Here is a 230,686-nt window from a genome sequence, read left to right as displayed (position 1 = left end):
ACCAAAGTGTGGTGAAGCAACGCGCCAACAGCCCTTTGCTGAACAACCCCGAGGTGAAAGCACGCCTTGCAGCCCTGGCCCCCAAGGCCGACCAACGGCAAAGTGAATTCGCAGTGCGGCAAACCAAGCAACGGGAACGGTTTAACCTGCCCGCCTACCCCACCACCACCATTGGATCTTTTCCACAAACCAAAACCATTCGTAACCTGCGCGCACGTTTCAAGAAAAACGAAATGGATGAAAAAACCTACTGGCAACACATTAGCCAGGAAATTCGCCAGGCCATCGAGTTTCAGGAGCGGATTGGTTTGGATGTGTTGGTGCACGGCGAAGCCGAGCGCAACGACATGGTGGAATATTTTGGTGAACAGCTTGAAGGCTTTACTTTCTCGGCCAATGGCTGGGTGCAAAGCTACGGCTCGCGCTGCGTGAAGCCGCCCATTCTGTTTGGCGATGTGGCACGCCCCAAGGCCATGACTGTGGATGTGGCCCGCTTTGCCCAAAGCCTGAGCGAAAAACCCGTGAAAGGCATGCTGACAGGCCCGGTCACTATTTTGCAATGGAGCTTTGTTCGAAATGACCAAGCCCGTGCCACCACGGCACTGCAAATTGCCTTGGCCATTCGCGACGAAGTTGCCGACCTGGAACAGGCTGGCATTGGCATGATTCAAATCGACGAGCCCGCTTATCGCGAAGGCTTGCCTTTGCGCAAAGCGCGTTGGGATGATTATTTGAACTGGGCCAGCAAAGCGTTCCGCATTTCAGCAAGCCCGGTGAACGATGACACACAAATTCATACGCACATGTGCTATTCCGAATTCAACGACATCTTGCCTGCCATTGCCGCCATGGATGCCGATGTGATCACGATTGAAACCAGCCGTTCCGACATGGAATTGCTGCGTGGCTTTGGCGAATTTCATTACCCCAATGAAATTGGCCCCGGCGTTTACGACATTCATTCGCCCCGCGTACCGGGACAAGATGAAATCGTTCGCCTGATCCGCAAGGCAGCGCAGGTTATTCCACCTGAAAATCTGTGGGTCAACCCCGACTGTGGCCTGAAAACCCGTGGCTGGGAGGAAACTGAAGCGGCCTTGGCGGTGATGGTCAAGGCAACAGCCGTGTTGCGCGCAGAACGGCTGAACAGCAACAAGACTGAAAAAACTGCCGCATAATTGCTGCAAAGGGCTTGCCAAAGCCGTGGCTCACGGGAAAATAGGATCAATAAGATCTATTTTCCCGGAGACCCACCATGACCCACGACCCAATCGTGATCGTATCGGCTGCCCGCACCCCCATGGGCGGTTTTCAAGGCAGCATGTCCAGTTTTACCGCAAGCGAACTGGGCGCCCACGCCATTCAACACGCCGTGCTACGCGCAGGCCACCCCACCCTGTCCGAAAAAGTCGATGAAGTCATCATGGGTTGCGTGTTACCTGCAGGCCAAGGCCAGGCCCCTGCCCGTCAAGCTGCGTTAACCGCAGGCTTGCCGTTGAGCAGCGCCTGCACCACCATCAACAAAATGTGTGGTTCAGGCATGAAAGCAATCATGATGGCACACGACAGCCTGTTGGCTGGCAGTACCCAGGTTGCCGTGGCGGGCGGCATGGAAAGCATGAGCAATGCCCCCTACCTTCTACCCAAAGCCCGTGGCGGTATGCGCATGGGGCACGGGCAAGTGATGGATCACATGTTTCTCGATGGCCTTGAAGACGCCTACGAGAAAGGCCGTTTGATGGGCACCTTTGCCGAAGAATGTGCAGACCAATACAGCTTTACCCGACAAGCGCAGGACGAATTCGCCATTCGATCCTTGGCACGCGCCAAAGAAGCCACGGAAGACGGCAGCTTTCAATGGGAAATCGCCCCCATTGAAGTGGCCAGCCGCAAAGGCACTGAACTGGTCGGCACCGACGAACAACCCTTGAAAGCCGACCCAGCCAAAGTGCCCACCCTGAAACCCGCCTTTCGCCGCGACGGTGGCACGGTCACAGCCGCCAACAGCTCTTCCATTTCCGATGGAGCAGCCGCTGTAGTCATGATGAAACAAAGCCACGCAGAAAAACTGGGAATCAAGCCATTGGCGCGCATACTGGGGCACAGCACCCATGCGCAAAAACCAAGCTTGTTTACCACTGCGCCGGTTGGTGCGTTACAAAGGCTGTTCGAAAAAACCGGTTTGAGTTCGACACAGGTTGATTTATTCGAAATCAATGAAGCATTTGCCGTGGTGACCATGGCCGCCATGGTTGATTTGAACTTGCCCGCTGACAAAGTAAATATTCACGGTGGAGCCTGTGCGCTGGGTCATCCCATTGGCGCGAGCGGCGCCCGAATTGTTTGCACATTAATTGGTGCACTGAAAAAAACCAATGGAAAAATTGGTGTGGCCAGTTTGTGCATTGGTGGCGGTGAAGCCACAGCCCTGGCCATTGAACTGATCTAAATAAAACGAGAGATAAAATGGAAAGTGTTGTTTACTTTTTGCTGGCGGCAGCGCTGGCCGTGCCTCTGTTCAAGAAACTGGGCTTGGGTGCGATTCTTGGCTATCTCGCTGCCGGGGTGGTGATCGGTCCACAGGTATTGGGGCTGATCGACGACCCGGAAAAAGTACTGCACTTCTCGGAAATTGGCGTCATTTTACTGCTGTTCGTAATCGGCCTTGAACTGGAACCGGCCAAGCTGTGGGCCATGCGTGCCCAAGTGCTTTTGCTGGGTTCGGGTCAACTGTTTATCACGGCAGGCATCATTTACGGCGTGCTTGCCTTCATGTTCGAAATGAACAGCAACGCCGCCTTGGTGATCGCATTGGCCTTGGGCCTTTCGTCGACTGCATTTGCCATTCAGTTAATGGCCGACAAAGGCATCTTGGGCAATGAAGATGGTCGGCGCGGCTTTTCCATGCTGCTGTTTCAAGACCTGGCTGTAGTTCCCATTTTGTTCGCAGTACAAGCCTTGGCACCTGTTGAACCCGACACCGACCCCGGCCAGTGGTGGCTGGCACCCGCGGCCATTCTGGGCTTGATTGTATTTGCGCGTTACCTGATTAACCCCGCCTTGCAGTTCATGTCTCGCTATGGTGGCCGGGAAATCATGACTGTGGTGGCCCTGCTGATTGTGCTGGGTGCTGCAGTGGTGATGGAACATGCCAACCTGTCCATGGGCCTGGGTGCTTTCATGGCGGGCATGATGTTGGCGAACTCTTCGTTCCGTCATCAACTTGAGGCCGATGTGGAGCCATTCAAAGGGCTCAGCCTTGGCTTGTTTTTCATTTCGATCGGCATGACCCTGAATTTCGGCCTACTGGTTGAATCTCCACTTACAGTCATGTTGGGCACCTTGGGGCTGATGTCCTTGAAAGCCGTTGTCATCATCGGCCTGGTGATGCTTGCCGGCGTACCCTTCCCGCGCGGTCTCATGTTGGGTTTGATGCTTTGCCAAGGTGGTGAATTTGGCTTTGTGATCATGGCGCAGGCCATGGACCTGCGTCTGCTGGGCGAAGGTACGGCAGGCATGGTCAATTTGATGATCGGCATTTCAATGGCACTGACCGCACCTGCAGTGCTGTGGTTTGAGAAGTTCACAAACAAACAGATTGCCAAAGCGCCGCAAAATATTGAAAAATTCGACTCCAGTGAATCTGAAGCGCTGATTCTTGGATTCGGTCGTTTTGGTCAGGTCACCGGGCGAATACTGGCGGCCAACCAGATTCACTTCACCGCACTGGACAAAAATGCCGAACACATCGAGTTCGTGAAAAAATTCGGCAATCAGGTGTATTACGGCGATGCTTCCCGAGCCGAAGTTCTGGAAGCGGCGGGAATTGGAAAGGTTCGTACCGTGATTGTGGCAATCGATGACCCACAAATGTCGCAGGCCATCGTAGAGTTTATTGTTCACCACTACCCCAAGATCACCATCATTGCGCGCGCGCACAACCGGAACGATTACCTTGCATTAAAAGCTGCAGGTGCCCATTCCGTGGTTCGAGAACTTTTCGCGGGCGCTCTGGAGGCTGCCACCGAAGCGCTACATGCACTGGGCTACAGCGACGGCCAAGCCATGCAAAAGGCCGAAACCTTCAAGCAACACGATGAAAACCTGCTGAACAAGCAAGTCAAGGTGGTCGGTGATAACGAAAAAGTGATCGAAATAGGTCGACAGGGACGCGAGGAACTAGAGGCCATTTTCCAGCAAGACCAACGCGCAGCCAACCGGGGTTAAGATGGAAATCCTCCAATTTTTTAAAGACTTGGAACCCAGCGTTGAACAGGTTTTCACTTTTCTGGAAGGTCGGCTTGGCAAGCTGATTTTGTCAGTTGCACTCATCATGCTGGCCACCACCATCAATCGCTTGATGCACTGGCGGCTGTTGCGTGAAACCCATGCCTCGCCACCTCAAACCGGCAATGTTCGCGCCACGTGGGTTCGTCGCAAAAACATTGTCTGGGTAACTGCCTTGCTTCTGGTGTTGGCATTGTGGTCAGGACAAATTACGGGCTTTCTGATTTCACTCGCAGCCATTGGTGGTGCGCTGTTGATTGTCAGCAAAGAATTCATTTTGTGCCTGTGGGGCGCACTGATTATTTCGTTGAACAAAAGCCTGCGCATTGGCAGCACCATCGAAGTGGGGGAATTTACCGGGCAGTTGGTGAATACGGGTTTTGTAACTTTCGAGCTTGCCGAGATTGGCCCCTCAAAAAAACAAACTGGCCGCCTGCTGAGTTTGCCCAACAGCCTGGTGTTTACACAGGCCATGAAAAATCTGTCGGTGTATGGATCTTATGGCATTCACCTGATTGATTTCCATTTCGACAAGTCGGTAAAAATTCAGGCTGCTGAGCAATTGACACTCAAATTGGCCAATGAAGCTGGCAAACACTGGATTGAAGAAGCTGAACGGCATTTTTCGGCAGTTGAGCGCGATAATTTTGTCGATTTGCCCAAAGCACGGCCCGAGGTATTTTGGGCCAGTGTGGACGAAAAATGTTTACGCATGACCTTGCGGTTTGCCTGCCCGCTAAACAAGCGGGGGCAACTTGAAAAATCAATCGTGAAACGTTTTTGGGTTGAATACAGCGAATTGGGCAGCACTCAGCAAGAAACAGACTCCAAAGCATCCTGAATCATTCGTGCCCGGTCCTGATCGGGCATCAGTTCCAGCGTGCTGTTCAAATTCAAGAAACGCTCGCATTCAACGGCCGGCGACACAAGGTAGCCTTGCACATAATCGACGCCAAGTTCTTTGACCTCGCGAAGCGTGTGTAAGTCCTCTACCCACTCGGCCACACATTTACAACCCAAGTCGTGAGCCAATCCCACAATTGCAGTGACCACGGCATGGCTCTCTGTGCTGTGGCAAATGTTTTTCACAATGGACCCATCAATCTTGATCACATCGGCATGCAAGTCCATGGCATACCTGAAGTTGCTATATCCCGCACCAAAGTCGTCAAGCGCAATGCGCACACCCAAACTTCTTACCTGTTCAATGAAACTTTGCACTGCCTGCAAATTGATCACCGATCCCACTTCGGTAATTTCAAGACACAACTTTGACGCATGCTGCTTGTGCACCCGAATTAAAGCCAAAGTATCTTGAAGAAAAATTTCGTCGTTCAGCGATCCAGGTGACACATTGATACTCAATACACTGAGCCGGTCCAGTTGCCTGGCATGCTCCGCGAGAAAGTCGAGTGTGTGACTTAATACCCAATTGTCCAGAAATGCAGTGTGCCCGCCTCGTTCACACGCTTCTATCAAAAACCCGGCTGAATTCAGCTTACCGTTTTCCCCTTTGATTCTTAACAATGCCTCGGCATATAGCGGGCCATCATGTTGATTCAATGCCAGTATGGGCTGCCAAGCCAGAGTGAGCCCTGCCGGTAGTTTCTGGTCATCCAGTCGTCGTATCGTTCTGGATTGATCAAGCAAGCTGCGGGTTTGATTCTGTTCAAAAACCACCCGCTCAACCTGGCTGTTGCGTTTGGCCTTGGACTTGGATTCACGCATGGACATTTCAACGGCCTCCATGACATCGAGTACATTGTCGACCAGGCCCTGATAAACCAGCGTCGCCAGCACGGCGACTTGTATGCTTCGACCATCAAATTGAAAAGGCACGGATTCGAGTTTTTTCAAGAAGGCATTGAATGCCTCCTCGGCCTGAACAGAATCATTGTGATGAATCATCACCGCGAACTGGTCGATGTGCAGTCGAGCGATTTCACCGTGTGCATTCATGTGGCGATACAGTTCGGTGTGAAAGGCTTGTAACAACTGATCAGAAACTGCAAGGCCATACGCACTGATCAAACGTGAAAACTGCTGAATGTCAACGCAGAAGAAAGTGAAACTGGCAGCACGCTTGTTCAGTTTGTTGTGAATTACATTTTGCAATCCCCTTCTGTTCAGTGCGCCAGTTAACTCATCGTGCGTGGCCTGGTACTGCAGGGCCAACTCCCGGTCTTTTCTTGCCGTGAAGTCGGCAACAACGCCAACAAGCTCGCGATGATCGCGGCTCACCACCAGTTCATACCAACGTGTTTGCCCTTCCCCTAGGACCACAGGCAATTCGCGGCGCGATGACTTGCCCGGCGACTCAAGCAAATTAAACAAAGAGGCAAGGCGCGGCGGCTGAAGAAAATCCAGTGTTGGCTTGCCTTCACGATTCAGGAAAAGATCAGTGAACTGCTTGTTGAAGTTAAGCAGTTGACCATGACGCGTACAGGTGAACATGGCGGAGGGCGCGATATCAAATACATTCTCGAGACGTTCATGGGCCTGTTTGATTTCCTGGGCGGCCAATTGTTGTTGCCATTGTGCCTTGCGCAGAAACTCGGCCAAGGCAACAGCAGTCATGACGCTGGCCAATACGGTGACAGATGCACTATTGAAATACTGCAACAAAAACCGCTGGTCAAACCAGGCAGACAACACCTCGGCGACTGCGCCAGTGAGCGAAATCATCATGGCCGCCAGATAATAAATGGCAACCCTGTCTCGCTTTTCCAGAAAATTCTGGGTAACTACCCAAGCCACTGCCGACGCCGCCACAAGGCTCATTGGCCAAAACAGCTCAAGAAAAGTGCGGTAAGGTGAAAAAAGAGCAAGCAAGATCAACACAGCGCTGGCGAATTGCAGCGTTCTCAATACGCCCAGCCACGATTCGCGCCGAATATTCTCAAATAAATGCCAAACAATCAGTACTGTTGAGGTGAAATACATGGCCAAGGCCAGCATGCGAGCCCGCATCAGTGGTTCGGCGAGCAACTCAAATCCAAATATCGAATGGTCCCAGCCCTCAGACAAAGCCACCAATCGAAGACTTGCAAACAGCCAGAACCCGTAGCACACAAACAAGGTGCTTCGGGTCATGAATGCAGCCACAGCCACCATGCCAATCATGAGATAAAGAACGCCCTCGAGAAAACTTTGACGTCGCTCGGCAATCAAAATTGCCTTGTTGAAGTCTGCACGGCTCTGCAAACCAATTTCAAGACTGGCTGGCCCGACAAACTGGAATTGACAAAGTATTCCCTGTGGGTTCGCCGGTCCTGAAAAGCTCGCAGACAACACACGCCCTTGATTGGTTTCAAGCGGGATTTCCCGCAAGGATCCGTCGGAGTCACCAAGCCAGCAACTTGATTGAACCAGGTGTCTTGACCGGAAAACCATTTGTTCATATTGCAGCGGCATAGTCTGCGACAGATCGGTATAAATCCAATAGGGCGTTTCTTGCAAATGGGTACGCAGCACATTGCGCCGAGGCTCATTTTTAAGTTGCTCCACAACATTGAACAAGCTGCCCTGCACCTCGTTTTGATTAAGGCTTGCAAAACCCAGTGGCAACTCATGCGGTCTGTTTTGATCAAGTACCGACAAGTTGACAAAGGACACCAGCAAGAAAAAACCCAGCAAGACCAATGACAAAAAAGGAGTCCAAGGTGTTTTCTGAAATGAATCTGCGACTGCAGCGTGCATAAACATCATCCAATTGAACGCAGTTTGCTTTGCGTTTCCAGTTGCAAAGTACGCATCTGGATGTTTTGCAACAAATCAGGATGAGAACTTGAGAAATAAACGGAGTGCAGTGGGTTTGTACTCAGCAACCAACGGGCTTCAATTGTGAATACATCAAACCAGAGTATTCGATGAGGAATCATGCCGATGTGATTCATCTCGACAAACTCACCGGGCTGTAGAACATCCTCCAGTTCAAACCGGCGGTACTGCCGATCGACCGGAAAGCGCACGCACAGGAAACAGCGATCGACCGAGTTTGCACGGCTATACCAGTAAGCCGCTTTGATCAGCATCAGCCTTAACGCAAGCCCGTTGGAACGCGCCGGTATGGCCAGCCTGGATATTTCGGCGATTCGCCCGCTTTTCAAGGCTTTGGGCAATACAAAAGATTCTTCAAGACGAAGTTGTTGTTGCTTGGCAATTTGAACCCGGACAGTACCAATGCAACTGCCGTCGAGCTTTGAGAAAGCAAGCAAGACAGCCGAGTCAGGGTGGCGATCATCTGTATCAGGCAATGCCAGTTTTGCGCCCAACAAGGGAAGGTGTTTGCCGTAGGCCAGATGACGGGCTTTCGCAGCCAGTTCCAGTTCATGATCGGTTTGTGCAATCGCAATCCAGAAAGGCAACAATTGCGAGCTTGAATCTGAGAGAAAATTGACTGCTGAAAGACTGGGCATGGAGTTCTCCAAAGTATGGACTCACCTTAAATATTCCACATCCAATTTGCGTCCCCCCGATCGGGTTAAAGCTCCGGTCACTGCTTATCACCCTTAGGGCCTATAAATAATCAGTATTCGGAATATCAGTACAAGGTTTATTGAGTGTGAGAGAATCTCGCAAAACACAATAACTTCAGGAGATACAGTGCAATGAAAAACAAAGAATTCGATTTGATTGTCTTTGGAGCAACCAGCTTTGTGGGCCAGATTCTGGTGCAGTATTTGTGGAAGCGACATGGCTTGAACGGCGAAATCAAATGGGCCATTGCTGGTCGTGACTCCGATAAGCTGGCTGTGCTTAAAAATCGCTTGGGCGAACAGGCCCGTGAACTTCCTGTTGTGTTGGCCAACGCCAGCAAAGAAGATGACCTGCAAACCCTGTGTGCCAAAACCAAAGTGGTTGTTTCAACTGTTGGGCCTTACGCCCTTTATGGCTCAAGCCTGGTGAAAATTTGTGCCGAAACGGGAACCGATTATTGCGACCTGACCGGTGAGGTGCAATGGATCGCGCGAATGATCGAGGCCCATGAAGAAACAGCAAAAAAAAGCGGCGCACGCATTGTGCATTGCTGTGGATTCGATTCAATCCCCTCGGATCTTGGGGTGTTGTTTTTGCAGAAAGCAGCCAGCGTGCAATATGGCGAGCCTTGCCAACAAATCCGCATGCGGGTTAGAAAACTTAAAGGTGAGTTTTCGGGTGGCACCGTGGCCAGCATGATCAACGTGACCCGCGAAGTTGCAGCCGACCGCTCTCTCGCGAAAAAACTGGCCAATCCTTATTTGATCTCCCCTGCCCGCCTGGCTGCACGCCAACCCAATGTGAGCTTTGCAGAGTTTGACCCTGTTGCTAAAAGCTGGCTGGCTCCTTTTGTGATGGCGGGCATCAACACGCGCGTGGTCCATCGAAGCAATGCCCTGCAAAACTATGGGTATGGCAAAGAATTCAAATACGATGAAGCCATGATGACTGGCAACGGATTCAAAGGCCGACTAACGGCAATGGGGCTGGCCGGTGGTATGGCTGGCTTTTTGATCGGTGCTGCACTGCCACCAACACGCTGGGCGCTTGAAAAGTTTGTGGTACCCAAACCAGGCGAAGGGCCAAGCGAAAGTTCTCAGAAACGTGGCTCGTATGATCTTCGCTTTTACGGTACTGGCAGCAAAGGCAACAAGCTGACCGCAAAAGTGACCGGAGACATGGACCCTGGTTATGGTTCAACCGGGAAAATGCTGGGTGAGGCGGTGGTCTGCCTGGCTTTGGACATTCAGGAACAGCCAGGCGGATTCTGGACCCCCGCTTCGCTCATGGGCGAACAACTGATCGGCAGGTTGCAACAACACGCAGGCCTTACCTTTGAGTTGCTGCCAAACTGATCAGGCCACAAAGCGACTGCCGTTCAACGCGCTTCGAACCGGACCAGCAAACGTCCAAGCTGGTCGTACAACTCCATACGCTGGCCCAGAATGTTCCAGCTTTTAACCTGGGTCAGCGTCATGATTAATTCATCATCGACGTTGCCTGCTTGCAAACAAGCCATGCGGGTGGCGGCAATCATGTTGGTCTGAATCGAATTCCCTTCCACCGAATAAGTGCCCACAAGCTGGTTGCAGCCGCCCGAACCACTCAAACGGTTGTTCTCTGCATGAAACATCAAGCCCGGTGGACGCCCATTCTCGGGCAACACCACGAGCTTTCCGCTGAGTTGGACCAGTGTCCAGAATTGATCTTTCAAATTGGCTGAATACAAGCGTGGGGAACAATCTGCTTGTGCGATGGATTCAAAACGCAAGGGATGCACGCTGGGTACCAAGCGATTGCCTTCCATGGAAGGTGCGGGCTTGATGTGTGCATACAGTGTGGCCAAAAGCGCTTGAGCAGGTTGCTCGCGGCGCTGCAGATAAGCCTGCTCGAGCTTTATATTGTCGCCAGTGGGCACCACCGGAAAAGCCAGTCCACTTGCACATTCGGTAAACAGGGCTGCATCTGCCAGATATTGATAAAGTCCGTTAAGCGGAAACAGTTTCAAATCCAGAGAGTCAACAGATGCAGTGCGCATTAACTGGTAGTTGAGATCTGAAAAAATGGTTCGCGCTTCCAGGTCCAGCATTTCAATTGCCTCAGCGGATTTCACCCGAAAATATCGAATTTGTGAGTTTTGTCCCTGCATGACCAACACATTGCCATGATGCGACATCACCCAACGCCCCAAATCATTTGCTTGGTTGGGAGACGGTTGCCCCGTATAGATTTGGCGAGAGAAAAAGCTGCCATCGGCTTGCAAGGTAATATTTGTTTGAATGCCTTCACAGTTGGCACATGGCAAATTGCCTTTAAACGTGGCCGGCAACTGGGCAAGCGGCACAGGCACGGCTTCAGTGGCTTTCACCGCGCCAGACCAGAAAAACACCAACGCCAATAGCAATCCTGCATCGAGTTTTTTAAACATCACGCTTCTCCAGCCAAGTTGTCTTTTCTTCATTATTACATCCAAACTTTTGCCGACAAAGTACAAGTTTCATCTCATCTGGAGTTTCTTGTATGCGCATTCGCCCCTTGCTTGCCTGTCCGCTTTTCCTGTTGCTGCCTACGTTGGTTGCATGCACGGGTGAAGAGCCTGTGGCTGGGCCGACAACACGCACCACCGCATCGTCACTTGAACAGAACTCACCTTGCTTTAACAACGCGTGTGCAAGCCTGCAAGAATTACTGACCGTTCCCGATGCCGAGAACATGATTTTCTCAAATGATGGGCGACTGTTTGTATCCGGTGGGCAGTCCGTGATCGAGGTCGTAAAAACCAACAATGAATTTGTGGCCAAGACGGTATCGAACGGGACTTGCAATTTCACTGGCTTGGCAATTGCCAGAAACACCCTGTATGCCAACTGCGGTGACGGCACCCTGTGGGCCGGGGCGCTGAATCAATCACCGACGTTGATTGCACCTGTGTTCAATTACGACAGCATGGCTTTTGCCAACGGGCTTACCAGCAGCGGTGATGGCCAAACACTGTACGCAGTAGATGGTCCGATCGCCACTGGGGGATTACCATCACCAAAGATCGTGAAGCTTAAAATGGCCGCCAACAATCCGCTGAAAGTTGACAACCAAACCACCTGGCTAGACCTGGCTGGTCGTTTTCCAAATGGTATTCAACGCCGTGGCAACCTGCTTTACTTCACTGATTCTGAAATACCCAACTTGGGCCGTTTGAATGTGGTGCCAATTCAAAAAGACGGTTCGGCTGGTATGCCCTTGGTGTTGGCAACACTGGAAAGTTTGCCCGATGATTTCTCAATTCTTTCCGATGGCTTCGCGGTAAGTTACTTTTTCACCGGGCAGGTCATCAAACTTAACTTCCTGGGCGAGCAAGTGGATGGTTTTAATCCACTGACCTTCTCAACAGGTACGTCTCAAGTCATGCAGGGGCGACCGCCCCTGTTTTCAAACACCGATTTGTTGGTGACCGAGAAAGGGATTCTGGGTGAACAAAACAGTCCCGTCGGCAACAAATTGACAGTTGTTCGCAAGGTGAGCATCAACTAGACACCGTCTGCACTAAAAATCTCAAAAAACCACTTGTATTGATAATAGTTATCATTTACGATGAATTCTCATTTGAATAAAACGGGAGTTCTTCATGCAGCAGGAAAACTGTACCGCCCAACTTGGCCAGTGGTTGGCCGGTAGTGAAAATGGCTCAGTCTATTACTGTCAAGAAACAGAGGTGGTCTCACTGTGCCTTCACTACATGACCATGCGCTTTGAAGCCAAAGCCTTTCGGGATTTACTTGGCATGATGGGCTTTGCGCAAGCCGAAATTCAACGAATTAAAAAAGCTTTGGAGCACCCCACCCTGCAAAGCCACAACCGGCCTGTTGCGGGTGGCGCCCTGCACTGATTCAAAAAAGGAATCGCACCATGAAAGCCGCTGCCTGCATGAACAAATCGATGGATACTTTGTTAATTGAAAATGACGCCCTGTGCAGGCAGTTGGCCAAGCTGCAAGAGCGTGCCAGTGAGTTGATACAAAAACGATCTGCCGAGGTGGAACAACTTTCTACTGTGGTGGAATACCTGAGCGCTGAACTACACGACCGAGAGGCAATGATTCTGTTTTTGCGTACCAAACTTCAGGAGTTCAGGAAAATCGCTGAACTCCAGTGAGCTGGTTCAACTCAGTTTGTTTGAAGGTAACCAAAATCAAATTTGTGCGTGTCGTCATCAACACGCACAGTCACCGTAATGTCTTGCGCACTGCTGGCCGACAATTTTCTGGACACAATTATCTCGCCTTGTGTTTGTTCACCAGGGCGAACCACCCTGGGTTTCAAGCTGTACTTTTGAATCCGCTCAAAATCGGCAAACGCCTGCTGAACGTCTACACGGTCATTGAAGTCGGTGTGCAAAAACACACTGCCACCATGAAAACCACGATGAAATGGTGAGTGATAAAAAGGCGAATAAAAAATGGGGGCTCGCATGCCATAGAAGGACAAGCGATTCTGTACATCCTGGATTTGCGCCTCGTAACTGACCACAGCGGCTGGCTCACCGTTGAAGGTCACAGTGACGTTTTCAGTTGAAAACTCGACCGGAAATTTTCCGTTATTGACAAAAGTGACATTGAAGCGCGGATTGTCAAACTGCCGCATTGAGTTGTAAACGGAACCCACTTGCACCATGTGCTTTTTCTTTGAGCTTAGCGACTCGAAACCCTGATTTTGAACAGGTACCTGATTCTCGGCCACCACGGGTCGGACGCTGTACATGGACACGCACGCACTCAAAAGCAATGCAGACCCGACCACAACACTTGTTGACACGCTAAACATTCGCATTTGAATCACCTTTCACTGCTGACGTTGCTGCTGGTAAAACCCACTTTATTTTATCGATATTTCATAGACAACAACAGATCGCCTTGGTTCAGTGTTGCTGAGTTGGCACGTTTTCTGCATTGCAACATGTATACGGACAAAATGCATTCCAAAGGTGGAATTTGCACTGTTCGAGAGGATTGCCCGCACTTTTTAAGTGCGAAACAACAATTCAATGCAGCAAAAACGGGCAACGGCGCTCACCTATTGATTGGATCGACAGATTCGTATCAAGGGTGGGCGCTTTTTATTTTTAATTCAAAGTGAGCACGCGCCATGAACGATCACGCAAAACTCAATCTGTTTTCTTTTGCAGGAAAAATGAAAATTCTGCACATGAGCTGGATGGTATTTTTTATTACATTTTTCGTCTGGTTCAACCATGCCCCCATGCTCGGTGCCATTGCCGAGTCGCTGAGCCTGAGCAAGGAACAGGTTAAAACCCTGCTGATTCTGAACGTGGCACTGACCATTCCAGCCCGAATACTGATCGGCATGCTGACCGACAAATTTGGCCCCCGGATTGTGTATGCGGTCTTGCTGTTTGTGTCTGCATTTCCGTGCTTCATGTTTGCCTTTTCAACTGATTTTGCGCAAGCTGCCATTTCACGGTTTTTACTCGGTTTCATTGGTGCCGGGTTCGTGATCGGCATTCGCATGGTCAGTGAATGGTTTCCGGCCCACCAATTGGGCACGGCCGAGGGCATTTACGGTGGCTGGGGCAACTTTGGTTCCGCTGGCGCGGCCATGCTTTTGCCCACAATAGCCCTGATGTTTGGTGGCCCCGATGGCTGGCGCTATGCAATCGCAATCACAGGCGCACTGTGCCTGGCGTTTAGCGTGTTGTGGTACTTCAATGTATCCGATACCCCCAAGGGTTCCACTTACTTCAAGCCCAAAAAAAGCGGTGGCATGGAAGTGACCAGCGTGAGCGATTTCTATTTTATGCTGCTGATGAAATTACCCATGTACGGTGCGCTGGCTTTGCTCACATGGAAGCTGTCGCCCGAAGGCGTCAACATGCTCTCGGCTGCTGCTGCAACAGGTATCTATGGCGCGTTGATCCTGATTTTGGTGTACGACTGCTACAGCGCCTACAAGGTAAACAGCGACGTGTTCAAGGCACCTGTACCTGAACTGCACCGTTACAAATTCAAGCAAGTGGCCGTGTTGAATGTGCTTTACTTCGCAACATTCGGTTCGGAACTGGCTGTGGTCTCCATGTTGCCGTTGTTCTATCTGGAAACATTTTCGTTAAGCCCAGTGTATGCGGGCCTGGTGGCTTCCATGTATGCCTTCATGAACCTGATGTCACGCCCGGGTGGCGGCTGGATCAGTGACAAGTTTGGCCGCAAACGCACACTGCTTATTCTGACCGCCGGTTTGGCTGGTGGCTACGCCCTCATGGGCTTGACCAACGCCAGCTGGCCATTGTGGCTTGCGGTGATCACCACCATGGCCTGTTCCTTCTTTGTGCAGGCCGGTGAAGGTGCTGTATTTGCAGCAGTGCCTTTGATCAAGCGCCGCCTAACCGGTCAAATTGCCGGCATGACCGGTGCTTACGGCAATGTGGGTGCAGTGGTTTACCTCACTGTGCTGTCGTTTGTCAGTTACCAGGCCTTCTTTTTCGTGATTGCACTGACCGCTGTGCTTGGTTTCATTACACTGTTATTCATGGAAGAACCCCAAGGTCACATGGCCGAGGTGAAGGAAGACGGTACGGTTGAATTGATCAAGGTAGGTTAAAAAAGGTGAGCACCTCACTGCAGATTCGATTCGGTGGTTACTCCATTGCAGGCGCAAAGCCCGTGAATCAGGATGCGTTTGCAGCCTTGTGCGGGCATGCTGAATCGAATTTGCTGAAAGGTGCGGCAGCAGCCATTGCCGATGGGGTCAGCAGTTGTGCAGACTCCCATGTGGCCAGTCAAACTTCAGTGACCAGCTTCATCGATGATTACTTTTCAACGCCCTACACCTGGAGTGTTCACAAGTCGGCCCGGCAAATTATTTCCAGCCTGAACGCCTGGATATATCAACAAAACACCAACCGGGCCAGCCACAACGACAGCCTGTTGACCACCTTCAGTGCCGTGGTGTTGAAATCAAACACCCTGCATTGTTTTCACGTGGGCGATTCCCGTGTGTATCACGTGCGTGGGGATGCGATCGAACGGTTGACACAAGACCATGTGCGCACTGAACGCGGACAGGAATACCTGTCGCGCGCATTGGGTGCAGACCGGCACCTGGAGCTGGACTACAGCACCCATGATTTGCAGGTGGGTGACCTGGTGTTGCTGAGTACCGACGGTGTTCATGGTGTGCTTAAGCGCCCCGAACTACTGGCTTTGATTGCCCAGCACGGAACCACTGATCTGGAGTTGCTGGCCAAGCACATGGCGCAAGCTGCCTTAAAAGCGGGCAGCGATGACAACTTGACTGTGTTGTTAATGGCAGTCGATGCCCTGCCCCAGGAAACGTTGGACGAAGTGCACCGCAAGCTGACGCAATTGCCCATACCGCCTGTGCTGCAGGTGGGCAATAAAATTGATGGCTACGAGGTGCAGGAAATTATTTTCAGTGGCACACGCAGCCACATGTACCGCGTGCGCTGCACGGAAAGTGGCGAGCAATTCACCCTGAAAACTCCGTCGCTGAATTTCGCGGAAGACGCGATGTACCTCAACGGTTTTGTGCGCGAAGAATGGGTGGGGCAAAGTATCCAGCACGTGAATGTCATGCGAACCCACGTGCCCAAACGCCCCAAACAGTTTTTGTACTATTTGGGCGAATACATTGAGGGCATTAACCTGCGGGAATGGATGTACGACAACCCCAAGCCCGGCATGGACGCGGTGCGGCGGATCATAAAGCAGGTGGTGGCGGGGCTTCGTGCATTTCAGCGAGCCGACATGGTTCATCAGGACATCAAGCCTGAAAACATCATGATCAATTCCGAAGGTTGCGTGAAAATTCTGGATTTCGGTACCGTGCTGATTGCCGGTGCAGATGAGCTGATTTCACCGCTGGACAAATCAGTGCCGCAAGGCAGCGTGAATTATGTGGCTCCCGAATACCTGATGGGTGAAGTGGGCACATTCAAATCCGATTTGTTTTCACTGGCTGTGGTGGTGTATGAAATGCTGACAGGCGCCCTGCCCTTTGCAGAAAAAACCGTGAAACAGGTCACGCTAAAAAGCTACAGCGACATGCGCTACATTGCAGCCAACCACCCGCGCCGTGACTTGCCTTTGTGGGTTGAAGCCTGCTTGCGCAAAGCGCTGCAGCCCAACCCCCGCTACCGCTACGATGCGCTTAGCGAATTTTTGCAAGACCTGACTGTGCCCAACACCAAACTGGAAGCCAGCGTGGCCAGGCAACCACTGATTGAAAAAAACCCGGTGGTGCTGTGGCAAGTCATCGCGGTTGTTTTATTAATTATCAACCTGCTTCAGTTGCTGCTGCATTCAAGTTAACGCGCCAGCACTTGTGCGGGCATGGGCGCCAATGGCGCAGTGCGTGAACTGCTACTGGGCTGAACGGGCATGCCATGCAGGGTGACTGAATCGACCTGGTTTTTAAATCGGGGCGTTGGCAAGCGTGTGGGCTCATCGTTCGCAAAACTCACCATTTGCACACCCAATACATCGGGCGCGTTGTCTTGCAGCTTGTTTTGCCACCAGCATTCAAACACGGCTTTGTCTTGGTCCAGTTGCACAATGCCATAACCGTGTTCAACCCACTCCATGAATTGAACATGCTTGTTGCCCAGCATGGTGGCCGTTTCAATTGCACGGCTGGCTGCCACATGCACAGCAAACGGGCTGCCCTGCAATGCGTTGGCCACAAGTTCATCGGCACCGCCTCGCCCCATTGAAGAAGGCGCAAACTCAACAGCGGCTGAAGCTGCGCGTAAATTCACACCTGGCAAATTGGCGGTGGCTGCCCGCTGAAAACCTGCCGCAATATTTTCTGGCGATGTGCCCTGTCGCAAAGTGGGCGCTGGGGGTGCAACCTGGTATTCGTTCAACACGGCAGTCTGATCATCTTCCACCACATCGCTGATCCAGTTGCCATGCATGTCACCGGAAACGAACACCGTACCATTCACCGTGGGCACTTCTGCACCACCACGCAATTGCGAAATCAGCAAATTTCGCTCGACGTTGTAATCGTTCCAGCGAACAGGCAAAGGCATCACAGGCGACCCCACCACATTGGGCACCACCCACGGTGCAATCCAGGTTTGATTGTTCAACACTTTCCACAGCACACCATCGCTTTCATCTTTTCGCAATTGTGAAAGCAACCAGTCAAATTGGGGTTTGCCAAACAAGGTCGGCGTGCCTTCGGGCAGGTGTGAGGCATCTGCCTCCAGTCCATAGGCGGGTAAATAGCTTTGGGTATCCAAGGCGCGAATACTGGCCAGCGGGCCGTAGTTCAAACTTCGGTACACCAACAAAGGATCAACCGGCGATGGGTATTCTGTATCGGGGTAGAAAATAAATTCACCGCCGCCATCGGCCTTCACTGGTCGAGAAGGTGTCCATTCCCAAAAAGCGCGCGTGGTGTCTTGCAAAGTGCAAGTGGACTCGACACCTTCAGGCAAGGTGGTGGGCAATTCGTTGCCAAACCCCGGATCAATGTCGTGGTTGTCCCAGGTAATAAACCACGGGTGTTGCTGGTGCGCCGCCATCAAATTGGGGTCTGAACGAAACAGCGCATAACGTCGGCGGCATTCGTCAATATTCAACCAGTCGCGATAATCCACATAGGCTGTATCTTCAATGTTTCTGCGCGCCCGAACCTGTTCGTCTTCGTCCACAAAATCATAAATGTAATCGCCGCAGTGAATCACCAAATCCAGATCGTCGCGTTGCGCAATCGCCCCATAACCACTCCAGGTGCTTGACCAGTAACTGGAACACGACACCACGGCCAGTCGAATCGCCGACACCATGCTTGCGGGCGCAGTGCGCGTGCGGCCCACAATGCTGCTGTGAGGCCCGGTTACAAATTGATAGTAGTAAGTGGTGGCAGGCTGCAAACCCTGTGCATCCACTTTCAGGGTGTAATCATTTTCCGCCACCACGCGTTGCGTGCCGCGCCGCACAATATTGTTCATGTCGGGCGTGGTGCTGACCAACCAACGCACTTGCACACCCTGTGCCGGGTATTCCGGCAAGGTGATTCGGGTCCACAAAATAACCCGGTCAGCCAAGGGGTCTCCACTGGCCACACCGTGCGCAAAAGGCATGGCCAACACCATGGGAAAATCAAAACCTGCTGGTTCGAAACCTGGTTGCGGCAAAACCTGTTCAAATTCATTGCTGGCGATAGGCGAACCCGCGCCCGGCCCGGGTTCAGAGGGATCTGCTGGACCGGCGGGGCTGTTGGTGAGTAAATTGTCTCCGCCACACCCCACGAGGCCACTTGCTGCCATTGCTTTCAATACATCACGCCGCTTCATCCCGTCACCTTTCTCTGTTATTCAAACTTGTACTGGAAAAGCGCCAGAAAGGATTGAAAACAGAAAAGAGCAGCGTTTCTAGATGACTTGTCTTTCACAATGAAATATGTCAAATACGTGGCATTTCACACTGAGTGATTTACCCAAACCATGTGTTCTGTTGCGCAGTATAAAAATTTGCCACTCACAATACTTCGACAGGTTTCACCATGCATCAGCACATCATTCCCTCATTCAAACGCCGTGCCCTATTGCGGGCCATGTTTCTTGGTGTGGGTGTCACGGCTTTGCCGTTGCTTAACGCCTGCGGCTCTGATTCCAACGAGTCCACATCCACTGTCACCCCCACTGGCCCCAATGAGAATGTCAATCCGCCCGAGGTGAATCCTCCCAGTCTTGGGCCTTTGGCGATGGAGCTTCCTTTGCAAGCTGGGCCGCTGGCGGGCATTGGTGAACTTGTTGCCACAGGGGTGGACAATATTCTTGCTCCGGCTGGCTTCACTGTGCGCCCGGTGGCGCGTCATTTAAGCAACCCAGTGCTCGGCATCCCGGATTTGCTGGGCTTGACTGGCTACAACTGGCACATGTTCCCGGACGGTGGCGCTGTGTTCCAGACAGAAGATGGCGGCTGGGTGTATGTCTCCAACAGTGAAACCGAGGCTCCACAAGGTGGTGTGGGTGCACTAAGGTTCAATGCACAAGGTGACATTGAATCCTCGTACAGAATTCTCACCGGTACCGCACGCAACTGCGCCGGCGGTGCAACACCCTGGGGCACTTGGCTTAGCTGCGAAGAAACCCAAACCGGCGTGACCTGGGAATGTGACCCCCTGGGCAGCACAGCCACCGCACGTGCATTGCCTGCGCTGGGTGTGTTCAATCATGAAGCAGTGGCTGTAGACATGACCACCAAAACCTTGTTTTTGACTGAAGACGCTGGCGATGGCCGCCTGTACCGCTTTGTATCCGAGGGTGATTTGCGCCCCACAGTCAACGGACAAATGGGTTTGAACATGGAGCAAGGTAAGCTTCAAGTTCTGGAGATTGTCGGTTTCGAAGCTGGTGCATACCAAGAAGACATTGCCGTGGCCCAGCGTGTTCATCGTGTGAAGTGGGTGGATGTTCTTGAACCGGAAAACCCGCAAGCCCAAGTGCGCTCGCGAACCAGCACAGCTGGCCTGCCGGTGCCGGGCACCGTGTTCAGGGGTGGAGAAGGCATCTGGATTCAAGAATTCCCGCAGGGGAAAGCGCCTTCCGTGAGTGGTGTAGCCAAGCCCATGCGCGCTGTGGTGTTCTTCGCCTGCAAAGGCGACAACCGGGTGTATGCACTCGATATCGACAACGACTTGATTGAAGTGGTGTTTGACAACAGCCAATTGGACGACGGTGCCGGCTTTGACGACGTGGACAATTTAGTGATTAGCCCGGCCGGCGATGTGATCGTGGCAGAAGATGGCGATGCCATGCGCCTGATGGTGATGATTCCCAATCAGCCAGCGAAAATTTTGCTGCAAATTACGGGCGGTGGCAGTGAATTGGCAGGGCCTGCTTTTTCACCTGATGGTTCAAGGCTTTACTTCAGCAACCAGCGTGGCCCCAACCTGCCAGCACTGCCTGGTTTGCCCAACTTGCCCGGCACGGGCGCCACTTACGAGCTTTTGATCCCGGAGGAATTCCGTGCAGTAAATGGTTTGGCTATGTCGGCCACCTGACACACGCTGAAGAAGTACTCAAAAATATCGGGCTGGCTTGCAAGGACAGTGTAAGCCAAGCCCCGAATGATGAAGACAATAACAAATACACTGATTATTTCGAAGTATGCTTTGGTAAGCATGTATCAATACTAAAAATAGAAGGTTCAACTTGGCCAAACCTGTCCGCAAGTCCAAAGGCAAAGAATTAACACCCATTAGCGAAGGCGCAAAACTGGTTGATCAATACTTTGATCACGTCGGTGAAGCTTTTCTGCGCCACGCGCCGGAAATAGACCCTGAAAAGCTGAGGGACTGGCGGCCCAAACTGTTCAGCTTTACACGTTTAAACCCTTGGTATGGCGGTTTGGTGGGCGTGCACCGCAAACGAATTGGTGTGGGTAGAGACAAACTGGTTTGGCTGGAAATTGGCCAGGAAAGCAGCCCTGCCCTGTTGCTGATGCATGGCTTTGCTGCCGCAAAAGAACACTGGCTGCCATTGCTGCCATTTTTCGCGGGACAGTTTCGCATTTTGATACCAGACCTTCCAGGCTGGGGTGAAAGCGGTTTCAATCCCGACCGCAACTACGGCTTGGAAGACCAGACCGAACGCTTGCACGACTGGCTCACTGAAATTGGCGTAAACAAAGTGAACGTGGTGGGCAATTCAATGGGCGGCGCCTTGGCTGGCCTTCTGGCTGCCCGCTTTCCTGAAATGGTCACCAGCCTGGTGCTAATGGATGCCTTGGGCTTGCCGGGCACCGAGGAAACCGACTTCATCCGCGAAGTGTTGCGCGGCAAAAACCGGCTTGTACCGCGTGCGCCGATGGATGTCATGAAACTGACCGACCTGGTCTTTCACAACAGGGCACTGGCCGCATCGGCTGCCTTTTTTTCTGCCACTGAATTGATTCATCGAAGGGACGTCAACGGCTTTCTGTTTCAAGAAATGCTCAGCCGTCGCCCCGATTACACCAAGACCACATTTGAGGATATTTCAGCGCCGACCTTGGTCATGTGGGGCAAAGAGGACGATGTACTCCACATCAGCTGTGCCTACGAGTTTGAGCGCCTGATTAAACGCTCAGAAATGTGTTTGTTCGATGGCGTGGGTCACTTGCCCATGATTGAAACGCCCTACCCCTGTGCACAAGCCATCAAGGAATTTGTACTCAGGAACCTTTGATTGGATATTTCCCTGTGAATTGCCAATTTTGTAGCATTTTGCTACAATTAAAGCGTTCACAGGTATTGAATCAAGGAAGTACACCATGGCCAAAGCCTCTTCACCCATTCGAATTCAGTCTGATTTGATGAGCAACGCTGCCGTGCTGGGTAAACTACACCACCGCAGTGCAGCCGAGCAAATTGAATACTGGGCCAGCATTGGTCAAAAAGTTGAAAGCCTGCTCGACCCGGAAACCCTGTTGCAAATCAAGGCTGGCCTGTTGCGCGTTAAGCTGGAGCAGGTCAATGCGCCACCCGTAAGCGCAGACTGGGTGTTTGGCAATTTGGACATGAAACGCAGCACCGGTGAATTGAAAAGCGAGGTTAGCCAGCACAAGGTGCGCTACCAAGCCAGCACCACACACCCGGGCATGCTGGAACAAATTGATGTCAAGGGCAAAATCAGGCTGGGTCAGTTCGACAACGGCGTGTTCACACCACTCAAATTGGCATGAAACAACTGTGGCTGCTGGTGGGCGGCAATGGCGCAGGAAAAACCACTTTTTACCGAACCCAGCTTGAACCCCTGGGCATGCCATTCATTAATGCCGACAATATTGCGCGCGATGTCTTCTCGCAAGCACCTGAAGAACACAGCTACGAGGCGGCGAAAATCGCCGAGAACCTGAGAAACAGCTTGCTTGAACAAGGCAAAAACTTTTGCTTTGAAACGGTGTTCTCTCACCCCTCCAAAATTGATTTTGTAGCCAAGGCCAAAGCCTTGGGCTACCAGGTGGTGATGGTGTTTGTTCACCTTGAACAAAGCAATTTGAACAAGGCCCGAGTGCACCAACGCATTGAAACTGGCGGGCATGCAGTGCCGGAAGACAAAATTGAAGCACGAATTCCGAGAACCGTTGACAATGTGTTGAATGCCCTGCCGCTGTGCGACGATGTTTGGGTGCTCGACAACTCCAGTGCCCAGGAACCGTTCCGAAAAATACTGCGTATCCACGGTGGAGTACTGAATCAATTTGTGGATCCGTTGCCTGAATGGGCGCATCGTTTCAACGCACAGTGAACGAATGCTGGCTCACTGGGTCATAAACACACAGTTTTAACTTTTTGAGTGCCCAGAATTCGTGATGAAACCGGCAATTCGAACCCGAACATTTTTACTCATGGCCTGCCTGAGCTTGCTTGTAGCATGCAGTGCCATCAAACTGGGTTACAACAACTCGGCCACTTTTGCGCACACTTACCTGACCAACAAAGTCGATTTCGATTCTGAACAATCCGCTTTACTCAAAACAAGTCTGAACAACATTGTTGAATGGCACCGCAATGCCGAACTGCCGGTGTTGGCCAATGAATTGCAAACGGCTCGCCAGGCTTTGGCGGCACGCAATGGCGTGGTAACACCTGTCAATGCCGCACAAGTGCAGGCCTTAAACCAGGCAATCCGGGCCTCCCTGCGCCGCACTGCCAACGAGGCGGCCCCAGTCATTGCAAAAAACATGCTGGGCTTGTGGCCCAATCAAATTCGGGATATTCAGCAAGCGCTTAACAAATCCAATGTGGAATACCGCGAAGAACGTTTGATGCAAAACGCAGAAAAACGGGTCAACGAGTCCATTGAGCGCATGACTGAACGATTCGAGCGTTGGCTGGGCACATTAAACCCTGTGCAACTGAAACAGATTGAAGCCTGGGCACGAACTGAAACACGTTGGGCCGAATCGCGCTACGAAAACAGGTTGGAGCGACAGCAGCAATTCATGGATTTGGTGAACACAGCAGCGAACCGTCAAATTGACCAGGCCACCTTAAGCCGCGAGATTGCGCGATTGCTCAACGCTTGGCAAACCCCGTCCAGCCCAAGCGACAAACAGGAAAGTGAACAACGGCAAAAGACCACAATTGCGCTGATTGTGGATGTACTTAATTCGGCCACGCCCGAGCAACGCAATAACGCGGCCGACCGCGCAGCGGGCTGGGCAAAAGACTTCCAGATTCTGGCCAGCAGATCCTGAAAAAGCTGTTAACTTTCTTCGACGATCGGTCGGCTAAAAAACCATTGATCAGGCAAGAAGGTCTTGCACCTTCTTGCTGCTGTAAAAACGCAGCAAATTGCGACGCAGGAAACTTTCCGCAACCCCTTCCTTGATCATCAAGGCAGCCAGATCCGGAATGTAATTGTCCAGTTCGTCCGTGATCATTTCATGGGTGATCCCAATGTCGTCCAGCAAATCTTGTAACGACTGGTCGCCATACTTCTCAAAGAAAAAGTCGACGCCTAAATCAATGCACGACTTCAAGTACTCGGTGTTGCGGAATTCAAGCCAAAACTCATAGCCCAGCACCATGAACTCCTGGAAGTCTTGCTCGGTCAGATAATCGCGATACGCGGTCAACGGCCACTCGCGCACCACATCCCAAAAAGCCAAAGCGCTGTTCATGGCTGTTTCACGGTATTGCTCGTTGTCCAGGGTTTCATCCACCATTTCGAGCGAACCTTTGACGCCACTTTCCATCAGGTTGCGCACTCGGTCTTCAAGACCTTCTGACAAATCGGGCGCTTTGGAGCTGAGCCACTCCCGCACTTTGCGTGTGCTGCTGGCCACCGTCGAAAATTTCATCAGGTTGTTTTGCTCAAATACATAGCCTTTGAGCACGGTGAAAATGACGTCCGACAAAAAATGCCGAAATGGCGTGCTGTTTCTGATGTTGGTGACAGCATGATCAAGCACACCGTCTTGTTCAAATATTTTCTCGATGAATTCTGTCGCGATTGAGTCGGACACCACCTCGCCAATCTTTGTGGTCTGGCTGGCTGGGAATTCAAAAATGCGATTGGCAATTTCACCAAACAACTCGGGAATGGCACCACCAATTTCCATTTCCACGGCATAACGTTGCGCAGTGGCCTTGACCTTGTTTTCATCCACAGCATCGCGCAGGCGAATGTATTCAAACCTTCCCAGGATATGGGTCACTTCGTCGGCAAGCAAAGCCTGAAACTTTTTACCTTTCAGGTTCTGAAGCCAGAAAGCAACTTCGGCCTCAAGCAGTTGCGAAGCCAAATCTTTGGGTTCCGGGATTGAGGTTTTTGCCATTGTCATTCCGATGTGTAGTACTGTTAAATGATTCTAACCTGCGGCACCAAAGTTGTTATGTTGAAGAAATTAATTGCCTTGTTCTTTATTAGTACCACTGCTCCAGCCATGGCCCACTTAACCTGGATTGAGGCAGGCGAGCAAAGCCTTGGATTGTCTACCGGGCACAATTTTCCCGCAAAGGAAATCACGGTGAAAGGCGAATACGTTCAAACGATTCGTTGCACAACCATGGTGGGCGAATTGTTCGAGCTTGGGTTTGATGCGCAAAGTATTCGCTATGTTTACCCAAAAAAACCAGCCAATTGTGTTGCCCAACTTAAAACCACTTTGATCGAACTGACGCCAGCCCAAGGGGTTCAGCACTTTTCCGAAAACAAAGTGAGCAAAACACTGATCGATCAGGTACGCGCCAAGCAGAAGTTTGAGGAAGTGTATTTCAAACTGGCACAAATCAAGCCAGTACTGGTTGGCGATCCGCTGTACAACAAGGACATTGCACAGTTTGTGAGCAAGCCCGACGATCCAAAAACGATTTATGTGTACAAAAATGGTGAGCCTGTACCCAACCTGCCGGTGGGCCTTGAGTACCCGGAAACTCCGATTACCCTGTGGAGCAACACCGACGCTGAAGGCAAAGTCAAATTGATCTTGCAACCCAGATCAAAAGCGCTGTTAAGAACACTGATCACCGAACAAAACGGCACAGGCTACAAAAGCCAGTTTCTCTCTGTCATTCTGGAGCCCCAATAAGCACATTGCCAGGCAACTTTTCTAGAATTGCAAACTCGCCGTCAGGCGAATATGTCTTGGCAATGCGGGGTGGAATGTTTTTCCAAATGCTGCATTGCCAGCCAGAAAATATTCCTGAGCATACTGAATATCGCTGTTTTCCCGATCAAAAAGATTGAAGATTGAAAGGTTCAGGCTCAGGTCTTTGTTCAGCCTGAAGTTAGCGAACAGGTCTGAATTAATGACTGAGTCCGATTGAATGCTCCGGTCTTCAGTCAATGGGGCGCTGCCCACATACTTGAACTTGTAACCAAGCTTGAGATCGCCCCAGGTTTGACTCAATGACACCGCTGCGGACTCCTCAATTGCGTTCGGAATTCCGTTGTCGGCCACATTCACAAACCGTGCATCTACGAGCGTGACAAAACCATCTATTTCAAATCCCGTTTTGTTGAAGTAACTTGCAATCAACTCCAGTCCATTTCGTTTTGTTGCACCATTTGGCTCAGTGGTGCCGGCGTCGCCCACAAATACAAGTTCTGAATCACTTTCCAGTTGAAACAAAGTGGCTGATGCGCTCAGGTTTTTGCTGGCATTGGTGGATTTAATTCCCAACTCAGAGCCTTTGGTTTTTACCAGGTAATCAACCGGATTCGCTGTGAACAAGCCACGGGGATCATTGCTGTGAAAACCACGGCCTACCGCAAAAAACAACTCGGTGTTGTGCGCAAAGGGCTTCACGCTGGCTGTAAATTTCGGGCTGACCTGAGAATCACTGCGGGAACCTGAACGCTGTGTATTGGGCGTACCAGGGTCTTCATCGTCATCAAACTCACCATTCAAATCAACATCAAAGCTGTCGTATCGCAAGCCACCTGTCAATTTCAACCACTGTACAGGCTGCAATTGCTGAGAAACGAACAAGCCAAGATTTTGCTGCTCAAAGGTATCTTGGTTACGCGTGGCCAAACGTTCACGTGCAATGGATTCATATAGACCCGCCGGATTCACATCATCAACGCGATAATCAAGGCCCATTGCAAGCTGAGAACGCATGAACGTGAGGTTCTCGAAAATGGTGTGCGTTACGCCACCACCATAGGTGGTTCGACTATCGAATTGATTGAATTGATCTGACCTGACACCTGGCCGACCAAACACTGAGTTGTCGCGAAGGCCGTAAGTGAAGTCGCTAAACAGATCGAGCTTGTAATCCGCAAGGAATGCGCGAACTTGTGTGATCGACTGGTCCCAAACCGTGGTGAAGTTACCGGAAACCGCATGCCGTTGGGTAAATCCACCGGCTGTTGGATCCAGACTACCGAAGCGATTGACCAAGCCACGTTCCACTGCCTCGACCGGAATGTGATCGGTCGATGTCCATTGTGATTCGTATCCGGAGTATTGCACTTCAAATTTCTTGCTGGCGTCAATTTGATGACTCAACTTGAGCAGCATATTGTATTTGTACTGGTTTTCAGCCACTTCCCAGGGACCGTCATTTTCGGTCACTTCGAGGGCATACAGCAACTTGGTTTGTTCATCATTCCATGTTGTTGAATTGGCCAACAGTCCACGCCGATAGCCAAACTCACCGACTGACAACGAGGCCAATCCTTTTTTCAACTCGCTGACGTAATCGATATTCAATGAGCCCGCAGAACTGAAATCACCATCTTGCGCAAAGTAAGGCCCCTTGCGATATTCAATCCTGGACAGAAGTTCAGGAATGATCATATTGGAATCTGCATAACCTTGACCGTGTGCATGCCCAGGCAAGTTCAGTGGCGCACCAAGAAAATTAATGGACAAATCAGTGCCGTGATCAAGGCTGAATCCGCGAAGAAAATATTGGTTGGCCTTGCCCCCACCGGAATGTTGCGTGACATTCAATCCGGGCACCGCTTCAAGCACATCGGAAGACCTGGCAGGGTTTTGATTGGCCAAACGTTGCTGCCCCAAAATTCCCTGTGAGCTTGTGATGCCGCCCAAGGTATGAACAGCTTCGATATTTTCTGTCACCGAAATCTCATCAAGCTCCTGATTGTCAAAGTGAATGCCATGGCTCCACGCACTGCCAAAAATCAGCAAACAACAAACAGCAAGAACAGATTTGGTTTTCATTCGGATTTCCGTAACAGCATATTGAACGTTTAACTAAAAAAAATCCTGCAACCTTGTGAGTCACAGGATTTTCCATACAGTACATTAACTTTCGGTTAGTCAGGCAGATCAAACGGCTCGGCTGTCTCGGAAGTTGCCAGCATCAAATTGCTGACATCATCAGGTTCCCCGGTTTCAGTACTGCTACCGACCAGTGTGCCCGCTTCAGTGGAGCTGATACTACCGTCGCTACTGGCGCTGCCCAGGTTAAACGGTGAACCGTCTCCACCACCACATGCAGCAAGCGCAAGAATTAATGCTCCGCCAACACTAAGTCCAAGTTTGTTTTTCAGATTCATGATTCCTCCTTGGGCTCATACATTAGTTAACCGCGCCAGGAATTGGTGTATTCAAGTACGGAAATACATTGAGAAATGGCACTTGTGCTTGATCAACAGCATCATGCACCTGCAGCGAGGTATCACCCAAAGGCACACTATCTGGATTACAAGCTGAACTTAAGGTTGTTCCAGGCACCGTGTTTAGCCCAAGCCCGTTATTTGCACCATTGGCTACGCACAAACCGCCCATCACCGCAACCAGCGCCACATCAACCACATCGTCTTTCGGTCTGCGGCCATTTGGAAAGCCTGCCAAGTCACCGGCGAGTACACCGAGAGTCTGCTGTTCAGCAAATGGCTTGGGGGCAATCGTGGTGTTCAACCGCAACATTTCCGAAAGCGTCACATTTGCAGGCCGGTTCACACCTTGAATACCAGCAAGAAACACATTGAGCAGATCGGTACGAGGAAAGTTTATGGGGGCTGTGTTTTCAAGACCAGGCACAACCATGCTTATCAACTGAGGCAAGGTGGGGTTCGAAACATAGGTCAAGAATTGACCGTCGCCACTGGGCTTGGATGCATTGAACCGGTCTTTGTCTTTCAAACCGATTACCACCTCGTTGACCAAAGGCATGCCCAAGCGTGAAACCTGAACCCATGCGCCACCTACTTTTTCAGCTTTCTGGTGGCCTTGCCCTGGAACGCCGTCGCCAATTTGAACTTGACGCACGCTGGCTGTGGTCCAACCACCGATCACCTTCTCTGCACTTGGTGCCAAACAGTCTTTGTGGATTTCCAAAGCAATGCTGGTGACATTCTTGTCTTGAATTGAATTGGCTGCTGCTGCGTTTGCAAACATAGCCCTGTTGCCAATAACCTCTGCCGGCGCGTTTACAAGGTCGAAGATTGTGCCCAGATTAACCGCAAAACCTTCTTGGCGCTGACCTACAAACACACGTGCCTGATTAGTGCCGCTTGCACAACCCGGAATTGTTACTGTGTGAATGTGTTGATTTGCATAAGCAACATAATCAGGTATGGTCTTTTCACCAATATTATCCACTGGCTTTTCCAGTGTGGTGCTGCCTCCACTGGTTTTGGCAGCCAATGTACGGTTGCTGTTGCGGCGGCCGTCGCGGACCACGGTCATGGTATAGCTCTCGGTCAAATTCAGATTTGGATCTGACAAAGCAGACACCGTTCCGGCCTGAATCAATGGAATGCTGACCGATGGCGGATTGGTAGTACCAATTGGCAGCTGAATATCTCGCAGCGTATTCTTGAAATTAAACTGAAAAGTGATTTCTTCCTGCGCATCGCCATCGTTGTCGATGTGAATTTCATACAGGGCATTGGGATCCATCGAGAAGTAATTCGGACCGCCATAACCATCTTGCAACGGTTGATAATTCGCGATCACGGTAATGAAATCAGACCGGTTCGTCTCATAGCTTCGGAACATGTAAAAGTCAGTTCCATCTGCTTTCGGTGTGGTGGTAATTGAGGGCGCTTCGCGATGGCTAGAGGCAAATGCCGCCACGCTCAGGACTGCCAAAAGGCTACCTGTCAGAATTTTCTTAGTAAACTTATTGTTCTTGTTCGGGTTTGTCGCCTTCCTTAAACTGTTCATTTTCCCATCCTCACTGCAGTTGACACTAAAACATTAAACAAAAATTATTACTGTTTGAGTATAGGGCGCGATATTCATTACTACAATAAGCACAATGACTACGCGATACACTCAATAAACACATTAATTACACTAACCATTTGAGCCAGTTTTGGATGCGCCAATATAAATACTATGAGTTTGTTCTGGTCGCTTTTGTGGCCGTGCTGCTGTGCTCCAACCTGATTGGGCCTGCAAAAATTGCCGAATTGAACCTGCCCATGGTCGGCACGGTCACCTTTGCGGCAGGCGTGTTGTTCTTTCCCATTTCCTATATTTTTGGTGACATCCTGACCGAGGTGTATGGTTATGGCCGTGACCGCAGGGCTGTGTGGGCAGGATTCGGTGCGCTGGCCTTTGCCTCATTCATGGCGTTTACCGTAGTGAACTTGCCTGCTGCGCCCTTCTGGGTTGACAAACAAGCGGCCATTGAAAGCGTATTTGGCAACACATGGCGAATTGTTCTGGCCTCGCTGATTGCATTCTGGAGTGGCAGTTTTATCAACAGCTTTGTGCTGGCCAAGATGAAAATCTGGACCCACGGCAAATGGTTGTGGACACGAACCATTGGCTCCACTGTGGTGGGTGAATTCATTGATTCAAGCTTGTTCTACACCATCGCATTCTGGGGAATCATGACCACCGATCAAATTATCACGGTGGCATTAACCCAGTACGTGCTTAAAACCAGTTGGGAGATACTCGCTACGCCGCTGACGTATTGGATAGTCGCTCGCTTAAAACGAGCAGAAAATGAAGACTACTATGACAACAAAACCAACTTCACACCATTCAGTTTGAAGGTGTAAAACCGTTCAACCCAATACGGCGTGCGGTAATAAAATGACGCTGCCAATAGGGGCTGAGCAACTTGGCTATTTCAACACCCGCGCGTGTGGACACATGCATAAATTGGTTGTTGCCCATGTAAACGCCCACATGTCGGCGTGTGGGACCCGTGCGAAAAAACAGAAGGTCACCAGTGCGTAAATCAGCGATATCCACTCGCTCGCCCATGGTCATTTGCTCACGCGAGCTGCGCGGCAATTGAAGCTTAAATTTGTCCTCGAACAGTGCTTGAATAAAGCTGGAACAGTCGACACCATTTGTACCGGTACCGCCCAACTTGTGGCGAGTACCTGCCCAGCTTGAATAATGAGCCAATAGTGCATTTTGAATTTCAGTGCTGTATGACTGCTCGGGTACGGGCTGATTCAAAAGAACGTCCAGCGACGCTTCACTGGATGCAAAACCCGGCCAGAATGCAACGATCAACACCAGAAAACTGCTTTTCACATTGTTGAAACGTTTTACATCGGCCATGCGTATGTTCCTGAAGGCATATGGTGGGTAAGCGCATGCTTGCCCAAAGGGACCGTATCATAGCGGCAAAGCGCAGAACAATCGGTAAAACTTGGTAGAAAACTCGAAACAGGTTCAAGTGTGGACGGCAAACCGCAGAGATTGCGGTTTGCCGGTTTGATAAGGATTCAGAAATTATTTGTTGGCGAAATACTCGTTTGTGAGTTTCACAATGACAGGCGAAAGCAACAACAATGAAATCAGGTTGGGCAAGGCCATGAACGCATTCAGCGTGTCTGCCACCAGCCATACGAAGTCAAGTTGGGTAACAGCACCCACCATCACGAAACCTGTCCACAAAACGCGGTAAGGCATGGTAATTGCCGTTCCGGCGATGAACTCCCAGCACTTTTCACCAAAATACGACCAGCCAATAATGGTCGAGAAAGCGAAAAATGCGAGTGAAATCGCCAGTACATACTCACCAACACCGGGCAAGCCTGTGGCGTATGCGCTGGAGCTAAGCGCTGCACCATTCACACCACTGTTCCACACGCCGGTTACGATGATCACCAAACCAGTCATGGTGCAAACAATGATGGTGTCGATGAAGGTACCCATCATGCCAACCAGACCAGACTCAACCGGGTTTTTGCTCTTCCCCGCTGCCTGGGCAATACCTGCTGTACCCAAACCCGCTTCATTGGAAAAAATTCCACGTGCCACACCATAACGAATGGCCAGCATGATCGCAGCACCGGCAAAACCGCCTGTGGCTGCAACAGGATTAAATGCGCTTTCAATAATCAAGGCAAAAGCGGCGGGAATTTCCTGAATGTACATACCCAGAACAATCAGCGAGGTGATGATGTAAGCCACGCACATGAAAGGCACAATTTTTTGAGCCACTGCACCAATTCGCTTCACGCCACCAATCAACACAAAGCCCACCAACACGGTCATCACAATTCCGGAAATCCATTTGTCGATGCCAAAAGTGACATTGAGCACATCGGCCACGCTATTGGACTGCACCATATTGCCGATACCAAAACCAGCCAAGCCACCAAACAGCGCGAAGGCCATGCCGAGCCATTTCCAGTTCTTGCCCAAACCATTTTTAATGGCATACATGGGGCCGCCCACTTGATGTCCACGGGTGTCTGTTTCGCGATAATGCACCGCCAGCAGCACCTCTGCATATTTTGTTGCCATGCCCACCAGTGCGGTCATCCACATCCAGAACAAAGCCCCTGGGCCGCCCAGCGCAATGGCTGTGGCCACGCCAGCGATATTGCCCGTACCCACAGTTGCAGCCAATGCAGTCATTAGTGCAGCGTATGGTGTGATGTCGCCCTTGGCGTTTTCATCAGGCGTGCGGCTTTTCCAAACCCAACGAAAGCCCATGCCAATTTTAAATATAGGCATGAATTTCAAACGTAATTGCAAAAACAGACCAGTTCCCAAGATGGCGACAAGCATGGGAGGACCCCACACGATGCCGTTGATTGCATTAACAAATTGCGTGAGTGCTTCCATGCATTGTTCTCCTTGTTGTGAAAAGCGATGCGCCAATTTGGTGCTGCTGTGGCGAATTTTCAGTTTATTACGCAAGCAATATGCCCGCGACACTTTTATTAACAAATCAAACAAATTATTGGCGCAAAAAAAAACCCCGAACCAGGTCGGGGTTTTTCAGAAAAAGTATCGCAACTTACTGTTTCTTTTCGGGCTGCTTTTCGCCTGCCTTGGGTTGATCACCCAGGATCGACTTGGCAGGGCAAATTTTAAATGCAGGACATTTTTGACAACCAACAGCAATCGCAATCGGGCAAACAGTCATGGCGGTCCTCGTTTGTGGTTATGGGAAAGCTCCCACATTCAGTATTGCAGATTAGTGCAATGTTCCGCTAGGGGGTTTATTCAATTGATGGCTGACGAAGTTTTGCGCCGCCCCGCGCGCAAAATTCTCTTCCTCGGGAGAAACATCATCAAGCAACAATTGAAGCTGCTCCGGTATGTCGGTCTCGGGAAAAAGCACTTGGTAAATGTAAAGCCAGCTTAAGGCAACACCCCGATCCTTCGACACTTCAACGCCATCGAGATACAGCAAAGACAAACTCAGCATGGACAGGGGTGAACCGAGTTTGGCTGCTTCAGTGAAGTAAGCCATGGCCAAAGCTGCATTTTTTTCAAGCCCTTTGCCGTGAAGATAATACACACCCACGTTGTGCATGGCCTGCGACAAACCGCCCTGCGCTGCTTTGTCGAAATACTTGAAGGCTTGCGCAAAATCGGGCACTGGCGCACGTTCTAGCTCAAGTGCCAGGTGGTAAGCCGAATTCGGATCGCCCAAGTCGGCAGCCTGCCGGGTATATTGTGCGGTCAAGTCAGCGCTGGCATCCAGATGTCCTTCTACGCCGCCCTTGTATATTTGGGCCAAGGTAAGTACGGCCATCAACACCCCGGCCTGGGCGGCTTGTTCCAGCAAACTTACGCCACGCGGAACATCTTGCATGCCCAATTCACCAGACACCAGCAAACGCCCGAGAATAACCTTGGCATCCACTTCATTCGCTTCAACACCTTTTTCAAGCCACTGCAACGCCTGCTGGCAATCTTCCTCACTTCGGTTCTCTGCATACAGATAAGTGAACGCGATCAGGTTGTAGTGACCGTCCCATTGATGTTTCAGGGTGTCCAGCAAGCGCTGGCGTGCCTGTGGCAACTTCTTCGCAACAAAAAGGGATTTGATTTCGTCGGTGAATTCGACTGGGGGTTGGGATTGCATGGCGTGTTAAACGTAAACTGTTCGAATCGAGATCTTACTGAATAATCATGATCACACCCTATATTGCCGTTCAAATCAAAGAAGATGTTTACACCCAGATGAAGGCGCTGCATGTTCGCGCATCCAAACCCATCAGCGATGAAGACAAAGCCTTGGGGGCTGACCTGCTGGCACAAACCTATGTGCAACTGCTCGATACCTGCTTTACTCACTTGCTCGACGAGTTGAACAAAACCCAGCCCGACAAAATGCTGCAAGATGCATCAAAGGTGATTCACAAGGTGCAAAGCGAGGCACAGCACTACATCGGTTGGCTGATCAAATTCATCGCCAACAAACGCGTGCCGCCGGTGATACACCACTTTCACGACATGGTTCACCTGCTGAACCTGAACGGCAAAGAATCCCCTTACATCGTAATTCCGGTCACCACGACTTATGCCGAAAATGCCAGCGATGTCATGAATGCGCTGGCCATGAAAGACGATACGCGCATTCAAGAAGGTGTTGAGCTGTTGATTGAGGCGATTGAAACTGCGCTGGTGCCGCTGGTGTACACACCCAAAGACCTGATGGGTTTTAACTTTGTGATCAGCAAAACAATCAACGGTGTGATCAATGTGCTGCACACGCTGTTCAAACACACACTGCGCAAACTACCCCCACACATCCAGGTGGAAAGCTGCCCCAATATTGCAGCTCACTTTGAAAAGTTTCTGATCAGAAAGTAATCTTCAAGCCGCTTGAATGAAACGGTGCAGCAGCGGAAACACTTCCGTTTTCGCGGCTTCGCCACGAATCATTTGGCTGTGCGAAAAGTCTTTGCTGAACCCCTGCTTCACAGTGCATTCGTGCCAGGTTTTGGGGCCACCCAGTGCCTCGTAAATTCGCCGACAACCTTTGGTGGGTGCCACTTCGTCCCGACCTCCGGCAATCACCAGTGAAGGCACGTTAATTTGCTTGAGTGCCGCTAGGTAATCAAAGCCGTCAGTGCCTTTCCATCGCCCACTCAAATTCCACTTGCACCACTGCACCAGCAGCAATGTGGGCTCACCCTCGGGGCCGATGGGTACCAGCTTTCGGGGTGTACGGCCGAACAGGCGCGTTAAGGTACCCAGGGCAGCCACCCGCATTTTTTCTTTCAGGTTGGGTGCTGCGTCGGTGACTTGCGCACCAATCAGGCTCAGGGTTTTGATTTGTGCCAGGCGTTGTGGCTGGCGCGCCAGCAACATCAGCGCGAGCAAACCACCCCCACTGTGGGAAGTCCAATGCAGCTGTTCAAAGCCCGTGTACTGAACAATGAAATCAATGGCTGCGGGCAAATCATTCAAAGCGGGATATTCAAAGTTTTGTTTGCGGTGCGCTGGCTTTGCATGCCCGTGCCCGCCCCACTCCAGCAACCAGGTGTCGAAACCCTGCTCGGCCAGAAAACTTCCCAAATGTTCCACTGCCAACTGGTTGGACAACGTGCCATGCGCAACCACCACTGGCAAACCTACGGGCTTGGCAGGCTTGTACCTGTGCAAGGCCACGTGGCCACCACCCTGCATGGGGACCAGGTGAGTTTCCTGTGTCATCTGCAAACCCGCCATAGCTTTCAAGCCGCAGGTTTTGAGATGAACTTCACCACCTTGGTGGCCCAGCTGCGTGGCGTGAAGCGAATGCTTTGGGCCATGGTCCAGTTCAGGGCGCCGTGAATGTACACACGCTGGTTTCGCTTCATGGCAGCGTAGCCTTTCACAGCGACATCCTCGGAGCTTGGCATGCGTTTGCCTTGAACCAGGGCTGACTTCTGCATATTGGCTTCAGCCTGAAAACCCGATGCAGTTGGGCCGGGGCACAAGGTGCACACAGCCACACCGCTGTCTGCCAACTCTTCGGCCAGCGCCTCGCTAAAACTAAGCACATACGCCTTGGTAGCGTAATAAGCTGCCATGTAAGGGCCGGGCTGAAATGCTGCAGTTGAAGCCACGTTCAGAATTTTTCCGCGGGTGTTGAGTAAATCGGGCATGAAGCCACTGCACAACACAGTGAGTGCGTCCATGTTCAGGCGCAACATATTGGTGGTGTCTTCAACGGGCGTGTCTTTGAACAAACCATAGGTGCCCACGCCCGCATTGTTCACCAAGTAGTTCAGTTCAATGTTGTGTGCTTTCACCTTGGCAATCAATTCACTTGCCGCATTGGGTTTGGATAAATCGGAGGCAATCACGATTACATCGACTTTGTATTTGCCCATCCAGTCTGCAGCCAGTTCTGCAAGCTTGGCCTCATTGCGTGCACTGAGCACCAAGGAAATTCCGTCTTTTGCAAAACACTCGGCCAAATGCAAACCAATACCAGACGACGAACCTGTCACCAATGCCCACTGCTTCATTCATCTTCCCCTCTTCTCACAAAATCGGCGATCGCCCACAAGGCTTTATCGGCTTTTTCCACAAAGGCACTGAACATTTGAAAGTTGTGCCACATGCCTTCGTGCACAGTGCAGCTTACTTGTACGCCAGCGGCTTGGGCGCGCTGTTCGAGCAATAAGGCATCATCCAGCAAAATTTCGTCGCTACCCACTTGAATCAACATGGGCGGCAAATCATCAAGTTCAGCAAATACGGGTGACACACTTGGGTCAGCCGGCAGTATCTCGCCACAATACGCACTGACACCCCGCTGCAAGGGCACCACGCTTAACATGGGGTCGGCCTTGGCCCGGTTTTGAATGGAGTCTGAAGTCAATGTCATGTCAACAAACGGGGAAATCATCACCAGGCCAGCCGGCAGAGGAATGCCTTCGTTACGCGCATAAATGGCCATCGACAATATATGTGCCGCGCCTGCAGAATCGCCTATCAATGTCATGTTTTGCGGATTCACATCCAGATCCAGCAAAGCCTGATACGCAGCGATTCCATCTTCCAGTGCAGCTGGATATGGATTTTGGGGAGCAAGCCGGTAATCCAGTAAAAATACACGGGCATTGCACCGAACAGCAAGTTCACTGGCCAGGGGCAAATGCGTCTCAAGCGAGCCTGCGAAAAATGCCCCACCATGCATGTGCAACAACACTTGGTCGGTGTGCGCATTGGCAGGGCGAACCAGTGCGCACATGCAGGTACCCAGCTCCAGATACTCAACGCGAGCATCGGGCCGTACTTTGAATAGCGGTGCACCGGCATTCATGGTGGCAGCCAGCCAACTGAGTGGAATAGGAAGTTTACCGGGCGCTTTGAAGGTGCTGCGCAATGTTGCGCGAACAGCTTTCTCGGCCACAAACTGAATCGGGTTCATGAGTGCAGGGTCTCCGAATGTGACAACGCAATTCCATTTACGCTGTTTTTGTTATTTTCTTCAATATAGCGAATTTGCAGCAGGCGACAGCCCCAGCCAACCACCCCACCCTGCAACAAGTTAGACTATTACCTCCAATTTAATAAAAAATTCCGTGAAAACAAACGCTTCCCCAAAACAATTGATTCTTGGCTTGATGTTGGCTGGCAAGGGCCGTCAAGTGAAAGCAGCGCACATTGTGCTGGCTTGCAGCCTGTTCGGTGTTTCTGAGAACAGCGCGCGTGTGGCCATGGCTCGCCTGGTTGCCGAAGGCCAATTGAAATCTGCTGGCCGGGGTATTTACACCCTGGGCAAACAAGCCGCATTTACAGGGCAAGACATTCAAGGCTGGAGCAGCAGGCTAACCGCCACCTGCGCATGGCATGGCAATTTCTATGCAGTGTTTACAGCACACCTTGGCCGCAGCAATCGGAAACAATTGCAGATTCGAGAAAAAGCCCTGGCACTGCTTGGCTTTCGGGAATATGAACAAGGCTTGTTCTTGCGCCCTGCCAATTTAAACCTGGGCTTGGTGGGCGTTCAGGAAAAGCTGCTGGCGCAAGGCGTTGAAAAACAGGTTCTTGCTTTTGAACTAACTCCGGCCAACCCCACGCAACTCAAATCGATTCAAAAACTTTGGGATACCCGAAAACTTGAAAAACTGTATTTAAGCCACACCAGAAAACTGAATGACTGGATGCAGGGCTATTCACGCATGAAACTTGAAAAGGCTGCCCGAGACGCCTATCTGGTGGGCAGCCAGGCTATTTATGAGGTGCGCCGCGACCCCCTGCTTCCGGCTGAATGGGTGAACGCTGCTGCACGGCAACAATTCTTTGAAAGTGTGCTGCGCTTTGATGAAACCGGCACCCGGGTGTGGCGTGAGTTGCAACTGCGCATTTTGAAAGACGAAGAAGTGATCTAAAAAAACACTTCATTACACCGCTTTACTTTTAATTCCATATCTGTAATATTACATCCACAACTGTCAACGTCATTGATGGTAATGACGAACAAGACCCAGTGGAGGCTGTCATGCGTACACCTGTTTCTATTCACCAGAAAGGTTCGAGCTTTCCTGTTCGTCGAATGGATTTTGATTTCTCCAACATCAATCGGCATTTTGTGAACAACGACCCAGCCAGTAGCCACGTTTGGACCGCCTTTCAAGCTTATTTTCCTGAAGGCGAGCAATTCTTCGTGGACGCGGTTCGAGACGCTAAAAAGTGGGTAAAAGACGAGGCACTGCTTAGAGAAATAAGCGCATTCATCGGTCAAGAAGCGATGCACGGCAAAGAACATTTGCAGGCCAATGCCGAACTGAAACACCAAGGAATCAATGTAAACGGCTGGGACGCCCGCACACGCTGGGCGCGCAAACGCTTAAACAGATTACTGTCGGTAAAAGCCCGACTGGCGGGTACTGCGGCGGTTGAACATTACACTGCTGTGATTGCCGAGCACATCATGAAAAGTGAAGAATTTCACACGATGATTGTCGATCCAACCATCAAGAACCTCATCTACTGGCATGCCATGGAAGAAAGTGAGCACCGTGCTGTTGCCTTCGATACGCACAAAGCGGTGGGGGGCACTTATCTCCAACGTGCCGTAGCCATGACAATCGTGTCAATCGCAATCGGGCCGGTGGTATTGGCCGCCACGCTAAGCTGCATGAAACAAGACGGAGAACTGTATAACGCAAAATCATGGTTGAAATGCGCTGATCTGTACTTGGGGCGCAAAGGCCTGTTCCGCAAGATGATTCCTGACCTGCTTTGTTTCTACAAACCCGGCTTCCACCCCATGCAGACTAATATGGATGCCTCTATGAAGTTGTGGAAAGAACGACTGTCGCTGGTTTAAATAAAAAAAAATTTGAACGATTGATTGAATTTGAGTTACATTGCCTCCTGTATCAATGTTAATCGTTGTAAACATAGGGTCTTTACTCAAGTATTATTCAACGAAACTACATAGTAAAAATTTTAAGAATAACCAGCAAAAAACTCACGACACTCGAAGTCGGGCGCACAGCGACCCGGCACGTCGGAGCCAGGAGACAGACCAATGGTGTTTTTGCAGCAAAGCTCCCTTCGGAGAGCCTGTGCCGTGGCATTTTCAATCACGGCGTTTTCGCTTAGCCAGCAAGCCTTTGCAGGCGGCACAGCCAACGACAATCAAAGCACGATGGGTATTGCGACCGCGGGTGCCGGTCAGGCGGCCGAGGCTTCGGATGCATCGGTCATTTTCTTCAATCCGGCTGCATTAACCCGATTTAAACGAATTGAAGTGTTGAACGTGGCCAGTATTGCCACTTTTGACAACGACTACACTTCTCGTCAAAACAATGATGGCCCCCCCACCGACGATGGGCGGGAGGGTTCCGCTGGCGAGTTCTTTTCTCGCAAAGACGGCTACGACTCTGCCTTGTTCATTCCTGGCTTGTTTGTTGCTGTGCCCGTGACACCGAAACTGGTGGTGGGTTTTAGCGCATCAGGCTCACACGGCTTGCTGACTCGCTACCGCGAAGATTATCCCGGCCGTGGTTCGGGTCGGGAAAGTGATCTGAAAGTGACTCGACTCAACCTGGGTTTTGGCTACAAGTTGACGCCCACATTGTCGATTGGTGCCAACGGATCTTATGAACGTTATTTCCAGTCAATCAAACTGCGTGTGAACTTCCGCGATGCAGTGAGCAAGCTTGGTCCTCCTGGCACACTAGCAGCCCTTGATACCGCGGCTGCCCTCGGACAAGCGCCCCCCGTTCCTGGAGAAACAGATGCCAAACTGCGAATATTCGGATGGGCAATGAACGCGCAGGCTGGCCTGTTGTGGGAGCCGACCGAGCGCACGAGAATTGGTGCATCTTATCGCCCCAAAACCCGGTTTAACGGCAATCAGGGCGAGTTGACCATCAATGAAAATGCGGACACCGCAGCCTTCCGTGATTTCCTCCGAGGAGGACTGATTGGTCTTGGTGGCCCATTGCTTGGTGTAAACGGCCCACAGGCTGCAGGTGATCTGGAGCCACAACAACAGGCGCGCCAAAGCGTAATTTTTCCGGATGAATTTCGCATTTCGCTGTTCCACCACTACAGCCCAAAGCTTGACCTGATGGCCACCTACACCTACCAGGACTACACCGAGACGTTCCTGCGTTATGAACGGGTCAGCAATGGGCGTTTGATTGAAGACGTGCCACAAGACTTTCAGGTGGCACATGCATACCGCATTGGTCTTAATTACAAGCTTTACAAACGCCTGACAGTGCATGCGGGTTATGGTATGGAAAACGGCGTGGTTGGAGACGATCTTCGGATTCCGATTTTGCCTGACAACGATCGTCGCTTCTACGGCCTAGGTGCAAGCTTTACACCTAGCAGAGACACCACCATTTCCCTGGCCTTCGGCATTATTGACGTAGACGCTGGACAAGTGGGCAACAACGACCAGGTCAGACCACGTGAAGTGTCTGGCGGCGAATTCAAAGGCATTGCCGACCTGGATGCTGAATTCTTTTCACTGGGCCTGACGCAACGATTTTAAGTGTTGATAAAAACACCCTTAAAGCAGTAACTTGAACGGCCGCTTTAAGCGGCCGTTTTTTTCGCCTGCTCTACCTGCGCGCGCAACTCCACTTCCAGCGCAGGATCTAGCCGCAATTGCTTGGCCAGTTCTTGCAGGTAACTGCGTTCCATAAAGCTTTCTTCATCCACCACCAATACACTGGCCAGAAACATTTCAGCAGCCAACTCAGGCGTTGTTGCATAGCTCGCTATTTCCAGCGGATCCAAGGGCTTGTTCATTTCCTGATCAAACCAGCGTTGAAGTTGGGGATCATTGGTAATTTTTGCAATTTCACCGTCTATGAGCTGGCGCTCTTTCGCATCAATGTGACCGTCGGCTTTTGCAGCGCCAATCAACGCCCGCAATATAGCCTGGCTGTGCTGTTCAACTTGCGGTTCTGGCAAACGATCAACGGTTTGCGGCTCGCGTGTGGCTGCAATATTGCCCTGCTGCTGTTGCCAGTTGCCATACGCTTTGTAAGCCAACACGCCCAAAGCCGCCAAACCACCGTAAGTAACTACTTTGCCCGCCATTTTTTTGTGGCGTTTGTTGCCCAAGAGCATGCCCAATGCTGCCGTGGCGGCAGCGCCACCACCTGCGCCAACCAGCATGTCTCTCATCTGCGTATTGCTGCCAGCGGAGGGTCTGGACGCACCACCACTGCCGCCTTGGATCATGTCAGTGCCAGCTTTCAACAGTTGGTCAATCAAACTCTTGGAATTCATTCACGGCTCCATTTCTTGTTGTTGAAGTGAATGGACTGTGAATCCGGGAAAAAATTCAATCCAGCATCGGGTCAGCGGCCGGAAACGCAGCGGAAACCAATGTGCGAGGTGCTGCTGGCACCTGCCACACCAATGCGTGCGGCGGGCCGGTAGCGCAGGCAATACTCAGCAGCGCACAGGTGCGAGCCACCTTTCAGGGTGAACAAGGTGTGTGCATCTTGTTGCGGGCTACATGAAAAGCAAGCGGAAGGAGCTGTAAAAGCGGTTTGTGTCCATTCCCACACATTACCAATCATGTCGTGCAAACCATACCCATTGGCCGGGAATTGACCCACTGCCACAGTGGCAGGTGTGCCGCCCGGGGCGAAATACCATGGGAAAGCCCCCTGCCACACCTGCGCCATGCGTTTGCCGGCGGGTGCAAATTCATCACCCCAGGCAAATTCAGTGTTGCCCAAGCCACCGCGTGCCGCAAACTCCCATTCTGCTTCCGTGGGCAGCCTTCCGCCTGCCCAGGCCGCATAAGCTTTGGCGTCTTCAAGGGCAATGTGTACCACGGGGTGCTGATCAAAGTCAGCGGGCAATTCCTGGCCAGGGCGCGGATTGTGCCAGCATGCGCCCTGCTCCGCTTTCCACCACAGGTCGGGATTGTTCAAAGGCACAGGACCTTGAGTCATTTGAAACACATGTGAGTGCCCCTGACGCTCGGCTTGGGTGATGTAACGAGTCGCGTCAATAAACGCTGCGAAATCTGAATTGCACACGGGAAAAACATCGATTGCAAACTCAGCCACACTTGCGGTGCGCTCGGGGCGTTCCTCGGGATAGTGGCGATTCGATCCCATGCAAAAATCGCCACCCGAGAGCACAACATGATTGCTAAACATTCAGTCCCATTTGGCTTAAAAAGCGCAGCATTTCAACTGGGTTGACTTTACTGGTATCGACATCAATTGTCACTTTGCCCAACTTGCCCTGAAAAGGATTGGGGCCGCTGTACCGGGTCGACACCTGGTTGCCCAGATCGGAACCCACAGTAAAGCCATCGTAACTGGTGGAAAACAGCACGCGCTTGAACGTGTGCTTGGCCACCTGTTGACCATTGACAAACAAGGCGCCCTCACCATCAAAGGGTCGGGCTGTCATACGTTGCTGGTATTTGATTTTCAGTTTCCCTTCGGGCAATACGGCATTCGATTCAATTCGCTCAACATACGGCACCAGGCTTTGCTCATAAAACAGCTTTCCATTCTGGATGTACAACACCCAGCCAGCATACTTGGCACCTTGCGCCAGCAACACGCCATCGCCAGCGTCCGTGGTGCGTTCACAATCCAGTTCAATGGTGTGGGACAAACCACATACAATCGGTGCGACGTCGCGTGCCAAACGCTCCACGGGTGGGTAAAAATCCCAGCGTGCACGCAGGCCTTTTTCTTGCCTGTCTTGCACCAGGCGCAGCACCAGGTTGCGATCATCCAGTGGCAACACATTGTGCTGTTGCGCAGCTTTTAACCATTTGCTTTTCAGGCGTTCAACCACCTCGGGGAACTGGCTGGCCAGGTCAACGCCCTCGGCCGGGTCTTTGCTTAAATCGTAGAGTTCCCACACATCGTCGTCGAAAGACTTGCCGCGCGTGTGGCGCGCCACGGCTCGCCAGTTATTCTCCATGTAGGCACGGTGGCCGCCCAACTCGAAATACTGTTCCGTGCGGGTTGGGCTATCGGCTTTGCCGAATGTGGGCAATACACTTTGCCCCTCGATGGGTTTTTGTGGCTGACCTTTGTACACCGTCGGGCGTTCAACGCCTGTGGCTTCCAGCAAGGTGGGAAACAGATCCACCACATGCACGAAGTTGTTACGCAATTCGCCTTGCGCAGCAATTCCTTTGGGCCAGCTTACGATCAGCGGATCGGCCACACCGCCCAGGTGGGCATATTGTTTGTACATTTTGAATGGTGTGTTCGATGCACTGGCCCAGCCCATGGGGTAATGCGGAAAAGTGCCCTCTTCGCCCAGCACATCGTACAATTGCGCGGCTTCTTCGACAGGAATTGGACGACCAAAGGCAGGCGCGAATACGTTGGGTGTACCCGTGGGCGTACCTTCTGGGGAGCCGCCGTTGTCCGAGAACAAAACCACAATGGTGTTTTCGCGCACACCCAGTTCATCCAGGCTTTGCAACAGGCGGGCTATGTTTGCATCCATATTGCTCATCAAGCCTGCATACACTTCCATGTAACGCGCGGTGATCTGCTTGTGGGCCTGCGGCAATTTGTCCCAACTGTCGGAACCAAACGAAAGGGGCGGCAATTCCACTGTGTCGGGCATCACGCCAAGCGCTTTTTGCCGTTCCAGCCGTTCGGCACGTATGGCGTCCCACCCTTTGTCGTATTGGCCTTTGTAGGCATCACGCTCATGGGCACGCGCCTGCAAAGGTGAATGCGGCCCAGGAAAAGCAAGGTGCAGGTAGAACGGGCGACCGGGCTCCAATGCTTGCTGGGTGCGAATGTAGGTGATTGCCCGATCGGTAAGGTCGTCGCACACGAAATAATCGGGGGAATCGGGTGGCTCTACCGGTGCAATGCCATCGAACAATTCCGAGGGCTTGAAGTAATCCGTGGAGTGCCCCTGAAACCAGTAAGCACGATCAAAACCGCGCTGAGTCGGCCAATTGTCATAGGGACCATTGGCGCCCGTGGTGTGCGCATTGTTGACGTGCCACTTGCCACTGAGGAAAGTAGACCAACCCGCACCCTGCAACACCTCAGCCAGGGTGGCTGCTTCATGGGTTAAATCGCCCCGGTAGCCGGGGTAGCCTGCGTCAATGTCGGCAAGCCAGCCCATGCCGGCTGAATGGTGATTCAAACCCGTCAGGAACGATGCGCGCGTGGGCGAACACATGGAACAGGTGCGAAAGTTGGTGTACTGCAAACCTGTTTTAGCCAGGGTGTCTATGGCCGGTGTTTTAATTTCGCTGCCGTAACAACCCAAATCGGAAAAGCCGCAGTCGTCCAGAAGTATGACCACCACATTGGGCGCGCCCGCTTTGGCTTTCGGTTTGCTGGTGCTGGCTGGGCGGGAATCCTGAAACGAAAGGGCAACCTGCGCAGCCTCACCCTCGGGCAAGGCTTTGGGTGTCATTAATGCACGCGCCTTGTTGTTGGCCACATGCGCACCAGTGGCGGCAACACCCACGGTGGCGGCACCCACCGCAAGCCCCGACAAAAATGCGCGCCGTTTTAAACGCTTGGGCGACAGGCTGTCGTCGTTTGAACCACCCTGTTGATCATCGTCTTGCTGCGCCATGTCTGTCCCCACGTTTGAATTGTTGGTGTCTGTTTCAAGAGCTCTTAACTAGTGACACTATTTGTGTCACTATATACAAAAGAAATTTTAATCTCAAGGAGTTCTGCGCATGGCAATGCCAAATGTGTTGAAGGTTCATGGTCTGGACCTTTCCTATTTCACAGGCAAGCTTGAGGCCTACTTGCGCGGCAAGCAAATTCCTTACGAGCTGATCGAAATGGACACCGCCGATTTTAAACACTGCGGCAAGGCAACGGGCGTGGCTCAAATGCCGCAGGTGGAGTGGCTCAATGGGCAATGGCTTAGCGACAGCACATTGATCATTGAATTTCTTGAAGAACTCAAGCCAGAAACGACGATCATGCCGCAGAAGGCTGCAGTGCGATTTGTTGCTCAACTGCTGGAAGATTTCGGCGACGAATGGCTGTGGCGCCCTGCCCTTTACTATCGCTGGGCCAATGCGAAAGACGCAAGGCTGATGAGTACCCGCCTAGCCGAGGGCATGATGCGGGATGTGCCCCTGCCCCTGTTCATGCGACGCTGGGCGATATTAAACCGCCAGCGATTTCATTTTCTTTGGCGTGACGGTGTGCGACCAAGCACTGCAAAAAGGGTTGAAGCCCATTATCTGGAAACGCTGGATGCGCTCGAGCACATTTTGAGCAAACAGGCTTTTGTACTTGGAAACCGCCCCACGCTGGCTGACTATGGTTTTTATGGCGGCATGTTCCGGCACTTTTTCTGTGACCCAACACCAGCTGCAATTATGCGTACACGCGCACCAGCAGTGCATGAGTGGGTGGCCCGCTTGTGGAACACCCGCATTGAGGACTACATCAACTGCCCCATGCCGGAGGTAATTTCTGAAAACTTGCGCCCACTTTTCAGAATCGTCGGCCAGGAGTTTTTGCCCTATATGCAAGCCAATGAAGCAGCCATTGAACTGGGCCATACGACATTCAAATTCGACAGCCAAGGCACGCTGTTCAATCTGCCAGCACAGCCATATCGGGCATGGCGGTTCCAGCGGCTTCGAACACGTTATCAACAACTTCCCCCGCAGACCCAAAACGAGATACACGCGTATTGCCCAGAACTGGGCGAAGCGTTGCTCAAAGCTGTAACATTCCCGATAGAAAGCAGAATCAAGGGATTACCCATCACAACACCCACAACAATGACAAGCAGAACATGGTGAAAGTAGACGGAAGAACGACTCGCGGGCAAGAAAACAAAAAACAGATTGTTCAGGCACTGATTGAACTGATTCGTGAAGGACAGCCTGCCCCCACAGCCGAAATGGTGTCAGCCCGCGCAGGCGTGGGTCTTCGAACAGTATTCAGGCATTTTAAAGACATGGAAACCCTGTACCGGGAAATGACCTGTGCAGTAGAAGCGATCCTGGCCCCGGTACTGGCCACTCCTGTGCAGGGCGAAACCACCAGTGAAAAACTGATGCACGCCATTGACCGGCGAGCAGACATGTTTGAGAAGCTGGCGCCACTGCAAGCTGCAAGCTTGGTGCATTTGCATGAGTCACCTTACTTGCGTAAACGCCAGGCTGACAATGTTGAGCTGCAACGCTTCCTGCTAAAGGCTTTCCTGCCGGCCGACTTGGTGAAAGACAAAATACTGTTCGAAGCCATCGACCTGACTCTCAGTATAGAAACCTGGTTGCGGCTTCGACGCGATCAGCAACTCAGTGTGAACCAGGCTAAAAAAGTACTACGACGAAGTGTTGAGCAATTGCTGAAGTGAACGCACTTTACATGAGGTGATCGAGCAGCAGATCGAACTGCGCAATGCCTTGCTCGCGGGTCACCAGCTTGTCGCGTATTAATTGCCGAATTCCCCAAAACGAGAGAATGACCATCCAGACCAGGCTGGTTGCTGCCGCTTCATCAAGTCCCTTCGACTTGCGAATCGCAGGCACCCACAACTTCAAAATGACGTCGCGAATACCCAATCGAATTGTTTCCAGTTCAGGCGAATTTAACCCCGACCCGGCGATTAACTGCCACAAGGCATCGCCTTTTCCGACAGGCATATCCAGAGACACAAGTTCAGCAGCGCGAATGGCCTGTTTCAAGTCATTTGGATGATTGGCAATGGCCTGCGCCGTACCTTGCATGGTGTCGGTGAACACTGCCCAGGCAGTGGCCCCCAACAAGCTTTCCAGATTCGGAAAATGTTGATAAACCAACTGGCGACTAACACCAGCGCGATCGGCCAGCGCGCTCATGTTCAGCACACCCCACCCAGCGTCTTCGACCAATTCAGCCGCGCTGTGCAACAAGGCTTTTTTTCGATCGTTTTTGCCCAGATAAGGGCGCTTTTCTTGGGTTTGGCTTGAGGTCATTGAGCGGTATCAATAGGGTGAAACTTTGCTCAGTGTGCCACAGCTTTAAAGAAATTGACACACTGTAAATATTAATGTTCTAATCAAGTATCAAAACCCCTACCAAATGGGTCGACATGAGACAAAACTACACGCTCTATGGCTGGCACCTGTCCTATTTCACAGGCAAGGCTTTGTGTTATCTGCGTTACAAGCAGGTGGACCACACGTTGAAAGCAGTCAACCTGTTTACATTGACGCGCACCATCAAACAAAAAACCGGCGCGGCAGTCATGCCCGTACTAAAAACGGCATCCGGTGACTGGATTCAGGACACCAGCGAGATCATTGATTACATTGAGTCGCTGCATCACGACAACCCAGTGATTCCAAACACGCCCGTGCAGGAATTTGCCTCCATGCTGCTGGAGGCCTGGGGGGATGAGTGGTGGGTACCGATCGCCATGCACACACGCTGGAACAACCCCGAGAACTATGCCGTGTTTGAGCACGACGCCGGGAAAGCACTGCTGCCCTGGATGCCCCGCTTTCTTCAGAACAAAGCCGCCCAACGACCTGCGAAAATGCTGAAAGGCATGCTGCCTTTTGTTGGCATTGTGCCCGAGCAATACGACACCATGAATGAATGGACTGTCCAAATGCTCGACACACTGGACATGCATTTCAAGCAATTTCCCTTTTTACTCGGCGCACGCCCCACCCTGGGCGACTTCGGTTTGGTGGGCACCATGTACGGCCATTTGGGCCGTGACCCTTGGCCCAAACGCGAACTGATTGAACCTCGGAAAAATTTGCACGCCTGGCTGGAGCGGATGAAAGATCCGGCCTTGCATGCCCAGTTTGATCTACTGCCCAATGATGAAATTCCAGCAACGCTGAATCCGGTATTTAGGTCAATTTTTGATGAATTCATTCCAATGGTGGCCAGCGTAGGCGACCTGGCCACTGAACACGCGGCAAAACACGGGTTGAATCAGCGTTTGCCCAGACGAATCGGTGAAGTGTGCTCAACCATGGGCGGCAAACCTTTCAAGCGTGGTGCACTGCCCTACATGATCTGGATGTTGCAACGTGCCCTGAATTGTTACCAGCAAATGGCAGACAGCGACAAGCATGCCGTTCGCGACTGGCTCAGGCAACACCAGGCCGAACACATACTCAATTTGGATTTGCCCCGCGTGGAACGCAGGGCACTGACCGTGGCAGTCACTTCGCTGTCGAAACAACGCATGGAGAAAGTAGCTTGAGCAAAACAGTCGTCATCACCGGAGCGTCGTCGGGCATTGGAAAAGCCCTTGCTTTGGAATTCGCCCAGCGCGGCTACAACCTTGGCTTGGCTGCACGCAGGCTCGACAAACTTGAAGCGCTGCGCGCAGAAATTGTGTTGCTGCCTGGTTGCCAGAATCTGCAGGTTGAAGTAATTGAACTGGATGTGAATCAAACCGACACGGTGGGTCCAGTGCTGCATACCTTGTTCAGCCACCTTAACCAGGTTGACGTGGTGATCGTGAATGCGGGAGTGAACAAGTTAACGAGTATCGGCAAAGGTCAACTCAATGAAGAATTGGGATTGATACAAACCAATTTGCTGGGTGCCATTGCCACCGTCAATGCTGCAGTGGAGTGGTTTAAACAGGCCGGAGGCGGTCAGCTGGTCGGAATTTCCTCACTGGCTTCGCTCACGCCCATTCCAAAACAGGCGGCTTATTGCGCCACCAAGGCGGCGTTCTCGATGTATCTGGATTCTGCCGCCATTGAGCTGAAAAAATACAAAATTGACGTGACAAAAATTTTGCCTGGTTTTGTAAAAACAGACATTGTTGACAACATGGACAAATTTCCTTTCGTGGTGTCCGCAGAGCAAGCAGCAAAGGAAATGGCGCAACACATTGAGAAGCGTCGCAGCACCGGTGTTGTTCCAGCTTACCCCTGGAAATTGCTCAAGCCATTGCTGGCCAACATGCCCTCGGGTGTGTGGCGCTACATGAAGTAAACCAGACATGAGCACCTCCTTCTCCGTGTTTGGATTTCTGTTTGTGGCTGCGCTGATCGGCTTACTGGAATGGCAAAGCGACGAACCTACCGCCAGTAACGAACTGGTGATTACCGGCGCACAGCGGGCATTTGTTCGAGAGCAAACCTTGCAGGCAGGTGCCCAAACAAAGGGTACATCGACCTTTGACCATGCCATGCAAACCTACATCGATGAGGAAATACTTTATCGAGAGGGTTTGAAACTTGGACTGGACAAAGACGATTTAATCGTGAAGCGGCGTGTGGTGCAAAAAATGCGCTTTTTGCTCGAGGACATGACCCCAGTGGCTCCACCCACGCAAGAGCAGCTTGAGGTTTGGCTTCAGCAAAATCCACAACGCTATCAAACCGAACAAACCGTGCGGTTTGAGCATCACTTTTTTAGCCGGGGCAAACGCGGAGACGAAGCCGTATATCAGGCTGCAATCGCTCGCCAGGAATTGGGTCAAGGCAAAGCAGTGCAATCAGACCCCTTTCCTTTGCAAGCCGATCGAAGCCCGGTGAGCAAAGACCAGATCATCAAAGACATGGGCTCACCTGTCGGCAAAATTTTGCTGGAGCTGCCACTTGAGCAATGGTCAGCGCCGGTTCAATCCAGCCTTGGGGTGCATTTGTTCAAGGTGCTAGAGCGGCATGAGGGCCACACCATGACTGTTGAGCAGGCAGGCAATCAGTTGCGATCCGACCTGATGGCAGCACAACGCGAAACAGTGAACGCTGCTGGCCTGGCTGCCTTGCGTTCAACGTACACCATCAAGGAATCGGAGTGAGGCCGTTCGCACTTCTCGCTGGATTGTTCGCCTTGTGGCTGGGCTTTGGTGTACCGGCGCAGGCCCACGAAATGGGGACATCTGCACTGGTACTGCACGAGGAATCACAAGGATATGGTCAACTGGTATTCAAACGCACCGTGAGTGCTGATGGCAAAGTACCCCCGATCGATTTCAAGTTTGAACCACGCTGTGAGCTGCGCAATATCAACACAGAATGGGAAGACAATGCCGAGGTTATTCAGCGTGGACAGTTTCACTGCAACAGCGCTTTAAAAAATCACCGGCTACAGGCCAATGGATTCACCCGCTTGGCACCCGATTTAATTGTATTGGCCACGCCACTGAACGGTAATCGCGTTCAATCGGTGCTGACACCCAAACAAACTGAAGCGTCACTGGGTTCACAAACCCCCACCGCTGCACCACTGGAATATCTCGGCATTGGCATTGAACACATCGTATTTGGTTGGGATCATGTGTTATTTGTCGCTGGCTTGTACCTGCTCTGGAAAAAACGCAGACAGCGACTGCGCCAATTGATTGGACAATTCACTTTGTTCACAGTGGGGCACAGCCTGACCTTGGCCCTGCTGGTGCTCGGCTTGATTGCAGTACCCACGCGCGCCATTGAAGCGTGGATTGCATTGAGCGTGCTTTGGCTTGCATGGGAGTTGATTCGCAAAGAGGTGCCAGGCAAATCCAGCTGGGCTCATCTCGTGTTGATTGGGGCCTTTGGTTTACTGCATGGCTCGGGTTTTGCGCTGTCCATGGAGCAGCGAGGCTTTCCAGAAGATGCTTTGTTGAGCACGCTTTTGCTGTTCAATTTGGGGATCGAAATTGGCCAGTTGTGGATTGTCACTTTGCTTGCCACCACTTTTGCATTTCTTGAGAAAACCCACCTGCCCACCTGGTCCCGCCTTGCACAACACACACTCACCCTGTGCATGGGTGGCGCCGCGCTGTATTGGACCGTCGAGAGGATTTACAGTTATGTTTAATCAACAGGGCCGTGCGCGGCTGTATCCCGTCTTGTCAGCATGGCTGATCCTCACCTTGTCTGCATGCATGGGCGACAACAGCAACACCGTTGCACAATCTGGTACTCCTACAACGGTTACTCCAGCCGAGCGGCCCGACGATGTGGAATGCCTGGGCAGCAGCATTCGCAAACAGGCTTTTTTTGGTGATCTGCATATTCACACCAAGCTCTCGTTTGACGCCTACTTTTTTAATTCAATCAACGGCCCGCGCGAGGCCTATCAATTCGCCAAAGGCGAGAATGCATTTCTGCCATCGGGTGAGGATCCGGATACACCCATGCGTCAAATCAACATTGGTCGACCACTCGATTTTGCGGCGGTCACCGAGCACGCCGAACAACTGGGAACCTTCTCCAATATTTGTGAGCTTCAAGGCAATGTACCCGCCGGAACCAACCCGGCCTGTAGCGCATTGGGGCAGTTGATTCGGGACAATGTGTCGGTATTCATCACAGGCAACGTGCCGCTTTACCTTCAACTGATTACAAGTGCGGGTAGCCGGGTACCCAGCACACGAACGTGGGAGGAAATTCAGGCTGTGGCCAATGCCGAAAACCAGCCTTGCAAATTCACCACGTTCAACGGCTATGAGTTCTCATCCAACAAAGGCGGTCAAGTACTTCACCGCAATGTGATTTTCGAAGGCACTCAAGTGCCCGCCAACGTCATCAGCTCGATTCCCCCTCTTCCAACCACCGACAACACGAATGACGAATGGGGTTTGTTCGATCGACTTAAAACTGAATGCCTGGATGTTGAAGGCTGCAATGTGGTCACCATTCCACACAGTACAAATCAAAGCGATGGCCGCTTTGCGCGTGCCCGCCAGTCCGACACCGGTTTGCCGCTTGCGCGAAACAACGCAACACTGACTGCAGCCGACGCCACTTTGCGCAACACCTTTGACCGCCTGTTCGAGATTGTTCAACACAAAGGTGCCAGCGAATGTATCACTGGCTTTAACAAAGGCCTGACCGGCGGTGAGGAATCAGGCTGTGGATTCGAAGAATGGAAAACGCTATGCAAAGGTGGTGTTGACGACCCCGCAGAATGTGCCAAGGTATGCAAAGGCAAACCCAACGACCCGCTGTTTTGCCAAGTGAACCGCCTGCAAGGCACTGGAAAAAGCATTCACGCCGCTGACCAATGCACAGGTAGCGATATTGGTGGATCAACCCCTGCCGACTGCACAGCCCCACTGGATTACGCGCGCAATGTGTTGCCTGAAGGCAGCGCCATTCAACGCAAACTGGGCGTGAACCCCTACCAATACGGCTTCATTGGTTCAAGTGACACGCACAACGGCATTGCCGGCAACACCGACAAAACAAAATTCTCAAAAAACTCTGGGCACGGTGGTGTGCTGGATGATGAACCCCACGAAGCATTGGGTAACTGGGAATGCAAACAACGACCACTTCCAACAGATTCAATCACCGGATTCAAATTGCCATTCAGCACCGAGTCCGCCGCAGATCCCGACAACTGCGAAGAACGTGTATTCAATCCAGTCGCCTCCAACTTCACACCAGGTGGTTTGGCTGGCGTGTGGGCGAGAGAAAACACCCGCAAGGAAATTTTTGCCGCATTGAAGCGGCGCGAAACGTTCGCGACCTCGGGTTCGCGCATGCGCATCCGTACACTGGCATCGAGCAAACCCTTCCCCAACAATATTTGCGAACAGTTGGCCGCAGGTGCAAGCCCGATTGAAGAAGGTTTGGTGGACGGTGTACCCATGGGCAGCACACTGAATGTGAAAGGTGGTGGACCCTACATTGTGGCCTACGCCATTCAGGACCCAGGCGGCGAAGAGGCAGGCATCCCTTTGCAGCGCCTTGAACTCATTAAAACCTGGGCAGATTCCAAGGGGGAGCCCAAGCAACAGGTTCTTAAACTTGCAGAAAATACCAATGCACCGCAGCCCAACGCCGACTGCAGTATTCAACAACAAGGTCCAGAGCAAATGTGCGCAGTGTTTCATGACACCCAATACAACAAGAATACAGGTGCCAGTTACTACGCCCGAGCACTTGAAAACAACTCTTGCCGCTGGACCACCAAAATATGTACTGCCAAGGGAGTTCAGTGTGAAGCACTGCAACCTGGCAACGGATTGTTTCCGACCCAAAGTGGATTTGCAGGGTTTGAAGGATGTTGCCGAATCGAAGGTGAGCCGGGCAATTTCCGCGGAGACTTCCGCTTCATTACGCAACAGGAACGCGCCTGGAGCTCGCCCATCTGGGTTGAAAGCAGCAAGCAATAACAAGGAAGAATCATGGTCAAAAAACTGTTGATTGGCGTTGTTGCCTTAATCGCCGCAGGTGCAGCTGTGGCGTACATTCAGCGCAGTGAAATTACGTTGGCCATCGTAGAAAAAGTGGCCAACAAACGCATGCAAGACCCCTTGATCGCGCTAAGCGATGGCTTGCACGTTGGGCTTTGCGGCACAGGCTCCCCCTTTCCCGACCCTGACCGCGCAGCGCCTTGCACCCTGGTAATTGCTGGCAAGGACATGTTCCTGTTTGATGCAGGCAGCGCAGCGGCCAAGCAAATTTCCACCATGGGTTTTTCAACAGGCCAACTCAAGGGTGTATTTGTTACCCATTTTCACTCAGACCACATCGACGGCCTGGGCGAAGTTCTCATGACACGTTGGGCGCAGCACACCGAAGGCCAACGATTGACCGTGCATGGGCCCACTGGCATTTCCGCGGTGCTAGACGGCTTCAAAACTGCTTACACGGCAGACACCGGCTACCGCACAGCCCACCATGGTGAGGCCACCATGCCACCAGAACTGGCGGGTGCAAACGTGCATGAATTCACGGTACAAAAAGGAAGCTACACCACAGTATTGCAACAGCCCGACTTGCTCATCGAGGCCTTTGCAGTGAATCACCAACCCATCAACCCAGCAGTGGGTTACAGAATCAATTACAAAGGCCGAACCGTGGTGCTGAGTGGCGACACTGCCAGCGACGAGCAAGTGAAAGACGCTGCCCGCAATGCCGACCTGTTGGTGCACGAGGCCCTGAGCCCGGAACTGGTGGCTAAATTGCAGGAAACCGCCATCAAGAACAATCGCAGCAAACTGGCCAAAATTTTCTCGGACATTCCCAACTACCACGCCACCCCGCTGGATGTGGCCGTGCTGGCGCAGCAGGCGCAGGTGGGCCATGTGGTATTGAGCCACATTGTGCCGCCTTTGCCTCTGCCCCCGTTGCGGGAAATATTTCTGGGCAAGGCCCCCGATATTTTCAAAGGTCCCTTCCGCATCGGGGAAGATGGCGATTTCATTAGTCTGCCGGTGGGCAATAAAGAGGTGATCTACGATCGTCGGTGAAAGTTTTCTCCAATTCGACAAGATTTCTTGTTACATTTGAAAAAAATGAGAAATGGAGACAAATCATGACAGCTTCGACATTCGATGTCGTCATTGCAGGTGGGCGCTATTTTGATGGCACTGGCGGCCCTTCCGCCCTGCGCCACATCGGTATTAAAGACGGCCGAATTGCTGCGGTCAGCGAAGCCCCACTACAGTTTGAAGGCAACCCCAGAGTAATTGATGCGACGGACCACTGGATCACCCCCGGTTTTCTGGACACTCACACCCATTACGACGCCGAAATGATTGTGGCCCCCAGCCTGTCTGAATCTGTTCGACACGGTGTGACCACGGTGTTGGTGGGCAGTTGTTCGCTCAGCATGATCTGCAGCGAAGCCGAAGATGCATCCGATATATTCACACGCGTAGAAACAGTACCCCGAGAAAAGGTACTGCCCATTCTTCAGGAGAAAAAAACCTGGAGTACGCCGCGTCAGTGGGTCGAGTTTGTACAAAAACAACCCTTGGGACCCAACCTGATTTCATTTCTGGGCCACAGCGATTTGCGCGTGGGCACCATGGGTTTGCTGGACTCAACAGATCGAAAAATAAAACCCACTGAAGCCCAGATGCAGCAGATGGAAGCCACGCTGACCGAAGCGCTGGACGCGGGTTTTCTGGGCCTGTCCACCATGTGCCTGAAATGGGACAAAATTGACGGTGATCGCGCCTGGTCCAAAAGCCTGCCCAGCACCTATGCGCGCTGGGGCGAGCTTCGACGCCTGAACAAATTTTTGCGCAAGTACCGCCGTGTGCACCAAGGCGCGCCCAATGCAGCCAACCCGCTGCAAATTTTTGAATACCTGATTGAAACCCTGGGCTGGATACGCAAGCCGCTTAAAACCACCCTGATTGCGCTCATTGATCTGAAAGGCAACAAAACCGTGCGCCCCATGGCGCAAATTTCAAGCCGCGTGGTGAACTGGCTGGGCGGTGCATTCCGTTGGCAATTGTTGCCCACGCCATTCACCGTGTATGCCGATGGCATTGATGTGGTGTTTTTCGAGGAATTTGGTGCCGGTGAAATGGCCCTGGATTTGCGCACGCAAGTAGAGCGCAACAGCCTGTTGCAAAACGAAGACTACCGCCGTCAGTTCCGCAAGTTTTACGGGCAAAAACTCAGCCCCCGTGTTTGGCAACGCGATTTCGGTGACGCCATTATTCTGGAATGCCCCGACGCAAACCTGGTGGGCAAAAACTTTGACGAAGTAGCTCGCGCCCGCAAGGTGCATGTGGTGGATCTGTTTCTGGATTTGGTGGTGCAGTTTGGCCGCCAGCTGCGCTGGTACACCACGGTGGGCAACCACAAGCGCGAGGTAATCCGCGAACTGGTGCAGGACAAAAACACCCTGATCACCTTCAGCGATGCCGGTGCACATATTCGTAACATGGCGTTTTACAACCTGCCCTTGCGTTTCCTGAAACTGGTGAAAGAGACCATTGAAGAGGGTAAGCCCATTATGAGCATGGAACATGCCGTGTGGCGGCTAACCGGTGAACAGGCCGACTGGCTTGGTATTGAGGCGGGAAAAATTCGGGTAGGCGACCGCGCCGATTTGGTGGTGTTGAACCCGGATGCACTCAAACAGAACCTGGAACAGGTCAGTTGGGGCGACATGGAAAACTTCGGCTTGCAACGTTTGGTGAACCGCAACCCTGGCGTGGTAAAACATGTGCTGATTAATGGCAAGATAGCAATCGAGAACGAGGGTGTTGTGCCCGAGCTCGGAAAAGAAATGGGTTACGGGCAATTCTTGCCTGCAAAAACCTGAACTTTAAAAATCCACGGAGAAGTACGATGATTGGATACATTACCTTGGGCACCAATGACCTGCCCAAAAGCGGTGAATACTTTGACAAACTGTTTGCACCGCTGGGCGCCAAACGCATTCTGGAACTGCCACACGGTATTTTCTGGGGCACCAGCATGGCCAGCCCTTTCATTGGCCTTTTAAAGCCGGCCAATGGTCAGCCTGCCAACGCAGGCAATGGCACCATGGCGGCACTGACCGCTCAAAGCCGTACACAGGTCGACGAGTTTTATGCCCATGCAAAAACACTGGGTTGCACTTGCGAAGGCGAACCCGGCGAGCGCATGCCTGGTTTTTACGCTGCCTATTTCCGCACGCCCGATGGGCACAAGATGAACATTTTTAAAATGGGCTGACCCGTTGAATACCCAATTGAACAACGTTGAAGATGTACCTGCACCCTGGACATTGACTGGCAAAGGCCTGATTGTGCTCATGCGCAGCAAGGCAGAAAAATTGATGGCTGACAAACGAATTCCGCTGGATATTCGCGACAGCTTGAAAAGCTCCGTCAGTGTACTGATGTATGTGGACTACACCCACTCCAACGCAGGCCCATACAAAGAACTGCTCTATGTACCAGGCACCGCGCAATTCAGCGAAAAACTTGGCAACAAAAGGTTGCTGACCATCAGCAATATTGTGGTGAGCAGCGCCAGCAGTGTAAAGAATGGCCGGATCAATTGGGGTATTCCAAAAAACCTGTGCAATTTTGATGTTGCACAGGGGCCCGAAAATCTACAAGAAATCAGCCTTCATCAAGATGACATTCCGCAATTTGAACTGGCCTATCGGGGCAAAGGCTTCGCCTTTCCGATTCACACTGGCCTGGTTCCCGGCTTCATGAAAACCTTGGGTCAACGCTGGGAAGGCAAAGAGTTTATGTACAGTCCCAGCGCGAAAGGCAAGGCCCGATTTGCAAAGGTGCATGTGATGCAAAATCTGGGCAATGCCTTTCCGGATCTGGATCTCAATGAGGTGTTGATGGCACTGGAAATCACCCAGTTTCAGATGACATTTCCAGTGGCGCACATTGTGTGAACTTATTGGTCAAACTTATCGATCAAACTTATCGGTCAAACAAAGGCTGCAGATCTACCTTTTTGTTGATGCCCGATTGCAAAGCCAACATCAGCAAAATGCGGGCTTTCTGGGGTGACAAATCATCCGCCATGATTGCACCGGCATCAAACGTGGTTTTGCCGCCGCCTACGAACCCATAGTTGGCCATAACCCGACCTTGATGCACACGTGTTGAAATGACCACGGGTACATTTTTCGACAAGGCATATTGCACGGCTTCAAACATGGGCACATTCATATTGCCCATACCCAATGCCTGAACCACAATACCCTTCACGCCACGATCCACCGCATTGCGCAATGCCGCGCCATTGGCACCACCGTACATGGCCACAATTTCCACGTCAGGCATGGGGCCCTCCACCAACTGGAATGTTTGGCGACGCAGTGGTGTGCTCGCGTAAATTACGCGGTCTGGATAAACCTCACCAATCAAGCCAAACGCACCGCTTTGAAAGGTTTCAACGTTCTGCGTGTGGGTTTTGGTGACATAACGGGCGGCGTTGATCTGGTTGTTCATGGCCAGCATCACGCCCTTGTTTCTGGATTGTGCGTCCACAGCAATGCGCACTGCATTCAATAGGTTGCGTGGACCGTCAAAATCCGAGGATGAGGCATTGCGCTGGGCGCCAATCAACACCACCGGCTTTTCAGCACGCACCGTCAAGTCAAGCCAGAAGGCAGTTTCTTCCAGTGTGTCGGTTCCGTGAGAAACGATCACCCCGGCCACTTCCGGCCGAGCCAGTGCTGCGTTCACTTCCTTGGTCAACTGAACCCAGCGCGGCGGATCCATGTAATCGGAAGGCACATTGGACAAGCTCTTGACCTGAATGTTGGCGTACTTGCCCACATCAGGCACAGTGGCCAACAGGTCTTCACCGGAAATGGCAGGCACGGGCGCATTTTTTACGGGGTCAATTTTCATGGCAATGGTGCCGCCAGTGGCGATAAACTGCACCACGGGTTTGTCCTGTGCATGCACAGCAAAAGAACTTGTCAGCAAGGCTGACATTAGCAAGGCTTTGAATTTCATCCCAATCTCCTTTTTTTATGGAACTCACCCCGATACTTGGTGTTTCGAGGCAGGTTAACTCTATCAGGGTAAATAAATTACCCATGAGTCACTTAGTCGGAGTAGCCACAGGACTTGCCACAGTTGTTAACAATCCTAGAATTTGCTAAGCACTGCCATGTAACCTTTCCGTGAAGCCTGGCGAATACTCTCCTGACTAGAACGCAGCAGCCAGGGGGTTGTATGACAAGCGGCTTGAACTTCATGGTTGGCACAGGCACATTGATGTTTCTTGGTTTGGCCGGCACATCCGCCCTTGCCCAGCAAGGCAGCTGCATTTGGACCAGCGCTGCTGAACGGATGATCGTGGCTGAGCTTTACACCTCAGAAGGCTGCAGCAGCTGCCCACCTGCCGACCGTTGGCTCAGCAGCCAGTTGAGCAGCCCGGAGCGTTCAAAGCACATTCTGGCTTTGTCATTTCACGTGGATTACTGGAATTACATTGGCTGGCAAGACCCCTATTCCAAAAAGCAGTTCACCGAGCGGCAATACGCCCACAAACGGGCAGGCAATGTGAGCCAAATTTACACACCTCAATATGTGTTTTCGAATCGTGAAGTTCGCCGTTGGGGACAGGCGGGGCTGATTCCACAAAGATTGGCAGCCATGCAACAAGACAAAGCACCCGTGGGCCTGCAAGTTTCACTTGAACGAAAGGCGGCCAATCAGGTCGAAATCAAAGTAAAAACCGAATGGCTTGACGAACGGTACTCAGCAGGACGCGTGTTTTTGGCGTTGTATGAAGACAACTTAAGCCAGCAAGTGAAATCAGGCGAAAATCGCGGAGAATTGTTGAAGCATGACCGCGTGGTGCGACACTTGAGTGAACCGAAAAAAGTGTCGCTCGCTACGAAGGTGCAGGTATTCAGCCACACAGTGCCGGCTGACTGGAACCAAAGCAACGTGGGCATTGGTGTCATTCTCGAGAACAATGAATCCAATACCGTGCTTCAGGCGTTGAATGCACCAAAGGCCTTGGGCCAATGCAGCTAACTAAATATTGATTGAGTCATTGAAAAGGAAACACAACCATGCAACGCCGTACCCTGTTAGCAGGACTTGCCGCACTTGGCGCAGGACTGATGATCGCAAAACCTTCAAGCACAATTGCCAGCATGAACAAATTGAACAAAACTGAAGCCGAATGGCTAAAGATCATCAAGAAAGACCAATACAACGTGTTGTTCAAAGAGGCCACCGAGCGCCCTTTTTCCAGCCCCTTGAATGAAGAAAAACGCAAAGGCACTTATGTGTGTGCAGCGTGTAACCAGCCGCTGTTTCCTTCCCAATACAAATACGACAGTGGTACCGGTTGGCCCAGTTTTTTTGATGCCAACAAAGGCGCACTGAATACCAAAACAGACTACAAGTTGATCTTGCCCCGCACGGAATACCACTGCAGCAATTGCGGCGGCCACCAGGGCCATGTGTTTGACGACGGCCCTGCCCCAACCGGCAAACGCTATTGCAACAATGGCCTGGCCCTGGCTTTTGTGCCCGAAGGTCAAACATTACCCGCAGTGCGAAAGGCGTAAAACAATGAAACAACTGAAACTGAAAACCACACTGGCCCTGGCAATGGGCTTGTTTGCTGTGACCGGCGCACAGGCTGAAACAAAAACCGCTGTGTTCGGTGGTGGCTGCTTTTGGTGTACCGAGGCCGATTTCGACAAAGTACCTGGTGTTTTAAAAACGATTTCAGGCTATGCCGGTGGGCAATACAAAGACCCGGATTACAAGGTGGTCAGCGCAGGCCGTACGGACCACACCGAGGTGGTTGAAGTGACCTATGACGACACCAAAGTCAGCTACAGCCAATTGGTGGAGTATTTCTGGAAAACCATTGATCCCACCGTAAAAAATCGCCAGTTTTGCGATGGTGGCACGCAATACCGCAGCGGGTTTTACTACTCAAACGACGAACAGAAAAAAATTGCAGAGGCCAGCAAATCCAAGCTTCAAGCCAGTGGGAAGTTCAAGACCATTTACACCGAAGTAGCGCCGGTGATCAAATTTTATCCCGCCGAGGAATATCACCAAGACTACTACACCAAAAACCCGATCCGTTATGGTTATTACCGCAATGGCTGTGGTCGGGACAAACGCCTTGAAGAGTTGTGGGGAGCCAAGGCGTCTCGTTGAGCCGCCCTGGATTTCACTACACCTAGGAAAACTTCAAGCCCTTGAACTGTTCCCGAAGTTCAGACTTTTGCACTTTGCCTGTGGCGCCTATTGGCATGGCGTCCACAAACTCCACGTCATCGGGAATGTGCATTTTTGTAATTCGTCCTTCGTAGAAATTCAGTAACTCCTGTTTGCTAATGTCCGCACCAGGGCGCTTCACAATAATCAGCAAGGGCCGTTCATTCCACTTTTCATGGGGAATGGCAATGACAGCAGACTGCAACACTGCAGGGTGCGACATGGCAATATTTTCAAGATCAATTGAACTGATCCACTCCCCGCCCGACTTGATCACATCTTTTGTGCGGTCGGTAATTTGCATCAAACCGTCTGGTGCCATTCGCGCCACGTCGCCGGTCGCGAACCAGCGTTTGCCGGTTTCGTCTTGGCTGAAGGCTTTGGCACCATCACCACCATAATATTCATGCAATACCCAATGGCCACGCACATGCAATTCGCCGCTTTGCTCAAAATCCCAAGGCAATTCGGTTCCGTCTTCCGCCAACAGTTTCATGTCAACGCCAAAAATGGTGCGGCCCTGCTTGGCAACAATTTCATATTGTTCTTGTTTGGGCAAATTGCGCTCATCACCGCTCAGTTTGGACACAGTACCCAAGGGCGACATTTCCGTGCTGCCCCAACCCTGCATCAACTCCACGCCCATTTCGTCAAAGGCTTGAATCAAACTGACGGGCACAGCCGAACCACCCACCAGCGAGCGCTTCAAAGTGCTGAACGCAAGTCCATTTTGTTTCATGTGATTAATCAAACCCAGCCAAATGGTGGGCACACCGGCAGCAACCGTCACCTGCTCTTTTTCAAGCAGCTCGTAAATTGATGGGCCATCCAGCTGAGGGCCGGGCATGACCAGTTTGCAACCTGTCATCAATGCGGCATAGGGCAAGCCCCAGGCATTCACATGGAACATGGGTACAACTGGAAGGATGATGTCTTTTCTGCTCAATGCAATCGCATCGGCACAATTGGACATCATGGCGTGCAGCATGGTTGAACGGTGGGAATACAAAATGCCCTTGGGATTGCCGGTGGTACCCGAGGTGTAGCACAGGGTGCAGGCCGAGTTTTCATCAAACTCGGGCCACACATACGCATCAGTTTGGGCCTTCAGCAAAACCTCGTAATTCAACAAATCGGCCACGGGCGGCTCGGCTGGCATTTTGTCTTCATCAATCAGCAAAATCCAGTTTTTAACACTGGGGCAATGCGGTGCAATGGCTTTGATCAGCGGCGCAAAAGTCAGGTCGAAAAAAATGGTGGTGTCTTGCGCGTGGTTGATAATGTAAATCAACTGCTGAGGGGTGTATCGGGGGTTCAAAGTATGAGTAACAGCACCCATGCCCGCCACTGCATAGTAAATTTCAAGGTGACGATGACTGTTCCAGGCAATGGTACCAATGTTTTCACCCTGCTGAATATTCAAGGCGTGCAGTGCATTGGCCAGTTGCCTGGCGCGCGCGGCCATGGCCTTGAATGTAATTCGGTGCAAATCGCCTTCTACCCGGCGGCCCACCACCTCTTGCCCGCCATAAAACCGCTCGGCATGTACCAAAATTGAAGAAAGCAGCATTTCCTGCTTCATCATCAGACCTGGCTTCAACATTGTTTTTGTCTCCTCGTTTGTTGGCCCACTTTTTGTAAAGTGTAACCCAGAGAAGCATAATCTTCGTTCTACTTTACCCCACAATCAGCGCGAAACGCTTTTGTTGCCCCTGTGAAGGGATCTGCATCATTCATGCGCAATTTTCTACTTGTAAGTTGCTTTGAATTGTTAATGGCATTAATAAAATAATTAGTTATTGCGAATCATTATTATTTTTAATACACTATCAAAAATCACTAAAAACTGCGGCTGATATTCGTGTATTTTTTAGAACAGCACTTATTTTCATTAACCCATCAACTTCCAGCCAATCAGCCCCCTATGAAAAACAACACAATGACTCAGGCGCACTCGACCAAAGTGCGCCTGAAAGTTCTGACTGCTTCCATTCAAATCGCAATGCTTGGTGCTTCATTTGCCGGCACGGTTCACGCCCAACAAGACGCCCGTTTGCCTGAGGTAAGCGTCACGGCGACACTCGATGTAGAAACGGCCACTAGCCCGGTGGTTGGCTATGCAGCCAAACGCAGCGCAACTGGTACGAAAACCGACACGCCAATCATGGAGACCCCTGCTTCCGTTCAGGTGGTTCCACGCGAAGTTATCGAAGATCAGAAGGCTGTCAACCTGAAAGACGTTTACGAGAACATCAGCGGTGTTCAACAGGCTGGCAATACACTGAACGCACAAAGCGAAGTGTTGCCCATCATTCGTGGTTTCGAGTCACCCAGCCTGTTGCGCAACGGTCTTCGCAGCACGATTGCGGGAAGTGTTGATCTGGTCAACGTTGAAAGAGTCGAAGTGCTCAAGGGGCCCGCATCAATTTTGTACGGTGCGCTCGAGCCTGGCGGCGTGGTCAATTACGTCACCAAACGTCCACAGGCGCAGCGTGGCTTTGTGTTTGAGCAACAGGTGGGGGATTACAACTTCCTTCGTTCCTCTGGCGACCTGACCGGGCCTGTGAACACCGATGGCAGTCTGCTTTATCGCCTGAATTTTGCGTACACCAACAGTGATTCGTTCCGTGACTTTATTGAACTGGAACGCACGGCTATTGCGCCAAGCCTGTTGTGGAAGCTGTCGGATAAAACAGAAGTGCTGTTCGATTTTTCTTATGTGAAAGAAACACAACCTTATGACACCGGCATTCCCCTTTCACAAGACGGGAAGCCCTTGGTGGCCGACAGCGCGTTTTTCGGTGATCCCGACCTGGCGGGACGCACCAACGAAGACTACTACGCCGGTTATCAGTTGTCCCACACCATCAGCCCTGTCTGGAGCATTCGCAACCAGCTTCAGTTTCACCGCGCAGAAAACAAAAACGAAGCACTGCGTGCACGCAGCGTTTCAGGCGATGAATTAAGAATGCGCTATCAAAATGAAGACCGAACGGATGACGAAATCCAGTTCGTGCTGGACGGTACTGCAAAGTTTTCCACTGGCGCTGTTGACCACACCACGTTGATTGGCCTGGAACTGATCAAGCAAGAAACAGATTTCCTGCGGTTCCGAACCAATACGCCGAACTACGCGATTTCAGACAACCCGAATATCAATTTCGATCCCCCTGCCAATCAGACCAAAACCCCTGACTTGAGCAACACCAGCTGGACAAGCATGTACGTGCAGGATCAAATGTCGCTGCTTGAAGACGGTCGCTTGAAGCTGCTGTTGGGTGGTCGTTTTGATGACGTGAAAACGGAAGGCAGTTCCGGTGGCGTTTCTTCAGCGAACGTCGAGGACAGCGCGTTTACCGCGCGTGGTGGCGTGCTGTACATGCTGTCGAACCGGCATTCTGCATACTTCAGTGCCAGCCAGTCTTTCAGACCACAATTTGCGTTCGCAGTCGATGTCAATGGTGTTCCACTGGATCCAGAAACCGGCATGCAATTTGAAGTGGGCCTGAAAAGTTCATTCTTGAATGAACGCCTGTTCAGCACCGTTTCAATTTTCGAAATTGAAAAGGAAAACGTTGCGGTGTTTGATGAAAATCTTTTCAATGCCACGGGCCAAGAAGCCTATTTCCCTGGCGTGAAGCAACGCAGCCGCGGGATTGAATTCGATCTTACCGGCAACCTGACCCGACAGTTGAAAGCGATTGCGAGCTACGCTTACACCGACACCGAAGTGCTTGAAAATGCAGGCGACCCCTCGGATGTTGGTAATCAATTGGGCGGCGTGGCTCCCCACGTGGCGCGTGTTTGGTTGAAGTATGATTTCGAGCAGGCCAGTTCACTGGCTGGGCTTGGCGTAAGCGGCGGCGTTCGATATGTTGGAAAAAGCACCACCCAATTCGACCCCACTGTTGAGCTTGATGACTACACAGTGTTCGACCTGGGCGCTTCGTACCAGTGGAAAAACATGAAGGCCGGTTTGAACCTGAAGAACGTGTTCGATGAACGCTACATTGCACGTGCCAGCACCACTGCAATTGCGCACCCCGGTGCACCGCGTTCTGTTGTAGCGTCTCTTTCAATCAGCTTCTAATCAGTGCTTAGGCCGGCTTTCACCAAACTGCACCGATGGGCAGGATTAATGACAGCCGGCTTTTTGCTGCTTGCCGGTTTAACCGGCAGCCTGCTGGCTTTTGAGCATGATCTTGAAGTGCTCCTCAACCCACACCTGTTTGTCGCGACCCCTTCAGCCGACATACCTTCCCCTGCCCCGCTTGATCCTTTCGAACTGCGTGAACACGTTCAGGATCTGGAACCGAAAGCCGATGTGAGTGAGGTGGTATTTGGACCGCATCCAGGTCAATCAGCCATGTTTTGGCTAACGCCGCGAATCAACCCTGACACGGGGCAACCTTTCAAACTAAGCGCAGATCAATTGTTTGTTGATCCAGCCACCGGCGAAGAACTGGGTCGGCGCCAATGGGGTGAATTCATATCCAATGGCGAAATTCATTGGGAAAACCTGATTCCGTTTCTGTGGCGCCTTCATTCCTCGCTGGCCTTGCCAGAGCCTTGGGGCGCGTGGTTATTCGGCGCAATTGCACTGATCTGGACGCTGGATTGTTTCATCGGCCTGTTTCTCACCTTGCCCCGCTTTCAGCGCGCGCAGCGGCCATTCCTGAAACGCTGGAAACCGGCCTGGCTCATTAAATGGCACAGTGGTGCATACCGGATCAATCTGGATTTGCATCGTTGTATCGGCCTGTGGCTTTGGTTCATGCTGCTGGTTTTTGCATGGTCAAGCGTCATGCTGAATTTGCGACAAGAGGTCTACAACCCGGTGATGTCGCTGGCGTTCGAATTCAGTGAGAACAACAATTTTGCCCGACCAAAAACCGAATCTGCAAGCACACTTGATTGGCGTGCCGCCCATGCGGCAGCTGCATACGAACTGAATCGCTTGTCAGTTGAGCGGGGATTCACGATCAACCACGAAAACAGCCTTTTGCTGAACCGCAAACGCAATATTTATATTTACCGGGTGCACACCAGCGAGGATGTATACGACGCTGCTCCGGGTGCTGGCAAAACGAAAATTGTCATTGATGCATCAAGCGGCGCATTTCTTGGGGCCTCGTTTCCAAGCGGCGATGCCGCTGGCAATACGGTGAGCAACTGGCTGCAAGGGCTACACATGGCCAATGTATTTGGACTGCCTTATCGACTTTTCGTGTGCGTACTTGGTGTGATGGTTGCCGTACTCTCGGTGACTGGCGTCATAGTCTGGCTAAAGAAACGGCATGCGCAGGCACACCGGATTGAGCGGAAAGTGGCAGCCTACCGCGTCAAGGTGCGCTGACACGGGTGGTTCGCCAAATAAACCAGATAATCAGAGCTTGTAGCGGCAAGCGCAAGTACAAAAGCACCACAGGGATTTCTGCAAACTGATCAGGGTTCATTGCCATGTGAATGTTCGCGGGCAATACCGCAATACACAGCGCGATCAGCCCATAAGCAGCCCAGGTGCGGGTGCGTTGAACCAGAATGCCGATGCCACCCAGAATTTCAAAAACACCGCTGACCTGAACCAGCGCATCTGGATTAGTCAAATAGGGCGGCACGATGCTGGCGAAAAAATCCAGCAGCACAAAATGCAAAATGCCTGCGCCAATGAAGAATATAGAAACAATTAAAACGGGAACTGGAAACATTAGGGATTAATTAAACTGATGGTGCCCAGAATGATAGGCCATGTTCCGGTGTAGGTTCCATCTTCGGGTTGGGGTTTAAGATCGAGTTGATACACAATTCTAAATTCACGTGTCAATAATTGATCGACATTGTCCATGTTGAATGTAATTACACCTGCGCCACCCGGCGAAAGGCTAACCGATTTCCCGATTTGTGTGCTGTCTTGAAACAAACTGACCGAAACGCTGTTGACTTGATCATCCAGATAATGAATTTTGCTGCCCTTCAACATACTGAGTCGGTTGTTCACGAAATTCAGGGGAACAGAAACAATCGGTGTCGTGTTGGTTCTGATGGAAAAACAGCCCTCTGAAGTGGCCCCTTGGCAACCACCAACAATGGTTGAAGTGTAGTTGATCGCAAGACCGCGGCCATTGCCATTGTTGCGGCTGGAATTGCCGGGGGCTGTAGACGATTTTACAATGGTCACAATGGCAGGCTGAGTGACGGCGGATGCGGTTGTTGTTGCACCAATTTCAACAGAAACGCGTGGATTCGCAATCGCGGTTTCTGCATTCGCATACATGCCTTGCACCGCAAACAGCATAACGGTAGTGGTTGATACTTTGTAAATCAAATCCATTTTTTTCTCCTTCGCCACGTCAATAGCTGACCGTCAAGGTCAAGGTACCCGTGTACAAACCAGCGCTGGCATTCAAGTTGGTACCAACATCCAGAATTCGGCCATACAGCGTGAAAGTGGGTGGGGTGGTAAATGAAAGAGGTTTCTGTGAATTGCCCAAACCAAGAGGACAATTGCCTGTGAATGAGAACACAGCGGAACCAGCCACACTGGGGTACACATTGCTGTAATTCGCATCAGAATATACACCATAGGTCAATGTGCTATCCAGGTTTTGCAGCGCTCGCGCTGCATTGCTGGCTGAGCCCGACAATGCCACAAAGGTACTGCCGCTCACAGTTGTGGTGCCGAGACCGCGACAGGTACAACTCATTTGCACACTACCCACAGTGGAGCGGTTGCCGTTGGAAGGTTGATAATTCCCAAATGCCAAAGTGCCGCTACCGACTGAACAAGAGCTCACATCACCGGCATGGGCTTTGCCAGGCAGTAGTCCAAGCCCGGCTAACGCCAAGATGGCTGAAAAAAATTTGTTCAATGAACGGTCACGCATTTCAATGTTCCCAGGTCAATTGGTGAGCTGCTTTCACGCACGCCCTTGTTTAAATCAAACTCAAAATTACATTCACCGCCCTTCCATTTCGCGGTGTAGGCAGCAGCATCAGGTGCATCTGCCAGATAAACCAAACCTTCAGTACCAACCACCAGGTTGATACTTGCCCCACCTCGCTTGAATATGGGTGCACCGGAAGGCACATCATTACCCTCGGCATCCTTCAAAACAAAAGTGACTGATCGCACAAGCCGCACAGGAAAATCAAGCAGTACTCCACTTCGGTAATAAGGCACGCCCACCAGTTCAGTTGCGCCAATTTCAACTTCAAAGGGGAGATCTGCCTGTTCAATTGAAATTCGGTTGTCCTCATAAGACCTTAAATTCGGGACTACCAAAGAGCCCGAGGAATTGGTTCGCCCCACAGCCTGGTTTTCGGCAAACACCGTGACACCCTCAAAGCCCTTTACCCGAACAACGCCAAAGCTGTCATTCAGCCGCCGGGACAAATACACACCACCGTCCATGAACACTGCGCTACCCGAAGCCCCTACACTTTGGCTGCTCTGCCCTTGCTGGGAACTGGCTGAAGCAGTCACCGTGGAGTAGTTGAAGTTACGGGCTACTTCGGCACGGTATGTGTTATTCAGGCCCGCTTCCAGACCATAGCCTGTACCCAGCCCAAGCGGGAGGCTTTTCCGAAATTGCGCACTTGCAAACAATTTGTCGTTGCCCGACTTGCTGACTTGATACGAGGTAGAGCGGGTTTGATCCAACGGCAAGAAAGCGCTTAAGAAAAAAGAGCGTTGACCATCGGCCAGTAAAGATTGGGTATAGGACAAACTAACCGACAACTTTCCAAACAACTGCAAAAAGTAAGCCGTAGAAAAAGTTTCATTTGGAATACCAGCAAACTCAGACGAAGAATAGGTGAAAGACACCGCGCCAAATTCACCAAAACCATAGGAAAACCTCGAATTCAAGGCATGTGATGTGGTGCGTTGTGGGCCAAATTCAGAAATCAGGCGAAAGTTATCTGACGCTTGCTGATACTGAACGCCAATGGCCGAAGTGCGAGCCTGCCGTTCAAAACCCACAATAGTCAAACTACCAGAGCCTTGGTCTGACTGACTGCCAGCCAGATCAAAGTTAACTGCACCGAAACCCGCCAATGCCTGCACAATGCCACCACCTGCCAAACGGCTACTTTCGCTCGATTCCATATGAAAGCCTGCGGTGAAATCATCCGTAAAACCATAGCGATGTGTTGCACTGATGAGTGAGTCGCCGTAGTCGCTGCTTTCCCGCCCAAAGTTGCGCCGAAGTTGGCCTAGTTCATATGAAAAGTCATGCTGCCCGTTGCGCAACAAACCCGGGCTTTGATAAAACGACTGACTCAGAATTTGTTCCCTGCCCGAGGCATCGCGAATCACCACCCTTACGTCGCCCACACCAGTACTGGAAGGAATATTGTCAATATTGAATGGCCCCGGCGCAACCTGCCGACGCGACTGAAGCACGTTGTTCACAAATACTTCTACAGTAGAGGGTGCTGTCGCTATACCCGTGGCTGCCCTCAAAGGACTGGATGTCAAGTAGGGCTGAGTGCGGAAGTTGGTGGCGTATTGAATGCCGCCAATACGGTTACTGATACTCCAGGGGGCTGCCTTAGAAATCGAATCACCCAAGCGCAGCGACGCCACAGAATCGGGCAAATCCATTTCCCAAGTGGAGTTCAGGCGTATCGCCCCAGACTGGGTGGGAGATTGAGACACAAAAAAGTTGCTCGATCCCACACCATAAGGCGTGAACACTGCAGGCTCCAGAAATGCAGACGTAAAATTCTGGCTTTCAATCGAGGTGCTAGACAAATCGTAGTTAAAGTAGGCGCCAAAACCCGAAGTCAATGTACCTTGATTGCTGGCAGATTGGTAACTCATCGATCGTGAAATAAAACGTTCTGCAGCAGCATTGAATTGCAGAAAAAGGTTCTTCTCATCAAGCACATAAGTAGTACCGTCAGCGATCGGTACTTTGTAGTAAACGGCGCCACCGTACTCAATTGTTGGCAAACCGTTGGAGTCGATTCGCCACACCGAGAGTTCCTGTTCTTGCGCATACAGATCATTGGTGACACCAAACAAAACAACCGAGGGATCGGGCAGATCAGTGCCGTTGATTCGAACCTGTACTACAAACTCTTGAAAGGCCGACGTGTTCACCGGAACTTCTTGCCCATTTGCTGCCTTGATCTGAAACAACAGCGCACCAAGAATAAGCAAGAAGTAAGGCATTGATTACCAATGCCGAATCAGTTGTCGAAGGAAACTGTTTTATCAATCAATAGTCCTTCACCTATTGCTTGAATCTTCAGGTTTTTACCTGGTAGAGAACTTGCGCCTGCCGCAGCCAAAGGGTAAACCTTGGTTGCACCCGACAATACTTGTATTACCGGCGGGGCAGACTCCAGTGGTAAACCTGTTGCTGTATCAATAATTTTTACTTCGACTGCTTTCACATACACGTTGCCCGGGTTGTGCGCGCTCAGGGCTAGGCTTCCGTCTGGCAACTTCAGGTACTTGAACTCGAGCGGCTTTTTCTCCACCTTGGAGGGCACGATGTGCACGGGTATATTCATTTGCAAAGCAACGCGAACGCCACCCTCTTCCAGTGGCTTTTCAGAGGGAATTTCCTTCACGAACAAGCGATAGGTTTGTTCCACAGGAAAGTCTTGGCGATTGCGAAGCGCGATTCGAACAATTTGAGAGGCCGCGGGAGCGATGTTGAATACTCTGGGGCTAATCAAAATGTCTTTGCTTGCTTCGTAAATTTCCTGGCCGTCTTTCTGTGACCACAAAAAGGTATCCAACTGCATGGACAGTGGTTCATCAGCGGATTCATTGGTAATGGTCAGCGCGTAAGTGGGTTGGCGCGAGGGCATGGAAATATTCACCGAAGACACAGTGAAATTACCCGCATGAGCACCAAGACTGGCGATTGACAGCAGAATAAATGCAGAGATTTTTGTCCAGATATTCATAGGCCTGTGGCAGAAAGTAATTAATAAAAAACAAAACCCCGGCGCTCGGCCGGGGCTGTGCTAAGCATTAATACAATGTGCCTGAATGAATTAATAAGTCAATGTCACTGTGGTGGTGGCAGAGTAACTACCAGCGCGTGCATTTTCATAGGCGGCTTCCTGAATGGTCGCAGTCACTGTGTGTGATTGAGCGGTACCTGCGCCAAAACCAGCGCCTGTGCCAGCGGGTGCGGCAACTGCCAAAGTTGAAGGAATATCAAAACCGCCGCCAGCCAAACCCAAGGTTACAGATGCTGGAACGCCCAAGGTGTAGGTTGTTGCGTTGGTGCAATTGACGCTCACACCGCCTGTGCTCGACTTGGGGCCCGTGGTGTTACCCGCAGTAATTGGTGCGATTACGATGTTGTTCGCGCTAACTTTACAAAAAGCAAGAACAGAGGTTGAAACAGAGAAGTTTGCGCTTGTTGTTGACTGGGCAAAAGCAACCGAAGAAGTAACCAGAGCGATTGCAGTAACCAAAGAATTTTTAACGATTTTCATTATCTACCTTGTTTGTCTAAGTTGAATGGAAACTGTTGGAGCACCTACGTTGTTCTGTAGTTTTATGTAGGGGATTCTCAACACACGCTGTTCCGTGAACCGCTACAAACTCGCAAACGGATACTGTCATCTGACAAGAATTATGGTCAATCTAAATTTTTGATTTTTCAGTGGTTTTATACATTGTTAACAAATGGCCACTGATCATTTAAAACAAATTAAACCTAATTAGGTAAATGTCCAATCGCATATGACAAATATAGAATACAGTCGGTGCGAATTAATTCAAGGAAACTTAAAGGAATTCAAAAGTGAAAATCGGGTGGTAGAAAACAAAAAACCCCCGCCTTTTGAGCGGGGGTTTTTCTTGAACTGGTGCGGCTGGCAGGAATCGAACCCACGACCCCTTGGTTCGTAGCCAAGTACTCTATCCAGCTGAGCTACAGCCGCAGTGAAGAAGCGAGATTATGCATGAAACATTGCCATGGTGCAAGCACCGAACCCCACTTTCTACAAAAAACTTCAAGAAACCGAATTCAAGCCATATTGGGCAACCAGCTTGCGAAACTCGGCTTCCTGGCGATCCAGTTCCTCATCGCTGTAACGCAGCTCGTTTTGCAGCACAAATCGAACCTCGTTCATGCATGCCAAGGCTGCATTGCTGTCCAGAAAAAGCGCCCTGCTTCGGCGTGCCAGCACATCTTCAATGGTTACCGCCATTTCTTCCAGCACGGCCTGCGCAATTTCCGCTTCATTCAAATCAAGATTCTCGTGAATGGCCGAACCAGGTTTGCGCATGGGCAAATCATCCTCCAGGCGCATGTTGCGGGTGCGGGTTGGTTTATGTGCCCAACCATGCTGCTCACACACCAAATCAACCACTTCTTCAGCCATGCTGCGGTAGGTAGTCCACTTGCCCCCGGTAATCGTCACCAATCCGCTTGCTGCGGTAATCACAGTGTGTTCCCTTGAAATGCTTTTGGTATTTTGCTTTTCACCACCAGCACTCACCAAGGGTCGCAATCCCACAAACACGCTGCGTACATCGGCGCGTGTGGGGGCATTGGCCAGGTATTTCCCTGCCGTTTCCAGAATGAAATCCACTTCTTCAGGCAAGGCATCGGGTTCCCAAGGGGAGTCAGTGCGCGGCGTGTCTGTGGTACCGATCAGTGTTTTACCCAACCACGGCACCACAAACAGCACACGGCCATCGCTGGTTTTAGGCACCAGCAATGCTTCCTTGGCCGGATAAAAATGCTGATCAACCACCACATGCACCCCCTGGCTGGGGCTGAGCATGGGCTTGGAGTCGGCTGAGTCCAGCTTGCGAATATCGTCTACCCACACCCCGGTTGCATTGATCACAGCCTTGGCTTTAAAAGTCAGCGTTTCGCCACTGAATTCATCGCGGGCTTGCACGCCATTTATTTTCTCTGCGTTTTTTACAAACCCGGTTACCGGCATGTAATTGATCGCCATTCCACCCAGCTTGTGCAAGGTTTTCATCAAGGCAATCGCCAAACGTGCGTCGTCAAATTGCGCGTCAAAGTAACGCACACCGCCATGCAGTTTGTGTTGCGAAATGGTGGGTACAGCGCGCAACACCTCATTTTTCTTCATCATGGTGGTCGGCCCAACACCGAGCTTGCCCGCCAGCATGTCGTACATTTTCAGGCCGATCCAGTAAAACAGCTTCTGGAACACATTGCGCACAGGAATGACAAACGCCAAAGGTTTGACCAGGTTCGGCGCATTCACCAACATGCGTCCACGTTCCTCAAGCGCCTCTTTGACCAGGCTGAAATTGCCCTGAGCCAAATAACGCACACCACCATGCGCAAGCTTGGTAGCGCGTGAACTGGTGCCCTTGGCAAAGTCGTGTCCTTCAAGCAGCAACACCTTCAGGCCACGGCTTGCAGCATCTACCGCACTGCCCAAGCCAGTGGCACCACCGCCAATCACGATAACGTCCCATTCATATTGCTCTTGTGCCTTGATTGTTAAAGTATCAAGGTGCTTTTTACGACTAAGCATCTGCCCATCCTTTGGAACGTTCTACCGCGCGGTGCCAGCGGTCAAGCAAGGCACCCCGTTCATCAATACTCATTTTGGGTTCGAAACGCGCATCCACCTGCCAATTGGCAAGCAGGCTTTTCTCCGTATCAAACACACCAACGGCCAAGCCAGCCAGGTAGGCCGCGCCCAATGCGGTGGTTTCGGTCACTGTGGGGCGCACCACTGGCACGCCCAATAAATCAGCCTGAATCTGCATCAGCAGATCATTGTTGGATGCACCGCCATCTACCCTTAATTCACTTAGCGGCTTGGCACCGTCACGTTGCATGGCCTGCACCAAATCGACTGTTTGCAGTGCGATGCTTTCCAAGGCTGCGCGCGCAATGTGTGCCTTGCTGGTGCCCCGCGTCATACCCACCAAAGTGCCCCGAGCATACGGGTCCCAGTGGGGTGCGCCAAGACCCGCAAATGCGGGGACCAAACACACACCATCGGTGCTGGGCACGCTGGCGGCCAATGCCTGCACATCGGCTGACTTTTCAATAATGCCCAAACCGTCGCGCAGCCATTGCACCACTGCCCCGCCCATGAACACACTGCCTTCCAGCATGTAACTTGTTTTGCCATTGACTTGCCAACCCACGGTGGTCAATAAACGGTTGTGGCTTTCAACTACTTCGCTGCCCGTGTTCATCAACATGAAGCAACCCGTGCCGTAAGTATTTTTCGCCTCACCCGCTTTGAATGCAGTTTGCCCGAAGGTGGCAGCTTGCTGGTCGCCCGCAACACCTGCAATTGGAATGGCAGCACCCAGCACAGACGAATCGCAGCGTGCAATTTCACCACTGGACTCACACACCTGCGGCAACATGCTTTCAGGAATACCAAACAACTCAAGAAGTTCGACATCCCATTTCAATGTTTCAATATTCAACACCATGCTGCGAGATGCATTGCTTACATCGCTTGCATGAACTGCACCACCTGTAAGATTCCAGATCAGCCAGCTGTCTACGGTGCCGAATGCCAGCTCACCTGATTCAGCCTGCGCACGCGCACCTTCCACATTGTTCAGAATCCAGTTCACTTTTGTTGCGGAAAAATACGAATCCAGTTCAAGCCCGGTGACTCGGCGAATCAATGCAGCTTTGCCCTGCTCTCGCAGCTTGTCGCAATAGGCGGCTGTGCGGCGGTCTTGCCAAACAATCGCGTTGTAAACCGGCTTGCCTGTTTTGCGATTCCACACCACAGTGGTTTCACGCTGGTTGGTAATACCAATGCCGGCAATTTCAGAAGGCGTTAACCCGGCCTTTTCAATTGCGCTGCGTGCACAGGCCAACTGCGTGTTCCAAATGTCTTCAGGCCGGTGTTCAACCCAGCCGGCTTTCGGAAAAATTTGCTCAAATTCCTGCTGACAGCTGGCCACCACTTGCGCCCGTGAATTGAACACAATGGCGCGCGAGCTGGTGGTGCCTTGGTCCAGTGCCAAGATAAAACCCATGGGTTTGTCTCCTTTCTTGTTGTTACTTTCTTTGCCCGGTGTTGTTCCAGTTGCCCACGTGTTTATTCAAGAATGCCTGCATGCCTTCGGCTTCAAAACGGCTTATGCTCCAAAGGTCAGCTGTTAATACCGACGCGTTTAGCCAAATGTAAGCCTCGGCTTTCATGGTGTCACCACTGGTGTTCAGCAGCACTTCAATTTCACGGCGCTCATACTCGGGGCCTTCAAAAGCATCCAGACACTTCACGTCATCGGGCCGCAAATTGAGCCACACCAAACCTTGCACTTGCGCGTCGGCGTTTTCGATCATGGCCGGGTAGGTTTCGCCAGGCACAGCGTGGCGTTGATAGCCTTGGGCGACCGCATTCAAACAAGGGTAAACACCCTTCACCACTTGCCCCCACACGGGCAAATACATCAATGACCCGTATACAAAAACATGTTTGCCGTCTTGCTCAAATTCCGAGCCCATGCGATGTTACCTTTTCAGATGAAAAACAATTAGAAAATGCCTGTAAGGAGACGATGTGAAAACAACAACTGATTTGTTCAATTTACAAGATAAGGTGGCTTTGGTCACGGGTGCAACCCGCGGAATAGGCTTGGCCTGTGCGGAATTGCTGGCCTCCAAGGGTGCCACCGTGATTATTTCAAGCAGAAAACAAGAAGCATGCGAACAAATTGCCGCGCAATTTCAAGCAGATGGGCTGAATGCAGTGCCCATGGCTTGCCATTTGGGCGAGATGGAACAAATTGAGGCGCTGTACCAACAAATTGAAGCCAAGTTTGGAAAGCTGGATATTCTGGTGAACAACGGCGCAACCAACCCTCACTTTGGACCAATCTACGACACCGATTTGGCGGCCTTTCAAAAAACCTGCGATGTGAACATTCGGGGCTATTTTTACATGAGCAGCCACGGCTGCAAGTTGATGGCCAAGAACGGCGGCGGCAGCATTATCAATGTGGCATCGGTCAACGGCGTGATTCCCGGCTTGTACCAAGGTATCTACTCAATCACGAAAGCAGCCGTCATTTCAATGACCAAGGCCTTTGCCAAGGAATGTGCCCCCATGAAGGTGCGTGTGAATGCACTGCTGCCCGGCGCTACCGACACGAAGTTTGCCTCGGCGCTGGTGCACAACGATGCAATACGCAGTGCGTTGTTGCAACATGTGCCCATGAACCGCGTTGCACAGCCCAGTGAAATGGCTGGCACGGTGTTGTATTTGGCTTCCGAGGCTTCCAGCTACACCACCGGTTCCTGCATCAATGTAGATGGCGGTTACCTGGTGGTGTAAACATGGCAAGGCTTACTTGATCTGTATGCCTTTGTAATCTTCCGCGTTCAGCGTGCGTCCCATTTGTTGCCAAAGAATGTGGCGCATGCGCTTGAACGGTATCAGTCGTGAACCCAACCACACGCGCGCGGCGTTGTTGCCGTACACAATGCGCGGTTCGTTTTTCTTGATGCACTTCAACACGTACTCGCAAACTTCATCGGGCGGTGTGGTCAGAAATTTTTTGGCAAACTTTTCGTGCTCGGGCTTGCTGGCAATGTTGGTGTTAATTCCACCTGGATGCACCAAATGCACCTGCACCTTGCTGTTTGAAAGCTCAACCATCAGCGATTCGGTAAAGCCGCGTACTGCAAATTTGCTGGCGCAATAATCTGAATTACTGGGCGTACCCACCAAACCAAAAATGCTCGACACATTCACCACGGCGCCTTCGCCGTTGTCCAACAGTTGCGGCAAGAATGCGCGCGTACCATGCACCACACCCCAAAAGTTGATGCCCATCACACGTTCATAACTGTCATCACTCAAAGCCCACACCGGGCGACCTTCACCGGTTACGCCAGCGTTGTTGATGATCACGTGCGCATTACCCAAAGCGGCTTTCACCGCTTGGGCAAAGGCGTACACCCCGGCCTTGTCAGACACATCCAGTGTCTCGGCATACACCTGCACATTGCTCGCTTGCATTACCAGTTTTTCAGTTTCTTTCAAGCCTTTTTCATCGTAGTCACACAATGCAATTTTGCTGCCCACATTGGCGAACATCAACGCATAAGAGCGCCCCATGCCAGAACCAGCACCTGTGATCACCACCACTTTGTCTTTGAAATTTTTCATGCTGCAGCTCCTTCAGTGCTCAATTCGGATTCATTGAAATGCTGCGGCTTTTGCTGTGGCAAAGGAGCCTGCAACACGTGGTCGTTCATTTTGAAATTCCTGGCCATTCGCAGGTAGGTGTAACTAAAGCCCGGAAACATGGCCACCACATGGCCGCTTTTGCTTTTGTACCAACTGGTACAACCGCCGCGCTTCCACACGGTTTTTTCCATTTCGCTGTGAATATGGGTGGTGTAACGTTCTTCAGCCTGGGGCTTTACCTCGATGGCCACGGCTTTTTTGGCCTTCACCTCCGCAATGGCACGCATGATGTAATGCATCTGCGCTTCAATCACGAAAATCGCGCTGGTATGCCCAATACCGGTGTTTGGGCCGGTCACGATAAACAGGTTCGGAAACTGCGGCACAGTAGTTCCCAGGTAAGCGCGCGGAAATTCATTCCACACATCAGCCAGTTGGGTGCCACCCTTGCCCACCACTGGGTAGGAGATAACGCCGTCGGTAGCGTCATAGCCCGTGGAATACACAATGCAGTCCAGGTCAATTTGCGCACCACCCAGCGTTTTGATACCGGTTTCATTGATTTCCGCAATTCCATCGGTTTTGTCGTGCAGGTTCACGTTGGGGCGGCAGTAAGCCGGGTAAAGCGTGTTGCTCAAAATAATCCGCTTGCAACCTATGGTGAAATCGGGCGTCACTTTTTTGCGCAATTCCGGGTCTTTGACCTGCTTTTTGATGTGGTGCAAAGCCTCACGCTGCGCAATATGTTTCAAGGCAAAGTCGGAGTACTTAAAGGCAATTACACGGCTTTCCAAACCCCAATAAATCGCAGCACGCGCCAGTTTTCTAATTGGCTCCACTTTCAACAAGGCACGTTGCCAGGGCTTGAAAACCCTGTCAGCGCGGGGCAACACCCAGTGAGGCGAGCGCTGAAACACATGCAACTGGCCTACTTCGGGTGCAATCGCCGGAATAACCTGCGCAGCACTGGCGCCACTTCCAATAATGGCAACGCGTTTGCCAGAGTGGTCGTAATTTTGATCCCAGGCATTGGTGTGAAAGGTTTTTCCCTTGAATGTGTCGAGACCTTTGAAATTTGGAATCACAGGCGTACTCAGCGGGCCAGATGCATTGATCACAAACTGCGCCTTGAGTACATCGCCACCCTGCAGGTACACACGCCAGCGCTGCTCGTTCTCGTGCCACTCGGTGCGCTGCACATTGCTGTTGGTTCGGGTTTTCTCACGCAGACCGTGCTTGGTAATTACATGCTCGGTGTATTGCTGAAGCTCCTCCCCTTCTGCAAACATTTGACTCCAGTCATACGGTTCGCTTTCGATGGAATACAGCAGCGATTGAACATCGACCGCGGCGCCGGGATATGAGTTCTGACACCAGGTGCCGCCCATGAAGTCGCGGCGCTCCAGCATGATGAAATCTTCAATGCCACGCTTTTTCAAATTGATTGCTGCACACTGGCCACCAAAGCCACTGCCAATAATTACGACTGTGTATTCACTCATGCCAAAGACCTCTGTCAGAAAAATTTTGCTTCCGTGAATGTATATCTGACAACGAACATTGTCAATTATAAATTCACCAATAGAGGGTAGAACCCTCCCCCTAATTGGAGGATTAAAAAATTGCGCTCCTTGCAAAATTGACAGGTGTGTTAAATACCAATCAAACAAACAAGGAGCAAACCCATGGCCGCACCCCAAGCATTGATCAAGAACATAGAAGGCGAAGTGAACGTGAGCCGCAACGGTGAAGCAGTGGCCGTGAAAGCTGGTGACTACCTGCTACCCGGTGATGAAGTAATCACCGGTGCTAACGGGCGTATGGCACTGGAGTTCCCCGGTTCTGACGGTCAAATTCCCGCTGCCGGGGTGATGACCGCCAACGGCAAGCTGACATTGGGCGAACAACCAGGCCCCAACGGCCAGCAGCAAATCGTTGTGCTGGAAGACGGTGAATGTTTTGAATTCACCACCGAACTGGCTGAGAACTCTGCTGCTGCCGAAGGCGGGGCTGTTGCCGGCTTGTTTGGTGCTGGCCTGTTAGGCGCAGGCAGTGGTGGCGTAGCTGGTGCAGGCGCCGTGGCGGCTGGTGCGTTTTTGGCAGGTGGTTCTGGGGACTCTGGCAGTGGCTCCGGCAGCGACAGCAACATCAACAATGCCGGTGTGGGTGCTGGCGAATTTTCCTCACAAGACAGCCCTCAAAGCCTTGAAGAATTTGCCAATGAAAACCTGACCCAGGAAAACCTGGAACAAAGCATTTTGCAGCCCATTCAGGATGCAGTGCAAAACAGCCAGAGCAACCCTGAAACCACCCCTGACAACGTTGCTGTTGCTGTGGAACAAACAGGCCTGGGCGTGTTGGAAAACGTGCACGATGCCTTGGTGGCCACCACGGGCGAAGGCACACCGCAAGCCGACCTGGTACAACAATTGGTCGAGGGCGCGAATGAAACACCCTTGGGTGAACCCCTGAGCCCGATTACCAGCCCTCTACTTGATGCTGTGAACACTGATCTTGGACTGGACACCCTGATTTCTGCCTTGCCCAATGTTGATCCTGCCGATGGTGGACTGGTCACCAGCGTGGTGGATTTGGCAGATGGTATTACCCAACCCATCAGCGAACAGGTCGAACCCTACGATCAATTGCTACAGGGTTTGAGGGATGCTGCCGTTGAAATCGACAACGTACTGGATGGCGTGTTGAGCCAAGTGACAACCGAAGTTCCGAATGTCGACGGTTTGGGAGACTCCAGCCCCGCCCTGCCCGCCGAAGTTGAAAGTGGCCTGGCAGACTTGGTCGATGGCATTCTGGGTGGCGCCGATACCCTTCAAAATGCCTTGGAAGGCGGTGGCGGTTCTGGTTTGCCAGAAGTTCCCGAAGGCGATTTGTTGGGCACGCTCAGCAGTGGTATTTCATCCGGTGCCGATGCACTGGGTGGCGAATTGGGCGGTTTACCCGGATTGCCAACCGATGGATTGCCAAGCTAATACGCATCGCACTTAATATTTGTCATCAAGATTTCATCTTTGAACAATAGGCTCGATCGTTTTATAGCGATACGAGCCTATTTTCATGAACAAGACCAAAATTCAATTATTCACACTCAGTGTGATTGCAGCAGCTACCCTCGCTGCATGTGGCGGTAATGGCGAAAGCTCGGCCAACAACACCACAACTCCTTCCGAGGTAACGCCAGCCAGCGTGACTCTGGAAAAGATTGGTGGATTTTCCACCAACCAGTTCGATGAGAGCGCAGCTGAAATTCCAGCATATGACCCAGCCAGTAAACGCCTGTTTATGGTCAACGCTTTGGCAGGTGCTGTGGATGTATTTGATTTGTCTGATCCTGAAAACCCCACGTTGATCGACACGCTAGACACCAACGATGTACTTGCAGGCTCGGTAGTCAACAGCGTCGCAGTCGCGAATGGAATTGTGGCTGTGGCCATTGAAGCACCGATCAAAACCAATCTGGGTCGCATGGCTTTGTATCGCGCCAGTGATTTGACGTTGCTAAGCGCACGCACTGTGGGTGCGCAACCCGACATGATCACCTTCACACCCGACGGTAATACGGTACTCACGGCCAACGAGGGCGAACCCAGTGACGACTACCAAATTGACCCGGAAGGCAGTATCAGCGTAATTGACGTGCGTGACCCACGTGCCCCGATCGTGCGAACCGCCAGCTTTAGCGCATTCACAGGGCAAGAGGCCAGTTTGCGTGCCCAAGGCATTCGAATCTATGGGCCTGGAGCTTCGGCCTCACAAGATTTCGAACCTGAATACATCACTGTATCCGCTGACGGCACCACGGCATTCGTGACCCTTCAAGAAAACAATGCAATTGCAAAAATCGACATTGCGACAGCAACCGTGACTAACGTATTCCCTTTGGGCGAAAAAGATCACGGTGCCGTTGGAAATGAATTTGATGCCTCTGACTCCGATGGTGACACGATCAACATTCGCAACTGGGCAGGTGTGATTGGCTTGTACCTACCCGATGCCATGGCCTCTTACACGGCTGCAGACGGCAATACCTATTTGATAACAGCCAACGAAGGCGATGCGCGCACCTGGGGTGAGGACAACCCAGCTTACTTCGCCGGTGATGCAAGCAAAGGCTTTGTTGAAGAATTCCGGGTGAAACACCTGGTGAACCGAAATGGTTGGGCTGGTCGATTGAATGACGACTTGCCAGCTCAACTCGACGACTTGGCCAATGGCGGCTTGCTTAACCCAACGGTGTTTGGATACTGTGGTGCCGTAGCAGGAAACCCGAACGGCTGCCGAGCAGATGATCAACTCGGTCGCTTGAACGTCACGTGGACCATGGGCTATCGCACTGATGCCAATGGCGCGCCTATTCTATTTAACAGCACGGGTGTAGAAGACCCTGCAGGCGATCGCCTGATGTACGACAAACTGTATTCATTCGGTGCGCGTTCATTCTCGATTTTCAATGAAGAAGGTGTACTCGTATTCGACTCAGGCTCTGAAATTGAACGCTTCCTGGCCAGCGATGATTGCAAGGTAGGCAGCACCCGTAATCTGAATTGCAAAGATTTTTTCAATTCAGGCCATGACGAAGGCAACGCACTGGACAGCCGAAGCGACGCCAAAGGCCCTGAGCCCGAAGGTGTAGCTGTAGGCAAGATCGGCGACAAGACTTTTGCGTTCATTGGTCTTGAACGCATCGGCGGAATTCTGGTTTATGACGTAACCGATCCTTCGGCACCCGTGCGCGTGGACTATTACAACACCCGCGACGACTGGACCAACGATCCCGCAGACCCCGCGGTGCTGCCAACAGTGGGCGACCTGGGACCAGAGGGATTGGTATTCATTCCAGCCAAGGATTCCCCAACAGGTGAACCCTTGTTGGTGGTTGGCAATGAAGTGAGTGGTAGCACTGCGGTGATGAGGGTAAATTTGAGCTTCTAAGCTTCTCACCCAACGCCACTCCTGCGTGCCGAGAGTCAACAAAAAGCCCCTTACGGGGCTTTTTGTTTTTTGGCGGAGAAGGAGGGATTCGAACCCTCGAAGAGGTTGCCCCCTTACCTGATTTCGAGTCAGGCCGATTCAGCCGCTCTCGCACTTCTCCATGGGGCGCAAGTATATAGTATTCGGGTAGTATCCAAAAACACTCAAAACAACAAACGGAGACAACTTTTGAACAAAACTACAAATAGCCGGTTCATTTTTCTGGGCTTTATTGCCGCTGGCTTTACCAATATATTTGGCATGCTTGCGGCCAGCGAGTTTTTCAGTAATTCGGCTTTTCATGAATTATCACCCGAAGTTTTTTCCCCATTCGGCACTTTCATGGTCATGGTTTGGGGTCTGGCTTATTTGGCGGTTGCCAAACAGGCTCACCAACTGCCGGCAATCTGTTTCGTATTTGCTTTCGAGAAAGCCATTTATGTGTACACCTGGGTAATCTGGATCAGCAGCAAATCCGACATGCTGCCAATCATTCAGGAAAAAACTCCCCTGCTTGCCTTGTTTTATTCCGGCTACGGCATCATCGATTTGGCTTATGGGCTCTTTTTCGCGTGGGTCGGAATTCGCGCACTTCAAAAATAAGCACTGAAACGCGTACATCAATCCGGTGCATGCACCAATTCCATCAAATCTGGCGCACTGATTTATTTGGTGCGCCGCACCAAACTCGCTCTGTGCACCAAAAATAGTGTTCTTTTCAGCACTGTTTTAACTCAATTTCACAACTGTGCACTTCTTTTTTGCATGGCACACAAACTGCTAAGTGTGCTGTAAGACCTATGCCAACGAAGGATAGGGTCAGATGCTTTCAGGCAATGCAATAAAGAAGTACTGGACAACGGCGTCCATCCCAAACTTGCTGGGCAGGTGTGGCGATGTGCGCCGTTTTTTCTTGAGTTGATTTTTCAAGGACGCACACGATGAGCAATAAACCAACTGACAAAAAACCCGAACTGTCGGAAACACGCCGCACTTTTATCAAGCAGTCGGCCGCAGTGTGGGGATCGACCATGCTGGCGGGTTTTGGCGCACCCTCCATCGTGATGGCCCAATCAACAAAACTGGAAACGACCAAAGCAAAACTGGGCTTCATCGCTTTAACCGATGCGGCCCCCTTGTTTGTCGGTATTGAAAAAGGCTTCTTCAAAAAGCATGGCATGCCCGATGTCGAAGTGCTCAAACAATCATCCTGGGGCACCACACGGGACAACCTTGTACTTGGCTCTGCGAACGGCGGCATCGACGGTGCGCACATCTTGACCCCCATGCCTTACCTGATCAGTACGGGCGCCATGACCGCCAACAACATTCCCACTCCCATGTACATTCTTGCCCGCCTGAACCTGGGCGGACAGTGCATTTCAGTTGGCGAGGAGTACAAAGCCTTGAAAGTAGGCACTGACACCCGCGAATTCAAAAAAGCCCTGATGGCCAAAAAAGGCGGCGGCAAAGCAGTGAGCGCTGCGATGACCTTCCCTGGTGGAACGCACGATTTGTGGATTCGTTACTGGATGGCCGCAGGTGGTATTGACCCCAACAACGATCTATCGACCATCGTGGTGCCGCCCGCACAAATGGTGGCCAACATGAAGGTGGGCAGCATGGACACTTTCTGCGTGTGCGAGCCTTGGAACAAACAACTGATTACACAAAAAATTGGATACACCGCACTAACTACAAGTGAGTTGTGGCAAAACCACCCAGAGAAAGCCCTGGGCATGCGCAAAGACTGGGTGGATGCCAACCCCAATTCTGCCAAAGCACTGGTGATGGCAGTGATGGAAGCACAAATGTTCTGCGAAGACCCAGCCAATCGCGAGGAAGTGGCACGAATCTGTTCACAGCGCAGGTGGATCAATGCGCCAATGGGCGACATTGTCGACCGCATGAAGGGCGATTTCGACTACGGCACAGGGCGCGTGGTCACCAACAGCCCACAACAAATGCGCTACTGGAAAGACCAGGCTTCCTACCCGTTCCAAAGCCACGACCTTTGGTTCATTACAGAAAACCAGCGCTGGGGTTACCTGCCCACAAAACTCGACACAGGCAGCTTGATCAAGCAGGTGAACCGCGAAGACATCTGGCGCGAAGCCGCTGCCACTTTGAAAATCGACAAGTCGGCCATTCCTGCCAGCACATCACGCGGTGTGGAAAAAATGTTCGATGGCAAAGTGTTCGACCCAAAGAACCCGAAAGCCTATCTCGACAGCTTGACCATTAAGGCGATGAAATCATGATGACCACTGACTCTCTCGAACGCTTGCAAACCACTCCAAAGGCGAAAAGCAAGCTATTCAAAGAAAGCCTGGGCAAACTGGTGCCGCCCATCGTGATCATGAGTATTCTGCTTTTGATCTGGGAAATACTGTGCAGCACCGAAGGTGCCCGCCTGCCCGCACCCAGCAAGGTGATCACTGACACGTGGGAATTGATCATCAACCCGCTTTACGACAACGGCGGCAACGACGTGGGCATGGGCTGGCAAATACTGGCCAGCCTTGAACGCGTGGCCATCGGTTACAGCCTTGCGGTGGTGGTGGGTGTTGCCTTGGGTGTACTGGTGGGTCAGTCCACCTGGGCGCTGCGTGGTTTGGACCCACTTTTTCAAGTGCTTCGTACCGTGCCACCACTGGCCTGGTTGCCTTTGTCACTGGCTGGCTTTCAGGATGGAAACCCATCTGCAATTTTCGTGATTTTCATCACAGCCATTTGGCCCATCATCATCAACACTTCTGTCGGTATTCGCAATATTCCCGAAGACTACCGAAACGTGTCGCGAGTCATTCAACACAACGGCGTGGAGTACTTCTGGAAAATTATGTTGCCCGCTGCTGCACCTTATATTTTTTCGGGTTTACGTATCGGAGTAGGCCTTAGCTGGCTGGCCATTGTGGCGGCTGAAATGTTGATTGGTGGCGTGGGCATTGGCTTTTTCATCTGGGATGCCTGGAACAGCTCGCTAATCAGCGACATTGTATTGGCACTGGTCTACGTGGGCATTGTCGGCTTTATTCTGGATCGATGCATAGCGTGGGTTGGCAACAAAATTACTCGCGGAGTAACAAAATGAGCGATCGTTTCTTAAGTATTTCTCAAGTTCAAATGCAATTCGAACGCAATGGCATGGTGAACCCGGTGCTGAAAGACATCAACCTGGAAGTGCGCCGTGGCGAATACATTTCGCTGATTGGTCACTCGGGTTGTGGCAAATCCACAGTGCTCAACATCATTGCTGGTTTGCTGACCGCAAGCGAAGGTGTGGTGATAGTTGACAACAAGGAAGTGAATTCGCCCGGTCCTGACCGCGCACTTGTGTTTCAAAACCATTCTCTGCTGCCTTGGCTAACCGTGTACCAGAACGTAGAGCTTGCTGTTGAGAAAATTTTCAGTGGCAAAAAAACCCGCAAAGAACAACGCGAATGGATCTTGCACAACCTTGACATGGTGAACATGAGCCACGCACTAGATCGCCTGCCCTCCGAAATTTCAGGCGGCATGAAACAGCGTGTGGGTATTGCACGGGCCCTGGCCATGGAACCCAAGGTGTTGTTGCTGGATGAACCTTTCGGTGCACTGGATGCGTTGACGCGCGCCCACCTTCAGGATGAAGTCATGCGTATTCAAAGTGAATTGAAAAATACGGTGGTCATGATTACGCACGACGTGGACGAAGCCGTGTTGTTGTCCGATCGCATTGTCATGATGACCAACGGACCATCTGCCACCATTGGGCAAATTCTCGATATCGAGCTGCCCCGCCCCCGCGACCGCCTTGCACTGGCCGACGACCCTACCTACAACCACTATCGCCATGAAGTGCTGAGCTTCCTGCACGAGAAACAACGCAAGGTTGAAAGCATTGGAAAAATGCGTGACCACAAAAAATCAGCTGAGAAGCAGGCTGCCTCTGCTTGAAAGCCTGCTACAAAAAACCGCCGTGGCCTTTAAGGTCACGGCGGTTTTTTATTTTCCAGCAAAAATATTACAGCCCTGTCAAATCCCTTAAAGCCTGTATATACGTTTCAACCGGCAAATCTTCTGGCGACTCAAACTGCGCCTTCATCAGTGCCATTTGTGCCCGACTATTGAATTCACCAATACTTTGATTGGCATACACAGGCGACGATGCAATATTTGGTGGTCTGCGGTGCAATGTGGCCTGTTCGAAATCAAAGGCAATGCCAAGTCCCTTGCCTTCATCAAACCTTCTGACAAAAATCTCCATACCCCTTGGTGTTCCCGCCTGCGAATCGAAACCAACCGGCACCACGATCGAACCCATTTGTGTAGTTGAACCAAAGTCACAGGTTCGTCCACCGCTGGGGCCTGGCGATAGCACCAATGCGTCAAGTACCACCTGAGCTGGCCTGCCCTCGGAATCCAATACCATTGCCTGCTTCTCACCCAATGCATCCAATTCGCCATTCATCACCTTAGTCACATAATCGCGTTCAGCAACAATGGCATTCAGTTGAGCCTCGGTAGGTTTGGCGCCGGGGTCTCCACTGGCACTCACCGCGACCAAGCCCGCAGTTCGCGGCCCAACTCGAAGTGTTTCAAGAATGCCCTCTGTTGCAGCACAGCTTGGCAACACATCGGCATTGGTCGCAAAGAATGCGCTACTCAGACACTTGCGTGGACTTTTACCACCATCACGAACAAACTCGAAAAAATATCGGTTCGTATCATAGTGAGTTGAACCACCACCCCGGTTGACAAAGCTTGGCAGAAACACATCGTAAACCTCTGCTCCCATTGATTCCATTTTTGCAACAGCGGTATCAATTAACGCTCCCTGCTCACCTGTACCTGCGGGTGTGCTGTTCCCGCCCAGGCTACGTAACACACCAATTTTTTTACCTTTTACGCCGTACACATCACGGTCTAGAAAACGCAAATAGGTGTCTGGGCGGGCTTCAGCCGGAAACAAGGTTGTATCCGGGTCGTCTACCGGATCTATGCTGGCCATGGCAGTCAGCATCAATGCTGAATCACGTACTGAACGAGTCATTGGACCACCCGTGTCCCTGATGTGAGACAAAGGAAAAATACCTTTGCGCGACACCACACCAATACTCGGACGAATTCCAACCAGCCCACTCACAGACGAAGGATGTCTAATCGATTGGCATGTGTCACTGCCCGTGCCACCAATGGCAAAATTAGAGGCCAGCGCAGCGCCAGACCCGGAAGAAGAGCCTGCGGAACTTTCTTGCGTATTGTAAGGATTGGTTACCAACACGGTACGACCCGAAAATCCAGTCGTGAAATATGCAAATTCATCTTGATGTGCCTTACCTAGAATTAAGGCACCTGCCTTACGCAAACCGTCTACAGAAGGGGCATCAACACCGGCCTGGTGACCCAGCATTGAAAAAGAGGCGGAAGTAGAAGGAAAATCAACTGTGTCGTAATTGTCTTTCAGCAACACGGGCATGCAATGCAAATAGCGATCCCCGATCCCACCATCCTCGATATATTTCTGATCAAGCGCTTTTGCTATATCCAGCGCGTTGGGGTTAATCGACAACACCGCACTAATTGGTAATCCGCCATTGGGCTGAGGATTGTCGTTGTGCATGAAAATACGCTCAATGTACATTTTTGCGAGTCCCTCGCACGTCAGCGTTGAACCATCACGCATCTTTGTCCGCCCTGCCAAAGTGTCGTGAACCATTTGCATGTCGGCTTCGACCAATTCAAAAAACTCTGCTGGTGGCCGCAACGACTTGTCGACAAATACATCTGGACCTTCAGTACCCGGCGATGGGTCATCAACCACTACCTCAGTTGGATCAGTTGGATTTCCATTCGATGGGGTGATTGAGGAGTTGCTGGCTGGATCATCGGAGCCACAAGCGCTTAATCCGATTAGCAAGACAAGTCCAATTAACTTAAACAAATTGTTCATGTGAAATCCTTCATCGTGATAATTACAGTCACACGATGCAAGCTCAGTGCCTAAAATTCTCCGTTAGAACAAGGATTCAATTAATTCACATTTTTATCGTACGAATGCCGACAAATCAGATGCGTATTTACACCCCTCCACGTGGGTGTTTTTGCCGCATACAAAAAATTCATGCACCAAACACAGGGTAAATCCCGACCCCAAATGGTGCACAAAACCTGCCCGGATAAGGGTTTGCTCCTATTTAGTTACAGAGGGGTGGCTATCACAATGCAGGTTCGAAAAGTAAAACCAAAAACAACAGTCGAAAGCTACATCAATTTAAGGAGGCAAAATGACTGATTCAGTGAACAACCAGAAGCGCCGTGATTTTATCAAAGGCACATCCGTGGCCGCAGTGGGTGCAGGCGCCTTGGCGTTCCCCATGATTTCTACTGCTCAAACTGTGAACATGCGCTTCCAGAGTACATGGCCACAGAAAGACATTTTCCACGAGTATGCCGTTGACTTTGCCGACAAAGTAAACAGCATGACCGGCGGTCGCCTGAAAATCGAAGTATTGCCTGCTGGCTCAGTTGTGAAAGCATTTGACCTGTTGGACGCAGTAAGCAAAGGTACCCTGGACGGTGGTCACGGCGTTATCGCCTACTGGTACGGCAAAAACGCAGCGGTTGCGTTGTGGGGTTCTGGCCCATCTTTCGGCATGGACGCAAACATGCTGTTGGCCTGGCACAAATACGGTGGCGGCAAGGAATTGCTGGACGAAATTTATGGCGACCTGAAAATGGACGTTGTTTCTTTCATGTCTGGCCCGATGCCAACTCAGCCCCTGGGCTGGTTCAAGAAGCCCGTAACCAAGGCTGAAGACCTGAAAGGCCTGAAGTTCCGTACCGTTGGCTTGTCTGTAGACATGTTCACGAAGATGGGTGTTGCAGTTAACGCACTGCCTGGCGGCGAAATTGTTCCAGCGATGGATCGTGGCCTGCTGGATGCAGCTGAATTCAACAACGCATCTTCAGACCGCCTGCTGGGCTTCCCAGACGTGTCCAAAGTGTGCATGTTGCAATCGTTCCACCAGTCTTCAGAACAGTTCGAAATCATGTTCAACAAGACCAAGTACAACAAACTGCCAGCCGAGATCAAAGCCATTATTGCAAACGCCGCCGAGGCTGCGTCTGCCGACATGAGCTGGAAGGCAGTGGATCGCTACTCCAAAGATTACATGGAAATGCAAAGCAAAGACGGCGTTAAGTTCTTCAAGACGCCTGACAGCATCTTGAAAGCCCAATTGAAAGCATGGGATGAAGTGACCAAAGAAAAGTCTGCTTCAAACCCCATGTTCAAGAAAGTGTTTGAATCGCAGCGTGCATTTGCTGCACGTGCAGCCAAATGGCAAGCCGATACATCCGTCGACTTCAAAATGGCTCAAGCGTTTTACGCACAACAGAAGAAGTAATTTGTTTCCATAGCCAGAAAGCCAACATCTACACAATGGATGTTGGCTTTTTTTAAAACCGAACCCGAGGTTCACCCCATGTTAGCTTTCCTTCATTTGGTCGACAAAATTTCCACCAAGGTAGGGCATCTGTTTGCCTGGACCATTGTGTTGTTGACTGGAATTATCGTGTTCGAAGTATTCACGCGATACGCCCTGAACAGCCCCAATCCATGGGTGTTCGATGCGTCCTACATTCTCTACGGTATCCTGTTCATGATGGCAGGTGCGTACACATTGGCCACCAATGGCCACGTGCGTGGCGACATTCTTTACGGCTTTCTTGAGCCCAGAACACAAGCCATTCTTGATCTGATTCTGTATTTTATTTTCTTCTTTCCCGGCATCATCGCATTGACCTACGCAGGGTACACATTCGCTGACGAGGCCTGGGCCATCAAGGAAATGTCTTCAATCACGGCCGATGGCCCTCCCATCTACCCATTCAAGGCATTCATTCCGCTGGCAGCTGTTTTCTTGCTGCTTCAGGGCGTAGTCGAAGTGATCCGCTGCGTCATGTGCATCAAAGACGGCGTGTGGCCCAAGCGTGAAGACGATGTGCAAGAAGTCGATGTAGAGAAGCTCAAAGCGTCTCTCGGCAAGAATTAACAGGATTAATCATGAAAAAAGAACTATATTTTGGTATTGCCATCATGGCGATGATCCTGATCGGGGTCGCCATTGCAATGCCTGCCCCATCTGAAATGAATAACGGCCATCTGGGTTTGCTGATGCTTTCCCTGATTGTCGTGGCCATTATGCTGGGCTTCCCAACAGCGTTTACCTTGATGGGTATGGGCGTGATTTTCACGTTCTTTGCCTACGATCAAGACATACAGAAAACACTTGATCTCATGGTTCAATCCACCTACAAGGTGATGACCAACGATGTGCTCATCTCAGTGCCCCTGTTTGTATTCATGGGTTATCTGGTTGAACGCGCCAACCTGATCGAGAAACTTTTTAAATCCCTGCACTTGGCCATGGCTCGCCTTCCAGGCGCCTTGGGCGTTGCAACACTGGTCACTTGCGCAATTTTCGCAACGGCCACTGGTATTGTGGGTGCGGTAGTTACCTTGATGGGTCTGTTGGCCATGCCCAGCATGCTCAAAGCAGGCTACGACACCAAAATGGCTGCCGGTGCCATCACCGCCGGCGGTTGTTTGGGTATTTTGATCCCGCCTTCTGTCTTGTTGATCGTATATGGTGCAACAGCCGGTGTTTCCGTGGTGCAGTTGTACGCAGGCGCATTTTTCCCCGGCCTTATGCTGGCAAGCTTGTATGTTGCTTACATCATCATTCGTGCAAAGCTGAATCCGAAAAGCGCCCCTCCCTTGTCAGAGGAAGATCGCCGAGTGCAACTTAGCCCTGTGCTGGATTCACTCAAGCGCACCTACGGCAGCAGCCGCGCAGTATCCGCATTGGTCAATGGCATGAAAGGCCGTCGCGCAGGCAACCTGACCACTGGGCAAGTGGCCAATCAGTTCTTCGTGGCCATGTTGCCAGCAATTTTCGCCGCGTTCGTTCTGGGCTTGGTGTATTCCTCACTGACAGCCCCCAAACCAGCGGCATACGACACCACAGGCCTGGTCAGTTTCGGTTCTGAATATCAGGACTCAAGCACCAGTAAGTACGATTTTGGCTTTGATGAACCTGCTGGCGCTGAAACCACCGAAGCAGCACCTGCTGCTGTGGAAGAACCCGCCGAGCCGGCAGTTGCTGATGAGCCCGAGGCTAGGTCAGCCCCCATGAATTTCTGGATTTCCCTGCTCGTGGTGTTGGCGGTGCTTGTGTACTACTACTCACGCCTGAGCTTTGAGCGTCTTGAAGTGTTCAAGATGTTGCTGACATCCTTCTTCCCCCTAGCAATTTTGATTATGGCGGTATTGGGAAGCATTGTTTTCGGTTTCGCAACGCCCTCTGAGGCGGCCGCTGTCGGCGCATTCGGCGGTTTGTTGTTGGCGGCCGGTTACAGACAACTCAGCTTCCCTGTGCTGCGTGAATCCGCATTCCTGACCTCCAAAACAACTGCGATGGTGTGCTGGTTGTTTGTGGGCTCGTCCATCTTCTCCGCGGCATTTGCGCTGCTGGGTGGCCAGGAATTGGTCGAGCAGTGGGTATTGTCTTTGGGCCTCACGCCCATTCAGTTCCTGTTGCTCTCGCAAGTGATTATTTTCCTGTTGGGCTGGCCTTTGGAATGGACAGAAATCATCGTGATTTTCATGCCGATTTTCATTCCGCTGCTGCCCTACTTTGACGTAGATCCACTGTTCTTCGGATTGCTGGTTGCCATGAACCTGCAAACTGCGTTCCTGTCTCCGCCAGTGGCGATGGCCGCTTTCTATCTGAAAGGTGTGTCGCCACCTGGAGTTACATTGAACCAGATTTTCCTGGGCATGATTCCATTCATGTTCATCCAGATCTTTGCCATGTTCGTGTTGTATGTGTTCCCGCAAATCGGCATGTGGCTGCCTGGCGTGCTTTACAGATAAGCAATGCGTTGTTGATCTGTCTGAATGCAAAAAACCGCCCTAGTGGCGGTTTTTTGTTATTGAACATCCGCTCGTTCGAATCTACTCACAGGTCGCAAAAACAAAAAACCCGCCACAAGGGCGGGTTTCTATGTTTTTGGCGGAAGCTGTGAGATTCGAACTCACGGAGGGCTCGCACCCTCGCCGGTTTTCAAGACCGGTGCATTCAACCGCTCTGCCAAGCTTCCGAGCCCGCAATTATAACCATAAACTCTTGGTTTTGGAAACACTCTCGAATGAAATCGTGGAATATCGCTAACCCTTTAGGCCCATGCGCTTTTTCATGGCTTGCATGCTGACATACGACAACACAGCAATGGTGGGTATGGCCACAGCGATCGCCAAATCAGGCGAAACAGGCACTCCCATGGTTTTTAGCCCTTTGGCCAAATAACCTACCAAACTCGCGCCGTAGTAAGAAATAGCAACGATCGAAAGACCTTCTACCGTCTCCTGCAAACGCAACTGAACCTTTGCACGCTTGTCCATGCTGGTGAGCAAGCGCTGATTCTGGCTTTCCCGCTCAATTTCCACGCGGGTCCGCAACAATTGGGTAACTCGGGAAATACGGGCAGCCAGCTCATCTTGCCTGCGTGCTGTCCAGGTACAGGTTTTCATCGCGGGGCCCAAACGGCGATCCATGAACTCGCCAAACGTTTGCATGCCCACCATGGGGATTTCTTTCAACTCGGCGATCCGCTTTTTCACCAAATCGGTGTAGGCTTCTGCCGCAGTGAACCGCACGCGGTTTTCAGCGCTTAACTGCTCGACCTTGGCCGCCAGGTCAGTCAAGTGGCTCAACAACTTGCGATCCAGCTCAACATCTTCGGAAGTCACCTCAGCCAAGTCTTCCGTTTTGCTGGTGGCCGCCATTTCAGTGGCCAATTTCACCAGGCGATCCTCATGCGACGACAGCTTCGGCAATGTGGCACGCGCCACAGGAAAACTCAGCAGCGCCATCATGCGATAGGTTTCCATCTCGATCGTGCGCTGCACCACACGACCCAGCTGGCGAGACCCCATTTTCAGATTACAAATCAGAATACGGGTAGCACCACGATCAGCAATTCGAAGATCGGAAAACACCTGCCCGGCCCCATTCGCAATCATGCCGCCGATCAAGGTGTTGCCATCAAAATAGCCTGCAACACTGCGTGGTTCGCGAGAGCTCTCTGTTTTTTGAACAAACAGCTCAATGGCCACCAGCATGACGCCAGGCAAAGCTGCCATCCAGCTTGGTGGCAAGCGGCGGGTAACCGGGCGATCAAAAACTATTGCATGGTCGGCACGCTCAAAAAATGTGAGCGTAATGAATTCATTGTGGCGCTCCAAGCGCAAGCGCAAGGCCGATTCGCCTCCACACAGGCTCAAGCTGACCTGGGGAGCAGCCAATTCCTCATCGGAAACTGGTTTGCATCCACAATAGTCCACCAAAGCCTGCAATTGCGCGACAATCTCGGGCGTGACCTCGCCCTGCACCAGCAAAGCAATGTGGAACACTCTTTCCTGAGGCCACAAGGCCTCGGTGGGGCGGGAATGGACTTCATCATTCAGCGCTTGCCGCAAAGGGTATGGCTGGGGCAATAAGTTACTTTTATTCATGACAAACAAGATTGGTGGGCGCTTAACTTCGAGCGCGAAGTTCGGGCCATGCCTTCATCAAGTAATAGCACATCGACCACACAGTTAATACCGCAGCCACATAAATTCCCAAAGTACCCAGTAAGCGGAAATCAATGCCCATCCAGGTTTCATTGGCCAACAACATGGGTATGGCCACCATTTGCGCAATGGTTTTGAACTTGCCAAGCCAGTTCACTGCAACGCTGTTGCGCGCACCAATGCTTGCCATCCATTCGCGCAATGCAGAAATTGTGATCTCGCGGCCAATAATGATTAGCGCAATGAAGGGTCCAATACGCCCAAGATCAACCAACACAATCAGTGCAGCACCCACCATCAGCTTGTCAGCCACCGGGTCGAGAAACGCACCAAAGGCGGAAGTTTGATTCCAGCGGCGGGCCAGGTAACCGTCTACAAAATCGGTAATGGCGGCGAACACAAACACCCAGGCACCCACCCAGTTTTGCATGGAAATGGACATCACTGTTTCAGGCAGAAAATAAATGCCGACAACCAGTGGAATCAAAATAATCCGGACCCAGGTCAGGATCATGGGCAGGTTCATTGGCATATCTGTTTTTCTTTTGTTAAGTAAAAATACACGGTATAGAGGTACAGAATATATCAGCGCCAACGTCTGTTGAGGCACACATCTTCAATGCAAACGCCGATAAATTTCTTCAGCCAGCGTCTTGGAGATCCCTTCGACTGTTTGCAAATCTTCCACACTGGCCGCTTTAACCCCCCTCAAACCGCCAAAACGGGTGAGTAACTTTTGTTTGCGTCGCGCACCAATGCCTTCAATTTCATCCAGTTCAGACACCTGGCGAGTCTTTGCCCGTTTGGCTCGCATGCCGGTGATTGCAAACCGGTGGGCTTCATCCCGAATCTGGGCAATCAACATGAGCGCAGGGTGCCCAGGGCCCAGCTCAAGGCTCGGCCTACCGTCGGGAAACACCAGGGTTTCCAGGCCCACCTTGCGGTTCTCACCTTTCTTCACGCCCACGATCAGGCCGATGTCCAGGCCCAATTGCTCAAACACTTGCCGGGCCACTTCAATTTGCCCCTTGCCACCGTCGATTAGTACCACATGCGGCATGACAATTGGGGTTTTGCCCTCGCGCTGATAGCGGCGGGTTACCGCTTGGCGCATGGCTGCGTAGTCATCACCCGGCGTAATGCCTTCAATGTTGTACCGGCGGTATTCACGGCTTTGCATGTCGTGGTTGTGAAACACCACACACGAAGCCTGTGTGGCCTCGCCTGCGGTGTGCGATATGTCAAAACACTCCACGCGCAAGGTGGCCAGCAAATCAATGTCCTCGGGCGGTGTGTCCACGGCAGCTTCCGTGCCGGGTGGTAAAACGGAATCGCTGGCAATGTCGCCCAGTGGTTTGATGGTGCCACCCAAGAGGCTGTTCGCCTCGCCCGCCTGCAAAGCTTCTTCAAGCCGTGTTTCAAGGCCCAGTGTTTCGACCAGTGCACGGGTTCGGAACTGGGCTGAGCCCTGTTCGGCAATTCGCCGGGCAATGGCGATTTCCGCATTGTCCACGGCCATGTCCAGCCACTTGCGTCGCTCGCTTTGCGGCTGTCGAATCAGATTGATTTTTTTACCTGCCTGCTGGCTGAGTGCCATCAGCAATTCGGGCGCATCCAGATCCTGATTCACGATCAACAGGTTCGGAATTGGGCGATCCACATAGGCCTGGCTCAAAAACGCTTCCAGCACCTCGGGGCCAATGTCCTCGCTGGCTTGCGCCACGCTGGGAAACATGGGCTTGTCGCCCAGATGCCGACCGCCACGCACCATGGCAAGATTTACGCACACTGCACCACCCTTGATCACCACGGCAATAATATCTGCGTCGTCATCGCCGCCCGTGGTGTCCACCGACTGCTTTTGTAACACGCGGCTTAGCGCACCCAACTGGTTGCGGTACATGGCCGCCTTCTCAAACTCCAGCAAGCCGCTGGCCTCCAGCATTTTCTCTTCCAGGCTGGCCAACACCGCTTTGTGGTCACCCCGCAAAAAGCGAGAAGCAGCTTCCACATCTTTTGCGTAATCTTCAGGGCTGATCCAGTTCACACAGGGTGCGCTGCAACGCTGAATTTGGGCCTGCAAACAGGGCCGTGACCGATGCGCAAAAACTGTGTCTTCACAGGTGCGCAACAGAAACACGCGCTGCAGCACCTGAATACTTTCCTTCACTGCCCACGCATTGGGAAATGGCCCAAAAAACTGGGACTTTTTATCGACAGCGCCACGGTAATACGCCACACGCGGGTATTTGTGGTTGGTCAGGCGAAGGTAGGGGTAGCTTTTGTCGTCCCGAAACAGAATGTTGTAACGCGGGCTAAGCGATTTAATCAGGTTGTTTTCAAGCAGCAGCGCTTCCGCTTCCGTGCGGGTGGGCGTGACATCAACGCGCACAATGCGCTCAACCATGTGGCTGGTGCGCGGGCTCGCATGGGTTTTCTGAAAATACGACGACACCCGTTTTTTCAGGTTCTTGGCTTTGCCCACGTACATCACCGTGCCGTTTGCGTCGATCATGCGATACACGCCGGGGCGCGTGGTCAAATCCTTCAGAAATGCGGCAATATCAAAAGGTGAGTCTGGCGACTGCTGATCTTCGGTCATCGCCCTGCCCTTACGCTTTCAGGAAATGGCTGATCGATTCCAGCACAGCCTCGAACATGGGTACGGTAAGCCGGCCTGTTTGCGTGTTGTAGCGGCTTACATGGTAACTGTCGAATAAACGAAACGCACCCAGATCATGTTCGGCTGCATGGCCAAACTTGAATGCGCTCTGCCTTTGATCCATGGCTTTCAACACGGCTTGGTGACCCACCAAACCCAAGGCCAGAACAGCTTTCGGTGGGTGTACTTTGAATTCGTGCGCAATAAACTGGTTGCAGGTTTTAATTTCTGCAGGCGTGGGTTTGTTTTCAGGCGGAACACACTTCACGGCATTGCTAACGCGTCCATTCAATAGTTGCATGCCATCGCCCACTGCCAAGGAAACAGGCCTGTTGGCAAAACCATACTTGTGCAAAGTGCTGTACAACAGGTCACCACAATAATCGCCCGTAAATGGGCGCCCACTGCGATTGGCACCATGCAAACCTGGCGCCAGGCCCACAATCAACAGCTCGGCGTTGGCAGGGCCGAAAGGCGGCACCGGGCCATTGAAATGACCTGGAAACTTTTCGCGATTCTGTTCATGAAAAGCGCACAGACGCGGGCATGCCGTGCAATGCACATCAAACACCTTGGCCGGCCATTGCTGGTCCATCGCCAAGGGTTGCCATGCCAATTTTTTTTCCATTTAACCCAATGCCTTGCGCGCGTTGTAGAACAAACGCATCCATGGTGAAAACTCGCCCGCATCTTTCGGTGCCCAGCTCATTTGCACATTGCGGAACACGCGTTCAGGGTGCGGCATCATGATGGTAAAGCGGCCATCTGGCGTGGTGAAACCGGCCAGTGCCTCGGGGCTGCCATTGGGATTGAACGGATACTGTTGAGTGGTCTCGCCTTGCGAGTCCACATACTGCACCGCCACCAAACCATCAGAACTTAATTTGGTGTGGTTACCCTGACGAGAGAAATCAGCGCGACCTTCACCGTGCGCAACCACCACAGGCACCACCGAACCTTCCATGCCATTCAACAAAATGGATGGGGTTTTGTTGATTTTTACATTCACCAAGCGTGCTTCATATTGCTCGCTTTCATTGCGCATCAGCTTGGGCCAGTGTGTTGCACCGGGAATCAGATCAGCCAGCGTGGCCATCATTTGGCAACCATTGCAAACACCCAAACCGAACACATCGTTGCGGCCAAAAAATTCAGCAAACTGGTCGGCCAGTACGCTGTTGTAGCGAATGGTTTTCGCCCAGCCTTCGCCGGCGCCCAACACGTCGCCGTAGCTAAAACCGCCACAGGCGGCCAAGCCCTGGAAATCTGCCAGCTTGCGCTTGCCGGTCAGCAAGTCGCTCATGTGCACATCCACGGCCTCAAAACCGGCCAAGGTGAATGCACCAGCCATTTCAAGCTGACCATTCACGCCCTGCTCACGCAGTACTGCCACGCGCGGCTTTGCTCCGGTGGCGATGAAAGGTGCTGCCGGGTTTTCTGTGATGTCAAAACCGGGCTTCCACACCAAAGCATTGGGCAATTCCGCAGCTGCTTTGTGCTCACTTTCTGCACAGGCCGGGTTGTCACGGCGCTTGGCAATTTGATAGCTGGTGTCGTCCCAAATCCCCTGCAGCTTGGCCCGGGTTTCCGAGTAAATGCATTTGGCATCGCGATAAAACTCAATTACATCTCGGTCGTTTGGCTTGCCAATAATATTGCTGTGCTTGCTCAGGTTGAAATCGCGCAGCACCTGCATGGCTTCACTTTTTTGCGCTGCGGGTACTTGCAACACCACACCCAGTTCTTCATTGAACAAGGCTTTCAAGGTGAGTTCACCGCGCTGCACGCTGACCTGCTCGGGGCGAATTTTAAAGTCGCCCCAATCGGCTGAATACGGATCGATTGTGATCAAATCAAGGTTGATTGACAAACCACTGCGGCTTGCAAAGCTCATTTCTGCCAGTGCAGTCAACAAGCCACCGTCGGAGCGGTCGTGGTAAGCATGCACCAAGCCTTTTTCGCGCAAAACGCTCAAAGCCTGCGCAAAGTTTTTGATGTCGCTGGCGTCTTCCACATCGGGCACATCGGTGCCCAACTGATTGGTGACTTGCGCCAGCACGCTGGCACCCATGCGCATTTTTCCGCGGGCCAAATCAACCAACACCAACACGGTGTCCTCGGTGGTGTTCAACACCGGCGTTAGTGTGCCGCGTACGTCGTTGATTTTTGAGAAGGCAGTCACAATCAAACTGACTGGTGACAACACTTCCTTCTGCACATCGCCTTCATTCCAGCGGGTGCGCATGGAAAGTGAATCTTTACCAACCGGAATACCCAATCCCAGTTGTGGGCACAGCTCCATGCCAATGGCTTTTACGGTGTCGAACAATGCGGCATCTTGCCCTGGCGTGCCGCAGGCGGCCATCCAGTTTGCGCTCAGCTTCACGTCTTCCAGTTTTTCAACAGGTGCAGCCAACAAGTTGGTAATGCTTTCGGCAATGGCCATGCGGCCTGAAGCAGGTGCGTTCAACACAGCCAAAGGCGTGCGTTCGCCCATGGCCATGGCCTGCCCCGCGTAGCCGGTGTAGTCGTCGATGGTTACTGCCACATCGGCCACAGGCACCTGGTGTGGACCAACCATTTGGTCACGCGCGGTAAACCCGCCCACGGTGCGGTCACCAATGGTGATCAGGAAACGCTTTGAAGCCACGGCCGGAAATTTCAACACCTGTTCAATGGCCTCGCCCAAGTCAGTTTGGGTCAAATCCATTTCAGCTTTCACAGTTTCAACGCGGTTGTCGTTGCGCTCCATGCGGGGTGGCTTGCCCAGCAAGACTTCCATGGGCATGTCAACAGGGTTGCTTGTGCTTTCCGCGTCAAGCACTTTCAACTGGCGTTCATCAGTGACCACGCCCACCACGCAGAACGGGCAGCGCTCGCGTTCACACAGTTGCGTAAACAACTCAAGCGATTCGGGCGCAACGCCCATCACATAACGTTCCTGCGATTCATTGCACCAAATTTCAGCGGGGCTCAAGCCACTTTCATCGAGGTTGACTTTGCGCAAATCGAATTCAGCGCCTTTGTTCGAGGCATCGGCCAATTCCGGAAACGCATTGGAAATACCACCCGCACCCACGTCGTGAATGCTCAAAATAGGGTTGGCCTCGCCCAAAGTCCAGCAACGGTCCAGCACTTCCTGTGCCCGACGTTCCATTTCCGGGTTGGCACGTTGCACTGAATCAAAGTCGAGCGATTCGGTGTTCGAGCCAGAGTTCATGGACGATGCAGCACCACCACCCATGCCAATGCGCATACCGGGGCCACCCAGTTGAATCAGCAGGCTGCCCGCTGGCAAGTCGCATTTGTGGGTGTGCACTTCACGAATATTGCCCAAGCCACCCGCAATCATGATGGGCTTGTGATAACCGTAAACGCGCTCGCCCACACGCTGCTCGAAGGTGCGGAAATAACCGCCCAGATTGGGGCGACCAAATTCATTGTTGAACGCAGCCGCACCAATCGGGCCGTCGATCATGATTTGTTCGGGCGTTGCAATTCGGGTTGGAATGCCAACAGGCTGTGGCTGCTCGCTGTTTTGATCATTGCGCTGATCAAGCGGCACCAGGGCGTCTTGTCCGCTTTCCCAGCTTTCCTTGCCACCGTCAAATCGCAAATGCGAGGTGGTAAAACCGCACAGGCCTGCCTTGGGCTTTGCGCCACGGCCAGTTGCACCTTCGTCGCGAATTTCACCACCAGAACCTGTTGCGGCACCGGCATAAGGTGAAATGGCCGTGGGGTGGTTGTGGGTTTCAACCTTGATCACGAAATGCGTGGTTTCTTCATGCGGGCGATACACTCCGTCTGCATCCGCAAAAAAGCGTTCAGCCTTCCCACCGGCAATCACTGCTGCATTATCAGAATACGCAACCACAGTGCCTTGCGGCGTTGTTTTGTGGGTGTTGCGGATCATGCCGAACAGGGTTTCATCTTGCGCCTGCCCGTTGATGGTCCAGGTGGCATTGAAAATTTTGTGGCGGCAGTGCTCGCTGTTGGCCTGCGCAAACATCATCAATTCCACATCGGTGGGCGAACGGCCCATGGCGGTGTAGGCTTCCAGCAAGTAATCGATTTCGTCTTCGCTCAAGGCCAGGCCAAGTTCGCTGTTGGCCTTTACCAATGAATTGCGCCCCTCGCCCACCTGGCCCAGCTCAATAATCTGCAAGGTTTTGCCTTGCAAAGGCAGGAACAGGCTTTTCACATCGAAGCCATCAGGCAATACCGCTTCCGTCATGCGGTCGTACAGTGCGGCCTTCAAAGCCTGCAAGGCAGCGCCTTCAGGCAATTTGCTGCCGCCCAGCAAACCTTTTTTGAACGTCAGCTGAAATTCAATGCCGCGTTCCATGCGCACCACGTTGGCCAAACCAGCGTTGTGGGCAATGTCAGTGGCCTTCGACGCCCATGGGCTGACCGTGCCCAAGCGGGGCACCACCACGCAACTAACGTCAACACGATCCAGTGCGGGTGCAGCATGGCCATAATCGAGCAAACCTTCCATCACTTTGCGCTGCGTTCCTTCCAGCGCGCCGCGGGTGGCCACGAAATGAACGAAATGTGCGCGCACTGCCGACACATTCGCATCAATGGCTTGCAGGCGTTTCAACAAACCTTCTGCACGGAAAGCAGACAGGGCAGACGCGCCATTGAAGGTTGAAACATCGAATTGATCAGCCGAAGACAGGGCAAGAGACATGACAGCAGTGGGGGTGGTTGAGGTAATCTTGAATTATAAGTGCTACAGCCCACTTTCTGAGGCCAAAGCCTTGATAAACCACCCTGAATTTCCATGGAATGCACATGCCTGAACTGATTGACTTACACCCTGAGAACCTGGGCCATGCGAACTGGCAGCAGGTGGACCAAAAATCAATGCCGGTGCTGTCTGTGAAGCAAATTCGAGCATTGGAGCAGGCTGCTTTCGCGCAAATCGATTCTTTTTTGCTGATGCAGGCCGCAGGCGTGCGCTGTGCTTTGAAAATTGTGGATCAAATTGTACACAGCGAGACACATTCAGCGCGCTGCCTGGTACTGGCGGGCCCCGGTAACAACGGAGGTGATGCATGCATTGTTGCCGGGGAGCTAAAACGCAAAGGCCTGCAGGTGGATCTGTATCAGCTTACCGAAGGCAAAACAGGTTCCAAAGACCGCATGCAAGCAGTACTTTGGGCGCTGGCCCACGGTGTTCAACCCATTGAGCTTGAGCCCAACATGCCATTGCCTGAAATTACCACTGGCACGGTGATCGTCGATGGACTGTTGGGAATTGCCTGTGATCGGCCTCCCGAGGGTCTGATCAAACAAATGATTGAACATGTGAATTCCCACCACTGCAAAGCGCGGGTCTATGCACTGGACTGCCCCAGCGGGTTGAACTGCGACACTGGCCACGCGCCTGGCGAAGTCATTCACGCACATACAACCTTCAGCTTTCTCGCTTGTAAACAAGGCCTGTTAAGCCAGCAAGGCAAAGGCTTGTGCGGTGAACTGTGGATCGATGAACTGAATTGCAATACATTGCTCAACACGCTTGTGCAAACAGCCGGCTTGGGTTCGGTCATACATGCTGTTTCGCGGCTTGAGCAACTGCAACGCCTGCCCTTGCGCAATCATGAACACCACAAAGGCAGCTTCGGCAGCATTGCCATTCTGGGCGGCCAACAAGGCATGGTGGGTGCCTGTGTATTAAGTGCCAGAACAGCCCTGATGCTGGGTTGCGGTCGGGTGGCCCTAACCCTGCTTCATGAGGCCGACATGCACCTGCCCGACGTTCAACGCCAAGGTCAATCGCCCTTTCTCGACTTGATGTTCCCGGAGATCATGAACAAGGGAATCGAAGACAGTCTGGAATTCGCCGACACCGCAGTGATCGGGCCAGGTTTGGGGCAAAGTCAGGAAGCCTTGAACATGCTTTTTACCTCACTTGAGCACGACAAAGGTTTGAATATGGTGTGGGACGCAGACGCACTGAACATTCTGGCAGCCGACTCGACACTGCGCGCGCGTTTTGAACACTACAGGCGCAAGCATCCGGGCAAAGCCATGGTTTTCACACCTCATCCTCTGGAGGCGGCGCGTCTGTTACAAAGCACCACCGAAATGATTCAGGCAGCACGCACTCAGGCAGCGCAGTCGCTGGCCAGCAAGTTCAATTGCACAGTGGTACTGAAGGGGGCCGGCAGCCTGATTTGCAATTCAAAACGCATGGAAATCAACACCACCGGTGGCCCTGCACTTGCAACGGCAGGCAGTGGCGACGTACTCGCCGGCGCTGTGGCCGCCATGCTGGGGCAAGGGCTTGATGAGTTCAGGGCGGCTTCGTTTGCGGTTTACCTGCACGGCCTGGCCATTGAGCCACTGGGCCGCGAGCGGGAGGGCTTGGGCATTTCACATGCCAGCGAAATTGCCCAGCGCATGAAAACGCATTTAAACCATCTCTTGAGCCAAGGCGCCCGCCGCAATAGTTAATTGCCGTGAGCAACGGGCAGCCAGTTTGTCGTCATGGGTTACCAAGATCAGGGTGGTGCCCTGCTCTTTTTGCAGGTCAAACATCAAATCGATAATTCGCTGCCCAGTGGCAAAATCAAGGCTGCCAGTAGGCTCGTCGGCAAACACAATTGTAGGTTTACGCACAAAAGCGCGGGCCAATGCCACACGTTGTTGTTCACCACCCGAGAGGGTTTTGGGTGTGTGGTTTAAGCGATCACCCAAGCCCACACGCTCCAGCATTTCCTTGCAAGCCTTTTCGCGATTGGGCATGGGTGTAAGCTCTGTGGCCAGCATGACGTTTTCAAGCGCACTCAAGTGATCAAGCAGCTGAAATGACTGAAATACAAAGCCCACATGTTCAGCACGCAAGCCTGCTCGCTTGTCTTCGTTAAGTTGAGTTAAGTCTTGCCCCAAAAAGCGAACTGCACCGCTAGAGGGAATGTCCAACCCTGCAAGCATGCCCAACAAAGTGGATTTGCCGGAACCTGAAGCACCCACGATGGCAACCGCTTCACCTTGATTTATAGTGAACGAAATGTTTTCAAGGATAGACAAACTGCTTTGTCCGTCTTGAACCAATTGATTTAAACCTTCGACTTCGAGGATTGCACGACTCATGTTTGCCTTTACTGCTAAAAAAATTAAAAACGCCTTGGTATTTGGCCTGATCGCGTTTGGCTTGTCGACCAGTGTATCCAGCTTTGCTTCGAATAAAGGCCAGGAATGCACAATTCTGGTGATGGGCGACAGCTTGTCCGCCGCATACGGCCTGCCCAAAGAACAAGGCTGGGTCGCATTGATGGAGAGTCGTTTGACTGAAAAGTTCCCCTATTGCAACGTTGTGAACGCCTCGGTGTCGGGTGAAACCACGGCAGGGGGCAAAACACGTTTACCCGCGCTGCTGAAACAACACAACCCCACTCACATGATTCTTGAATTGGGAGCCAACGATGGATTGCGCGGTTTGTCACTGGACACCATGAAAGACAACCTCACCAATATGTTGGTCGCAGCACGGCGCAATCAAACACAGGCTGTATTGATCGGCATGCAAATTCCGTCAAATTACGGACCTGCTTATGCACGACGCTTTGGTGATACTTTTGGCGAAGTGGCCCGCAAGCAAAAAGTGCCTTTGGTGCCATTCATGCTGGAAGGGTTTGCACTGGATCCCACGGCCTTTCAAGCCGATGGCATTCATCCCAATGCCGGTGCACAACCTAAAATTCTTGACAATATCTGGCCGACTTTTTCAGCCACATTGAAATAGTTTTTTGATCTTCGGCGCAGAACCTTCAATTGCGCCGGAGATCAACTACCGAGACCGGTCGTTAAAACGTTTTCTTGATCTCGACATCAACACGTTTTTTCATTGCATCGCGAGCAGCCAACAACAGGGCCTCTTGATACACTTGGCCCGCGATATTTTCGTAGTATTGAACCACTTGCGGATCAGCCTTCGCCTTCACCTCAGTAGACGGCGCACTGCTTTGAACCCAGGCCACCGCATAACCATTGTTGCCCAAACCCACTACTTTCGCTTTCGGCAAATCGGACACGCCCGTGTTCAACACAGACTGAGCCACCAAACCGGGCAATCCCTCGGCACTCAATGCGGATACGGTTCTTGGATCTGCAAAACCATCCAGCAACTCAGCGCCCGCCTGTGGCTTTTCACTATCCAGTTTGGCCGCCAAGGCATCCGCGTCTTTCAAAGCCGCCTTAGCCGCCTCTTCCTGCTTCAGGCGCGCCTGAATGACAGGCTTCATCTCGTCCAATGGGCGAGCGGTTGCAGGCACGTAATTCACAATGCGGGCAGACACCATGGCCTCACCCACCTGCACCGCTTTGGTGTTGTTCTTGTTTTCAATGGAGTCAGCCGAAAAGACTTCAGCCATGAGCTTGGCATCTTTCAATACCTCAGGCGCGTTCGCAGCACCTTGAGTCAAACCATTGAATGATTGCGCCTGCACACCCAAGGCCTTAATCACATTCTCAAACGATTGCCCGCCTTCGTACACCAGTTCGGTGAAGCGGCCTTGCGCATCCGCATATTGGGCAGTCATTTTCTGGCTCTTGATTTCGTCTGCAATCTGGCCTTTCACTTCGTCAAGGCTTTGCACTTCACCGCCACGTACATCTGTAACTTCAATGATGTGATAACCAAACTGACTTTTCACCAGGCCACTCAACTCGCCTTTTTTCTGGGCGAATACAGCCTGCTCAAACTCGGGAACCATCGCCCCTTTACCAAAAAACCCAAGGTCGCCACCCTGATTTGCTGAACCTGGGTCGATTGAATATTGCTTGGCAAGTTCTGCAAACTTCGAGGGGTTGGCTTTCAATTCAGCCAAGACTTTTTCAGCAGCCGCTTTCAACTCGTCGGCTGAAGCACCCTCTTTCTCTGCGTCCAGCAAAATATGGCGTGCACGACGTTCTTCTGGTGTCGAGAAGCGAGCCTTGTTTTGCTCATAGTAAGCTGCGATATCCGCATCGCTGACTTCAATTTTGGATTTGATGGTATCGGGCGACAGCACCACATACTCAACATCGGCTTTTTGTGGAGCCATGAACTGCGCTTTGTTGGCCTCATAAAATGCTGCCACTTGCTCATCGGTAATGCTCACGTTCGCCAGGTAAGGAGCCAAATCAATATTCTTGACTCGCACCACACGGCCTGCCAACTGAACATCATCCAGTTGCGTTTTCAATGTCTCGGGAAAAAATGATGCGCGCAACACCGGATCAAGCACCTGGTTCCGAGCCAAACCAAAACGTACATTGGCTTCATGTTGCGTGGGTGTTAAACCGCGCGCTGCCAATTCACGCTTGTAGGTCTCCAGATCAAATTTTCCATCGACCTGAAACAAAGGGGTGCGGGCAACGTCTTCGGCCAGCGCCTTGTCGGACGCAGTCAAATACTGTTTTTGTACAGACTGCTGAAGCAGGTATTGAAGCACCAATGTATCGAGCAACTGTCGATTGATTTCAGGTGACTCAAACACCTTAGGATCAAAGTTGTCGCCAGACTGTGCACGTGCTTCTTCGATTCGCTCACGCTTTACTTGATCAAACTCTTCCTGGCTGATTGGGTAATCGCCCACAATCGCCAACGCATTCGCTTCTGCGCTGACAGTGTTGTATCCCTCAAGACCAAACAAGGCAAATGCGGGTGCAATAAACAGCAGCAGCACAAACTGCATGATCTTCTGATTGTTTCGGATGAATTCAAACATGTTTTTAGGTGGCGTTAGTGTTGAACAACAAGCGGATACTATACCTGAAGGTATACACCACAAAACCGTGTGGAACGCGGCTGGGGTTGGAAATGAATGAGCCCGGAAATGAAAAAAGGGAATCCGAAGATTCCCTTTTTTGTTTGGCGGAGTGGACGGGGCTTAGCCCTCAACTCCAAAGCCGATTGAATTCATTGGATTATGCGCATCCGTGCGACCCTTATATATTAGCGTACCAGGGGTCGCAGCTCAAGAGCCCATGCCCAATGTCAGTTAACCAGTCCATTTTTGGGCGCTGACTCAATATATGGACCTAGCAGTCGAGCTTCCGAGCCTCTCCGAACCAGGCCAGTAGAACGCTCAGACTCCAGCAACGATTAATTTCGCAACCTCATGATTCATTTCGTCGATTGAGTCGGGTACTTCGAATAAACCTTTCGCGACTCCCAAGCGAGGCCTTCGGCTTATTTCTACATCGACTGGTACTAGCTTTGCGGCCGGACGCCCGCTCCTCGCTATGATGATTTCGCGTTCTCGCCCCATTTCGATGTCTTCAACTAAACGCGACAAAGATGATTTGGCTTCAAGCATATCAACAACATTCACAGATACGCCCCCTCTTTTGAAAGTTGACCTGGTCTAGCAAAGTAGAAAAATCAAGCTGACCGCCCCAACGCGGCTGTAAATCGGGTAGAAATTCAACTTGACAGCATTACAGGCAGTAAATTGCTTCTTTGCGAAGTAACGCCCTAGCTAAAAACAAACACAGCACCTAATCTATTTTTCGCAAATTCATTAAAAAAATCTATCGAAAATATAAAAAAGCAATTCTCTACCTATTGCAATTATTGCGCTTTGGTAGATTGCCCAAATAGCTCGATTGTTGCGAGAGTGACATACCCGCTTCAACGGCTTCCTTATTGAACGGGGTTTCGTTCAACAACAGTAGCTCTTGCGCTTCAGCGCGAATGCGTGTCGCATATTGAGTAGGTGTCTCGTTTGGCTGGTGCAATCCAGTCCCCTTAAAAGTCATTGTTTTCCTCATCACTACCCCACTCGCACAATCCACGCCTATACGGTAGCCCATTTGGTTATGGATATCAATTTAGGTGGTTTAATTTTTCAGAGGGAAGAGAAAGCGCCTTGGCTGCTGGCGCCGGCAGAACTACATGATGTGTTTAACATGGTTGCCGAATTCAAGAATGAGCGCGACAATTAGTTATGCTGGTTTTTTAACTCAGAGAGAAGTGACTATTCAAAGGGTTGGCTTGTGAAGCTAGAGGACAGAATGATGCATTTCATCGCGCAGCGTGATGGCTGCGTGGTACTTCGGTCAGACTTGAGAGCTTTATGTACAAGTGAGTCTCAGTTGAGTCGAATGCTTAACAAACTCATCGAACGCAAAGCCATCGAGCGCGTAAGCCGAGGTGCGTTCGTCAAAACAAGAATTAATAAGTTCACCGGGGACTTCACGCCATCAGCCACACTAGAGGTAGTCGCCAAAGAGCTTTTTGAAAGACTAAACATCAAAATCGCCCCGCCGACAGAAGTCGAATCTTACAACGCAGGGCTATCAACCCAGGTTCCAGCGGGTCGCCGCGTGGTCTTCCAGGGGAGAAAAATAACAAGAAAAATTACAGTCGCAGGTCAAACCATCAGATACGCGTAATCAAAAAAACTCGCCCAAGTAACTTTGCAGAGTTTAATTTCAGCGTCCGAAACAGACATCCTGAATTTAGTTGGTTGATTTGACGAATAATTTTTTAATTAAGAGGAAGCTATGGAAGCTGACATAGTCCAAATACAAAAGATGCTTAAAACTCACAGAAGGACATTCAAATACCTTGCCAGTCTGGATAAAGACGAGCTTCGGTCTGTATTAAGGCAAGCAATCCCGCCGAACCAGTGGGCAGAAGTCGCTGAGCATACCGGACGCATGTCTATTCAGCTGGACGAACTCTCTCGTGCTATTGAGCTTGCTGCCAAGAACTAAATATTAGCGCCTAATTTGTCAATCTTTTAGTTTGATTAACTAAAGACAATAGGCTGCCCTAACTGGGCAATGCATCTCGAAGCTCCTCAAGTGCAATCGACCGGGATTCGTCTCGCATGACTAAGTACTTCAGTCGCTCCATTTGTTCGGCTATGCTGTTTTTAGCGAACTTTCCCAAAACCTGAAACCTCCAAAATCCACCCCAAAAACGAGGTCGAGTTTAACCAGAGCAAAGGGCAATTAAGCTACTTCAAAGTGGGCTTTATCGTGCTGCAATTGGTTTTAGAGCTAGATTGGGGTCATTTTGTTAGTAATTGCCATTGATGTGGTAAAAAAATCTTTACTTTTGAGGTATCAGCAACCAAGAAACTCCGAGTTTTGTGGAGGTCCAGTAGGCCACCTCCTCAACCCGCTTTATGAATAATTCAGGGATTGGTTGAGAAAGCCGCGCTAACTCGCTCGCATCCAGGCCCTCTTGACCAACCGCATCTTTTACCTCGGTAAGTAATTGCCCGAGATATCTCATATTAAATCTCTCGATAGGTAAATTTTTTATTAGAGTTTCTGCAGATACAGATTCACAAAGTTTAGGGTCTGCGGAAAATTGGTACACCTTGGATTTCTTGGCATCGTAGCCGATTGAGTGGCTCGTAGTTAAGCTTTTTCCTGTTAATGGTAGTAATCTGGAAACATCAATCAATATCGAATTGTCGTGAATAGTACTACTTAAGAAAGATGAATGAAGAAAATTTTTTTTTGTGAATATTGGGGCGCAATAAAAAATCGGGGGCGACCTTCTGCCAAATGAAGCAATAATTTTATTATGTTGTTGATTATTTAGAAAAAATCGAAAATACCGTCGCCCGAGAACGGCAGCGTAGTGACTTGTGGTTTTTTCTTTATTTGGAACCCAACATTTAATTGGTACTTTGTGTTGTAAAAAAAGTGAACGGACAGGAGAACCCTTTTTAACTCGTAGGGCGACATCGTAGGCGAGCAGCTTCTCCAGATTTTGGCTCGGGATAGATGGCGCTCCAACAAGAAAAGCTGAATTTTTGCGACAAAATTCGGCGTTATAGGCAAACTCGAACATTCGTTCACTAAATTCACATCTTTCTTGCTTAAGCATGAGTCACTCCCGAAACACCAATTGTGCGATTACTGTTTACTCTACAAGGTTGTCTTCGAACCATGCTCTTGTAACCAAGATTCGGCCTGACGATATTCCGGGTAAGCGACCTCGACTCTTCTCCAGAACTCAGGACGGTGCACAGGGATATCGAGATGGGTCAGCTCATGAATAATTAGGTATTCAACAATTCGAGGCGGCAGCATTGCTAGCTTCCAGTTGAAGTTGACGTCTCCAGCTTTGGAACATGAACCCCATCTAGCCCCCAGTTCAAGTATCTTCACTGAACGTGGACTGTAACCAAGTCTCGCTGAAATCTTGAATACCTGTTTAGCTACAATATCTTTCGCTTCCCGTTTATAAAACTGGGTGAACCACTTTCTGCCCTCGGAGGCTGCACTCGGTAGAAGAAGAAATTTTCTTCCATCGAAAACTAGGTTAGAGCGCTTTCCGTGGTTCACTAGGTCTAGACTGTGCTCGTCACCTTGAAACCAAAACGACTCACCACTCACGTATTCCTTGGGCCTTCGAGTATGCAGCGTGCTGATTGCTTGCTTAGCTTCAAGCCAAGTGACGCGTTTTTCTACCAACTCATTCAGGTCGGCTAGGCTCAGGTCGAGCGGAGCCCGAACGCGACACTGACCATCTGGCAGCACTTGAAGCTCAATATCTTTGCGTCTTATGCGCACAACTTCCACATCCCCCACTTGAGGGAAATATAGGCGCTCATTTTGCAAGCTGGTCGGCATAATGCTTCAAATAAAAATTAACAATCGCGTTGGCCTGGTCCATCCCCATGTCACTCAAAACGGAATTGACCTTGTTTTGGCTGAACAAATAGACTCTGAGACTTGTTTTAGTCTCTTTCTCCAGAATTGGTTTGCCATAAGGCGAGGACCCGTCCGGTAGTGTTTTGCGGCGCTGCTCATCCATACCTTTCACGAGCTCGTTTAGTTGCACCAGAGCCTGAGCATCCTCATACACATTCAAACCCAGAATCTCACCCAAATTACCTTCCAAAATATACTTCGGTGTATCTGAGCCTTCGTGGTTGCGAATTTGACTCTCAATTTCCTTGAACTTCTCAATGAGCTCATCCCAATGTGAGTCATATCTCTGGATGAGACTTTCGACTTGCTCAAGGAAGGGCTTATACCAGGTGTCCCCTTGCTCGATGCCGATGCGGGCACGCTTTACGATTGCATGCTGCATGGTTGAAGCTACAGCCCTAGAGCCATGCTGCCTCCCTAGAAGCTTGGCAAAATCCGCATCAAGAAGGTCCACAGGCTCAATGGCCACGTCAATATCAATGGCTACCAAGTGTGAGTTGATGAGTTCCCGAACCTTTCGGCCCGCCCAGCTAATGGAAGAGGTCCGCTCCTGATACCTCAACTTAGCAATCGCCAGAATTCCACCTAACCGCTTTACTGCGGGCTTGAACTCATTTGCCAACGGGTCAGGTAGCAGCATGTCAACGGACTGAAAGAACAGTCGTGCAAGTTGCCCAAGCCCCTCCCGGGCGTCTTGCTTTTCCAAGACTTGAATCATTGTTTCTTGTACTGCTTCGGGGTCGATTTCCTTATCCTGCTGATGAAGGAATTCATAAACGCCCTTTAGACCCCTTTTCTCAAAAAACTGGGTGACGAGAGTCAAACGAGCCCGTGCTTTGGGCACCTCATCTTCGATATTCTCGATGCCATCGAGAATCTGTTTCTGAGCAGCCTCCTCATACATCTCAAAAGCTCTCGCTAAATTCTCAAAGACACCGATGTAGTCAACAATCAGACCATGTGTTTTCCCTTCAGCAACTCGATTTGCGCGTGCAATGGCTTGAAGTAGCGTGTGTTCTTTCAGAATCTTGTCGAGGTATAAGACCTGCTCAATTGGTGCGTCAAAGCCGGTGATTAGCATGTCGCAAACAATCAGGAAGCTTAGATAGGTTTTAGGTTCAGCAACCTTGAATTTCTGCTTGAAGGTTTCGATAGCGTTCATATCGCGTGTGCGTTGACGCTCTTCGGTCACCCAAGATTCCTCGTTGGTGCCATCTGCTGAAATCACAACTGCCGCATAAACCTTAGCAAGCTCATCAGCCTCATGGGAATAGCCTGAGTCGCGCAGTCGAGTAACCTCACGAGCCAATGCTTTTTCTAGTGCCAAGCGATACAGGTGCGCAGCTCGCTTCGACGAAGTGACAATTTGCGCCTTGAAACGATTAGGAAACACCGAGGAAGCATAGTGTTCCACAATGTCATCAGCAATCATCTGAATCCGTTCCTCGGACTCAAGGTATGCATCGAACGTCCCATATTTTTGGACAATTCGCTTTTTATCTTCCTCTGACACCCCTGAAACAAGGTTCTCGAATTCCCTGGTCAACGACTGACGCTTACTGATTGCCGTCGAAACAGTCTTGCCGAGATACCTGAGGGGAACCGTCGTACCGTCCTCAATTGACTCTTTAGGTGTGTAGATGTCTATGTATTCACCAAAGCGTGAAGAGGTTTTCTTCTCATCCTTGAGCAGTGGCGTACCCGTAAACCCAACAAGCACCGCATTGGGAAATGAGTTCAGCAGGTTGTCGCCCATATCCCCGCCTTGTGAGCGATGAGCCTCGTCCACCATGATGAGAATACGGTCAGAGAGGTTGAGGATTTCTTGAGGGGCAACAAATGGAACCGCTCCAGCCAGAAGCTGATTCTTCGCCTGCGTGATGGCCTCAATGAACTTGTGAACCATAACAATGTTCAGGTTGGCCGTTTGAGATTTGAGATTGTTCAGTTCGTTACGGTTCTCAATGCGAGTAATCGTTTCGTGAGCAAGCTTGGCCGTATCTTTAAGCTGCCTTTCGAGGTCGATACGGTCCACAACCAATATCACCTTGAAGTCCTTTAAATCGGTGGTGCGCCTAAGCTTACGGACCAGAAACATCATTGTGATTGATTTACCAGACCCAGTGGTGTGCCAGACTGTCCCGTTTCTACCCTTGCCTTTGGTTCCACGAAGGCGGGCTATCTGTTTTATTACAGTCCGGTATTGCTGGTAGCGTGCGACCACCTTGTACTTGAAGCCGTCCTCTTCGACGATGGCAGAGAAGTTTTCAATCAGGTCCAAAAGTCGCTTGGGTTCACAGGTGCTGAGGATAAGAATTTCTTGCTGGTTTAGCTTGCCAACTTCATGAGGAAAAGGGTCCCGCCAGGTGTAGTAGTGACGGCTCGTTGCACACACAGCACCGTATCTGGCTTGCTCTCGGCAGGTGGAAATATTCAGGGCATTAAAGACAAACAAAGACTCGCAACCCTCTTTGGTTTTAGAGCCTCGTTGGTTGGAGTACCTAAGAATCTGTTCAATACCCTCATCAACCGGAGACTCGCACGCTGTTGGATGCTTGGCTTCAATGACAACAATGGCCAGGCCATTGATAAACAGAACCGTGTCTGGACGGATACCCTTCAACTGTCCCGGCAGGTCAATCTTGAATTGGTTGATGGCGTGGTATGTGTTGTTTGTTGTGTCGTCGAAATCAATCAGATGAACGACCTTGTATTCACGAGTTGCCTCGTCCATATCAACCCGTTCATTACTTGTTAGCCAACGATAGGCGGTCTCATGCCGCTCCATGAGCCCTTTTTCGGGGAGAAGGTTCGAAGCCTTGTCGAACCATTGGTCTACCTGTGCGGCAGTTAGCCAGGGATTTAGGCGCTCAATGGCAGCCCTTAAGACTTCAGGCAGAAAGTGCTGCGTAAAGCTGCTCCGGAGACTCACGGACGGGTCAGTTGGTACACCTTCGCCCTGGTCAATCGTTTCCCAGCCAAGCCCCAAGAATTGGGCTAAAAGAGGCTTTTCTACGTCAATGTATTCAGACATGTGTTTTCCTTATTATCCACAGTCTTGCGTTTAGCTAAACTCAGCTAGGAACACGAGTTTTACCTGTTAGAAGGTCGTTCATAAGCGACTCTTTTAGTTTTCCTAACTTTACTAAACTCTCAGTTAGCGCATCAATTTTTGAGTCAACCTGAATCAATGCCTGAGCTATTTTTTCCTGTTTTTCGACAGGGGGCAGTTCAATTTTTATTCGCCGAAACTCACTTTGTTTAATTCCAGTCACAGTGCTGCCAGAGGAGTATGCTTTTAACTTCCTTTCAAATCCCTCTGTTTGAAGCAAGTACACGAGATACGTGTTCTCAAGTATTCCCTTTTTACCTCTTAAACAAATAAGTCGTTGTGCAAGAGCGAACCTATAGTCTGGAGCGAGAGCAACTTCCCCTAAAGGTGCTTCAGTAGTAAAAAGTACATCCCCGGAAAGCGGAATGCCTCGTGTCATCCAGGAGTCAAAGTTATCCTCAGCAATGAATTCAGTTGGAGGGAGAACTCGTCCATCCTTAACAACTTTAGCCGTTATAAGCGGCACTCCCTGCTCGATTTTCCTCGGGCTCTTACCCCTGTAATCTATGAGGGATTCGAGGGCGTTTTCGATAGACCCTTCGTACACAACGTTGCCAACACTTTCCAGATGTGTTCTCAGTAAACTATTTTTCGTATTCCCGTTTTTATTTATCTCCGTTTGAACAGTTTCAATCTGCCCATCCACCGCAGACAGGATTTCAGCGATGCGTTTTTGCTCGTCGAGCGAGCAGACCGCAATCTTTACTTTCGAAAGTCGGTCTCGACTGATGCTAGGTACGCCTGTGGCCTCATTCAAAGAATCTAGCCCATAGTTATCGAGATGGTAATACAGCCATTTAGCGTCATAGCCTGCTTTAGGGATGGCTACAAAGGTAGTGTCAATAGCCCAAAAGCCTGCCTCAGCGAAGATTGGATTGCTCAAAGAGCCCTTTCTTGGTACTACCACAGAGTCAGAATCAAAAGCTGACAGGTTTGTTTTACCAACAATTCCCCCAGTACCGTATATGTAGTTTGTACCATCAGGGCTTTGAATACCTTTTGGACTGAGCCCATAGACAATGTCGCAGGTCGAGCTTAGTTCTTTGAACTCAAACATAACCAAGCTCCTTTAGAAAGCTGCTCAGCTTTTCTGCTTGCGCCTCACGTTTCTGTTCAATCTGGGTCAGCGTGACCGCGTACTTCTCATGCAGCTTCATCAGGCGCTGTTCGGCGGCATCACGCGCAGCATCCACGCGGAGCGCATAGTTTGCTAACAGGGAAATCTTCCACCGCCCCAAGACATTGTCACGAACTTGTTCAGGGGTAATCTTGGCTCGAAATGCCTCAATCAATTCCTCTTTGGATTTCTCAAAGTCTTTTAGGTCTTTTTTGAGTTTTTTTAACTCCTTGTCCAGGGTGTCATGTGCCTCCAGCATTGCATCTACTTCTTGCTGTCTGGCTTGTAAGTCATGGAGGTCGGCTGAGCGCTCCTTTTTTGCTTGAGCAACTGACTTTTTCAGGGCCTTGCTTTCGTCTTTCAGGTTGGCAAGCAGAGCTTTGGGTAGTACACCGGATTCGTGAGGCTCATCATTTTCAGCCTCTTCATCTTCGTCCGCAGCTTTAACCTCATCAAAAATTGCTTGCAGCTCGGCTATCCTACTTTCCATGTCTTTGGCTTTCTGAATCAACTCAGGTGCCGCCGTCACAAGGATGTCCTCATCGGGCACCAAACCGCTGTCAAAGCCAATGGCTGAAATGGCCGCAAACTCGTCTCGAATTTTCAACGCAAAATCTGCGAACGCTCCACGTACCTGGTATTGGTCCAGCACATTCAATGAGCCAAGTTTTATGCTCAAGTCTTGCACCCACTGACGACGAATCGCATATGGCTTGGACTTATCCTGTTTTCCAGCGATTTCATCGACCTGGACAATAACGGAATCAAACCATTCTGTTAGCGCGTTGGCATACTTGTCAGAAACCGCTTTCACCGTAGAGTGGCTGCGCACCAACATAGAAATGGCTTGCTGACTTGCCGCCCCTGCAGTGAATCTCATGTAATTAGGCTTATCCGTCTCCACAACCACCGACTCGATTCCAGGGTATTGGCGCAACTCGTTTTGCTTCAAGGCTTCGATTTCAGCAACAGGAACCCCGCCAAACAGGTGCGCACGGACGTCCTGTGGTTCTGGCTTGGGAGAATTGTCAACAAATCGGCGAATGTGGCAATTCCACTTTTCGGCTTGAAGCTCGTCATGACTGACAAGGCGGGCATAGCCAGTTTCTTCCAGCTTGTTGTTGTACACGTAGGCAATCTTTTCGATATCTTCAGGGCGCAACTTGTTTTGGTTTTTGCCAAGTTTAAAACCTTGGTCTGCATTAATGAAATGCACAGCCCTGCGTGTACCGGAGCCGTCTTTATTCAAAACCAATACGCACGCAGGGATTGAGGTGCCGTAGAACAGGCCCTCAGGAAGGCCAATCACAGCCTCTAAAATGCCTTTCTTAATAAGGCGTTTGCGGTACTCCATTTCTTGAGCACCGCGGAATAGAACACCGTGAGGCATGATTACAGCAGCTTTGCCTTTCTCGTTCATGGAGGCAACAATGTGCTGAACGAACATGAAATCGGCCTTCTTGGCCCCTTTGGGAATGGGGACCTCAAAGCGCTCAGGGAACTTCACCTTAGAAACGTCAGGTGACTTCATGGAGAACGGTGGATTTGCCAGCACACGGTCGAAGGTTCGCAGTGAACCCTGTTCGTTAAGATGCTGCGGGTCAACAAGCGTATCGCCATTCCGAATGTCGGCGTCGGAGATTCCATGCAAAATCATGTTGAGCTTGCACATTGCCCAGGTCGCTGCATTGTCCTCCTGACCAGCGACAGTCATTGTGTTTTTTGAGCCGCCTTTTTCCTCAACATAATTGCAAGGCTCGATGTCCATACCGCCACTACCACAGGTGGGGTCGTACACAGACATTCCATCAACAGGCTCGAGGAGTTCTACCAGTAAGCGAACAACTTCGTAAGGTGTGTAAAACTCACCACCTTTCTTACCTGCAGAATCCGCGAAATACTTAATCAGGTATTCATAGGCAGCACCCAAAACATCAGGAAACTCCAGGTTGGAGTCGGCTAGGTCAAGTTTGTCGAATTCAGCAATCAGGTCTCTGAGTTTTTCGTCGCTCATCAATCGTTGTTTGTTGCTACCTCCAGTCTTGTTGAAGTCGATAGTTTTGAGAACACCAGAAAGCGTTTCAATATTTGTGTCTTCAATGGCAGCAAGTGCCTTGTTCAGGTAGGTTCCAACGTCTTCGGTCACATACAGGATGCCATCTCGTGAGCCTGATGCCGTGGTAAAAGACCAGCGTGCGTTTTCCGGAACGAAGAAAACAGGAGCATATGTGTCTGGGTCGGCAAGAAATTGCTCGATGACCGCAGCGTTCATACCTTGCGATTGGAACTCTTGTTCACGAATTGCTCTGCGCTCCAAGAACTGGTCGTTCATGCGCTTGAGGAAAAGCATGGCGAAAATGTAGGTTTTATATTCGCTTGCGTCCATTTTGCCACGCAGTACGTCACAAGCGGCGAGTAGTCGTTTCTCCAGTTTTGAGAGAGTCAGTTTGGTCATGTTGTGAATAGTCTTTTTTGGGGTGAGTTTTCGAACCGCAATCTGTTTTGCCTTCGCCATGTTGCTGTTGCACTTTTTTCGTAACAGGTTGTTTAGCTCATGGCTTTATATGACGAATTTAATTCACGATTGTGCCTGCAATAACAATGTTCGACCAGGAAGACTCGGATGCGACCCGAATTGTACTCAGTCCCAAGGTCAGCAGCCGGGCTGACATCTGGTTAACTGGCTTTGGTCTGTGCCTGCGAACAAAACTACTCCAAGGCATTTGAACATTGAGGGATGCTGTGAAATTGCTTGCCCCATCAAAAAACCCTAGGGTATACCCTAGGGCCATAATCAATTTAGTTAGATGTTGAACTAACGAGCACTGCGTCGAATCCACCCTCAGCTTTTTGAGAAAAGCACAAGTTTGAAAGCATGTCACATGTGGCATCGTGTAATTCAGCATGTCTGAACCTATTTTGACCTTTTACTGAAAAATCAGAAGTAGGTAACGCGCCGACTTTGACGTATAAAAACACCATCGGGATGGCCAAAAAAGCAGCGCAATTTTCCAAAATACGCCGAGGTATCTCTTTAAATTCAACATTACCCAAAAGAATCGTCCAAAGTAAATTCTCAGAGCAGTCGAGTGCGTAAGCAATCTCTTCAAGGCTCATCGTATCTTCAGTAGAGATTCTTAGTTCCAAAAGTTTTCCTAAATTATATGTTTGCGGACAAAAATCTTGACCTGTCAAATTCATAATATTTCCTCGCTAAAAAGAAGAGCAAATGCTCATTGAATGTAGCGATGGAAAAAAGATAGGGTGACCAGTGCGGCCTAAGCAACTTCGACCATTTCGGGATTGCGTAAATTTACGTCAATAACATCATGACTACATTCCCCCGCCCGTCGTCGTATCAATTCTGCGACGACAACAGCGGCGGCATAACAGCCCACAAAAGGGGCACCTACAGAACGTGTGGCAAGCGTGGTCACGCCACAGGGGTCTTCTCCCGATGCAACCAATGCTTGGTAAGCGGGTGCAAGCGTTACTTGTTCTAATACAGCGTTAGCTGCCCAGATTCGGGCAGCAGAGGAAGAGCCTGGAAAACCACGAACTCGAAACGCGCGAAAATCTTTGAAGCCAGAACCTAGTCCAGCATCCAGTACACAAGCAAACCCTGCCCCTTCACAGGCGCGTCTAGCGCTCGGGTTATCCACACCAAATAGCGCTGTTTGTGGTTCGCTCGGTGCGATAACTGAGCTTGCATCGAAACGGCGCTCTACAACACGCGTTTCAAATCCACGTCGCTCCATCCAAGAAGCTACTATTCTCGTTTTCATTTTGTTTAAATCCGAACCCCCGGATAGTACCGAAGTTGTTATCGTGGACTTGGTCACAATATCAACGTCTTGCAGCACCAGCTTTAATCCAGCGCGCTGTCGCATTAATCCCAGTGTCCAGCAATAGGCTTGACCCAGGTGGCCGAGGCCAACTAGCCAAATGTCTATGTCAAGCGATACATTAATTTCAACAGATGGCTGGGCTGTACCGGCACTCATCGACCAGAGTGAAAAAGTGACATCTCGGCGTCCGGCATAAGGGCTATCTCGGCGTAGTATTGAAAAAGCCTCACTTACAGCCAAAGACCCTGCAGCAATACAGGCTGGCACCAAAGCGTCATCATCTGATTCACCCACTTCACCAATACCAAATGTCCAGCCAACTGCCCATGGCCTCAAAACCGAACTATCCCTAGGCATTGAAACCCGACCAATAACAATTTCAGGCCAAAAGTCTGACGGGATTAAGTCAGAACGGACCCCAGCCCATGAAGCGAAATCGGATAGATTAATACCCTCATAGCCATTCACGATAAGCTTACAGTCGTCGGAACTTAAGACCTGCACGTTACCTTGGAAACTTCTGGCTGCTGTATTGATGACTGTGAGCGCAATGGTTTGCAGGGTCCTAGAATTAGCTACATCAGCACCCAAAACAACCCGGACACCGTACCTAGAAAAACTGGCAATAGCGTCATCCAAGGTTTTAGATTCACCACTATCGACCAACAACTTCATAAGACGGTGAAAAGATTCAGCTTGCATAATTTGGTTACCTCACACAAAGTGAATTCGCCTCTGCGCATCTTGACCGCAGAAGCTAGACCATTTTTTGTCACCAAGATAGACATTTACGCTCAGGTCGATTGGCATCACATTCCCCCGCGCGTAGCGCGGTGCGATTAGTGCAATATGACCTAGCTGAGAAATCATTGGATTCAGCCTATCAGAGCAACTTTGACGGCTCCCATTTGGGTGGGTATGTATGTCCGCAACCACCGTCATTCCGCATTCGGAACATATTTTCCAAAGTCTGCTGAATGCGGCCGTGCTGAGACAAACATAGCCCTCAGCCAATGCGTTCGGGTCCAACACGTCATAGGGCACCCAAGCACGTGCGACGCGTGCGTTACTTGTGAGGTCTCCTAACAAGAAGGCACCAGATTCACGAACGCCACCACCGCGCAGGCGAAGGTCGGAAATCAATCCAAACCACAACGATTCAAGCATTTCAAGTCGGCAAGAGTTCATGGCTTTGAAGAACCTCGTAGATGGACTCGATATACTGAAGCAGGCCGCATACCGGCTTCCAAATTAACTGGGGATATTCCGTATGCCAGTTACCATGACCCTCAATTGATTCGCGGTCACATGGAATGTAAAGGGCTGCACCGGCTTTCCACCCAGGATTAAAAACCTGGGAAACCCTACCACCACGCGGCCAGAAATGAGAGGCAAGTTGCTGGTCGGCTTGGTAATCCCAAGGTGTTCCTTGAGGGGGACGCTCGGGGTAACCAGTGCATTCGAATCGTATACAAACCGCATGCCCATTTCGGTCAAAGAGCTCAATAAATACCTGAGGCCATTTGAAATCTACGAGCCGCCAACGTCCGCGCTCAGCGCCCGCTAAAAACCGGCCCGAGGATAGGTGTTTCGAAAGAGTTTCGTATCCTTGATTCATTTGCACCCTCCACCGTTAATGCGAGGAGCGGGTACGAAGTCAAAACACACAGAATTCTGAGGTGCCTTTATTAAATGCCCTAGATGCAAGTCCGCATCTGGTCTTGTGTCAGTACCACAGATTTGCAACATCAATTCGGCTGCATCAGACTGGGTGATACCAAATTCCTGCGCCGCCCAGCGTTTAACGCGCGCGATGGTAGTGTTCGGACGAAACGTATGATTCGCCTCCCGGCCAGCGTACCGGACATTTACCGTAACTGCCTTCAGACGATGCAGGTGCAGACGAAGCCCGTTAACAACACAATCCAACTTATCAATGGCATTTTCATCGTCATCATCTTCGATGAACAGAATTAGCTCATCTGAAAGGAGAATTTCTGCGACTCGTGCGAGACAGGCCTGGCGGATTGCGCGTGTAGATGCTGAGTCGTCAACTTCTATAACTTCTATGTCGTTGAGCAATTCGGATTGGAGGAAGATTTGTTTCATTTTTTTCCCTTTACGGGTCGTGCAAAATGTGACCCTCCCCTATTCAATCGACTTAACTCGATAAAACACGAACCCGAAAGACAAAAATTTTTAAGGCTCCAGAAGGGATGGACATACGTACGAATAGACGCATCGCGCACATGAGTAGCTGTTTTGTTTCGGTGTAAATATGCCCTGTAAAATACCCAAAGCAATCTTGTTTGCATTAGAGCGCTCAGTCACCCGGATTGGTTTTACTTCACGATTGGTTAATCGACTTAAGTCAAAAAGCTCCACCTCGACAATAGAGTTTGTTGTTGAAGTTAAGGCCATGAGCTGCCCAAGTATGTTGTCCTGAACCTTTAAATAATTCTTCGCTCCACTGTAAAAATCGACACAATGAAGGCGACTTCCCCCAGGGGCAGGTATCGCCACTCCCCATGGTAATCCGACCGTTAACTGACGCACCTCAGCCGTCGCTTCAACGAACCGACCTTTAATATTGGCGAGATAAGCAGCCCCTGCCTGGGCAGCGGCCCAAGCTTGCTCCCAAAGCTGAGGGTCGGCACCTTGTTCGGGAAGGCGACCAGCTATCCATCTATTCTCAAATACCTCCGGTAGAGTGTCATATCTTCCGGTTGACGCTAGCACCTTGAGTACGCGCTTTACCAAGCCACGAGCTTGTAAAGACGGATTAGGCGAAAGTTCTTGGCCCATTTCCAATCTGTAGCGGTAAAAGTATTGTCGAGGGCAACGGTAATAGGCGAGGAACTCTTCGTTTGAAACGGATGAGGGCACAACCAGTTTAGGCGTCTGGATAACCCCCGTCGCTTGACCACTCGAAAACGGTCCTGAACGGACGAAAAGCACATTTCGTTCTACTGCCCCCTCAAGCGCGGCGACAGACTTAAATGGATAATCTTCACTGCTTTGATAGATACAGAGAGAATCTCTAGCTCGCGAAACCGCGACGTAGAGCAGATTATGCTTTTCGACTTCCGACTCATATTCATACCGCCTCACAGAACTACCAAGTGCTTGCGGTGGCAATAAAGGACTAGGCGACTCTGAACCTGAAAAATCTTCACCATTTACACATGCTAGATGTACTGCTTGAAACTCCAAACCTTTGCTTGAATGAATGGTCATAACTCTCACGCCTTCAATATCATTTGTTTCTGGCGGAAGTTCACGGTCGATAAATACATCGCGAATTTGCTGGCGGAGTCTAAGCCTATTAAGTAGCCTGAATAGTGTTGGACGCTTGCGGTCACCATCTCCAATTCGAGCCATGTATACAAACTGCCACTGGGCAAGCCTTCGAAGATGTCCGTCGATACTTTCATCTGCTAGGTCTGCCAACAAGTAACGCCGTTCAAGAAGAAGCTCACAAAGAAAATCCCACGGACTAGTTGACCAAGAGAAACCATGAAGTTTTTGTGCGAGGTAACGACGACTGTCTTGAGCATCGGTTGATATCGCCAAGGTTTCTGTTGCTAGCCAACCGTTTCGCTGAAGTGAGCCATCAAGCGAAACAGCTTCAATTATCACCCTTACATCTGCACCAGTCATGCGTGGGGATGTGAGCTCACCAACCCGTAATAGCGCTCTGGGACTACGTTCGACTATGAGCTGAATGACAGCAAGAATGTCTTTGACCTCTGAACGTTCAAGAAGCTCACCGACATACAGCACGGGTAAACCTGAAGCTTTGAGTTCTTTGGCTGCCTCGGCCACTGCCACCCCTTTCCGAGAAATGACGACCTGTTCCCGCAACGGTATACCATTCGCAAGGTCGCGATGCACGTTGTCCACAACGCCTTTCCACATCGATTGTCTTGAAGAAGCTTTTATGAAAGCAGCGTCGCGATTGCCAGGCCCTCTGAGGCACTTGGGTATAATCAACGGAAGCTTTGCCTGAAGAGGATGAAGCTCGCCAACGGCAACCGTAACGTCAACCACCTCCTGAGAACTACGACGATTCATGACCAGGTTGTACTGCTTAGCTGATTCAAACTGCTTATCAAATTGCAATAAAGCGCCAAAAGATGCGCCACGCCAGTGATAAATTGCCTGCCTAACGTCTCCGACCACCCAGAGAGAATTCGCATTTAGCGACACCTGAGTCGCTAACTCAATCATAGCGACTGTCAAGTCTTGAAATTCATCTACAAGCACATGCTGATATTGGTCGCAAATATCAGTGAACTTCACACGGTCAGACGCAATCGCCATTGCAGGGGCAGCTACAAGGTCAACAAAGTCAACCGTCCCTGCCTTTTTAAGCGCACCTTCATAAGCTTTTGCTACAGTGGCCACATCGCGAAGTTGGGCTCTTTCGTCCTCATCAATTACAGTACTCAAGGCTTTTGCAAGAAACTGGTCAACGCTAACCAACTCCTCCTTGACCCTTAACCATGTGTCGATTACTTGAGGTAGCCATTCATAAGGGTCATCCGTGCGTTTGAAATACTCCAAAGTTACCCCAGCGAGTTCCCTTGCAGTAATCGTTACTTGAGTAATCTTGTCCGATACAGCAACGTCTGGAGCAACTCCAAAGTGCTGGTAATACTTTCGTTGGAATTCCAAACCGAAAGCGTGGAATGTACCTGCCCATATTTCTGATGCTCCTTTTACTCCTGCGCGTTGAAGCCTATCAACGAGTTCAGCCGCCGCCTTGTTGGTAAAAGTCAAAACCAGAATCTTGCGTGGTTCTACGTGGTCAAGTTCAATTAATTTCTTAACACGCTGAATAAGTGTGGTGGTTTTACCTGTTCCAGGGCCGGCTACGACATGAACATGCTTCTCGGCGGCATTAATCGCTGCAATTTGGTCCGGACTCGGCGGCGGTAGTGGCGAGGGAGCCTTTGGGACATAAGGGGGCAGGAGTACTGAGTCGAGAATTTGCTGACGAGCGACTTCAAGAGGTAATCCGAGCTCTTTAGCAATTTGTCGAGGCCCTTTACCAGAAACAAACATGGCTCGTGCCACTTGCCGAGGAAGAAGAAGCTCTCTGCCGAAGACATTTTTTTGCAGTTCATCACGCTCACGGGCACCGTAAGCCTCAACATACGCCGCGGCTGGCGAGGATGCGATAAATCCCTCGGCGTTCCGATAAACGGTATCTTCATCGATATCAGGGTCTAATGCGAAATGGCCCAGTTCATGAGCAATTAAATAAGCTTTATCAGCCCAATGATAGTCCTGCCTGCAATAAAGCCAACGTTCAGAGCGACGAAGAGTTGCATGGCCTCCCTTGAGAACACCACTTGTATGAGGAACTTCTTTTATTCCCAGATTTAGAACATTCTCAACGTTTCCAAGCAAATCCTTCGTTGGAATTGGGTTGGCTGCGTGGCTCCCAACCAACTCATATCGAAGCTTTAACGCCTCTTCACGCGCGCGGAGAAACGGACTCATATCAATCGATTTCCTTATCAATATGAAGTAGACGAGTCGCCTCATCCCCCGATACACCGGTCTCTTTAACAGCGGTCTCCCAACTCACAGGATGTAAATTTACAGATGGCTTCCCATTTGCTTTGAAAGCCTGTGCCTGCTGGAATTGAAAGTTCAGCGAGAAAACCTCGGCTAAAGCTGCGACCTGCACATGAAGCCTTGCCGCCAAGCGTTTCAACAGCACGAAAGGAGCAGACACTTCACCACTGACCATTTGATTGAAAAGGTCGACTCTTTCACCCAATCCAATTTGGAAAGCAAAGTTCCTTGCTGCTGGCCCCCGGCACTGCTTCAAAGCCTTCTTAACTTCAGTCACAGCGTCAGTATTTTTATACACCGCACTGAGCATCACACTACGAGTTGCATCGAAGAGGGAAGAATCAAATTCAACCTCATTATCATCGCAAGCATTATCAAACATCAAAAACGTCTCGGAGATTTCAGCCGCATATTGCGGATGACTGAGTGTGAGTTCCTTCCATTGTTGTACAGAGGGATTGGGGTGTGTGGCAAGAAAAGCCTCGATTATCGAAGTAGCTTCCTTCTTGACAATGTTATTTTGTTCAGACATGTGAGTATCCTTTCTTAAGTGCCAGCAGCGCCTCCCTTAAATACTTCTGTACGGAGCGTTCACTTAGGCACATTACCGCGCTGGCTTGTTTTTGCGTCATTTCTTGGAGATAAACAAGAGTCACAGCTGTCCGCTGTTTCTCTGGAAGGAATAAAACAGCGTTACGACATTCCCTAATCAGCTGTTGCCTCTCCAATACTTGCTCAGGTGTTAGAGCAAACTCATCAACGACCTGGTCAATCGGCGAAAGACTGCTACCGTCTTCGTCGTGAGAAACTGCAAATTCATCAATGGAGGGTGCGACATTCTTTTGACTAATTTGGGATTTAAGCCAATCTAGAAGCCTAGTCTTAACGAAGTGACCGAACGCCACTTCAGCAAAACACACCTCCACCTTGCTTTGAAAAATCCGTTCACAAACATAAGCCGCAGCCTCAATTTTTGATTCACTGCTGCCGTTTAGAACCCCAAACCAGCTTATTTCTTTGCGAAAAAATCGGCTGAGCTCGCGGACCAATCTTGCGTTTAAGGTAAGTGCAATCTCATTTCTGACAAGAGAAACAGCGCCATAGTTACATCGAGCCAAAGTCACAAGAATTTCTGACGGTATGTATCCAGGGTGGTCATACTTCTGGATTGCCAACGCAGCAAGTAACTCGTCTTGACTCATTTTGAATACCTTCGCGAGCCAAAGTTCGTGCTCTGGCCGGCGAATATAGTTCGTCAAAGTTTCGACATCTTCCGCAACGATGTCCATGCTCTCATCATCTTCAACTACTGCCTTTCGAACCATAAATCTCGTCACAGACAATAAGCGTCGTGTGCTCTCTCCTCAGTTGCTTAATCGAGACAACTCAAAAAAACCAGAACACTTCCGAAAAAAATTTACATCTGCCTACTGGCCGAAAACCAAAAATGCGGTGCTAATGACCCCAGTCGAACGACACGGAGGCACAGCACCAAATCACCCATCCACGGCGAAAACAGAAGAGGTGCCAGACCAGCCACCACAGGAACACATTGGGTACTTAAACTTACCACCCCCCAACGACCACACACAAGTCGCAAAGTCCGCCATTGGCTCAATCACTCAAGCAATCCACGTCAAAAATACAACTCAACGCTCGGCCTTGAAGGGTATAAACACGATAGCTAAACAGGTCGTGGGCGACACCCAAAGAAAAAGACATAGTTACCAGATTTTATACAATTCGAATAAAGTTGATGATGCCAAGCAAAAGGTAGACCTAATAATCTTAAAAGTTTTACTTGTTTGATATCCAAGTTGAAAAATTAAAAAATAAATTAAATACGCCGTATAAAAATGATTACTAAACAAATCATCAACAATCAACGAACTGATTAGAGGGTAATGAAAAAAATCTAAAAATGACACCAATTTTTAGATTTAATTACAGGACAAATTTAACTAAATACAAAGACTTGCGAAAAATTAATTACAATGCTACAAATGCACTGTAATTATTGAAAGAGTTCGCTATCATGCATAGAAACCAAACAATTCAAGCAAATCAATTTCAAATAAGCTATGGATTTAACTACCAGATAAATTATTATCAAATCAGTTCGCTATCACTTAATCGAGATGATAACGAAATGAAGCTACTTATTACACCATTGAAACTCGTCTATGACGAGTACATAAAGACAAACTGCCTCAGCAATCCTCTTGACCCTTTGTCAATCAACAGAGCATACAAGAGTGACACCACCAGAGCCCTTTTGGCTTATCTGAAGATTACAGAGGGCCTTGAGCTCCAATCCCTACATGAATTATCTGATGACTTTAAACTGCCTGCCAGCCTGAAATCATATGATGATGCAAGCCAACATTTCGGACTCGTTAGAGAAAGTCTGCTGGCAGCAGGAGATAAAAAAACTACCACCAATAATCGAATAAGTCGACTGGGGAGATTCTTTGAGTTCTATTTTCTTAGTTTCCCGCCTGAACTGCCAATTCCATTGCGCGCTCCAAGACTTAAAAACCCGACAGATACATTTAAATGGTGTGGTAAAAACTTAACTCGTCAATCTACACGCGGAAAAGACTTAACCACATTTGGCAAGCGTCTTTCATCAATTCTTGAACAAACAAATCTCGGACCATTTCAGTTCTTTGAAAAACTAAATCAAAAAAATCTTCCAACTGGAGATATCAAAGGTCACGATTTTTCCAACTGGACTAATCAAAAGACTTTACCTGCCAATCGCAAAATGAAAAGTATCCGGATTCTGGAGGATTCGATTTTGGCTTTTCTACATTCAGAAGGTCATCCACTGGCAAATACTCTTCCACGAAACTTTCTTTCCTCAGTCGCCAGTACAGTTAGCTTTACGCACGACGAAATTGTAGGAGAGTCTAAAGATGAGAACGGGAGAATCCATGTCACGTCCTTCAAGCAACCTTCGGGCCGAAGACGGGCTAGCAACCTTATACTCAAAAAAGATTCTCAACTTTGGCAGAACCTTCGAGTCATCGTGGAAAAAAGGGTGGCGCAATCGAATCTCAAATTACATCCGGTGGGTTTAACACGCAGCGGGACTCTTTCCAAATCCAAAGGCGGCCAGCATGATGGATTACTCTGTTTAGAGCAAGCAGGAAAAATGTTTTATGCACCAGGTCAATCCGTTTATATCCAGGCATTCTGCGCTGTTATCAATATAGCCCGCCTACACCGCATTCTCTCGGTAGGTGAAGAGTCCGTTCATCTTTGGACATCGACAATCTTCTTGCGTCTATTGAGTGAAATCAGTAATCCGTTAGAACGCTCAACCGCGTTGCGCAACTATCGAACAGTCAGAGCATGGCTTTTCCAAGTCAACGCAGGCGATATTTTGACTGTTGAAGATTCTTACTCCCAACTTCCTGAACGATTCAGAAGCTCAGAAGTAGGCAATTCGACAACGAAAGAAGAGTTGTCTCGACTGACGGAAAAGTACAGTTCTTTCATTCAACGAGCATCGGATTCTAAAAAGAAAACCGTAAGACTTTACCTGGAACGCAACTTTTCTGATTTCCCAGAAAATACGGACATTAAACGAATTTATGCCCCTTTCATGAGCCGAGTGAATGAAATATACGCATCGCGTAATAGATACCACCGCGGGTCGTTCGCTTACCATAATGCAGTGCGAAAAGCAGCTGTGCTAGCTGTGCTGGTATGCAAACCAATGCGTATTGGGTCTCTTGCGCAAGCAAGATTTTCAGTCAATGGTTACTTCACCAACAACTCGTTCCACAAGTCAGGGAACATCTGGACGTTTGAAAGCATTGAATCCAAAAACAACAACAAACCGAGCGGATTCCTTTTTGAAGAATTCACCCCTATTTTTGATGAGTATGCTCATTTCAGTAGGGATTTCTTCTTACCAAAGGACGGCTCTGTGTGTGACCTGTTGTTTCCCAACGGACATCAATCAGCAAGCTCACTTTATGACCTCGCGGCCGACACATTGGCAAATATAAAAAGTGTGAACTTCACCGCGCACGTACTCAGAACACTCTGCGGTACGGTGCTTTGTATGCTTGGGAAGCCAGAGGTCGCAGCCGGCATGCTGAATGACACCCTAGAAACAGTATTAAAGTCCTATGCAGACTGCCTGCCCAACAATCGCAGCTCCCAATGGCATCAAATGATTGTAAAAAGCAACCCATCAAAAAGTACCCTCCCCTAACCTTCGGTTAGGCATCGCTTTAACCCCTGCTGCTTAATTAAGAAATTAAGCTAGGTGGCATTGTTATCCGCGGATGATGTTAGGTGGCCAGTTTGCGCTGGAATTCATGTCGAATTTGGGCCTGCATACGCAAGGGTATTTGCGTTGGAATGTCCTTTTAGAACCGGCAGAAAATATCATCTTAGGTGGACTACAACGGGTCACTTGCGCACCCGATGCTCGAGATTTGTTTTCCAGCGAAGTTCAGCTTAATTTCTTACAGGCGGTTAAATAATCCTCTTCATTCTTATTAAGCTATTGATATATAAAAGCAAAGTGAAAACCAGTAAATGTTTTTTGAGATTGTAAGTGCTAAACGATGAGTTATCAGCTCATACATCGCAATCATGTCTGTCCAAATTTCTGGTGAAGGTCAACACAAATCCACCCTCTGCTTCAGTCAATCTTTCAAGTTTTCAGATAGCCCTCTTAGCAGTAACAAGACGCTGGGCGAGTCTAAAATCAAGAATCTTCATTTCGACAGCCGAAATGACTGTTTCTATTTGAAAATGAAAACCCCGAAGCGCTTCAAGCACGTATACCGGCGCGAGCACATTCGTCGGAGCCTGAGCACTTGTAACTATGGCGTTGCGGCAATACGGGTTACTGAGAAAAGAAACCAGGTCATTGATGAGTTGGAAGCTTTGCTTGTTCGAGGCAAGGTCAAGAATACAAAAAGTACTACTGTGCCTAAAACAGAGCACCACCTACTTGAAGCTCACATCCCTGCAATCATCCACAACTTCAAGACTGCAGCTCTCAGTGCGGACCAAAAAACACGCGAAATGATGGGTGATGATGATTTGGACACTTACTGCGAAAACATAGAACACGAGCTAAAAAATGTAACACGCACTTTAGCTCGAATGAAATTTAAAGAGTTTTTGCCGCTTACAAGGGAGCTGCTGAATAAGGAAAAATTAACCAGTCCCGCAAATAAAACTCTTGAGATGCTGACTGAAGCAGTGGCAATTGCACAAGGCGACATCCTAAAAACAATCAAAAAACGTAACCAGGGTGAATTTGCAGATTTACACAACAGAACTGCATGTATCGAGGCACGCGGCCTTCCAACTCTTCGTGATGCACTTATCCATTGGACACAGATTCAATCAAATGACAAAACCATCCAAGCCCATCAAAACTGCGTAGCAGAGTTCGAGTCTATCGCAGGCAATGTCCCGCTGGCCTCCATTTCTGGTGCAACAGTTGAGTGCTACGCAAGTAAACTGGTCGATAAACAACTCTCAGGAGCCACAATTCGAAACCGCGTGGGCTATTTGCACGCCATGGTTTCCCGTTATGTTGAATACATCAAAAGAACTGAATCAGACCCCACGGTGATGGCGCTTAAGCTAGGTAAGCAACTCATTGATGATGACAATCCATTCATCAAAACTCATCTACCTTTAGTCAAAAACAAGGATTCTGAGAAAAAGCGTCAGCCGTTTGAAGTGGATGATGCGCAGCAAATCTTAAACACTGTTCAGATTTCAGAGAGCGAGATTGGCGGGACATCAACAGAGACCTTGGAATTCGGCATGTTCGTCAAGCTGGCATTTTTTACCGGTGCGCGCTGTGAAGAATTAGCGCAACTAAGAGCTTCAGATTTAATCTACGTGCATGGACATCCCTGCTTGCACCTGCACAACAAAAACGGAAACAACCTGAAAACAACGTCGAGCGTTCGAAAGCTACCGCTGCACGCGGAACTCATAAATGGTGGTGTGCTTGAATTTTTGCAGTCAAAGCTTGATGAAGGCTCCGACACGCTGTTGTTTAATGCGATTGTCGGCAAAAGCAAAGACGGCAAAAAGGGGGGTGCAATTGGAAAGAGATTTGAACGATTACTCAAAAAACTGGGGCTCAAACAACCTGGGCTCTGCCTGCACAGCGCGCGATACAACGCAAAACAAGCATTGACTAGTTCAGGTTGTAACGCGCAGGCCACTAACGCTTATTTTGGTCACTGGGATAGGAGTTCGTCAGGGATTTACATGTCTGAAAAGGGTGGCCTTTTTAACACAAGCTCACTCATTTCAGCAATTAAATCCACTGTGTTTCCCTATTACATCAGCCCAAAGTAGCTTCTTTGAAATTTGGCAACCTCCTGCGTCGTCGAAAAATCAAACGCGACGCAGGTGGGCGAAAACCAGGATATAACAATGAAAACTATCCAATATGTAGATGACTAAAATCAAGCTCAGGATACGCCAATAATTCGATAGCCTTCACAAGCTCGGGGAACGGGTATTGCCTGTCCTCCGCACGCATATAGACTCGTGAGGCATCTCCGGAACTACTCCAATGTCCCGTCAATGCGTCTCGGACTTCATTCGCAATTCCCTGAAATGTGCATTGTTGCTTGAAGGTGTATCGAAATGAGTGAAAATCCAGCCGAGAGTCTGTGAGCTTGATGGAGTCTAAGAACCGAGCAAACCACTTGCCAGCAGCATTCGAAAATATCCCGTGACTGTTTGCATTTGAAAGACTTGGAAACACGCGCTCGTGACCCAAAACCCTCATCTGCTCAATATGCTTTAGGAATCCGCACGTAATCAGCTGCTCATGAATTGGGACGCGGCGAAAACTACTTTGAGTTTTGAGCTTTTGCCCTTCTTCCAGATTGGCAAATCGAATGGCGTGCACTCCATTGATTACCTGAATGTCTGAAAGATACAGCTGGCAGATTTCTTCCAGTCTGGCTCCTGTGAACATACCAAGAAGTGGAAGCCAATATGCTGCTTCCGACACTTGACCTTTCACTACATGACCTTGCCTGTAAAGGCTTGAGTGGACTATGCGGCTTAACTCACTGTTTTCAAAAGCTCTGCGGTTTTTGGGTGGCCGAGTTGGCTGGGCGCGAATCTCAATGTGGTCAAACGGGTTTATGTGCAAATGCTCGATGAGCTCTTTTTGCCCATGACGGAACAGCGTAGCCAAAAATCCGAGGCGGTTTTCAATGGTTGATTTCGACAGACCTTTTTCAATCAGCAAGTCTCTGTACTTGCGCGCATGATTGCGCGTGAGCTGCTCAACCACGACTACACCTGCGCAACGCGCGAACTCTTCTAGTGCGTTCTCAACAGTGGTGATTGTACGCGGACGCGTCTGGGTCAATTTCCAGTCCTCCAGCAACAGATAAAGCGTCACTGAACTTGGTGAATTCACTGGTTTGGTTGGTGGCGTAGCATTTTGATGAGCGACCGATGTCAGTATCGGTGCTTGTGCAGACTTTGAAGGCACCAGAAGAAAGCCAGGTTGCGTTTGTGTCAGCGAGCCTAGGTGGTTAGCAGCAAGCATTTGCTCGACGGCGTGCGTAAGCGTTTTGAGCTGATTGAGAATTGCAGACGGGTCCCAGCCCGCGGTTGCGTGAGCGCTCGTCACGTCAATACATGCAGGTGATATCCGAGTTTCAACTGCCCCGCCCTGCTTGCCCTGGTCAAATTGATAAATTTGCAATTGACCATGGCGATTGTTCGCTTGAGGTGACATCGCCGCACCTAAGCCATTGAGCTGCTCAAGCGCACTCTGGCGGCGGAATCGTGCCACCGTCTCGTCAAACAAAGAGATTTCAGCGCGCAGACGCACTTGTGCAACATGCAAAAGTTCTGTATCCAAAGAGCGCCATATTTGTTGTCCAGCGTGTTCTGGAAATGCACCTCGCGCATCGACTGGTATTTTTCGTTTGAAGTAGTAAACGCCAGACCTCGTAAACAGATATTGCGACCCAGCGACTTTCCTAGTTTTAGAACTACCCTTCCCTTTTGCGGAAAGACCACCAGAAGCTTCTAGGACGCTCTCATCGTTGTTACCACTAGATTGTCCCTGTGTGCCCTGTAAGAACCGACCAGAGACCGTCTGGACGCGTTGAGCCTCGTTCGAGATTTGAATGCCTTGTACATCCGTTGGACGGAAATCCGAGGCGGTGGTTTTGTGATTAGAGACCAGAGCCTGGGATACGAATTGATTGTTGAACTTCGTTGAATACATAACGTGGTCTACCTTCCAGAGGTGATGATGGAAAGACCGTGGGTTTACAGATGCAGTTGAAAAGACGCATGGGGGTCGCGACGCAGAGCGCACAAAAGTAACGTCGAGCGGTTACTCAAATTGCTACCCCAAATTGCTATCCCAAACTGCTACCTTTTCTGCTATCCCAAGCGGTCGCCGGGGTAGCACGGATAAGCGTATCAAGGGGTCGTAGAAAAGAAAAAAGCCCTTGATTCCAAAAGGAATTCAAGGGCTTTTCTTACTGCTGGCGGAGTGGACGGGGCTCGAACCCGCGACCCCCGGCGTGACAGGCCGGTATTCTAACCAACTGAACTACCACTCCAAAGTTGGTTGCTGTTTCGCAATGTTGGTGGGTGCTGAGAGGCTCGAACTCCCGACCTAAGCCTTGTAAGGGCTCCGCTCTACCAACTGAGCTAAGCACCCGACGCTCACTGTTTTGCTAGTGTTTGTCATGCTGCGAATCAGCCAAGACCGCAATTATATACAAATTAACTCGGCCTGCAATACCTTTTGTCAAAAAAATTTTAAATTTAGTTCACTGCGTCTTTCAGGGCTTTGCCAGGACGGAACTTTGGCACTTTGGCTGCCTTGATTTTGATTGTTGCGCCAGTGCGTGGGTTACGGCCGCTACGTGCAGCACGCTTGCCAACTGCAAAGGTTCCAAAACCAACCAAAGTTACTGAACCACCTTTTTTCAAAGTAGTTTTAACAGCAGCAATCATTGCATCCAGTGCGCGACCAGCAGCCGCTTTGGAAATTTCTGCTGACTCAGCAATTTGATCGATCAGTTCGGTTTTATTCATGTAAAAAGCCCCCTCATGGTGACAAATAAAAAGTGCCCAAAATCAGGCACCACGTTGCTTCCAGTTCTTAATTTAGACATGCCTGAAACCAAGCTGTCAACACATTTTGCGGGCGGATAACCCTTATTTTTCAAGCCAGCTAAGGCTTTCCGCGATGCACAAAAAAAAACCTCCACATTTTCATGCGGAGGTCCATTTAAAATGTCGATTGATATCAGTGCTTTACACTTGGGTTTGCAGCAGCCTCATCAGCTTTGCCTGCAATCACCTCGGCTGGCTCGGAGACTGGCTCTGGGAGCGATTCAAGGGCATGTTGCAGCACTTGATCGATCCATTTCACCGGAATAATCTCCAAACTGTTCTTCACATTGGCTGGAATTTCCGCCAAATCCTTCACATTTTCTTCAGGAATAAGCACAGTTTTTATGCCACCACGGTGTGCAGCCAGCAACTTTTCTTTCAATCCACCAATGCCCAACACCTCACCACGAAGTGTAATTTCACCCGTCATGGCAACATCAGAACGCACCGGCATGTTCGTCAATGTGGACACCAATGCGGTGGTCATTGCGATACCTGCAGAAGGTCCGTCTTTCGGTGTAGCACCTTCAGGCACGTGCACGTGAATGTCACGTTTCTCAAAAGCGTCGTTGCGAATACCCAAGCGATTTGCGCGTGCGCGCACCACTGAACGGGCAGCCTCAACTGACTCTTTCATCACATCGCCCAAAGAACCTGTGCGAATCACATTGCCCTTGCCCGGCATGGACACCGTTTCAATGGTCAACAATTCACCACCCACTTCTGTCCAGGCCAAACCAGTCACCTGACCCACCTGGTTTTCTTTTTCGGCCATGCCGAAGTTAAATCGACGAACACCGAGGAATTTGTCGAGATTCTTTGGCGTCACCTGCACTTTCTTTTCGTTCTTGCCCAGCACCATTTGACGCACAACCTTGCGGCAAATCTTGGACATTTCACGTTCAAGGCCACGCACACCCGCTTCACGGGTGTAGTAGCGAATGACATCCCGAATCGAAGCTTCGGAAACACTCAGCTCTTCGTCTTTCACGCCATTGTTTTTCAACTGCTTGGGCAGCAAATACTTTTGCGTAATATTCACTTTCTCGTCTTCGGTGTAACCGCTCAAGCGAATCACTTCCATACGATCAAGCAGCGCATGCGGAATATTCAGTGAGTTCGCAGTGGCCACAAACATCACGTCGCTCAAGTCGTATTCCACTTCAACGTAATGGTCCACAAATGTGCTGTTCTGCTCCGGATCAAGCACCTCGAGCAAAGCCGATGCGGGATCACCACGGAAGTCTTGACCCATCTTGTCAATTTCGTCGAGCAAAAACAGCGGGTTACGAACACCCACTTTCGTGATGCTGTTCAGCACCTTGCCAGGCATAGAACCAATGTAGGTTTTGCGGTGACCACGAATTTCGGCTTCGTCGCGCACACCACCCAACGCCATGCGAACAAACTTGCGGTTTGTTGCCTTGGCGACAGACTGACCCAACGATGTTTTACCAACACCAGGAGGCCCTACCAGGCACAAAATTGGCGCCTTCAGTTTGTCAACGCGCTGCTGCACCGCGAGGTATTCAACAATGCGTTCCTTGACCTTCTCAAGACCATAATGGTCCTCATCCAGCACTTTCTCTGCGTTGGCCAAATCATTGTTGATTTTGGTTTTCTTCTTCCAAGGCAAACCCACCAGCACATCGATGTAATTGCGAATCACCGTGGCTTCGGCCGACATGGGTGACATCAGCTTGAGTTTCTTCAACTCAGCCTCGGCTTTCTTCAAGGCTTCTTTGGGCATGCGTGCAAGTTTGATTCGCTTTTCCAGCTCTTCCATGTCCGCGCCGTCTTCGCCCTCGCCCAGTTCTTTCTGGATGGCTTTCACTTGCTCGTTCAGGTAGTACTCGCGCTGGCTTTTTTCCATCTGGCGCTTCACACGACCGCGAATGCGCTTTTCCACCTGAAGAATGTCAATCTCGGTTTCGAGTTGTGACAGCAAGGCTTCCAGACGTTGGGCAATACTGAAGGTTTCCAGAATGGACTGCTTCTGCTCAAGCTTCAAAGGCAGATGCGAAACAATGGTGTCCGCCAAGCGGCCAATGTCTTCGATGCTGGCCAGCGATGTCAGAATTTCCGGCGGAATCTTTTTGTTCAATTTCACGTAGGAATCGAACTGTGCCATAACGGCACGCTTCATGGCCTCGGTCTCGGGGCTTTGCGAAGGATCGGGCAACAAGGGCAAGGCCGTGGCTGCAAAGTGAGTGCCTTCGTCCGTTACCTTGGTCAAGCGGGCACGCTGCACGCCTTCAACAAGTACCTTCACTGTGCCGTCGGGCAGCTTCAGCATTTGAAGAACATTGGCCACACAGCCAATGTTGTAAATGTCTTTGTCGCTGGGTTCGTCCTTGGTGGCAGATTTTTGCGCCACCAGTAGAATACTTTTGCCTGTTTCCATCGCGATTTCGAGTGCCTTGATGGATTTTGGACGGCCCACAAACAGAGGAATCACCATGTGTGGAAATACGACCACATCCCGCAAAGGAAGCAATGACAATTCGATGGGTTGTTCCGGAAGCACGTTAGTTGCTGACATATGAATCACCTATTAAATGCATAACCCTACAGTGGGGTTAAAACGCGCTTATTCAAGCTTTATTTCACGACAAATAAACAATACCACTGAAAAGAAAAAGCCCAACTGTTGAGCTGGGCTTTTTTAATCATTTTGCAATCTGTTTTGATCTGGTTTGCTGCATCAGGATTTGTCTTTGCTGCTGGCTACTTTGGGTTGGTCTTCGTAGATCAACAAAGGCTGGCCAACACCATTGATTGTGTTTTCATCAATCACCACTTTCTTGACATTGGTATCACCAGGGAGATCGTACATGATGCCCAGCAAAGCCTGCTCAAGAATGGTTCTCAAACCGCGCGCGCCGGTCTTGCGCTGAATCGCTTTTTTGGCGATTGCACTCAAGGCCGATGGACGAACTTCAAGTTCCGCTCCGTCCATTTCAAGCAACTTCTCGAATTGCTTGACCATGGCATTCTTGGGTTTTGTCAAAATCTCGATCAGTGCTGGCTCATCGAGCTCTTCGAGCGTGGCAATCACCGGCAAACGGCCCACCAACTCGGGGATGATACCGAATTTGATCAAGTCTTCTGGCTCGACTTCTGCCAGCAGGGTACCAACGTTACCCTCTTCCTTGCTTTTCACGGTGGCACCAAAGCCAATGCCGGAGCGCTCGGAACGATTGCGAATCACCTTGTCCAGACCCTCAAACGCGCCGCCCACAATGAAAAGCACGTTGGTTGTGTCAATTTGAACAAAGTCTTGATTGGGGTGTTTGCGACCGCCCTGTGGAGGAACGGATGCCACGGTGCCTTCGATCAACTTCAACAAGGCCTGTTGAACGCCCTCGCCCGACACGTCGCGCGTGATGGACGGGTTGTCGGACTTGCGGGAAATCTTGTCGATTTCGTCGATGTAGACAATGCCGCGCTGCGCTTTCTCAACTTCATAGTTGCAGCTTTGCAGCAGCTTCTGAATGATGTTTTCGACGTCTTCACCCACGTAACCCGCTTCGGTCAGCGTGGTTGCATCGGCGATCACAAAGGGCACATTCAACAAACGGGCCAGGGTTTGCGCCAGCAATGTTTTGCCAGAGCCCGTGGGGCCGACCAGCAAAATATTACTTTTCGTCAACTCAATGTCGTCTTTCTTGCTCATGTGGCGCAAGCGCTTGTAGTGGTTGTATACCGCTACAGCCAACACGCGCTTGGCTTTGTCTTGACCGATTACATATTGATCAAGAATTGAACGAATTTCCTGGGGAGTGGGCAGTTTGTCGCCACCACCAGTGGCAGTGGCTTCGGCTGCTTCGTCGCGAATAATGTCGTTGCACAACTCAATGCATTCATCACAGATGAACACAGAGGGCCCTGCGATCAATTTCTTCACCTCATGCTGGCTTTTGCCGCAGAAGGAGCAATACAGCAGCTTTTCGCTGGAGCCTTTCTTTTCTGACATCTTTTATCCTCTGGAAAGCCCCCCGTGGGGGCAATCAAGAAATCCAGGTTTAATGTTACTGCAGTTACTTCTTGTCGGCCGGTGACACACGGTGCTTCAACACGTCGTCAATCAAGCCGTACTCTTTTGCAGAGTCTGCACCCATAAAGTTATCACGATCTGTGTCTCGTGCAATCTCTTCAATTGACTTACCTGTGTTCTCAGCCAGTATTCCGTTCAATTTTTCACGCAAATACAGGATTTCCTTGGCGTGAATTTCAATGTCGGATGCCTGCCCCTGAACACCACCCAAAGGCTGGTGAATCATGATGCGGCTGTTGGGCAAGGAAAAACGCTTGCCTTTGGTGCCAGAGGACAACAGGAAGGCACCCATGCTGGCAGCCAAGCCTGTGCACAATGTAGACACATCGGGCTTGATGAACTGCATGGTGTCATAAATGGCCATACCCGCAGACACAGATCCACCAGGGCTGTTGATGTACAAGGCGATGTCTTTGTCCGGGTTTTCGCTCTCGAGGAACAGCATTTGGGCCACGATAACGTTGGCCATTTGGTCGTTGATTGGGCCAACCAGGAAAATGACACGCTCCTTGAGCAAGCGCGAATAAATGTCATAGGCCCGCTCGCCCCGACCACTTTGCTCAATCACCATGGGCACATACATATTGCCTTGGGTTTCAAGCGCACCAGAATTGTTCATGTTGTTAGTCATAGAGCGAGGGTTCCACATCATTTATTTATTTCCCATCAGTTCGTCAAAGGACAATTTCTTTTCAACCACTTTGGATTTGTTCAAAGCGAATTCAACCACATTGTCTTCCAGAATAACCGCTTCTACATCCGCCAAACGGGCGCGGTCTTGAAAATACCACTGCATCACTTCAGCGGGGTTTTCATAACTTTGAGCCTGCTCTTCAATGAAGGCACGCACTTGCTCGGGTTTGGCTTGCAAGCTGTTGTCTTTCACCAAGTCTGAAACGATCAGACCCAAGCGAACGCGACGCTCGGCTTGTGCAGCAAAAATGTCTTCCGGCAACTGGATTTCTTCAACATTCTGCATGCCACGGGCTTTCAGGTCCTGGCGGGCGCGAGAGGCCAGTTCAGTTGTTTCAGATTGAATCAGGGCCTTGGGCACATCGAATTCAGTCACTTTCAACAAGGCGTTCATCACCGCTTCTTTGGTTTGTGCCTTGGTGCGATTGCTGACTTCGCGGCTCAAATTAACCCGAACATCGTCACGAAGCTTTTCCAGTGAACCGTCGGCAATGCCCATGGCCTTGGCGAACTCTTCGTTCAGTTCGGGCAACTGTGGACCTTCAACTTTCTTGATTGTGATTGTGAACTGGGCAGTTTTGCCAGCGACATCTTTACCGTGGTAATCCTCGGGGAATGCCAGATCAAAAGTTTTCTCTTCGCCTTTTTTCAAGCCTTTTGCTGCGGCTTCGAATTCAGGCAGCATTTGGCCCTTGCCAATGACAAACGAGAAGTCTTCAGCAGTACCACCATCAAAGGGTACGTCGTCAATTTTGCCAACGAAATCCAGAGTTACTTTGTCTTCTTCTGCTGAGCCACGATCGGCCTCGGCAAAGTTTGCGCGCTGCTTGCGCAAAATTTCAATGGTTTTGTCCACTTCAGAGTCAGAAACCTCAACCACTGTTTTCTCGATTTCAAGCGTGGCAAAGTCGCCAAACTTCACTTCAGGGAACACCTCGAAAATCGCATTGAATTCGAATGCGTCATCAGCAGCGTCCTTGGCGGCTTCAATACGGGGCTGACCAGCCACTCGCAGATCCTGCTTTTGAACTTCTTCGCTGAATGTGCGGCCGATTTCGTCGCTCAACACTTCGGAATGTACTTGAGGGCCGTAGTTCTGTACCACCATTTTCATGGGCACTTTACCTGGGCGGAAACCGGGCATGCGAGCTGTGCGAGCCACCTTTTTCAGGCGCTTTTCAACTTCAGCATTGATTTTTTCAACCGACAGCTTCAAGGAAATGGTTTTCTCGAGTGAGCTGGCAGTGGTGGTTGTTTCAGTCATTTGGAACTCTTGAACTAGTTGCCCTGGCGAGGTTGGCCAAGGGGATGGTTAATGGGCGTAAAGGCTCTACAATTGCCGATATCTTACACAAGTATGAAGCTGCTTTGGCGGGGGCTTGGTAAAACTGGACCGCCCCAGAAGCGATATACCCGGGGCACAAGAGGGGTGGTGCGGATGAAAGGACTCGAACCTTCACGTATTGCTACGCCAGAACCTAAATCTGGTGCGTCTACCAATTTCGCCACATCCGCATGTAGGCGCGCATTATAGCCCGATTTTAACTTTTAAGCCCTTACAATGTCATTTATTGACTGCATTACCCCCATTTAGAAGGTGATATGGCTGTATCTCTTGAAAATCCGCTTGCTTACTGCCGCGAGAAAGTGAGTGGAGAAACTGCCTCCCTGCACTATGCAACGCTGTTTCAAACCGATGAATTCAAAGCGTTTTGGCTGGGCTGCTTTACGCTGAACCACGAATTACGCCAGGCTTGCCTGAAACAGCTTGAGGCTGGCCTGACACAGGTCAAACTGGGCTGGTGGCAAAACGCCTTGGCCAACGCGGTAGAAAACAGCAACCCCCACCCTGTTATCACGGCCATTTCAAAACCAGTGATTGCAAAAATACCCCCTGAGCATTGGGGAGAATTGATCAACAGCGTGGCCAGTGGTTGCGAGCCCAAGCGCTACAACAGTTTGGCGGATTGGCACAACGATGTTCTGCAAGAGACCAAACCGTGGGGCAAGGTGATTCAAGCCCGTTTTACAGATTCCGACACAGATTGCACTGAATTGCTGGAATTCTGGACCACCGCCACCCAGCTGTGTCAGCTTCTTCGGCTGGCCAAGTACCTGGACCAAGGGTTTCAACCACTGCCAGTTGATGTGCTGGCCCAGCATGGCGTAACTGCCGAACAACTTAAACGCAGGGGGCACAGTGAGGCCACCAGGTCTTTGTTTCAGCAAGTGGGCGAACATTTGCTTGAGAAAGCCAACGGTGCCTGGAAAACCATGCCGGCAGACCAACGCCTGTTTGCCAGGCCACTGCGGGCGTTGTTCAGAATGCGCGTTGCAGAACTGAAGGTGCATGAGGCGGCAGGCAACAAAATGTTAACCGAACAAAAAATCATCACCCCTTTCAAGAAATTCAGCACCGCGTGGACCACACAAGTGCTGAGGTGGTGAGGAATTTACTCAGGTCACAACCTTGGCTTGCGTATCCGATACGCTGCGGCATAAAGCGCCGGCAAGAAAAACAGAGTTAACAAGGTGGCAACGATTAGGCCCCCCATGATGGCCACGGCCATGGGCCCCCAAAACTGGGAACGCATCAACGGGATCATGGCTAGCACGGCGGCGGCGGCTGTCAATAAAATTGGACGCGAACGCCGAATGGTTGAACCGATGATGGCCTCGAACGGATCAACGCCTGCTGCCCTGTCTTGTTCGATTTGGTCTACCAAGATCACCGAATTTCGAATAATCATGCCAAACAGGGCAATGACACCCAGTTGTGCCACAAATCCAAACGGGCGTGCGGTAATGATCAAAGCCAAAGCCGCACCAATAATACCCAGTGGGCCAGTGAAATAGACCAGCAAGGTTCTGCCGAAGCTCTTGAGCTGCAGCATCAGCAAGGTAAGTACGATAAACAGCATCAATGGCACGCTGGCCATGATCGACTGCTGGGCTTTGCCAGAATCGGCAGCCAGACCATCCAGCTTCACACCCACCCCAAGTGGCAGCTCTGCACGCAAGGGGTCAAGGGCTTTGTTCATGGCCAAAGCCACCGTGGTGCCTTGAATACCCGACACCACATCGGCCTTCACGGTGATTGCGAATTCCCCACCCTCACGCCAGATAACGCCCGGCTCAAAACTCATATCGACCTTGCCCACCTGTGACAAGGGTACGTACGAGCCACTTGCCGTGGGCACGTTGGCATTCATGAGCTCAGCCAGGGTGTCGCGCTCGCTCTCGGGGTTACGAAACACAATGTCGATCAGACGGTTGTTTTCACGGTACTGCCCTATGGTGGCGCCCGACAAAATAACATGCGAGGACTCGGCAATGCTTTGGCTGCTGACTCCCAAGGCCCGTGCACGGGCCTGGTCCACTTCCACTTTCATAACCTTGATGTTTTCATTCCAGTTGTCATGCGTGCCGCGGGTGTATTCACTCGATGCCACGGCCTCTTTCACCTTGTCGGCCACCACACGCACCACGCGCGGATCAGGGCCCTGCACCACAAACTGAACGGGATAGGTCACGGGTGGCCCATTGGGCAACAAGGTAATTCGCGGACGAATATCGGGAAAACTACTTTCCAGGTGCTCTTTGAGTTTGCCTCGAAGTACCTCACGGTCTTCGAAGGTTTTGGGAATCACGATCAGTTCGGCCAGGTTACTTTGCACAAACTTTTGATCAAGCGACAGGTAAAAGCGCGGTGCCCCGTCGCCAACAAAACTCGCATAACCTTGCACTTCGGGTTGATTGGCCAACCACTGCTCCAGGCGAATGGCCTGTTTTTCTGTTTCTTCAAATGCGGTTCCCTCGGGCAACCACAAATTCACCATGATCTCCAGGCGGTTGGAATCAGGGAAAAACTGCTGTTCAATGAATTTGAAAGAATACCCGCCCCCGATAAACGCAAGCACGGTGACTGCAATCGTGATCCAGCGGTGATTCACGCACACCTCAATCCACTGGCGGAATCGCTGGTAAAACGGGGTGTCAAATACCTCGGAATGCCCCTCACCGTCCTTGGGCTTCTTCAGCAACCAATAACCAATGTAGGGCACAAAAATAACTGCCACAAACCACGACAACACCAGCGCAATCGCAGTCACCGCAAAAATTGAGTAGGTGTATTCACCGGCTGCAGATTGAGCCAAAGCAATGGGCAGAAAACCCGCTGCGGTAATCAGCGTGCCCGTGAGCATTGGAATGGCGGTGGAGTCATAAGCAAATATGGCCGCATCGAAGCGTGAATAGCCCTCTTCCAGTTTGCGAACCATCATTTCAACTGCGATGATTGCATCGTCGACTAACAAACCCAAGGCAATAATCAGCGCGCCCAAGGAGATTTTGTGCAGGTTGATGTTGAAAAAGGACATGGCCAGGAAAGTCAGCGCCAGTACCAACGGAATGGTCAACCCAACCACAAGGCCAGGTCGCGTATCAATGCGAAACGGTTTGCTGTGCAGACCAAGGCTCAAAAAGCTGACAGCCAGAACAATCACAATTGCTTCAATCAACACCTTCACAAACTCGCTGACCGAGGTGCTCACTGACTTGGGTTGATCCGCAACGCGTTGTAGTTCAATACCGATTGGAAGTTCAGCGAGAATTCGTCGTTCCACCTTCTCTAACTCTTGGCCAAGGCGAATGATGTCACCACCATTGACCATGGAGATACCGAGCCCGATCACCTCTTTGCCATTGAAGCGCATTTTGGAAACAGGTGGATCTTGATAGCCACGATGCACATGGGCAATGTCTTTGAGCAACAGTGTATTTTTGCCCGCCCGAATCGGGGTGTTGGCAATGTCTTCGATCGATTCAAACTGCCCCTGAACACGTGACCACACTTTTTGGTTTTCCAGGCTTAAAACACCCTGAGAGGTCACAGCATTCTGGCTGTTGATTTGATTGAAGATGTCTTGCGCAGAAACCCCCAATTGCGCAATTTTGTAATGCGATATGTCGATGAAGACCTTCTCTGGCTGAACACCAAACAACTGAACCTTGGCGACATCGGGGACCTTCAGCATTTCCTGTCGCACTTGTATTACAAAATCTTTCAACTCCGCATACTTGAACCCATCCGCAGAGAAAGCAAGCAGCACGCCGAAAGTGTCACCAAACTCGTCGTTGAAGAATGGCCCTGCCACACCGCGCGGCAGGGTTCCTGCCATGTCGCTGACCCGCTTTCTCGTGGTGTACCAAATGTCGGCCACTTGCTTGGGGGGCGCGCTGTCATCAAGCTGAAGAAAAATCACAGTTTCACCCGGCTTGGAATATGACCGGATTTTGTACGCGTAGGGAATTTCCTGAATCACCTTTTCGATGGGATCGGCAACCTGTTGCCCCATTTGCATGGCTGTGGCACCTGGCCAGTAGGCTCGCACCACCATGCCACGAAAAACAAAGGGCGGATCTTCTTCCTGACCCAAAGAGAAGAACGCGGCCACACCTGCAAAGACAAACACAGCCAGGAGGTAGCGAACCAAAGGCTGGTTTTCAAGCGCCCAACGCGAAAGGTTGATTTTTCTCATTTGGAAAGATCGCTGGTTTCGACGAAGCGGCGAACCTTTTGGCCTTCGTTCAGAACATGCGTACCCGCAGTGACAATCAAGTCGCCGTTGTTTAACCCTTCTTTCACCAGAAAGTCGCTTTCAGACACAGCGTAAGGCTGGACTACTCTTTTGTTGACCACACCTTGCTGTTCGTCGAATACCCACACAAAGGCACCTGTGTGTTCTGCCACCAAGGCCGAAATCGGTAATTTGAAAGCATTGGATTTGCTCTCTTTGGTGAACTCCACGGTGGCACTCATTCCAAAGCGCGAGAGTTTTAATGGGTCATCGACGTCCAGTAACACAGCAAAAGTGCGTGTAACCGGATCGGCCACCGGTGAAACTTCCCGGACTTTGGCATTCAAGGCTTGTTTGCCAGACCACAGCAAAACACGTGCGTCCTGCCCCGGTTTAAGATCGCTAACCCTGCTTTCGGGTACTGCCATGCTGACCTGCACTTCGTTTTCATCAGCCCATTGCACCACAGCCTGTCCGGGTGCCACTACCTGCCCCACTTCGACATACACACTGGAAATCACACCACTGCCCGGAGCGCGCAAGTCGCCATATTGGCGTTGATTGGCCTGCGTACTCAATTGAGCGCGTGCCTGGCTTAGACGGCTACTGGCGGCATCCAGTGCCAACTGGCGGCGATCCAGTTCGGCCTGGCTGACAAAGTTTTGTTGTTTCAGGGTTTTCGCACGCTCCAGGTCAGTTTTCAACTGAGCCTGTTCAGTCGCCGCCGCATCAAACTGCGCTTGCGCAGCCTGCAAGGCAAGGCTTAAGTCTTGGGGGTCAATCTTGGCAAGCACCTGGCCTTTCTTTACTTTGTCCCCCACTTCGACAAGGCGTGCGGTCAATTTACCACCCACCTGAAAACTCAGCCGTGCTTGAATACGAGGCTCAATTTGACCAGGAAAACTTTCTTCAAAGGTACTTCCGGCCGCTTGAAGTGCCATTACGCGCACAGGCCGAATCACTTCGGAGGTGTCTATTTCAGGACGGGAACAGGCGGCAAGCAGCAGCGAGCCAACGGCGGCCCATACAACAGGCGAGAACAAACGGCTTTGGGACATGGATCGCTCAACAGAGTGAATTTATTGTTATCTGCGCAATTGTCGTTGTAATCAAACGCCAAGTCAAAACAGGGTCAAAAACAATCCAGCTTGTCTCTCAGGGCAGCCAACGCTTTTTCGACTCGGTCAACACCAATCACTTCAATGCCATCGATGGGCTGTTTCGGTGCATTGCTGGCCGGCACAATGGCATGAGTAAAACCAAGCTTGGCTGCTTCGCGCAATCTTTCCTGCCCACGCGGGGCTGGGCGCAGCTCACCCGACAGGCCAATTTCACCAAACACGACCAATTCTTTGGGCAAGCGTTTATTCCGCAAGGACGACACCATGGCCAACACAATGGCCAGGTCGGCAGCAGGTTCTGAAATTCGCACGCCGCCCACAGCATTGATAAAAATGTCCTGATCAAAAAACTGCAAACCTGCGTGGCGGTGCATCACCGCCAACAACATGGCCAAGCGATTCTGCTCTAGGCCAACCGACAACCTGCGCGGTGAAGGTGAATGAGAGGAATCGACCAAAGCCTGAATTTCAACCAGCAATGGTCGTGCGCCTTCTTGAGTGCACATGACACAGGAACCAGCCACCCATTCGGCGGTTTGCGACAAAAATAGCGCGGATGGATTGTTCACGCCTTTCAATCCACGATCGGTCATGGCGAACACGCCCAACTCATTGACTGCACCGAATCGGTTCTTGAATGCGCGCACCAAGCGAAACGACGACTGCGAATCACCTTCAAAGTAAAGCACCGTGTCAACAATGTGCTCTAAAACACGCGGACCAGCCAGCGTGCCTTCTTTGGTAACGTGACCCACCAAAATGGTGGTGATACCCAAAGCCTTGGCAAGTCGGGTTAACTGGCTTGCACATTCGCGCACCTGGCTTACCGAGCCCGGCGCAGCACTTAGCTCGCTGGTGTACAGGGTTTGAATGGAGTCGATCACCAGAACCTGGGGTTTGTGTGTTTCAAGCTGAGCCACAATTTGCTCAAGCTGAATTTCAGTTAACACATTCAAGTTGGTGTGTTCCAGCCCCAGGCGTTGCGCCCGCAAGGCAATTTGCCCAGCAGATTCTTCACCGCTGACATACAAGGCCGAAGTTGTTTTGGCCAAGGTGACCATTGACTGCAACAGCAAAGTAGATTTACCAATTCCTGGATCGCCGCCCAGTAATACCACCATGCCCGGCACCATGCCGCCGCCCAGCACACGGTCAAACTCGGGCACACCACTGCTGAAACGTGGGTGGTCTTGCGCTTGAATCTCTGAAAGCTTGATAACGCTACTGCTTTGCGCGGCCAATGCCGCGAAACGGCTGTGCCTGGTTGGCGCGGCAGTACTTACCACAGACTCAACCAATGTATTCCAACTGCTGCAATCGGTACACTGACCTTGCCATTTGGCAAATACGGCGCCGCACTCTGTGCATTGATACTGACTTTTGCTCTTGGCCAAAACGGCATGTCCCTTTAACAGCTAGACTTTAAAAAATGGCACGCGGGCCGCAATTGCACACAGCAGTTCATAACCAATGGTGCCACACCGATCGGCCACCACATCCACCGGAATATGCTCGCCCCACAACTCCACTGTGCTGCCAACATTGGCATTCGGAATGTGGCTAACGTCAATGGTCATCATGTCCATGGACACTCGACCGACAACGGGCGCAACATGGCCCTCGACATAGGTGGGAGTGCCGTCGGGCGCATGGCGTGGATAACCATCAGCATAACCGCAGGCCACCACAGCCACACGGCCATTTTCGGCAGCCTGCCACCGGGAGCCATAGCCCACGGTATCGCCTTTTTTAATGGGTTGAATGGCAATGATTTCGCTGGTGAAAACCATGGCGGGCTTTAATCCATAATTGGCAGCGGCATTCGGGCCAGGTGTTGCGCCATAAATTGCGATACCTGGGCGTGCAATATCACCCGCCAAAGCCGGAAAATTAAGACTACCAGCCGAGTTTCCCAAACTGCTTTGCCAACGTACAGGCTTCAAGCGCATCAGGGTTTGATGTTGATCTTGAGCAAAAGGCAGTCGAGCCCTGGGCTCGGCTTCATCTGCATTGGCAAAGTGAGTCATCAAGACAGGGGTTGGCCAGTTGTGCTTCAAGGTGAACTCATCCAGCCAGCAAATAGCGGCGGCGGCGGACTCTGGCTGAAAGCCCAGTCGGTTCATTCCGGTGTTCAACTTCAGAAAAATACGGGGTTTGTGGAAAAACAGTTGTGGTTCCAAACCTGCCAAATCATTCAACTGGTCTTGATTGTGAACAACCCAGTCACAGCGCAATTCGATGGCTTTGAGCAAATCGGCCTGATCAAAACAACCTTCAAGCAACACAATGGGCTTGTTCCAGCCCAAACTGCGCAAGCGTGCTGCCCCCTCAATTTCTAAAATGGCCAAAGCATCTGAATACTGCAGTCCATCGATAATTCTTTCCAGACCATGCCCATAACCGTTGGCTTTCACCACGGACATTACCAAGGTATTGCCCAGCAATTCCTTGATTCTATTGATATTGGCTGAGATGGCGGCAGGGTTAACCACTGCACGTATGGGTCGTGGCATGGACTGGCTAATGATGATTTAAGGGTAGGCTCGAACTTCGTAAAAAAGGCATTGCTTAATACGTGAAGCATCTGGATATGATATAACGCCTCAACACCGTTGAACGAGTAGCGAAACGGCGAAATCGCACTAAATGGATTTCGCTCAATTCAAAGTTGAATGAAACCCGGCTTTTACACCATCATGGCGGCGCAGTTTTTCTCGTCGCTAGCAGACAACGCACTCTTGATTGCAGCAATTGCATTGCTGTTTCAAATTCAGTCGCCTGACTGGATGACCCCATTGCTGAAACTGTTCTTCGTGGTTTCATATGTGGTTCTTGCGCCATTTGTTGGCGGGTTCGCAGACACTCTGCCCAAGGGGCGGGTCATGTTGATCACGAATTCGATCAAAATTGTGGGCTGCCTGATGATGTTCTTTGGTGTGCATCCCCTGCTGTCATACGCAGTGGTGGGCTTGGGCGCCGCGGCATACTCGCCCGCCAAGTACGGCATTTTGACCGAGTTGCTGCCACACGAGCGTTTGGTAGAGGCCAACGGCTGGATCGAAGGACTCACGGTGTTGTCCATTATTCTTGGCACCGTACTCGGGGGTATTTTGATTGCGCCGGGCACAAGCCAGTATTTGATGCAACTTCATATTCCGGGCGTCACCGACAATATGGACACGCCTGCCGAAGCAGCGATTTTCGTGATCACTTCTGGCTACCTGATTGCGGCCATTTTCAATTTCAAGATCCCAGACACGGGCGCACGTTACGAGCCCCAACTCAACCACCCCATTATCATGACTCGCAAGTTTTACGGCTGTGTAAAGCAGTTGTGGGGCGACAAACTTGGACAAATTTCATTGGCGGTCACCACGCTGTTTTGGGGTGCCGGGGCCACACTGCAGTTCATCGTTTTAAAGTGGGCTGAAAGTGCTTTGGGATTGCCCTTGGATAAAGGTGCGATTCTGCAGGGTGTTTGTGCTTTTGGTGTAGCGGCGGGTGCTGTGGCAGCCGCCAAACTGATTCCCTTGAAAAAATCCATGGTGGTACTGCCCATGGGTATTTTGATGGGTATTGTTTGCATGACCATGGTTTTGGTAAACAACCAAAGCATGGCCTACCTACTAATTACAGTGATCGGCGCGCTTAGCGGCTTTTTCGTGGTGCCCATGAACGCTCTGCTTCAACACCGCGGTCATGTGCTGATGAGCGCGGGTCGCTCCATTGCAATTCAAAACTTCAACGAAAATATTTCCGTACTGACCATGCTTGGCATTTACGCCATTTTGATCAGCTTTGACGTGCATGTGAACAATGTGATTTTAATGTTCGGCGGGTTTGTAATGGCCACCATGATGATGGTGATTCTTTGGCATCGCCGAAACCAACGGCTGTTCAATGTGGAAGCACGCATTGGCGAAGACCGCCCCGTGGGCATGCCACAATAATAAACCGCGAATTAAATAATGCCCTGTTGTTTCAATAACAACAAATCGTCCCACACCTTCGATTTTTCTTCGGGCCTGCGCAAGAGATACGCCGGGTGGTAAGTCACCACCGCTGGAATATCGAGCCCGTCCAGGGTCACTCGATGAACCTGACCACGAAGTTCGCCCACTGGTTTTTTGCTGTTCAGCAAGGTTTGAATCGCAAAACGCCCCACCAACAACAATACTTTTGGATCATTGGCCTTGATTTGCTCCACCAGGTAAGGCGAACATTCTGCAATTTCAGCCGACTCGGGATTTCGGTTGCCAGGTGGGTGACACTTCAACACATTGGCGATGTATACATTGTTTGCACGACTCACCGAGATTGCTGCCAGCATGCGGTCAAGCAATTGCCCTGCCCTGCCTACAAAAGGCAAACCCACAGCGTCCTCGTCAATGCCAGGGGCTTCTCCCACGACCATTAAAGGTGCATGCGCAATGCCATCAGCAAACACCGTTTGCTTGCGTGTTTCACACAAGCTGCATTTCTTGCAATTGGCAACCGTGTTTTGCAATGACTTCAGCGAGGGCAGTTCCTGATGCACACCTTGCGCAGGAATAGCCGGAACCTGCACCTGCGGAGTCTCGTTTGCTTTCAATTCCCAAACCGGGCCCAAGCCCATTGCATTGAACAGGCTGGCCTTGGTACGTGCGTTTGTCATTCCAGCATGCCTGTAAATCGTTTGAACATCACGAGGGCGTCTTCTCGCCCCAGTTGAGACGGGTAATAATTTTTGCGTGCACCAATCAACTTGAACCCTTGTTTCTCATAGAGATTTTTTGCAGCGACATTGCTGGGCCGAACTTCCAGCAACATGCCTGTTGCACTGGCCAGTTTGGCCTGACCAATGCCCCACTGCAACAAATGTTTGCCGTGTCCCAAACCTTGCAGGTCAGCACGAATGGAAATATTGAGCAAGTGATACTCATCAACCACATGCATCATCACGATGTAACCAGCCAGCTCCTCGTTGAGCCACATGCAATGCATGTGATATCCCGCCCGCAAGGAATCGAGAAAATTACGGTCAGTCCACGGAAATTCGTAAATCTGGTTTTCAACCAGAATTACAGCAGGCACGTCAGCCTCCGTCATGGGTCGAATACTAAATAACGCCATGCTTCAACGCCAATCGTTCAGTGGTGGTTTGCGCAACCTTGTCGCGAACGTACAAAGGTTGGCAATCGATTGCCCCAGCAACCCGCCCCGCCGCAAATTCTTGCCATGCCAATTGCCCCAAGCGCACTGCAGACACCTCGCCCTGTTTCACGCTGTCGCTTGCCAACGTAATTTGCGCAAACAATTCCGAATCGCAAACGACCTCGCCTTCTAATGTTTGCAATATCGAGATCGGCAACAAATGCGGCGGCTGCACCCACTGCGTGCCGCACGGCAGGCGTTCAAGGGTTGCGGCATAAATTTCATTCAAACGCGCATCCGTTAGCACCGTTACAGGCCTGGTTGGCAAGGGTAAGGGCAACATGCATTCAAAACTGCTCAGCGGCACGGTGGGCACTTTCCACGCCACTGCCAAACCTTGGGCAACACCACAAGCTGTTCGCAAGCTGGTAAATCCACCAGGGCCAATATCTACCGCAATGGCGACACATTCGGTCGACTTCAAGCCCACTTTTTGAAAATGCGCCTGGATCAGCGGCAACAGCTGGGCTGACTGGCTTTTGTAATCGGTGATTTCAAAGCTGAACAACTCACCTGCCAAATCAAGTGGACTTAAGGGTTCTGCAGCGGCGGCCACCCTGGCCACGCCCGAACTGGTGCTGATTGCCAATAGAAAACGAGACGTCATCAACGGCCCTTTACCATCAAGACCACAGCCTGAGCTTCGATGGCTTCTTTCCGTCCCAGATAACCCAACTTCTCATTGGTCTTGGCTTTGATATTGACGGCATCCAGTGGCAAACCACAAAGGCCGCTCAAGCTTTCATGCATGGCCGCCATGTGCGGCGCAAGTTTTGGGCTCTGACAAATCAGGGTGGAATCAATGTTGATCAGCGAGAAGCGTTTGGAATTCGCTAGATCGATCACTTTCTTCAACAGCACACCACTGTTTGCGCCTTCAAACTGGGGATCGGTGTCAGAAAAATGAGTGCCGATATCACCCAAAGCGCAGGCACCCAAAATTGCGTCGGTAATTGCATGCAACAAGGCGTCTGCATCGGAATGACCTGACAAGCCGAGCTCGGAAGGAATGTGCACTCCTCCCAAAATCAACTTGCGTCCTTCGACCAAGCGGTGAACGTCGTAACCCTGCCCCACCCGCAGGCGATTAATTTCACTCATTCAGAGTCCTCCTGTTGCAAGTTCAGCAACCTGGCCACAACCTGCAAATCATCAGCTTGGGTAATTTTCATATTCTCAATATGCCCAGGCACAATCAGGGGACCAATTCCAAGGGTTTCGATTGCACTGGCATCGTCGGTCAGTTTGGCACCTTTGTACACACACTCGGAAATGGCCATGGCAAGAGCCTGTGCCCGAAACATTTGCGGCGTTTGCGCAGCCCACAATTGGTCTCGGGGCACCGTGGTCTGGGCGATCACCTCGCCCCCCTCAGCCACACTGGTTTTTTTCAAGGTGTCGGCCACCGGCAACGCCAGCAAGGCCCCTGCAATGTGCTCACTGCCTTCATCGATTAATCTTTTCAAGGCAGCTGCGCTTAAACCGGGGCGAGCAGCGTCGTGCACCAAAACCCAATCGGTTTCAGCGACAAGGAAGTTCGCCAGCAAATGATTCAAGCCATTCAATACGCTATTGACTCGCTCTTGCCCCCCTACCGGAAGGCACTTCACATTGGCATGCCCGGCAAACAAGTCCTGGGCTGCCGAATCATCCCGAGCCACCACCACAAATACCTTTTCCACGCGTGGATCAGCCAACAAGGCCGACACACTGCGCTCGAGCACTGTTTTTGCGCCCAGCATGGCGTATTGCTTGGGGATATTTCCGCCAAAGCGATTCCCCGCGCCACCAGCAGGCACCAATCCAAAAAACCTGGCAGTTCTTGCCATGAAAGCCTGTTCCTATGCGGGCACTTGCCGCCGTATAATACGGGCCTTGATTCATCGACCCAAAACCCGAACTTGACGCCCACTGGAAAACCAGCAAGGTTGCAGTATCCAAGCGGGCAAACCTTATGCTGTCATATTTTACTTCTTCTTTTCAGTTAACCGGCGGCCACAGGCTCAGCTTGGCGCACCCACCCGGCAGCGCCGATGCATTTTTGTTGGCCCAATTGTGTTCACAGGCCCAAGAACAGGGCAAGCTGTGCCTGATCACCTGCGCCAACCCGCACGATGCAACCCGCCTGCAAGAAGAAATTGCCTTGTTTGCTCCAGGCTTGAAGGTGCATTACCTGCCCGATTGGGAAACCTTGCCCTACGACAGTTTGTCCGCCCACCAGGATTTGGTGTCTGAACGACTGGCCACTTTGTACCAAACACAGCGGGGCGATCTGGACGTACTGATTACCGCAGCCAGCACAGCCATTCAAAAACTGGCGCCGCCTTCTTTTCTGGCGGGCAGTACGTTTTATTTCAAAACAGGCGACAAACTGAATGAAAAAAAACTGCGCGAGCAGTTGACGATCGCCGGCTACAGCCATGTGTCGCAGGTGATGACCCCTGGCGAGTATTGCATTCGCGGCGGCATTATCGATTTGTTTGCCACCGGCACAGCCCTGCCATTTCGCATTGATTTGTTTGATGATGAAATCGAATCAATCAAAACATTTGATGTAGACACCCAGCGCAGCCTTTACCCGGTTCGCGAAATGCGCCTGCTCCCCGGGCGCGAATACCCGATGGATGAACAAAGCCGCGCGCAGTTTCGTAGCAAGTGGCGAGAACGCTTTGAAGGCGACCCCTCGAAAGTTGGCATTTACCGCGACATGGGCACCGGTGTGGCCAGCGCTGGCATTGAATATTACCTGCCTCTGTTTTTTGAGAACACGGCCAGCCTGGTCGACTACCTGCCTCAAAAAGAACTGGTGTTTATTCAGCATGGCGATGTAGACCAAGCGCTTCAGACCTTCGCGGCTGACACGCAAAGCCGCTTCGACTTCTTGTCGAAAGACATACAGCGCCCAATACTGCGGCCTTCCGAAATTTACCTGAATGCCAATGAGTTTTTCAGCAGTTTCGAAAATGCGGCGCGCGTGAATTTGTCGGCATCCAAAAATGCTTTGGTGCCAGAATACAGCGGCGCACTGCTACCCGACCTGGCTGCCGACCGAAAAGCAGATGATCCTGTTTTCAAATTCCGCAACCTGATAGAACGCACTGGAGCTGGCAGCTACAAACAAGTGATTATGGTGGCCCCCAGCGATGGTCGTCGAGAAACCCTGAACCAGTATTTCCTTGAACACAAGCTAAAACCCCACCAAACCGAAACACTGCAAGGTGCACTGGAAAGTGGCGAACACTTTGTGCTGTGTACCGCAGTACTGGACCAAGGCTTTGGCGTGCACCGCGGGCTTGAAGCGCAAATTGCGTTTGTTACTGAAGCAGAATTGTTCTCGCTTTCCCCACGCCGCCGCGGCGCACGCAGACAACAAGAACGGCAAAGCAACGTCGAATCAATGATTCGTGATTTGTCGGAACTGAAAATCGGCGACCCAGTGGTGCACCAACAACATGGTATTGGCCGGTACAAAGGCCTGATCAGCATGGACCTTGGCGAAGGCGAATCTGAATTCCTTCATCTTGAATATGCCAACGGTTCGAACCTGTTTGTGCCGGTAGCCCAGTTGCACGTGATCGCACGCTACAGCGGTGCAGACCCGGAAAATGCACCCGTGCATGCACTGGGTTCAGGCCAGTGGGAAAAAGCCAAGAAGAAAGCTGCCAAAATGGTGCGCGACACCGCAGCTGAATTGTTGAACCTGTATGCTCGCCGCGCCTTGCGAAAGGGCCATGAATTCAAACTAAGCGTTGGCGACTACGAAGCCTTTGTTGAAAAATTCGGCTTCGAAGAAACAGCCGACCAGGCCGCTGCCATTCGCGCGGTAATCGCCGACATGACCTCGCCCCGCCCCATGGACCGTTTGGTGTGTGGCGATGTGGGCTTTGGCAAAACCGAAGTGGCATTGCGCGCTGCATTTGTCAGTGTAATGGATGGCAAGCAAGTGGTGCTGCTGGCCCCCACAACGCTGTTGGCCGAACAACACTTCCAAACCTTCTCCGATCGCTTCTCCGATTGGCCCGTGAAAGTAGTCGAACTGTCCCGATTCAAATCACCCAAAGAAATTCGCGATGCGGTTGAATTGATCAATACCGGCAAAGCCGACATCATTATTGGCACGCACAAAGTACTCAGCTCAGAAGTTGAGTTCTCGCGCCTTGGGCTGGTGATTATTGATGAAGAACACCGCTTTGGCGTACGCCAAAAAGAAGCCTTGAAAAACCTGCGTGCTGAAGTGGATGTACTGACGCTTACCGCGACACCCATTCCACGCACACTGGCCATGAGCATGGAAGGCATTCGGGATTTCTCCGTAATCGCCACTGCCCCGCAGCGCCGCCTGTCGATTAAAACCTTCGTGCGCCGTGAAACTGACAGCGTAATTCGCGAGGCTGTACTACGCGAACTCAAACGTGGCGGGCAGGTGTACTACCTTCACAATGAGGTCGATACCATTGAAAATCGCCGTGAGGCGCTTGAAAAAATTCTGCCGGAAGCCCGTATCGGTATTGCGCACGGGCAAATGAATGAGCGTGACCTTGAACGCGTGATGCGCGATTTTTATCAACAGCGATTCAACCTGTTGTTGTGCACCACCATTATTGAAACCGGCATTGATGTACCCACAGCCAACACCATCGTGATTCACCGAGCCGACAAATTCGGCCTGGCGCAACTGCATCAGTTGCGTGGCCGCGTTGGCCGTTCGCACCACCAAGCCTATGCCTACATGATGGTGAACAACGAAGAAGGCTTAAGCAAAAACGCCGAACGTCGTCTGGAAGCAATCACCATGATGGAAGACCTGGGCAGCGGTTTTTATCTGGCCATGCACGACCTTGAAATTCGCGGTGCTGGCGAGGTATTGGGTGCCAATCAAAGCGGCAATGTGCACGAGGTGGGCTTTCAAATGTACACCGACATGCTGAACCACGCTGTGCGTAGTTTGCGCGCTGGCAAAGAACCCGACTTGACTGCACCACTGAACGTCACAGTAGAAATCAACCTGCACACGCCGGCTTTGTTGCCTGAAGATTACTGCCCCGACGTGCATGAACGCCTGACCCTGTACAAGCGCCTGGCCAGTACCGAAGAAATGGACTTCATTTCAGAGGTTCAGGAAGAACTGATTGACCGCTTTGGAAAACTGCCTGAAGCTGCCACAGCACTGCTTGAAACGCACCGCCTGCGCATTTTGGCCAAACCCCTGGGCATTGCAAAAATTGACAGCTCAACAGACGCAACCGTTGTGCAATTTGATGCGCAACCGAATGTGGATGCAGGCAAAATCATATTGATGATTCAAAAAGAAAAAGACATGAAACTGGCCGGCGCCGAGCGTTTAAGAATTACACGCAGTTTCCCGAAAGTCAGCGACCGTGTACAGTTTCTTAAAGGTTTGATCAAACAACTGGCCTGAACCCACATGATCTACAACGCTGGCACACAATTCACTTGGTTTCGCCTGCTGGGCGCGGCTCTCCTTTTCGGGAGCGCTTTAATCTCAGGCAAGGTGCAAGCACAAAACCCTGATTCAGGTGACGCTGGCCTGGCAGTCTACAAGGCCTTGTTGCCCGAGGCCGAAGCAGGTGATGCCGAAGTGCAAACCGCACTCGGATTGATGCGCCTGCGTGGTGATGTCGTGGAACGCGACCTGAAGGTCGCACGCGTTTGGCTGGGGAAAGCGGCCATGCAAAACCACACGCCTGCCCAATACTATTTGGGCCAATTGCTGTTGCTTGATGTCTTCAATGCCAGCCAGCCAGACCTGAGCAAACAACTGACCGAAGGCCTGGGTTGGTTGCGCCGTGCATCCCGAGACCAACACAGCCCGTCGCAATTGCTGTACTCACAAACCGTTCTGGAAAGTCACCTGGAAAGCCCATTCGGACACAGCAAAATTGAAGCCCAGCAACACCTGGATTCTTGTGCTGAAGTGTACTTGCCGTGCACCCAATATGCGCTGCAACGACTCGACAAGGGCAAGGAAGAAGTTTACTGCCCCAAAAATGAATTCTGCGAACAAAAAAAGCGCCTGCTTTACACATTGGCCAATGCAGACGACGCCAACGCACGCTACCGGCTGAGCAAGTTTGAAGGCGAAGACCGCATGTTCTGGTTGCGTCGTGCTGCGCGCCTGAATCACCCTCAAGCCAGTCATGAATTGGCCGAGCTTGTACTAAAAAATGAAGCACCCCTTCAACCAGAAGACCCGGCAGTGTTGGCATTGTTGAATTCCGCAGCGCAACAGGGATTGGTTGAATCAATGCACCTGCTAGGCAATCTGCTCTATGAGGGAACCCGATTTCCAGTCAACAAGCCCTTGGGGTTACAATGGTTAAACCTTGCGGCGCAACAGGGTCACGAACCCTCAATCAAACTCTTGGCACAACTTCAAGAGCCCGCCGGTGAAATTTCCGCAAACGACAAGGTAGAATCCGCGCAACCCACGGAGAGCACACCATGAGCCGACTATTCTTTTCCTCCAAAACATTGACCACCGCCCAGGTGCACACCGCGCTTGATGCACTCAGCCTGCCCACACTGGGCGTTGAAGTTCAAGACCAACAAGCCTGCATTGAAATTCCTGAGGCCTACACACTGCCCAAAGCAGCCATTACCGACACCATGCGGCCATTAAGCCGTGTGCACCAGTTCGACTTTGCAATCCTGGAATCCGAGTTTCAGGCCAATGAATTCAAATTGCTGGCCATGGACATGGACAGCACGCTGATCACGATTGAATGCATCGATGAAATTGCAGACTTTGCAGGCAAAAAAAAGGAAGTGTCTGAAATTACCGAAGCCGCCATGCGGGGTGAAATCAAAGACTTTTCCGAAAGCCTGAACCGCCGGGTGGCTTTGCTCAAAGGCGTACCGGAAAGCTGCCTGCAGTCTGTATTTGAAGAACGCCTGCGCTTGTCGCCAGGGGCAGAAGAGCTGATTGCCTATGCCAAAGCCAACAAGTGGAAAACGCTGTTGGTCAGTGGTGGTTTTACCTTTTTCACCGACAAAATGAAGGAAGTATTGGGGCTGGATTACACCCGATCAAATACGCTCGAAATTGTAGAAGGCCACTTGACCGGCCGCGTGTTGGGCACCATTGTGGATGCAGAAGTGAAACGTGAAACCGTGCTGGAAACCTGCGCACTGTTGGGCTGCGAGCCCTCGCGCACAATTGTGGTGGGCGATGGTTCCAACGATCTGAAAATGATGGAAATTGCCGGCGCCAGCGTGGCGTTTCATGCCAAGCCAGTGGTGCAGGTGAAAACAGACTTTTGTATCAACCACGGTGGGTTGGATAGCATCTGCAAGTGGTTTGAGGCGAATAGCTGATCAGCGAACAGAGGTTTGGGCAGAACACCCAAACCTCATCACGCGGCAATACCGCTGAGTATTACATCCGCTCAAAAATCGCGGCAATACCCTGACCACCACCAATACACATGGTCACCAGTGCGTAACGACCCTGAATGCGCTGCAATTCGTACAATGCTTTCACGGTAATAATTGCACCTGTGGCACCAATGGGGTGGCCAATTGAAATACCTGAACCATTGGGGTTCACCTTGGCCGGGTCCATGCCCAATTCCTTGGTTACGGCACAAGCCTGCGCAGCAAAAGCCTCGTTGGCTTCAATGACGTCCATGTCTTCAATTTTCAAGCCAGCTTTTGCCAAGGCTTTTTTGGTTGCAGACACGGGGCCAATGCCCATAATGGTTGGTTCAACGCCCGTGTTGGCGTAGGCCACCAAACGGGCCATGGGCTTCTTGCCAGCCTTCTCGGCAGCGCCACGTTCCATCAACAGCACAGCACCCGCACCGTCGTTCAAACCCGAAGCATTGCCAGCAGTCACTGTGCCGTCTTTCTGGAACACGGTTTTCAGTTTGCCCATGCCCTCAACAGTCGCGTCGCCACGAACGTGTTCGTCAGTGTCGAACACAACAGGACCTTTGCGGGTTTTTACTTCGATCGGCAAGATCTGGTCTTTGAAATAACCGTTTGCAATTGCGTTGGCTGCACGCTTGTGGCTTTCAACCGCCAAGGCGTCCTGGTCTTCACGGCTTACATTGAATTCTTTGGCCACGTTCTCAGCGGTTACACCCATGTGGATCACATGGAATGGGTCGTGCAGTGCACCCACCATCATGTCGATGCCCTTCATGTCGCCCATGCGTGCACCCCAACGGGCAGCAGGCAAAATGTACGGGGCTTTGCTCATGCTTTCAGCACCGCCACCAATGGCGACATCGGCATCGCCCAACATAATGCTTTGCGCAGCAGTCACAATGGCTTGCAAGCCAGAACCGCACAGGCGGTTCAAAGTAAGTGCAGGCGTTGTTTTGTCCAAACCACCTTCAATGGCAGCCACGCGAGACAAGTACATGTCGCGGGGCTCGGAATTAACCACATGGCCAAACACAACATGGCCCACCTGGTCGGCGCTTACACCTGCGCGTGCAACCACTTCTTTCACAACCATGGCGCCCAACTGCGTTGGGGAAAAATCTTTCAAACTTCCACCAAAGTCGCCCACTGCGGTGCGTACACCGGCTACTACTACCACTTCACGTGTCATTGCTCTATCTCCTATTTTTTTATTAAACGACTCAGCTAAATGATTCTGTTATGCAATTCGACCCCAAAGGTCGTGTTCATCACAGTCATCAATCAGCACATTGATAAAATCGCCCGGCTTAGGCTTCTGGGCCGGGTTTTCAGGCATGGGTACAAACACATTGCCATCAATTTCCGGGGCATCGGCTTTGCTGCGGGCCACAATGCCCTCTTCGTCGGTTTCATCGACCAACACTTGCATCACTTTGCCCAACTTGGCTTCGTTGCGGCTCAGTGAAATCTTTTCCTGCAGTTCCATCAAACGCGCGCGGCGCTCTTCTTTCACTTCTTCCGGCACCGGGTTGTCCAGCGCATTGGCCACTGCACCGTCCACGGGTGAATAGGCAAATACACCCACGCGGTCCAGTTGCGCTTCTTCAATGAAATCGAGCAGATGCTTGAATTCATCTTCTGTTTCACCAGGGAAACCAGTGATAAATGTGCTGCGCAGTGTAATGTCGGGGCAGGTTTCGCGCCAGGCACGAATGCGTTCAATGTTGCGCTCGCCACTGGCGGGGCGCTTCATGCGCTTGAGCACATCGGGGTGTGAGTGCTGGAATGGAATGTCGAGGTAAGGCAAAATTTTACCTTCCGCCATCAACGGCACCACACGGTCCACGTGGGGGTATGGGTACACATAGTGCATGCGCACCCAAATGCCCAGTTCGCCGAGTTCTTCGGCCAGTTGCTGAAACTGTGTTTTTACGGGGCGGCCATTCACAAAGTCAGTGCGGTACTTCAAATCCACGCCATAGGCCGAAGTATCCTGGCTCACCACCAGCAATTCTTTCACGCCCGATTTTTTCAGGCTTTCTGCTTCACGAATTACTTCACCGATTGGACGGGAGACGAGATCGCCACGCATGCTTGGAATAATGCAGAAGGTGCAACGGTGGTTACAGCCTTCCGAAATTTTCAAATAGGCATAGTGCTTGGGCGTTAACTTCACGCCATGGTCGGGCACCAAATCAATGAACGGGTCGTGTGGTTTGGGCAGGTGAATGTGCACCGCCTGCATCACTTCTTCAGTGGCATGTGGGCCAGTAACAGCCAACACCTTGGGGTGCAAGTTGGTAATCAGTTCCTTGCCCTCGTTGCCGTTTTTGGCACCCAGGCAACCCGTTACAATTACCTTGCCGTTCGCATGAATGGCTTCACCAATGGCGTCCAGGCTTTCCTGCACGGCACTGTCGATAAAACCGCAGGTATTGACAACGATCAGGTCTGCCCCTTCATAGGAGGCAGATACGTTGTACCCCTCTACTTTCAGTTGGGTCAGAATTCGCTCGGAATCCACAAGGGCCTTTGGGCAACCCAAAGAAACAAAGCCCACACTCGGTGGGCGCTTGGCAGAGAAGGTTTCGTCTTGCATATTCGGTGTTACTTTTTGGTAGGGTCCGGCTTTGCTTTGGTGGCACCGGGCATACCAGGCGCGCCTGGCATTCCGCTCATGCCGGGAAACTCGCCCGGGTTTGGGAATCCAAAGTTTGTGAACATGCTGCGGGTCTGGTTTTGAAACTGATCCTGCATTTGCACAAACATGTTTTTGCTTTGTTCAATGTAATTGCTCATCATGCTTTGAATCACAGGCGTTTGAACACTCATGAATTGTGACCACAATTCCGGGTTTGCAAACTGACTGCCATCCGCCACATTTTTTCCTTGATCCTGGAAGCTGTTCTGAATGTCCATGAACGCTTGCAGGTTTTTCTCAAGGAATGTACCCATAATGCCCTGCATGGCATTGCCGTAAAACCGAATGATTTGCGACAGCATGGGAGAAGTGAAAATTGGCACGCCTGCAGTTTCTTCTTCCAGAATGATCTGGAGCAAAATGCTACGGGTTAAATCTTCACCGCTTTTCGCATCCACGACTTGAAATCCTTCGTTTTCCAGCACCAATAGCTTTACATCGCCCAAGGTGATGTAACTGCTGGTTTGAGTGTCGTACAAGCGTCGGTTTGGATACTTCTTGATCAGTCGTGTTGCGTCAGCCATGCCTCTCATCTCTTTCTTGTGGTGTTATACGCCGCCGCACCTGCGTGGGTGAACGGTCTGGTTGCAGGTGCATCAATTTGTCAAACTACCTTGCACAAACAAGCACTTACAAAAAACAAAGCACTGCACGCTTTTTCAACGTGCAGTGCAACATCATACCGCCTTTTTGGCACTTGGTTGCCGAAAATGCACCAAGGATTAACCCATGTGCAAACCACCATTCAGCGAAAAGTCAGCGCCTGTCGAGAAACCAGAGTCCTCAGAGGCCAACCAGGCGCAAATGGATGCAATTTCTTCGGGTGTACCCAAACGCTTTACCGGAATGGTATTCACAATTTTTTCCAGTACATCAGGGCGAATGGCACGAACCATGTCCGTACCGATGTAGCCCGGAGAAACCGTGTTCACAGTGACACCCTTGGATGCGACTTCTTGAGCCAACGCCATGGTGAAACCACGCAAACCCGCTTTGGCTGTGGAGTAGTTGGTCTGCCCAAACTGCCCTTTCTGACCATTCACCGACGAAATATTGATAACACGACCAAAGCCCTGCTCAACCATGCCACTGATAACCTGTTTGGTCACGTTAAACAACGAGTTCAAGTTGGTGTCGATCACGGCAGACCAATCGTCGCGACTCATTTTGACAAAAGTGCCATCGCGGGTAATGCCGGCATTGTTCACGAGAATGGAAACCGTGCCGTGCTCGGCACGTACTTTCTCGAAAGCAGTCACGGTGCTGTCCCAATCGGCCACATTGCCTTCGCTGGCATACACCTCGTATCCTGCGCTGCGCATTTCACCCAGCCATTTTTCTTTGCGGGGTGAATTGGGGCCACAGCCTGCGATCACACGGTAACCCGACTCACACAGCTTCTTGCAAATGGCCGTTCCAATACCACCCATACCACCTGTCACATACGCTACTTTTGGTTCATTCATGATTCACATCCCTTCTTTATTTGTATTGATTTGAATTTATCCGAATACTATCTGGAGACAGCCAAAGCCACGCCCATGCCACCGCCGATACACAATGAGGCCAAACCTTTCTTGGCATCGCGCTTATTCATTTCATGAATCAAGCTTACCAGCACACGGCAACCTGACGCACCAATTGGATGCCCCAAGGCAATGGCGCCACCATTCACGTTGATCTTTGATGTATCCCAACCCATTTCCTTGTTCACGGCACATGCTTGTGCCGCAAAAGCTTCGTTGATTTCCATCAAGTCCAGCTCAGCAGCAGTCCAGCCTGCTTTTTCCAGGCACTTCTTCGAAGCAGGGACCGGCCCCATACCCATAATCGTGGGATCCAGCCCGGCACTGGCATAGGCAGCAATGGTCGCCAACACGGGCAAACCCAGTTCTTTCGCTTTCGCAGCACTCATCAACATCACAGCGGCTGCACCATCATTCAAACCAGATGCGTTAGCAGCAGTCACACTGCCGTCTTTCTTGAATGCGGGCTTTAACGCGGTCATGTTGTCCAGCGTGGCGCCCAGGCGTGGAAACTCATCGGTGTCAAACACCAAGGGGTCGCCTTTGCGCTGAGGAATGCTCAACGGGAAAATTTCATCCTTGAACTGGCCAGCCTTAATTGCAGCTTCAGCTTTGTTCTGGCTTTTCACCGCAAACTCATCTTGCTCCGCACGTTGAATACCATACTTGTCCGCCACGTTTTCAGCGGTAATGCCCATGTGGTACTGGTTGTACACGTCCCACAGGCCATCCACGATCATGCTGTCTACCAGCTTGGCGTCTCCCATGCGAAAACCATCGCGGCTGCCCATCATCACATGGGGCGCTGCACTCATGTTTTCCTGACCACCGGCAATCACGATTTCAGCGTCGCCGCAAGCAATCGCTTGTGCGCCCAGCATCACTGCCTTCAGGCCAGAACCGCAGACTTTGTTAATTGTCAGAGCAGGCACAGTGTTCGGCAATCCCGCTTTGATGACAGACTGACGGGCCGGATTTTGACCCGAACCTGCTGTGAGCACCTGTCCCAGAATCACTTCTGAAATCTGCTCACCCTTCACGCCCGTTTTCTCAAGCAAACCTTTGATCACGTGCGCCCCCAACTCTGGCGCAGAAATTTTGGCAAGTGATCCACCAAACTTGCCCAGTGCGGTTCTGCCCGCAGCAACAATTACAACTTCAGTCATGTCAACTCTCCTTACAGGTTTTTATACGGCTCGCTGTTTGACGTATCGTCCAGGTGCGGGCTCAATGGATTTGAATTTTGCATTGCCGGGTTTTGCTGGCGCTTTCACTTCTCCGCCTTTCATGGACTCAAGCCACTGCGCCCAATCATTCCACCAACTGCCAGGCACTTCTTTGGCTTGCTTGAACCATTGCTCAGGAGTATCTGGAATTTCACCTTCACACACCCAGTAATTGCGTTTGTTTTTATTGGCCGGGTTGATAACACCGGCAATGTGGCCACTGGCACCCAGCACAAACCTGGATTCACCGCTCACCAAATGGCTAGTTTGAAAGGCACTTCGCCAGGGCACAATGTGGTCTTCACGAGTTGCCAAAATGTAAACAGGTACATCGATCAAACCCAAATCAACCGGCATGCCACAAACCATGGCTTTGCCCGGCTGGCACACCTTGTTTTCCAGGTAAGTATTCCGCAGGTACCAAGCAAACATGGGGCCCGGTAAATTGGTGCTGTCACTGTTCCAGTACAACAAATCGAACACGGGTGGCTTTTCACCTTTCAGGTAATTGTTCACCACGTAATTCCAGATCAAATCATTTGGGCGCAGCGAGGAAAAAGCACTTGATAAATCTTTGCCGGGCATAACCCCACCCTGACCAATGCTTTCTTCCCGCGCCTTGACCTGCTCCTCGTCCACAAATACACCCAAGGCGCCAGTGTCGGTGAAGTCGAGCAAGGTGGTCAAAAACGTGACACTGTTGACACTGTCGTCACCGCGATTGGCCAATGTCGACAAAGCCGTTGCCAAAAGCGTGCCGCCCACACAAAAACCAAGCACATTCAGCTTGGGTTGTTTGGTGATGGTTTTGACAACATCAATGGCCTTGATTACGCCATCTTCAACATAGCCATCCCAACTGAAATGCCCTTCAGCCTCGGTGGGATTTTTCCAGGACACCAGAAACAAAGTGTGGCCTTGGCTAACCACGAAGTTAACCAGCGAATTGGCGGGTTGAAGGTCGAGAATGTAAAATTTATTGATGCACGGCGGCACAAACAACATGGGCTGTTTACCCACTTTTTCAGTGGTGGGCTTGTACTGCAGCAGTTGAAAATAATCGCACTCAAACACCACGTCACCAGGTGTAGTGGCTACATTCACACCCACTTCAAACGCATCTTCATCGGTTTGTGAAATGCGACCTTTTTGCATGTCTGCCATCAGGTTTTGAATGGCCTGTGTCAGGCTTTCACCTTTGCTCTCCAGCAATTTTTTCTGCGCTTCCGGATTGGTAACAAAGAAATTGGAAGGGCTCAGTGCATCGACAAACTGCTCAACGGCGTACTCAACCTTGCGTTTTTCAGGACTGCTGTCGGGCACCAGTTCAACAATACGTTTCGTGAACCGTGCGTTCAGCGAATACATGGCCGCAGTGAACTCATACACACCGTGGTCGTGCCAATCGGGTGAAGCAAAGCGCTTGTCACCCTGAATCCAGGTGTCAAGAGATACAGGCTGTGTGGCCTTGGACTCGGGATTGGGTAAATTGGAAAACGCCGAAGCCAGCAATGCGGACAACTCGGCAGCGTATTCAGTTTGAATTTGCCCCAGTGAATGCACCGGGATTTGGGTCAGTGCAGCCTGGCAAGCACCCATGATCGAATTCATGAATGGCTGAATGGCTCCCATGGTTGCATTTTGTAACGGCACTGAGGCTTGCAATCCCGGGATTGGCCCCAGTTGCCCGAAGGCACCCATGGCCTGCTGAAACTGGGCCTGCATCTGCTGCTGCATTTGTTCTGCAACAGGCAATAGCTGACCGAAGACTTCGTTAAAGTCTGGTATTTGTTTGTTCACCTTCCTCTCCTTTGCGGGCGCAATACGCTCCCTTGGCTCGTCGGCCTTTTGTATATTGTGCACCGCAACATTTTGACTTGTCAAATAATTGTATGCCTCTGACCCTTACTGTTTGCTGATGAGCCCAATTTCATGCACCATCTCCAGTGTATTCGTTTCACCCTAGAGTTCACAAAAGATGTACATCGTAATTATTGGCTGGATGTATGTGGTTACCTTGATGGCAGCCACTGAAACAAACTTCGTGGCAGGCATTGTCACTTTTCTGTTTTACGGGGCGTTGCCCTGCGCAGTGCTGGCTTATTTGATGGGAACAAAGTCGAGGCGGCTTAAACGACTTGCTCAGGAAGAAGCCGAATTAGTGTCGCAAAACGCCCAGAAGGAACACCCTGCTGTTGCCCCCGTCGATGAGAAAACCAACGTAAATCAGTGACCGTGTCCCAATCGCCAACCTGAACTTTGCCTACACCCAGGTCGTCAAGCACGCAACGAGCCAGACCATAGATATTCGCCAGAAATTTTCCGTCAGACCCAGCGGGTTTGAAATACATTGAGGATGTGGTGATTTTCTGGACAAAGGCATTCAATACCTCAGAACCCACCTCGAACGACTCCGGTCCAATTGCCGGTCCCAACCAAACATTGATCTGACCCATCGGCACATTGCACGCGCTACCCAGCGCTTTGGCTGTGGCCTGTAGTACGCCAGCATGCAAACCCCGCCAGCCTGCATGTGCTGCGGCAACGCCGATGGCTTTGCCGGAATAATCAAAGGCGGCAAATACAGCAGGCAGGCAATCTGCGGTCATGATGGCCAAAGCAACATTGCTGTTGACGCATGTAGAGGCATCAGCACTTGGTGGCATGGCACCAAGGCCATGTGAATTGGTTAACAGACTGGCATCAAATACATCGCACCCATGCACCTGATTCAGCCAAAGAACTGGGGCACCCATTTCCTGCTGAACAACGCTGCGCCTGTTTTCGACATCATCCAGTTCATCTCCAACATGTGTACCCAAATTGAAACCATAAGGGCCAGTGTCAAAGGCAGGATCACCGAATCCGGTTTGCGTTACACACACCTTCACCCCCAACCAGTTTGGGCCGATTTCGGCCAATGGCAGGAATTTATTCGATTTCTTCGAGGTCATCATCGTCATCAAATCGCACCAGCACCGAGGCCTTGTGTTGGTGTGCTTCCTCAAGCACCGCCTCTTCGACCTCGTCGCTGTGAAAGTCTATGCCAGCCATTTCTCCCAGCAAACGCAAGTCCTCTGGGGCCTTGGCCACATATTCAGGCCATTCATGGTTGCCAAGGCTTTCATCCCAATCTTCTGCAGCTTCATCAGTGCCCTGCACATGAAAATGAGCCGGGTCGGGAAAGCTGAGATGCGTGGCATGCAAGGCCTGGCGCTCAAACTTTTCTCCATTTGGAAGCTCGATGGACGACAGCCTTAACGCCGAATGACTGCCAGCCCCCCTGATTTTATAAACAGGATCAGCCACCAAGGCAAAACCTGCATGCTGTGCATGCACGCGAATTTGATGGGTACGCCCCGTTTCAAGGCGACACACCATCAAAGTGACAGGCACCTCAAGCAGTTCACCGAAGGCTACCGGGGTAAAGTGAGTGACTGCGGGCTTGCCATGATCAACCACAGCCATGCGCAAGCGGTTGCGCGGGTCGCGGCCCAAGGGGTTGTTCACAGTTAGCGGATTGGCAATGCGCCCCCACACCATGGCCAAGTACACACGTTTTACAATTCGGGCTTGCAGCATCTGGACCAGCTTCACCTGGGTTTCCTGAGTTCGAGCCACCACCATCAGGCCGGTGGTGTCGGCATCCAGACGGTGAACAATACCCGCACGGGGCACGTGGATCAATTCGGGGTCAAGGTGATACAAACCATTCATCAAGGTACCCGTCCAGTGCCCGGGCGCAGGGTGAACCACCAAACCCGCCTGCTTGTTGACCACTGTGTATTCCTGGGTGCGCGCCACAATGTCCAGGCCCATGTCCTCAGGTATCAATGCCTGCATGTGGGCAAGAACCCCTGGACTAAGCGCGATGCGGTCCATGCCTTGTACTTTCTGGTTGCCTTTGGCTGCGGCCACGCCATTGACCAGCACCCGCTCCTCTTTTAACCAGCCCTGCAGGCGGGAACGGGAATACTGCGGGAACAACTCGGCAATCACTTTGTCCAAGCGAGAACCACCCAGTTCCATAGGCACCCGGGCTTGCAAAGGTTGATCGGGTTGCGCGCTTTCTGCGTCGTCGTGAATTTGGGAGGTCATAAATTAAAATCGAATCTTTCAATTGAGTATGCCGCCGGTGGGCAGCACGGGCTTTGCCCGATATAATGGAAAACCATAGATGATCAAACAGGGACACTTCGGGTTTCGAAATCACATGAACAAAACCACATTGGCCCCGCGCAATACTTGGCTGCGCACATTATCGCAGTTATTCCTGATCCCCGCGTTGATTTTCGCACTGGCTGCCTGCGGCTCGGCAAAACAATTCGATGAAACCGAGGGTTGGAGCCCTGCCCGCCTTTACGAGGAAGCCAAAGCAGAAATTGATGTGGGCAACTACGAACGCGGAATCGAATTGCTGGAAAAGCTGGAAGCGCGCTACCCTTACGGCCGTTTTGCTCAGCAAGCTCAAATTGACACTGCATTTGCCTATTACAAGTCTGGCGACAATGCCCAGGCTTTGGCAGCGACCGACCGCTTCATCAAGCTGTACCCCAACCACCAAAACCTTGATTATGTGTATTACCTGCGTGGTCTGATCAGCTTTAACGAAGACAAAGGCATTTTTGCACTGCTGTCTGGCGAAGATCAAAGTGCTCGCGACCCGAAAGGAACACGCGCAGCATTTGATGCGTTCAAGGAAGTAGTCAGTCGCTTTCCTGAGAGCAAATATTACGACGACAGCAAGTCTCGCCTTCAATACCTGGTGAATGCACTGGCGCAAAACGAGTTGCATGTGGCCCGCTACTATTACAGGCGTGGCGCCTACCTGGCCGCCGTTAACCGGGCTCAGGAAGTAGTTCGTCGATTCGAACAGACACCCTCCATTGAGGAAGCCCTGTTTATCAGCCTGAGAAGCTACGAGAAATTGAATATGACCGCCTTGGCGGCAGACACCAAGCGTGTGATCAACCTGAACTTCAAAGACAGCCCTTACTGGGATATGGATCTTCCAGAGAAGGAAAAGGTCGAAGCCAAATGGTGGCAGGTCTGGAAAGAGTAAACACTCTTCTGGTTTTATAAAAAAGGATCCTTAGCGGATCCTTTTTTATTTTTGGCGCTTGTCAGTCATGAACTGAATAGCCACTTTCAATTCTCGTGTGCGCTTGAACGGCGGCAAACTACGCCAAAGCAGCTTGCCATAGCCTTTTTCTACCAAGCGACGGTCGCCAATCAGCAATACACCCCAATCTGATTCGTCACGAATCAAGCGGCCGGCACCCTGCTTCAGCGCAATGGCAGCATCGGGCAATGACAGATCCTGAAACGCATTGCCACCGCGGTTTTTAATCAACTCACTTTTGGCTTGAAACACAGGATCATCAGGTGGTGCAAACGGCAACTTGTCGATAATGACCAAGCGCAGCCCTTCACCCCGAATGTCCACACCTTCCCAAAAGCTGGCGGCCCCCACCAAAACCGGGTTATTCAACACCCGGAACTGTTCAAGCAACTCGGCCCTGGATGCTTCCCCCTGGACCAACAAGCTCCAATCAAGCTCGTCCTTCTCAATGCGTTCACGCAGGTATTCCCCCACTTGCTTGACCGCGCGATGGCTGGTGCACAGAAAAAACACGCCGCCCTCACTGGCTTGCAGCAACGGCCACACCGTTTCGCACAACTTCTTGCTGAATTGGGGCTCGTTTGGAAACGGGAGATTGTCGGGTACACACAGCAATGCCTGCGACTCATAGTCAAAAGGACTGGGCAACAAAAGCTGTTGACAATCATCCAGCCCCACCTGCAAGGTGAAGTGCTGCAAGCTTTCCTTGATACTCAAGGTGGCACTGGTAAACACCCACGCTTTGGGCTGTTCGGCATACAACTTGGCAAATGCATTGGATACATCCAGTGGTGAATCACAGAACTGAACCACATGGGTAGACACACTCACCCATCGCACAGATTGTTCATCGGCTTGCGCGGTTGCGGGCGAGAACCAATCTTGCCAGCGCAGGCAAAGCTCGCTTGCCCGGCCCATCAGTTTCACCCACGACTCATTGCGCACCGACAATGGGCTGATCATTTCAATCAAGCCCTCCAGGCGACTTTCAAAGTCAGCGCACACGGCAGCCACGCCATTCAAGGCCAAAAACTGGGCATGCGTGAACCGCGCTGAATCAATCTCGGTACCTACGATTCGGCGAATTTCCTTCAGGGCAAGCTCCATGGGGCGGAGCACGGTGTCCCAATCGCCAGCATCCGCACTGGAAGTTCGGCCTTCAATGAGTACATCACGCAAAAACTCCTGACACTGGGCTGTGGATATCGCCTGTCCAAGCAGGCTTGTCGCGATATCTGGCAACTGGTGTGCTTCGTCAAATACGATTACATCGCAGGCGGGCAGCAATTCTGCAATTCCCTCTTCTTTCAGCGCAAGGTCGGCCAAAAACAAATGATGATTCACCACAACCACCTCTGCGTCCAGCGCATCCCGGCGCGCCTTGTTCACAAAACACTCGGAGGCATTGGGGCATTCGCCACCCAAACAGTTGTCTTTGTTGGAAGTTACCCAGCTCCACACGGCGGAATCCTCGGGCACCCCTGCACAATCGGCGCGATCACCCGTGTGAGTGCGGCCAGCAAATAGTTTCACTTTTTGAAGATGATCCACTTCACGCGGCGACGGCAAACGTGCCTCTTTTAAAGCCCGCTCAAGGTGAAAATGGCACACATAATTTTGACGGCCTTTCAGCAAAGCCACATTAACCGGCACCCCCAAGGCTTCACGAACCAGCGGAAGGTCTTTGTTGAACAACTGATCTTGCAAAGTTTTGGTGGCCGTGGACAACAATACCCTGCGACCCGACAACAGAGCAGGCACGACATACGCAAACGTTTTACCTGTACCTGTGCCCGCCTCGACAACCAAAGCGCTTTGTTTCTCAATGGCCTGCCCCACGGCTTGTGCCATCTCGATTTGTGATTCGCGTGCACTGAACCCAGGCAAACGGCGAGCCAAAGCGCCACCAGGGGCGAATGCCTCGTTCAAGGGTTCAGAAAAATCAAACATGCAGGATACAGGTGCGTTTAGGTGTAAAAGTTAGGCGGGAATATCGGGTTCAAGCTGAATTTGGAGCAGCGTAATCGAGTCTTTGATTTGCAACTTTCGCTTTTTCAACCTGCGAACCTGTAGCTGATCGAAACCTGCCTGCGCCGTGAGCATGGCAATTATTTGATCCAGGTCGCGGTGCTCGACTTGCAGTTCTACGATTCGTCGCTTGATCGATTCAATGTCTTCAGTGTGGACCATGGGCATTCAGGTTGAACCAGCTCGGTGTTGTGAACATTGTAGCCGCAAGTGAACGAAGGCTGGAAACAATCTACCCGAAGTGGATCACCCGTTCTGCGGCCTGTTTTAGTTTGGTGTTCTCGCGCGTCGATTCGCATACTCATTCAAACGAATCATGTCTTCGGCCTGACCTTGAACTTCCAGGTGTGCCCTGCGAATTTGAGCGCCTTGTAAACGCACATCGTCCAGGCAACTGGATACAAAAAACTTTTTGTAACAGGCCCGTGACTGTTCGTTCAACTCGTACTCCAGGTACTCAAGTTGTTTTTCACGCTCAGCCACGTAGGCTCGCGCTTGCTCAAGCGTATTTGGCACTTGGGGTTTACTTGCCTGAAGTTGGATCGTGCTGCAAGCTGCCAGCAACAAGGCCGAAGCAGGCAAAATGCGGGTGAACAGGCCTTGCACCCTGACCCCGAAGGACTTCACAAGCTGTGGCACAATGCCCTGCTTACTTTGAAAACTCATAGATCAGAATCCATGTCGCTTGTTCAAAATCGAATTATCGCCCAGTTGGCCCAAGAATTGGGTGCCGCACAATCACAAATCAAGGCAGCTGTGGATTTGTTGGACGAAGGCTCAACTGTACCCTTCATAGCCCGTTACCGAAAAGAGGCCACGGGCGGGCTCGACGACGCACTGCTTCGCGACCTTCAAGAACGATTGGTGTACCTGCGTGAACTGGAAGACCGACGCGGCAGTATTCTGGAATCCATTGAAAGCCAGGGCAAACTGACACCCGAACTCAAAGCCGCAATTGAACAAGCAGAAAACAAACAAACGCTGGAAGACTTGTACCTGCCCTACAAGCCCAAGCGCCGCACGCGTGCCCAAATTGCCCGTGAAGCCGGCCTGCAGCCACTGGCTGATGAAATCTTTGAAAACAAGCAAGCAGTGCCTGAAGAATTGGCCGCGGCTTACTTGAATGCCGAACATCAAATTAATGACACCAAGGCGGCGCTGGACGGTGCACGTGACATTTTGGCTGAACAGTTTTCCGAGAACGCAGCTTTGTTGGCTCTTTTAAGAAGTCGCTTGAAAGCCGAGGGCGCTATTCGCGCCGCTGTAGTGCCTGAAAAAGCCAGCGAAGCAATCAAATTTCAAGATTACTTTGAACATCAAGAAGCCTTGAGCAGCACCGCGTCGCACCGCATGTTGGCCATGCTTCGCGGTCGCGAGCAAGGATTCTTGACGCTGAAAGTGGATTTACCAGAGGTGTGGGAAGCCGAGAGCCCGCGCGCGCCCCATCCCTTCGAATCAGAAATCGCGCGATTGCATGGCATTGAACGCAATGACAGTCCTCGAGGTAAATTTCTCAATGAAACATGCCGCTGGACCTGGAAAATCAAATTAGCCAGCTCCCTGGAAAGTGAGGTGATCGGTACGCTGCGTGACGCAGCCCAAGCCGAGGCCATTACCGTGTTTGGAAAAAACCTGAAAGACCTGCTGTTGTCGGCGCCAGCCGGTGGCAAGGCCACCATGGGCCTGGACCCGGGTATTCGCACTGGCGTGAAAGTGGCCGTGATAGACAGCACAGGCCAGGTGGTTGAACACGCCACTGTTTACCCACACGAGCCGCGCCGCCAATGGAATGAATCGATTGCGCTGCTGGCAGCGCTTTGCATGAAACACAATGTCGAATTGATTGCGATCGGCAATGGAACGGCCAGCCGGGAAACTGATCAGCTTGCTGCCGACTTGCTTGCCCAACACAAAGACCTCAAAGCCACCCGAGTCATGGTCAGTGAAGCAGGTGCCTCGGTTTACTCCGCTTCAGCCTTGGCATCAGCCGAATTGCCCGATCTCGATGTCAGCATTCGCGGTGCAGTTTCAATTGCACGCCGACTTCAGGACCCCTTGGCGGAGCTTGTAAAAATTGATCCGAAATCAATTGGTGTGGGTCAATACCAGCACGATGTGGATCAGCGCCAGTTGAGTGGACGCCTTGACGCGGTGGTTGAAGATTGCGTCAATGCGGTGGGTGTAGAAGTGAATACGGCGTCTGAGCAATTGCTGTCGCGCGTATCGGGCTTGAACGCATCAGTGGCCAAAGCACTGGTTTCATTCAGAAACAGCAACGGCAAATTTAAAAGCCGCGAAGACCTTCGCAAAGTGCCACGACTCGGTGACAAAACATTCGAACAAGCGGCGGGCTTCCTGCGTATTCACGGTGCCGATAATCCTCTCGATGCATCCTCGGTGCACCCAGAGGCCTACATTGTGGTGGAGAAAATGGCGTCCAAGGTTAAAAAGCCAGTGGGCAGCCTGGTCGGCAATCGAGACGCGCTGAAAGAGCTGAAACCCTCCGAGTTTGTGGATGACCGGTTCGGTTTACCCACCGTTCAGGATATTTTGATCGAACTTGAAAAGCCGGGCCGTGACCCGCGCCCCAGCTTCAAGACCGCCAAGTTTGACGACAAGGTACACACCATGGCCGATTTAAAACCGGGCATGACACTTGAGGGTGTGGTCACCAACGTGGCGAACTTCGGTGCTTTTGTCGACATTGGTGTGCACCAGGATGGATTGGTGCACGTGTCTGCCTTGTCGAATACCTTTGTGAAAGACCCGCACAGCGTGGTCAAGACCGGTCAAATTGTCAAAGTGAAAGTGCTTGAGGTCGACATTCCACGCAAGCGGATTTCATTGACCATGAAAATGGGCGACGATGTGCCCAAAGCTGCACCAGGGCAAAATACCGCTCGCCAAGTTCAAGCCAACCGTGCAGGTGACTCTCGAGGCGATCGGCGTGGTGGAAATGGCGCACCACAACCGGGCTCCGGATTTGCGAACAATGCATTTGCTGCCGCGTTTGCAAAGGCGAAGGGAAGCAAATAAGCGCAGATCAAAGGCGAACGGCGTTTCGCTTCGGTGAGTCCAGGTACTCTTTTGATTGCATTTCAACAATGCGGCTCACCGTGCGGAAGAACTCATGCGCCATGGCACCTTCGGTGTAAAGTTCTTCCGGCTCTACTGCTGCCGACATGATCAACTTCACTTTGTGGTCGTAGAGCACGTCAATCAACCAGGTGAATCGGCGCGCCTCCGACGCCATGCCAGCTCCCATCTTGGGTACGCCACTTAGAATGACGGTTTGAAACTGACTGGCAATTTCCAGATAATCGTTTTGTGAGCGGGGGCCACCACACAAGGTGGGGAAGTCAAACCACACCACTGAACCCGCACGGCGCACTGCCTTGATCACGCGCGATTCGATTTGCAACTCGGCAGCCTCGTCGGCCACTTCAGCCAAACGATTAAAATCGTCGGTCAATTGAATGTCTGCACTTTCAGTCAACGGCATCAGGTAGGTGTTCAATTGCGCCAATGTGCGGCGGCGATAATCGACCCCCACATCCACATTGATCACATCAAGCTGCTTGTTCAACAAAGCAATTGCGGGCAGCAAACGATCGCGGTGCAGGCCGTCCGGGTACAAATCGTCGGGTTTGTAATTTGAAGTCATCAAGAACGTAACGCCATTGGCAAACAAGCCATCGAGCAGGCGATAAAGAATCATGGCATCGGCAATGTCCGACACGTGAAACTCATCAAAACAAATCAGGCGATAACGTTTGGCGATGCGTGCCGCCACCTCGTCGAGCGGATCTTGAACACCTTTCAGGTCATCGAGTTCTGCATGCACCCCTCGCATGAACTCATGAAAGTGCAAACGTATTTTGCGCTGAACAGTGACCGAGTTGTAAAAGCAATCCATCAAAAAACTTTTACCGCGGCCAACTCCGCCCCACAGGTACAAGCCTTTGGGTACAGCGGGGCGATTCAAAAACTTCTTGATCACACTGCTGCGCGCCTTTTTGTATTCCACAAACTCATCATAGAAAAGCTGCATGCGGTCCACGGCCTTTTGCTGTGCAGCATCCGATTGGTAACCCCGTTCGGTCAAAGTTTGTTTGTAATATTCCTGAACGTTCACGATGATGAGTTTGAATCAATAGAATTAAAAACGGCCGATGAAGCAATTCACCAGCCGTTTGGGGTCGACGTCAGTCTGAGTTTAACCGTTCAGTTGACGCTTGTCGCAAGCCAAAGCCGCTTCCTTAACTACTTCAGACAAACTGGGGTGTGCATGGCAAATGCGGCCAATGTCCTCAGAAGAAGCTTTGAACTCCATCGCCATCACCGCTTCTGCAATCAGATCGGATGCATGGCTGTTGATGATATGAACGCCCAGAACTTCGTCAGTAGTGGCGTCGGCCAGCACTTTCACAAAGCCTTGTGAATCGCCTTGCCCCAGCGCACGGCCATTGGCCATGAACGGGAACTGACCTGCCTTGTACTTGCGGCCTTCCTGCTTCAACTGCTGCTCGGTTTTACCAACCCAAGCCACTTCAGGTGAGGTGTAAATAACCCATGGAATGGTGTCATAGTTGCAGTGGCCGGCCTGACCCGCCATGATTTCAGCAACCATTACGCCCTCTTCCTCGGCTTTGTGCGCCAGCATGGCACCGCGAATTACATCACCAACTGCATAAATGCCCGCAACCAATGTTTGGCAATGTGCGTCCACATCAATTTGACCGCGGTCGTTGGTTTTCAGGCCAACTGCTTCCAGGTTCAAACCATCGGTATTGGGCACACGGCCTACCGACACGATCAACTTGTCGCAATCGAGCTTCTGGGCTGCACCATCTGCATCGGTGTAGGCCACTGAAACACCCTTCTTGCTGGCCTTCACATCGGAGATCTTGACACCCATGTGCATCTTCAAGCCTTGTTTGGTGAAGATCTTCTGCATTTCCTTGGCAACACCTTCGTCGGCAGCGGCCAGGAAATTAGGCATGGCTTCAAGCACGGTTACGTCAGCACCCAAACGGCGCCAAACCGAACCCAACTCCAGACCAATTACACCGGCACCAATCACGCCCAATTTCTTGGGCACAGCGCCAAATTTCAAGGCACCTTCGTTGTCGCATACCAATTCGTTGTCAACGACAATACCTGGCAAATGGCGGGCCTTGGAACCAGTGGCCACAATCACTTGCTTGGCAGTCACCTTCTCTTCACCCGCGGCACTTTTCACTGTCAGCTCAAAACCGCCATCAACCTTGCCGGAAAAACTGGCCCACCCCTTGATGGGCGTGACTTTGTTTTTCTTGAACAAGTACTGAATGCCACCTGTCATCTTGGCAACGATGTCATCCTTGCGCTTGACCATCTTGGCCACATCCATCGTCGCGCCTGTCACAGTGATACCGTGGTCTTCCGCATGGTGAGCAATCTTCTCGAATTCCTCAGAAGATGCCAGCAAAGCTTTCGATGGAATACAACCCACGTTCAGGCAGGTACCACCCAAACGCGGCTCGCCCTTGGGATCATCGTAAGCATTGCCTTCAATACAGGCCACTTTCATGCCCAATTGACCTGCACGGATCGCGGCGATGTAACCGCCTGGGCCCGCACCGATCACTACTACGTCGTATTGTGTACTCATGACTATTCCCCTTACAGTTCCAGCAGCAAGCGTGCTGGGTCTTCCAGGGCTTCCTTCATTGCAACCAAACCAAGCACCGCCTCGCGACCATCAATAATTCGGTGATCGTAGCTCATGGCCAGGTAGTTCATGGGGCGAATCACGATTTCACCGTTTTCAACCACGGCACGTTCTTTGGTGGCATGAATACCCAAAATTGCTGACTGGGGTGGGTTGATAATCGGGGTGGACAACATGGAACCAAACACACCACCGTTGGAAATCGAGAAGGTGCCGCCTGTCAGGTCATCAAGGCTCAACTTGCCGTCTTTGGCTTTCTGGCCGAATTCTGCAATTTTCATCTCGATGTCGGCAATGCTCATTTGATCTGCGTTGCGAATAATCGGCACCACCAAACCGCGTGGCGAACCCACTGCAATACCGATATCAAAGTAGCCGTGGTACACGACGTCGCTGCCATCTACAGAAGCATTCAACACAGGGTACTTTTTCAAGGCTGCCACTGCAGCTTTCACGAAGAAGCCCATGAAGCCCAGCTTGGCACCATGCTCTTTCTCGAACTTGTCTTTGTACTTGTTGCGCAAGTCCATCACCGGCTTCATGTTCACTTCGTTGAACGTGGTCAGAATGGCGTTGGTTTGCTGAGACTGCACCAGTCGTTCAGCAACACGGGCTCGCAAACGGCTCATGGGCACGCGCTGCTCTGGGCGACCTTCGATCAAGGTAGCAGGATCAAGCGGAGCCTTTACCTCGGGCAGGAGACTAACTGGCTTGGCAGCAGGTGCAGGCGCTGCTGCAGGTGCATTCAAGGTACCAATCACATCGCCTTTGGTGATGCGGCCATCTTTGCCAGAACCTGCGATTTGACCAGCACTCAGATTGTTTTCAGCCATCATTTTGGCTGCAGCTGGCATGGCCACTGAACCATCTACATTGGCAGAAGGAGCCGGAGCCGATGCTGCCGGGGCAGCCGCTGGAGCGGCGGCGGCAGGTGCAGATTCTGCAGCAGGCGCGCTTGCGGAGGCACTAGCTTCGGTGTCAATTTTTGCCAAAACCTGACCTGCTACAACAGTTGCACCGTCTTCGCACAGAATTTCAACGATTACGCCACCTGAAGGTGCAGGCACTTCAAGCACCACCTTGTCGGTTTCTACGTCAATCAGATTTTCGTCACGCTTGACAGCGTCACCCGGTTTTTTGTACCAATTCAACAGCGTTGCTTCGGCGACAGATTCGGACAGTTGTGGTACGACCACTTCTACGATTGCCATGGAATATTTTCCTTTTGAATTCTTTGTTCAAGTGCGGGCGGCCACCATGACCTGCCCGCTTCCTGTGTTTATTTAGTTACCACGAAACCCTTGAGCTTGCCGAATGCAGCATCGATCAGCGCTTTCTGCTGTTCGTTGTGCTTGGCGTAATAGCCCACGGCCGGAGAAGCTGAAGCCGGACGACCTGCATAACCCAGACGCTGTCCTTCGGACAGGTTTTCCAACACATTGTGCTGGATCTGGAACCAGGGACCCTGGTTTTGAGGTTCGTCCTGACACCACACCACATCAGTCAGGTTCGGATACTTACGCAATTCAGCGCTAAGTGACTTGTGTGGGAATGGATAAAGCTGCTCAACACGCGCAATCGCAACATCTTTGATATTGCGCTCACGACGAGCCGCGATAAGGTCGTAATACACACGACCAGAACAAAGCACCACTCGTTTGACCTTGCTGGAATCCAGTTCGCCCTGATCACCGATGACAGTCTGAAAGTGACCTTTGGACAGATCTTGCAAAGAAGAAGTGGCTTCCTTGTGACGCAACAAAGACTTCGGTGTCATGATGATCAATGGCTTGCGGAACAAGCGGATCATCTGGCGACGCAACAAGTGGAAAATCTGTGCCGGCGTAGTGGGCTGGCACACTTGCATGTTGTTCTCGGCGCACAACTGCAAATAACGCTCGATGCGCGCGGAAGAATGTTCGGGACCCTGCCCTTCGTAGCCGTGCGGCAGCATCATCACCAAACCGGAGGCACGCCCCCATTTCACTTCACCGGATGAAATGAACTGGTCGATCACCACTTGGGCGCCGTTGGCGAAATCACCGAACTGGGCTTCCCAGATGACCAAGGTGTTGGGTTCAGCTGTGGAGTACCCATACTCAAAACCAAGCACAGCTTCTTCGGACAACACCGAGTCGATCACTGTGAATGGCGCCTGACCTTCAGAGATATTTTCAAGAGGGACGTAAGTGCCCTCACTCCACTTTTCGCGACCCTGATGATGCAGTACAGCGTGGCGGTGAGTGAACGTGCCGCGACCGCAATCCTGACCAGTCATGCGAACGGCATAACCGGATGAAACCAGGGAAGCATAAGCCAAGTGCTCACCCATGCCCCAGTCGAGCAAGGTTTCTCCTTGTCCCATGGCGGCACGGTCTGCAATCACCTTTTGCACCAAGGGATGAACCTTGAAGTTTTCAGGCACTGTAGTAACACGTTCAGACAAACGCTTGATTTCAGAAATTGGCACAGACGTATCAGCCGCGTCAGTCCATTTCTTGTTCAGGTAAGGTGACCAATCAACAGCGAATTTGCTCTTGTAATTGGTCAGCACTGGGTCAGCACGGTTGTGCTTGCCCTCGTCCATGGCAGCACGGAAATCTGCAACCAACTTGTCCGCGCCGTCGTCCTTCAAAATACCCTGCATCACCAAACGTTCAGCGTACAAAGTACGAGTGCCTGGATGCTGACCAATTTTCTTGTACATCAAGGGTTGGGTAACTGCAGGCGTGTCTTGCTCGTTGTGTCCCAATTTCCGGAAACACACAATATCAATCACCACGTCTTGCTGGAATTCCATGCGGAAATCAAGCGCCAATTGAGTCACGAAAATAACGGCTTCGGGATCGTCACCATTCACATGGAATACGGGTGCTTCAATCATCTTCACGACGTCTGAACAGTACAAAGTCGAGCGACTGTCGCGAGGATCCGAAGTGGTGAAACCGATCTGGTTGTTAATTACAATGTGAACCGTACCGCCCGTGCCGTAGCCGCGGGTGTGTACCAGGTTCAGGGTTTCCATGACGACACCCTGACCGGCGAAGGCAGCATCGCCGTGCACCAGCACTGGCAATACCTGCTTACCCTCTTTGTCGCCACGACGTTCCTGGCGAGCTTTCACGGAACCTTCGACCACCGGGTTCACGATTTCAAGGTGCGATGGGTTAAACGCCAATGACAAATGCATGGGGCCACCGGGGGTGGTCACATCCGATGAAAAGCCTTGGTGATACTTCACGTCACCGGCTGGCAAATCATCTGCATGCTTGCCTTCAAATTCTTCAAACAACTGGCTTGGGCTTTTGCCCAAAATGTTCACCAACACGTTCAAGCGACCGCGGTGAGCCATACCAATGATGGTTTCTTGCACACCGTTGGCACCACCACGCTGAATCACTTGATCAAGCGAAGCAATAAACGATTCACCACCTTCCAGTGAGAAACGTTTCTGGCCCACATAACGGGTATGCAAATAACGTTCGAGACCTTCGGCAGCAGTAAGGCGCTCAAGAATGTGCAATTTCTCTTCGGCAGTCAGTTGGGCGGTGCCCAGGCTGGTTTCCATGCGTTCTTGCAACCAGCGCTTTTGAGCGGGGTCGCTGATGTGCATGTATTCAATACCAATGGAGCGGCAATAAGTGTCACGCAGCGCCTTCACGATATCGCGAAGGGTCATTTGGTCTTGACCAAAATAGGTGTTGGTCGCAGAGAACGTGATGTCCATATCCGCTTCGGTCAAACCGTAGAAGGCTGGATCAAGTTCTGGAATATTTGGGCGTTCCTGACGCTTGAGCGGGTCAAGATCAGCAAAACGCGAGCCCAGGAAACGGTAGGCAGCCACAATAGACTGCACATGCACCTGCTTCTTGGCCACTTCCAGATCAGCAGAATGAATCTGCGGCTGCAAGAAGCCTTTTTTGGCGCGTTGAGCAAAAGATTGAACGACCGGCGCATGGGCTACGTCTTTCTCGTTCACGTCGCCGTGAGCGGAAGGTACCATTTGCATTTGGTCAAAATAGGCGCGCCATTTGTCTGGCACAGAACCTGGGTTATCCAGATAGGCCTCGTACATTTCTTCGACATAGGGCGCATTGCCCCCGAACAAGTACGAGTTTTGTTGTAATGATCGCATCATTTGCGCTTCACCTTTTTCCGAGTTTCTCGTTTCAAAGATGTGGGGTTCGGACTCGACCTTGGCTATTGCCATCGGACCGAATCCCTACACACGTGGGTTAAACCGCACTCCCCGTCTGGTTTGTGGAGCCCCTGCCCCTAACCAGATAGCAAAAAACAGCCAAAAAGACTGTTTTAAGAGTTAAGCCCAAAGGATAGCAGATTAGAGAAAGCGCACTAAAGCGTTGTCTTGGATGAATGTGAAAAATGTGGTGAAAATGAAAAAAGCCACCCGAGGGTGGCTTTTCATTTTTAATGGATCATCGAATTAACGTTGATCGATTGGCTTGACGTTGCGATGCGCTGCGCCATTGAACAACTGACGTGGACGACCGATTTTGTACTCGGGGTCTGCAATCATTTCGTTCAACTGGGCGATCCAGCCAACGGTACGGGCCAACGCGAAGATGGCGGTAAACAGTGGCACAGGAATACCAATGGCTTTTTGAACAATGCCTGAATAAAAGTCAACGTTCGGGTACAGCTTGCGCTTGACGAAGTATTCGTCTTCCAGCGCGATTTTTTCCAAGGCCATGGCAATCTTGAACAATGGGTCGTCGTGCAAGCCAAGTTCGTTCAACACTTCGTGGCAGGTTTCACGCATCAGCTTGGCACGCGGGTCGTAGTTTTTGTACACGCGGTGACCAAAGCCCATCAGGCGCACGCCTGAATCCTTGTCTTTCACCTTGGCGATAAAGTCACCAATCTTTTCTACGCCGCCGTTGGCTTGAATTTCGGTCAGCATATTCAGGCAGGCCTCGTTGGCACCGCCATGTGATGGACCCCACAAACATGCCACACCGGCTGCAATCGCTGCAAACGGGTTGGTTCCCGAGGAAGCGCACAAACGAACAGTTGAAGTCGATGCGTTTTGCTCGTGATCCGCATGCAAAATGAAGATGCGGTCCATGGCGCGCACCAGCACGTCGTTGACTTTGTATTCTTCACAAGGATTGCCAAACATCATGCGCATGAAATTGGCGGTGTAACCCAGTTCATTCTTGGGATAAATATTCGGTGCACCGATGCCGTATTTGTAGGCCATGGCCACCAGGGTCGGCATTTTCGCGATCAAACGGATCGCGGAGATGTCACGCTGGTTTTTGTCCAGCAGGTTCATCGAATCAGGGTAGAAGGCAGACATGCCACCCACCAAGCCAGTCATCACGGCCATGGGGTGCGCGTCGCGGCGGAAACCGCGCAAGAAGAAGTTCATCTGGTCATTGACCATGGTGTGCTTGGTGACCAGCTCGTCGAATGTCGTTTTCTCAGACACATTCGGCAATTCACCGTTCAGCAGCAGGTAACACACGTCCATGAAGTCGCAGTTTTGAGCCAACTGCTCAATTGGGTAGCCGCGGTACAGCAATTCGCCCTTGTCACCATCGATGTAGGTAATGGACGAATTGCAGGATGCTGTGGACAGGAAACCTGGGTCGTAGGTGAATTTGCCGGTCGAGCCGTACAGCTTGCGGATGTCGATCACATCAGGACCAATGGTACCTTTGTGAATGGGAAATTCTACCGAAGGGGTGCCGTCTGAAAAAGACAGCGTGGCCTTGTGTTCTGTGCTCATCGGATTTCCTTCTAATGGATTGAAATTAAAGTTCTCGCATCATCTGGACAACCCTGCGCACATCGGGCGTATCCAAACTACCTTCCAGCTCTTTTCGGCCTAGGAACAGGTCAAGCAGCACGTTATCAACCTCTTCAAACAGCACAGTCAAAGCCTGTACGTCGTCATCGGTTAACTCCATTTCATGCTTGTCGAAAAATCGTTCGATTATCAGGTCGTTTTCCAATAGGCCTCTACGGGCGCGCCAGCGTAAACGGGCACGTTGAGTTGGATCCGCCTGATGACTCTGATTAGCCATAAACTACAACAAAGAAAACGGGGTTTTGCAGTGCACAACCCCGATTTGAATAAAAAAATCCGAACAAGGATTCTAGACGGCGCGACGCACCATCAGTTCCTTGATCTTGCCGATTGCTTTCGTGGGGTTCAAGCCCTTTGGACAAACGTCCACACAGTTCATGATGGTGTGGCAACGGAACAATCGGTAAGGATCTTCCAGGTTGTCCAAACGCTCGCCAGTGGTTTGATCGCGGCTGTCAGCAATGAAACGGTAAGCTTGCAACAAACCGGCCGGCCCCACGAATTTATCGGGATTCCACCAGAAAGACGGGCAGCTGGTTGAACAGCAGGCGCACAAAATACATTCGTACAGACCATCCAGCTCTTCGCGTTCTTCAGGTGATTGCAGGCGTTCCTTTTCAGGGGGAGGCGTGTCGTTCACCAAATATGGCTTGATGGAATGGTACTGCTTGAAAAACTGGGTCATGTCCACGATCAAGTCGCGCACCACGGGAAGACCTGGCAGCGGTTTCAGTACGATCGGCTGCTTTAGGTCGCGCAGGTTCGTGATACAAGCCAAGCCATTTTTGCCGTTGATGTTCATGGCGTCAGACCCACACACACCTTCACGGCATGAGCGGCGATAGGCCAGTGATTCATCAACATCGCTCTTGATGCGCATCAGTGCATCGAGCAACATTTTGTCGGTGGGCTCCAACTCAACTTCCAGCTTTTGCATTTTCGGTGCTTCGCCGGTGTCGGGGTCGTAGCGATAAATTTCGAAACGTACGATTCTTTTTTCACTCATTTTCTGTACCTCGTAACCTTGATTAGAACGTCCGCTTTTTAGGCTGGAAGGTTTCAACTGTCATTGGCTTCAAGTTCACTGGCTTGTAGTCCAGGCGGTTGCCCTCGGAATACCACAGGCTGTGACGCATCCACTTGTCATCATCGCGCTCAGGAAAATCGCTGTGTGCGTGCGCACCACGGCTTTCTTCGCGGGCTGCTGCTGAAACCATGGTGGCCTTTGCTGTTTCCTGCAGGTTGGCCAGTTCCAGCGCTTCAACCAACGCGGTGTTGAACACTTTGGATTTGTCTTTCAAGTGAATGTGATCCGCTTGTGCTGCCAGATCAACAATTTTTGTCACGCCTTCGTTCATCAGCTGGGTGGTACGGAATACGCCACAGTGGTACTGCATGCCCTTGCGGATCGAATCGGCCACTACACGCACGTTTTCACCGCTGGTCGAGGTCATCAGTTTGTCGACACGCGCCATGGTCAAATCAGTGCCATCGGCTGGCAACTCTTTGTGACTGCGGGCTTTCAGATTGCTGTTCACAATGTGATTGCCTGCAGCGCGGCCAAAGACGATCAAGTCGAGCAATGAGTTGGTGCCCAAGCGGTTTGCGCCATGAACGGACACGCACGCACACTCGCCAATGGCGTACATGCCATTGATGATTTCGCTGGCGCCACCCGGTACTTTGGGCGCAACAACCTGACCATACACATTGGTTGGAATACCGCCCATTTGATAATGGATGGTTGGCACAACAGGAATTGGCTCTTTGATTGGATCGACGTTGGCGAACTTGATTGCGATCTCGCGAATCGAGGGCAAACGCTTCATGATCGTGTCAGCGCCCAAGTGATCGAGCTTCAGCAATACATAATCTTTGTTGGGGCCACAGCCGCGACCTTCCTTGATTTCCTGGTCCATGGAGCGAGACACGAAGTCGCGTGGAGCCAAATCTTTCAAGGTAGGCGCATAACGTTCCATGAAACGCTCGCCTTCGCTGTTCAACAGAATACCGCCTTCGCCGCGAACGCCTTCTGTTACCAGAACACCGGCACCGGCCACACCTGTGGGGTGGAACTGCCAGAATTCCATGTCTTCCAGGGGAATGCCAGCGCGTGCTGCCATGCCCATGCCATCGCCTGTGTTAATGAAGGCGTTGGTGGATGCATCCCAGATACGGCCTGCGCCACCGGTAGCGAACACCGTGGTTTTGGCTTCCAAAACCATCATTTCGCCGGTTTCCATTTCAAGCGCGGTTACGCCCACCACGTCGCCGTCGGCGTCGCGAATGATGTCAAGCGCCATCCACTCGACGAAAAACTGGGTGCGCGCGCGTACATTGCGCTGATACAGGGTGTGCAACAAGGCATGGCCTGTGCGGTCGGCTGCAGCACAAGCGCGCTGAACCGGCTTTTCACCAAAGTTGGCTGTGTGACCGCCAAATGGGCGCTGGTAAATAGTGCCATCCGGGTTGCGATCAAAAGGCATGCCAAAGTGTTCGAGTTCGTAAACAACCTTGGGGGCTTCACGACACATGAATTCGATCGCGTCCTGGTCACCCAGGTAATCGGAACCCTTTACAGTGTCGAACATGTGCCAGTACCAGCTGTCATCGGACATATTGCCCAGCGATGCACCGATACCGCCCTGCGCTGCCACAGTGTGTGAGCGTGTGGGGAATACCTTGGACAGCACGGCTACATTCAGACCAGCCTCTGCCAACTGGAGCGAACAGCGCATACCCGCGCCACCCGCACCTACAATCACCGCGTCGAATTTGCGACGAGGAAGGGAAGTTTTAACTGCAGTCACTTTTAGACCCTCCAGAGAATGTCAGCAGCGTAGCCGGCTGCACCAAGCAACCACAACGCTGTAAAAACTTGCAATGAGAGACGAATACCGGTGGGCTTGACGTAGTCCATCCAGATGTCGCGAATACCAATGTAGGCGTGGTAGCACAGGGACAAGATGGCCAGCAGTGCGAGAATTTTGCCCAAGGGGAACGACAGCACGGTGAAGTTGAAGAAACCAACCCACTTCACGTAATCAAGATCGGGGGTGAACAACACAGCCAGGAACAGGCCAATGGTGTATACCGCCATGATGACCGCCGTGATGCGCTGCGCCACCCATTCTTTCAGACCGTAGTGCGCGCCGACCACAAGGCGCTTTGAACCAATATTGTTACCCATGATTAAAACACTCCGAACAGTTTCAGGCCAAACAGGGCGGTCAGGCTCAGGCTGACTGCAAATACGATACCGGCGCTTTTGCTGGCGGCGTATTTTTCAGTGCCCATGTGAACATCAAGCGCCAGGTAACGGATACCAGCAGCGAAGTGATGCAAATACGACCAGATCAAGCCCAACAACACAATTTTGACCAATGGGCTGCTGACCAGCGATTGCATTTCAAGGAAAGTGAGTTCAGAGGTGATGCTTTTGTCGAAAAGCGGCAGAAGAATGACAGGAAGTGCCAGAAACAGCACAGCGCCACTGACGCGGTGCAAAATCGACAGCTTGCCCGCCAAAGGCAGCCTGTACTTCAGAATTTGTGTGACATGTATGTTCCGGTACTCCGGACGTTTCTTCGCAACAGTGTTTGACATGCTCGTGTTCTTATAAAAGTGATTGGAAAACGGGCCAAAACCCAAAGCCTTTCGGCTTGAATCCTTTAGAAAAACCAATATCGGACAACGATATATTTTGAACCAAATCAGCAAACGCTAAAAGCGGGATATTTTTGATTTTGAGCGCTAAGAGGTCCAAATGCATTCTTTTGCCCGCAAAAGACTTGTATCAATTCAATACAATTCATTCCTGTATGAAAACTTGTCGGTCAAATACCAACCTCGACGAAGCTCCACTGGTTTGTCAGCATACGTCATTGAAAGGCGCTCGACCAGCAGCAAAGGGGTGCCTACCCCGACCTGCAGAATATCGGCGTGCTCCTGCTGCGCACTCACGGCCTTGATGTGCTCGTTGGCGCGCAACATGCGCACATTGAAGCTGCTTTCAAGAAAACCATAGAGGGTGGAATTCCATTGCTGAAGGCGCTCGAGAGTGAGACCTTTGTATTGAGAAGCAGGAAGCCAGATTTCATCAAAAATACGGGGCACGCCATCGAAACGCATTACACGCTTGACCACAAACACGGAGTCGCTGGGTTTGATATCAAGCAATTTGGCAATTTGTGAACTGGCGCGTACACGCTCTACCGACAAGTAGGTGGATTTGGGCTTGACCCCGGGTTCTTCGTCGGCGGCAAGACGCAAAAAACGGTACTCGGATTTCGCTTCATTGTGCGTGGCAACAAAAGTACCCCGACCCTGCTTGCGGTCAACCAGATTCTCGGCGGCTAGCTCGTCAATGGCTTTGCGCACGGTGCCCTGGCTTACTCCGTAGCGTGTGGCAAGCTCGGTTTCGGACGGAATGAGCTCACCCGGCTTCCATTCGCCATCTTGAAGGCTTTTCAACAGCAAACCTTTAATTTGCTGATAAAGCGGGCTGAACGTAGGATTAACGGATTGCAAATTGTGTCTCGATCTTGTTTTTTTAGGATTATTGTGTATCTTATATCTTATAGATGACTTTTAAAAGTTAAACCCCTCTAATCCACCAAGTTAGTCAACAAGGTGTCAGTGTTTGGCGCTAAACTATGGCCTTCGATTTTTAATCCTTTGGAGTGTTTGACATGACCAAACCCGCAATGCGAGTTGCCGTTACAGGCGCTGCCGGCCAAATTGGCTACAGCTTGTTGTTCCGTATCGCCAATGGCGACATGCTGGGCAAAGACCAGCCCGTGATTTTGCAGTTGCTGGACATTACCCCCGCCCTGCCCGCAGTGAAAGGTGTGGTCATGGAACTGGAAGACTGTGCATTCCCATTGCTGCAAGGTGTGGTGATCACTGATGACCCCGCGACAGCGTTCAAAGACGTTGACGTTGCTTTGCTGGTTGGCGCACGCCCACGCAGCAAAGGCATGGAGCGCAAAGACCTGCTGGAAGCCAACGGTGCAATTTTCACCGTTCAGGGCAAAGCACTGAACGACAACGCCAAGCCAACAGTGAAGGTACTTGTTGTAGGCAACCCTGCCAACACCAACGCCTACATTGCACAGCAATCTGCTCCCGATCTGGACCCAAATTGCTTTACTTCCATGCTGCGCCTGGACCACAACCGCGCATTGAGCCAGGTTGCCGCCAAAACCGGCAAGCCAGTTGCCTCCATTGAGAAGTTGGCTGTGTGGGGCAACCACTCGCCCACGATGTACGCCGATTACCGTTTTGCAACAATCGACGGTGCATCTGTAAAAGACATGATCAACGACCAGGAATGGAACGCCAACACTTTCTTGCCAACAGTGGGCAAGCGTGGTGCGGCCATTATTGAAGCACGTGGTTTGTCGTCAGCCGCTTCAGCTGCCAATGCTGCAATTGACCACGTACGCGACTGGGTATTGGGCACCAACGGCAAGTGGGTGACCATGGGTATCCCTTCTGATGGTTCCTATGGAATTCCTGAAGGCACACAATTCGGCTTCCCTGTGACTTGCGCCAATGGCAAGTTTGAAATTGTGAAGGGTCTGGAAATTGATGCATTCAGCCAAGAGCGCATCAACATTACCCTGAACGAACTGATGGAAGAACGCGAAGGCGTGAAGCACTTGCTGGGCAAGTAATTCACAGGCAATTCGTGATAAAAAGGCCAGCAGAGATGCTGGCTTTTTTTATTTGCAACCGAGGAATATCGCGTGAAAAAGCACAACCTGGATTTGGCGAACATTTCCACCATTTTGTACAGCGAAGACCATGCACGGGTGAACTTGCCAGTGTGCGACCACTACGCAGGCCGACCGAAATACTTTGAGAAGGCCTTGCAAATTCGTGCGGAAATTGGCGCCTGCTTCGATATCACGCTTGATCTGGAGGACGGTGCGGTTGTTGGTCAGGTTACAGAAATTGCAACTTGGGCGGCACAAAGCCTTGTTGATTTCTCCGCGAGATATGGCAGCGAAACGCGCAGGCCTGGCCTTCGACTGCACCCGGTTCAGGACCCCGCGTTCGAGCTGGAATTGCCAATTGTGTTGCGTGAAGGTGTCCCATTGCCCGCCTACTTGATGTTGCCAAAGCCTGAAAACTTCAATGACGTGAAACTGGCAATCATCCGCATTCGCGAACAATGCGCCAAAGCGGGTGTTGAACCCCCGCCCTTGCACGTCTTGATTGAAACCCATGGCGCATTGGCCGCGGTACACAATATTGCAGGACTTGAGGAGGTGGAATCGCTTTCATTTGGCATCATGGACTTTATTTCAAGTCATCGCAGTGCAATTCCCAAAACTGCACTGAATTCGCCTGGTCAGTTTGAAAACCCCTTGGTGCGCCGCGCCAAGCTTGAAATTTCTGCTGCCTGCCACCGATTCGGCAAGGTGCCTTCACACAATGTGACCCGCAATATTCGCCAACCTGAGATGGCTGCTGAAGATGCACAGCGCGCGAAACGAGATTTCGGCTTTACGCGCATGTGGAGCATTCACCCTGAACAAATTGTGCACATTGTGTCGGCCATGCTGCCCACAGATTCCGAAGTGGAAGAGGCAGTTTTGGTGTTGACTGAAGCGCAAAAAGCAGATTGGGGACCAATTCAAATCAAAGGGGAACTGCACGACAGGGCGAGTTACCGGTACTTCTTTGAGGTGTTGAATGCGAGATCAAATCGCGGAGGCTAGAAAAGCGCGCCCGTGTTCGGTTAAAAACTTGACCCCGGCTGCGTGAGGAACTCCAGTTCCTCATCGGTGGAATCCCGACCAAGAATGGAGTTTCGGTGCGGATAACGCCCAAACCGATCGATAATTGCTTTGTGTCGACGCTCGAAGTTGTAGTTGTTTTCAGGTGCCCATTCCCGATACAAATGCTCTGCCTGAACGTGAATGACTTTTGATTCACTGTGCATGTAAGGCAGCAACAAAAATGCCCTTTCGGTGGGATCAAACTCGTTTAACACGCCTTTGGCTACCGCCTCTTGGGCCAGGGCAAGCGCCATGGGGTCTTGAGCAAAAGCCATTGGGGTGTTGCGATGCACATTGCGAGAAAACTGATCCAGCACAATGATTTCTGCAAGACGACCTTTCGCGGAAATGCGCCATGTGTAGCATTCCCCTTGGGCTGCTTTAGAAAGTTGAGACCCGAACCTGATTCGAATTTGTTCGTCAAACAAGGGATTGGCAGACCACCAAGCTTTGGGCTCGATGTCTTCAAACCAGAACTTCAATACTTCGGTGAATTGCATTTCAAGCAACTGACTCAAGCCTCATAAGAAGTCAACAACACCTGTGCAGCGGCCTCTCGCAGGGGAATCAGGGCCTGATAGGCATCCGACTGAAACCAGCCATGCGCCGCGTCGAGGTCTGGAAAGCGAATAACAACAATATCGGTGTACGGATTTTGAAGGGCCAGATCAGACGCCTTGACCCCGCGAAAAACCAATTCGGCATTCCAGGCAACGAGAGTACCGGGCACCTGGTCCCGGTACTGCTGCCACTTGAGTGGATCAAGAATCTTGATTTGACCCACAACGTAAGCGCTCATTGGGCAACCACTTATTAACAGTTGCCTTTCTTGGCTTGACCAGGAGGGCAATGACCACCACCGCCATGACCGCCTGGATCAACCACCACTGAACCGGCTGGGGTGTACACTGCACAACTGCTCAAAGCGAACATCAATGCCATCATGGAAAACAGTGTTTTCATGTTTCATACTTCCTGAATAAAAGAAACCAATCGAATTTTGATATTCCGTATAACGGGTACAACCCACTTAAGTTGACTGCTTCTCGTTAGTATGCGTTAACCACAGCAGGAAGTACGAAACAGCAACACAATTCTTGCACCAAAGAATCAGGGACAACAGTTGAAAAAAACTCCGATTACCAAACAGCTTTATCAGCAAAAGCCTTTTCGACTGGTGGCATGGGCTGCGCTTGCCTTGCTTGTTTTGGCTGTTGGCGTATTTGAACTGATGGGATGGCCATTTTTAGCCAAACCTGCCGAGCAGTGGCTGAGCAAGACACTTGAAAGAAATATTCAACTGACGCAGCAAGATGAAAACAACCCTCAGTTTAAACTCAGGCTGATTGGTGGTGTTCGCCTGAACCTGAACCATTTTGAAGTGGCCTCTCCTGTCTGGAGCGATTCACCTTTCATGATTCGTGCGGAAAATGTGTCCCTTGGGCTGCGCTATCGGGACCTCATCAAGTGGCTCAACGCACCGGAATCCGCACTGAGAATCAAATCGCTCACAGCCAAATCGCTGGATGGCAATTTCGAGCGTCTGAAAGACGGGCGAGCCTCATGGCAGTTCGCTAAAAACGAACCGGACTCAACACCCGCCCTCGCCCCTGAGTTTGGTTTGTTGGCAATTGAGCAAGGCCTCGTGAAGTATCGAGATGAACTTTTTGATCTTGATGTGGATGCGACCTTGAATTTGCAGGAAGGAGATGTGGGAGCCGATGCCCTGACAGTAGCAGCGCAGGGTTTGTATCAAGGCAAGAAGCTGGACATCAAACTGAAATCAACAGGTGTGTTGCCTTGGGTTGCCAAACAAGCAGAGCCTATACCCGTTGAATTGAATGTGTCTTTGGGCAGAGCCCGATTGGACTTCAAGGGAAAAGCAGCCGATGCACTGGGCATGCAGCAGCTTTCTGGCCAGTTTGCCGTGAGCGGCTCTTCATTGGCCGCCGCAGGCCAGGCACTTGGAGTGACTTTGCCAAACACGCCGGCCTTTCGCACGGAAGGCAGCCTGGTTCGTGACGCAAGCAATTGGCAAGTCAATGTCAGCAACGCAACGATTGGCAACAGTCGCTTAAACGGCAATTTTTTGTATGAAGGCGATAAAAAACAACCCCTGCTGACAGGAGAACTCAAAGGGCCTTCGCTGGTACTGGCTGACTTGGGTCCAACCGTGGGGGCGACTGTGGAAAAACAGAGCAAGACCGCCGCACCCAGTGGCAAGGTGCTACCGGACAAACCCTTCGATCTTCCTTCCCTGAGAGCGATGGATGCTGATGTGCGAATTGACATCGACAATCTGGATTTGGGCAGCGAGATATTGAAGCCACTTCGGCCATTGAGGGCACATTTGGCGGTGACTGAGGGCGTTTTGACCATTTCAGACATTGAAGCAAAAACCGCAAAGGGCCAACTTACAGGTGCGTTGCAATTGGATGGGCGAGAAGATATCGCTGTTTGGGACGTGGACTTGAAATGGGCCGATGTACAGCTTGAGCAATGGCTGAATATACCCAGAGCTGGAAATGAGCCGCCTTATGTAACGGGCACCATGAACGGTGCGGCCAAATTGAAGGGACAAGGCCGCTCGACTGCAGAAATACTGGGGAGCCTGGCTGGCAATGTGCGAACGCAGGTGCGCAACGGCACCATGTCGCATTTGATTGTTGAAGCGGCTGGCCTGGATGCTGCCGAGGCGCTTGGTGTTTGGTTTCGGGGCGATGATGTGTTGCAAATGACCTGTGCGTTTGCTGACCTGGACGCAAACAATGGTGTGCTACAACCCAAGGTATTTGTGATCGATACACAAGACTCAGCGATGTGGGTGAATGGCAGCATTTCAATGAAAACAGAAGCCTTGAATTTGAGGGTTGTTGTCACCCCAAAGGACTTCAGCCCGGTTAGCTTGCGTACGCCTTTGCTGATTACTGGCACCATGGGTTCGCCCGATGTGTCTCTTGAGAAAGGACCGCTAGCGGGCAAGGTAGCGGGTGCCGTGTTGCTGTCGCTGCTAAACCCATTTGCGGCATTGATTCCTTTTGTGGATACCGGCTCCCCGGATTCTGTCGAGAATTCCAACAAAACAGGTTGCTATGATTTGGCAGCACGCAGCAAAGCTCAGCGAGAAAAAAATTGACCAAAACACTTCACCCCAACAATGCGCACAGAGACGGGTACGATTTTGACGCCCTGGTGTTGACTTACCCTGCCCTGAAAAAACATGTGAAGCCCAATAATCATGGTCGAGACTCCATTGATTTTGCATTGCCTGCCGCCGTCAAAGCGCTCAATTGTGCGCTGCTGAACCACCATTACGATATCGTTGGGTGGAACGTACCGGAGGGTTATTTGTGCCCGCCCATTCCAGGCCGGGTGGATTACATTCACTACGCGGCGGATTTGCTCTCGAGCTGTGGAATCAAGGCAACGGATTCAAGGCAGGTGAAGATGCTGGATATTGGCACAGGCGCTAACGGAATTTATTCTTTGCTGGCGGCAAAGGCATATGGCTGGCACTGCACCGGCAGCGAAATTGAAATGGTGAGCTTAAAGAATCTTGCTGCGGTGCTGGACAAAAATGATGACTTGAAACGTTTGATTGATTTGCGGCTGCAACGCGACAAGCGGAAAATATTTGAGGGTGTGATCAAGCCAGGGGAACGATTCGACCTGAGTGTGTGTAACCCACCATTTCACGGCTCGCAAAAAGAGGCCATGAAAAGCAATCAACGCAAAGTAAATAGCCTTGCCTTCAACCGTGGCGAAAAACCAGGTTCGAAAGCGCCCGCAGGTTTGAACTTTGGTGGACAAAAAAACGAATTGTGGTGCGAAGGTGGGGAAATTGGTTTTCTACAAACCATGATCAATGAGAGTGCGCAATTTGGCAAACAGTGCAGGTGGTTTACCACGCTGGTGTCAAAGGCAGAAAATGTGCCTCAAGCAAAATGGCACATGCGCAACGTGGGTGCGCGCGATATTCTTGAAGTTGAAATGGAACAAGGCAACAAGACCACGCGCATTGTGGCGTGGTCTTTTGCATAGCTATTAGCGGCGGCGGCCACCCACTAGCAGCAGGAAGGCCCCGGCGACAATTGCGCCGACGCCAGCCCACATGGGGACGTTCACTTCCTTTTCCTGATCCACTGTAATTTCGAGTGAACCGATTTTTGCTGCGGTGGATTCTTCGGTGTAGCTAAAGCCTCCGTAGGCCAAGCCCAAAGTGCCTGCAACAATCAATAGAATTCCAATCAGTTTCGTGGCTTGCATCTTGTTTTCCTGAATTGTTGTCGATGTGTGGGTATTAACGGACTTCGGACGGGAACGGCATACAAAATAATTTGTAAAGCGAATCACCCCTTTGCTGGGTGACCCTGCCCACACTACTTTTTAGCAATGATGTACACGGCGTGAACAATGCCTGGAATATAGCCCAGCAGGGTCAAGATAATGTTGATCCAGAAATGCTTGCCCAAACCTTCTTGTAAAAATACACCCAGTGGCGGCAACAAGATCGCGATAAGAATTCGGATGAGATCCATTTAAACTCCTGAAAATAGAAAAGGTTGAATAATTACTGCCAGGGTTAAGCGACGCTTCAAAGAGTAACGCAAAATCAAATCGATCGTGGACATGGCATTTATTCTTTTATCTTTCCTCTCAATGCCTTCACTTGGCCGCGAATGCTTTTGCCTTCGAGCCTGCGGCGCTTCGAACCCAAGGTTGGGCGAGTTTCGCGGCGAGCCTTGACTGGTTTGGCGACCTCAGCAATCAGCTCGTTCAGCCTTGCAAGGGCGTCCACACGATTTTGCTCCTGACTGCGCGTAGTTTGAGCCTTGATGACAATGACACCGTCTTTGGTCACACGCTGGTCTTGCAAGGCAAGCAGCTTTTCCTTGATGAATTCGGGCAAAGACGATGAACGAATATCAAAACGCAAATGAACGGCACTGGACACTTTGTTGACGTTCTGACCGCCCGCACCCTGGGCTCGAATGGCAGTGAACTCAACATCGGATTCCGAGAGGATGGGGGGAGCATACGACATGCAATTAGGCTATCAGATCTTTAATCAGCAGTATCGAATATGGGCTTTGTCTCGTTGTTCTCTAGCCAACACAAAGCCACTAGATCCAAAAAACTACGGAATCAACAATCAAGAAGATTCAGCTCCTCCAGTCTAATTGCCATTGCCTCGATGGACACACCAAACTGATCAGCCAGAGATTTAATCTGCTTGCCATCAAACCTGTCTGCCGCAGCAAGAGCGCGTGCTAATGCATGACAGTCAGCAAATTTTCTATAAAAACCACCCAAATCAGATTGATTTAATGCAAAAGAAGTTTGTTCGTTTATGGTAAAAAGCTCACAGTTAAAATTCTCTGTAAACCTCGATTTGACTAACCGCTCCGGCATCAAAAAGTAGCAAGCAAATTTATCTGCTTCACGCTCTACCTTGTCACGGGCGACAGAGCCACCATCTAAAGCTCGATCTCTGTGAAGCCTACCAGTCTCATGCAGAAGCGCATGCCCGAGTTCATGCGCAGTGGTAAACCGTCTCACATGCCGGGGAAACTGCCGCGATACGCAAACGGTTTTCGACTGGGAGTCGATCATTCCAGCAACTTCAACTCGACCACCCGGATACTGACCAAGAGTTTCACACAATTCAAATTGATATCCAATCAACGAAAGTGCAACCTCTGGATCTAGTAAATCCACAGGATCGTTAGGAATATTGTTACCCCAAATTTGATCACGCCTTAACCAAATTTCCTTGTGTAGCTCTGTCGCTGATTTGAGAGGTTGTTTCAAACCATTAATTTTGATCGCGCCCCCGAAAAGAGCATCAGTACTTGGCAACTTAGAATGAAGCGACTCAGCTAGCTCGACTTTAGGTTGTGCTGAAAGAGCACTAAAATCCCCATGTTCGTCCAGATAAGCATAAGGATCTTGCAACAACGCACGACTTTTAGAAATCTCATTTGAAGTTGCAAGCAAATAATCTGGCGAGTTTGCAATCCCGTCAAAACCACCTTCACCGTCGAGGTGTGCATAGGGATTCTCAAAGGATTTACGACTTTTTTTAATCAAAGAAAGCGAAGCATCAACCATAATCGATTCCAAAAAAATCAATGACTTAAAAAAAGATAGCACAAAAAACTTTAAGGAACTAGAAGATCTATATTTTCGGCAAGTCGACCAGTGAAATGTGCGTTAGTTACCTAAACGCCACACGGTTGATCTGCTTATGCCCAATCCTGTTGCCACTTTATTCACTTGACCTCCAGCTAACGCCAAGGCTTTTCGAACGATAGTCGCCCGTTCCTGCTTGGGTGCCCTGCTATAAGCCAAGGCCAGCGCATTCATATTGTCGAAAGATTCTGAAGGCATATCGGGCAATGTCGGTATTGATATCGGGGTCGGGGTCGGGGTCGCGGTGATCAAGTCCGGAAACCAGGCTCGCCAGGATGAAAGATCACTTTCTTGAAGCATTAACACGGCGGCCCTGCGGCACACATTTTTTAACTGCCGAATATTGCCCGGCCAAGGCAAAGTTTGAAGTACGGGCAACGCTGCGTTTAAAAACTCATCAAATCTTGATTTGCTGACCCGCACAGGGGTGGTTCGCAGAAAGTAACCTGCCAATTCGCCAATGTCCTCGGTGCGCTCACGCAGCGGTGGGATCTGGATCAACATTTCATTCAAGCGGAAATACAAGTCTTCACGAAAGCGCCCTTCTTCAACAGCTTGCTGCAAGTTTACATTGCTGGCAGCCAGCAGCCTGAAATCGACTTTTCGCGAAGAGGCTGAACCGATTCGGCGTACTGTGCCATCTTCCAGAATACGCAACAAGCGGGTTTGAAAGGCCAGCGGCATGTCGCCAATTTCATCGAGAAACACGGTGCCGCCTTGCGCGCTTTCAAACATGCCGGCACGCCCACCTTTCACGGCCCCTGAAAACGCGCCCTCCTCATAACCAAACAGCTCGCTTTCCAGCAGGCTTTCAGTGAGCGATGCGCAGTTAATGGCCACAAAAGGCTTGCCCGCCCGGGGGCTGGCAGTGTGAATGGATTGGGCCACCAGTTCTTTGCCCACCCCTGTTTCACCTTGAATAAGAACAGAAAAATCAATGCTGCCACACAAGCGAATGGTGCTTCGAAGCCTTTGCACGGCTGCGCTGCTGCCAATCAAATCCTGTTCGGTGTGAAAGGTATAGGCCTGGCTATTGCGCCGCACACCGCCAGTGGCTTTGGCGCTGGCCAAACGAGTGGCCTCATCAAAGGCCTTGACCACCCCTTGGCGAGAATAAATCAGAATGGCATCCATACCCATTTCCTGGGCAATTTCAGTCACCAGGCCAGACCCAACCACCACCTGAACGCCGAGTTGTGCCAGTTCGCGCACAGCGCGGCGGGCGTCTTCGGGGGTTCGATAGGTGCGTGTACTGAGGGGAACATCAAAGGCTCGGGCAAACTGCTCCAGTTCGTCGAAGGAATGTTCATAGCTGACCAAACCGACTGCCGAAGACGCTTTTCTGGCTGAGGCCAAGGCTTGCATCACATCAAAACCATCGGTACGAATAATGACCAAGGGCGCTTCGAGCTGATTCTGAAGGAAGGCTGCATTTGAACCAGCCGCAATAAACACGTCGGCCGTGTCGGTGTAATAGCGATTTCGGGCGTAGGCCAAAGCGTCTTCATAGGCTTTGGGCACCAGTTCAATATTGGCTGAACTGGTGTAATCGCGCGCAATTTCGCGCAATGTGCCTGCCAGGGCACTGATGCTGAACACCACGATTCTGGGTTTCATTTAAAACACCTTCTTTACCATTTGAAACATATTTGCGTTTCATCTTACACAAAAGTGTTTCAAATGAATAGGCAAATTTTCACAATATTGATTAGATTAATCTCTTAAACAATTGTTAAAAAAAGATATTTTTTATTTTTATTGAAACTGGCACGAACCCTGCACCACAAAAAACATACAACAAGGAGAACACCATGACTCAAAATTCAGCTGGCGCCCGTTTTCGTCAGGCCGTAAAAGAAGAACAACCGTTGCAAGTAATCGGCGCGATCAACGCCAACCACGCCTTGCTGGCCAAACGTGCTGGTTTCAAAGCCATTTACCTGAGTGGTGGTGGTGTGGCGGCTGGGTCGCTCGGCCTGCCCGACCTTGGCATTTCAGGCCTGGATGATGTGTTGACCGACGTGCGCCGCATTACTGATGTGTGCGACACCCCACTGCTGGTCGACGTCGACACTGGTTTTGGATCATCGGCCTTCAACATTGCCCGTACCACCAAGGCAATGATGAAAGCTGGCGCAGCAGCCATGCACATTGAAGACCAAGTGGGCGCCAAGCGCTGTGGCCACCGCCCAGGCAAAGCCATTGTGACCCAGGCTGAAATGGTTGATCGCATCAAAGCGGCAGTGGATGCTCGCGGTTCAGATGATTTTGTGATCATGGCCCGCACTGATGCGCTGGCCGTGGAAGGTTTGCAGTCAGCAATCGACCGGGCCTGCGCTTGCGTTGAAGCCGGTGCCGACATGATTTTCCCCGAAGCCATGACTGAACTGAGCATGTACCGACAGTTTGTCGACGCCGTGAAAGTGCCCGTGCTGGCCAATATCACTGAGTTTGGTTCTACACCCCTGTTTACCACCGAAGAATTGAAAGGTGTGGGCGTGGGCTTGGTGCTGTACCCCTTGAGCGCTTTCCGCGCGATGAACAAAGCCGCACAGAATGTGTATGAGGCTGTTCGCCGCGACGGCACGCAAAAGAATGTTTTAGACACCATGCAAACTCGCATGGAGCTGTATGACAGCATTGGCTACCACGATTTTGAGCAGAAACTGGACGCCTTATTTAAGCAGAAATAACTTTAATAAAACACAATAAACAATTGTTATAAAACATTTAATTTGACAGGAGACAGCAATGTCTGAGCAACAAACAACAACAACCCCTGGCTTCAAGCCGAAGAAATCTGTAGCCCTTTCCGGTACCGCCGCTGGCAACACTGCCCTGTGTACGGTTGGCCGCACAGGTAACGATTTGGCTTACCGCGGTTACGACATTCTGGACCTGGCCACCACCACCGAATTCGAAGAAATTGCTTACCTGCTGGTGCATGGCAAACTGCCTACAACAGCTGAACTGGCTGGCTACAAACTGAAACTGAAAGCCTTGCGTGGTATTCCTGCAGGCGTGAAACAGGCTTTGGAAGCCCTGCCCCCTTCAGCACACCCCATGGACGTGATGCGCACAGGTGTTTCCGTGCTGGGCTGCCTGCAACCCGAGAAAGACGACCACAACCACCCTGGTGCGCGTGACATTGCCGACAAGCTGATGGCTTCGCTGGGTTCAATGTTGCTGTACTGGTACCACTACAGCCACAACGGCAAGCGCATTGAAGTAGAAACCGACGATGATTCAATCGGCGGCCACTTCCTGCACCTGCTGCACGGCGAAAAACCGCGCGACAGCTGGGTTAGCGCCATGCACACCTCACTGATTCTGTACGCAGAGCACGAATTCAATGCCTCTACCTTCACCAGCCGCGTGGTGGCGGGTACAGGATCGGATATGTATTCCGCCATTTGTGGCGGCATTGGTGCCCTGCGTGGCCCCAAGCACGGTGGCGCCAACGAGGTGGCCTTCGAAATCCAGAAGCGCTACGACAATCCAGATGAAGCCGAGGCCGACATTCGCGCCCGTGTTGAACGCAAAGAAGTGGTGATTGGTTTTGGTCACCCGGTGTACACCGTGAGCGACCCCCGCAACGTGGTGATCAAGAAAGTGGCAGAGGATTTGTCCAAAGAACAGAACAACATGAAGATGTACAACATCGCCGAACGCCTGGAAAGCACAATGTGGGAAATCAAAAAAATGTTCCCGAACCTGGACTGGTTCAGCGCGGTGAGCTACCACATGATGGGCGTGCCCACTGCCATGTTCACCCCGCTGTTTGTAATTGCCCGCACTTCCGGCTGGAGCGCCCACGTAATTGAACAACGCATTGACGGCAAGATCATTCGCCCAAGCGCCAATTACACGGGCCCGGAAGACCAGAAATTTGTAGCCATCAAGGATCGCAAATAAGCATGAACACACAATTCAGAAAGAACCTGCCCGGCACCCAGCTTGATTTCTTCGACACCCAGGCGGCTGTTGATGCGATCGAGCCTGGTGCTTGGGACAAACTGCCCTACACCAGCAAGGTGTTGGCCGAGCAACTGGTGCGCCGCTGTGAACCCAGCGCACTCACCGAGAGCCTAAAACAATTCATTTACCGCAAGCGCGACCTGGACTTTCCCTGGTACCCTGCGCGCGTGGTGTGCCACGACATTCTGGGCCAAACGGCTTTGGTGGACTTGGCTGGCCTGCGCAATGCGATTGCCGACCAAGGTGGCGACCCATCCCTGGTCAACCCGGTGGTGCCCACGCAATTGATTGTGGACCATTCACTGGCTGTGGAATGTGGTGGATTTGATCCCGATGCATTTCAGAAAAACCGCGACATCGAAGAACGCCGCAACGAAGACCGTTTCCACTTCATCAACTGGACCAAAACCGCATTCAAGAATGTGGACGTGATTCCAGCGGGCAACGGCATCATGCACCAGATCAATCTGGAAAAAATGTCGCCGGTGGTGCAGGTTCGCGAAGGCGTTGCTTTCCCCGACACCTGTGTGGGCACGGACAGCCACACGCCACACGTGGATGCGCTGGGCGTGATCTCGATTGGCGTGGGTGGTCTTGAAGCAGAAACCGTGATGCTGGGCCGTGCGTCGATGATGCGCCTGCCCGACATCGTGGGTGTGGAACTGACTGGCAAGCGCCAGCCCGGCATTACCGCCACCGACATCGTGCTGGAACTGACCGCATTTTTGCGCAAGGAACGCGTGGTGGGTGCTTACCTGGAGTTTTTCGGTGAAGGCGCGAATAGCCTGAGCATCGGCGACCGCGCCACGATTTCGAACATGACACCAGAATACGGTGCCACCGCGGCGATGTTCTACATCGACGAGCAAACCATTGACTACCTGAAGTTGACTGGCCGTGAAGACGAGCAAGTGAAGCTGGTGGAACAATACGCCAAGCACACCGGCCTGTGGGCCAGCAAAATGGTGGGCGCTGAATATGAACGCGTACTGAGCTTTGATTTGAGCAAGGTGGTGCGCAGCATGGCTGGCCCTTCCAACCCGCATGCGCGCGTGGCCACCAGTGATTTGGCGGCAAAAGGCATTGCAGTGAATCTGGACAAGGCCCGCGAGGAAGAGGCAAACGGCCTGATGCCCGATGGCGCTGTGATTATCGCCGCCATTACCAGTTGCACCAACACCAGCAACCCACGCAACGTGGTGGCAGCCGCGCTGTTGGCACGCAAAGCCAATGAAATGGGCCTGGTACGCAAGCCTTGGGTTAAATCTTCATTTGCACCCGGCTCGAAAGTGGCCGAGTTGTATCTGAAAGAATCAGGGCTTTTAAGCGATCTTGAAAAGTTGGGCTTTGGCATTGTGGCGTTTGCCTGCACCACCTGCAACGGCATGAGTGGTGCTTTGGATCCCGTGATTCAGCAAGAAATCATTGATCGCGATTTGTACGCCACTGCTGTCTTGAGTGGCAACCGCAACTTCGATGGTCGCATTCACCCGTATGCGAAGCAGGCATTTTTGGCTTCGCCCCCTTTGGTGGTGGCTTATGCCATTGCAGGCACCATCCGCTTTGACATTGAGCAGGATGTACTCGGCGTGGTCGATGGCAAGGAAATTCGCCTGATCGACCTGTGGCCTTCAGACGAAGAAATTGATGCCATCGTGAAGCAATTCGTCAAGCCTTCACAGTTCCGTGAAATCTACATTCCCATGTTTGACTTGGGCGCAATTGAAGAGGCAGAAAGCCCACTGTACGACTGGCGCCCACAGAGCACCTACATTCGCCGCCCACCCTATTGGGACACCGAAGGCCAAGGCGCTTTGGCTGCACGACCACGCACGCTGAAAAACATGCGCCCGCTGGCGGTGCTGGGTGACAACATTACAACTGACCACCTAAGCCCTTCAAACGCGATCATGATGAAGAGCGCTGCGGGTGAATACCTGCACAAAATGGGTTTGCCCGAAGAAGACTTCAACAGCTATGCCACGCACCGCGGCGATCACTTGACAGCGCAGCGCGCGACGTTCGCAAACCCCAAGTTGTACAACGAAATGGTGAAAGATGAAGCGGGCAACACGGTGCAAGGCTCGCTGGCCCGCATTGAACCCGAAGGTCAGGTAACACGCATGTGGGAAGCCATTGAAACCTACATGGACCGTGGTCAACCGCTGATTATTGTTGCGGGTGCCGACTACGGCCAGGGTTCTTCACGCGATTGGGCCGCCAAGGGCGTTCGCCTGGCTGGTGTAGAAGCGATTATTGCTGAGGGCTTTGAGCGCATTCACCGCACCAACCTGATTGGCATGGGCACCCTGCCCCTGGAATTCAAGGCAGGTGACACACGCCACACCTACAACATCGACGGCACGGAAGTGTTTGAAGTGGTGGGTGAGCGCAGCCCACGTGCAACCCTGACTGTGGTGATGACCCGCAAGAATGGCGAACGTGTGGAATTCCCGGTGACCTGCCGATTGGACACCGCTGAAGAAGTTTCCATTTATGAAGCTGGTGGCGTGTTGCAACGCTTCGCGCAAGACTTTCTGGAAGGCACTGCAGCATGACGGACAATTCAATTAAGCCCACCCAGCAACTGAAAGTGGCCGCCACCTACATGCGCGGTGGCACCAGCAAGGGTGTATTTTTCAGGTTGCAAGACCTGCCCGAGGCATGCCAGCAAGCGGGGGAAGCGCGCGACAAATTGTTGTTGCGCGTTATTGGCAGCCCCGACCCTTATGGCAAGCAGATCGACGGCATGGGTGGCGCTACTTCGAGCACCAGCAAAACCGTGATTTTGAGCAAAAGCAGCAAGGTCGACCGCGATGTAGATTACCTGTTCGGCCAAGTCAGTATCGACAAAGCCTTTGTGGACTGGAGCGGCAACTGCGGCAACCTGTCCTCGGCAGTGGGTTCATTCGCGGTGGCCAGCGGTTTGGTTGACTCCGCGCGCGTGCCTCACAACGGCACTTGCGTGGTACGCATTTGGCAAGCCAATATCGGCAAAACCATCATTGCGCATGTACCGATCACCGACGGCTTGGTTCAAGAAACTGGCGACTTCGAGCTCGATGGCGTTACCTTTCCAGCAGCGGAAGTTCAACTTGAATTTCTGGATCCAGCAGATGAAGGTGAAGACGGTGCTGGCAGCAGCATGTTCCCCACCGGCAATTTGGTGGATGAACTGGATGTACCCGGCGTGGGCACATTAAAAGCCACCATGATCAATGCCGGCATTCCCACCATTTTTGTGAATGCCGACAGCATTGGCTACACCGGTTGCGAATTGCAAGACGCCATCAACAGCGACCCAAAAGCCTTGGCCATGTTCGAAACCATTCGTGCCCACGGCGCTGTAAAAATGGGATTGATCAAACACGTGGATGAAGCAGCCAAGCGACAGCACACACCCAAAGTGGCTTTTGTAGCACCGCCCAAAACTTACACCAGCTCAAGCGGCAAAGTGGTTCAAGCAGAAGGCATTGATTTGCTGGTGCGCGCCATGAGTATGGGCAAGCTTCACCATGCCATGATGGGTACGGCTGCCGTGGCCATTGGCACTGCAGCAGCCATTCCCGGCACACTGGTGAACCTTGCCGCAGGTGGCAGCCAACGTGAAGCTGTTCGCTTTGGTCACCCCAGCGGCACTTTGCGCGTGGGTGCGCAGGCCGCGATTGAAAACGGTCAGTGGGCTGTGAAAAAAGCGATTATGAGCCGCAGTGCACGGGTATTGATGGAAGGTTGGGTGCGTGTACCCAGCGATACTTTTTAATTAAATGGAACCAAGCCATTTAGGTTGACCACGAAATGCACTTCAGTTTTTTTCGCTACAGCGTCGAAAACTGAAGTGCGAGTTCAATATCTCTCCAACAGTAGCAATACGCAAAATGGTGAGCAAGCGCTTACCTCCGCCTACCCCTCTATCTGATTACGTAACCTCACTCTAATTATCCTCATGACTCCAAAAAATTCAATGGAGTCTTCACCATGTTTCGAGCAATCACGAGTCACAGCGGCGCTCAAATCGCGATGTCTACAGCCAGTAACGCCTTGCGAAGAAGCGGCTCAGGCTCGGCATCGACCAAGATCGTGGGCCCCTTGGCCAGCAAGCTCAAAGACATTCGCCAGAATACGCATACAAACTTGAAGATGCAGTTACAAAAAAGTTTGTCTCCCAGCAAATTCTCAGAAGCTGGCGGATTGGCTGAGCAAATTGAAACCACTGAACCCGATTTCGAGCAACTGCATTCGCAAGTCGAGGAATTCATTCAGGGCAACAAAAATGATCCTGAAGCGATTGTCAGCGCATTGAAATATTTGAATAGCCAATTGATGATTCTGAGTACCGCGGAAAGACACCTAAAGGCTGAGGATGCACCGGTGAAACAATCGCTGGTGCACGGCTTGAATTCCTTGATCAAAAACACGGCAAGCCGGGGAGAATCAATCGTACAAAGACTATCGAACACGAAAATTTCACCTGTATTTACTGCACATCCGACCAATTTCAACAAACCTCAGGCTAGCGAAATTGTTCTTTCTCAGCTAGATGACATTGCGACCCCACAGGGAAACGCGAAAGTTTGTCGTGAACTTTGGGACATTCAGGGCGTGCGCGAGTTAAAGCCCACCGTGCAGGACGAAGCAAACCAGTTCTCCTCCAATATCAGGCACCTGCACAGTTCGGGACGCACCATTCACAAACAGATCAACCAACAACTCTCTGCATTGCCCGAGAAACTGAAATTGTCGAAACCTCTTGTTGAAGCGGGAAACTGGGTTGGGGGTGATCGGGATGGAAATCCAAACATTGATGCCAAGGTACTCAAAGATGTGGTCAAAACCCTCAGCACGGCTGCATTTGAATACTTTGAACAAAAAACAGGCAAAGAGAAAAATGCCCAAACTGGCAGCCTTTGCAATTTGCTGTGCAAAGCCGGACATGCCGAGGCCCTTGTTCAAATTCGTGAAAAACTAACCCGAACTCGAGAGCATTTGGTAGGCGACGGGCCGTTGCCCATTCACGGCGACTTGTATCTGAATGCAAATGAATTGCTGAACGACTTGTCGAGTTTGAATATTGACCAGTTAAGCGTGGAAGAACAAAACACTGTTCGCGGAAAACTTGATTTACTTCAACTGGATGCCGACAGCATTGGCTTTCACGGTGCCAGCACTGACATTCGGCAAAACAGTGCGATGAATGAAAAAACGGTCGGAGAATTGTTGAGAAGATCGGGAGGACCAGCCAATTATGAATCCTTGGGGGAAAATGAAAAACAGACGCTACTGAGCAGCCTGCTCATGAACACCAACAAGGCTGCCTTAAGTGACAAGCCCATCGACGGTCAAAGTGACAATGCGGAATTCGATCGTGAAATTGCATTGATTAAAAGCTACAAAACCATTCATGACAGTTACGGACCGCAGACGTTGAAAAACTGCATCACAGCAAACACTGAAACCATGAGCGATATGCTTGAGGTGATGTTGCTTTTAAAACATGCTGGCCTGGCTGATGATCACGGCATCAAAATGAACGTGGTGCCATTGATCGAAACTGTTGACGACCTGCACAACGGCCCTGCAATTTTGAACAGCATGCTGAGTCACTCTTGGTATCGACAAGCGCTTCAAGCCAGTGGAAACCAGCAACAAATCATGGTGGGCTACTCAGACAGCAATCGCTTGGATGGCCCTTTGGCCTCCAGTTGGGCAGTCTATGAAGGAACAGCCAAAATGCTTGAAGTGGCCAGGCAAACCGGCGTGAATCTGCATGTATTTCATGGCCGAGGCGGCACCGAGGCCCGGGGTTCAGGTGACTCTTATTCACAGGAAATCAAATCCACCAATGGGGCCAGCCTGTTAACCGGCATGCGGCAAACAGAACAAGGTGAAGAGGTGCCTGCGAAATTCGGCACCAAAACAATGTCGCAGGCCAACCTTGCAGACATGGTCAGCTCGACGCTTGAAACCATGGCAACGGGCACCGATCAGCAAATTGAAAAATATGCAGACACCATGGGAAAGCTTGCGGACCACGCACGCAACAGTTACGCAAGCCTGTACTCCAACCCCGAGCTTCCCCACTTTTTTCAACGCAGCACACCCATTGAATTTGTGGGCAAATCCAATGCGGGCAGCCGCCCTGCTTCACGTGCAAACACAGCAGATGGAGGGCTCAAACTTGACAAACTCAGGGCCATACCGTGGGTGGGTGCCTGGTATCAATCGGGAAGCGCAATGCCTGCATTTTTCGGGACGGGTACCGCACTGAAAAACTTCATCGACCAAGCGGACGGCAGCACCACAACAGCGCAACGCACAGAGCAACTGCAAACCATGTACAAAGAATGGCCATTCTTCAAAAGTTTTGTTGACCGCACCGCCACCGCCATGCAAAAGGCGGACATGCAAATTGCCCAACGCTATGCGGAATTGGCACCGACTCAATCACAAGCTGTTTTCGAGAGTATCAAGAATGAATATGAATTGACAAAAAACCTGATACTAACCATCAAGCAAACGCCCAACCTGATGGACCACAACCCAGTGGATGCAGAAATAATGGCTGTGAAAAAACCGCTGACTCAAGCTGCGCATGCCATGCAAATTGGTCTGCTCAAGGCCCACCAACAGGCAGGCCCCGAGATTCAGGAAAAACTGGTCGAGCCCATTGTGATGTCCATGCAGGCCATCGCCAGTGCCAACCGTTTTGGTTAAGCGGCATTGCCCGCATAAATGGGCGGGCGTTGGCCTGCCCATGGCTTGGCCTGCTCTAACTGGGCGGCCAGGTTCAGCAATACATTTTCTTCACCAAACCGTCCGGTGAACATCATGCCCACTGGAATGTTTTGCGCGTTCCAATGCAAAGGCACACTCATTGAGGGTTGGCCTGTTACGTTGGCGGGCATGGTTTGCGAGCAATATTGATACAAGCGACGACCTGCCTTCAGAACAAAATCTTTTTGCTTGGCTATAAAGCCGATTGGCAAGTAGCTGAGTGCCTTTAACTCGAGCATTTCCTGGGATGTTGGGCGTAATCCACCCACCGAAATAGGCAACTCACCCAGTGTGCTGGTGAGCAATGCATCGTAGGGCTCAAAGAAGGTCATCCATTGCCGTGAAAACTGGGCCATGGTCCACACTGCATTGGCCACATCGCCACCATTGAAACTGCGGCCGAGCTTCATCAAAGCCCAGGTGCGTGCTTCAAAATCAGCCGCCTTGCCTTTACGCCCCAACACGCGCTCACCTTCTTTCAAGGTGGCTGCCATTTCAGAACACACCAACACGGTGTAGGCGTAAATAAATTCCTCTTTGTTAATCGGCAGGCGAACCTCTTCACAAGCATGGCCCAGGCTTTCTAGCAGCTTGACGGTTTCAAGCACACCTTGTTGGCAATCACTGTGCAAGGTTTCGCCCAGCGCGGGGTCAAGTGAATAGGCAATTTTCAGCTTTTTGGTTTTTGCTTCAATTGCGGCGGCGTATGTTTTTGCAGGCGGTGCAATGCGCAACAACTGGCCAGGGTAATTGCCTTGCAGGCAATCGAGCATGTGTGCTGAATCCCGTACCGTGCGCGACACCACATGTTCCGCGATAAATCCAAACCAGCCATCGGCTTGATCCGGGCCAGAAGGCACACGCCCACGGGTGGGTTTCAACCCAAACAAACCTGTGCATGAAGCTGGCACACGAATTGAACCACCACCGTCACTTGCACTGGCCATGGGCACGATTCCCGCCGCCACTGCGGCAGATGAACCCCCACTGGAACCGCCAGGGCTACGAAGTGGGTCCCAGGGGTTGCGGCAAGCACCCGTGAGCTCAGGCTCGGTCGAGGGTGTAATCCCAAATTCCGGTGTTGCGGTTTTGCCAAAAATGTTCAAACCTGCCTGTTTAAAGCGCTTTACATACTCCGAGTCTTCGGAAGGCACAAAGCCTTTGTAGAAGCGGCTTCCACAACTCATCTCTACGCCTGCGTAGCTGGCAATCAGGTCCTTCAGCAGGAATGGAACACCTGCAAAAGGTCCTTCCACAGCCTCTTTCGCTCGAGCGCGTGCAATGTCGTACATGGGCCGAATAACGGCATTAATACGTGGATTTACCTTCTCAGTGCGGGCAATGCTCTCTTCGAGCAACTCGGCAGCACTTACCTCGCCTTTTTTGATCAACTCAGCAAGGCCAAGTGCATCAAACTGATCGTATTCTTTGAAACCTGCCATTTTTATCGTGTCTCCGAAAACTGGGGTGTCCATGAATCCAAGCAAATATCTTACCCCACTCAGGTAATACACACCCCGACTACAAACGGGAACAATAAGGCATTGGAAATTTTAATTTTTATGGCTGCATTCAATGAAAACACTCGCACTCGCTTGCGTTGTATTTAGCGACTACCCTATAAAAACAATGGCTTACCAACGTTTTCTGAGTGGTCTGGGGGAGGAACATGTTCACTTGTTGCGCAACCTTGATTCTGACATCAGCGAGATTTCAAACGCAAAACTGGTGATCTGCGACATGAATATTATGGAGGAGTTCGAAGAGCGAGCACTCACCGCACTCGAACAAACTTTTCCAAAGGCCAATATTCTGTTTCTTGAAGAAGACCACTGCGACATGCGTGTGAAATTCTCGAACCAAAGGGATATTTGCAGGCTGGGCAAGCTTGCTGAAATCAATGTGATTCATTCCACTTTAAAAGAACTTCTTTTACAGGTGAGCCGAAAACCGAGAAAATCGCAACGACCCCGAAAAGAGCGAATGGAGCAAACGTAAAAAAGCCACCCGAAGGTGGCTTTTTTTATGCCCTGCAACAACTGACTTTAAGCGGCCAGCTGCGCCTTGTTGGCGATTTCCACGAACTCTGGAATTTGGTCGAAGTTCATGTAACGGTAAACTTCACCAGACACATTGCCCAGCATTTTTACCTGTTCCATGTACTCTTCCACAGTCGGGATTTTGCCCATCAGTGCGCACACAGCCGAAAGTTCAGCCGAGGCCAGATAAACCCGGGTATCAATACCCAAGCGGTTCGGGAAGTTACGTGTCGAAGTAGACACGCCCGTTGAACCCTTGCGAATTTGGGCCTGGTTACCCATGCACAGTGAACAGCCTGGCAATTCCATGCGTGCGCCTGTGCGACCCAAAATACCGTAGTAGCCTTCTTCGGTCAGAATGTGCTGATCCATCTTCGTGGGTGGTGCAATCCACAAACGTGTTGGAATGTCGCTCTTGCCTTCCAGCACCTTGCCAGCCGCACGGAAGTGACCAATGTTGGTCATGCAAGAACCGATGAACACTTCATCAACCTTGTCGCCAGCCACTTCACTCAAGAACTTCGCATCATCGGGATCATTGGGGCAGCAAAGAATTGGTTCTTTGATATCAGCCAAATCAATTTCGATCACTGCCGCGTATTCAGCATCTGGATCGGCTTTCAACAATTCAGGGTTGGCAATCCACGCTTCCATCGCCTTGATACGGCGAGTCAGGGTGCGAACATCCTGGTAGCCCTGAGCAATCATCCACTTCATCAAAGTAATGTTCGATGTCATGTATTCGATGATTGGTTCTTTGTCCAGGTGAATGGTACAACCGGCTGCTGAACGCTCGGCAGAAGCATCCGACAATTCAAACGCCTGCTCAACCTTCAACTGGGGCAGACCTTCGATTTCCAGAATGCGGCCCGAGAAAATATTCTTCTTGCCTTTCTTTTCAACGGTCAGCAAGCCAGATTTGATGGCATACAAAGGAATGGCATGAACCAAATCGCGCAGCGTAACGCCAGGCTGCATTTCGCCCTTGAAGCGCACCAACACAGACTCAGGCATATCCAAAGGCATAACACCTGTGGCTGCGGCAAACGCCACCAAGCCCGACCCAGCGGGGAAAGAAATACCGATCGGGAAACGGGTGTGTGAATCGCCACCGGTACCGACCGTGTCGGGCATCAACAAGCGGTTAAGCCAGCTGTGAATAATACCGTCACCTGGGCGCAGGGCAACGCCACCGCGGTTTTCGATGAAGTCGGGCAGTTCGTGGTGCATTTTCACATCCACGGGCTTGGGGTAAGCCGCTGTGTGGCAGAACGACTGCATGACCAAGTCAGCAGAGAAGCCCAAACAGGCCAGGTCTTTCAACTCGTCGCGAGTCATTGGACCTGTGGTGTCCTGAGAACCCACAGTGGTCATTTTTGGTTCGCAGTAGGTGCCGGGGCGAACACCATCAACGCCGCAGGCCTTGCCAACCATTTTCTGGGCCAGGCTATAACCTTTGCTGGAAGCAGCCTGTGAAGAGGGACGACGGAACACAGGGCTTGGACCTTCGCCCAATGCCGCGCGCGCGCGGTCTGTCAGGCCACGGCCAATAATCAGGGGAATACGGCCACCGGCGCGAACTTCGTCAAACAGCACATCGGTTTTCATGCTGAATTCAGCAATCACCGCACCGTTTTTCAAGGCCTTGCCGTCGAAGGGACGCAATTCAATTTCATCGCCCATGTCCATTTGACTAACATCGAGCTCGATGGGCAATGCGCCAGCGTCTTCCATGGTGTTGAAGAAAATCGGAGCAATTTTGTTACCCAGGCAGTAGCCACCGAAACGCTTGTTCGGGATGAAAGGAATGTCATCGCCAGTGAACCACAACACGCTGTTGGTGGCTGACTTGCGTGAGGAACCTGTACCCACCACATCGCCCACGTAGGCGATTGGGTTGCCTTTGGCGATCAAGGCTTGCAGCTGCTTGATGGGACCCACTTTGCCGGGTTCATCCGCTTCAATACCTGGGCGCGGGTTCTTCAACATGGCCAATGCATGCAATGGAATGTCGGGGCGGCTCCAGGCGTCTGGGGCGGGTGACAAATCATCGGTGTTGGTTTCGCCGGTTACTTTGAACACGGTCAGCTTGATGCTTTGTGGCACTTCGGGGCGGCTTGTGAACCACTCGGCGTCGGCCCAGCTTTGAATCACTTTCTTGGCAGTTGCGCTGCCCTTGTCAGCCAGATCCTTCACATCGTGGAAGTAATCGAACATCAACAGGGTTTTGGACAAGGCTTGGCCAGCAATTTCACCCACTTCAGCGTCGTTCAGCGCGTCGATCAGGGGTTTGATGTTGAAACCACCCAGCATGGTGCCCAGCAGGAAAGTGGCTTTCTTGCGGTCAATCAACTTGCAGGTGTCAGAACCAGCCACAATGGCGGCCAGGAATGCGGACTTCACCTTGGCGGCATCGTCCACACCAGCGGGAACACGGTTGGTAACCAGGTCCAGCAGAAATTCTTCTTCGCCTGCGGGTGGGTTTTTCAGCAGCTGAACCAGATCAGCGGTTTGCTGGGCAGACAAAGGCAGTGGAGGAATGCCCAACGCTGCGCGTTCGGCAACGTGTTGGCGATAGGACTCAAGCATGAGATCTCCCTAGATTGGGTGGGGGTCAATAGAAACTGTGTAATTTTGAGGCAGTTCGCACGCGCACACAAGTATTGCGATGCAAAAGTGGCGGGGTTTCAATGCCTCTTAAGTCTTATATATGATATAGGACTTTCCCTTGTTTTTGAAGGGGTCTGGGCCGATTCCCGTTGCTTTTAGAGCCTATTGTCGCTTTGCACGCTGATATTTCGCAGGGCTAAGGCCAGTGACCCGCTTAAAGGCGTGTGTAAAGGCACTTTGGTCGTTGTAACCCAGGAAATTGGCGACATCTGCCAGGCTTAGTTCGCCTGCCTCGATGCAGTTCCTGGCCATTTCCACGCGCACTTGTTCAAGTTCGTCCCGAAAACTGCTGCCCTGCTCCTGCAGGCGCCTTTGTAACGTGCGCGTGCTCATGAACAAGCGGCGTGCAACCTCGTCCAGCGAGGGCAAACCGGCGCTGACCGATTCCTGAATGGCCTTTTGCAGACCTGCAATGGATTCATCACCCGCTTTCACCTGCTTCAACAACAATTGAGCCTGCTGGTCCAACATGCTTCGCATGACATGGTCCGGCGACTTCAAGGGCGTTTCAAGCAAACTGGCGGGCCAAACCACCTCGGTGTACTTGCCGCCAAAAGCCACAGGGCAATTGAAGAAAGCATCAAAATCCACTTTGTTGACTGGCTCAGGATTAATAAACTGGACACGGCGCGGATGCACGGGCTGTGCAATCAAATGGTTGGTGAATGCGAGCAAAACCCCGATGGCCACCGAATCCACCCAATGGCCCGGGCGCCCACGCTCGGCACCCCAACGCAAAATAATTTCATCATTCTGAAAGGTCACAGCCAAGGCATTGACGCTGTACACCAGGTTTTCAAATTGCTGCAAACGGGCAAAGGCCTCTCCCAAATTGTTGCAACAACTGGCCACGTAGCCCAACAAGCCCATATTGGCCGGGCGCACATGGGCAGCGATCTTAAGCGGCATTGCGGGGTCTTGAACTTGTTCATGGGTCCACTGCAACATGGCTTGCCATTCAGACACCGAAATGCGATTCAACTCACCCGCCAGCGGGCGTGCAAACGGCATGCGCTCAGCCACCGCAGGGTGAGCGCTGGCCAACCAGTCAAACAGCAGGTTGACGTAGCTTGCCGAGATGTGTCCGAGATTAGAGTTTCGGTTCATTATTTGACAATAAGTATTGTCAGAAGAGTTTTACCTGTTCTATGCTAGCGCGTATTCAACACAACAACCTCAATAATCAGACACCACGCCATGAAAAAACACGCCACTGCAATCAAGCGACTCACAACCCTTTTGGCAAGCTCCGCACTTCTTGGCTTGGGTGCCTGTAGCGTCCAGGCGCCCGAAGGTGAAATTCAGGGCGCAGCAGGCCTGGCCATTGCCGCAGAACGTGCCATTTCAGGACTGGAACGCAAAGTACTTCAAATCGACGGCTTTGTGGTGCCTTACTTGCAAGGTGGTCAAGGTGAACCCTTGGTATTGATTCACGGTTTTGGCGGATCGAAAGACAACTTCAACCGCGTGGCCTACTACCTGACCAATCACTACACGGTGTATTCCATCGACGTACCCGGTTTCGGTGCCTCGACACGAGACATGAACGCCGATTATGTGATCAACACGCAAATAGACCGGGTACATGAAATTATCGAAAAGCTGGGTTTGCAAAAAACACATATCGGTGGCAATTCCATGGGCGGGTGGATCAGTGGCGCTTATGCTGCCAAGTACCCCGACAACGTGGCCTCAGTGTGGTTCTTGGCCCCCGCCGGTTTGCTCGAGTCGCGAAAATCGGAAGTGATTCAGAAGTTTGAGCAAACAGGTGAAATCGTGCTGACCGCCAGCAACCGGGAAGAGTTCGAGAAGATTGTGGACATTGTGATGTACGAGCGCCCTGCTTTTGCACCAGGCTTTGTGGTGGATGCCATGGCCGCCCGCGCCGCAGCCGACCAGCCTTTGCACCAACGAATTTACAAAGATTTCAAATCGGTGCCCTCTGACCTGGCGACGGCCTTGTCTTCATCCAGTTACAAAGGCCCAGGCCTGATTGTTTGGGGCAAGGAAGACCGCGTGTTGCATGTGGATGGAGCCGCAGAACTAAAAACTGCAATGCCCGGATTTGATGTGACGCTGATGGACAAGATTGGCCATGTACCGATGATGGAAAAGCCTGAACAGGTGGCAGCAGACTACGTGAAGTGGCGAGAGTCGATTGTTGGCGCGAATTCACAAAAATAAGGCTTGATCTCACAATATTTCTTGCCAAACTCCGCGCACAATTCAAAACATCAAAAAACCAAAACGCGGAGACAAACGCATGGAACAGTTGATCAGCCAGGCAATGCCTACATTCAATTTGCTGTTCGGCCCCAACCCCGACTGGAAGCAGGTTTTTTTAACGCTGCTTACACCTTTGTTTTTAGGGGCCACGCTTGTTGAATACCTGTATCTGAAAAGGGTCGGCAAATCATTTTTCTTCAAGAAAAATGAGGTGATCACCAATATGCTGTTAGGTGGTAGCTACCAGGCCATGGAACTGGTGTGGTTTGCACTGTTTGTATCGGCTTTCATGGAATGGATCTACACGTTCCGAATTGCCACCATCGAGGTCACCCCCCTTAGCTTCGCTGCCCTAGTCTTCGGGATCGAATTTTGTTATTACTGGTTTCACCGTGGCAGCCACCGCGTGCGCTGGTTCTGGTGTGCCCATGTGGTTCACCACAGTGGCGAGAACATGACCACCACCACCGCCATGCGTCAAAGCCTGTTTTATGCGGTGAACCTGCACCAAATTTTCTGGGCGCCCATGCTGATCATCGGCTTCCCCGTGTGGGCTGTATTGCTGGCCTATGGCATCAACCTGGGTTACCAATACTTTGTGCACACTCAGGCTGTGAACAAGTTTCCAAAGTGGTTTGAGTTCATTTTCAACACACCCAGCCACCACCGCGTGCACCATGGGCGCAACGCCGAATACATCGACAAGAACTACGGTGGCGTACTCATTATTTGGGATCGTATTTTTGGTACCTTTGAACCCGAAATTGCGTCAGTGGACTACGGCATTGTCCGCCAGCCCAAAACAAACAACATCTGGACACTGAACACACACGAATGGCGTGACATGTTTTCAGATGCACTCAAGCCAGGCCCATTGTGGCAACGCGTCAAACACATCTGGGCCCCACCCGAGTGGGAACGACCTGGCCTGAGCGATCAGTCCAACCTGCGCGACAAAACCATTTAAGCAATCTTCTCGTACTACAATGGGTAGAACCTAAGAAGGACTACCCATGCGCAGAAAACCACTAAATACCGCTTCCCGATCCAAACTGTCCAAGTACGCCAAACCCTTGGCGAGCTTGGCCATTCTGCTTGCCGATGCAGGCAGTCGCCTTGAGCGGCGTTTCTGGAAAAAAAAGCTGTTTGCTGCGTTGGCCCCAATGCTGGAAGGCAGAAGTGACACCACGTTGATGCAAACGCTGGACCACCTGTACAACACCAACTACCGGGCGTACGACGAACTGGCTTTTGCCATTGAAAACACCGTGGAAAGCCCGGAACTTGGTCAGGAAGAAGACATTCTTTTGCTGGCAGCTCCAGTGCTGGCTTGGTCAACCTACAACATTCCTTCAGGAAAAATTGAAGAAGCCACAGTGGCTGAATTCACTGCCCTGCTGCAGAAAAATGTATTGTCTGATCACGCGCATTTGGTGCTCACCAACATGCTGTTCAGCCCCGATCAACTGCCGGAAAGTTACACGGCAGCGGCCGAACTGGCTCGGCAGTTGGGACAAGCTGCAATTGACCGTGTCAAAGTGCGAATCGACACTGAAAACCTGCCCGCCACGCAAAGTTTTTTGAGTGATGTTCGGTATTTAATTGGTGCAATCTCGGTGCCAGCCGGCCAACCTGCATTCAAATGGCAGGTGGAAGCACACAGCAATGGCACCCTTCTTAGCAAAGAAGAAGTACTGGTGAACTGGCGCTTGACCGGCGGCCAAGCCCTGCAAAAAATCATGCCTGGCTGCCTGCTTGAACTGATGTTGCCCAACGGTCTTTACAACGCTTGCCGGGAGGCTGAAAAAGAAGCACGCGCCTATTCCGTTCGCGCCTCTGCAGCTTTTCTTGAAAATGCGCTGGATGTACCCACTCAAAAAATTCACGCCAGCGTGGGTGCGTTCGTTGACCGTGGCGAAATTGAAGAATACCGAATTGGTTTTTCTGTCGAAGGCAACAGCGACATTGTGCACGGCGTGGTTTGGCCATTGATTGGCGAAGAGTATGGCAACGAACCCGATCCCGTGTATGAAAAAGACATTGAAAGTGAACCCGACAACCCGGTCATTCGCTCCAAAATTGAAGCCCTTCTGAAGGAAGTCGGTATTCGGCAAATCAAGGTGCTGGAAGAACGTTTCCCGCTGGAGTACTGTGAAGATTGCGGATCGCCTTTGTACCCCAATCCGGAAGGCGAATTGCTACATGCGGAACTGCCCGAGGACTCGGAATTGCCCAACAGCATGCACCTGCATTGAAATTAAAAGTTTTGTAATTCGGTGTCGAAATTTTTCGGCACCTCACGAAAGGGAGAAACAGGTATGTCAACCCTGAAGCATTCAACACTTGATACGTTCACCACCCAAACCGGCCTGAATGGCCAGTTTTACAGCCTTCCCAAACTGGCTGAATCGGGCTTTCCCAACCTGCAGCGCCTGCCCGTATCAATTCGCATCGTGCTTGAATCGGTATTGCGCAACTGCGATGGCAAGAAAGTATCTGAAGAACATATTCAGCAACTGGCCAACTGGCAGCCACAAGCCAAACGCACCGATGAAATTCCCTTCATCGTAGCGCGTGTGGTTCTTCAAGACTTCACCGGTGTCCCGTTGCTGGCCGACCTTGCAGCAATGCGCAATGTGGCACACGACATGGGTCAAAACCCGAAAAAAATTGAACCCTTGGTGCCTGTCGATTTGGTGGTCGACCACTCCGTGATGATTGACCACTTTGGTACAACCGATTCACTGCGCCAGAACATGGAAATTGAATTCCAGCGCAATGGCGAGCGTTATCAGTTCATGAAATGGGGTATGCAGGCCTTTGATACCTTCAAGGTGGTGCCCCCCGGCATTGGTATTGTTCACCAGGTCAATCTTGAATATTTATTCCGTGGCGTACGCAGCGCGGTAAGGTCTGGCGAGGAAAACGAAAACACCGTGTACTACCCCGACACCCTGGTGGGCACCGACAGCCACACCACCATGATTAACGGTGTTGGCGTTGTAGGCTGGGGCGTGGGCGGAATTGAAGCCGAAGCAGGCATGTTGGGCCAACCCGTGTACTTTTTGACACCCGATGTGGTGGGTGTTGAATTGACCAACGCCCTGCGTGAAGGAATTACTGCCACCGACCTTGTGCTGGCCATTACCGAGTTGCTGCGCAAGAGAAAAGTGGTGGGTAAGTTTGTTGAATTTTACGGTCCTGGCGCAGCCAGCCTTTCCGTTACAGACCGCGCGACACTGGCCAATATGGCACCTGAATACGGTGCCACCATGGGCTTCTTTCCGCCTGATGCAAAAACTGTGGAATTCATGCGGAAAACAGGTCGCACAGCTGCAGAAGCAGACCGCTTTGAAGCTTACTTCAAGGCGCAAGGCCTGTTGGGTATGCCCGAACCCGGCGCGATTGATTATTCCGAAGTGGTGACACTTGATCTCGACAGCATAGAACCCTCACTTGCCGGGCCAAAGCGTCCACAAGACCGGGTGTTGTTGAAAAACATGAAACAGCAATTCAACACGCTGTTTTCCGAGCCCATGACCGCCAATGGTTTCGGCAAAGACTCAGCAACACTGAATACACGCTACCCCACCGGGCTGAACAAACTGGAAATTGGACACGGCGATGTACTGCTTGCAGCGATCACCAGTTGCACCAACACCTCCAACCCAGGGGTTATGTTGGCAGCGGGCTTGCTGGCCAAGAAAGCGGTCGAAAAAGGTCTGAAAATTCAACCACACATCAAAACCTCGCTGGGTCCAGGCTCGCGCGTGGTAAGCGATTATCTGGAAAAAACAGGCCTGCAACCTTACCTGGACAAACTGGGATTCAACGTGGCTGCTTATGGTTGCACTACCTGCATTGGCAATGCGGGCGACCTGCTTCCTGAAATCAACGACACCATTTTGAAAAACGATGTGATCGGTTGTTCCGTGTTGTCGGGCAACCGCAACTTCGAAGCGCGTATTCACCCCAACTTAAAAGCCAACTTTTTGGCTTCACCCCCATTGGTTGTTGCGTACGCACTCAGCGGCAAAACCAATATGGACATGACCTCTGAGCCAATTGGCACAGGAAGTGACGGAAACCCCGTCTACCTGCGGGACATTTGGCCCAGCAACGCGGAAGTGAATGAATTGTTGCCCACTGCACTGGATGCACCCACATTCGTGCGCCTGTACAGCAATTTCACCGAGGGCCACGACCTGTGGAACAACGTACCCGCACCCGAGGGGCAGGTGTACCCTTGGCCACAGTCCACCTACATTGCCAAGCCTCCGTTCTTCGATGAATTTGGCATGCAACCCTCTAAGGTGGAAGCAATTCGCGGCGCAAAACCCTTGTTGATTCTCGGTGATTCAGTGACCACCGATCACATTTCACCTGCCGGTTCGTTCAAGCCCACAACCCCTGCAGGCCAATACTTGCAAGAACACGAAGTGGCGCAAAAAGACTTCAACAGCTACGGCTCACGAAGGGGCAATCACGATGTCATGATTCGCGGCACTTTTGCCAATGTGCGTGTGAAAAACCTGATGATTCCGCCCGATGCAAACGGCAACCGGATCGAGGGTGGCTTTACGGTCAAAGACGGCAAACAAACCACGGTGTACGACGCAGCCATGGAATACATCGCGCAAGGCACACCCACAATTGTGCTGGCTGGCGAAGAATACGGCACAGGCTCGTCCCGTGACTGGGCTGCCAAAGGCACCCAATTATTGGGCGTGAAAGTGGTGGTGGCCAGAAGCTACGAGCGCATTCACCGCAGTAACCTGGTGGGTATGGGTGTGTTGCCCTTGCAGTTTTTGGACGAGGACTCCATTCAAAGTTTGAAGCTGGACGGCAGCGAAACCTATGATGTGATTGGGTTGGGCGAGAACACAGCACCGCAAGCCGAACTGGTGCTGCGAATTACCCGAGCTGACGGCAAGGTGCAAGATGTAAAAGTGCTAAGCCGAATTGACACGCCCATCGAGGTCGAATATTACAAACACAGCGGCATTCTGCCGTTTGTATTGCGGGAGTTGCTGGGGGCGTAAAGCGGTATTTAGCCCTTGTTACTTCTCGCCTGCTTCGCACCCTGACGAATCAACAAAAGGATAGGTACCAGCGCGATCATCACAATCATCAGCGCTGGTACCGCTGCTTCTGTCAAACGTTCATCCGAGGCGAACTGATACGACCGCACAGCCAGGGTATCGAAATCAAACGGCCGCAACACCAAAGTGGCTGGCAACTCTTTGATGACATCGACGATCACCAGCAACATACCGGTGGCGACCGATCCCTTGAGCACAGGCAAATGTACGTGCCAAAGCACCTGCCTTGGCGTTCGACCCAAGATGCGGGCCGATTCATCAATGTGTTTGGTAATTTGCTGCAAGCCAGAATCAACCGATTGCAAAGCAGCCGACGTAAACCGCACGTTGTAGGCATAAACCAATGCCAGAACGCTGCCCGTCAAAGCTGGCACCTGCCAACCCATGTCGTAAGTAAAGCGATCCACAGTGGCCAAAGGCAACAAAATGGCAATAGCCAAAATTGCTCCGGGCACACCGTATCCAAGTGAAATCAAACGGTAAATGGCAGTGACCCACCACACTTGTGCCTGCCGTTTTACATAAGCCAAAAATACTGCAAGCACCACAGCCACCATGGCTGCCATACCGCCCAGCAAGGCGGAATGATAAGCCCACTTCAAACTATTGGACCAATCGATTGATGTGTCTACATCCACCACCAGTGCCAGAAGTATCAGAACTGGCAACACAAAACCCAATATAAAAGGCATGACCGATAAAAATACAACCCACGCTGCTTGAGCGCCCTTCAACCGTTTGCGCTCTATCACGCTGCCCTTGCCCGACTGCGTGTAAAACTGCGCACGGCCCCGTGCTTTTGACTCGAACACAATCAGTGCCAGCATGACCGCCAGCAACATCACAGCCAACAGGGCCGCGCTTTCACGATCACCCAGATTCAGCCAGGTATTGAAAATTGCCGTGGTGAAGGTGCGCACGCCGAAGTAGGACAATGCACCGTACTCCGCCAAGGTCTCCATAAGCACCAAAGTAAGGCCAACCACCCAAGCCGGTCGCGCCACGGGCAAACCAACCTTCAGGAACGCGCTGGTTGCGCTGTGGCCCAAGGAGCGGGCTGCATCCAGCATCGAGGGGCTGCGCCCCAGAAATGCAGTACGTGCCATGATGTAAACATACGGATACAAGACAAAACTGAGCACCAAAATTGCGCCAGTGGTGGATCGAATCTCGGGAATTCTGAATTCACTGCCCAAAACTTCCCGCAGACTGCCGGCCAGCCAGCCAGAATACTGAAGTGCGTCTGTATAGGCATATGCAATCACATACGAAGGCATGGCCATAGGCAGCAACAACAACCATTCAAGCCATTTACGCCCTGGAAACTCATGTGCAGACACCCACCAGGCGGGCAAGACACCCATGGTACTGGTCAAAATAACAACACCTATACACAGGTAGATTGTTTGCCCAATAAGGTCGGGAAGAATGGTACTGGCCAAATGCGTAAGCACCTGAGGAGCTTGAAACAGACTAAAGCCGGCCAAGCCAAATAAATAGACGAACGGCAGCAACAGCAGCAAAGCCAGTAGCGCTATAGAAATGCGACTTCTTAACCCCAGAGTAAACAAACCAACCGCCCAGACATGGCAAAATAGAAGTGAGAATGATTTTACTTTAAGTTCATGCAGATCACCGGAACCCAAGGTGAACTGCGTGGTAATCAGACCACGGCGCCACAGAAAAAATGAAACAATCCACAGCCCTGAGCATCAATGAATTGAGCATTCTGTACCCAGGGGGCAGTGCCCCTGCCGTTCAAAATGTCAGTTTTGAACTGGCTCAAGGTGAAATTGCTTGTTTGCTCGGCCCCTCCGGTTGCGGGAAAACCACCCTGCTTCGCGCGATCGCGGGGTTTTTGATGCCCACCCAAGGCAATATTTTGCTGAAAGGTGAAAAAGCCAGCGAACCGGGTAAAGTACGCAGCCCTGAGAACCGCAATGTGGGCGTCGTTTTTCAGGACTATGCCCTGTTTCCCCACCTTAGCGTTCGAAAGAATATTGAGTTTGGGCTGCACAAACGAAGTGAGCAGGATAAGCGCAATCGAAGTGGTGAACTGCTGGCATTGATCGGTCTGGAAGCCTTGGCCGACAGATACCCACACGAACTTTCGGGCGGTCAGCAACAACGCGTTGCGTTGGCACGCGCCCTTGCACCCAAGCCCACATTGATCTTGCTCGACGAGCCTTTTTCCAACCTTGACGTCGAGCTGAAAGAGCGCCTGACATTTGAAGTTCGGGAAATATTGAAAGCGGAGAACATGAGCGCCATTTTGGTAACCCACGACCAACATGAAGCCTTCAGCATGGCAGATCGCATCGGCGTGATGCACGCCGGTGAGTTGCAGCAATGGGGATCGTCTTACAGCCTCTATCACCAACCCAACTCACGCATGGTGGCTGATTTTATCGGTCAAGGTGTGTTTTTACCTGGCAAGAAAACTGAACAAGGTTTGCAAATTGAATTGGCTCATCTTCGTTTGACTGAAGACCAGCTTCCCGAAAGCGACGAGTTTGATGTGTTGATTCGTCCGGATGACATTATTCACGATGACGCCAGCCCGATGCTGGCCAAAGTGGTCCGCAAGTCTTTTCGTGGTGCGGATTTTCTATACACCCTTGAGCTGGAAAGCGGTGTGCATGTGTTGGCCTTGGTACCAAGCCACCACAACCATGCAATAGGCGAACCCATCGGGATCAAGCTGGAGCTTGATCACGTGATCACTTTTGATAGGATTTAATTATCCCAGGTCGGATGATCCTGGGCCACTGGTAGGCAAGCCGCCATCTACGTCGGCATTGCTGGCTGTAGAACTGATCGACGAGGCACCACCCGCAGACGCAAAAAGCTCGGAGGCTTCTTGAATGCTATTGGGGCTGGAGAAATCCAGTGTGAGCGGGAAGGCTTCAGGGGAGGTAAACAGCGCGTCCAGCGTGGCCGCAAAAGCCAGGGAATGAGAACTTCCAGCCAATTCGGGCTGAGCAAACAAACCTGAATCTATTTGCATGGAAGTTAGCAATGAGTCGACATCAAATGCGGACACCTCTTGTACCGCATTGTTTACCTCATTGGACAACTCACCAAACACGTCTTGGCTCAAAGTGTTCAAGTCAAGCACCTGTGCTTGAATATCGGCGATAAGCTGAGTCAACTCCGAGTGACTGAGTTCGCCATCCAAAGCATGCTTCACGCGCGGCATGACATCTAAAAGTTCAGAGTTCAAGGCTTCAAAGGACACTTGTTCATTCATGGTGTTCAGAATTCCTGCAGAATCTGCGTTGGCAAGCAAGGCCGGGTCTACGCTGGCCAGACTTGACGAACTTTCAAATACGCTGACATCACTGACACAAGCCTGAGAAATGCTTCGCAGTTCGCCAAATCCGAGAGACGGTGCGCTGGAAAACTCTTTGGGATCCAGACCATCAGCCGAGGAAAAAGCAATTCTGGACGACGCAGCAGATGGTTCGTAACTGTCAAAAAACTCAATCGTCGCTCGGCTGACAGGGTCGCGCAATTCTCCAGCGGAGTAGCTGAGATCGGTCTGCACTGACAATTGAATGACGGAATTTGACATAAACCCAATTTTTTTGGTGACGTTCTACCATTTTATACGATAGGCCACTCAAATTGGATTCAAAACTACCCCCCATCAAAAAAGGGGGAGAGTTTTATTTATTTTGATCCAGAGAACCCAGCAATCCGTCCAAAGCACCGCCCTCGGTGCCAGCACTGGAAGATATTCCACTGCTGAGTGAATCCAGCAAGCCAGAATCAGATTCACTTGAAGAGCTACTCAACCCAGACAGCAGGCCTCCGCCATCAGTGATCGGCTCCAGTATGGGATCCAGCAAGGGATCGGTGATGTCGGTGACCGGGTCGGTGATGTCGGTGATGGTATCGACAATTGGATCAACAACCGGGTCGGTGATGTCGGTGATCGTATCGACAATTGGATCAACAACCGGATCGGTGATGTCGGTGATCATATCAACAATTGGATCAACAACCGGATCGGTGATGTCGGTAATCGTGTCGATGATTGGATCAACAACCGGATCGGTAATGTCGGTAATCGTGTCGACAATTGGATCAACAACCGGATCGGTAATGTCGGTAATCGTGTCGATGATTGGATCAACAACCGGATCGGTAATGTCGGTAATCGTGTCGATGATTCCTGTCACCGGATCAGCGATCGGAGACAAATCCAGATCTGGCAAAGACCCAACCAACGATGCAATGTCATCGAATGTTGAATCAAGATTCAACAAGCTGTCGAGCTGAGGGTTGGCGCCAACATTGATTGTTCCCAACAGATCGGTCAAAACAGTTGAAACTTCCCCGGCATCTTGGAAAATATTCAAACCCAAATCGCCGCTTGGCAACCCGGTTTGTGAAGAGACCTGGCTTTGAACATCGCCACTCAGGTTATCGAACACAGAATCGAAAGTACTGTTCAACAGATTGATTTGATCCAATACAGAATCAATGGCTGCTTGCAGATTCTCTGGGCCGGGGTTTTGATCCAGACCAGCGATCAGGCTGTTCAATGCATCATCCGGATTTATTCCACCACCGCCTTCCAGCATGGCCATCAGTTGCGCGAATTCGGCTGAAACAGGCACCATCGAACCGTCGGAATTGCCAACAGGCTTTAGCAGAGGCAGATCTGAAACGTTTGAAGTACCAGGCATCTGCGCGAAAGCCTTGTCACCCAAGCCCGCCAAAGTTGCCGATTCACCCACCGATGCTTTACCAAAGGTAACCGGGGCAGCACTGGCCACTTGTGCAGCCATACCCATTGCACTGGACGCACCACTTGTATCAGCCGCCGCAACGGCGCCCAACAAGCCCGCACCTGAATAGGCAGGCGATAAACCCGAAAATCCGCTGCCCGCGCCGGGCGAAGTGGAAAACTGGTTCTTTGCAGCATTACCGGAAAAACCAGTATTGGCACCCAAACCTTCGAAATCAGATGTATTAAGAGTCGATTGGAGAAACTGCATGTTCAGCGCAGAGGGATCGGCGAGCTGCTGTTCAGCGCGCTCAACAGCCAAATCCTCAGCTGTACTCTTGGTGTTTTGAATGTCGTCGCCCATTTTTGTCGTTCCTCTGGGAATCGCCCCGTTCACGCCAGTTTCTCAGGGTTTGAACCCTGCGAATGGATGAATTAAGGCAGTAAAGTGCCCCTGTTTTCACAGTGTGGGCACTTTACCTACAAAAATCAAGACTTTACCGATAAAACCGAGGGTCTAGAACGGGTGCTGGCTTCAAGCTCGGACGCAACTCTTTTTCTGCTGCGCTACCCTGCACACGGCTACGCTCCGAACTTTTTTCGATTTCCAGCCGTTGCGCCGGGGTGAGAACAAAGCCAGCGGCCTTTTCCACCTCGGTTTGGCTGACATCCAAACCAAGCTTCTCGGCAATTTTTTGATCCGCTGGGCTGCTTGCAATATCAGCCGTGTCTTTCAAGCTGCTTTCCAATCGCTCACGCTCGGGGGTTTTTGAGAAAAACAACTCGAACCAGTCACCCTCTGCACCTGCAGTCGGCATCAACAAACCCATGGCATGCATCAAGCGGAAACCTGCATCTCTCGCATCAAATACTGCATTGATGTACGCGATCAACACGTTGAAATATTCAACTTGCGCATCCAGCATCACGATCACGGTTTCGCGACCAAAATCACGAAGGCGTTTACGATTCTTGAATACCTGCAAGGAATCTGCATAGGCGCCACGCAAAGTAACCGAACGCGATTGACCTGCGTTCCACTTGCCCCATTGAAAACGGACACTTTCCTCAACCCGCAACCGGGCAGCAGCAAGCTGGGCGCGTCGTGTATCAATTGTGGCGGCGGCCTGGTTAACACGGGCCACCTGCTCGCCGCCAGAGAACGCGCTGTATTGCAAACGCAAATTCACCGAACTGTCGGTTCTATCACCAGTAAACGGGTCAGGCTCACCAAAAAATTGCTGAATACCGACCAGGTTTAAAGAGGGATACAAGCTCGCATCTTCGGCCGTGTAGTTGTGCCGGGCTTTCACAATCTGACTTTCAGCGACACGAATTTCCGGATTGGAAAACAAGGCTTTGGTAACGGCCTCATCCACCAACTGCGGCAACATATTGCGCTGAATCTCCAATTCTGGCACGTTGTACCCTTCCGGATACACACCGAAGTAACGGAAGTAAGTGGCGCGCGCCTCTTCAAACTGCCCCTCAAAGTTCACCAAACGGTCTCGGGTCACGGCCAAACGTGCCTTTGCGAACTGCGCATCGGTGACACCGCTGCCGCCCAATTCAACCCGGCGTTCTTCCAAGGCCAACAACTGCGCAACTGCCGCCTCTGCCGCACGTGAAGCCTCAACCAACAAGGCATTGCGAGACAGGGTGCTGCTGGCCAGAAAGCTTTCAAGCACCACATCTTGAATCGTTCGTACGAATTGCCCATCGGCAATTGTTCCGTCCGTCTCGGCTGCTTTCACCCTCGCGGTAATTCGACCTGCGGTGTAAATGGGTTGGGTAACCGTGATATCGGTCGATTGCCGGTTGGTTACAGTTGAGCTGGAGCTTGCATTTGCCCCCACAGTAATTTTTGGGTAATAGGCAGCTCTGGCGCCATCCTCAATAAACTGCGATGCATTCACATTAATGCGAGAAGTAACAATTTCAGGGTTGGTTCGCAACATGTTCAGAAAGCGAATTTTGGTGAGCTCTTCCTTGCTCATCTTTGCGGCTTCGGCAGGGGCAATTCGGCGGGCACGAAACTCATTGTTGTCGTTGCCCACATTGGCGGAGGGTTCTTCACGCTCGGGCAGGTCTTGCGCACCCACTGGAAATGCAAGAAGGCCCGCAAACAGCACACACAGTGCTTTGCGAGCCCATACGCCCCCCTGGGTCATGTCCAATTGTTTTGTCATGTGTTGCTTTATGGTTCTCTGAAGGCTTCTTGCTTCAGCTTCAATACAGGTTTTAACAAATAATAAATAAAGGGTTGTGAACCCACATTAATGTCTACTTCGGCAGTCATACCCGGAGAAATGCGCAATGGCGCATCGGGGGTTCCAAAAAACGCTTTATCGGTGCTCACGATCAAACGGTAATGTGGGCCGGTTTCCTCGGTTCCTGGGTCAGTATCTGCGGCAATCTGGGTGACCTTGCCCGGCAACGTGCCATAACGCAAGAAATCGTATGCAGAAACCTTCACTTCTGAAGCCTGATCCATCGTGACATAACCGCGATCGGCAGGAGAAAGTCTGGTTTCTACCACCAATACCTCGTCTACGGGAACCACTTCCATAATCGGTTCGCCCTGGCGTACTACGTTACCCACGGCCTGCAATTTCAGGTTTTTAACGACACCGTCAATCGGTGAGCGGATTACAGCACGGTCACGCTGATCACTGGCACGATCAATTTCATCTTTCAAACTGGCAAGCTGGCGTTCAAGCGTGGTTAATTCATCTGCAGCCCTGCGGCGGAACTTGCCATCTTCTTCCACGCGGCGGGCACGGCTTTGCCCAACCGAGGCCTGCGCCGACGCAATGGTTTGGCGCATCGATGCAATTTCGGCAGTCAGGCTGTCATAATCGCGTTTCTTGGTTAGATACTCCAACTGCGACACCAAGCGCTCACGCACAAGTTCGCGGGTAATCTCCAACTCGCGCAAGGTAGTCACCGAACGGTTCTCCAAGCCTTCAAGTTTGGCCTGCAATTCGCCTACTTTGCCTTGATTACCCAGCATTTGGCTGTCATTAACGCCCAAAATACCATTCAACTCGGTGATTCGCGCAAGATAGGTCGCCTGCTCAGTGCGGTACAAATCGGGATAATCCGCAATAATTTCTGCCGGATACTCTGGCGCTTTGCCTGAGGCCTCGCCCAGCAAACGCGCACGACTCATCTCAAGCGCGGCCCGGCGGCTTTTCAACTCTTCAATATTGATACCCGAAGTCGCCAGGTTCAGTTGAACCAACATTGCACCTTCTTTGATCACATCGCCTTCTTTGACAGCCAATTCCTGAACAATACCGCCTTCCAGGTGTTGAATACTTTTGACGCGACTTGAGGGGATAACCTTACCAGGCGCGGTAACCACCTGATCAACACGAATAAACAAGGAGGCAAACAAAGACAGGGCGATCAAACCCAGTGCAAACCTGCTTTTGGTGTCAAAACCGCCGCCGTTGGGCTTGTACAAGGCTGGCACTTCATAGGGCTTCAGATCATTCTTGCCGACTTCGGCCAAAGCATTGTTGGACTTCATAATTTCTCGACCTTCGCTCATTAGGCTTGAGCGGCCTTACCGCCCGCATCAGTATTCGCTTGCCCTGCTTGTCCACTGGCTCCCAAAGTCTGCTTTGTGGCATCGGAAGAAACCTGCGACGCCGCCTTGGGGGCCGCTGGCACTGGTTTCGGTACAGAAATACCGTACAACAGCTTCAACATTTCGGGTGTGGCACCCACATGCAACTTGGAGGCCTTGTCCAGATAAATAATCTTGTCGCAGATGGACATCAAGCGAACCGAATGCGTCACCATGATGATGGTTTTAACAGTGGCCAAACTTTTGAACACGGCCATCAAGTGGGTTTCAGCGGCAAAATCCAGATCGTTTGTTGGTTCATCGAGCAACAAAACTGGTGCGTCAGACAAGAAAGCCTGGGTAATCGCAACCCGCCGGCGTTGCCCACCCGACAAGCGGTTACCGCCCTCGCCCACCTGTGTCATGTAACCATCAGGCATCTTCGCAATAAACTCATGTGCACCTGAACGTTTGGCGGCCAGCAAAATTTGCTCGTCGCTCGCGTCGGGGTTGGACCGGCGCAGGTTCTCAACAATGGTGCCTTCGAATAGCTGTGAAGTTTGGGGCAAAAAGCCGATCCACTTGGCAAGCTCTTGGCGGGAGAACTGCGACAAATCGTATTCGTCGAGCAGTACTCGGCCACCTTGCGGTTCATACAAACCGCGCAGCAATTTGAGCAAGGTTGATTTGCCGGCACCGTTGTCACCGGCCAAACCGTAAATACCTCGGGGGCCAATCTGGGCTGACACCGATTTCACCACTTCCTTTTGTGCACCCACGTGCTGGTAGCTTACGTTTTCCAAACGCAAGGCACCCGAAGGCATGGGCAAGTTCAACCCGGTGTGCTGTTTTTCTTCATCCGACGCAAACACCTTATTCAGGCGGTCAGTGGCTTCGCGGGAATGTGCAATTGAACGCCAATGTCCCGTCAACGCAGCCAAAGGACCAATGGCCTTTGCAGCCAACATATTGGATGCAATCAAACCACCGACGGTCATCCACTGGTTGATCACGGCATAAGCGCCTACGGCGGTAATGGCCACGTTCACACACAGCATGATGGAAACGGACAGCTCGCGCTGGTCTTCCATTTCGCCATTTTTCTGGAATGACTCTTGAACCCAAGAGTTGTAGCTCGAGACCCATGCGCGTTTGGCAGAATCGTCCTGAACCAAGCTTTTGATGGCTTCGCGGCCGCGACAAACCTCGGCCAGCACCTCATCGCGTCGACGGGCGCGCGAGAACTCTTCCACCCTGCGCTTTCTGAACTCACCCGAGCTATACCACGAGAGTGCTGCCAAGCACGCCAAACCAATCAGCACCACAGGCAAGACAGGCAATGCAATGGTCGCAATCAAACCAATGGCCAAAATCGCAAACGGCAAATCCAAAATGGTCATGGCAACCGCGCCACTCCACACAACACGCACGGTGTCCACATCTTTAAACAGGGAGTACCAAGCGGCAGTTGAACGTGCCTCAAGCTGCCGCAATGGAATCGACAGAATTTTATTCATCAATTTGCTGGCAATTTGCCCGTCGATTTTGACCGCAGCCACGCGTAAAACGCGAGCGCGGAACGAGCGCAAAATAAGGTCGGCCGCCAGCAAAATACCCATACCGATCAACAGAGCGGTCAGAGTATTAAGACCAGAGCGATAGATCACCCGATCGTAAACCTGTAAAGCAAAGACCGCTGGAAACAGGGCCACCAGATTCACGAAAATAGACAGCAGCGCCGCACGCTTTAACAAAGGCAAAGCAGTGCGTATAACGCCCTCAACGGTTTTGGAGCTCGATGCCTCAACGACGCCTTCATCTGCGTTGGCGTCGCCAGACTTCTCAGCCTTCAGCCCGAAATTCCAGAGCGCTTCAAGCCTTTCTTTGAACAAATATTTAACCGACATTGCGAGTTCCTAGGTTATGCAGCGCCCGCTGAACCAGCCATGCGCAACTGTTGCGCCTTGAGTCGTTCGAGCAATACCAAATAGGAGGCAATCAGACGAACGACTGCAGGGCGCATGCCCGCCAGTTGTTCACGAGTCAATTTGGCAAGCGGGTTTTCCAATCGGGTCTTGGCATCGGGTTGCGCATCAATGGCACGGCACACGCGCTCAAATACGTGGCTGAGCGCAGCATCGACCTCTGCCTCGGACATGGCTGAATACAGCACCTGCGGCTTGGTATCAATCAAACTCAAGCGCTCCTGCCAACCCAACACAGACTTGGCCAGTGTCGGGTCCAGTCGTAACTGCCCTTCAAACGCGGTGCGTTCTGCGCCGCGCATTACACCGAGTACATAATCAGCGGCCAACCAGTTTTTGTCATCGTCCGTCATGGAAACCCCCTATGCCAGATATCCGGATTGCTCAGCATCCTGGCGGCGTGAATTGCCCGCAGCCAGCGTTGCCAAACCTTCGGACTGAAATTCGTCGTATACAGTTTTCAATTCGATCAAACCCCTACGCACCCATGTTTTAACGGTACCCAATGGCACATTCAGGTGCTCAGAGATCTCTGCATGGCTCATGCCATGCGTGTAGGCCAAAGTGAGCACTTGCCTGTACTTGCCCTCAAGGCGTTGCACACACGCCTGCATCACTCGGCTGGTTTCTTTGTCATCCGTGCTGGTGGAGTGTGCTTCAAAAACCAATTCGTTGGGTTTGTCGTCCTGATCAGAAAACTGGTCAAGAGAAATTGAATTCACGGTATGGCTTTGTTGCGCCAGCAGGTCCAGCGCCCTGTTTCTGACCACTTGGTGCAACCAGGTTTCTGGCGCAGACAGCTTGTTGTTGAACGTGTGCGCGTATCGCCAAAGGCGAATGTAGGCGTCCTGGAGTACATCTTGAGCTAGCCCAGGCTCCCGAACAATGCGCAACGCGACTGCAAACATCTTTCTAGACGTGAGTTGATACAGCTCCTCAAACGCCTTTCGATCGCGATTTGCAATTCGTTCAATTAAAGAAGCGAGTTCTTCTCTCAACCTGGCTGTCCCCGAGATGAAGTCATTTGTGTGTTTGATACGTCCTGATACTGTTAATTTACAGTCGGGCCGGACTTTGGATTCGTCAAAAAGGCCAAGTTTTACTGCTCAAACCACTGAATAGGGCCACCCAACTTGGGGGATGTAACTCTTAAGTATCCCCTAGCTAAGGGATACTAGCAAAAGTTCTGATTCCAGAACAGTACTTGCACTGTCTATTTGCTTACATAGTCTACCGAAATGCAATCCCCCCCAAACTAATTAACCCGACTGAAATTACCTACAGACGCTTGAATCCAAAATTTATTGCCCGAAGTACAAATCGAATGAGTGGCAACCAAAACAAATTCCAATAGCGGGGCGAACAATGACCTTAATACCGAGCTGGCCAAGCCAGCCACACATGGGTGGGACTATGAAGAATGACAAGGGCTTGGCAGGTCGACCACTAACGCCTCGGGAAACGGGCATACAAAGCACCACCCCAGGCAGAACAATCAGCCTTCAGCCGATGTTCGTAACCAATCGAACAACCCTGGAAGAAATTGACAATCACCTGGCCAACGCAGAAACGCGAATAGTCGTGATTACAATTGAAAAAGGCAACCGACACGGAGAGGCCGTCGTTAGCCACATCGGCGCAACCTATTCCGACGTTCGCGTGGTTCTCGTATGCGAAGGCAACGCCCAAGATATTTTGGCCATGGCGTTCAAACCAGGCGTATGGGCTTGCGTTGGCCGTCAATCATCCGTAGAAACCCTTCGCGAAGCGATTGACACGGTGGCTGCGGGCGCACGTTACGTGGCACCCGAACTGGTGAGTAACAAAACATCCTCACCATATGGATCTGGCGAGCAGCAAGGCCTGGGAAATCAAATCAATCCATTGGCAGACCAGGACGAAGGCGCACAACTGACTCGTCGTGAACGACAAGTGCTTACGTTGATCGCCCAAGGCCGTCCACGCCGCGAAATCGCGGAATTGCTGAAGGTTTCACCCCGCACCATCGACGCGTACCGCGCTCGTTTGCTGCAAAAGCTGAATCTGGATTCCAGCGTTCAACTGGTGAAATATGCAATTTCTGCAGGCATGGCCACTTAAGGTAATCTGCAACAGTTAAGACCAGAAACCCCGCTGAGCAGCGGGGTTTTTTGTTTGTGCGGCTAAAATACCGTATTAATGCAGATCCTTTAAATCACCCATGAACAAAAAAGCCCTGGTACTTTTCTCCGGCGGACAGGACAGCACGGTGTGCCTGGCCTGGGCACTGTCTAAATTTGCGCACGTAGAAACCATCGGCTTTGACTACGGACAGCGCCACAGGATCGAACTGGAATGCAGGCTTACCGTACTTGAGAGAATGCGCGAACAGTTTCCCGAGTGGTCCCACAAGCTGGGTGAAGACCGGGTGATTGACCTGAGCTGGCTAGGGCAAATTTCCGATTGCGCACTGACCGAAGAGCGCGAAATCGAGTTGAATGAAACCGGTTTACCCAACACGTTTGTGCCAGGGCGTAATTTGGTGTTCTTTTTGATCTCCTCAGCCGTAGCCTACCGCAGGGGTTTGTCTACCTTGGTGGGTGGCATGTGCCAAACCGATTTTTCAGGCTATCCCGATTGTCGTGAAGACACGCTAAAAGCGCTACAAGTTGCCACCAATCTGGGTATGGCCAGCACCTTCCGGTTTGAAACACCGCTCATGTGGATTGATAAAACCGAGACTTTTCAACTTGGAGAACAGTTGGGTGGCAAGAAACTACTCGAAATCATCCTTCGCGACACACACACCTGCTACACAGGCGATCGAACCCATGAACACGACTGGGGTTTCGGCTGCGGAGAATGCCCAGCCTGCGACTTGCGCAAACGCGGGTGGAAAAACTACATTTCACAACAGAATCAATAGCTTGAAAGTAAAAAAGCAAACACACCGGAAACCCTTGACTGGCTTGGTTTTGCCCAATTTTTAAGCAGCAGAAAAATAAATGAAATTATTTTGCAAAAACGTTTGACACAAAAATTTTTCTTGCTATAATTTCGTTCTCTCAACGACGTCACGTTGTTGAAATGCGGGAATAGCTCAGTTGGTAGAGCGATACCTTGCCAAGGTATAGGTCGCGAGTTCGAGTCTCGTTTCCCGCTCCAAATTCCTAAGGGGAAGTGATACACTTCCCCTTTTCTTTGCCCGCCATATTTTGGTGGAACACCCTTGGCGGGGTGGCAGAGTGGTCATGCAGCGGACTGCAACTCCGTGTACGCCGGTTCGATTCCGACCCCCGCCTCCAAGTTTTCAAGCCATCAGCCCGGGTGGTGAAATTGGTAGACACAACGGACTTAAAATCCGTCGCTTACCGTAAAAGGGGCGTACCGGTTCGATTCCGGTCCCGGGCACCACAGGCAACACTCTTCACACATTCAATCGCGCGTACAATAGCGCATTGCGTCTAGAACAATCTCAAAGAACCACACCGTGACTCGCCGAATTCTTGTTACCTCTGCCTTGCCGTATGCAAACGGCGCCATTCACCTTGGCCATCTGGTTGAATACATTCAAACCGACATCTGGGTTCGCTTTCAAAAAATGCAAAGCAACGAGGTGTACTACGTGTGCGCCGATGACACACACGGCACGCCCGTCATGCTGCGTGCGCAAGCCGAGGGCATTAGCCCCGAGGAATTGATTGCCCGGGTCAGCACTGAACACCAGCGCGACTTTGCCAGCTTCCATGTGGGCTTCGACAATTACTATTCTACCAATGCGCCCGAGAACAAGGCCCATTGCGAAACCATCTACACACGCTTGCGCGATGCGGGGCTGATTCAAACC

Annotated in this window: 189 protein-coding genes and 9 tRNA genes (2 of these 198 only partly in view); 83 read left to right on the top strand and 115 right to left on the bottom strand. The window is 51.3% G+C overall.

Annotated elements, in window-relative coordinates:
* The 4 genes from metE to ACVL1J_RS04740 all read left to right on the top strand — a co-directional run.
* Window positions 1–1,178, top strand: the 3' portion of a protein-coding gene (gene metE, locus ACVL1J_RS04755; protein ID WP_341236428.1) for a 5-methyltetrahydropteroyltriglutamate--homocysteine S-methyltransferase. 1,171 nt of this gene lie to the left of the window's left edge; the window shows 1,178 of its 2,349 coding nt (coding positions 1,172–2,349); its start codon lies beyond the left edge, outside the window; the stop codon is at window positions 1,176–1,178.
* A gap of 77 nt (window positions 1,179–1,255) precedes the next feature.
* On the top strand, window positions 1,256–2,449 hold the full coding sequence (locus tag ACVL1J_RS04750) for an acetyl-CoA C-acetyltransferase (RefSeq protein WP_341236429.1): 1,194 nt from the start codon (window positions 1,256–1,258) through the stop codon (window positions 2,447–2,449).
* Between the two features lie 17 nt (window positions 2,450–2,466).
* Complete coding sequence (locus ACVL1J_RS04745) at window positions 2,467–4,227, top strand: monovalent cation:proton antiporter-2 (CPA2) family protein (protein ID WP_341236430.1); 1,761 nt, start codon at window positions 2,467–2,469, stop codon at window positions 4,225–4,227.
* Between the two features lies 1 nt (window position 4,228).
* Window positions 4,229–5,128 (top strand): mechanosensitive ion channel domain-containing protein, encoded by a 900-nt coding sequence (locus ACVL1J_RS04740; RefSeq protein WP_159570037.1) that lies wholly within the window; start codon window positions 4,229–4,231, stop codon window positions 5,126–5,128.
* On the opposite strand, the gene ACVL1J_RS04735 is transcribed toward ACVL1J_RS04740, so the two are convergent.
* Together ACVL1J_RS04735 and ACVL1J_RS04730 are read right to left on the bottom strand one after the other, a co-directional pair.
* Window positions 5,098–7,986, bottom strand: a complete 2,889-nt coding sequence (locus ACVL1J_RS04735) for an EAL domain-containing protein (protein ID WP_341237145.1) — start codon at window positions 7,984–7,986, stop codon at window positions 5,098–5,100. The two genes, ACVL1J_RS04740 and ACVL1J_RS04735, sit on opposite strands and share 31 nt — an antisense overlap.
* 5 nt (window positions 7,987–7,991) lie before the next feature.
* Complete coding sequence (locus ACVL1J_RS04730; protein ID WP_159570033.1) at window positions 7,992–8,705, bottom strand: N-acyl amino acid synthase FeeM domain-containing protein; 714 nt, start codon at window positions 8,703–8,705, stop codon at window positions 7,992–7,994.
* Window positions 8,706–8,897: 192 nt separating this feature from the next.
* Between ACVL1J_RS04730 and ACVL1J_RS04725 the strand changes: the two genes are divergently transcribed.
* On the top strand, window positions 8,898–10,121 hold the full coding sequence (locus tag ACVL1J_RS04725) for a saccharopine dehydrogenase family protein (protein WP_341237146.1): 1,224 nt from the start codon (window positions 8,898–8,900) through the stop codon (window positions 10,119–10,121).
* Between the two features lie 23 nt (window positions 10,122–10,144).
* Here the strand turns inward: ACVL1J_RS04725 and ACVL1J_RS04720 are convergent, their stop codons facing one another.
* The gene (locus ACVL1J_RS04720; RefSeq protein ID WP_341237147.1) at window positions 10,145–11,194 is read right to left on the bottom strand and encodes an META domain-containing protein; all 1,050 of its coding nucleotides are present in this window, start codon (window positions 11,192–11,194) and stop codon (window positions 10,145–10,147) included.
* Window positions 11,195–11,286: 92 nt separating this feature from the next.
* Here ACVL1J_RS04720 and ACVL1J_RS04715 point away from each other — a divergent pair, with 92 nt between their 5' ends.
* The 3 genes from ACVL1J_RS04715 to ACVL1J_RS04705 all read left to right on the top strand — a co-directional run bounded on the left by ACVL1J_RS04715 (window position 11,287) and on the right by ACVL1J_RS04705 (window position 12,915).
* Window positions 11,287–12,294 carry a hypothetical protein gene (locus ACVL1J_RS04715; protein WP_341237148.1) on the top strand — a complete coding sequence of 336 codons (1,008 nt, stop codon included), beginning with the start codon at window positions 11,287–11,289 and terminating at the stop codon, window positions 12,292–12,294.
* A gap of 94 nt (window positions 12,295–12,388) precedes the next feature.
* Entirely contained in the window at window positions 12,389–12,649 is a 261-nt protein-coding gene (locus tag ACVL1J_RS04710; RefSeq protein ID WP_159570026.1) for a hypothetical protein, read from the top strand.
* 20 nt (window positions 12,650–12,669) lie between these two features.
* Window positions 12,670–12,915, top strand: coding sequence for a hypothetical protein (locus ACVL1J_RS04705; RefSeq protein ID WP_159570024.1), 246 nt, complete (start codon window positions 12,670–12,672; stop codon window positions 12,913–12,915).
* 11 nt (window positions 12,916–12,926) lie between these two features.
* Here the strand turns inward: ACVL1J_RS04705 and ACVL1J_RS04700 are convergent, their stop codons facing one another.
* Entirely contained in the window at window positions 12,927–13,589 is a 663-nt protein-coding gene (locus ACVL1J_RS04700) for a hypothetical protein (RefSeq protein ID WP_341237149.1), read from the bottom strand.
* A 315-nt stretch (window positions 13,590–13,904) separates the two neighbouring features.
* On the opposite strand from ACVL1J_RS04700, the gene ACVL1J_RS04695 reads away from it, so the two are divergent.
* Both ACVL1J_RS04695 and ACVL1J_RS04690 read left to right on the top strand, forming a co-directional pair.
* Window positions 13,905–15,374 (top strand): NarK family nitrate/nitrite MFS transporter, encoded by a 1,470-nt coding sequence (locus ACVL1J_RS04695; RefSeq protein ID WP_341237150.1) that lies wholly within the window; start codon window positions 13,905–13,907, stop codon window positions 15,372–15,374.
* Between the two features lie 5 nt (window positions 15,375–15,379).
* On the top strand, window positions 15,380–17,104 hold the full coding sequence (locus ACVL1J_RS04690; RefSeq protein ID WP_341237151.1) for a bifunctional protein-serine/threonine kinase/phosphatase: 1,725 nt from the start codon (window positions 15,380–15,382) through the stop codon (window positions 17,102–17,104).
* Here ACVL1J_RS04690 and ACVL1J_RS04685 read toward each other — a convergent pair.
* Window positions 17,101–19,098 (bottom strand): alkaline phosphatase D family protein, encoded by a 1,998-nt coding sequence (locus ACVL1J_RS04685; RefSeq protein WP_341237152.1) that lies wholly within the window; start codon window positions 19,096–19,098, stop codon window positions 17,101–17,103. The genes ACVL1J_RS04690 and ACVL1J_RS04685 overlap by 4 nt on opposite strands.
* A gap of 209 nt (window positions 19,099–19,307) precedes the next feature.
* On the opposite strand from ACVL1J_RS04685, the gene ACVL1J_RS04680 reads away from it, so the two are divergent.
* The 5 genes from ACVL1J_RS04680 to ACVL1J_RS04660 all read left to right on the top strand — a co-directional run bounded on the left by ACVL1J_RS04680 (window position 19,308) and on the right by ACVL1J_RS04660 (window position 23,989).
* On the top strand, window positions 19,308–20,810 hold the full coding sequence (locus ACVL1J_RS04680; protein ID WP_341237153.1) for an alkaline phosphatase PhoX: 1,503 nt from the start codon (window positions 19,308–19,310) through the stop codon (window positions 20,808–20,810).
* A gap of 151 nt (window positions 20,811–20,961) precedes the next feature.
* Window positions 20,962–21,975 (top strand): alpha/beta fold hydrolase, encoded by a 1,014-nt coding sequence (locus tag ACVL1J_RS04675; protein WP_341237154.1) that lies wholly within the window; start codon window positions 20,962–20,964, stop codon window positions 21,973–21,975.
* An 85-nt stretch (window positions 21,976–22,060) separates the two neighbouring features.
* The gene (locus tag ACVL1J_RS04670; RefSeq protein ID WP_341237155.1) at window positions 22,061–22,471 is read left to right on the top strand and encodes a TA system antitoxin ParD family protein; all 411 of its coding nucleotides are present in this window, start codon (window positions 22,061–22,063) and stop codon (window positions 22,469–22,471) included.
* A complete protein-coding gene (locus tag ACVL1J_RS04665; RefSeq protein ID WP_159570010.1) occupies window positions 22,468–23,037 on the top strand; it encodes an ATPase in 570 nt (189 codons plus the stop codon). The genes ACVL1J_RS04670 and ACVL1J_RS04665 overlap by 4 nt, the downstream gene beginning before the upstream one ends.
* 64 nt (window positions 23,038–23,101) lie before the next feature.
* Window positions 23,102–23,989, top strand: coding sequence for a DUF6279 family lipoprotein (locus ACVL1J_RS04660; protein WP_341237156.1), 888 nt, complete (start codon window positions 23,102–23,104; stop codon window positions 23,987–23,989).
* A gap of 48 nt (window positions 23,990–24,037) precedes the next feature.
* Here the strand turns inward: ACVL1J_RS04660 and ACVL1J_RS04655 are convergent, their stop codons facing one another.
* Window positions 24,038–25,072 (bottom strand): hypothetical protein, encoded by a 1,035-nt coding sequence (locus ACVL1J_RS04655; protein ID WP_341237157.1) that lies wholly within the window; start codon window positions 25,070–25,072, stop codon window positions 24,038–24,040.
* Window positions 25,073–25,129: 57 nt separating this feature from the next.
* On the opposite strand from ACVL1J_RS04655, the gene ACVL1J_RS04650 reads away from it, so the two are divergent.
* Window positions 25,130–25,825 (top strand): hypothetical protein, encoded by a 696-nt coding sequence (locus tag ACVL1J_RS04650; protein ID WP_341237158.1) that lies wholly within the window; start codon window positions 25,130–25,132, stop codon window positions 25,823–25,825.
* 21 nt (window positions 25,826–25,846) lie between these two features.
* Here ACVL1J_RS04650 and ACVL1J_RS04645 read toward each other — a convergent pair whose 3' ends face one another.
* The 3 genes from ACVL1J_RS04645 to ACVL1J_RS04635 all read right to left on the bottom strand — a co-directional run bounded on the left by ACVL1J_RS04645 (window position 25,847) and on the right by ACVL1J_RS04635 (window position 29,881).
* Window positions 25,847–27,928 carry a TonB-dependent receptor gene (locus tag ACVL1J_RS04645; protein WP_341237159.1) on the bottom strand — a complete coding sequence of 694 codons (2,082 nt, stop codon included), beginning with the start codon at window positions 27,926–27,928 and terminating at the stop codon, window positions 25,847–25,849.
* Window positions 27,929–28,023: 95 nt separating this feature from the next.
* Window positions 28,024–28,266 carry a hypothetical protein gene (locus tag ACVL1J_RS04640; RefSeq protein ID WP_341237160.1) on the bottom strand — a complete coding sequence of 81 codons (243 nt, stop codon included), beginning with the start codon at window positions 28,264–28,266 and terminating at the stop codon, window positions 28,024–28,026.
* Between the two features lie 22 nt (window positions 28,267–28,288).
* Complete coding sequence (locus ACVL1J_RS04635; RefSeq protein WP_474562614.1) at window positions 28,289–29,881, bottom strand: DUF4331 domain-containing protein; 1,593 nt, start codon at window positions 29,879–29,881, stop codon at window positions 28,289–28,291.
* Window positions 29,882–30,036: 155 nt separating this feature from the next.
* Here ACVL1J_RS04635 and ACVL1J_RS04630 point away from each other — a divergent pair, with 155 nt between their 5' ends.
* Window positions 30,037–30,729, top strand: a complete 693-nt coding sequence (locus tag ACVL1J_RS04630; protein ID WP_341237162.1) for a queuosine precursor transporter — start codon at window positions 30,037–30,039, stop codon at window positions 30,727–30,729.
* Here ACVL1J_RS04630 and ACVL1J_RS04625 read toward each other — a convergent pair.
* The 3 genes from ACVL1J_RS04625 to ACVL1J_RS04615 all read right to left on the bottom strand — a co-directional run bounded on the left by ACVL1J_RS04625 (window position 30,713) and on the right by ACVL1J_RS04615 (window position 34,013).
* Entirely contained in the window at window positions 30,713–31,243 is a 531-nt protein-coding gene (locus ACVL1J_RS04625; RefSeq protein ID WP_341237163.1) for an NlpC/P60 family protein, read from the bottom strand. The genes ACVL1J_RS04630 and ACVL1J_RS04625 overlap by 17 nt on opposite strands.
* 174 nt (window positions 31,244–31,417) lie before the next feature.
* Window positions 31,418–32,761 (bottom strand): alanine/glycine:cation symporter family protein, encoded by a 1,344-nt coding sequence (locus tag ACVL1J_RS04620; RefSeq protein WP_341237164.1) that lies wholly within the window; start codon window positions 32,759–32,761, stop codon window positions 31,418–31,420.
* Window positions 32,762–33,116: 355 nt separating this feature from the next.
* Complete coding sequence (locus ACVL1J_RS04615) at window positions 33,117–34,013, bottom strand: tetratricopeptide repeat protein (protein ID WP_159569988.1); 897 nt, start codon at window positions 34,011–34,013, stop codon at window positions 33,117–33,119.
* Window positions 34,014–34,060: 47 nt separating this feature from the next.
* Between ACVL1J_RS04615 and ACVL1J_RS04610 the strand changes: the two genes are divergently transcribed.
* Entirely contained in the window at window positions 34,061–34,744 is a 684-nt protein-coding gene (locus ACVL1J_RS04610) for a hypothetical protein (protein ID WP_341237165.1), read from the top strand.
* 3 nt (window positions 34,745–34,747) lie between these two features.
* Here ACVL1J_RS04610 and ACVL1J_RS04605 read toward each other — a convergent pair whose 3' ends face one another.
* The 3 genes from ACVL1J_RS04605 to ACVL1J_RS04595 are packed head-to-tail and all read right to left on the bottom strand — an operon-like array spanning window position 34,748 to window position 37,298.
* Window positions 34,748–35,605, bottom strand: a complete 858-nt coding sequence (locus ACVL1J_RS04605) for an alpha/beta hydrolase (RefSeq protein WP_491665151.1) — start codon at window positions 35,603–35,605, stop codon at window positions 34,748–34,750.
* A gap of 5 nt (window positions 35,606–35,610) precedes the next feature.
* A complete protein-coding gene (locus tag ACVL1J_RS04600; RefSeq protein WP_341237167.1) occupies window positions 35,611–36,390 on the bottom strand; it encodes an SDR family NAD(P)-dependent oxidoreductase in 780 nt (259 codons plus the stop codon).
* Window positions 36,387–37,298: an alpha/beta hydrolase gene (locus ACVL1J_RS04595; protein WP_341237168.1), complete on the bottom strand. Its 912-nt coding sequence runs from the start codon at window positions 37,296–37,298 to the stop codon at window positions 36,387–36,389. The genes ACVL1J_RS04600 and ACVL1J_RS04595 overlap by 4 nt, the downstream gene beginning before the upstream one ends.
* Window positions 37,299–37,452: 154 nt before the next feature.
* Here ACVL1J_RS04595 and ACVL1J_RS04590 point away from each other — a divergent pair, with 154 nt between their 5' ends.
* From ACVL1J_RS04590 to ACVL1J_RS04580, 3 genes are all read left to right on the top strand, one after another.
* Window positions 37,453–38,262 (top strand): hypothetical protein, encoded by an 810-nt coding sequence (locus ACVL1J_RS04590; protein WP_341237169.1) that lies wholly within the window; start codon window positions 37,453–37,455, stop codon window positions 38,260–38,262.
* 110 nt (window positions 38,263–38,372) lie between these two features.
* A complete protein-coding gene (locus tag ACVL1J_RS04585) occupies window positions 38,373–39,203 on the top strand; it encodes a metal-dependent hydrolase (RefSeq protein ID WP_159569976.1) in 831 nt (276 codons plus the stop codon).
* Window positions 39,204–39,449: 246 nt separating this feature from the next.
* A complete protein-coding gene (locus tag ACVL1J_RS04580) occupies window positions 39,450–40,886 on the top strand; it encodes an OmpP1/FadL family transporter (protein ID WP_341237170.1) in 1,437 nt (478 codons plus the stop codon).
* A gap of 44 nt (window positions 40,887–40,930) precedes the next feature.
* On the opposite strand, the gene ACVL1J_RS04575 is transcribed toward ACVL1J_RS04580, so the two are convergent.
* From ACVL1J_RS04575 to ACVL1J_RS04565, 3 genes are all read right to left on the bottom strand, one after another.
* The gene (locus ACVL1J_RS04575) at window positions 40,931–41,632 is read right to left on the bottom strand and encodes a tellurite resistance TerB family protein (protein WP_159569972.1); all 702 of its coding nucleotides are present in this window, start codon (window positions 41,630–41,632) and stop codon (window positions 40,931–40,933) included.
* A 71-nt stretch (window positions 41,633–41,703) separates the two neighbouring features.
* Window positions 41,704–42,519, bottom strand: a complete 816-nt coding sequence (locus tag ACVL1J_RS04570) for a formylglycine-generating enzyme family protein (protein WP_341237171.1) — start codon at window positions 42,517–42,519, stop codon at window positions 41,704–41,706.
* The gene (locus ACVL1J_RS04565; RefSeq protein WP_341237172.1) at window positions 42,512–44,941 is read right to left on the bottom strand and encodes an arylsulfatase; all 2,430 of its coding nucleotides are present in this window, start codon (window positions 44,939–44,941) and stop codon (window positions 42,512–42,514) included. The genes ACVL1J_RS04570 and ACVL1J_RS04565 overlap by 8 nt, the downstream gene beginning before the upstream one ends.
* Before the next feature lie 109 nt (window positions 44,942–45,050).
* Here ACVL1J_RS04565 and ACVL1J_RS04560 point away from each other — a divergent pair, with 109 nt between their 5' ends.
* Both ACVL1J_RS04560 and ACVL1J_RS04555 read left to right on the top strand, forming a co-directional pair.
* Window positions 45,051–46,139 (top strand): glutathione S-transferase family protein, encoded by a 1,089-nt coding sequence (locus ACVL1J_RS04560; protein WP_341237173.1) that lies wholly within the window; start codon window positions 45,051–45,053, stop codon window positions 46,137–46,139.
* Window positions 46,133–46,699, top strand: coding sequence for a TetR/AcrR family transcriptional regulator (locus ACVL1J_RS04555; RefSeq protein WP_341237174.1), 567 nt, complete (start codon window positions 46,133–46,135; stop codon window positions 46,697–46,699). The genes ACVL1J_RS04560 and ACVL1J_RS04555 overlap by 7 nt, the downstream gene beginning before the upstream one ends.
* 7 nt (window positions 46,700–46,706) lie before the next feature.
* On the opposite strand, the gene ACVL1J_RS04550 is transcribed toward ACVL1J_RS04555, so the two are convergent.
* Window positions 46,707–47,300: a TetR/AcrR family transcriptional regulator gene (locus tag ACVL1J_RS04550; protein ID WP_159569962.1), complete on the bottom strand. Its 594-nt coding sequence runs from the start codon at window positions 47,298–47,300 to the stop codon at window positions 46,707–46,709.
* 116 nt (window positions 47,301–47,416) lie between these two features.
* On the opposite strand from ACVL1J_RS04550, the gene ACVL1J_RS04545 reads away from it, so the two are divergent.
* From ACVL1J_RS04545 to ACVL1J_RS04505, 9 genes are all read left to right on the top strand, one after another.
* Complete coding sequence (locus ACVL1J_RS04545; protein WP_341237175.1) at window positions 47,417–48,547, top strand: glutathione S-transferase family protein; 1,131 nt, start codon at window positions 47,417–47,419, stop codon at window positions 48,545–48,547.
* Window positions 48,544–49,293, top strand: a complete 750-nt coding sequence (locus ACVL1J_RS04540) for an SDR family NAD(P)-dependent oxidoreductase (RefSeq protein WP_159569958.1) — start codon at window positions 48,544–48,546, stop codon at window positions 49,291–49,293. The genes ACVL1J_RS04545 and ACVL1J_RS04540 overlap by 4 nt, the downstream gene beginning before the upstream one ends.
* A 7-nt stretch (window positions 49,294–49,300) precedes the next feature.
* Entirely contained in the window at window positions 49,301–50,104 is an 804-nt protein-coding gene (locus ACVL1J_RS04535) for a peptidyl-prolyl cis-trans isomerase (RefSeq protein ID WP_341237176.1), read from the top strand.
* A complete protein-coding gene (locus ACVL1J_RS04530) occupies window positions 50,101–51,105 on the top strand; it encodes a HupE/UreJ family protein (RefSeq protein ID WP_341237177.1) in 1,005 nt (334 codons plus the stop codon). Before ACVL1J_RS04535 ends, ACVL1J_RS04530 begins: the two co-directional genes overlap by 4 nt.
* Window positions 51,098–53,410 (top strand): DUF3604 domain-containing protein, encoded by a 2,313-nt coding sequence (locus ACVL1J_RS04525; RefSeq protein WP_341237178.1) that lies wholly within the window; start codon window positions 51,098–51,100, stop codon window positions 53,408–53,410. The genes ACVL1J_RS04530 and ACVL1J_RS04525 overlap by 8 nt, the downstream gene beginning before the upstream one ends.
* Before the next feature lie 12 nt (window positions 53,411–53,422).
* On the top strand, window positions 53,423–54,490 hold the full coding sequence (locus tag ACVL1J_RS04520) for an MBL fold metallo-hydrolase (protein WP_341237179.1): 1,068 nt from the start codon (window positions 53,423–53,425) through the stop codon (window positions 54,488–54,490).
* Window positions 54,491–54,555: 65 nt separating this feature from the next.
* Entirely contained in the window at window positions 54,556–56,304 is a 1,749-nt protein-coding gene (locus ACVL1J_RS04515; RefSeq protein ID WP_341237180.1) for an N-acyl-D-amino-acid deacylase family protein, read from the top strand.
* Window positions 56,305–56,330: 26 nt separating this feature from the next.
* On the top strand, window positions 56,331–56,699 hold the full coding sequence (locus tag ACVL1J_RS04510) for a VOC family protein (protein WP_159569946.1): 369 nt from the start codon (window positions 56,331–56,333) through the stop codon (window positions 56,697–56,699).
* A 16-nt stretch (window positions 56,700–56,715) separates the two neighbouring features.
* Window positions 56,716–57,384, top strand: a complete 669-nt coding sequence (locus tag ACVL1J_RS04505) for a hypothetical protein (RefSeq protein WP_341237181.1) — start codon at window positions 56,716–56,718, stop codon at window positions 57,382–57,384.
* A 28-nt stretch (window positions 57,385–57,412) separates the two neighbouring features.
* On the opposite strand, the gene ACVL1J_RS04500 is transcribed toward ACVL1J_RS04505, so the two are convergent.
* On the bottom strand, window positions 57,413–58,459 hold the full coding sequence (locus ACVL1J_RS04500; protein ID WP_159569942.1) for an asparaginase: 1,047 nt from the start codon (window positions 58,457–58,459) through the stop codon (window positions 57,413–57,415).
* A gap of 222 nt (window positions 58,460–58,681) precedes the next feature.
* On the opposite strand from ACVL1J_RS04500, the gene ACVL1J_RS04495 reads away from it, so the two are divergent.
* The 3 genes from ACVL1J_RS04495 to msrA are packed head-to-tail and all read left to right on the top strand — an operon-like array spanning window position 58,682 to window position 60,640.
* A complete protein-coding gene (locus ACVL1J_RS04495) occupies window positions 58,682–59,491 on the top strand; it encodes a DUF1223 domain-containing protein (protein WP_341237182.1) in 810 nt (269 codons plus the stop codon).
* Between the two features lie 38 nt (window positions 59,492–59,529).
* Complete coding sequence (gene msrB, locus ACVL1J_RS04490) at window positions 59,530–60,033, top strand: peptide-methionine (R)-S-oxide reductase MsrB (protein WP_159569938.1); 504 nt, start codon at window positions 59,530–59,532, stop codon at window positions 60,031–60,033.
* Between the two features lie 4 nt (window positions 60,034–60,037).
* Window positions 60,038–60,640, top strand: a complete 603-nt coding sequence (msrA, locus tag ACVL1J_RS04485) for a peptide-methionine (S)-S-oxide reductase MsrA (protein WP_341237183.1) — start codon at window positions 60,038–60,040, stop codon at window positions 60,638–60,640.
* Window positions 60,641–60,662: 22 nt separating this feature from the next.
* Here the strand turns inward: msrA and ACVL1J_RS04480 are convergent, their stop codons facing one another.
* A complete protein-coding gene (locus ACVL1J_RS04480) occupies window positions 60,663–62,303 on the bottom strand; it encodes a 3-(methylthio)propionyl-CoA ligase (protein ID WP_341237184.1) in 1,641 nt (546 codons plus the stop codon).
* 321 nt (window positions 62,304–62,624) lie between these two features.
* Here ACVL1J_RS04480 and ACVL1J_RS04475 point away from each other — a divergent pair, with 321 nt between their 5' ends.
* Together ACVL1J_RS04475 and ACVL1J_RS04470 are read left to right on the top strand one after the other, a co-directional pair.
* A complete protein-coding gene (locus ACVL1J_RS04475) occupies window positions 62,625–64,790 on the top strand; it encodes a TonB-dependent siderophore receptor (protein WP_341237185.1) in 2,166 nt (721 codons plus the stop codon).
* A gap of 3 nt (window positions 64,791–64,793) precedes the next feature.
* A complete protein-coding gene (locus ACVL1J_RS04470; RefSeq protein WP_491665150.1) occupies window positions 64,794–66,056 on the top strand; it encodes a PepSY-associated TM helix domain-containing protein in 1,263 nt (420 codons plus the stop codon).
* Here the strand turns inward: ACVL1J_RS04470 and ACVL1J_RS04465 are convergent.
* The 6 genes from ACVL1J_RS04465 to ACVL1J_RS04440 all read right to left on the bottom strand — a co-directional run bounded on the left by ACVL1J_RS04465 (window position 66,043) and on the right by ACVL1J_RS04440 (window position 70,966).
* Window positions 66,043–66,408, bottom strand: coding sequence for a DoxX family protein (locus tag ACVL1J_RS04465; protein WP_491665149.1), 366 nt, complete (start codon window positions 66,406–66,408; stop codon window positions 66,043–66,045). The genes ACVL1J_RS04470 and ACVL1J_RS04465 overlap by 14 nt on opposite strands.
* Window positions 66,408–67,031, bottom strand: a complete 624-nt coding sequence (locus tag ACVL1J_RS04460) for a hypothetical protein (protein ID WP_341238225.1) — start codon at window positions 67,029–67,031, stop codon at window positions 66,408–66,410. The genes ACVL1J_RS04465 and ACVL1J_RS04460 overlap by 1 nt, the downstream gene beginning before the upstream one ends.
* Before the next feature lie 19 nt (window positions 67,032–67,050).
* Entirely contained in the window at window positions 67,051–67,584 is a 534-nt protein-coding gene (locus ACVL1J_RS04455) for a spore coat protein U domain-containing protein (protein WP_341238226.1), read from the bottom strand.
* The gene (locus tag ACVL1J_RS04450) at window positions 67,566–69,878 is read right to left on the bottom strand and encodes a fimbria/pilus outer membrane usher protein (protein WP_341238227.1); all 2,313 of its coding nucleotides are present in this window, start codon (window positions 69,876–69,878) and stop codon (window positions 67,566–67,568) included. Before ACVL1J_RS04450 ends, ACVL1J_RS04455 begins: the two co-directional genes overlap by 19 nt.
* Window positions 69,879–69,895: 17 nt before the next feature.
* A complete protein-coding gene (locus tag ACVL1J_RS04445; protein ID WP_341238228.1) occupies window positions 69,896–70,624 on the bottom strand; it encodes a fimbrial biogenesis chaperone in 729 nt (242 codons plus the stop codon).
* A gap of 90 nt (window positions 70,625–70,714) precedes the next feature.
* Window positions 70,715–70,966: a hypothetical protein gene (locus tag ACVL1J_RS04440; RefSeq protein WP_341238229.1), complete on the bottom strand. Its 252-nt coding sequence runs from the start codon at window positions 70,964–70,966 to the stop codon at window positions 70,715–70,717.
* A gap of 28 nt (window positions 70,967–70,994) precedes the next feature.
* On the opposite strand from ACVL1J_RS04440, the gene ACVL1J_RS04435 reads away from it, so the two are divergent.
* Complete coding sequence (locus ACVL1J_RS04435; protein ID WP_341238230.1) at window positions 70,995–71,189, top strand: hypothetical protein; 195 nt, start codon at window positions 70,995–70,997, stop codon at window positions 71,187–71,189.
* 348 nt (window positions 71,190–71,537) lie between these two features.
* On the opposite strand, the gene ACVL1J_RS04430 is transcribed toward ACVL1J_RS04435, so the two are convergent.
* From ACVL1J_RS04430 to ACVL1J_RS04415, 4 genes are all read right to left on the bottom strand, one after another.
* Window positions 71,538–71,614, bottom strand: a tRNA-Arg gene (locus ACVL1J_RS04430).
* 72 nt (window positions 71,615–71,686) lie between these two features.
* Window positions 71,687–73,198 (bottom strand): glycerol-3-phosphate dehydrogenase/oxidase, encoded by a 1,512-nt coding sequence (locus ACVL1J_RS04425; protein ID WP_341237976.1) that lies wholly within the window; start codon window positions 73,196–73,198, stop codon window positions 71,687–71,689.
* Complete coding sequence (glpK, locus tag ACVL1J_RS04420) at window positions 73,191–74,681, bottom strand: glycerol kinase GlpK (RefSeq protein ID WP_341237977.1); 1,491 nt, start codon at window positions 74,679–74,681, stop codon at window positions 73,191–73,193. The genes ACVL1J_RS04425 and glpK overlap by 8 nt, the downstream gene beginning before the upstream one ends.
* Before the next feature lie 22 nt (window positions 74,682–74,703).
* Window positions 74,704–75,153, bottom strand: coding sequence for a gamma-glutamylcyclotransferase family protein (locus ACVL1J_RS04415; protein WP_341237978.1), 450 nt, complete (start codon window positions 75,151–75,153; stop codon window positions 74,704–74,706).
* Window positions 75,154–75,208: 55 nt separating this feature from the next.
* Here ACVL1J_RS04415 and ACVL1J_RS04410 point away from each other — a divergent pair, with 55 nt between their 5' ends.
* Window positions 75,209–75,982, top strand: coding sequence for an SDR family oxidoreductase (locus ACVL1J_RS04410; protein WP_159569915.1), 774 nt, complete (start codon window positions 75,209–75,211; stop codon window positions 75,980–75,982).
* Between the two features lie 12 nt (window positions 75,983–75,994).
* Here the strand turns inward: ACVL1J_RS04410 and ACVL1J_RS04405 are convergent, their stop codons facing one another.
* Window positions 75,995–76,819 carry an SDR family NAD(P)-dependent oxidoreductase gene (locus ACVL1J_RS04405; protein WP_491665148.1) on the bottom strand — a complete coding sequence of 275 codons (825 nt, stop codon included), beginning with the start codon at window positions 76,817–76,819 and terminating at the stop codon, window positions 75,995–75,997.
* Entirely contained in the window at window positions 76,816–78,342 is a 1,527-nt protein-coding gene (locus ACVL1J_RS04400; RefSeq protein ID WP_491665147.1) for a flavin-containing monooxygenase, read from the bottom strand. Before ACVL1J_RS04400 ends, ACVL1J_RS04405 begins: the two co-directional genes overlap by 4 nt.
* 183 nt (window positions 78,343–78,525) lie before the next feature.
* Between ACVL1J_RS04400 and ACVL1J_RS04395 the strand changes: the two genes are divergently transcribed.
* Window positions 78,526–79,830, top strand: a complete 1,305-nt coding sequence (locus tag ACVL1J_RS04395; RefSeq protein WP_341237981.1) for a FecR family protein — start codon at window positions 78,526–78,528, stop codon at window positions 79,828–79,830.
* Window positions 79,831–79,915: 85 nt separating this feature from the next.
* The gene (locus tag ACVL1J_RS04390; protein ID WP_491665146.1) at window positions 79,916–81,790 is read left to right on the top strand and encodes a choice-of-anchor I family protein; all 1,875 of its coding nucleotides are present in this window, start codon (window positions 79,916–79,918) and stop codon (window positions 81,788–81,790) included.
* A 70-nt stretch (window positions 81,791–81,860) separates the two neighbouring features.
* On the opposite strand, the gene ACVL1J_RS04385 is transcribed toward ACVL1J_RS04390, so the two are convergent.
* Window positions 81,861–81,950: transfer RNA gene (locus ACVL1J_RS04385), tRNA-Ser, on the bottom strand.
* A gap of 68 nt (window positions 81,951–82,018) precedes the next feature.
* On the opposite strand from ACVL1J_RS04385, the gene ACVL1J_RS04380 reads away from it, so the two are divergent.
* The 4 genes from ACVL1J_RS04380 to ACVL1J_RS04365 all read left to right on the top strand — a co-directional run bounded on the left by ACVL1J_RS04380 (window position 82,019) and on the right by ACVL1J_RS04365 (window position 85,768).
* Window positions 82,019–82,432: a hypothetical protein gene (locus ACVL1J_RS04380; protein ID WP_341237983.1), complete on the top strand. Its 414-nt coding sequence runs from the start codon at window positions 82,019–82,021 to the stop codon at window positions 82,430–82,432.
* 338 nt (window positions 82,433–82,770) lie between these two features.
* Window positions 82,771–84,090, top strand: coding sequence for a CmpA/NrtA family ABC transporter substrate-binding protein (locus tag ACVL1J_RS04375; RefSeq protein WP_341237984.1), 1,320 nt, complete (start codon window positions 82,771–82,773; stop codon window positions 84,088–84,090).
* The gene (gene ntrB / locus ACVL1J_RS04370; protein WP_394672308.1) at window positions 84,087–84,923 is read left to right on the top strand and encodes a nitrate ABC transporter permease; all 837 of its coding nucleotides are present in this window, start codon (window positions 84,087–84,089) and stop codon (window positions 84,921–84,923) included. Before ACVL1J_RS04375 ends, ntrB begins: the two co-directional genes overlap by 4 nt.
* Window positions 84,920–85,768, top strand: a complete 849-nt coding sequence (locus ACVL1J_RS04365; RefSeq protein WP_394672307.1) for an ABC transporter ATP-binding protein — start codon at window positions 84,920–84,922, stop codon at window positions 85,766–85,768. Before ntrB ends, ACVL1J_RS04365 begins: the two co-directional genes overlap by 4 nt.
* Window positions 85,769–85,835: 67 nt before the next feature.
* Here the strand turns inward: ACVL1J_RS04365 and ACVL1J_RS04360 are convergent, their stop codons facing one another.
* Entirely contained in the window at window positions 85,836–87,764 is a 1,929-nt protein-coding gene (locus ACVL1J_RS04360) for an amidase family protein (protein ID WP_341238285.1), read from the bottom strand.
* Window positions 87,765–88,098: 334 nt separating this feature from the next.
* On the opposite strand from ACVL1J_RS04360, the gene ACVL1J_RS04355 reads away from it, so the two are divergent.
* From ACVL1J_RS04355 to ACVL1J_RS04345, 3 genes are all read left to right on the top strand, one after another.
* Complete coding sequence (locus ACVL1J_RS04355; RefSeq protein ID WP_394672305.1) at window positions 88,099–89,220, top strand: TRAP transporter substrate-binding protein; 1,122 nt, start codon at window positions 88,099–88,101, stop codon at window positions 89,218–89,220.
* 78 nt (window positions 89,221–89,298) lie between these two features.
* Window positions 89,299–89,868 carry a TRAP transporter small permease subunit gene (locus tag ACVL1J_RS04350; RefSeq protein WP_159568613.1) on the top strand — a complete coding sequence of 190 codons (570 nt, stop codon included), beginning with the start codon at window positions 89,299–89,301 and terminating at the stop codon, window positions 89,866–89,868.
* An 11-nt stretch (window positions 89,869–89,879) separates the two neighbouring features.
* Window positions 89,880–91,751 carry a TRAP transporter large permease gene (locus tag ACVL1J_RS04345; RefSeq protein ID WP_341236645.1) on the top strand — a complete coding sequence of 624 codons (1,872 nt, stop codon included), beginning with the start codon at window positions 89,880–89,882 and terminating at the stop codon, window positions 91,749–91,751.
* A gap of 137 nt (window positions 91,752–91,888) precedes the next feature.
* Here ACVL1J_RS04345 and ACVL1J_RS04340 read toward each other — a convergent pair.
* From ACVL1J_RS04340 to purL, 6 genes are all read right to left on the bottom strand, one after another.
* Window positions 91,889–91,978, bottom strand: a tRNA-Ser gene (locus ACVL1J_RS04340).
* A 67-nt stretch (window positions 91,979–92,045) separates the two neighbouring features.
* Window positions 92,046–93,392: a DUF3422 family protein gene (locus tag ACVL1J_RS04335; RefSeq protein WP_341236646.1), complete on the bottom strand. Its 1,347-nt coding sequence runs from the start codon at window positions 93,390–93,392 to the stop codon at window positions 92,046–92,048.
* Between the two features lie 22 nt (window positions 93,393–93,414).
* Window positions 93,415–93,984 (bottom strand): CDP-diacylglycerol--glycerol-3-phosphate 3-phosphatidyltransferase, encoded by a 570-nt coding sequence (gene pgsA / locus ACVL1J_RS04330; protein ID WP_159568616.1) that lies wholly within the window; start codon window positions 93,982–93,984, stop codon window positions 93,415–93,417.
* An 84-nt stretch (window positions 93,985–94,068) separates the two neighbouring features.
* Window positions 94,069–96,054, bottom strand: a complete 1,986-nt coding sequence (gene uvrC, locus ACVL1J_RS04325; protein ID WP_341236647.1) for an excinuclease ABC subunit UvrC — start codon at window positions 96,052–96,054, stop codon at window positions 94,069–94,071.
* 10 nt (window positions 96,055–96,064) lie between these two features.
* Window positions 96,065–96,742 (bottom strand): uracil-DNA glycosylase, encoded by a 678-nt coding sequence (locus ACVL1J_RS04320; protein ID WP_341236648.1) that lies wholly within the window; start codon window positions 96,740–96,742, stop codon window positions 96,065–96,067.
* Window positions 96,743–100,807 carry a phosphoribosylformylglycinamidine synthase gene (purL, locus tag ACVL1J_RS04315; protein ID WP_341236649.1) on the bottom strand — a complete coding sequence of 1,355 codons (4,065 nt, stop codon included), beginning with the start codon at window positions 100,805–100,807 and terminating at the stop codon, window positions 96,743–96,745.
* Between the two features lie 104 nt (window positions 100,808–100,911).
* Between purL and ACVL1J_RS04310 the strand changes: the two genes are divergently transcribed.
* Window positions 100,912–102,579, top strand: a complete 1,668-nt coding sequence (locus ACVL1J_RS04310) for an NAD(P)H-hydrate dehydratase (protein ID WP_341236650.1) — start codon at window positions 100,912–100,914, stop codon at window positions 102,577–102,579.
* Here ACVL1J_RS04310 and ACVL1J_RS04305 read toward each other — a convergent pair.
* Window positions 102,538–103,218 carry an ABC transporter ATP-binding protein gene (locus ACVL1J_RS04305; protein WP_159568621.1) on the bottom strand — a complete coding sequence of 227 codons (681 nt, stop codon included), beginning with the start codon at window positions 103,216–103,218 and terminating at the stop codon, window positions 102,538–102,540. The genes ACVL1J_RS04310 and ACVL1J_RS04305 overlap by 42 nt on opposite strands.
* On the opposite strand from ACVL1J_RS04305, the gene ACVL1J_RS04300 reads away from it, so the two are divergent.
* Window positions 103,217–103,870: an arylesterase gene (locus tag ACVL1J_RS04300; RefSeq protein WP_341236651.1), complete on the top strand. Its 654-nt coding sequence runs from the start codon at window positions 103,217–103,219 to the stop codon at window positions 103,868–103,870. The genes ACVL1J_RS04305 and ACVL1J_RS04300 overlap by 2 nt on opposite strands.
* Before the next feature lie 61 nt (window positions 103,871–103,931).
* Here the strand turns inward: ACVL1J_RS04300 and ACVL1J_RS04295 are convergent, their stop codons facing one another.
* Together ACVL1J_RS04295 and ACVL1J_RS04290 are read right to left on the bottom strand one after the other, a co-directional pair.
* Entirely contained in the window at window positions 103,932–105,836 is a 1,905-nt protein-coding gene (locus ACVL1J_RS04295; RefSeq protein WP_341236652.1) for a SurA N-terminal domain-containing protein, read from the bottom strand.
* A gap of 360 nt (window positions 105,837–106,196) precedes the next feature.
* The gene (locus ACVL1J_RS04290) at window positions 106,197–106,442 is read right to left on the bottom strand and encodes a type II toxin-antitoxin system Phd/YefM family antitoxin (RefSeq protein ID WP_491665145.1); all 246 of its coding nucleotides are present in this window, start codon (window positions 106,440–106,442) and stop codon (window positions 106,197–106,199) included.
* 682 nt (window positions 106,443–107,124) lie between these two features.
* Here ACVL1J_RS04290 and ACVL1J_RS04285 point away from each other — a divergent pair.
* Together ACVL1J_RS04285 and ACVL1J_RS04280 are read left to right on the top strand one after the other, a co-directional pair.
* Window positions 107,125–107,505: a DUF6088 family protein gene (locus tag ACVL1J_RS04285; RefSeq protein ID WP_491665144.1), complete on the top strand. Its 381-nt coding sequence runs from the start codon at window positions 107,125–107,127 to the stop codon at window positions 107,503–107,505.
* A 111-nt stretch (window positions 107,506–107,616) separates the two neighbouring features.
* Window positions 107,617–107,829 carry a hypothetical protein gene (locus ACVL1J_RS04280; protein WP_491665143.1) on the top strand — a complete coding sequence of 71 codons (213 nt, stop codon included), beginning with the start codon at window positions 107,617–107,619 and terminating at the stop codon, window positions 107,827–107,829.
* 340 nt (window positions 107,830–108,169) lie between these two features.
* On the opposite strand, the gene ACVL1J_RS04275 is transcribed toward ACVL1J_RS04280, so the two are convergent.
* The 12 genes from ACVL1J_RS04275 to ACVL1J_RS04220 form a co-directional block, all read right to left on the bottom strand.
* Complete coding sequence (locus ACVL1J_RS04275; protein ID WP_491665142.1) at window positions 108,170–108,958, bottom strand: hypothetical protein; 789 nt, start codon at window positions 108,956–108,958, stop codon at window positions 108,170–108,172.
* A 41-nt stretch (window positions 108,959–108,999) separates the two neighbouring features.
* Entirely contained in the window at window positions 109,000–109,707 is a 708-nt protein-coding gene (locus tag ACVL1J_RS04270) for a M48 family metallopeptidase (RefSeq protein ID WP_491665141.1), read from the bottom strand.
* The gene (locus tag ACVL1J_RS04265; protein WP_491665140.1) at window positions 109,685–112,822 is read right to left on the bottom strand and encodes a type I restriction endonuclease subunit R; all 3,138 of its coding nucleotides are present in this window, start codon (window positions 112,820–112,822) and stop codon (window positions 109,685–109,687) included. Before ACVL1J_RS04265 ends, ACVL1J_RS04270 begins: the two co-directional genes overlap by 23 nt.
* 40 nt (window positions 112,823–112,862) lie before the next feature.
* On the bottom strand, window positions 112,863–113,957 hold the full coding sequence (locus ACVL1J_RS04260; RefSeq protein WP_491665139.1) for a restriction endonuclease subunit S: 1,095 nt from the start codon (window positions 113,955–113,957) through the stop codon (window positions 112,863–112,865).
* Window positions 113,950–116,532, bottom strand: coding sequence for a type I restriction-modification system subunit M (locus ACVL1J_RS04255; protein ID WP_491665138.1), 2,583 nt, complete (start codon window positions 116,530–116,532; stop codon window positions 113,950–113,952). The genes ACVL1J_RS04260 and ACVL1J_RS04255 overlap by 8 nt, the downstream gene beginning before the upstream one ends.
* A 284-nt stretch (window positions 116,533–116,816) precedes the next feature.
* A complete protein-coding gene (locus tag ACVL1J_RS04250) occupies window positions 116,817–117,218 on the bottom strand; it encodes a hypothetical protein (RefSeq protein WP_491665137.1) in 402 nt (133 codons plus the stop codon).
* A gap of 77 nt (window positions 117,219–117,295) precedes the next feature.
* The gene (locus ACVL1J_RS04245) at window positions 117,296–118,567 is read right to left on the bottom strand and encodes a hypothetical protein (RefSeq protein WP_491665136.1); all 1,272 of its coding nucleotides are present in this window, start codon (window positions 118,565–118,567) and stop codon (window positions 117,296–117,298) included.
* Between the two features lie 466 nt (window positions 118,568–119,033).
* The gene (locus tag ACVL1J_RS04240) at window positions 119,034–119,483 is read right to left on the bottom strand and encodes a DUF7665 family protein (protein ID WP_491665135.1); all 450 of its coding nucleotides are present in this window, start codon (window positions 119,481–119,483) and stop codon (window positions 119,034–119,036) included.
* On the bottom strand, window positions 119,480–119,974 hold the full coding sequence (locus ACVL1J_RS04235; protein ID WP_491665134.1) for a hypothetical protein: 495 nt from the start codon (window positions 119,972–119,974) through the stop codon (window positions 119,480–119,482). The genes ACVL1J_RS04240 and ACVL1J_RS04235 overlap by 4 nt, the downstream gene beginning before the upstream one ends.
* Before the next feature lie 90 nt (window positions 119,975–120,064).
* Complete coding sequence (locus ACVL1J_RS04230; RefSeq protein WP_491665133.1) at window positions 120,065–123,418, bottom strand: UvrD-helicase domain-containing protein; 3,354 nt, start codon at window positions 123,416–123,418, stop codon at window positions 120,065–120,067.
* Window positions 123,375–123,983 (bottom strand): hypothetical protein, encoded by a 609-nt coding sequence (locus ACVL1J_RS04225; protein ID WP_491665132.1) that lies wholly within the window; start codon window positions 123,981–123,983, stop codon window positions 123,375–123,377. The genes ACVL1J_RS04230 and ACVL1J_RS04225 overlap by 44 nt, the downstream gene beginning before the upstream one ends.
* On the bottom strand, window positions 123,976–124,740 hold the full coding sequence (locus ACVL1J_RS04220; RefSeq protein WP_491665131.1) for an RNA polymerase sigma factor: 765 nt from the start codon (window positions 124,738–124,740) through the stop codon (window positions 123,976–123,978). The genes ACVL1J_RS04225 and ACVL1J_RS04220 overlap by 8 nt, the downstream gene beginning before the upstream one ends.
* Between ACVL1J_RS04220 and ACVL1J_RS04215 the strand changes: the two genes are divergently transcribed.
* The 3 genes from ACVL1J_RS04215 (at window position 124,739) to ACVL1J_RS04205 (ending at window position 129,805) form a co-directional block, all read left to right on the top strand.
* Window positions 124,739–125,260 carry a hypothetical protein gene (locus ACVL1J_RS04215; RefSeq protein WP_491665130.1) on the top strand — a complete coding sequence of 174 codons (522 nt, stop codon included), beginning with the start codon at window positions 124,739–124,741 and terminating at the stop codon, window positions 125,258–125,260. The genes ACVL1J_RS04220 and ACVL1J_RS04215 overlap by 2 nt on opposite strands.
* Before the next feature lie 226 nt (window positions 125,261–125,486).
* Window positions 125,487–127,679 carry a hypothetical protein gene (locus ACVL1J_RS04210; protein ID WP_491665129.1) on the top strand — a complete coding sequence of 731 codons (2,193 nt, stop codon included), beginning with the start codon at window positions 125,487–125,489 and terminating at the stop codon, window positions 127,677–127,679.
* Window positions 127,680–128,065: 386 nt separating this feature from the next.
* The gene (locus tag ACVL1J_RS04205; RefSeq protein ID WP_491665128.1) at window positions 128,066–129,805 is read left to right on the top strand and encodes a tyrosine-type recombinase/integrase; all 1,740 of its coding nucleotides are present in this window, start codon (window positions 128,066–128,068) and stop codon (window positions 129,803–129,805) included.
* Between the two features lie 85 nt (window positions 129,806–129,890).
* Here the strand turns inward: ACVL1J_RS04205 and ACVL1J_RS04200 are convergent, their stop codons facing one another.
* The 9 genes from ACVL1J_RS04200 to ACVL1J_RS04160 form a co-directional block, all read right to left on the bottom strand.
* Complete coding sequence (locus ACVL1J_RS04200; RefSeq protein ID WP_491665127.1) at window positions 129,891–131,711, bottom strand: DUF6538 domain-containing protein; 1,821 nt, start codon at window positions 131,709–131,711, stop codon at window positions 129,891–129,893.
* Window positions 131,712–131,977: 266 nt separating this feature from the next.
* Window positions 131,978–132,054, bottom strand: a tRNA-Asp gene (locus ACVL1J_RS04195).
* A gap of 25 nt (window positions 132,055–132,079) precedes the next feature.
* A tRNA-Val gene (locus ACVL1J_RS04190) sits at window positions 132,080–132,155 on the bottom strand.
* A gap of 107 nt (window positions 132,156–132,262) precedes the next feature.
* Complete coding sequence (locus ACVL1J_RS04185; protein WP_105029303.1) at window positions 132,263–132,535, bottom strand: HU family DNA-binding protein; 273 nt, start codon at window positions 132,533–132,535, stop codon at window positions 132,263–132,265.
* A gap of 214 nt (window positions 132,536–132,749) precedes the next feature.
* Window positions 132,750–135,158, bottom strand: a complete 2,409-nt coding sequence (gene lon, locus ACVL1J_RS04180) for an endopeptidase La (RefSeq protein ID WP_159568624.1) — start codon at window positions 135,156–135,158, stop codon at window positions 132,750–132,752.
* Between the two features lie 162 nt (window positions 135,159–135,320).
* Window positions 135,321–136,592: an ATP-dependent Clp protease ATP-binding subunit ClpX gene (gene clpX, locus ACVL1J_RS04175; RefSeq protein ID WP_159568625.1), complete on the bottom strand. Its 1,272-nt coding sequence runs from the start codon at window positions 136,590–136,592 to the stop codon at window positions 135,321–135,323.
* Between the two features lie 64 nt (window positions 136,593–136,656).
* Complete coding sequence (clpP, locus tag ACVL1J_RS04170; RefSeq protein WP_159568626.1) at window positions 136,657–137,304, bottom strand: ATP-dependent Clp endopeptidase proteolytic subunit ClpP; 648 nt, start codon at window positions 137,302–137,304, stop codon at window positions 136,657–136,659.
* A gap of 21 nt (window positions 137,305–137,325) precedes the next feature.
* Window positions 137,326–138,630, bottom strand: coding sequence for a trigger factor (tig, locus tag ACVL1J_RS04165; protein WP_159568627.1), 1,305 nt, complete (start codon window positions 138,628–138,630; stop codon window positions 137,326–137,328).
* 166 nt (window positions 138,631–138,796) lie between these two features.
* A tRNA-Leu gene (locus ACVL1J_RS04160) sits at window positions 138,797–138,881 on the bottom strand.
* A gap of 87 nt (window positions 138,882–138,968) precedes the next feature.
* Here ACVL1J_RS04160 and ACVL1J_RS04155 point away from each other — a divergent pair.
* On the top strand, window positions 138,969–139,814 hold the full coding sequence (locus ACVL1J_RS04155) for a squalene/phytoene synthase family protein (protein WP_341236653.1): 846 nt from the start codon (window positions 138,969–138,971) through the stop codon (window positions 139,812–139,814).
* 14 nt (window positions 139,815–139,828) lie between these two features.
* On the opposite strand, the gene ACVL1J_RS04150 is transcribed toward ACVL1J_RS04155, so the two are convergent.
* From ACVL1J_RS04150 to alr, 4 genes are all read right to left on the bottom strand, one after another.
* Complete coding sequence (locus ACVL1J_RS04150) at window positions 139,829–142,906, bottom strand: efflux RND transporter permease subunit (RefSeq protein ID WP_341236654.1); 3,078 nt, start codon at window positions 142,904–142,906, stop codon at window positions 139,829–139,831.
* On the bottom strand, window positions 142,903–144,003 hold the full coding sequence (locus ACVL1J_RS04145; protein ID WP_341236655.1) for an efflux RND transporter periplasmic adaptor subunit: 1,101 nt from the start codon (window positions 144,001–144,003) through the stop codon (window positions 142,903–142,905). The genes ACVL1J_RS04150 and ACVL1J_RS04145 overlap by 4 nt, the downstream gene beginning before the upstream one ends.
* A gap of 74 nt (window positions 144,004–144,077) precedes the next feature.
* Window positions 144,078–145,460, bottom strand: a complete 1,383-nt coding sequence (gene radA / locus ACVL1J_RS04140; RefSeq protein ID WP_159568631.1) for a DNA repair protein RadA — start codon at window positions 145,458–145,460, stop codon at window positions 144,078–144,080.
* Between the two features lie 21 nt (window positions 145,461–145,481).
* Entirely contained in the window at window positions 145,482–146,579 is a 1,098-nt protein-coding gene (gene alr, locus ACVL1J_RS04135; RefSeq protein WP_341236656.1) for an alanine racemase, read from the bottom strand.
* 159 nt (window positions 146,580–146,738) lie between these two features.
* Here alr and lplT point away from each other — a divergent pair, with 159 nt between their 5' ends.
* Window positions 146,739–148,016: a lysophospholipid transporter LplT gene (lplT, locus tag ACVL1J_RS04130; RefSeq protein WP_159568633.1), complete on the top strand. Its 1,278-nt coding sequence runs from the start codon at window positions 146,739–146,741 to the stop codon at window positions 148,014–148,016.
* An 11-nt stretch (window positions 148,017–148,027) separates the two neighbouring features.
* Here the strand turns inward: lplT and ACVL1J_RS04125 are convergent, their stop codons facing one another.
* From ACVL1J_RS04125 to ispD, 5 genes are read right to left on the bottom strand one after another with little or no spacing between them, the layout of a single operon-like run.
* On the bottom strand, window positions 148,028–148,720 hold the full coding sequence (locus tag ACVL1J_RS04125) for a uracil-DNA glycosylase (protein WP_159568634.1): 693 nt from the start codon (window positions 148,718–148,720) through the stop codon (window positions 148,028–148,030).
* Window positions 148,717–149,178: a ribosomal protein S18-alanine N-acetyltransferase gene (rimI, locus tag ACVL1J_RS04120; protein ID WP_341236657.1), complete on the bottom strand. Its 462-nt coding sequence runs from the start codon at window positions 149,176–149,178 to the stop codon at window positions 148,717–148,719. Before rimI ends, ACVL1J_RS04125 begins: the two co-directional genes overlap by 4 nt.
* The gene (gene tsaB, locus ACVL1J_RS04115) at window positions 149,165–149,866 is read right to left on the bottom strand and encodes a tRNA (adenosine(37)-N6)-threonylcarbamoyltransferase complex dimerization subunit type 1 TsaB (RefSeq protein ID WP_341236658.1); all 702 of its coding nucleotides are present in this window, start codon (window positions 149,864–149,866) and stop codon (window positions 149,165–149,167) included. The genes rimI and tsaB overlap by 14 nt, the downstream gene beginning before the upstream one ends.
* Entirely contained in the window at window positions 149,866–150,360 is a 495-nt protein-coding gene (ispF, locus tag ACVL1J_RS04110; protein WP_341236659.1) for a 2-C-methyl-D-erythritol 2,4-cyclodiphosphate synthase, read from the bottom strand. Before ispF ends, tsaB begins: the two co-directional genes overlap by 1 nt.
* Window positions 150,357–151,088 (bottom strand): 2-C-methyl-D-erythritol 4-phosphate cytidylyltransferase, encoded by a 732-nt coding sequence (gene ispD / locus ACVL1J_RS04105; protein WP_159568638.1) that lies wholly within the window; start codon window positions 151,086–151,088, stop codon window positions 150,357–150,359. Before ispD ends, ispF begins: the two co-directional genes overlap by 4 nt.
* 125 nt (window positions 151,089–151,213) lie before the next feature.
* Between ispD and mfd the strand changes: the two genes are divergently transcribed.
* The 3 genes from mfd (at window position 151,214) to serB (ending at window position 156,594) form a co-directional block, all read left to right on the top strand.
* Complete coding sequence (gene mfd / locus ACVL1J_RS04100; protein WP_341236660.1) at window positions 151,214–154,678, top strand: transcription-repair coupling factor; 3,465 nt, start codon at window positions 151,214–151,216, stop codon at window positions 154,676–154,678.
* A gap of 93 nt (window positions 154,679–154,771) precedes the next feature.
* The gene (locus ACVL1J_RS04095) at window positions 154,772–155,725 is read left to right on the top strand and encodes a tetratricopeptide repeat protein (protein WP_341236661.1); all 954 of its coding nucleotides are present in this window, start codon (window positions 154,772–154,774) and stop codon (window positions 155,723–155,725) included.
* On the top strand, window positions 155,722–156,594 hold the full coding sequence (serB, locus tag ACVL1J_RS04090) for a phosphoserine phosphatase SerB (RefSeq protein ID WP_341236662.1): 873 nt from the start codon (window positions 155,722–155,724) through the stop codon (window positions 156,592–156,594). Before ACVL1J_RS04095 ends, serB begins: the two co-directional genes overlap by 4 nt.
* Window positions 156,595–156,655: 61 nt before the next feature.
* Here the strand turns inward: serB and bktB are convergent, their stop codons facing one another.
* The 8 genes from bktB to ACVL1J_RS04050 form a co-directional block, all read right to left on the bottom strand.
* Window positions 156,656–157,837 (bottom strand): beta-ketothiolase BktB, encoded by a 1,182-nt coding sequence (bktB, locus tag ACVL1J_RS04085; protein WP_159568642.1) that lies wholly within the window; start codon window positions 157,835–157,837, stop codon window positions 156,656–156,658.
* A gap of 48 nt (window positions 157,838–157,885) precedes the next feature.
* Window positions 157,886–159,247 carry a 30S ribosomal protein S12 methylthiotransferase RimO gene (gene rimO, locus ACVL1J_RS04080; protein ID WP_341236663.1) on the bottom strand — a complete coding sequence of 454 codons (1,362 nt, stop codon included), beginning with the start codon at window positions 159,245–159,247 and terminating at the stop codon, window positions 157,886–157,888.
* Window positions 159,248–159,255: 8 nt separating this feature from the next.
* Window positions 159,256–159,873 (bottom strand): polyhydroxyalkanoate synthesis repressor PhaR, encoded by a 618-nt coding sequence (gene phaR, locus ACVL1J_RS04075; protein ID WP_159568644.1) that lies wholly within the window; start codon window positions 159,871–159,873, stop codon window positions 159,256–159,258.
* Between the two features lie 198 nt (window positions 159,874–160,071).
* Entirely contained in the window at window positions 160,072–160,815 is a 744-nt protein-coding gene (gene phbB, locus ACVL1J_RS04070) for an acetoacetyl-CoA reductase (protein WP_159568645.1), read from the bottom strand.
* Window positions 160,816–160,862: 47 nt separating this feature from the next.
* Window positions 160,863–162,041, bottom strand: a complete 1,179-nt coding sequence (locus tag ACVL1J_RS04065) for an acetyl-CoA C-acetyltransferase (protein ID WP_159568646.1) — start codon at window positions 162,039–162,041, stop codon at window positions 160,863–160,865.
* Window positions 162,042–162,062: 21 nt separating this feature from the next.
* On the bottom strand, window positions 162,063–163,901 hold the full coding sequence (locus tag ACVL1J_RS04060) for a PHA/PHB synthase family protein (protein WP_341236664.1): 1,839 nt from the start codon (window positions 163,899–163,901) through the stop codon (window positions 162,063–162,065).
* 329 nt (window positions 163,902–164,230) lie between these two features.
* Entirely contained in the window at window positions 164,231–165,064 is an 834-nt protein-coding gene (locus ACVL1J_RS04055; RefSeq protein ID WP_341236665.1) for a purine nucleoside phosphorylase YfiH/LACC1 family protein, read from the bottom strand.
* On the bottom strand, window positions 165,033–166,199 hold the full coding sequence (locus ACVL1J_RS04050) for an RluA family pseudouridine synthase (RefSeq protein WP_341236666.1): 1,167 nt from the start codon (window positions 166,197–166,199) through the stop codon (window positions 165,033–165,035). The genes ACVL1J_RS04055 and ACVL1J_RS04050 overlap by 32 nt, the downstream gene beginning before the upstream one ends.
* Window positions 166,200–166,314: 115 nt before the next feature.
* Here ACVL1J_RS04050 and ACVL1J_RS04045 point away from each other — a divergent pair, with 115 nt between their 5' ends.
* Window positions 166,315–167,163 (top strand): outer membrane protein assembly factor BamD, encoded by an 849-nt coding sequence (locus tag ACVL1J_RS04045; RefSeq protein WP_159568648.1) that lies wholly within the window; start codon window positions 166,315–166,317, stop codon window positions 167,161–167,163.
* A 45-nt stretch (window positions 167,164–167,208) separates the two neighbouring features.
* Here the strand turns inward: ACVL1J_RS04045 and yoaA are convergent, their stop codons facing one another.
* The 3 genes from yoaA to ACVL1J_RS04030 all read right to left on the bottom strand — a co-directional run bounded on the left by yoaA (window position 167,209) and on the right by ACVL1J_RS04030 (window position 169,917).
* Window positions 167,209–169,173, bottom strand: coding sequence for a DNA repair helicase YoaA (gene yoaA / locus ACVL1J_RS04040; RefSeq protein WP_159568649.1), 1,965 nt, complete (start codon window positions 169,171–169,173; stop codon window positions 167,209–167,211).
* Between the two features lie 30 nt (window positions 169,174–169,203).
* Window positions 169,204–169,419, bottom strand: coding sequence for a YdcH family protein (locus tag ACVL1J_RS04035; protein ID WP_008248474.1), 216 nt, complete (start codon window positions 169,417–169,419; stop codon window positions 169,204–169,206).
* Window positions 169,420–169,518: 99 nt separating this feature from the next.
* Complete coding sequence (locus tag ACVL1J_RS04030; RefSeq protein ID WP_341236667.1) at window positions 169,519–169,917, bottom strand: hypothetical protein; 399 nt, start codon at window positions 169,915–169,917, stop codon at window positions 169,519–169,521.
* 12 nt (window positions 169,918–169,929) lie between these two features.
* Between ACVL1J_RS04030 and ACVL1J_RS04025 the strand changes: the two genes are divergently transcribed.
* Window positions 169,930–172,287 (top strand): Tex family protein, encoded by a 2,358-nt coding sequence (locus ACVL1J_RS04025; protein WP_341236668.1) that lies wholly within the window; start codon window positions 169,930–169,932, stop codon window positions 172,285–172,287.
* Between the two features lie 7 nt (window positions 172,288–172,294).
* Here the strand turns inward: ACVL1J_RS04025 and zapE are convergent, their stop codons facing one another.
* From zapE to ACVL1J_RS03970, 11 genes are all read right to left on the bottom strand, one after another.
* A complete protein-coding gene (gene zapE, locus ACVL1J_RS04020) occupies window positions 172,295–173,386 on the bottom strand; it encodes a cell division protein ZapE (RefSeq protein WP_341236669.1) in 1,092 nt (363 codons plus the stop codon).
* A gap of 81 nt (window positions 173,387–173,467) precedes the next feature.
* The gene (gene lpdA / locus ACVL1J_RS04015) at window positions 173,468–174,904 is read right to left on the bottom strand and encodes a dihydrolipoyl dehydrogenase (protein ID WP_341236670.1); all 1,437 of its coding nucleotides are present in this window, start codon (window positions 174,902–174,904) and stop codon (window positions 173,468–173,470) included.
* An 11-nt stretch (window positions 174,905–174,915) separates the two neighbouring features.
* Window positions 174,916–176,175, bottom strand: a complete 1,260-nt coding sequence (odhB, locus tag ACVL1J_RS04010) for a 2-oxoglutarate dehydrogenase complex dihydrolipoyllysine-residue succinyltransferase (RefSeq protein WP_341236671.1) — start codon at window positions 176,173–176,175, stop codon at window positions 174,916–174,918.
* Window positions 176,176–176,243: 68 nt separating this feature from the next.
* Window positions 176,244–179,102 carry a 2-oxoglutarate dehydrogenase E1 component gene (locus tag ACVL1J_RS04005; protein ID WP_159568655.1) on the bottom strand — a complete coding sequence of 953 codons (2,859 nt, stop codon included), beginning with the start codon at window positions 179,100–179,102 and terminating at the stop codon, window positions 176,244–176,246.
* Window positions 179,103–179,408: 306 nt separating this feature from the next.
* Window positions 179,409–180,716 (bottom strand): citrate synthase, encoded by a 1,308-nt coding sequence (locus tag ACVL1J_RS04000; RefSeq protein ID WP_159568656.1) that lies wholly within the window; start codon window positions 180,714–180,716, stop codon window positions 179,409–179,411.
* Window positions 180,717–180,741: 25 nt separating this feature from the next.
* The gene (locus ACVL1J_RS03995; RefSeq protein ID WP_159568657.1) at window positions 180,742–181,014 is read right to left on the bottom strand and encodes an FAD assembly factor SdhE; all 273 of its coding nucleotides are present in this window, start codon (window positions 181,012–181,014) and stop codon (window positions 180,742–180,744) included.
* Between the two features lie 72 nt (window positions 181,015–181,086).
* Window positions 181,087–181,803 (bottom strand): succinate dehydrogenase iron-sulfur subunit, encoded by a 717-nt coding sequence (locus tag ACVL1J_RS03990; RefSeq protein WP_105029332.1) that lies wholly within the window; start codon window positions 181,801–181,803, stop codon window positions 181,087–181,089.
* 22 nt (window positions 181,804–181,825) lie between these two features.
* The gene (sdhA, locus tag ACVL1J_RS03985; protein WP_159568658.1) at window positions 181,826–183,607 is read right to left on the bottom strand and encodes a succinate dehydrogenase flavoprotein subunit; all 1,782 of its coding nucleotides are present in this window, start codon (window positions 183,605–183,607) and stop codon (window positions 181,826–181,828) included.
* 2 nt (window positions 183,608–183,609) lie between these two features.
* A complete protein-coding gene (gene sdhD, locus ACVL1J_RS03980) occupies window positions 183,610–183,990 on the bottom strand; it encodes a succinate dehydrogenase, hydrophobic membrane anchor protein (RefSeq protein WP_201301443.1) in 381 nt (126 codons plus the stop codon).
* Window positions 183,990–184,403 (bottom strand): succinate dehydrogenase, cytochrome b556 subunit, encoded by a 414-nt coding sequence (gene sdhC / locus ACVL1J_RS03975; RefSeq protein WP_138518073.1) that lies wholly within the window; start codon window positions 184,401–184,403, stop codon window positions 183,990–183,992. The genes sdhD and sdhC overlap by 1 nt, the downstream gene beginning before the upstream one ends.
* 195 nt (window positions 184,404–184,598) lie before the next feature.
* A complete protein-coding gene (locus ACVL1J_RS03970) occupies window positions 184,599–185,366 on the bottom strand; it encodes a GntR family transcriptional regulator (protein ID WP_491665178.1) in 768 nt (255 codons plus the stop codon).
* A gap of 122 nt (window positions 185,367–185,488) precedes the next feature.
* Here ACVL1J_RS03970 and ACVL1J_RS03965 point away from each other — a divergent pair, with 122 nt between their 5' ends.
* Together ACVL1J_RS03965 and ACVL1J_RS03960 are read left to right on the top strand one after the other, a co-directional pair.
* Complete coding sequence (locus tag ACVL1J_RS03965) at window positions 185,489–186,475, top strand: malate dehydrogenase (protein WP_008248504.1); 987 nt, start codon at window positions 185,489–185,491, stop codon at window positions 186,473–186,475.
* Between the two features lie 72 nt (window positions 186,476–186,547).
* Window positions 186,548–187,525: an HpcH/HpaI aldolase/citrate lyase family protein gene (locus ACVL1J_RS03960; RefSeq protein WP_159568661.1), complete on the top strand. Its 978-nt coding sequence runs from the start codon at window positions 186,548–186,550 to the stop codon at window positions 187,523–187,525.
* A 20-nt stretch (window positions 187,526–187,545) separates the two neighbouring features.
* Here the strand turns inward: ACVL1J_RS03960 and ACVL1J_RS03955 are convergent, their stop codons facing one another.
* From ACVL1J_RS03955 to ACVL1J_RS03945, 3 genes are read right to left on the bottom strand one after another with little or no spacing between them, the layout of a single operon-like run.
* On the bottom strand, window positions 187,546–188,085 hold the full coding sequence (locus ACVL1J_RS03955) for a DUF924 family protein (protein ID WP_341236691.1): 540 nt from the start codon (window positions 188,083–188,085) through the stop codon (window positions 187,546–187,548).
* 14 nt (window positions 188,086–188,099) lie between these two features.
* A complete protein-coding gene (locus ACVL1J_RS03950) occupies window positions 188,100–188,384 on the bottom strand; it encodes a DUF1330 domain-containing protein (RefSeq protein WP_341236672.1) in 285 nt (94 codons plus the stop codon).
* A gap of 14 nt (window positions 188,385–188,398) precedes the next feature.
* Window positions 188,399–188,548, bottom strand: coding sequence for a hypothetical protein (locus tag ACVL1J_RS03945; protein ID WP_201301405.1), 150 nt, complete (start codon window positions 188,546–188,548; stop codon window positions 188,399–188,401).
* Window positions 188,549–188,708: 160 nt separating this feature from the next.
* Here ACVL1J_RS03945 and ACVL1J_RS03940 point away from each other — a divergent pair, with 160 nt between their 5' ends.
* Both ACVL1J_RS03940 and rlmF read left to right on the top strand, forming a co-directional pair.
* On the top strand, window positions 188,709–190,721 hold the full coding sequence (locus ACVL1J_RS03940) for an AsmA family protein (RefSeq protein WP_341236673.1): 2,013 nt from the start codon (window positions 188,709–188,711) through the stop codon (window positions 190,719–190,721).
* Complete coding sequence (gene rlmF, locus ACVL1J_RS03935; protein WP_341236674.1) at window positions 190,718–191,626, top strand: 23S rRNA (adenine(1618)-N(6))-methyltransferase RlmF; 909 nt, start codon at window positions 190,718–190,720, stop codon at window positions 191,624–191,626. Before ACVL1J_RS03940 ends, rlmF begins: the two co-directional genes overlap by 4 nt.
* A 3-nt stretch (window positions 191,627–191,629) precedes the next feature.
* Here rlmF and ACVL1J_RS03930 read toward each other — a convergent pair whose 3' ends face one another.
* The 5 genes from ACVL1J_RS03930 to prpR all read right to left on the bottom strand — a co-directional run bounded on the left by ACVL1J_RS03930 (window position 191,630) and on the right by prpR (window position 195,394).
* Window positions 191,630–191,851: a hypothetical protein gene (locus tag ACVL1J_RS03930; protein ID WP_138518080.1), complete on the bottom strand. Its 222-nt coding sequence runs from the start codon at window positions 191,849–191,851 to the stop codon at window positions 191,630–191,632.
* 113 nt (window positions 191,852–191,964) lie between these two features.
* Complete coding sequence (locus ACVL1J_RS03925; protein WP_171099549.1) at window positions 191,965–192,123, bottom strand: YqaE/Pmp3 family membrane protein; 159 nt, start codon at window positions 192,121–192,123, stop codon at window positions 191,965–191,967.
* Between the two features lie 98 nt (window positions 192,124–192,221).
* Entirely contained in the window at window positions 192,222–192,629 is a 408-nt protein-coding gene (arfB, locus tag ACVL1J_RS03920) for an alternative ribosome rescue aminoacyl-tRNA hydrolase ArfB (RefSeq protein WP_341236675.1), read from the bottom strand.
* 101 nt (window positions 192,630–192,730) lie between these two features.
* Window positions 192,731–193,708, bottom strand: a complete 978-nt coding sequence (locus tag ACVL1J_RS03915) for an ImmA/IrrE family metallo-endopeptidase (RefSeq protein WP_491665126.1) — start codon at window positions 193,706–193,708, stop codon at window positions 192,731–192,733.
* Between the two features lie 90 nt (window positions 193,709–193,798).
* Complete coding sequence (gene prpR / locus ACVL1J_RS03910; RefSeq protein WP_341236677.1) at window positions 193,799–195,394, bottom strand: propionate catabolism operon regulatory protein PrpR; 1,596 nt, start codon at window positions 195,392–195,394, stop codon at window positions 193,799–193,801.
* 194 nt (window positions 195,395–195,588) lie between these two features.
* Here prpR and prpB point away from each other — a divergent pair, with 194 nt between their 5' ends.
* The 5 genes from prpB (at window position 195,589) to ACVL1J_RS03885 (ending at window position 204,469) form a co-directional block, all read left to right on the top strand.
* Window positions 195,589–196,470 carry a methylisocitrate lyase gene (gene prpB, locus ACVL1J_RS03905; protein WP_341236678.1) on the top strand — a complete coding sequence of 294 codons (882 nt, stop codon included), beginning with the start codon at window positions 195,589–195,591 and terminating at the stop codon, window positions 196,468–196,470.
* 58 nt (window positions 196,471–196,528) lie between these two features.
* Window positions 196,529–197,692, top strand: coding sequence for a bifunctional 2-methylcitrate synthase/citrate synthase (prpC, locus tag ACVL1J_RS03900; protein WP_341236679.1), 1,164 nt, complete (start codon window positions 196,529–196,531; stop codon window positions 197,690–197,692).
* Between the two features lie 2 nt (window positions 197,693–197,694).
* Window positions 197,695–200,313 (top strand): Fe/S-dependent 2-methylisocitrate dehydratase AcnD, encoded by a 2,619-nt coding sequence (gene acnD, locus ACVL1J_RS03895; protein WP_341236680.1) that lies wholly within the window; start codon window positions 197,695–197,697, stop codon window positions 200,311–200,313.
* Window positions 200,310–201,518: a 2-methylaconitate cis-trans isomerase PrpF gene (gene prpF, locus ACVL1J_RS03890; RefSeq protein ID WP_341236681.1), complete on the top strand. Its 1,209-nt coding sequence runs from the start codon at window positions 200,310–200,312 to the stop codon at window positions 201,516–201,518. The genes acnD and prpF overlap by 4 nt, the downstream gene beginning before the upstream one ends.
* A gap of 215 nt (window positions 201,519–201,733) precedes the next feature.
* Complete coding sequence (locus ACVL1J_RS03885) at window positions 201,734–204,469, top strand: phosphoenolpyruvate carboxylase (protein WP_341236682.1); 2,736 nt, start codon at window positions 201,734–201,736, stop codon at window positions 204,467–204,469.
* Here ACVL1J_RS03885 and ACVL1J_RS03880 read toward each other — a convergent pair.
* A complete protein-coding gene (locus ACVL1J_RS03880) occupies window positions 204,466–205,971 on the bottom strand; it encodes an amidase (RefSeq protein WP_159568672.1) in 1,506 nt (501 codons plus the stop codon). The two genes, ACVL1J_RS03885 and ACVL1J_RS03880, sit on opposite strands and share 4 nt — an antisense overlap.
* A 133-nt stretch (window positions 205,972–206,104) precedes the next feature.
* On the opposite strand from ACVL1J_RS03880, the gene ACVL1J_RS03875 reads away from it, so the two are divergent.
* The gene (locus ACVL1J_RS03875; protein WP_341236683.1) at window positions 206,105–206,527 is read left to right on the top strand and encodes a hypothetical protein; all 423 of its coding nucleotides are present in this window, start codon (window positions 206,105–206,107) and stop codon (window positions 206,525–206,527) included.
* A gap of 47 nt (window positions 206,528–206,574) precedes the next feature.
* Here ACVL1J_RS03875 and acnB read toward each other — a convergent pair whose 3' ends face one another.
* Together acnB and ACVL1J_RS03865 are read right to left on the bottom strand one after the other, a co-directional pair.
* Complete coding sequence (acnB, locus tag ACVL1J_RS03870) at window positions 206,575–209,157, bottom strand: bifunctional aconitate hydratase 2/2-methylisocitrate dehydratase (protein ID WP_341236684.1); 2,583 nt, start codon at window positions 209,155–209,157, stop codon at window positions 206,575–206,577.
* A 183-nt stretch (window positions 209,158–209,340) separates the two neighbouring features.
* Window positions 209,341–210,345 carry a helix-turn-helix domain-containing protein gene (locus tag ACVL1J_RS03865; protein ID WP_341236685.1) on the bottom strand — a complete coding sequence of 335 codons (1,005 nt, stop codon included), beginning with the start codon at window positions 210,343–210,345 and terminating at the stop codon, window positions 209,341–209,343.
* 90 nt (window positions 210,346–210,435) lie between these two features.
* On the opposite strand from ACVL1J_RS03865, the gene ACVL1J_RS03860 reads away from it, so the two are divergent.
* From ACVL1J_RS03860 to acnA, 4 genes are all read left to right on the top strand, one after another.
* Window positions 210,436–211,422 (top strand): alpha/beta fold hydrolase, encoded by a 987-nt coding sequence (locus ACVL1J_RS03860; protein WP_341236686.1) that lies wholly within the window; start codon window positions 210,436–210,438, stop codon window positions 211,420–211,422.
* 79 nt (window positions 211,423–211,501) lie between these two features.
* Complete coding sequence (locus tag ACVL1J_RS03855) at window positions 211,502–212,431, top strand: sterol desaturase family protein (RefSeq protein ID WP_159568677.1); 930 nt, start codon at window positions 211,502–211,504, stop codon at window positions 212,429–212,431.
* Window positions 212,432–212,477: 46 nt separating this feature from the next.
* Complete coding sequence (locus tag ACVL1J_RS03850) at window positions 212,478–213,719, top strand: DUF2863 family protein (protein ID WP_341236687.1); 1,242 nt, start codon at window positions 212,478–212,480, stop codon at window positions 213,717–213,719.
* Between the two features lie 63 nt (window positions 213,720–213,782).
* Window positions 213,783–216,506, top strand: a complete 2,724-nt coding sequence (acnA, locus tag ACVL1J_RS03845) for an aconitate hydratase AcnA (RefSeq protein ID WP_341236688.1) — start codon at window positions 213,783–213,785, stop codon at window positions 216,504–216,506.
* A gap of 8 nt (window positions 216,507–216,514) precedes the next feature.
* Here the strand turns inward: acnA and ACVL1J_RS03840 are convergent, their stop codons facing one another.
* Window positions 216,515–217,942 carry an ABC transporter permease gene (locus tag ACVL1J_RS03840; protein ID WP_341236689.1) on the bottom strand — a complete coding sequence of 476 codons (1,428 nt, stop codon included), beginning with the start codon at window positions 217,940–217,942 and terminating at the stop codon, window positions 216,515–216,517.
* A 311-nt stretch (window positions 217,943–218,253) separates the two neighbouring features.
* On the opposite strand from ACVL1J_RS03840, the gene ACVL1J_RS03835 reads away from it, so the two are divergent.
* Window positions 218,254–219,306, top strand: coding sequence for an ABC transporter ATP-binding protein (locus ACVL1J_RS03835; protein ID WP_341236690.1), 1,053 nt, complete (start codon window positions 218,254–218,256; stop codon window positions 219,304–219,306).
* Here the strand turns inward: ACVL1J_RS03835 and ACVL1J_RS03830 are convergent, their stop codons facing one another.
* From ACVL1J_RS03830 to ACVL1J_RS03800, 7 genes are all read right to left on the bottom strand, one after another.
* Window positions 219,307–220,140, bottom strand: coding sequence for a hypothetical protein (locus tag ACVL1J_RS03830; protein ID WP_159568681.1), 834 nt, complete (start codon window positions 220,138–220,140; stop codon window positions 219,307–219,309).
* Window positions 220,141–220,234: 94 nt separating this feature from the next.
* Window positions 220,235–221,665 (bottom strand): hypothetical protein, encoded by a 1,431-nt coding sequence (locus ACVL1J_RS03825; RefSeq protein ID WP_491665125.1) that lies wholly within the window; start codon window positions 221,663–221,665, stop codon window positions 220,235–220,237.
* 133 nt (window positions 221,666–221,798) lie between these two features.
* Window positions 221,799–223,490, bottom strand: a complete 1,692-nt coding sequence (locus tag ACVL1J_RS03820; protein WP_341237265.1) for a TolC family protein — start codon at window positions 223,488–223,490, stop codon at window positions 221,799–221,801.
* Between the two features lie 8 nt (window positions 223,491–223,498).
* Entirely contained in the window at window positions 223,499–224,836 is a 1,338-nt protein-coding gene (locus ACVL1J_RS03815) for an HlyD family type I secretion periplasmic adaptor subunit (protein WP_159568684.1), read from the bottom strand.
* 20 nt (window positions 224,837–224,856) lie between these two features.
* Window positions 224,857–226,782, bottom strand: coding sequence for a peptidase domain-containing ABC transporter (locus tag ACVL1J_RS03810; protein ID WP_159568685.1), 1,926 nt, complete (start codon window positions 226,780–226,782; stop codon window positions 224,857–224,859).
* A 14-nt stretch (window positions 226,783–226,796) separates the two neighbouring features.
* Window positions 226,797–227,213 carry a hypothetical protein gene (locus tag ACVL1J_RS03805; RefSeq protein ID WP_159568686.1) on the bottom strand — a complete coding sequence of 139 codons (417 nt, stop codon included), beginning with the start codon at window positions 227,211–227,213 and terminating at the stop codon, window positions 226,797–226,799.
* Window positions 227,214–227,222: 9 nt separating this feature from the next.
* Window positions 227,223–227,858 carry an RNA polymerase sigma factor gene (locus ACVL1J_RS03800; RefSeq protein ID WP_256366099.1) on the bottom strand — a complete coding sequence of 212 codons (636 nt, stop codon included), beginning with the start codon at window positions 227,856–227,858 and terminating at the stop codon, window positions 227,223–227,225.
* 415 nt (window positions 227,859–228,273) lie between these two features.
* On the opposite strand from ACVL1J_RS03800, the gene ACVL1J_RS03795 reads away from it, so the two are divergent.
* From ACVL1J_RS03795 to metG, 6 genes are all read left to right on the top strand, one after another.
* Window positions 228,274–228,960: a response regulator transcription factor gene (locus ACVL1J_RS03795; protein WP_159568688.1), complete on the top strand. Its 687-nt coding sequence runs from the start codon at window positions 228,274–228,276 to the stop codon at window positions 228,958–228,960.
* Between the two features lie 100 nt (window positions 228,961–229,060).
* On the top strand, window positions 229,061–229,765 hold the full coding sequence (gene queC, locus ACVL1J_RS03790; RefSeq protein WP_159568689.1) for a 7-cyano-7-deazaguanine synthase QueC: 705 nt from the start codon (window positions 229,061–229,063) through the stop codon (window positions 229,763–229,765).
* 163 nt (window positions 229,766–229,928) lie between these two features.
* Window positions 229,929–230,004 (top strand) — tRNA-Gly (locus ACVL1J_RS03785).
* A 66-nt stretch (window positions 230,005–230,070) separates the two neighbouring features.
* A tRNA-Cys gene (locus ACVL1J_RS03780) sits at window positions 230,071–230,144 on the top strand.
* Window positions 230,145–230,160: 16 nt separating this feature from the next.
* Window positions 230,161–230,253 (top strand) — tRNA-Leu (locus ACVL1J_RS03775).
* A 76-nt stretch (window positions 230,254–230,329) separates the two neighbouring features.
* On the top strand, window positions 230,330–230,686 hold the beginning of the coding sequence (metG, locus tag ACVL1J_RS03770) for a methionine--tRNA ligase (RefSeq protein ID WP_341237266.1). Its footprint extends 1,704 nt past the window's final position; the window shows 357 of its 2,061 coding nt (coding positions 1–357); it begins with the start codon at window positions 230,330–230,332; its stop codon lies off the right edge, out of view.

The organism is Limnobacter sp. G6BE5S, assembly GCF_058448965.1.
The sequence above is the reverse complement of the archived record's forward strand: the minus strand, read 5'-3'. Positions and strand labels throughout refer to the sequence as shown.

Bases quoted from the DNA above. Each gene is read 5' to 3' on its own strand.
- ACVL1J_RS04750 (WP_341236429.1), top strand. From the start codon at position 1,256: ATGACCCACGACCCAATCGTGATCGTATCGGCTGCCCGCACCCCCATG.
- ACVL1J_RS04745 (WP_341236430.1), top strand. From the start codon at position 2,467: ATGGAAAGTGTTGTTTACTTTTTGCTGGCGGCAGCGCTGGCCGTGCCT.
- ACVL1J_RS04740 (WP_159570037.1), top strand. From the start codon at position 4,229: ATGGAAATCCTCCAATTTTTTAAAGACTTGGAACCCAGCGTTGAACAG.
- ACVL1J_RS04735 (WP_341237145.1), bottom strand. From the start codon at position 7,986: ATGCACGCTGCAGTCGCAGATTCATTTCAGAAAACACCTTGGACTCCT.
- ACVL1J_RS04730 (WP_159570033.1), bottom strand. From the start codon at position 8,705: ATGCCCAGTCTTTCAGCAGTCAATTTTCTCTCAGATTCAAGCTCGCAA.
- ACVL1J_RS04725 (WP_341237146.1), top strand. From the start codon at position 8,898: ATGAAAAACAAAGAATTCGATTTGATTGTCTTTGGAGCAACCAGCTTT.
- ACVL1J_RS04720 (WP_341237147.1), bottom strand. From the start codon at position 11,194: ATGTTTAAAAAACTCGATGCAGGATTGCTATTGGCGTTGGTGTTTTTC.
- ACVL1J_RS04715 (WP_341237148.1), top strand. From the start codon at position 11,287: ATGCGCATTCGCCCCTTGCTTGCCTGTCCGCTTTTCCTGTTGCTGCCT.
- ACVL1J_RS04710 (WP_159570026.1), top strand. From the start codon at position 12,389: ATGCAGCAGGAAAACTGTACCGCCCAACTTGGCCAGTGGTTGGCCGGT.
- ACVL1J_RS04705 (WP_159570024.1), top strand. From the start codon at position 12,670: ATGAAAGCCGCTGCCTGCATGAACAAATCGATGGATACTTTGTTAATT.
- ACVL1J_RS04700 (WP_341237149.1), bottom strand. From the start codon at position 13,589: ATGCGAATGTTTAGCGTGTCAACAAGTGTTGTGGTCGGGTCTGCATTG.
- ACVL1J_RS04695 (WP_341237150.1), top strand. From the start codon at position 13,905: ATGAACGATCACGCAAAACTCAATCTGTTTTCTTTTGCAGGAAAAATG.
- ACVL1J_RS04685 (WP_341237152.1), bottom strand. From the start codon at position 19,098: ATGAAGCGGCGTGATGTATTGAAAGCAATGGCAGCAAGTGGCCTCGTG.
- ACVL1J_RS04680 (WP_341237153.1), top strand. From the start codon at position 19,308: ATGCATCAGCACATCATTCCCTCATTCAAACGCCGTGCCCTATTGCGG.
- ACVL1J_RS04670 (WP_341237155.1), top strand. From the start codon at position 22,061: ATGGCCAAAGCCTCTTCACCCATTCGAATTCAGTCTGATTTGATGAGC.
- ACVL1J_RS04665 (WP_159570010.1), top strand. From the start codon at position 22,468: ATGAAACAACTGTGGCTGCTGGTGGGCGGCAATGGCGCAGGAAAAACC.
- ACVL1J_RS04660 (WP_341237156.1), top strand. From the start codon at position 23,102: ATGAAACCGGCAATTCGAACCCGAACATTTTTACTCATGGCCTGCCTG.
- ACVL1J_RS04655 (WP_341237157.1), bottom strand. From the start codon at position 25,072: ATGGCAAAAACCTCAATCCCGGAACCCAAAGATTTGGCTTCGCAACTG.
- ACVL1J_RS04650 (WP_341237158.1), top strand. From the start codon at position 25,130: ATGTTGAAGAAATTAATTGCCTTGTTCTTTATTAGTACCACTGCTCCA.
- ACVL1J_RS04645 (WP_341237159.1), bottom strand. From the start codon at position 27,928: ATGAAAACCAAATCTGTTCTTGCTGTTTGTTGTTTGCTGATTTTTGGC.
- ACVL1J_RS04640 (WP_341237160.1), bottom strand. From the start codon at position 28,266: ATGAATCTGAAAAACAAACTTGGACTTAGTGTTGGCGGAGCATTAATT.
- ACVL1J_RS04635 (WP_474562614.1), bottom strand. From the start codon at position 29,881: ATGAACAGTTTAAGGAAGGCGACAAACCCGAACAAGAACAATAAGTTT.
- ACVL1J_RS04630 (WP_341237162.1), top strand. From the start codon at position 30,037: ATGCGCCAATATAAATACTATGAGTTTGTTCTGGTCGCTTTTGTGGCC.
- ACVL1J_RS04625 (WP_341237163.1), bottom strand. From the start codon at position 31,243: ATGGCCGATGTAAAACGTTTCAACAATGTGAAAAGCAGTTTTCTGGTG.
- ACVL1J_RS04620 (WP_341237164.1), bottom strand. From the start codon at position 32,761: ATGGAAGCACTCACGCAATTTGTTAATGCAATCAACGGCATCGTGTGG.
- ACVL1J_RS04615 (WP_159569988.1), bottom strand. From the start codon at position 34,013: ATGCAATCCCAACCCCCAGTCGAATTCACCGACGAAATCAAATCCCTT.
- ACVL1J_RS04610 (WP_341237165.1), top strand. From the start codon at position 34,061: ATGATCACACCCTATATTGCCGTTCAAATCAAAGAAGATGTTTACACC.
- ACVL1J_RS04605 (WP_491665151.1), bottom strand. From the start codon at position 35,605: ATGGCGGGTTTGCAGATGACACAGGAAACTCACCTGGTCCCCATGCAG.
- ACVL1J_RS04600 (WP_341237167.1), bottom strand. From the start codon at position 36,390: ATGAAGCAGTGGGCATTGGTGACAGGTTCGTCGTCTGGTATTGGTTTG.
- ACVL1J_RS04595 (WP_341237168.1), bottom strand. From the start codon at position 37,298: ATGAACCCGATTCAGTTTGTGGCCGAGAAAGCTGTTCGCGCAACATTG.
- ACVL1J_RS04585 (WP_159569976.1), top strand. From the start codon at position 38,373: ATGCGTACACCTGTTTCTATTCACCAGAAAGGTTCGAGCTTTCCTGTT.
- ACVL1J_RS04575 (WP_159569972.1), bottom strand. From the start codon at position 41,632: ATGAATTCCAAGAGTTTGATTGACCAACTGTTGAAAGCTGGCACTGAC.
- ACVL1J_RS04570 (WP_341237171.1), bottom strand. From the start codon at position 42,519: ATGTTTAGCAATCATGTTGTGCTCTCGGGTGGCGATTTTTGCATGGGA.
- ACVL1J_RS04565 (WP_341237172.1), bottom strand. From the start codon at position 44,941: ATGGCGCAGCAAGACGATGATCAACAGGGTGGTTCAAACGACGACAGC.
- ACVL1J_RS04560 (WP_341237173.1), top strand. From the start codon at position 45,051: ATGGCAATGCCAAATGTGTTGAAGGTTCATGGTCTGGACCTTTCCTAT.
- ACVL1J_RS04555 (WP_341237174.1), top strand. From the start codon at position 46,133: ATGGTGAAAGTAGACGGAAGAACGACTCGCGGGCAAGAAAACAAAAAA.
- ACVL1J_RS04550 (WP_159569962.1), bottom strand. From the start codon at position 47,300: ATGACCTCAAGCCAAACCCAAGAAAAGCGCCCTTATCTGGGCAAAAAC.
- ACVL1J_RS04545 (WP_341237175.1), top strand. From the start codon at position 47,417: ATGAGACAAAACTACACGCTCTATGGCTGGCACCTGTCCTATTTCACA.
- ACVL1J_RS04535 (WP_341237176.1), top strand. From the start codon at position 49,301: ATGAGCACCTCCTTCTCCGTGTTTGGATTTCTGTTTGTGGCTGCGCTG.
- ACVL1J_RS04525 (WP_341237178.1), top strand. From the start codon at position 51,098: ATGTTTAATCAACAGGGCCGTGCGCGGCTGTATCCCGTCTTGTCAGCA.
- ACVL1J_RS04520 (WP_341237179.1), top strand. From the start codon at position 53,423: ATGGTCAAAAAACTGTTGATTGGCGTTGTTGCCTTAATCGCCGCAGGT.
- ACVL1J_RS04515 (WP_341237180.1), top strand. From the start codon at position 54,556: ATGACAGCTTCGACATTCGATGTCGTCATTGCAGGTGGGCGCTATTTT.
- ACVL1J_RS04510 (WP_159569946.1), top strand. From the start codon at position 56,331: ATGATTGGATACATTACCTTGGGCACCAATGACCTGCCCAAAAGCGGT.
- ACVL1J_RS04500 (WP_159569942.1), bottom strand. From the start codon at position 58,459: ATGAAATTCAAAGCCTTGCTAATGTCAGCCTTGCTGACAAGTTCTTTT.
- ACVL1J_RS04495 (WP_341237182.1), top strand. From the start codon at position 58,682: ATGACAAGCGGCTTGAACTTCATGGTTGGCACAGGCACATTGATGTTT.
- msrB (WP_159569938.1), top strand. From the start codon at position 59,530: ATGCAACGCCGTACCCTGTTAGCAGGACTTGCCGCACTTGGCGCAGGA.
- msrA (WP_341237183.1), top strand. From the start codon at position 60,038: ATGAAACAACTGAAACTGAAAACCACACTGGCCCTGGCAATGGGCTTG.
- ACVL1J_RS04480 (WP_341237184.1), bottom strand. From the start codon at position 62,303: ATGTTGAAGCCAGGTCTGATGATGAAGCAGGAAATGCTGCTTTCTTCA.
- ACVL1J_RS04475 (WP_341237185.1), top strand. From the start codon at position 62,625: ATGAAAAACAACACAATGACTCAGGCGCACTCGACCAAAGTGCGCCTG.
- ACVL1J_RS04465 (WP_491665149.1), bottom strand. From the start codon at position 66,408: ATGTTTCCAGTTCCCGTTTTAATTGTTTCTATATTCTTCATTGGCGCA.
- ACVL1J_RS04460 (WP_341238225.1), bottom strand. From the start codon at position 67,031: ATGGATTTGATTTACAAAGTATCAACCACTACCGTTATGCTGTTTGCG.
- ACVL1J_RS04455 (WP_341238226.1), bottom strand. From the start codon at position 67,584: ATGCGTGACCGTTCATTGAACAAATTTTTTTCAGCCATCTTGGCGTTA.
- ACVL1J_RS04450 (WP_341238227.1), bottom strand. From the start codon at position 69,878: ATGCCTTACTTCTTGCTTATTCTTGGTGCGCTGTTGTTTCAGATCAAG.
- ACVL1J_RS04445 (WP_341238228.1), bottom strand. From the start codon at position 70,624: ATGAATATCTGGACAAAAATCTCTGCATTTATTCTGCTGTCAATCGCC.
- ACVL1J_RS04425 (WP_341237976.1), bottom strand. From the start codon at position 73,198: ATGCTTAGTCGTAAAAAGCACCTTGATACTTTAACAATCAAGGCACAA.
- glpK (WP_341237977.1), bottom strand. From the start codon at position 74,681: ATGGGTTTTATCTTGGCACTGGACCAAGGCACCACCAGCTCGCGCGCC.
- ACVL1J_RS04415 (WP_341237978.1), bottom strand. From the start codon at position 75,153: ATGGGCTCGGAATTTGAGCAAGACGGCAAACATGTTTTTGTATACGGG.
- ACVL1J_RS04405 (WP_491665148.1), bottom strand. From the start codon at position 76,819: ATGAAAAATTTCAAAGACAAAGTGGTGGTGATCACAGGTGCTGGTTCT.
- ACVL1J_RS04400 (WP_491665147.1), bottom strand. From the start codon at position 78,342: ATGAGTGAATACACAGTCGTAATTATTGGCAGTGGCTTTGGTGGCCAG.
- ACVL1J_RS04395 (WP_341237981.1), top strand. From the start codon at position 78,526: ATGGCCGCACCCCAAGCATTGATCAAGAACATAGAAGGCGAAGTGAAC.
- ACVL1J_RS04390 (WP_491665146.1), top strand. From the start codon at position 79,916: ATGAACAAGACCAAAATTCAATTATTCACACTCAGTGTGATTGCAGCA.
- ACVL1J_RS04375 (WP_341237984.1), top strand. From the start codon at position 82,771: ATGAGCAATAAACCAACTGACAAAAAACCCGAACTGTCGGAAACACGC.
- ntrB (WP_394672308.1), top strand. From the start codon at position 84,087: ATGATGACCACTGACTCTCTCGAACGCTTGCAAACCACTCCAAAGGCG.
- ACVL1J_RS04365 (WP_394672307.1), top strand. From the start codon at position 84,920: ATGAGCGATCGTTTCTTAAGTATTTCTCAAGTTCAAATGCAATTCGAA.
- ACVL1J_RS04360 (WP_341238285.1), bottom strand. From the start codon at position 87,764: ATGAACAATTTGTTTAAGTTAATTGGACTTGTCTTGCTAATCGGATTA.
- ACVL1J_RS04355 (WP_394672305.1), top strand. From the start codon at position 88,099: ATGACTGATTCAGTGAACAACCAGAAGCGCCGTGATTTTATCAAAGGC.
- ACVL1J_RS04350 (WP_159568613.1), top strand. From the start codon at position 89,299: ATGTTAGCTTTCCTTCATTTGGTCGACAAAATTTCCACCAAGGTAGGG.
- ACVL1J_RS04345 (WP_341236645.1), top strand. From the start codon at position 89,880: ATGAAAAAAGAACTATATTTTGGTATTGCCATCATGGCGATGATCCTG.
- ACVL1J_RS04335 (WP_341236646.1), bottom strand. From the start codon at position 93,392: ATGAATAAAAGTAACTTATTGCCCCAGCCATACCCTTTGCGGCAAGCG.
- pgsA (WP_159568616.1), bottom strand. From the start codon at position 93,984: ATGCCAATGAACCTGCCCATGATCCTGACCTGGGTCCGGATTATTTTG.
- uvrC (WP_341236647.1), bottom strand. From the start codon at position 96,054: ATGACCGAAGATCAGCAGTCGCCAGACTCACCTTTTGATATTGCCGCA.
- ACVL1J_RS04320 (WP_341236648.1), bottom strand. From the start codon at position 96,742: ATGGAAAAAAAATTGGCATGGCAACCCTTGGCGATGGACCAGCAATGG.
- purL (WP_341236649.1), bottom strand. From the start codon at position 100,807: ATGTCTCTTGCCCTGTCTTCGGCTGATCAATTCGATGTTTCAACCTTC.
- ACVL1J_RS04310 (WP_341236650.1), top strand. From the start codon at position 100,912: ATGCCTGAACTGATTGACTTACACCCTGAGAACCTGGGCCATGCGAAC.
- ACVL1J_RS04300 (WP_341236651.1), top strand. From the start codon at position 103,217: ATGTTTGCCTTTACTGCTAAAAAAATTAAAAACGCCTTGGTATTTGGC.
- ACVL1J_RS04305 (WP_159568621.1), bottom strand. From the start codon at position 103,218: ATGAGTCGTGCAATCCTCGAAGTCGAAGGTTTAAATCAATTGGTTCAA.
- ACVL1J_RS04295 (WP_341236652.1), bottom strand. From the start codon at position 105,836: ATGTTTGAATTCATCCGAAACAATCAGAAGATCATGCAGTTTGTGCTG.
- ACVL1J_RS04285 (WP_491665144.1), top strand. From the start codon at position 107,125: ATGATGCATTTCATCGCGCAGCGTGATGGCTGCGTGGTACTTCGGTCA.
- ACVL1J_RS04280 (WP_491665143.1), top strand. From the start codon at position 107,617: ATGGAAGCTGACATAGTCCAAATACAAAAGATGCTTAAAACTCACAGA.
- ACVL1J_RS04275 (WP_491665142.1), bottom strand. From the start codon at position 108,958: ATGCTTAAGCAAGAAAGATGTGAATTTAGTGAACGAATGTTCGAGTTT.
- ACVL1J_RS04270 (WP_491665141.1), bottom strand. From the start codon at position 109,707: ATGCCGACCAGCTTGCAAAATGAGCGCCTATATTTCCCTCAAGTGGGG.
- ACVL1J_RS04265 (WP_491665140.1), bottom strand. From the start codon at position 112,822: ATGTCTGAATACATTGACGTAGAAAAGCCTCTTTTAGCCCAATTCTTG.
- ACVL1J_RS04260 (WP_491665139.1), bottom strand. From the start codon at position 113,957: ATGTTTGAGTTCAAAGAACTAAGCTCGACCTGCGACATTGTCTATGGG.
- ACVL1J_RS04255 (WP_491665138.1), bottom strand. From the start codon at position 116,532: ATGGCGAAGGCAAAACAGATTGCGGTTCGAAAACTCACCCCAAAAAAG.
- ACVL1J_RS04250 (WP_491665137.1), bottom strand. From the start codon at position 117,218: ATGAATTTGACAGGTCAAGATTTTTGTCCGCAAACATATAATTTAGGA.
- ACVL1J_RS04245 (WP_491665136.1), bottom strand. From the start codon at position 118,567: ATGCAAGCTGAATCTTTTCACCGTCTTATGAAGTTGTTGGTCGATAGT.
- ACVL1J_RS04240 (WP_491665135.1), bottom strand. From the start codon at position 119,483: ATGAATCAAGGATACGAAACTCTTTCGAAACACCTATCCTCGGGCCGG.
- ACVL1J_RS04235 (WP_491665134.1), bottom strand. From the start codon at position 119,974: ATGAAACAAATCTTCCTCCAATCCGAATTGCTCAACGACATAGAAGTT.
- ACVL1J_RS04230 (WP_491665133.1), bottom strand. From the start codon at position 123,418: ATGAGGCGACTCGTCTACTTCATATTGATAAGGAAATCGATTGATATG.
- ACVL1J_RS04225 (WP_491665132.1), bottom strand. From the start codon at position 123,983: ATGTCTGAACAAAATAACATTGTCAAGAAGGAAGCTACTTCGATAATC.
- ACVL1J_RS04215 (WP_491665130.1), top strand. From the start codon at position 124,739: ATGCTCTCATCATCTTCAACTACTGCCTTTCGAACCATAAATCTCGTC.
- ACVL1J_RS04220 (WP_491665131.1), bottom strand. From the start codon at position 124,740: ATGGACATCGTTGCGGAAGATGTCGAAACTTTGACGAACTATATTCGC.
- ACVL1J_RS04210 (WP_491665129.1), top strand. From the start codon at position 125,487: ATGCATAGAAACCAAACAATTCAAGCAAATCAATTTCAAATAAGCTAT.
- ACVL1J_RS04205 (WP_491665128.1), top strand. From the start codon at position 128,066: ATGTCTGTCCAAATTTCTGGTGAAGGTCAACACAAATCCACCCTCTGC.
- ACVL1J_RS04200 (WP_491665127.1), bottom strand. From the start codon at position 131,711: ATGTATTCAACGAAGTTCAACAATCAATTCGTATCCCAGGCTCTGGTC.
- ACVL1J_RS04185 (WP_105029303.1), bottom strand. From the start codon at position 132,535: ATGAATAAAACCGAACTGATCGATCAAATTGCTGAGTCAGCAGAAATT.
- lon (WP_159568624.1), bottom strand. From the start codon at position 135,158: ATGTCAGCAACTAACGTGCTTCCGGAACAACCCATCGAATTGTCATTG.
- clpX (WP_159568625.1), bottom strand. From the start codon at position 136,592: ATGTCAGAAAAGAAAGGCTCCAGCGAAAAGCTGCTGTATTGCTCCTTC.
- clpP (WP_159568626.1), bottom strand. From the start codon at position 137,304: ATGACTAACAACATGAACAATTCTGGTGCGCTTGAAACCCAAGGCAAT.
- tig (WP_159568627.1), bottom strand. From the start codon at position 138,630: ATGACTGAAACAACCACCACTGCCAGCTCACTCGAGAAAACCATTTCC.
- ACVL1J_RS04155 (WP_341236653.1), top strand. From the start codon at position 138,969: ATGGCTGTATCTCTTGAAAATCCGCTTGCTTACTGCCGCGAGAAAGTG.
- ACVL1J_RS04150 (WP_341236654.1), bottom strand. From the start codon at position 142,906: ATGAGAAAAATCAACCTTTCGCGTTGGGCGCTTGAAAACCAGCCTTTG.
- ACVL1J_RS04145 (WP_341236655.1), bottom strand. From the start codon at position 144,003: ATGTCCCAAAGCCGTTTGTTCTCGCCTGTTGTATGGGCCGCCGTTGGC.
- alr (WP_341236656.1), bottom strand. From the start codon at position 146,579: ATGCCACGACCCATACGTGCAGTGGTTAACCCTGCCGCCATCTCAGCC.
- lplT (WP_159568633.1), top strand. From the start codon at position 146,739: ATGAAACCCGGCTTTTACACCATCATGGCGGCGCAGTTTTTCTCGTCG.
- ACVL1J_RS04125 (WP_159568634.1), bottom strand. From the start codon at position 148,720: ATGACAAACGCACGTACCAAGGCCAGCCTGTTCAATGCAATGGGCTTG.
- rimI (WP_341236657.1), bottom strand. From the start codon at position 149,178: ATGGCGTTATTTAGTATTCGACCCATGACGGAGGCTGACGTGCCTGCT.
- tsaB (WP_341236658.1), bottom strand. From the start codon at position 149,866: ATGACGTCTCGTTTTCTATTGGCAATCAGCACCAGTTCGGGCGTGGCC.
- ispF (WP_341236659.1), bottom strand. From the start codon at position 150,360: ATGAGTGAAATTAATCGCCTGCGGGTGGGGCAGGGTTACGACGTTCAC.
- ispD (WP_159568638.1), bottom strand. From the start codon at position 151,088: ATGGCAAGAACTGCCAGGTTTTTTGGATTGGTGCCTGCTGGTGGCGCG.
- mfd (WP_341236660.1), top strand. From the start codon at position 151,214: ATGCTGTCATATTTTACTTCTTCTTTTCAGTTAACCGGCGGCCACAGG.
- serB (WP_341236662.1), top strand. From the start codon at position 155,722: ATGAGCCGACTATTCTTTTCCTCCAAAACATTGACCACCGCCCAGGTG.
- bktB (WP_159568642.1), bottom strand. From the start codon at position 157,837: ATGACACGTGAAGTGGTAGTAGTAGCCGGTGTACGCACCGCAGTGGGC.
- rimO (WP_341236663.1), bottom strand. From the start codon at position 159,247: ATGCAAGACGAAACCTTCTCTGCCAAGCGCCCACCGAGTGTGGGCTTT.
- phaR (WP_159568644.1), bottom strand. From the start codon at position 159,873: ATGGCTGACGCAACACGACTGATCAAGAAGTATCCAAACCGACGCTTG.
- phbB (WP_159568645.1), bottom strand. From the start codon at position 160,815: ATGAATGAACCAAAAGTAGCGTATGTGACAGGTGGTATGGGTGGTATT.
- ACVL1J_RS04065 (WP_159568646.1), bottom strand. From the start codon at position 162,041: ATGACTGAAGTTGTAATTGTTGCTGCGGGCAGAACCGCACTGGGCAAG.
- ACVL1J_RS04055 (WP_341236665.1), bottom strand. From the start codon at position 165,064: ATGACGATGATGACCTCGAAGAAATCGAATAAATTCCTGCCATTGGCC.
- ACVL1J_RS04050 (WP_341236666.1), bottom strand. From the start codon at position 166,199: ATGACCTCCCAAATTCACGACGACGCAGAAAGCGCGCAACCCGATCAA.
- ACVL1J_RS04045 (WP_159568648.1), top strand. From the start codon at position 166,315: ATGAACAAAACCACATTGGCCCCGCGCAATACTTGGCTGCGCACATTA.
- yoaA (WP_159568649.1), bottom strand. From the start codon at position 169,173: ATGTTTGATTTTTCTGAACCCTTGAACGAGGCATTCGCCCCTGGTGGC.
- ACVL1J_RS04035 (WP_008248474.1), bottom strand. From the start codon at position 169,419: ATGCCCATGGTCCACACTGAAGACATTGAATCGATCAAGCGACGAATC.
- ACVL1J_RS04030 (WP_341236667.1), bottom strand. From the start codon at position 169,917: ATGAGTTTTCAAAGTAAGCAGGGCATTGTGCCACAGCTTGTGAAGTCC.
- ACVL1J_RS04025 (WP_341236668.1), top strand. From the start codon at position 169,930: ATGTCGCTTGTTCAAAATCGAATTATCGCCCAGTTGGCCCAAGAATTG.
- lpdA (WP_341236670.1), bottom strand. From the start codon at position 174,904: ATGAGTACACAATACGACGTAGTAGTGATCGGTGCGGGCCCAGGCGGT.
- odhB (WP_341236671.1), bottom strand. From the start codon at position 176,175: ATGGCAATCGTAGAAGTGGTCGTACCACAACTGTCCGAATCTGTCGCC.
- ACVL1J_RS04005 (WP_159568655.1), bottom strand. From the start codon at position 179,102: ATGATGCGATCATTACAACAAAACTCGTACTTGTTCGGGGGCAATGCG.
- ACVL1J_RS04000 (WP_159568656.1), bottom strand. From the start codon at position 180,716: ATGAGCACAGAACACAAGGCCACGCTGTCTTTTTCAGACGGCACCCCT.
- ACVL1J_RS03995 (WP_159568657.1), bottom strand. From the start codon at position 181,014: ATGGCTAATCAGAGTCATCAGGCGGATCCAACTCAACGTGCCCGTTTA.
- ACVL1J_RS03990 (WP_105029332.1), bottom strand. From the start codon at position 181,803: ATGAGTGAAAAAAGAATCGTACGTTTCGAAATTTATCGCTACGACCCC.
- sdhC (WP_138518073.1), bottom strand. From the start codon at position 184,403: ATGTCAAACACTGTTGCGAAGAAACGTCCGGAGTACCGGAACATACAT.
- ACVL1J_RS03965 (WP_008248504.1), top strand. From the start codon at position 185,489: ATGACCAAACCCGCAATGCGAGTTGCCGTTACAGGCGCTGCCGGCCAA.
- ACVL1J_RS03955 (WP_341236691.1), bottom strand. From the start codon at position 188,085: ATGCAATTCACCGAAGTATTGAAGTTCTGGTTTGAAGACATCGAGCCC.
- ACVL1J_RS03950 (WP_341236672.1), bottom strand. From the start codon at position 188,384: ATGAGCGCTTACGTTGTGGGTCAAATCAAGATTCTTGATCCACTCAAG.
- ACVL1J_RS03945 (WP_201301405.1), bottom strand. From the start codon at position 188,548: ATGAAAACACTGTTTTCCATGATGGCATTGATGTTCGCTTTGAGCAGT.
- ACVL1J_RS03930 (WP_138518080.1), bottom strand. From the start codon at position 191,851: ATGCAAGCCACGAAACTGATTGGAATTCTATTGATTGTTGCAGGCACT.
- ACVL1J_RS03925 (WP_171099549.1), bottom strand. From the start codon at position 192,123: ATGGATCTCATCCGAATTCTTATCGCGATCTTGTTGCCGCCACTGGGT.
- arfB (WP_341236675.1), bottom strand. From the start codon at position 192,629: ATGTCGTATGCTCCCCCCATCCTCTCGGAATCCGATGTTGAGTTCACT.
- prpR (WP_341236677.1), bottom strand. From the start codon at position 195,394: ATGAAACCCAGAATCGTGGTGTTCAGCATCAGTGCCCTGGCAGGCACA.
- prpB (WP_341236678.1), top strand. From the start codon at position 195,589: ATGACTCAAAATTCAGCTGGCGCCCGTTTTCGTCAGGCCGTAAAAGAA.
- prpC (WP_341236679.1), top strand. From the start codon at position 196,529: ATGTCTGAGCAACAAACAACAACAACCCCTGGCTTCAAGCCGAAGAAA.
- acnD (WP_341236680.1), top strand. From the start codon at position 197,695: ATGAACACACAATTCAGAAAGAACCTGCCCGGCACCCAGCTTGATTTC.
- prpF (WP_341236681.1), top strand. From the start codon at position 200,310: ATGACGGACAATTCAATTAAGCCCACCCAGCAACTGAAAGTGGCCGCC.
- ACVL1J_RS03885 (WP_341236682.1), top strand. From the start codon at position 201,734: ATGTTTCGAGCAATCACGAGTCACAGCGGCGCTCAAATCGCGATGTCT.
- ACVL1J_RS03880 (WP_159568672.1), bottom strand. From the start codon at position 205,971: ATGGCAGGTTTCAAAGAATACGATCAGTTTGATGCACTTGGCCTTGCT.
- ACVL1J_RS03875 (WP_341236683.1), top strand. From the start codon at position 206,105: ATGAAAACACTCGCACTCGCTTGCGTTGTATTTAGCGACTACCCTATA.
- acnB (WP_341236684.1), bottom strand. From the start codon at position 209,157: ATGCTTGAGTCCTATCGCCAACACGTTGCCGAACGCGCAGCGTTGGGC.
- ACVL1J_RS03865 (WP_341236685.1), bottom strand. From the start codon at position 210,345: ATGAACCGAAACTCTAATCTCGGACACATCTCGGCAAGCTACGTCAAC.
- ACVL1J_RS03860 (WP_341236686.1), top strand. From the start codon at position 210,436: ATGAAAAAACACGCCACTGCAATCAAGCGACTCACAACCCTTTTGGCA.
- ACVL1J_RS03855 (WP_159568677.1), top strand. From the start codon at position 211,502: ATGGAACAGTTGATCAGCCAGGCAATGCCTACATTCAATTTGCTGTTC.
- ACVL1J_RS03850 (WP_341236687.1), top strand. From the start codon at position 212,478: ATGCGCAGAAAACCACTAAATACCGCTTCCCGATCCAAACTGTCCAAG.
- acnA (WP_341236688.1), top strand. From the start codon at position 213,783: ATGTCAACCCTGAAGCATTCAACACTTGATACGTTCACCACCCAAACC.
- ACVL1J_RS03835 (WP_341236690.1), top strand. From the start codon at position 218,254: ATGAAACAATCCACAGCCCTGAGCATCAATGAATTGAGCATTCTGTAC.
- ACVL1J_RS03830 (WP_159568681.1), bottom strand. From the start codon at position 220,140: ATGTCAAATTCCGTCATTCAATTGTCAGTGCAGACCGATCTCAGCTAC.
- ACVL1J_RS03825 (WP_491665125.1), bottom strand. From the start codon at position 221,665: ATGGGCGACGACATTCAAAACACCAAGAGTACAGCTGAGGATTTGGCT.
- ACVL1J_RS03820 (WP_341237265.1), bottom strand. From the start codon at position 223,490: ATGACAAAACAATTGGACATGACCCAGGGGGGCGTATGGGCTCGCAAA.
- ACVL1J_RS03815 (WP_159568684.1), bottom strand. From the start codon at position 224,836: ATGAAGTCCAACAATGCTTTGGCCGAAGTCGGCAAGAATGATCTGAAG.
- ACVL1J_RS03810 (WP_159568685.1), bottom strand. From the start codon at position 226,782: ATGTCGGTTAAATATTTGTTCAAAGAAAGGCTTGAAGCGCTCTGGAAT.
- ACVL1J_RS03805 (WP_159568686.1), bottom strand. From the start codon at position 227,213: ATGACGGACGATGACAAAAACTGGTTGGCCGCTGATTATGTACTCGGT.
- ACVL1J_RS03795 (WP_159568688.1), top strand. From the start codon at position 228,274: ATGAAGAATGACAAGGGCTTGGCAGGTCGACCACTAACGCCTCGGGAA.
- queC (WP_159568689.1), top strand. From the start codon at position 229,061: ATGAACAAAAAAGCCCTGGTACTTTTCTCCGGCGGACAGGACAGCACG.